This window comes from Pseudomonas sp. ICMP 460, from assembly GCF_002723595.1.
GTDB lineage: Bacteria > Pseudomonadota > Gammaproteobacteria > Pseudomonadales > Pseudomonadaceae > Aquipseudomonas > Aquipseudomonas kitaguniensis.
The window spans coordinates 1-227281 of record NZ_LKBR01000035.1 but is presented as its reverse complement, the minus strand read 5'-3'; the positions used below and the strand labels follow the sequence as shown (position 1 = coordinate 227281).

At 58.9% G+C, this 227281-nt stretch carries 218 protein-coding genes and 6 pseudogenes (1 of these 224 cut by a window edge); 97 read left to right on the top strand and 127 right to left on the bottom strand.

Features of this window, described 5'->3' with window-relative positions; translation table 11 throughout:
* From gcl to AO240_RS21520, 5 genes are all read left to right on the top strand, one after another.
* A protein-coding gene (gene gcl / locus AO240_RS21540) for a glyoxylate carboligase (RefSeq protein WP_099239053.1) crosses the window boundary here: on the top strand, positions 1-1171 show its 3' portion. The gene continues 605 nt to the left of window position 1, outside the view; the window shows 1171 of its 1776 coding nt (coding positions 606-1776); the start codon falls outside the window, past its left edge; its stop codon occupies positions 1169-1171.
* A 10-nt stretch (positions 1172-1181) separates the two neighbouring features.
* Positions 1182-1964, top strand: a complete 783-nt coding sequence (hyi, locus tag AO240_RS21535) for a hydroxypyruvate isomerase (protein WP_099239051.1) — start codon at positions 1182-1184, stop codon at positions 1962-1964.
* 19 nt (positions 1965-1983) lie between these two features.
* Positions 1984-2874, top strand: coding sequence for a 2-hydroxy-3-oxopropionate reductase (locus AO240_RS21530; RefSeq protein WP_099239050.1), 891 nt, complete (start codon positions 1984-1986; stop codon positions 2872-2874).
* A gap of 103 nt (positions 2875-2977) precedes the next feature.
* Entirely contained in the window at positions 2978-3802 is an 825-nt protein-coding gene (locus AO240_RS21525; RefSeq protein ID WP_099239048.1) for an ion transporter, read from the top strand.
* Between the two features lie 105 nt (positions 3803-3907).
* Complete coding sequence (locus tag AO240_RS21520) at positions 3908-4912, top strand: sulfate ABC transporter substrate-binding protein (protein WP_099239046.1); 1005 nt, start codon at positions 3908-3910, stop codon at positions 4910-4912.
* A gap of 66 nt (positions 4913-4978) precedes the next feature.
* On the opposite strand, the gene AO240_RS21515 is transcribed toward AO240_RS21520, so the two are convergent.
* Positions 4979-5602: a DUF5666 domain-containing protein gene (locus tag AO240_RS21515; protein WP_099239044.1), complete on the bottom strand. Its 624-nt coding sequence runs from the start codon at positions 5600-5602 to the stop codon at positions 4979-4981.
* A 178-nt stretch (positions 5603-5780) separates the two neighbouring features.
* Between AO240_RS21515 and AO240_RS21510 the strand changes: the two genes are divergently transcribed.
* Positions 5781-6977, top strand: coding sequence for an MFS transporter (locus tag AO240_RS21510; protein WP_099239042.1), 1197 nt, complete (start codon positions 5781-5783; stop codon positions 6975-6977).
* Positions 6978-6983: 6 nt separating this feature from the next.
* Here AO240_RS21510 and AO240_RS21505 read toward each other — a convergent pair whose 3' ends face one another.
* The 4 genes from AO240_RS21505 to AO240_RS29075 form a co-directional block, all read right to left on the bottom strand.
* Entirely contained in the window at positions 6984-7388 is a 405-nt protein-coding gene (locus AO240_RS21505; protein ID WP_053130578.1) for a type II toxin-antitoxin system HicB family antitoxin, read from the bottom strand.
* An 11-nt stretch (positions 7389-7399) separates the two neighbouring features.
* Positions 7400-7588: a type II toxin-antitoxin system HicA family toxin gene (locus AO240_RS21500; RefSeq protein ID WP_099239040.1), complete on the bottom strand. Its 189-nt coding sequence runs from the start codon at positions 7586-7588 to the stop codon at positions 7400-7402.
* A 343-nt stretch (positions 7589-7931) separates the two neighbouring features.
* The gene (phnN, locus tag AO240_RS21495; RefSeq protein WP_099239038.1) at positions 7932-8501 is read right to left on the bottom strand and encodes a phosphonate metabolism protein/1,5-bisphosphokinase (PRPP-forming) PhnN; all 570 of its coding nucleotides are present in this window, start codon (positions 8499-8501) and stop codon (positions 7932-7934) included.
* Between the two features lie 37 nt (positions 8502-8538).
* Entirely contained in the window at positions 8539-8670 is a 132-nt protein-coding gene (locus tag AO240_RS29075) for a hypothetical protein (protein ID WP_256586020.1), read from the bottom strand.
* 161 nt (positions 8671-8831) lie between these two features.
* Here AO240_RS29075 and AO240_RS21490 point away from each other — a divergent pair, with 161 nt between their 5' ends.
* The 4 genes and pseudogenes from AO240_RS21490 to AO240_RS21475 all read left to right on the top strand — a co-directional run bounded on the left by AO240_RS21490 (position 8832) and on the right by AO240_RS21475 (position 11030).
* Positions 8832-9248 (top strand): NUDIX domain-containing protein, encoded by a 417-nt coding sequence (locus AO240_RS21490; RefSeq protein ID WP_099239036.1) that lies wholly within the window; start codon positions 8832-8834, stop codon positions 9246-9248.
* Between the two features lie 419 nt (positions 9249-9667).
* Positions 9668-9943 carry a DUF6124 family protein gene (locus AO240_RS21485; RefSeq protein WP_099239034.1) on the top strand — a complete coding sequence of 92 codons (276 nt, stop codon included), beginning with the start codon at positions 9668-9670 and terminating at the stop codon, positions 9941-9943.
* 230 nt (positions 9944-10173) lie between these two features.
* Entirely contained in the window at positions 10174-10461 is a 288-nt protein-coding gene (locus AO240_RS29070; RefSeq protein ID WP_371918668.1) for a DUF6124 family protein, read from the top strand.
* Positions 10462-10626: 165 nt separating this feature from the next.
* Positions 10627-11030: pseudogene (locus AO240_RS21475) on the top strand (NUDIX domain-containing protein).
* An 8-nt stretch (positions 11031-11038) separates the two neighbouring features.
* Here the strand turns inward: AO240_RS21475 and AO240_RS21470 are convergent.
* On the bottom strand, positions 11039-11629 hold the full coding sequence (locus AO240_RS21470) for a histidine phosphatase family protein (RefSeq protein ID WP_099239032.1): 591 nt from the start codon (positions 11627-11629) through the stop codon (positions 11039-11041).
* Positions 11630-12159: 530 nt separating this feature from the next.
* Between AO240_RS21470 and AO240_RS21465 the strand changes: the two genes are divergently transcribed.
* From AO240_RS21465 to AO240_RS28455, 4 genes are read left to right on the top strand one after another with little or no spacing between them, the layout of a single operon-like run.
* Positions 12160-12663, top strand: coding sequence for a hypothetical protein (locus AO240_RS21465; RefSeq protein WP_099239030.1), 504 nt, complete (start codon positions 12160-12162; stop codon positions 12661-12663).
* Positions 12664-12684: 21 nt separating this feature from the next.
* Positions 12685-13182: a PAAR domain-containing protein gene (locus tag AO240_RS21460; RefSeq protein ID WP_099239028.1), complete on the top strand. Its 498-nt coding sequence runs from the start codon at positions 12685-12687 to the stop codon at positions 13180-13182.
* 4 nt (positions 13183-13186) lie between these two features.
* Positions 13187-13915: an alpha/beta hydrolase gene (locus AO240_RS21455; protein ID WP_099239026.1), complete on the top strand. Its 729-nt coding sequence runs from the start codon at positions 13187-13189 to the stop codon at positions 13913-13915.
* Positions 13912-14442 (top strand): hypothetical protein, encoded by a 531-nt coding sequence (locus tag AO240_RS28455; protein ID WP_143505421.1) that lies wholly within the window; start codon positions 13912-13914, stop codon positions 14440-14442. The genes AO240_RS21455 and AO240_RS28455 overlap by 4 nt, the downstream gene beginning before the upstream one ends.
* Positions 14443-14706: 264 nt before the next feature.
* On the opposite strand, the gene AO240_RS21450 is transcribed toward AO240_RS28455, so the two are convergent.
* The 10 genes from AO240_RS21450 to ccmA form a co-directional block, all read right to left on the bottom strand.
* Positions 14707-15099 carry a hypothetical protein gene (locus AO240_RS21450; protein ID WP_099239024.1) on the bottom strand — a complete coding sequence of 131 codons (393 nt, stop codon included), beginning with the start codon at positions 15097-15099 and terminating at the stop codon, positions 14707-14709.
* 16 nt (positions 15100-15115) lie between these two features.
* Positions 15116-16300: a c-type cytochrome biogenesis protein CcmI gene (ccmI, locus tag AO240_RS21445; RefSeq protein ID WP_099239022.1), complete on the bottom strand. Its 1185-nt coding sequence runs from the start codon at positions 16298-16300 to the stop codon at positions 15116-15118.
* Positions 16293-16766: a cytochrome c-type biogenesis protein gene (locus tag AO240_RS21440; protein WP_099239020.1), complete on the bottom strand. Its 474-nt coding sequence runs from the start codon at positions 16764-16766 to the stop codon at positions 16293-16295. Before AO240_RS21440 ends, ccmI begins: the two co-directional genes overlap by 8 nt.
* A complete protein-coding gene (locus AO240_RS21435) occupies positions 16763-17299 on the bottom strand; it encodes a DsbE family thiol:disulfide interchange protein (protein WP_099239018.1) in 537 nt (178 codons plus the stop codon). Before AO240_RS21435 ends, AO240_RS21440 begins: the two co-directional genes overlap by 4 nt.
* A complete protein-coding gene (locus AO240_RS21430; protein ID WP_099239016.1) occupies positions 17296-19284 on the bottom strand; it encodes a heme lyase CcmF/NrfE family subunit in 1989 nt (662 codons plus the stop codon). The genes AO240_RS21435 and AO240_RS21430 overlap by 4 nt, the downstream gene beginning before the upstream one ends.
* 3 nt (positions 19285-19287) lie before the next feature.
* Positions 19288-19755, bottom strand: a complete 468-nt coding sequence (ccmE, locus tag AO240_RS21425; protein WP_099239014.1) for a cytochrome c maturation protein CcmE — start codon at positions 19753-19755, stop codon at positions 19288-19290.
* Positions 19752-19928 (bottom strand): heme exporter protein CcmD, encoded by a 177-nt coding sequence (gene ccmD, locus AO240_RS21420; RefSeq protein ID WP_049709263.1) that lies wholly within the window; start codon positions 19926-19928, stop codon positions 19752-19754. The genes ccmE and ccmD overlap by 4 nt, the downstream gene beginning before the upstream one ends.
* Positions 19925-20680, bottom strand: a complete 756-nt coding sequence (locus AO240_RS21415; RefSeq protein ID WP_099239012.1) for a heme ABC transporter permease — start codon at positions 20678-20680, stop codon at positions 19925-19927. The genes ccmD and AO240_RS21415 overlap by 4 nt, the downstream gene beginning before the upstream one ends.
* Positions 20681-20779: 99 nt before the next feature.
* Positions 20780-21448: a heme exporter protein CcmB gene (gene ccmB, locus AO240_RS21410; RefSeq protein WP_099239010.1), complete on the bottom strand. Its 669-nt coding sequence runs from the start codon at positions 21446-21448 to the stop codon at positions 20780-20782.
* On the bottom strand, positions 21445-22026 hold the full coding sequence (ccmA, locus tag AO240_RS21405) for a cytochrome c biogenesis heme-transporting ATPase CcmA (RefSeq protein ID WP_371918669.1): 582 nt from the start codon (positions 22024-22026) through the stop codon (positions 21445-21447). Before ccmA ends, ccmB begins: the two co-directional genes overlap by 4 nt.
* Before the next feature lie 251 nt (positions 22027-22277).
* Between ccmA and AO240_RS21400 the strand changes: the two genes are divergently transcribed.
* Positions 22278-23855 (top strand): flagellar hook-length control protein FliK, encoded by a 1578-nt coding sequence (locus tag AO240_RS21400; RefSeq protein ID WP_099239006.1) that lies wholly within the window; start codon positions 22278-22280, stop codon positions 23853-23855.
* The gene (locus AO240_RS21395; RefSeq protein WP_099239004.1) at positions 23852-24181 is read left to right on the top strand and encodes an EscU/YscU/HrcU family type III secretion system export apparatus switch protein; all 330 of its coding nucleotides are present in this window, start codon (positions 23852-23854) and stop codon (positions 24179-24181) included. Before AO240_RS21400 ends, AO240_RS21395 begins: the two co-directional genes overlap by 4 nt.
* Positions 24182-24251: 70 nt before the next feature.
* Here the strand turns inward: AO240_RS21395 and glp are convergent, their stop codons facing one another.
* Both glp and moaB read right to left on the bottom strand, forming a co-directional pair.
* On the bottom strand, positions 24252-25469 hold the full coding sequence (glp, locus tag AO240_RS21390) for a gephyrin-like molybdotransferase Glp (RefSeq protein ID WP_099239002.1): 1218 nt from the start codon (positions 25467-25469) through the stop codon (positions 24252-24254).
* Positions 25462-26001: a molybdenum cofactor biosynthesis protein B gene (gene moaB / locus AO240_RS21385; RefSeq protein WP_058411759.1), complete on the bottom strand. Its 540-nt coding sequence runs from the start codon at positions 25999-26001 to the stop codon at positions 25462-25464. The genes glp and moaB overlap by 8 nt, the downstream gene beginning before the upstream one ends.
* 76 nt (positions 26002-26077) lie before the next feature.
* Here moaB and mobA point away from each other — a divergent pair, with 76 nt between their 5' ends.
* Both mobA and AO240_RS21375 read left to right on the top strand, forming a co-directional pair.
* Complete coding sequence (mobA, locus tag AO240_RS21380) at positions 26078-26680, top strand: molybdenum cofactor guanylyltransferase MobA (RefSeq protein WP_099239092.1); 603 nt, start codon at positions 26078-26080, stop codon at positions 26678-26680.
* A gap of 79 nt (positions 26681-26759) precedes the next feature.
* Positions 26760-26981 carry a YgdI/YgdR family lipoprotein gene (locus AO240_RS21375; RefSeq protein ID WP_058411760.1) on the top strand — a complete coding sequence of 74 codons (222 nt, stop codon included), beginning with the start codon at positions 26760-26762 and terminating at the stop codon, positions 26979-26981.
* Between the two features lie 55 nt (positions 26982-27036).
* Here AO240_RS21375 and AO240_RS21370 read toward each other — a convergent pair whose 3' ends face one another.
* The 4 genes from AO240_RS21370 to AO240_RS21355 all read right to left on the bottom strand — a co-directional run bounded on the left by AO240_RS21370 (position 27037) and on the right by AO240_RS21355 (position 30076).
* A complete protein-coding gene (locus AO240_RS21370; RefSeq protein WP_099239090.1) occupies positions 27037-27927 on the bottom strand; it encodes a pseudouridine synthase in 891 nt (296 codons plus the stop codon).
* Between the two features lie 71 nt (positions 27928-27998).
* Positions 27999-28334: a transcriptional regulator gene (locus AO240_RS21365; protein ID WP_099239000.1), complete on the bottom strand. Its 336-nt coding sequence runs from the start codon at positions 28332-28334 to the stop codon at positions 27999-28001.
* A gap of 74 nt (positions 28335-28408) precedes the next feature.
* On the bottom strand, positions 28409-28645 hold the full coding sequence (locus tag AO240_RS21360; RefSeq protein WP_058411762.1) for a glutaredoxin family protein: 237 nt from the start codon (positions 28643-28645) through the stop codon (positions 28409-28411).
* 222 nt (positions 28646-28867) lie between these two features.
* Positions 28868-30076: an ammonium transporter gene (locus tag AO240_RS21355; protein WP_099238998.1), complete on the bottom strand. Its 1209-nt coding sequence runs from the start codon at positions 30074-30076 to the stop codon at positions 28868-28870.
* A 344-nt stretch (positions 30077-30420) separates the two neighbouring features.
* On the opposite strand from AO240_RS21355, the gene AO240_RS21345 reads away from it, so the two are divergent.
* The 8 genes from AO240_RS21345 (at position 30421) to AO240_RS21310 (ending at position 39237) form a co-directional block, all read left to right on the top strand.
* Positions 30421-30735: a YqjD family protein gene (locus AO240_RS21345; protein ID WP_099238994.1), complete on the top strand. Its 315-nt coding sequence runs from the start codon at positions 30421-30423 to the stop codon at positions 30733-30735.
* Positions 30736-30738: 3 nt separating this feature from the next.
* Entirely contained in the window at positions 30739-31143 is a 405-nt protein-coding gene (locus AO240_RS21340; protein WP_058411764.1) for a phage holin family protein, read from the top strand.
* Positions 31140-31481 carry a hypothetical protein gene (locus tag AO240_RS21335; RefSeq protein WP_099238993.1) on the top strand — a complete coding sequence of 114 codons (342 nt, stop codon included), beginning with the start codon at positions 31140-31142 and terminating at the stop codon, positions 31479-31481. Before AO240_RS21340 ends, AO240_RS21335 begins: the two co-directional genes overlap by 4 nt.
* A 93-nt stretch (positions 31482-31574) precedes the next feature.
* On the top strand, positions 31575-32738 hold the full coding sequence (locus AO240_RS21330; protein ID WP_099238991.1) for an EAL domain-containing protein: 1164 nt from the start codon (positions 31575-31577) through the stop codon (positions 32736-32738).
* Positions 32739-32810: 72 nt separating this feature from the next.
* Positions 32811-34142: a deoxyguanosinetriphosphate triphosphohydrolase gene (locus AO240_RS21325; protein ID WP_099238989.1), complete on the top strand. Its 1332-nt coding sequence runs from the start codon at positions 32811-32813 to the stop codon at positions 34140-34142.
* A 172-nt stretch (positions 34143-34314) separates the two neighbouring features.
* Positions 34315-34710, top strand: coding sequence for a response regulator (locus AO240_RS21320; protein ID WP_099238987.1), 396 nt, complete (start codon positions 34315-34317; stop codon positions 34708-34710).
* 256 nt (positions 34711-34966) lie between these two features.
* Positions 34967-35593, top strand: a complete 627-nt coding sequence (locus AO240_RS21315) for a response regulator transcription factor (RefSeq protein WP_058411769.1) — start codon at positions 34967-34969, stop codon at positions 35591-35593.
* Positions 35594-35601: 8 nt separating this feature from the next.
* The gene (locus AO240_RS21310) at positions 35602-39237 is read left to right on the top strand and encodes a transporter substrate-binding domain-containing protein (RefSeq protein WP_099238985.1); all 3636 of its coding nucleotides are present in this window, start codon (positions 35602-35604) and stop codon (positions 39235-39237) included.
* Between the two features lie 25 nt (positions 39238-39262).
* Here the strand turns inward: AO240_RS21310 and AO240_RS21305 are convergent, their stop codons facing one another.
* Both AO240_RS21305 and AO240_RS21300 read right to left on the bottom strand, forming a co-directional pair.
* Positions 39263-39745: a GAF domain-containing protein gene (locus tag AO240_RS21305; protein ID WP_099238983.1), complete on the bottom strand. Its 483-nt coding sequence runs from the start codon at positions 39743-39745 to the stop codon at positions 39263-39265.
* A complete protein-coding gene (locus AO240_RS21300) occupies positions 39742-40632 on the bottom strand; it encodes an ATP-binding protein (RefSeq protein WP_099238981.1) in 891 nt (296 codons plus the stop codon). The genes AO240_RS21305 and AO240_RS21300 overlap by 4 nt, the downstream gene beginning before the upstream one ends.
* A 162-nt stretch (positions 40633-40794) precedes the next feature.
* Between AO240_RS21300 and AO240_RS21295 the strand changes: the two genes are divergently transcribed.
* Positions 40795-43104 carry a response regulator gene (locus tag AO240_RS21295; protein ID WP_099238979.1) on the top strand — a complete coding sequence of 770 codons (2310 nt, stop codon included), beginning with the start codon at positions 40795-40797 and terminating at the stop codon, positions 43102-43104.
* 44 nt (positions 43105-43148) lie between these two features.
* Here the strand turns inward: AO240_RS21295 and AO240_RS21290 are convergent, their stop codons facing one another.
* Together AO240_RS21290 and msrB are read right to left on the bottom strand one after the other, a co-directional pair.
* Complete coding sequence (locus AO240_RS21290; protein WP_099238977.1) at positions 43149-43634, bottom strand: glutathione peroxidase; 486 nt, start codon at positions 43632-43634, stop codon at positions 43149-43151.
* Between the two features lie 126 nt (positions 43635-43760).
* On the bottom strand, positions 43761-44153 hold the full coding sequence (gene msrB, locus AO240_RS21285; protein WP_058411775.1) for a peptide-methionine (R)-S-oxide reductase MsrB: 393 nt from the start codon (positions 44151-44153) through the stop codon (positions 43761-43763).
* Between the two features lie 202 nt (positions 44154-44355).
* On the opposite strand from msrB, the gene AO240_RS21280 reads away from it, so the two are divergent.
* Together AO240_RS21280 and htpX are read left to right on the top strand one after the other, a co-directional pair.
* Entirely contained in the window at positions 44356-45567 is a 1212-nt protein-coding gene (locus AO240_RS21280) for a pyridoxal phosphate-dependent aminotransferase (protein ID WP_058411776.1), read from the top strand.
* Between the two features lie 303 nt (positions 45568-45870).
* Positions 45871-46758 (top strand): protease HtpX, encoded by an 888-nt coding sequence (htpX, locus tag AO240_RS21275; RefSeq protein ID WP_099238975.1) that lies wholly within the window; start codon positions 45871-45873, stop codon positions 46756-46758.
* A 277-nt stretch (positions 46759-47035) separates the two neighbouring features.
* Here htpX and AO240_RS21270 read toward each other — a convergent pair whose 3' ends face one another.
* The gene (locus tag AO240_RS21270) at positions 47036-47725 is read right to left on the bottom strand and encodes a thiopurine S-methyltransferase (RefSeq protein WP_099238973.1); all 690 of its coding nucleotides are present in this window, start codon (positions 47723-47725) and stop codon (positions 47036-47038) included.
* Between the two features lie 103 nt (positions 47726-47828).
* Here AO240_RS21270 and AO240_RS21265 point away from each other — a divergent pair, with 103 nt between their 5' ends.
* The gene (locus tag AO240_RS21265) at positions 47829-48596 is read left to right on the top strand and encodes a class III extradiol ring-cleavage dioxygenase (RefSeq protein ID WP_099238971.1); all 768 of its coding nucleotides are present in this window, start codon (positions 47829-47831) and stop codon (positions 48594-48596) included.
* A 101-nt stretch (positions 48597-48697) separates the two neighbouring features.
* On the opposite strand, the gene AO240_RS21260 is transcribed toward AO240_RS21265, so the two are convergent.
* A complete protein-coding gene (locus AO240_RS21260; protein ID WP_058415870.1) occupies positions 48698-50371 on the bottom strand; it encodes a DEAD/DEAH box helicase in 1674 nt (557 codons plus the stop codon).
* Between the two features lie 628 nt (positions 50372-50999).
* On the bottom strand, positions 51000-51755 hold the full coding sequence (locus AO240_RS21255; RefSeq protein WP_099238969.1) for a spermidine synthase: 756 nt from the start codon (positions 51753-51755) through the stop codon (positions 51000-51002).
* Positions 51756-51879: 124 nt separating this feature from the next.
* On the opposite strand from AO240_RS21255, the gene AO240_RS21250 reads away from it, so the two are divergent.
* Positions 51880-53226, top strand: coding sequence for a class II 3-deoxy-7-phosphoheptulonate synthase (locus AO240_RS21250; RefSeq protein WP_058414660.1), 1347 nt, complete (start codon positions 51880-51882; stop codon positions 53224-53226).
* A 94-nt stretch (positions 53227-53320) separates the two neighbouring features.
* On the opposite strand, the gene AO240_RS21245 is transcribed toward AO240_RS21250, so the two are convergent.
* Both AO240_RS21245 and AO240_RS29065 read right to left on the bottom strand, forming a co-directional pair.
* Positions 53321-54541, bottom strand: coding sequence for a winged helix-turn-helix domain-containing protein (locus tag AO240_RS21245; RefSeq protein WP_099238958.1), 1221 nt, complete (start codon positions 54539-54541; stop codon positions 53321-53323).
* Between the two features lie 45 nt (positions 54542-54586).
* Positions 54587-54793 carry a DUF1127 domain-containing protein gene (locus tag AO240_RS29065; protein WP_371918667.1) on the bottom strand — a complete coding sequence of 69 codons (207 nt, stop codon included), beginning with the start codon at positions 54791-54793 and terminating at the stop codon, positions 54587-54589.
* A 70-nt stretch (positions 54794-54863) separates the two neighbouring features.
* Here AO240_RS29065 and AO240_RS21235 point away from each other — a divergent pair, with 70 nt between their 5' ends.
* Complete coding sequence (locus tag AO240_RS21235; protein ID WP_099238954.1) at positions 54864-55745, top strand: LysR family transcriptional regulator; 882 nt, start codon at positions 54864-54866, stop codon at positions 55743-55745.
* Here AO240_RS21235 and AO240_RS21230 read toward each other — a convergent pair.
* Positions 55735-56484, bottom strand: coding sequence for a sulfite exporter TauE/SafE family protein (locus AO240_RS21230; RefSeq protein ID WP_099238952.1), 750 nt, complete (start codon positions 56482-56484; stop codon positions 55735-55737). The genes AO240_RS21235 and AO240_RS21230 overlap by 11 nt on opposite strands.
* A 107-nt stretch (positions 56485-56591) precedes the next feature.
* Here AO240_RS21230 and AO240_RS21225 point away from each other — a divergent pair, with 107 nt between their 5' ends.
* The 3 genes from AO240_RS21225 (at position 56592) to AO240_RS21215 (ending at position 58614) form a co-directional block, all read left to right on the top strand.
* Entirely contained in the window at positions 56592-57542 is a 951-nt protein-coding gene (locus AO240_RS21225; protein WP_099238950.1) for a LysR family transcriptional regulator, read from the top strand.
* Between the two features lie 80 nt (positions 57543-57622).
* Positions 57623-58072, top strand: a complete 450-nt coding sequence (locus tag AO240_RS21220) for a MarR family winged helix-turn-helix transcriptional regulator (protein ID WP_099238948.1) — start codon at positions 57623-57625, stop codon at positions 58070-58072.
* 122 nt (positions 58073-58194) lie between these two features.
* Entirely contained in the window at positions 58195-58614 is a 420-nt protein-coding gene (locus tag AO240_RS21215) for an organic hydroperoxide resistance protein (RefSeq protein WP_099238947.1), read from the top strand.
* Between the two features lie 65 nt (positions 58615-58679).
* On the opposite strand, the gene AO240_RS21210 is transcribed toward AO240_RS21215, so the two are convergent.
* Both AO240_RS21210 and earP read right to left on the bottom strand, forming a co-directional pair.
* Positions 58680-59252 carry an elongation factor P gene (locus AO240_RS21210; protein ID WP_058414667.1) on the bottom strand — a complete coding sequence of 191 codons (573 nt, stop codon included), beginning with the start codon at positions 59250-59252 and terminating at the stop codon, positions 58680-58682.
* Positions 59253-59301: 49 nt separating this feature from the next.
* Entirely contained in the window at positions 59302-60435 is a 1134-nt protein-coding gene (gene earP, locus AO240_RS21205; RefSeq protein WP_099238945.1) for an elongation factor P maturation arginine rhamnosyltransferase EarP, read from the bottom strand.
* Positions 60436-60567: 132 nt separating this feature from the next.
* Between earP and AO240_RS21200 the strand changes: the two genes are divergently transcribed.
* On the top strand, positions 60568-60942 hold the full coding sequence (locus tag AO240_RS21200; protein WP_099238943.1) for a hypothetical protein: 375 nt from the start codon (positions 60568-60570) through the stop codon (positions 60940-60942).
* A gap of 12 nt (positions 60943-60954) precedes the next feature.
* Complete coding sequence (locus AO240_RS21195) at positions 60955-61437, top strand: GreA/GreB family elongation factor (protein ID WP_099238941.1); 483 nt, start codon at positions 60955-60957, stop codon at positions 61435-61437.
* Between the two features lie 18 nt (positions 61438-61455).
* Here the strand turns inward: AO240_RS21195 and cysB are convergent, their stop codons facing one another.
* The 5 genes from cysB to AO240_RS21170 all read right to left on the bottom strand — a co-directional run bounded on the left by cysB (position 61456) and on the right by AO240_RS21170 (position 65388).
* Positions 61456-62430 (bottom strand): HTH-type transcriptional regulator CysB, encoded by a 975-nt coding sequence (gene cysB / locus AO240_RS21190; protein ID WP_058414671.1) that lies wholly within the window; start codon positions 62428-62430, stop codon positions 61456-61458.
* A gap of 104 nt (positions 62431-62534) precedes the next feature.
* Complete coding sequence (locus AO240_RS21185) at positions 62535-63035, bottom strand: universal stress protein (protein WP_099238939.1); 501 nt, start codon at positions 63033-63035, stop codon at positions 62535-62537.
* 70 nt (positions 63036-63105) lie between these two features.
* Positions 63106-64023 carry a 5'-nucleotidase gene (locus AO240_RS21180; RefSeq protein ID WP_099238937.1) on the bottom strand — a complete coding sequence of 306 codons (918 nt, stop codon included), beginning with the start codon at positions 64021-64023 and terminating at the stop codon, positions 63106-63108.
* 31 nt (positions 64024-64054) lie between these two features.
* Positions 64055-65005, bottom strand: coding sequence for a putative 2-dehydropantoate 2-reductase (locus tag AO240_RS21175; RefSeq protein ID WP_099238935.1), 951 nt, complete (start codon positions 65003-65005; stop codon positions 64055-64057).
* A complete protein-coding gene (locus AO240_RS21170) occupies positions 65002-65388 on the bottom strand; it encodes a thioredoxin (RefSeq protein WP_099238933.1) in 387 nt (128 codons plus the stop codon). Before AO240_RS21170 ends, AO240_RS21175 begins: the two co-directional genes overlap by 4 nt.
* Between AO240_RS21170 and AO240_RS21165 the strand changes: the two genes are divergently transcribed.
* Both AO240_RS21165 and AO240_RS21160 read left to right on the top strand, forming a co-directional pair.
* Positions 65387-65821 carry a PilZ domain-containing protein gene (locus tag AO240_RS21165; protein ID WP_099238931.1) on the top strand — a complete coding sequence of 145 codons (435 nt, stop codon included), beginning with the start codon at positions 65387-65389 and terminating at the stop codon, positions 65819-65821. The genes AO240_RS21170 and AO240_RS21165 overlap by 2 nt on opposite strands.
* A 131-nt stretch (positions 65822-65952) precedes the next feature.
* Entirely contained in the window at positions 65953-67029 is a 1077-nt protein-coding gene (locus AO240_RS21160) for a 3-deoxy-7-phosphoheptulonate synthase (RefSeq protein ID WP_099238929.1), read from the top strand.
* A gap of 70 nt (positions 67030-67099) precedes the next feature.
* Here the strand turns inward: AO240_RS21160 and AO240_RS21155 are convergent, their stop codons facing one another.
* Positions 67100-67381 (bottom strand): GNAT family N-acetyltransferase, encoded by a 282-nt coding sequence (locus AO240_RS21155; RefSeq protein WP_058414678.1) that lies wholly within the window; start codon positions 67379-67381, stop codon positions 67100-67102.
* Positions 67382-67998: 617 nt separating this feature from the next.
* On the opposite strand from AO240_RS21155, the gene oprI reads away from it, so the two are divergent.
* Complete coding sequence (gene oprI, locus AO240_RS21150; RefSeq protein ID WP_003172710.1) at positions 67999-68250, top strand: outer membrane lipoprotei OprI; 252 nt, start codon at positions 67999-68001, stop codon at positions 68248-68250.
* Positions 68251-68403: 153 nt separating this feature from the next.
* On the opposite strand, the gene AO240_RS21145 is transcribed toward oprI, so the two are convergent.
* The 3 genes from AO240_RS21145 to AO240_RS21135 form a co-directional block, all read right to left on the bottom strand.
* Complete coding sequence (locus AO240_RS21145) at positions 68404-69375, bottom strand: L,D-transpeptidase family protein (RefSeq protein ID WP_099238927.1); 972 nt, start codon at positions 69373-69375, stop codon at positions 68404-68406.
* A gap of 213 nt (positions 69376-69588) precedes the next feature.
* Positions 69589-69879 carry a hypothetical protein gene (locus AO240_RS21140; RefSeq protein ID WP_058414681.1) on the bottom strand — a complete coding sequence of 97 codons (291 nt, stop codon included), beginning with the start codon at positions 69877-69879 and terminating at the stop codon, positions 69589-69591.
* A gap of 58 nt (positions 69880-69937) precedes the next feature.
* Positions 69938-70543, bottom strand: a complete 606-nt coding sequence (locus AO240_RS21135) for an arylesterase (RefSeq protein WP_058414682.1) — start codon at positions 70541-70543, stop codon at positions 69938-69940.
* 10 nt (positions 70544-70553) lie between these two features.
* On the opposite strand from AO240_RS21135, the gene AO240_RS21130 reads away from it, so the two are divergent.
* Both AO240_RS21130 and AO240_RS21125 read left to right on the top strand, forming a co-directional pair.
* Positions 70554-71237 carry an ABC transporter ATP-binding protein gene (locus tag AO240_RS21130; protein ID WP_099238923.1) on the top strand — a complete coding sequence of 228 codons (684 nt, stop codon included), beginning with the start codon at positions 70554-70556 and terminating at the stop codon, positions 71235-71237.
* Positions 71237-73747 (top strand): ABC transporter permease, encoded by a 2511-nt coding sequence (locus tag AO240_RS21125; protein ID WP_099238921.1) that lies wholly within the window; start codon positions 71237-71239, stop codon positions 73745-73747. Before AO240_RS21130 ends, AO240_RS21125 begins: the two co-directional genes overlap by 1 nt.
* A gap of 47 nt (positions 73748-73794) precedes the next feature.
* Here the strand turns inward: AO240_RS21125 and greB are convergent, their stop codons facing one another.
* Both greB and AO240_RS21115 read right to left on the bottom strand, forming a co-directional pair.
* Positions 73795-74268: a transcription elongation factor GreB gene (gene greB, locus AO240_RS21120; protein ID WP_058414692.1), complete on the bottom strand. Its 474-nt coding sequence runs from the start codon at positions 74266-74268 to the stop codon at positions 73795-73797.
* 130 nt (positions 74269-74398) lie between these two features.
* Entirely contained in the window at positions 74399-75394 is a 996-nt protein-coding gene (locus AO240_RS21115) for a hypothetical protein (protein WP_099238919.1), read from the bottom strand.
* A 160-nt stretch (positions 75395-75554) separates the two neighbouring features.
* Here AO240_RS21115 and AO240_RS29400 point away from each other — a divergent pair, with 160 nt between their 5' ends.
* The 4 genes from AO240_RS29400 to AO240_RS21100 are packed head-to-tail and all read left to right on the top strand — an operon-like array spanning position 75555 to position 79016.
* Positions 75555-75752, top strand: a complete 198-nt coding sequence (locus tag AO240_RS29400; RefSeq protein ID WP_371918666.1) for a ribosomal protein L13e — start codon at positions 75555-75557, stop codon at positions 75750-75752.
* The gene (locus tag AO240_RS21110) at positions 75679-76560 is read left to right on the top strand and encodes an ABC transporter ATP-binding protein (protein ID WP_371918665.1); all 882 of its coding nucleotides are present in this window, start codon (positions 75679-75681) and stop codon (positions 76558-76560) included. Before AO240_RS29400 ends, AO240_RS21110 begins: the two co-directional genes overlap by 74 nt.
* Positions 76557-77282 carry an ABC transporter permease gene (locus tag AO240_RS21105; RefSeq protein WP_099238915.1) on the top strand — a complete coding sequence of 242 codons (726 nt, stop codon included), beginning with the start codon at positions 76557-76559 and terminating at the stop codon, positions 77280-77282. The genes AO240_RS21110 and AO240_RS21105 overlap by 4 nt, the downstream gene beginning before the upstream one ends.
* A gap of 15 nt (positions 77283-77297) precedes the next feature.
* Positions 77298-79016 (top strand): Gldg family protein, encoded by a 1719-nt coding sequence (locus tag AO240_RS21100; RefSeq protein WP_099238913.1) that lies wholly within the window; start codon positions 77298-77300, stop codon positions 79014-79016.
* 18 nt (positions 79017-79034) lie between these two features.
* Here the strand turns inward: AO240_RS21100 and AO240_RS21095 are convergent, their stop codons facing one another.
* From AO240_RS21095 to AO240_RS21085, 3 genes are all read right to left on the bottom strand, one after another.
* The gene (locus AO240_RS21095; RefSeq protein WP_099239088.1) at positions 79035-79343 is read right to left on the bottom strand and encodes a hypothetical protein; all 309 of its coding nucleotides are present in this window, start codon (positions 79341-79343) and stop codon (positions 79035-79037) included.
* 283 nt (positions 79344-79626) lie between these two features.
* Positions 79627-80061 carry a DoxX family protein gene (locus tag AO240_RS21090; RefSeq protein WP_099238911.1) on the bottom strand — a complete coding sequence of 145 codons (435 nt, stop codon included), beginning with the start codon at positions 80059-80061 and terminating at the stop codon, positions 79627-79629.
* 103 nt (positions 80062-80164) lie between these two features.
* A complete protein-coding gene (locus tag AO240_RS21085) occupies positions 80165-81586 on the bottom strand; it encodes a transglycosylase SLT domain-containing protein (RefSeq protein ID WP_099238909.1) in 1422 nt (473 codons plus the stop codon).
* A gap of 236 nt (positions 81587-81822) precedes the next feature.
* Here AO240_RS21085 and AO240_RS21080 point away from each other — a divergent pair, with 236 nt between their 5' ends.
* The 3 genes and pseudogenes from AO240_RS21080 to AO240_RS21070 form a co-directional block, all read left to right on the top strand.
* A complete protein-coding gene (locus AO240_RS21080; RefSeq protein WP_099238907.1) occupies positions 81823-82629 on the top strand; it encodes a TatD family hydrolase in 807 nt (268 codons plus the stop codon).
* 95 nt (positions 82630-82724) lie between these two features.
* Complete coding sequence (locus AO240_RS21075; protein WP_099238905.1) at positions 82725-84206, top strand: methyl-accepting chemotaxis protein; 1482 nt, start codon at positions 82725-82727, stop codon at positions 84204-84206.
* Positions 84207-84331: 125 nt separating this feature from the next.
* Positions 84332-84562, top strand: a pseudogene (locus AO240_RS21070) (terminase); the annotation flags it as partial.
* Positions 84563-84596: 34 nt separating this feature from the next.
* On the opposite strand, the gene AO240_RS21065 reads toward AO240_RS21070, so the two are convergent.
* From AO240_RS21065 to AO240_RS21055, 3 genes are all read right to left on the bottom strand, one after another.
* Positions 84597-85394, bottom strand: a complete 798-nt coding sequence (locus AO240_RS21065) for an acyl-CoA thioesterase II (RefSeq protein WP_099239086.1) — start codon at positions 85392-85394, stop codon at positions 84597-84599.
* 89 nt (positions 85395-85483) lie between these two features.
* Positions 85484-86245, bottom strand: a complete 762-nt coding sequence (locus tag AO240_RS21060; RefSeq protein WP_099238901.1) for a CHAD domain-containing protein — start codon at positions 86243-86245, stop codon at positions 85484-85486.
* 23 nt (positions 86246-86268) lie between these two features.
* Entirely contained in the window at positions 86269-86547 is a 279-nt protein-coding gene (locus AO240_RS21055; RefSeq protein WP_010176194.1) for a hypothetical protein, read from the bottom strand.
* Between the two features lie 216 nt (positions 86548-86763).
* Between AO240_RS21055 and AO240_RS21050 the strand changes: the two genes are divergently transcribed.
* Positions 86764-87801 carry a patatin-like phospholipase family protein gene (locus AO240_RS21050; RefSeq protein WP_099238899.1) on the top strand — a complete coding sequence of 346 codons (1038 nt, stop codon included), beginning with the start codon at positions 86764-86766 and terminating at the stop codon, positions 87799-87801.
* 132 nt (positions 87802-87933) lie between these two features.
* Here AO240_RS21050 and AO240_RS21045 read toward each other — a convergent pair whose 3' ends face one another.
* From AO240_RS21045 to kdpF, 6 genes are all read right to left on the bottom strand, one after another.
* Positions 87934-88623, bottom strand: coding sequence for a response regulator (locus tag AO240_RS21045; RefSeq protein WP_058412911.1), 690 nt, complete (start codon positions 88621-88623; stop codon positions 87934-87936).
* 37 nt (positions 88624-88660) lie between these two features.
* Entirely contained in the window at positions 88661-91312 is a 2652-nt protein-coding gene (locus AO240_RS21040) for a sensor histidine kinase KdpD (RefSeq protein WP_099238898.1), read from the bottom strand.
* A 97-nt stretch (positions 91313-91409) separates the two neighbouring features.
* Positions 91410-91955: a potassium-transporting ATPase subunit KdpC gene (kdpC, locus tag AO240_RS21035; protein ID WP_099238896.1), complete on the bottom strand. Its 546-nt coding sequence runs from the start codon at positions 91953-91955 to the stop codon at positions 91410-91412.
* A gap of 64 nt (positions 91956-92019) precedes the next feature.
* The gene (kdpB, locus tag AO240_RS21030) at positions 92020-94077 is read right to left on the bottom strand and encodes a potassium-transporting ATPase subunit KdpB (protein WP_177445852.1); all 2058 of its coding nucleotides are present in this window, start codon (positions 94075-94077) and stop codon (positions 92020-92022) included.
* Positions 94078-94091: 14 nt separating this feature from the next.
* On the bottom strand, positions 94092-95786 hold the full coding sequence (kdpA, locus tag AO240_RS21025) for a potassium-transporting ATPase subunit KdpA (RefSeq protein WP_099238894.1): 1695 nt from the start codon (positions 95784-95786) through the stop codon (positions 94092-94094).
* Between the two features lie 9 nt (positions 95787-95795).
* Positions 95796-95885 (bottom strand): K(+)-transporting ATPase subunit F, encoded by a 90-nt coding sequence (gene kdpF / locus AO240_RS21020; RefSeq protein WP_003218754.1) that lies wholly within the window; start codon positions 95883-95885, stop codon positions 95796-95798.
* A gap of 412 nt (positions 95886-96297) precedes the next feature.
* On the opposite strand from kdpF, the gene eat reads away from it, so the two are divergent.
* Positions 96298-97662, top strand: coding sequence for an ethanolamine permease (eat, locus tag AO240_RS21015; RefSeq protein WP_099238892.1), 1365 nt, complete (start codon positions 96298-96300; stop codon positions 97660-97662).
* A 110-nt stretch (positions 97663-97772) separates the two neighbouring features.
* Entirely contained in the window at positions 97773-97940 is a 168-nt protein-coding gene (locus AO240_RS21010) for a DUF2897 family protein (RefSeq protein WP_082649030.1), read from the top strand.
* Here the strand turns inward: AO240_RS21010 and AO240_RS21005 are convergent, their stop codons facing one another.
* The 27 genes from AO240_RS21005 to mtnA all read right to left on the bottom strand — a co-directional run bounded on the left by AO240_RS21005 (position 97941) and on the right by mtnA (position 130795).
* Positions 97941-98795 (bottom strand): DUF1989 domain-containing protein, encoded by an 855-nt coding sequence (locus AO240_RS21005; protein ID WP_099238890.1) that lies wholly within the window; start codon positions 98793-98795, stop codon positions 97941-97943.
* Positions 98796-98991: 196 nt separating this feature from the next.
* Positions 98992-99324: a helix-hairpin-helix domain-containing protein gene (locus tag AO240_RS21000; protein ID WP_099238888.1), complete on the bottom strand. Its 333-nt coding sequence runs from the start codon at positions 99322-99324 to the stop codon at positions 98992-98994.
* Positions 99325-99529: 205 nt separating this feature from the next.
* Positions 99530-100963, bottom strand: a complete 1434-nt coding sequence (locus AO240_RS20995) for a hypothetical protein (protein ID WP_099238886.1) — start codon at positions 100961-100963, stop codon at positions 99530-99532.
* A gap of 184 nt (positions 100964-101147) precedes the next feature.
* The gene (locus AO240_RS20990; protein ID WP_099238884.1) at positions 101148-103142 is read right to left on the bottom strand and encodes a nucleoside-diphosphate sugar epimerase/dehydratase; all 1995 of its coding nucleotides are present in this window, start codon (positions 103140-103142) and stop codon (positions 101148-101150) included.
* 95 nt (positions 103143-103237) lie between these two features.
* Entirely contained in the window at positions 103238-104257 is a 1020-nt protein-coding gene (locus AO240_RS20985) for a glycosyltransferase family 4 protein (RefSeq protein WP_099238882.1), read from the bottom strand.
* Positions 104254-105219 (bottom strand): SDR family oxidoreductase, encoded by a 966-nt coding sequence (locus AO240_RS20980; protein ID WP_099238880.1) that lies wholly within the window; start codon positions 105217-105219, stop codon positions 104254-104256. The genes AO240_RS20985 and AO240_RS20980 overlap by 4 nt, the downstream gene beginning before the upstream one ends.
* A gap of 13 nt (positions 105220-105232) precedes the next feature.
* Positions 105233-106153 (bottom strand): glycosyltransferase, encoded by a 921-nt coding sequence (locus tag AO240_RS20975; RefSeq protein ID WP_099238878.1) that lies wholly within the window; start codon positions 106151-106153, stop codon positions 105233-105235.
* Entirely contained in the window at positions 106150-106707 is a 558-nt protein-coding gene (locus AO240_RS20970; protein ID WP_256586014.1) for an acyltransferase, read from the bottom strand. Before AO240_RS20970 ends, AO240_RS20975 begins: the two co-directional genes overlap by 4 nt.
* A 47-nt stretch (positions 106708-106754) precedes the next feature.
* Positions 106755-107759 (bottom strand): glycosyltransferase, encoded by a 1005-nt coding sequence (locus tag AO240_RS20965; RefSeq protein WP_099238874.1) that lies wholly within the window; start codon positions 107757-107759, stop codon positions 106755-106757.
* A gap of 5 nt (positions 107760-107764) precedes the next feature.
* Entirely contained in the window at positions 107765-108790 is a 1026-nt protein-coding gene (locus AO240_RS20960) for an EpsG family protein (protein WP_099238872.1), read from the bottom strand.
* Positions 108791-108941: 151 nt separating this feature from the next.
* Entirely contained in the window at positions 108942-110120 is a 1179-nt protein-coding gene (locus AO240_RS20955; RefSeq protein WP_099238870.1) for a glycosyltransferase family 2 protein, read from the bottom strand.
* A gap of 5 nt (positions 110121-110125) precedes the next feature.
* Positions 110126-111133 carry a polysaccharide biosynthesis protein gene (locus tag AO240_RS20950; RefSeq protein WP_058412928.1) on the bottom strand — a complete coding sequence of 336 codons (1008 nt, stop codon included), beginning with the start codon at positions 111131-111133 and terminating at the stop codon, positions 110126-110128.
* Between the two features lie 15 nt (positions 111134-111148).
* Positions 111149-112510, bottom strand: a complete 1362-nt coding sequence (locus tag AO240_RS20945; RefSeq protein ID WP_143505417.1) for a lipopolysaccharide biosynthesis protein — start codon at positions 112508-112510, stop codon at positions 111149-111151.
* Entirely contained in the window at positions 112507-113655 is a 1149-nt protein-coding gene (locus AO240_RS20940) for a DegT/DnrJ/EryC1/StrS aminotransferase family protein (RefSeq protein ID WP_099238866.1), read from the bottom strand. The genes AO240_RS20945 and AO240_RS20940 overlap by 4 nt, the downstream gene beginning before the upstream one ends.
* A gap of 14 nt (positions 113656-113669) precedes the next feature.
* A complete protein-coding gene (locus tag AO240_RS20935; protein ID WP_218244397.1) occupies positions 113670-114731 on the bottom strand; it encodes a DegT/DnrJ/EryC1/StrS aminotransferase family protein in 1062 nt (353 codons plus the stop codon).
* A 45-nt stretch (positions 114732-114776) separates the two neighbouring features.
* Positions 114777-115592, bottom strand: a complete 816-nt coding sequence (locus tag AO240_RS20930; protein ID WP_158231396.1) for a GNAT family N-acetyltransferase — start codon at positions 115590-115592, stop codon at positions 114777-114779.
* Between the two features lie 306 nt (positions 115593-115898).
* Positions 115899-117230 carry a Wzz/FepE/Etk N-terminal domain-containing protein gene (locus AO240_RS20925; RefSeq protein ID WP_099238861.1) on the bottom strand — a complete coding sequence of 444 codons (1332 nt, stop codon included), beginning with the start codon at positions 117228-117230 and terminating at the stop codon, positions 115899-115901.
* A 360-nt stretch (positions 117231-117590) separates the two neighbouring features.
* Positions 117591-117830, bottom strand: a complete 240-nt coding sequence (locus AO240_RS20920; RefSeq protein WP_099239083.1) for a lipopolysaccharide assembly protein LapA domain-containing protein — start codon at positions 117828-117830, stop codon at positions 117591-117593.
* A 29-nt stretch (positions 117831-117859) separates the two neighbouring features.
* Positions 117860-118156, bottom strand: a complete 297-nt coding sequence (ihfB, locus tag AO240_RS20915; protein ID WP_017848846.1) for an integration host factor subunit beta — start codon at positions 118154-118156, stop codon at positions 117860-117862.
* Positions 118157-118494: 338 nt separating this feature from the next.
* On the bottom strand, positions 118495-120189 hold the full coding sequence (gene rpsA / locus AO240_RS20910) for a 30S ribosomal protein S1 (protein ID WP_017136102.1): 1695 nt from the start codon (positions 120187-120189) through the stop codon (positions 118495-118497).
* Between the two features lie 119 nt (positions 120190-120308).
* Positions 120309-120998, bottom strand: a complete 690-nt coding sequence (gene cmk / locus AO240_RS20905; protein ID WP_003172653.1) for a (d)CMP kinase — start codon at positions 120996-120998, stop codon at positions 120309-120311.
* A complete protein-coding gene (locus AO240_RS20900; RefSeq protein ID WP_099238859.1) occupies positions 120995-123205 on the bottom strand; it encodes a bifunctional prephenate dehydrogenase/3-phosphoshikimate 1-carboxyvinyltransferase in 2211 nt (736 codons plus the stop codon). Before AO240_RS20900 ends, cmk begins: the two co-directional genes overlap by 4 nt.
* A gap of 28 nt (positions 123206-123233) precedes the next feature.
* Positions 123234-124346, bottom strand: a complete 1113-nt coding sequence (gene hisC / locus AO240_RS20895; RefSeq protein ID WP_099238857.1) for a histidinol-phosphate transaminase — start codon at positions 124344-124346, stop codon at positions 123234-123236.
* A 9-nt stretch (positions 124347-124355) separates the two neighbouring features.
* Entirely contained in the window at positions 124356-125450 is a 1095-nt protein-coding gene (gene pheA / locus AO240_RS20890; RefSeq protein ID WP_058412934.1) for a prephenate dehydratase, read from the bottom strand.
* On the bottom strand, positions 125450-126535 hold the full coding sequence (gene serC, locus AO240_RS20885; RefSeq protein WP_099239081.1) for a 3-phosphoserine/phosphohydroxythreonine transaminase: 1086 nt from the start codon (positions 126533-126535) through the stop codon (positions 125450-125452). Before serC ends, pheA begins: the two co-directional genes overlap by 1 nt.
* A 109-nt stretch (positions 126536-126644) precedes the next feature.
* The gene (gene gyrA / locus AO240_RS20880) at positions 126645-129302 is read right to left on the bottom strand and encodes a DNA gyrase subunit A (RefSeq protein WP_099238855.1); all 2658 of its coding nucleotides are present in this window, start codon (positions 129300-129302) and stop codon (positions 126645-126647) included.
* A 422-nt stretch (positions 129303-129724) separates the two neighbouring features.
* The gene (mtnA, locus tag AO240_RS20875; protein ID WP_099238853.1) at positions 129725-130795 is read right to left on the bottom strand and encodes an S-methyl-5-thioribose-1-phosphate isomerase; all 1071 of its coding nucleotides are present in this window, start codon (positions 130793-130795) and stop codon (positions 129725-129727) included.
* Positions 130796-130904: 109 nt separating this feature from the next.
* Here mtnA and AO240_RS20870 point away from each other — a divergent pair, with 109 nt between their 5' ends.
* The 4 genes from AO240_RS20870 to AO240_RS20855 all read left to right on the top strand — a co-directional run bounded on the left by AO240_RS20870 (position 130905) and on the right by AO240_RS20855 (position 134514).
* Positions 130905-132236, top strand: coding sequence for a TRZ/ATZ family hydrolase (locus AO240_RS20870; RefSeq protein WP_099238851.1), 1332 nt, complete (start codon positions 130905-130907; stop codon positions 132234-132236).
* A 63-nt stretch (positions 132237-132299) separates the two neighbouring features.
* A complete protein-coding gene (gene ubiG, locus AO240_RS20865; protein WP_058412938.1) occupies positions 132300-132998 on the top strand; it encodes a bifunctional 2-polyprenyl-6-hydroxyphenol methylase/3-demethylubiquinol 3-O-methyltransferase UbiG in 699 nt (232 codons plus the stop codon).
* Positions 132999-133002: 4 nt separating this feature from the next.
* On the top strand, positions 133003-133674 hold the full coding sequence (mupP, locus tag AO240_RS20860; protein WP_058412939.1) for an N-acetylmuramic acid 6-phosphate phosphatase MupP: 672 nt from the start codon (positions 133003-133005) through the stop codon (positions 133672-133674).
* A 99-nt stretch (positions 133675-133773) separates the two neighbouring features.
* Entirely contained in the window at positions 133774-134514 is a 741-nt protein-coding gene (locus tag AO240_RS20855; protein WP_099238849.1) for a YciK family oxidoreductase, read from the top strand.
* A 1094-nt stretch (positions 134515-135608) separates the two neighbouring features.
* Here the strand turns inward: AO240_RS20855 and AO240_RS20850 are convergent.
* From AO240_RS20850 to AO240_RS20825, 6 genes are read right to left on the bottom strand one after another with little or no spacing between them, the layout of a single operon-like run.
* The gene (locus AO240_RS20850) at positions 135609-137123 is read right to left on the bottom strand and encodes an ABC transporter substrate-binding protein (protein WP_099238847.1); all 1515 of its coding nucleotides are present in this window, start codon (positions 137121-137123) and stop codon (positions 135609-135611) included.
* 35 nt (positions 137124-137158) lie between these two features.
* On the bottom strand, positions 137159-138130 hold the full coding sequence (locus AO240_RS20845) for an ABC transporter ATP-binding protein (protein WP_099238845.1): 972 nt from the start codon (positions 138128-138130) through the stop codon (positions 137159-137161).
* Entirely contained in the window at positions 138127-139083 is a 957-nt protein-coding gene (locus AO240_RS20840; RefSeq protein WP_099238843.1) for an ABC transporter ATP-binding protein, read from the bottom strand. Before AO240_RS20840 ends, AO240_RS20845 begins: the two co-directional genes overlap by 4 nt.
* Positions 139080-139937 carry an ABC transporter permease gene (locus AO240_RS20835; protein WP_099238841.1) on the bottom strand — a complete coding sequence of 286 codons (858 nt, stop codon included), beginning with the start codon at positions 139935-139937 and terminating at the stop codon, positions 139080-139082. Before AO240_RS20835 ends, AO240_RS20840 begins: the two co-directional genes overlap by 4 nt.
* Entirely contained in the window at positions 139934-140881 is a 948-nt protein-coding gene (locus AO240_RS20830) for an ABC transporter permease (protein WP_099238839.1), read from the bottom strand. The genes AO240_RS20835 and AO240_RS20830 overlap by 4 nt, the downstream gene beginning before the upstream one ends.
* Positions 140882-140884: 3 nt before the next feature.
* The gene (locus tag AO240_RS20825; RefSeq protein WP_099238837.1) at positions 140885-141772 is read right to left on the bottom strand and encodes a proline iminopeptidase-family hydrolase; all 888 of its coding nucleotides are present in this window, start codon (positions 141770-141772) and stop codon (positions 140885-140887) included.
* A 183-nt stretch (positions 141773-141955) separates the two neighbouring features.
* Here AO240_RS20825 and AO240_RS20820 point away from each other — a divergent pair, with 183 nt between their 5' ends.
* On the top strand, positions 141956-142720 hold the full coding sequence (locus AO240_RS20820) for a LuxR family transcriptional regulator (protein ID WP_099238835.1): 765 nt from the start codon (positions 141956-141958) through the stop codon (positions 142718-142720).
* A gap of 92 nt (positions 142721-142812) precedes the next feature.
* Positions 142813-143745: a proline iminopeptidase-family hydrolase gene (locus AO240_RS20815; protein ID WP_099238833.1), complete on the top strand. Its 933-nt coding sequence runs from the start codon at positions 142813-142815 to the stop codon at positions 143743-143745.
* Positions 143746-143928: 183 nt separating this feature from the next.
* Here the strand turns inward: AO240_RS20815 and AO240_RS20810 are convergent, their stop codons facing one another.
* Together AO240_RS20810 and punC are read right to left on the bottom strand one after the other, a co-directional pair.
* Positions 143929-145431 carry a nucleobase:cation symporter-2 family protein gene (locus tag AO240_RS20810; protein ID WP_099238831.1) on the bottom strand — a complete coding sequence of 501 codons (1503 nt, stop codon included), beginning with the start codon at positions 145429-145431 and terminating at the stop codon, positions 143929-143931.
* A gap of 105 nt (positions 145432-145536) precedes the next feature.
* Positions 145537-146721, bottom strand: coding sequence for a purine nucleoside transporter PunC (gene punC, locus AO240_RS20805; RefSeq protein ID WP_099238825.1), 1185 nt, complete (start codon positions 146719-146721; stop codon positions 145537-145539).
* A 122-nt stretch (positions 146722-146843) separates the two neighbouring features.
* On the opposite strand from punC, the gene punR reads away from it, so the two are divergent.
* Positions 146844-147758 (top strand): DNA-binding transcriptional activator PunR, encoded by a 915-nt coding sequence (gene punR / locus AO240_RS20800; protein WP_099238823.1) that lies wholly within the window; start codon positions 146844-146846, stop codon positions 147756-147758.
* A gap of 902 nt (positions 147759-148660) precedes the next feature.
* On the opposite strand, the gene AO240_RS20795 is transcribed toward punR, so the two are convergent.
* Positions 148661-149830, bottom strand: a complete 1170-nt coding sequence (locus tag AO240_RS20795) for an aspartate aminotransferase family protein (protein ID WP_099238821.1) — start codon at positions 149828-149830, stop codon at positions 148661-148663.
* 103 nt (positions 149831-149933) lie between these two features.
* On the opposite strand from AO240_RS20795, the gene AO240_RS20790 reads away from it, so the two are divergent.
* Positions 149934-150839 (top strand): LysR family transcriptional regulator, encoded by a 906-nt coding sequence (locus AO240_RS20790; protein WP_058414724.1) that lies wholly within the window; start codon positions 149934-149936, stop codon positions 150837-150839.
* Here AO240_RS20790 and AO240_RS20785 read toward each other — a convergent pair.
* On the bottom strand, positions 150836-151459 hold the full coding sequence (locus tag AO240_RS20785) for an HAD family phosphatase (RefSeq protein WP_099238819.1): 624 nt from the start codon (positions 151457-151459) through the stop codon (positions 150836-150838). The two genes, AO240_RS20790 and AO240_RS20785, sit on opposite strands and share 4 nt — an antisense overlap.
* Before the next feature lie 258 nt (positions 151460-151717).
* The gene (gene fabV, locus AO240_RS20780) at positions 151718-152911 is read right to left on the bottom strand and encodes an enoyl-ACP reductase FabV (RefSeq protein ID WP_058414726.1); all 1194 of its coding nucleotides are present in this window, start codon (positions 152909-152911) and stop codon (positions 151718-151720) included.
* A gap of 273 nt (positions 152912-153184) precedes the next feature.
* Between fabV and AO240_RS20775 the strand changes: the two genes are divergently transcribed.
* Together AO240_RS20775 and ppnN are read left to right on the top strand one after the other, a co-directional pair.
* Complete coding sequence (locus AO240_RS20775; protein WP_099238817.1) at positions 153185-154009, top strand: aspartyl/asparaginyl beta-hydroxylase domain-containing protein; 825 nt, start codon at positions 153185-153187, stop codon at positions 154007-154009.
* A 149-nt stretch (positions 154010-154158) separates the two neighbouring features.
* A complete protein-coding gene (gene ppnN, locus AO240_RS20770) occupies positions 154159-155532 on the top strand; it encodes a nucleotide 5'-monophosphate nucleosidase PpnN (protein WP_058414728.1) in 1374 nt (457 codons plus the stop codon).
* 11 nt (positions 155533-155543) lie between these two features.
* On the opposite strand, the gene AO240_RS20765 is transcribed toward ppnN, so the two are convergent.
* Positions 155544-155936: a RidA family protein gene (locus AO240_RS20765; protein ID WP_099238815.1), complete on the bottom strand. Its 393-nt coding sequence runs from the start codon at positions 155934-155936 to the stop codon at positions 155544-155546.
* Between the two features lie 98 nt (positions 155937-156034).
* Between AO240_RS20765 and AO240_RS20760 the strand changes: the two genes are divergently transcribed.
* The 3 genes from AO240_RS20760 (at position 156035) to AO240_RS20750 (ending at position 157186) form a co-directional block, all read left to right on the top strand.
* Positions 156035-156349, top strand: a complete 315-nt coding sequence (locus AO240_RS20760; RefSeq protein WP_177445851.1) for an AbrB/MazE/SpoVT family DNA-binding domain-containing protein — start codon at positions 156035-156037, stop codon at positions 156347-156349.
* Positions 156346-156741 carry a PIN domain-containing protein gene (locus AO240_RS20755; RefSeq protein ID WP_099238811.1) on the top strand — a complete coding sequence of 132 codons (396 nt, stop codon included), beginning with the start codon at positions 156346-156348 and terminating at the stop codon, positions 156739-156741. The genes AO240_RS20760 and AO240_RS20755 overlap by 4 nt, the downstream gene beginning before the upstream one ends.
* 100 nt (positions 156742-156841) lie before the next feature.
* Complete coding sequence (locus tag AO240_RS20750) at positions 156842-157186, top strand: hypothetical protein (RefSeq protein WP_099238810.1); 345 nt, start codon at positions 156842-156844, stop codon at positions 157184-157186.
* Positions 157187-157193: 7 nt separating this feature from the next.
* Here the strand turns inward: AO240_RS20750 and AO240_RS20745 are convergent, their stop codons facing one another.
* Both AO240_RS20745 and AO240_RS20740 read right to left on the bottom strand, forming a co-directional pair.
* On the bottom strand, positions 157194-157523 hold the full coding sequence (locus AO240_RS20745) for a YXWGXW repeat-containing protein (protein WP_031319816.1): 330 nt from the start codon (positions 157521-157523) through the stop codon (positions 157194-157196).
* 130 nt (positions 157524-157653) lie between these two features.
* The gene (locus AO240_RS20740) at positions 157654-158553 is read right to left on the bottom strand and encodes a DMT family transporter (RefSeq protein ID WP_099238809.1); all 900 of its coding nucleotides are present in this window, start codon (positions 158551-158553) and stop codon (positions 157654-157656) included.
* 98 nt (positions 158554-158651) lie between these two features.
* Between AO240_RS20740 and AO240_RS20735 the strand changes: the two genes are divergently transcribed.
* Positions 158652-159488: a LysR family transcriptional regulator gene (locus tag AO240_RS20735; RefSeq protein WP_099238807.1), complete on the top strand. Its 837-nt coding sequence runs from the start codon at positions 158652-158654 to the stop codon at positions 159486-159488.
* Positions 159489-159685: 197 nt separating this feature from the next.
* Positions 159686-160873: an MFS transporter gene (locus tag AO240_RS20730; protein ID WP_099238805.1), complete on the top strand. Its 1188-nt coding sequence runs from the start codon at positions 159686-159688 to the stop codon at positions 160871-160873.
* An 83-nt stretch (positions 160874-160956) separates the two neighbouring features.
* On the opposite strand, the gene AO240_RS20725 is transcribed toward AO240_RS20730, so the two are convergent.
* From AO240_RS20725 to AO240_RS20715, 3 genes are all read right to left on the bottom strand, one after another.
* Positions 160957-161169 carry a hypothetical protein gene (locus AO240_RS20725; RefSeq protein WP_099238803.1) on the bottom strand — a complete coding sequence of 71 codons (213 nt, stop codon included), beginning with the start codon at positions 161167-161169 and terminating at the stop codon, positions 160957-160959.
* Positions 161170-161315: 146 nt separating this feature from the next.
* Positions 161316-161681 carry a DUF6124 family protein gene (locus tag AO240_RS20720; RefSeq protein WP_099238801.1) on the bottom strand — a complete coding sequence of 122 codons (366 nt, stop codon included), beginning with the start codon at positions 161679-161681 and terminating at the stop codon, positions 161316-161318.
* 378 nt (positions 161682-162059) lie between these two features.
* Positions 162060-162722, bottom strand: coding sequence for a hypothetical protein (locus AO240_RS20715; RefSeq protein ID WP_099238799.1), 663 nt, complete (start codon positions 162720-162722; stop codon positions 162060-162062).
* Positions 162723-162963: 241 nt separating this feature from the next.
* On the opposite strand from AO240_RS20715, the gene AO240_RS20710 reads away from it, so the two are divergent.
* The 9 genes and pseudogenes from AO240_RS20710 to AO240_RS28445 all read left to right on the top strand — a co-directional run bounded on the left by AO240_RS20710 (position 162964) and on the right by AO240_RS28445 (position 172048).
* Positions 162964-163206, top strand: coding sequence for a CopG family ribbon-helix-helix protein (locus AO240_RS20710; RefSeq protein ID WP_058414739.1), 243 nt, complete (start codon positions 162964-162966; stop codon positions 163204-163206).
* The gene (locus tag AO240_RS20705; protein ID WP_099238797.1) at positions 163196-163480 is read left to right on the top strand and encodes a type II toxin-antitoxin system RelE/ParE family toxin; all 285 of its coding nucleotides are present in this window, start codon (positions 163196-163198) and stop codon (positions 163478-163480) included. The genes AO240_RS20710 and AO240_RS20705 overlap by 11 nt, the downstream gene beginning before the upstream one ends.
* A 56-nt stretch (positions 163481-163536) precedes the next feature.
* Positions 163537-163890 (top strand): annotated as a pseudogene (locus AO240_RS20700) (hypothetical protein); the annotation flags it as partial.
* An 877-nt stretch (positions 163891-164767) separates the two neighbouring features.
* Positions 164768-165055, top strand: a complete 288-nt coding sequence (locus AO240_RS20685; protein ID WP_099238793.1) for a hypothetical protein — start codon at positions 164768-164770, stop codon at positions 165053-165055.
* Positions 165056-165838: 783 nt separating this feature from the next.
* Positions 165839-166151, top strand: a pseudogene (locus AO240_RS29055) (hypothetical protein); the annotation flags it as partial.
* Positions 166132-167130 carry a sel1 repeat family protein gene (locus AO240_RS20670; RefSeq protein WP_099238789.1) on the top strand — a complete coding sequence of 333 codons (999 nt, stop codon included), beginning with the start codon at positions 166132-166134 and terminating at the stop codon, positions 167128-167130. The pseudogene AO240_RS29055 and the gene AO240_RS20670, both read left to right, overlap by 20 nt.
* Entirely contained in the window at positions 167127-170222 is a 3096-nt protein-coding gene (locus AO240_RS20660; RefSeq protein WP_256586012.1) for a hypothetical protein, read from the top strand. Before AO240_RS20670 ends, AO240_RS20660 begins: the two co-directional genes overlap by 4 nt.
* Complete coding sequence (locus tag AO240_RS20655) at positions 170219-170752, top strand: hypothetical protein (RefSeq protein ID WP_177445850.1); 534 nt, start codon at positions 170219-170221, stop codon at positions 170750-170752. Before AO240_RS20660 ends, AO240_RS20655 begins: the two co-directional genes overlap by 4 nt.
* A gap of 792 nt (positions 170753-171544) precedes the next feature.
* Positions 171545-172048: a hypothetical protein gene (locus AO240_RS28445; RefSeq protein ID WP_143505415.1), complete on the top strand. Its 504-nt coding sequence runs from the start codon at positions 171545-171547 to the stop codon at positions 172046-172048.
* A gap of 385 nt (positions 172049-172433) precedes the next feature.
* On the opposite strand, the pseudogene AO240_RS20645 reads toward AO240_RS28445, so the two are convergent.
* Positions 172434-173203, bottom strand: a pseudogene (locus AO240_RS20645) (site-specific integrase); the annotation flags it as partial.
* Between the two features lie 102 nt (positions 173204-173305).
* On the opposite strand from AO240_RS20645, the gene dusA reads away from it, so the two are divergent.
* Both dusA and tal read left to right on the top strand, forming a co-directional pair.
* Positions 173306-174325, top strand: a complete 1020-nt coding sequence (gene dusA / locus AO240_RS20640; protein ID WP_099238787.1) for a tRNA dihydrouridine(20/20a) synthase DusA — start codon at positions 173306-173308, stop codon at positions 174323-174325.
* 277 nt (positions 174326-174602) lie between these two features.
* On the top strand, positions 174603-175529 hold the full coding sequence (gene tal, locus AO240_RS20635) for a transaldolase (protein WP_058414746.1): 927 nt from the start codon (positions 174603-174605) through the stop codon (positions 175527-175529).
* A 138-nt stretch (positions 175530-175667) separates the two neighbouring features.
* On the opposite strand, the gene rssC is transcribed toward tal, so the two are convergent.
* Together rssC and rssB are read right to left on the bottom strand one after the other, a co-directional pair.
* Positions 175668-176150: an anti-sigma factor antagonist RssC gene (gene rssC / locus AO240_RS20630; RefSeq protein ID WP_058414747.1), complete on the bottom strand. Its 483-nt coding sequence runs from the start codon at positions 176148-176150 to the stop codon at positions 175668-175670.
* Positions 176150-177331 (bottom strand): two-component system response regulator RssB, encoded by a 1182-nt coding sequence (gene rssB / locus AO240_RS20625; protein ID WP_058414748.1) that lies wholly within the window; start codon positions 177329-177331, stop codon positions 176150-176152. The genes rssC and rssB overlap by 1 nt, the downstream gene beginning before the upstream one ends.
* 276 nt (positions 177332-177607) lie before the next feature.
* Between rssB and AO240_RS20615 the strand changes: the two genes are divergently transcribed.
* Positions 177608-177904 (top strand): PilZ domain-containing protein, encoded by a 297-nt coding sequence (locus tag AO240_RS20615; RefSeq protein WP_058414749.1) that lies wholly within the window; start codon positions 177608-177610, stop codon positions 177902-177904.
* A gap of 60 nt (positions 177905-177964) precedes the next feature.
* Here AO240_RS20615 and AO240_RS20610 read toward each other — a convergent pair whose 3' ends face one another.
* Positions 177965-178654 carry a VacJ family lipoprotein gene (locus tag AO240_RS20610; RefSeq protein ID WP_099238785.1) on the bottom strand — a complete coding sequence of 230 codons (690 nt, stop codon included), beginning with the start codon at positions 178652-178654 and terminating at the stop codon, positions 177965-177967.
* 197 nt (positions 178655-178851) lie between these two features.
* Between AO240_RS20610 and AO240_RS20605 the strand changes: the two genes are divergently transcribed.
* Entirely contained in the window at positions 178852-179460 is a 609-nt protein-coding gene (locus AO240_RS20605) for a phosphatase (protein ID WP_099238783.1), read from the top strand.
* A 110-nt stretch (positions 179461-179570) separates the two neighbouring features.
* Positions 179571-179837: a DUF4404 family protein gene (locus AO240_RS20600; RefSeq protein WP_058414752.1), complete on the top strand. Its 267-nt coding sequence runs from the start codon at positions 179571-179573 to the stop codon at positions 179835-179837.
* Between the two features lie 56 nt (positions 179838-179893).
* Here the strand turns inward: AO240_RS20600 and queF are convergent, their stop codons facing one another.
* On the bottom strand, positions 179894-180724 hold the full coding sequence (gene queF / locus AO240_RS20595; RefSeq protein ID WP_099238781.1) for an NADPH-dependent 7-cyano-7-deazaguanine reductase QueF: 831 nt from the start codon (positions 180722-180724) through the stop codon (positions 179894-179896).
* A 69-nt stretch (positions 180725-180793) separates the two neighbouring features.
* Positions 180794-181315: a plastocyanin/azurin family copper-binding protein gene (locus AO240_RS20590; protein WP_099238779.1), complete on the bottom strand. Its 522-nt coding sequence runs from the start codon at positions 181313-181315 to the stop codon at positions 180794-180796.
* A gap of 155 nt (positions 181316-181470) precedes the next feature.
* On the opposite strand from AO240_RS20590, the gene AO240_RS20585 reads away from it, so the two are divergent.
* From AO240_RS20585 to AO240_RS28440, 3 genes are read left to right on the top strand one after another with little or no spacing between them, the layout of a single operon-like run.
* Positions 181471-182151 (top strand): heavy metal response regulator transcription factor, encoded by a 681-nt coding sequence (locus tag AO240_RS20585; protein WP_099238777.1) that lies wholly within the window; start codon positions 181471-181473, stop codon positions 182149-182151.
* Positions 182148-183494 carry a heavy metal sensor histidine kinase gene (locus AO240_RS20580; protein ID WP_099238775.1) on the top strand — a complete coding sequence of 449 codons (1347 nt, stop codon included), beginning with the start codon at positions 182148-182150 and terminating at the stop codon, positions 183492-183494. The genes AO240_RS20585 and AO240_RS20580 overlap by 4 nt, the downstream gene beginning before the upstream one ends.
* On the top strand, positions 183494-183934 hold the full coding sequence (locus AO240_RS28440; RefSeq protein ID WP_143505413.1) for a hypothetical protein: 441 nt from the start codon (positions 183494-183496) through the stop codon (positions 183932-183934). Before AO240_RS20580 ends, AO240_RS28440 begins: the two co-directional genes overlap by 1 nt.
* 12 nt (positions 183935-183946) lie before the next feature.
* On the opposite strand, the gene AO240_RS20575 is transcribed toward AO240_RS28440, so the two are convergent.
* From AO240_RS20575 to AO240_RS20565, 3 genes are read right to left on the bottom strand one after another with little or no spacing between them, the layout of a single operon-like run.
* The gene (locus AO240_RS20575; RefSeq protein ID WP_058411011.1) at positions 183947-185191 is read right to left on the bottom strand and encodes a lipoprotein-releasing ABC transporter permease subunit; all 1245 of its coding nucleotides are present in this window, start codon (positions 185189-185191) and stop codon (positions 183947-183949) included.
* 60 nt (positions 185192-185251) lie between these two features.
* Entirely contained in the window at positions 185252-185935 is a 684-nt protein-coding gene (gene lolD, locus AO240_RS20570; RefSeq protein ID WP_024074097.1) for a lipoprotein-releasing ABC transporter ATP-binding protein LolD, read from the bottom strand.
* A gap of 7 nt (positions 185936-185942) precedes the next feature.
* Complete coding sequence (locus AO240_RS20565; protein ID WP_058411013.1) at positions 185943-187193, bottom strand: lipoprotein-releasing ABC transporter permease subunit; 1251 nt, start codon at positions 187191-187193, stop codon at positions 185943-185945.
* A gap of 94 nt (positions 187194-187287) precedes the next feature.
* Between AO240_RS20565 and AO240_RS20560 the strand changes: the two genes are divergently transcribed.
* Positions 187288-187872, top strand: a complete 585-nt coding sequence (locus AO240_RS20560) for a PilZ domain-containing protein (RefSeq protein WP_058411014.1) — start codon at positions 187288-187290, stop codon at positions 187870-187872.
* A gap of 43 nt (positions 187873-187915) precedes the next feature.
* Positions 187916-188638 carry a glycerophosphodiester phosphodiesterase family protein gene (locus tag AO240_RS20555; RefSeq protein WP_099238773.1) on the top strand — a complete coding sequence of 241 codons (723 nt, stop codon included), beginning with the start codon at positions 187916-187918 and terminating at the stop codon, positions 188636-188638.
* A gap of 42 nt (positions 188639-188680) precedes the next feature.
* Here AO240_RS20555 and sthA read toward each other — a convergent pair whose 3' ends face one another.
* The gene (gene sthA, locus AO240_RS20550; RefSeq protein WP_058411016.1) at positions 188681-190075 is read right to left on the bottom strand and encodes a Si-specific NAD(P)(+) transhydrogenase; all 1395 of its coding nucleotides are present in this window, start codon (positions 190073-190075) and stop codon (positions 188681-188683) included.
* A gap of 234 nt (positions 190076-190309) precedes the next feature.
* On the opposite strand from sthA, the gene AO240_RS20545 reads away from it, so the two are divergent.
* The gene (locus AO240_RS20545) at positions 190310-190843 is read left to right on the top strand and encodes a chalcone isomerase family protein (RefSeq protein WP_099238771.1); all 534 of its coding nucleotides are present in this window, start codon (positions 190310-190312) and stop codon (positions 190841-190843) included.
* A gap of 611 nt (positions 190844-191454) precedes the next feature.
* Here AO240_RS20545 and AO240_RS20540 read toward each other — a convergent pair.
* Positions 191455-192918, bottom strand: coding sequence for a glyceraldehyde-3-phosphate dehydrogenase (locus AO240_RS20540; protein WP_099238769.1), 1464 nt, complete (start codon positions 192916-192918; stop codon positions 191455-191457).
* A 341-nt stretch (positions 192919-193259) separates the two neighbouring features.
* Here AO240_RS20540 and mfd point away from each other — a divergent pair, with 341 nt between their 5' ends.
* Genes mfd through AO240_RS20525 form a run of 3 tightly spaced genes read left to right on the top strand, consistent with a single transcriptional unit; the run spans position 193260 to position 199987 of the window.
* Positions 193260-196709 carry a transcription-repair coupling factor gene (mfd, locus tag AO240_RS20535; RefSeq protein WP_099238768.1) on the top strand — a complete coding sequence of 1150 codons (3450 nt, stop codon included), beginning with the start codon at positions 193260-193262 and terminating at the stop codon, positions 196707-196709.
* 11 nt (positions 196710-196720) lie between these two features.
* A complete protein-coding gene (locus AO240_RS20530) occupies positions 196721-197287 on the top strand; it encodes a CsiV family protein (protein WP_099238766.1) in 567 nt (188 codons plus the stop codon).
* A gap of 9 nt (positions 197288-197296) precedes the next feature.
* Positions 197297-199987 carry a DEAD/DEAH box helicase gene (locus AO240_RS20525; protein ID WP_099238764.1) on the top strand — a complete coding sequence of 897 codons (2691 nt, stop codon included), beginning with the start codon at positions 197297-197299 and terminating at the stop codon, positions 199985-199987.
* Positions 199988-200235: 248 nt separating this feature from the next.
* Here AO240_RS20525 and nagZ read toward each other — a convergent pair whose 3' ends face one another.
* Positions 200236-201246, bottom strand: a complete 1011-nt coding sequence (nagZ, locus tag AO240_RS20520; RefSeq protein ID WP_099238762.1) for a beta-N-acetylhexosaminidase — start codon at positions 201244-201246, stop codon at positions 200236-200238.
* A gap of 161 nt (positions 201247-201407) precedes the next feature.
* Positions 201408-202115 carry a TetR/AcrR family transcriptional regulator gene (locus tag AO240_RS20515; protein ID WP_099238760.1) on the bottom strand — a complete coding sequence of 236 codons (708 nt, stop codon included), beginning with the start codon at positions 202113-202115 and terminating at the stop codon, positions 201408-201410.
* 263 nt (positions 202116-202378) lie between these two features.
* Here AO240_RS20515 and lexA point away from each other — a divergent pair, with 263 nt between their 5' ends.
* Positions 202379-202987: a transcriptional repressor LexA gene (gene lexA, locus AO240_RS20505; RefSeq protein WP_003172575.1), complete on the top strand. Its 609-nt coding sequence runs from the start codon at positions 202379-202381 to the stop codon at positions 202985-202987.
* Between the two features lie 10 nt (positions 202988-202997).
* Positions 202998-203471: an SOS-induced cell division inhibitor SulA gene (gene sulA / locus AO240_RS20500; RefSeq protein ID WP_058411024.1), complete on the top strand. Its 474-nt coding sequence runs from the start codon at positions 202998-203000 to the stop codon at positions 203469-203471.
* Positions 203472-203762: 291 nt separating this feature from the next.
* Here sulA and AO240_RS20495 read toward each other — a convergent pair whose 3' ends face one another.
* The 7 genes from AO240_RS20495 to AO240_RS20465 all read right to left on the bottom strand — a co-directional run bounded on the left by AO240_RS20495 (position 203763) and on the right by AO240_RS20465 (position 212141).
* Positions 203763-203996, bottom strand: a complete 234-nt coding sequence (locus AO240_RS20495) for a hypothetical protein (RefSeq protein ID WP_058411273.1) — start codon at positions 203994-203996, stop codon at positions 203763-203765.
* Positions 203997-204138: 142 nt separating this feature from the next.
* Positions 204139-204660 carry a DUF6586 family protein gene (locus AO240_RS20490; protein WP_099238758.1) on the bottom strand — a complete coding sequence of 174 codons (522 nt, stop codon included), beginning with the start codon at positions 204658-204660 and terminating at the stop codon, positions 204139-204141.
* A 120-nt stretch (positions 204661-204780) separates the two neighbouring features.
* Positions 204781-207402, bottom strand: coding sequence for a type I DNA topoisomerase (gene topA / locus AO240_RS20485; protein WP_099238756.1), 2622 nt, complete (start codon positions 207400-207402; stop codon positions 204781-204783).
* A 114-nt stretch (positions 207403-207516) separates the two neighbouring features.
* Positions 207517-207753, bottom strand: coding sequence for a DUF1653 domain-containing protein (locus tag AO240_RS20480; RefSeq protein WP_058411027.1), 237 nt, complete (start codon positions 207751-207753; stop codon positions 207517-207519).
* Between the two features lie 97 nt (positions 207754-207850).
* Positions 207851-209026, bottom strand: a complete 1176-nt coding sequence (gene fadA, locus AO240_RS20475; RefSeq protein WP_058411028.1) for an acetyl-CoA C-acyltransferase FadA — start codon at positions 209024-209026, stop codon at positions 207851-207853.
* Between the two features lie 29 nt (positions 209027-209055).
* Positions 209056-211203, bottom strand: a complete 2148-nt coding sequence (gene fadB, locus AO240_RS20470; protein ID WP_099238754.1) for a fatty acid oxidation complex subunit alpha FadB — start codon at positions 211201-211203, stop codon at positions 209056-209058.
* A gap of 500 nt (positions 211204-211703) precedes the next feature.
* Complete coding sequence (locus tag AO240_RS20465; RefSeq protein ID WP_058411030.1) at positions 211704-212141, bottom strand: hypothetical protein; 438 nt, start codon at positions 212139-212141, stop codon at positions 211704-211706.
* A 105-nt stretch (positions 212142-212246) separates the two neighbouring features.
* On the opposite strand from AO240_RS20465, the gene AO240_RS20460 reads away from it, so the two are divergent.
* Entirely contained in the window at positions 212247-212693 is a 447-nt protein-coding gene (locus tag AO240_RS20460) for a universal stress protein (protein ID WP_058411031.1), read from the top strand.
* 123 nt (positions 212694-212816) lie between these two features.
* Here the strand turns inward: AO240_RS20460 and AO240_RS20455 are convergent, their stop codons facing one another.
* Positions 212817-214733 carry an ATP-binding cassette domain-containing protein gene (locus AO240_RS20455; protein ID WP_099238752.1) on the bottom strand — a complete coding sequence of 639 codons (1917 nt, stop codon included), beginning with the start codon at positions 214731-214733 and terminating at the stop codon, positions 212817-212819.
* Positions 214734-214946: 213 nt separating this feature from the next.
* Between AO240_RS20455 and AO240_RS20450 the strand changes: the two genes are divergently transcribed.
* Complete coding sequence (locus AO240_RS20450) at positions 214947-216875, top strand: transglycosylase SLT domain-containing protein (protein WP_099238750.1); 1929 nt, start codon at positions 214947-214949, stop codon at positions 216873-216875.
* Positions 216876-216988: 113 nt separating this feature from the next.
* On the opposite strand, the pseudogene AO240_RS20445 reads toward AO240_RS20450, so the two are convergent.
* Both AO240_RS20445 and AO240_RS20440 read right to left on the bottom strand, forming a co-directional pair.
* A pseudogene (locus AO240_RS20445) lies at positions 216989-217756 on the bottom strand (Fic family protein); the annotation flags it as partial.
* A gap of 63 nt (positions 217757-217819) precedes the next feature.
* Positions 217820-219601: an ABC transporter transmembrane domain-containing protein gene (locus AO240_RS20440; RefSeq protein ID WP_177445849.1), complete on the bottom strand. Its 1782-nt coding sequence runs from the start codon at positions 219599-219601 to the stop codon at positions 217820-217822.
* 246 nt (positions 219602-219847) lie between these two features.
* Between AO240_RS20440 and AO240_RS28675 the strand changes: the two genes are divergently transcribed.
* Positions 219848-220021, top strand: coding sequence for a PA1571 family protein (locus tag AO240_RS28675; protein ID WP_058411036.1), 174 nt, complete (start codon positions 219848-219850; stop codon positions 220019-220021).
* A 52-nt stretch (positions 220022-220073) separates the two neighbouring features.
* Here AO240_RS28675 and pdxB read toward each other — a convergent pair whose 3' ends face one another.
* The gene (gene pdxB / locus AO240_RS20435; protein WP_099238744.1) at positions 220074-221216 is read right to left on the bottom strand and encodes a 4-phosphoerythronate dehydrogenase PdxB; all 1143 of its coding nucleotides are present in this window, start codon (positions 221214-221216) and stop codon (positions 220074-220076) included.
* Positions 221217-221398: 182 nt separating this feature from the next.
* Between pdxB and AO240_RS20430 the strand changes: the two genes are divergently transcribed.
* A complete protein-coding gene (locus tag AO240_RS20430) occupies positions 221399-222793 on the top strand; it encodes an MATE family efflux transporter (protein WP_099238742.1) in 1395 nt (464 codons plus the stop codon).
* Here the strand turns inward: AO240_RS20430 and tusA are convergent.
* Positions 222790-223035, bottom strand: coding sequence for a sulfurtransferase TusA (tusA, locus tag AO240_RS20425; RefSeq protein WP_099238740.1), 246 nt, complete (start codon positions 223033-223035; stop codon positions 222790-222792). The two genes, AO240_RS20430 and tusA, sit on opposite strands and share 4 nt — an antisense overlap.
* A gap of 55 nt (positions 223036-223090) precedes the next feature.
* Positions 223091-224167, bottom strand: a complete 1077-nt coding sequence (gene rlmM / locus AO240_RS20420) for a 23S rRNA (cytidine(2498)-2'-O)-methyltransferase RlmM (RefSeq protein WP_099238738.1) — start codon at positions 224165-224167, stop codon at positions 223091-223093.
* 190 nt (positions 224168-224357) lie between these two features.
* On the opposite strand from rlmM, the gene acnA reads away from it, so the two are divergent.
* Complete coding sequence (acnA, locus tag AO240_RS20415; RefSeq protein ID WP_099238736.1) at positions 224358-227099, top strand: aconitate hydratase AcnA; 2742 nt, start codon at positions 224358-224360, stop codon at positions 227097-227099.
* Positions 227100-227281 lie beyond the last annotated feature (182 nt).

Here is a 227281-nt window from a genome sequence, read left to right as displayed (position 1 = left end):
GGCGGAACGCCCCTTGCTCGTGAGCGGCGGCGGTGTGATCAACGCCGACGCCAGCGAACTGCTGGTGGCGTTCGCCGAACTGACCGGCATACCGGTGATCCCAACGTTGATGGGCTGGGGCACGATCCCCGACGATCACCCGCTGATGGTGGGCATGGTCGGCCTGCAAACCTCGCACCGGTACGGCAATGCCACATTGCTCAAGTCGGACGTGGTGCTGGGCATTGGTAACCGTTGGGCCAACCGCCACACCGGTTCGGTTGAGGTGTACACCGAAGGCCGCAGGTTCATTCATGTCGACATCGAGCCAACGCAGATTGGCCGCGTATTTACCCCGGACCTGGGCATCGTCTCCGACGCTGGCGCCGCGCTGACAATGTTCATCGAGGTGGCCCGCGAGTGGAAAGCCGCAGGCTTACTCAAGGACCGCAGCGCCTGGCTGCACGACTGCCAGCAGCGCAAAGCGACGCTGCAGCGCAAAACCCACTTCGACACCGTGCCGGTCAAGCCGCAACGGGTGTACGAAGAGATGAACCAGGTGTTCGGCAAAGACACTTGCTACGTCAGCACCATTGGCCTGTCGCAGATTGCCGGCGCGCAGTTTCTGCATGTGTACAAGCCGCGACACTGGATCAACTGCGGCCAGGCCGGGCCGTTGGGCTGGACCATTCCTGCGGCGCTCGGCGTGGTCAAGGCCGACCCGACGCGCCAAGTGGTCGCGCTGTCGGGCGACTATGACTTCCAGTTCATGATCGAAGAACTGGCCGTGGGCGCGCAGTTCAAGCTGCCGTACATCCACGTGGTGGTGAACAATGCATACCTTGGGCTGATCCGCCAGGCCCAGCGCGGGTTTGCAATGGACTACTGCGTGCAGTTGGCGTTCGACAACCTCAACGCGCCGCAAATGAATGGCTATGGCGTGGACCACGTGGCGGTCGCCGAAGGCCTCGGCTGCAAGGCGCTGCGTGTGTTCGAACCGGGCGAGATCGCACCGGCGTTGCGCAAGGCTCAGCACATGCTCGAAGAGTTCAAGGTTCCGGTGATCGTTGAGATTATTCTGGAGCGCGTGACCAATATTTCGATGGGCACCGAGATCAACGCCGTCAACGAATTCGAAGACCTGGCGCTGGTGGGCAACGACGCGCCCACTGCCATTTCACTGCTCGATTAAGGAGAGCCCTATGCCGCGCTTTGCCGCCAACCTGTCCATGCTGTTTACCGAACTGGACTTTCTTGACCGTTTCAAAGCGGCCGCCGACGCAGGCTTCGAAGGTGTCGAATACCTGTTCCCGTATGAGTTCAGCTCCGCCGAGATCAAAGCGCAACTGGACGCCAACGGCCTCACGCAAGTGCTGTTCAACTTGCCGGCCGGTGACTGGGCCAAAGGCGAACGCGGCCTGGCGTGCCACCCAGACCGCGTCGAGGAGTTCCGCGCCGGGGTCACGCTGGCCATCGCCTACGCGCACGTGCTGGGCAATACGCAGATCAACTGCCTGGCGGGCATTCGTCCCGCCGATGTGGATGACGCAACCCTGCAAAAAACCTTCGTCGCCAACCTTAAATACGCTGCGCACGCGCTGCAAGCAGCGGGCATCAAGCTGGTGATGGAGATGATCAACACCCGCGATATTCCGGGCTTTTATCTGAATAACACCGCGCAAGCCCTGGCAATTCGCGAACAGGTCGGCAGCACCAACCTGTTCCTGCAATACGACATCTATCACATGCAAATCATGGAAGGCGACCTGGCCCGCACCCTGGCCGCGCACTTGGGCGCGATCAACCACATTCAACTGGCCGACAACCCAGGGCGCAATGAGCCAGGCACCGGCGAGATTAACTACCGCTTCCTGTTCGACCATTTGGACCGCATCGGTTATGCCGGTTGGGTCGGCTGTGAATACACGCCGTTGACCACCACCGAAGCCGGTTTGGGTTGGCTCAACAGCCACCTCCCACAGTAGACCCACGAGGATATTGAACATGGCTAACATCGGATTTATCGGCACCGGAATCATGGGCGAACCCATGGCGGCGAACCTGCAAAAAGCCGGCCACCAACTGTTTCTGTCCGAACACCACGGCAAGGCTGCGCAAGCATTGCTCGATGCTGGCGCCGTGGCGCTGGCCAGCCCACGGCAGGTCGCGCAGCACGCCGAGTTCATCATTGTGATGGTGCCCGACACCCCGCAGGTCGATGACGTGCTGTTCCACGCCGAGGGTGTGGCCGCGGGCCTGGCACCGAACAAGGTGGTGATCGACATGAGTTCGATCTCGCCCACCGCCACCAAAACATTTGCCGCCAGGATCATTCAAACCGGCGCGCAGTACCTGGATGCACCGGTCTCCGGTGGTGAAGTCGGCGCCAGGGCTGGCACCTTGAGCATCATGGTCGGGGGCACGCCGCAAACATTTGAACGCGCCCTGCCGCTGTTTCAAAGTATGGGCAAAAACATCACCCTGGTCGGCGGCAATGGCGACGGCCAGACCGCCAAGGTCGCCAACCAAATCATCGTCGCACTGAACATTCAGGCAGTCGCCGAAGCGCTGTTGTTCGCCGCCAAGAACGGCGCCGACCCGGCCAAGGTGCGTGAAGCGCTGATGGGTGGCTTCGCTTCGTCGAAGATCCTCGACGTACACGGCGAGCGCATGATCAACGGCACCTTCGACCCAGGCTTTCGTATCAACCTGCACCAGAAGGACTTGAACCTGGCACTGGCCGGCGCCAAGGAACTGGGGATCAATTTGCCGAACACTGCCAGCACCCAGCAAGTGTTCAGCACCTGCGCGGCGATTGGCGGCGGCAACTGGGACCATTCCGCGCTGATCAAGGGGCTGGAGCATATGGCGAATTTTTCGATTCGCGGTCAATAACCCTCCCACATTGGGTCCTGTTTGGCTGTCGAAGTGGCAGCCCGCGTGGACAGCCCGTTCGAATCCCCCTAGGCTTGCTCGACATTCGATTCGGGCGGGCTTTATGCACAGCAACAACGATTGGCGTCAGCGGCTCTACGTCATGGTATTCCAGAGCGATACTGCCGCCGGGCGGCGCTTCGACAGCACCCTGTTACTGATCATCCTCGCAAGCCTGGTGATCGTAATCCTCGACAGCATCCAAACCGTCCACGACAACTACGCGAACGTGCTGGCCTACATCGAGTGGGGCTTCACCATCATTTTTGCCATCGAGTACGGGTTGCGGCTGTATTGCTCGCCCAAGCCGTTGCGCTACGCCTTCAGCTTTTATGGGCTGGTGGATTTGCTGGCCATCGTGCCCGGTATCCTCGCGCTGTATTACAGCGACGCGCAGTACCTGCTGATCATCCGCATTATTCGGATGCTGCGGATTTTCCGCGTGCTCAAGCTCAGCCCGTATCTCAAACAAGCCAATTACCTGATGGCGGCGCTGCGCGGCAGCAAGCAGAAGATCGTGGTGTTCCTGGTCAGCGTGTGCACGCTGGTGACGGTATTCGGCACCCTGATGTACGTGATCGAAGGCCCGGAACACGGGTTTACCAGTATTCCCAAGGGCATCTATTGGGCCATCGTCACGCTGACCACCGTGGGCTTTGGCGACATCGTGCCGAAAACCCCGCTCGGCCAGGTGATTTCGTCGCTGGTGATGATCACCGGCTATTCGATCATCGCCGTGCCTACCGGCATATTCACTGCAGAACTGGCGAGCGCGATGCGCGGCGAACAACTGCAGCACGACTGCCCAGTGTGCAAAAAGAACAACCATGAACCCAACGCGGCGTTTTGCTCACGCTGCGGCAATAACCTTTTCCCGAAACTGGAATAAGCACAGTTCGTTTTAATCTTTAAGCGTCTATGCAGGCCCGGCTATAGTCGCTGGCAAATTGCCCCCACGCAATCGACAACCTTCTCGAACAACAAGGAATGAGCAGTGAAAAAAATCCTCAGCGCGTCTCTCCTGGCCGCCGGCCTGGCCCTGGCCGGTGCCGTTCAGGCTGCACCGGTCACCCTGCTCAACGTCTCTTATGACGTGATGCGCGACTTCTACAAAGACTACAACGCCGCCTTCCAGAAACACTGGGAAGCCGAGCACCCGGACGACAAACTGACCTTGCAGATGTCCTTCGGCGGCTCCAGCAAGCAAGCCCGCTCGGTGATCGACGGCCTGCCGGCTGACATAATCACCATGAACATGGCCACCGACATCAATGCCCTCGCAGACAACGGCAAACTGGTGCCCGACAACTGGGTCACGCGCCTGCCGAACAACAGCGCACCGTTCACCTCGGCCACCGTGTTTATCGTGCGCAAGGGCAACCCCAAAGCCCTGAAAGACTGGCCGGACCTGCTTAAAGATGGCGTGCAAGTGATCGTGCCTAACCCGAAAACCTCGGGTAACGGCCGCTACACCTACCTGTCGGCGTGGGGCTATGTGCTGAAGAACGGTGGCGACGAGGACAAAGCCAGGAAATTTGTTGGCGAGCTGTTCAAGCACGCGCCCGTGTTGGACACCGGCGGCCGCGCAGCCACCACCACGTTCATGACCAACCAGATCGGCGACGTGCTGGTGACTTTTGAAAATGAAGCGGAAATGATCGCGCGTGAGTTCGGCCGTGACCAGTTCGAAGTGATCTACCCAAGTGTCTCCGCCGAAGCGGAGCCGCCAGTGTCGGTGGTCGACAAAGTGGTCGAGAAAAAAGGCACCCGCGTGGCCGCCGAAGACTACCTGAAATACCTGTGGTCGCCGGAAGGCCAGGAAATCGCAGCCAACAACTACCTGCGCCCGCGTGACCCCAAGGTGTTGGCCAAGTACACCGACCGCTTCCCGAAAGTCGACTTCCTGTCGGTCGAGAAGACCTTTGGTGACTGGCGCACCGTGCAGAAAACCCACTTCAATGATGGCGGGGTTTTTGATCAGATTTACAGCGGTCAGTAAGCTCAACATGTGAGAGGGGGCTTGCTCCCTCCCACACTTGGCCACATTTGGCTTTGGGTGTTGCCGTTACATCGGCGGTGTTACGCCGTCTTTACCGGCCGAAATAGCTTGCGCGGTGATGGTCCCGTCCGCGCCTTGCGCCGCAAACATCACCACCTTCACCCCCGGTTTGAGCAAGCTGCGATCCCCAGGTTCAAGGTTGACGATCGGCACATCCTCCGGCACCACGATCTTCTGCTCGCCGCCTTTGTATTTGACGGTCAAGGTGCGCCCGTTGCTGACCACCAGGTCGCCAACGGTGCCGTTGGTCATGCTGCTGCCTTCTTTCAAGTCGAATGCGCGATGCCCGTCACCCGTGCCGGCCATGGCCGGTGGAAATACGTGTACTTCGAGCGCAGTCAGGGTGCCGTCGGCGTTGGGCATGGCGGCGGAACCGATGTAGCTGCCAGGCTTGATCTCGTCGATTCTGGCCAAAGTGACGGCGCGCACTTGGGTGTCTTTGGTCAGGTGCACGGTAACTTGTTCACCGCTGTTGACCTTGACGTGCATCGCGTCACCGTCCATCGCGGTAATGGCGCCGCGTACGCCGACACGCGGGGCGTCTGCAGCATTGGCGGAATTGGCCAAGCCCATCGCCATGGCCGCGGCGAGGGTTGAAGCCATAAGCATCTTGTTCAGCGTGATCTTCATGAACGTGGATTTCCTGTTTCGGCAGTTGTGCCTGAATGTATCATTGGCGTTCGACTCAACAGTTAACGTTTCAGTCATTAATTCCCGGCATGAATGTTATCGATGCCGGCGCCCTACTCCCGCTGCGGCGTTGTCTTTACTCTCGCACGCCACCTTCCTTCGCTTTAACGAGAACACCATGAACGCTACTCCACCTGCTACAAGCACCATGACCCGAGGCATGGTGATGCTGTTTGCGTTCTGTTGCGGCGCCATTGTTGCCAACATCTACTACGCCCAACCGATTATCGAGCTGATCGCGCCGGACATTGGCCTTACCCCGGCGATGGCCAGCCTGATCGTATCGCTGACGCAAATCGGCTACGCGCTGGGCTTGTTTTTTTTGGTGCCACTGGGCGACCTGCTGGAAAACCGCAAGCTGATGATCACCACCACCGTGGTGGCCATCGCCAGCCTGCTGGGTGCTGCGTTCACCGAGCAACCGAACCTGTTCCTGCTTGTGTCGCTGCTGATCGGTTTCAGTTCCGTCTCGGTGCAAATTCTGATTCCGCTGGCCGCCCACCTGGCCCCTGCCGAATCGCGTGGCCGCGTGGTCGGCAGCATCATGGGCGGCCTGCTGCTCGGTATCCTGCTGGCAAGGCCGGTGTCGAGCCTTGTGGCCGACCACTTCGGCTGGCGCGCGATGTTCATGGCCGCCGCCGCGTTGATGGCGTTTATCAGCGTGGTATTGCTGCTGACCATCCCCAAGCGACAGCCTGACCACAGCGCCAGCTACGGCCAACTGCTGCGCTCGCTGGGCACGCTGCTGCGTGAGCAACCGGTATTGCGCCAACGCGCGTTCTATCAGGGCTGCATGTTCGCCGCCTTCAGCCTGTTCTGGACCGCTGCACCTTTGGAACTGGCGCGCAACCACGGCCTGAGCCAAAGCCAAATCGCACTGTTTGCCCTGGTCGGTGCCTTGGGCGCCATCGCCGCGCCGATTGCCGGCCGCCTCGCGGATGCTGGCCACACTCACCGCGCCTCGCTGCTGGCCATGCTGTTTGCCGCGTTGAGCTTTCTGCCTGCCTTCGTGCACCCGTTGTACAGCGTGATCGGCCTGGCGGTCACCGGCGTGGTGTTGGACTTCTGCGTGCAGATGAACATGGTCCTCGGCCAACGCGCTATTTACACCCTGGACGCCAACAGCCGCAGCCGCCTGAACGCGCTGTACATGACCAGCATCTTCATCGGCGGTGCCTTCGGCTCGGCGATTGCCAGCAGCGTGTATCAACACGGCGGCTGGCTGGGCGTGGTGCTGATAGGCAGTGCCCTGCCGTTGATTGCGTTGTTGCGGTTCATGAGTGCGTCGCGGCAAACATCGGTCGCCACCGCCTGATTGCCGTCAAGAGCGCACCAACTTCTCCAAGGCCGCATCCGCCAGAAATGACGAGCGGCTTTTGACCTTGTGCTCCCGCACATAGCGGTCGATTCGCTGGATGACATAACCGGGCAAGGTCACATTGACCTTCTCGGTCTTGCCCAGATAGGGCGAGATGTCCAACTCCAACATCCCCCAGCCCATCCCGGCGTAGTCTTCGTGGGCATGATGATTGGCCACTGACGTTGGCATCGGAATCACCCCGCCTTCAGCGGCTATTTCTTGCAACAGGATGTGCGCGACTTCGACCGCCGCGTTATAGGCCTCTTCAAAACTGTCCCCAGCGGTAACTGCGCCTGGGATGTCGGGGATCTGAATACCGGTGGCGGTGAAGTCATCGCCCCATTCAATACAGATTGGGTATTGCATGAATGCTCTCCTTAAAACTGAAACAGCCCGGCGCGTTTCCTGATGCTGCTGACGGTGCCCATGGGCAGGTCTTTTTTCGGATGCGGCACCGGGATCGTGTACGGGTTATAGCGATGAGAAAAAATATGATGACTGCCCGTGACCCGATCCAGCACCCAACCCGCCTCTTGCAGCTCCTTGATCAATAACCTGCTTTGCACCTCAGCCTCCTTGGCCTGGCCTGAATAAAAGTAACCCTAGAGTTATATTAATTCAAGCACAAGATAGCGAAACCGGATTGGCGGGTGTATTGCGGGATATTGGAAACCGACTGACTTAATTCCAGGAAGGCGCGAGCGTTTGCGAGGTATCTGCAAGGTTTACCGGCTCTGCACAGCCGTGTGGAAACGCGGAACACGCCTGTTTGCGTTGGGCGCAGCAGCCTGCAGAATGCGATTGGCCGTGATGCGGTGACTCAGAACATGGACAGCCGCGCGTTGGGCGTCACGCCCAAAGGCCGTAAAGCGTTAGCGCGCCGGTTTGGCATAGAGGTGTGAGAACACCTCAGGCGCACGCCGAGTGTGCGTGAAGCCAGCACAGCAAGCGCTCGACCGTGTGCTCAAGCGGGCCGGAATTATCCAGCACCAATAATTCGCAACCGTTGCCCGCAGCCACCTCAGCCGTGAACCGCGCATTACGCGCCAGCCGAGCTTCGATGTCCGCTAACGACTCACGCCCGCGTGCTACCAAGCGCTCGCGCAACACGCCTTGATCCACCGTCAGCAGCAACACCAGCAATGTGGGGTAACGCTCGCGAGTCTGCGCCAAGTGCGCGCGCGAGCCATTGACCAGCACGTCGTCACCGGCTGCCAGCCACGCGTCGATGACCTTGGGAATGCCATAGGCCAACCCATTCGCGTGCCAACTGAGAGCAAACGCGCCCTCGGCCTGCATCACGGCAAACTGCTCCGGGCTCACGCCTTGGGCGGCTTCGCCGGCAGCTTCCGCCGAGCGGGTGATCACACGGCGCACGATGCGGCAGCCACGCTCGGCCAAACGCGGGCGTGCGGCATCCAGCAGACTGTCCTTGCCCGAGCCCGATGGCCCGATGAGATAGATCAACCTGCCTGCCATTAAAAATTCCTCTTCGCCTGGTGCCAGATGTGTTGCGTTACAAAAAGCCGTTCGCGGCTTGTGGCTTGAGTATATCCAGCGATAACCCGGCAGCCAGGCCTGCGGCGGCAACAGTACCCCAGCGCGCGCTGCCACGCACCCCGTAAGGCGCTACCCCCAATACTTTCATGTTCAGCGCCTGGCGCAATGAATAAAATGCAGTGTCTGAGTTGGGACTGCTGCGCAGTCCAACGGAGCAAGCCCCCTCGCCACAAGTTACCGCTTGCCACAGAGGTTCTACGGGCACCGGTAAACTTAGCGGGAGCCAAAAAGTATGGAAGACAAGGCTCAATGAGCATCGTCAAGGCTTGCCCTGTAGTCCTTCGAACCAGACAGTCTTTAGAAATCCTGGCCTTCGAACACCCCTTGGCCGGCTTCCAGCTGGTAATGGGCGGCGTGGAAAGCGGCGAAACCACAGCCTCCGCCGCTATTCGCGAGTTGCATGAAGAAGCGAGAATAACCGGCAAGGCAATTCGGGAGTTAGGGACGTGGCATGCAGAGATCACAGGGCATACCTGGGTATTTCATCAATGCCAGGTCTCGGCAGGCCTTCCAGATACTTGGATCCATTTCACCGAGGATGATGGAGGCCATCAGTTTCGATTCTTCTGGCATCCATTGGGCAGCGAACTTACCAATGAATGGCACTCCATTTTCAGGGGCGCGCTGATCACGCTGATGGTATGGCTTCGCCATGAAGCACATTGAACAGGACTTGTCCTACGGCTCACCATTAAACAGGTCTGCATTATAGGGGCCGAGCTGTACGCAGGAAGGCCTGCCCCTACCGGGTTTCCATTCCCCGGTCGACCAACCTGCGTGCGGTTCACCCTTTTCGCAGACTACTTTATGGCGGCTGTGCACGGGAGGCTTGCGCCTGGCGGTTGTCTATGACCGGCCTACCACCCCGCGTACGGCCGCCGCCTTGCATTGTGTGGTCGCAATCGCTAAATGGACTTGCAGATTTGCCCTACACACATTTCGGGTTGCGTCCGATCAACCTCGCCACCTAACCTTGACGAATCGCTGCAAAATCAGCGAGCGGGTGTGGAAGCCCGAACTCTCCAGGCGCATAAGCGCCCATAGCCTTTAGTGGGCGCTTTTTTCATCACTCCCGGAGCATCCGTATGAAAAAAGTAACGCCTGACCCACTGTCGTCCACCTCGGAAATCACCGCACAATCTCCACCTCAAACAATCTTCACCGTCCGTCCCGGCCTCAGCACCGAAGCTGCCTTGAGCAATGCCAGCGAGATGCTTGAATCGGCGACTGTATGCGCTTACGACTGCGCCGAGCATCTGGCTGGCTCAGGTCGCAAGCAAGTGCTGGCGGTGGTGCAGATGATTGAGATTGCACAGTTGTTGGTGAATGAAGCACTGAATCGGGAGTGCCCCGTAGCCTGACGGCTGAGCAAATAACCTGTGGGAGGGGGCTTGCTCCCGATGGCGGTGTGTCAGCTGGATATTCACCCACTGAGCCACCGCTATCGGGAGCAAGCCCCCTCCCACATTTGATCTACGACGTTTGAAGATATTTATTTCACCGCCATTGATCGTTCCCACGCTCCGCGTGGTAATGCCGCCTTTGACGCTCTGCGTCGCGCTTTCGACGAAGGTTTCGATGCCTGCGCAAAGTGACGCGGAGCGTCACGGGATGTATTCCCACGCAGAGCGTGGGAACGATCTTAAACACCACACAATCTCCACCTCAAACAATCTTCACTGTCCGTCCCGGCCTCAGCACCGAAGCTGCCTTAAGCAATGCCAGCGAGATGCTTGAATCGGCGACTGTATGCGCTTACGACTGCGCCGAGCATCTGGCTGGCTCAGGTCGCAAGCAAGTGCTGGCGGTGGTGCAGATGATTGAGATTGCACAGTTGTTGGTGAATGAAGCACTGAATCGGGAGTGCCCCGTAGCCTGACGGCTGAGCAAATAACCTGTGGGAGGGGGCTTGCTCCCGATGGCGGTGTGTCAGCTGGATATTCACCCACTGAACACCGCCATCGGGAGCAAGCCCCTCGCCACCGAGACTCTAAGGGCACGCGTAAACTTAGCGGGAGCCAAAAAGTATGGAAGACAACACTCAATGAGCATCGTCAAGGCTTGCCCTGTAGTCCTTCGAACCAAGCAATCTTTGGAAATTCTGGTTTTCGAACATCCCCTGGCTGGCTTCCAACTGGTCAAAGGCAGTGTAGAAAGCGGCGAAACCACAGCCGCCGCCGCTATTCGCGAGTTGCATGAAGAAGCGGGAATAACCGGCAACGTCATTCGGGAATTAGGAACCTGGCATGCAGAGATCACAGGGGACACTTGGGCATTTCACCAGTGCCAGATCTCGGCAGACCTTCCAGACAGCTGGGTCCATTTCACCAGGATGATGGAGGCCATCAGTTTCGATTTTTCTGGCATCCATTGAGCAGCGAACTCACCCAGGAGTGGCACCCGATTTTTCAGGGCGCGATGGCCTTTTTGAGGACTCGAGTAAGATGAGCCGTTTCTTAGTGACTTTCCAAAGGAGATATGAGCGGGGGCGCTGCAACGCTGAAGTCCTCTAAAACCAGCATCTCTCCATTTGAAAGCTGCCAATTAAAAAAATCCGAAAAGTCAGCTCGCCCTAGCGCGCGAATCACCTTTGCTACAAAGCCATTGGCCACTAACAACACGACGGACTTTGGATAGAGCCCCGCCAGTTCGACCAGACCTTGGTGCACTCGGGCGACCACCTGCGCAATCGACTCGCCACCTGTTGGCCCAACCGTCCATTGCCGCGTGATGTTTTGCACCCATAGCAGCGGATGCATTGCCTTTGCTTCTGCCTGATTCAGCCCTTCAAATACGCCAACGTCACGCTCGCGAAAGCCGTCCATCGTCAGTGATTCAAGGTTCAAGTCATGGTTAAGAATCTGCGCGGTCTGCTGCGCCCGTAAGCGTGGGGAGACGATCATTACATCGATTCCGCAGGGTAGTTTCTTGCTGAGCGAGAAGGCTTGTTCCCTGCCCCGTTCGGTCAGTTCCGGATCGAGTGCGCCTAGATAGCGGTGCTCGGCATTAGCCCAGGTTTCACCGTGGCGTACGACATAGAGGTCCATGAAGCCCGTCTCGTTAAAAGGGAAAGAGGAATACAGATAACAAAGTCTTGGTGCTTCTGCGACTTTTCCTACGAACTCTGTGGCTTGTAGTTGCTATAAGTCACCGTTAGCCTTTCGCAGTCGCTGCTCATCAGCGATCGGGCTTGATCGCCCGGGTTAGAATGGCGCACAGTGCCGCGCAAGCGGCATTATCGTGCTCGCGTTATGGCGGGCTGTGCATGGGAGGGCTTAGGCCCTGCCGGGTTTCCATTCCCTGGTCGACCAACCTGCGTACAGCTCGCCACACCCGGAAAAAGTAATTGAACCCACGCACCATCCGGTGCAGAGATCGCCTGAAATTACACGGACGTTATTAGTTAATGGACTCCTCACGAACTACCACGCCGACGCTGGCACCTGTGGTACAAAACCCAAGCGGTTTGAAGAGCTCGCTCCGCCTTTACGGGTTGGTTCGTATAGTGGGATGCAGCGATACCCCAGCCCGCGCGCCAGTCGAGATTCTTTGCACACCCTGCGGTAAGGGTAATGCCGTGCAAGCATTCGTGTCGCGATTGGACGCCGAGCTAGTCGCCCGCTCAATGCCAACCAGCGGCTACCGCGTCGTCCCTTTAGCCCGATTCGATCCCACTGATGTTATTCACGCCCACCAGGGCTGGCTCAGCGTCTTTCTGTGCTGCGGACTGAGTTCACAGGGTGGCTCCCTGTACCTCGAAAGTGGTGGATTAAAGAGCCTTGGTTGGTTTGTCCACACACAGACCGGCCCGTGGACCCCCGGTCGATTTTTGCATTGGGGTGAGGAAGTCGCGCAGATACTGCTTGATGCCTACCGCAGCGTTGGCATGCCCCATTACAACGAGTGGCTAAACCAGCTCGATGATTACTCAACTTACGCCATGGATAACTGCGTTGAGATCGCATGGCGAGCACTTGAGGACTGCAGTCCGACCCAAGAAAACCATCGAGCTATGTACAACCTCATGGATGAAAGCTGGCGACTTTCAGAAACCCCGATTGACCTCTTCTCCCCCCTGTGAATAGCTGAAAAGGACGTTCTCATGAGTGGCAAACCTGCTGCGCGCATCACAGACCCTACAGCGTGCCCAGTTCCGGGTCACGGTACCAATTCGCTGGTAACCGGCTCATCAGATGTGATCTTCGAAGGCTTGGGCGCTGCCCGCTTAAACGACACTTCAGCTTGCGGAAGCCCGATTACCAGCGGCGTATCTTCAACTGTTTTTATCAATGGTTTCAATGCCGCCACCGTCGGCAGCGTTGGCGCTCATGGCAACACTGTAACGGCAGGCGCCAGCACCATCATTATCGGTGACACCTTTGTGCCAGCGCCCTTCAGTGGGTTATCGTCGATGCCGGTACACTTTAGCGACAAGATAAAATTGGTCCACGAAGTTACGGGTGAACCCATGCCCAACCATGCTTACTGTATCCAGCGCGCTAACGGTAGCATTGAACATGGCGTCAGTGATGCGCTGGGCTACACCCATGTAGTGAGTTCGCATCTGGCTGAAAGTATCAAATTATATTTGGAAGATTGAGAGCATGGAAGCAGAGAAAATAATTTTACCTAATGGCAACACTGCAAGTCTGGCGGCAACGCACACATTGACAGCGGTGAACGATCCACAAATAAAAATCGTACCTGTACGTGCGACTAAACCTATTATTTTTTACATTGGTGGCGCTGGAGACCAAGAAAGCTATTACTCTCAAGGTGCTTTTCACAACATCGATGATGTCGACTTGCTGATGTCAAAAAGGATGGCAGTCGTACAACTTTCCGAAAAATACACAAAATACGTATGGGGATATAATGAAGCGCGTGGGGGGCGCGACATTAAAGAACACATCACCAATCTCATTCCTAGCAAGTCGTGCCCTATCTATATAGTCGGACACAGCCTAGGCGCGTGGAATGGCGCTCACCTCTCAAAGATGCTGTCTGATGAAGGTTACAAAATCGCACTTCTAATAACCTTAGACCCTGTAGGAAAAGGATTTTTGGTGTGGTTAGGTTCTGATATCTACTACTCTGAACCCGCTCCAGTGGCTGACATGTGGATCAATATCCGCGCTAACCCATTGAAGTCAGATGCGTCAGACCACGTGGCAAACTTTGGAGAGCGCTGGATTGTGAGCCAAGGCCCAGCGATCAATACCACAGTAAATATACATCACGCGTTTGCGAGTCACATGATGGTTGCACCGATCCAGGGTACAAAATGTGCTCTGGACTTCCTTTATGAAGCGTACGTGAAAAATATAAAATGATTAAACTTAAAAAGTTACTAATATTCGCCACTGCACTGATTTGCAGCGCATGCGCTCGGACACCAAACATACCGCCGGCATCATTAACATTTAAAGGGTTTGAACGCCGTGAAGACTCGCTACTTTACGTGACGCTGGAGTCAGATCAAAACCTGAGCAAAGTCTTCAACCTCTATGAAAAAAAGAACCAGAATACGCCTAAACTTGTATGCACTTTGAATCACGATAAAAATTTCGATGTAAACCATACAATTAAAGCGCGAGGCGTAGGTCTCCTGGAAGCTGATGCTACACCCCATAACACTGGGAAATTTTACTTCCGGTCTTCGTTATCATTCAACGCGACCGAAGAGCGAGAGGTACCTATCCCAACCTCAATCACCTCGGGCGCCGTATTGGAGAATCTGTTAGCGGGACAACAGAGCATCCCCTGCCAGGTGTACATCACTGCTTATGGATTCAAAGCTTATTATACCAATACTGTGTATATTCCTACCGCAGAACTGATTACACATCTAAAAAAATAAGCAGTGCGGCTGAACATCCCCATTAATTGCTTAATAACCGCTACTTGTCCGGAAGCAATAATTTCGCCAGAATATGCTCTATTACTTCTTGCCGGCGTTACTTGCGTGGGGCTGCGCAAAGTGACGCGGAGCGTCACGGGGTGTATTCCCACGCAGAGCGTGGGAACGATCATCGGGAGCAAGCCCCCCTCCCACATTTGATCTACGGTGTTTGAAGGGTTGTATTTCAAGGCCAAAAAAAGGCGACCCCAAGGTCGCCTTTTGTCATTGCGCGTACTGCTTGCTCAACCCCGGCGGCACGCCTTGCACGTTGGTCTCTTCCCACGGGCCGTTCGGGCTGATCGAGCGGCTCCAGCCGTTGCTCCAGCGATAATACGTGCGCTGGCGGTAGAAGGTGTCGGGCTGTTCTTCCAGCACGTACACTTGCATCTTGCCGTCCCAGTGGCTGGCGGCGCCCGGTGGCGGGGCGAAGGTTGGCGACGAGCTTGGCAATGCTTTCGGTGGCGGGGTTACCGGGGCCGAGGGTTGGGTGCTCGGCTGGGTCGATGGGCCGGACGGCGGGATGGTCGGGCCGGTGGGCGCGGGAGGTCGGTGGACCGCACAGGCGCTCAGGCCCACTACCAGGCTGAGCAGGGTGATTCGTGCGAGTGCGGTCATGGGCGTTTCCTCGAATTTATTTATCCGGACGGTCGATGGTCAGCTGCTGCGTGGCAGTGGTGGTGCTGGCCAAGGGTTGGCTGCGGCCGATCCACTCGCCAGCGGTCGGTTGACCTGCCCGGGATATGCGCGCAACCAGTTGGACTTCGGCGAAGTTCGACAGTTTCAACTGCGGCATCATCGCGTCGCTATCGCCGAGTTCGACGGTGATGGGCAGTTCGGCAACGCTGACGCGCTTGGCCGCTAACGGCGCAGGTGGGCCGTTTACCGCGCGGGCAAAGATAAACACGCTGTCACTCGGCAGCGCGTTGGCTTTTACCTCGCTGGACAGGTCTACGCGCACTTTGATCACGGCTTTTTGCGCGACGCTGCCGCCATTTTCCTTGAGCTTTTCGGCCGCGCGGTCGATGCCGCCTTGCAGCGCGACGCGCGAGTTATCTTCCGGCGCCAGTTGGGCCAACAAGCGGTTCCAGTAGTCGATGGCTTCCTGGTAACGCTGGCCTTCAAAGGCAGCGATGCCGAGCAGGCCGAGGCTGGTGACTTCTTTGGGGTCGAGCTTCAAGGCTTCATCGGTCAACGCCTGCACCTTGGGCGACCACTGCTTATTGTCGGCAAAGTATTGCGCCTGCGCCCACTGGCCGAGCAGTTCCGGCTGGCGCCCGGCTAACGCGACGGTGCGTTCGAAGATTTTCGCCGCATCGGCGGAGCGGTCCTGCGCCATGTAGGCGCGGCCGAGGAAGTAGAGGCCTTCCGGCGAGTCCGGTTGCGCGGCGGCGGCGCGTTCCAGGCGGCGGGTCATGTCTTGCATGGACACCGGCGGCTGGGAGAATTCGCGGGTCAGTTCGACCTTGTCGATGGCCCCGTAATGCAGGTACAGCGCAACGCCCAAAATCGGCACCAGAAACGCCGCCAAAAACGGTAGCGGTTTGCCCAGGCGCGATTCGCGAGGTTTTTCCACACCTTCAGTGTCGGCCAACAATTCACGCGCAGCTTCGGCGCGGCCAGTGTCGAGTTGCGTGGCATTCAGTACGCCTTCGTCCTGCTGCACTTGCAGCTCGGCCACGCGTTCCTGGTAAAGCGCCACGTTCAGCGCGGTGCGGTCCTCCTCACGCTGGGCACGGCGGCCGCGCAACACAGGGATCAACAGAAAACTCAGGGCAATCAGGAGCAGCAAGCCGGCTGCGAGCCAAAAATCAATCATCAGTCTGGGTGTCCAGCAATTGGTCGAGGCGTTTACGCTCTTCAGGGGATAGCGCGTCGGAGCCATCGGTAGGCGCGGCGCGGCGACGGCGGACGATCACGGCCATGACGACAACACCGGCCAGCAATAGCCCGGCGGGGCCGAACCAGAGCAGCGCGGTTTTGCCGGTGAGCGCCGGTTTGTAGCGCACGAAATCACCGTAGCGGTCGACCATGAAATCGATGATCTGCTGGTTGTCCTTGCCCTCCCCCAACATGCGAAAAATCTCTTTGCGCAGGTCGGCGGCGATGGGTGCGTTGGAGTCGGCGATGTCCTGGTTCTGGCACTTGGGGCAGCGCAGTTCCTTGGTCAGTTCGCGGAAACGCTCACGGTCACCGTCCTTGGCGAACTCATAGGTGTCGATGGCGGCGTGGGCCACACTGGCCAAGCCCAGCGCCAGAACCGCAGCGGCTAACAGACGCTTCATGGTTTGGCCTCATCGACCAGCGCCTGGTACTTCGCGGCGAGTTGTTCACGCCAGACCACTTCGTCGATCACGCCGACGTACTTGTCGCGGATCACGCCTTTGGCGTCGATGAAGAAGGTTTCCGGAGCGCCGTACACACCGAGGTTGAGGCCAAGGTTGCCGTCTTCATCGCGAATGTCCAACTGGTACGGGTTGTGAAATTCCGCCAGCCATTTGCGCGCCGCGGCATTGTCGTCCTTGTAGTTGATGCCGTAGATCACCACGCCTTTCTCGGCCAGCGCGTTGAGCACCGGGTGTTCGACGCGGCACGAGATGCACCAGGTCGCCCACACGTTGACCAATGCCGGTTTGCCCAACAGGTCCGCTTGGGTCAGGGTTTTGTCGCCCTGCACGGTCGGCAGCGTGAACGCCGGGAACGGCTTGCCGATCATCGCCGACGGCAGTTCTGCCGGGTCCAGATAAAGGCCGCGATACAGGAACACCGCCACCACCAGAAACACTGCCAGCGGCATCACCATCAACCAACGCTTCATGCCGGCGCTCCTGAAAGGCCGAGGGCGTCACGCACCCGGCTCTTGACCTTGACCCGATAACGCCGGTCCATCGCGGCCAGCAAACCACCGAAACCGGTGAGCAAACCGCCGAACCAGATCCAGCGCACGAACGGTTTTACATGCACACGCACCGCCCACGCGCCGTCGCCCAGCGGTTCACCCAGCGCTACGTAGAGGTCACGGGTGAACCCGGCGTCGATGCCGGCTTCGGTCATCATGGAACTCTGCACGGTGTACAGGCGTTTTTCCGGGTGCAGCACCGCCACTTCCTTGCCGTTGCGGACTACGCGCACGGTGCCTTTGTCCGACGTGAAGTTGGGGCCTTCAAAGTGCTTGGCGCCTTCGAAGATGAAGTGGTAACCGGCCAGGTCCATCGACTCGCCCGGAGCCAGGCGCAGGTCGCGCTCGGCGCTGTTCTGGCTGGAAAGCACCACGCCAAGCGCGCACACGGCGATGCCGATATGCGCGACTTGCATGCCCCAATAGCTGCGGGTCAGGCCTGGTAAACCTTTGATCAAGCCTTTGTGGCGGGTTTTGTCGACGATGTCGCGCAGGCCGGCGAGCATGACCCAGGCGGCGAGCAGGAAGGTCGCGAGTACCGCCCAGTTGAAGTCGCCGTAGGCAAAGCCTGCGATCACCGCCAAGGCCACACTGCCCAGCAGCACCGGCATCAGCATGCCCGCCAGCCATTTCACCGGGGTGTCTTTCCAGCGCACCAGCATGCCCACGGCCATCACCACCATCAACAGGCCCATCAACGGAATAAACAACGCGTTGAAGTACGGCGGGCCTACCGACAGTTTGGCCCCGCTGAGGGCATCCAGTACCAGCGGATACAGCGTGCCGAGCAGGATCATCGACGCCGCCACCACCAGCACCAGGTTATTGCCCAGCAACAGGGTTTCCCGCGACCACAGGTTGAAGCCCACATGGCTCTTGACCACTGGCGCGCGCAGGGCGAACAGCGTCAGTGAGCCGCCGACCACAAACAGCAGGAAAATCAGGATGAATACGCCGCGCGCCGGGTCGGACGCGAACGCATGCACCGAGGTCAAAACCCCCGAACGCACGAGGAACGTACCGAGCAGGCTGAGGGAAAACGCCGCGATGGCCAGCAGCACCGTCCAGCTTTTGAACACGCCGCGTTTTTCGGTGACGGCCAGCGAGTGAATCAGCGCGGTGCCGACCAGCCACGGCATAAAGGAGGCGTTTTCCACCGGGTCCCAGAACCACCAGCCGCCCCAGCCGAGTTCGTAATAGGCCCACCATGAGCCCAGCGTGATGCCGATACCGAGGAAGGCCCAGGCGACGATGGTCCACGGCCGCGACCAGCGCGCCCACGCGGCATCAAGGCGCCCGCCGAGCAAGGCGGCGATGGCGAACGCAAAGGCTACCGAGAAACCCACATAACCCATGTAGAGCATCGGCGGGTGCACGATCAGGCCAATGTCTTGCAGCAGCGGGTTAAGGTCATGCCCGTTGACCGGTATCTGCGGCAGGATGCGCGTGAACGGGTTGGAAGTCATGATCAGGAACAGCAGGAAGCCGATGCTGATCATGCCCATCACCGCCAACACCCGCGCCAGCATGACTTGCGGCAGTTGGCGCGAGAATACCGACACGGCGAAGGTCCAGCCGCCGAGGATCAACGCCCACAGCAGCAACGACCCTTCGTGCGCGCCCCACACGGCGCTGAACTTGTAGTACCAAGGCAGCGCGCTGTTGGAGTTATTTGCCACATAGGCGACGGAAAAGTCGTCGGTCATGAAGGCGTAGGTCAGGCAACCAAACGCGAACACCAGGAACGCAAACTGGCCCCAGGCGGCCGGCTGCGCGAGGCTCATCCACAGGCGGTCACCGCGCCAGGCGCCGAGCAACGGGACCACGGCCTGGACGACGGCGAAACACAGGGCGAGGATCATCGCCAACTGGCCCAGCTCCGGTATAAACAGTGCAGAGGTCATGGTTCAGCCCTCCCTGGCTGGGGATGCAGGGGTAGAAGGTGCCGACTGGCCGCTGTCTTTCAGGGCCTTGGTGACTTCCGGCGGCATGTATTTCTCGTCGTGTTTGGCCAGCACTTCATCGGCCACCACCACGCCATCGGCATTCAGCTTGCCCAGCGCGACGATGCCCTGACCTTCGCGGAACAGGTCCGGGAGAATGCCGCGATAGGTAATGGTCACGGACTTGCTGAAGTCGGTGACCACGAAGGTCACGTCGAGGGAGTCGCCGGAGCGTTGCAGTGAGCCCTTCTCGACCATGCCACCGGCGCGAATGCGCTTGCCCTGCGGGGCTTCGCCGTTGGCGATTTGGGTCGGGGTGTAGAACAGGTTGATGTTCTCTCGCAGGGCGCTCATCGCCAGGCCCACGGCAAGGCTCACCCCCGCGAGAATGGCGAGGATGATCAACAGACGCTTTCGACGCAGCGGATTCACTTTTCGGTCTCCCGGCGCAGACGACGCGCCTCTTGTTGCAGGTAACGCTTGCGGGCCAGGATCGGCGCGGCGACGTTGAGGGCCAGCACTGCCAGGCAGATGCCATAAGCCGTCCAGACATACAGGCCGTGATGGCCCATGGCGATAAACTCACTGAAAGACGCAAAACTCATCCACGCGCTCCCAGGCTTTCCTGCACGTGTGCCTTGACCCAACTGGCGCGCGGTTCACGCTTGAGTATTTCAAGGCGCATGCGCATCAACAGTACGGCGCCGAAGAAGCAGTAGAACCCCAGCACCATCACCAGCAGCGGCGCCCACATTTCGACGGGCATAGCCGGTTTTTCGGTAAGGCTGAAGGTGGCGCCCTGGTGCAGCGTGTTCCACCACTCCACCGAGTATTTGATGATCGGGATGTTGATCACGCCGACGATCGCCAGCACCGCACAGGCCTTGGCGGCGCTGTCGCGGTTGCTGATCGCATTGCCCAACGCGATCAGGCCGAAGTACAGGAACAGCAGAATCAGCATCGAGGTCAGGCGCGCATCCCACACCCACCACGAACCCCAGGTCGGTTTGCCCCAGATCGCGCCGGTGACCAGCGCCACGGCTGTCATCCACGCACCGACCGGTGCGGCGCATTGCAAGGCGACGTCCGCCAGCTTCATCTTCCACACCAGGCCGACAACGCCGCACACCGCCAGCATCACGTAGCAGGACTGGGCCAGCATCGCGGCGGGAACGTGGATATAGATGATGCGAAAGCTGTTGCCTTGCTGGTAGTCCGGCGGCGCGAAGGCCAGGCCCCAGACCAGGCCGATGCCGATCAGCAATAAGGCGGCGAGGCTCAACCACGGCAGCAGCTTGCCGCTGATGCCGTAAAACCACTTGGGCGAGCCGAGCTTGTGAAACCAGGTCCAGTTCATTGCTGTTTCCATCACGGTTGCTTGCCGTCGTGGCGGCAAGCTTAGGTCTTTCTTATGTTGAAGCGCGGGTTAAGGTTACAACGCTTAACCAGACCTCATTCATTCGCCGACGCTGATCTTCAGGCCGGCGGCTATAGCAAAGGGTGTCAGGGTTACCGCCAGGGCGGCCAGGCTGCCAAGCCACAAGAGGTAACCGGTCGCCGGCATGCCCATGAGCTCGGCCTGCAAAGCACCGCTGCCCAAAATCAACACCGGGATGTACAAAGGCAGAATCAGCAGCGCCAGCAACAGGCCGCCGCGCTTCAAACCCACGGTCAGCGCCGCGCCCACTGCGCCCAACAGGCTGAGCGTCGGCGTACCGAGCAACAATGACAGCAGCAACACCGGCAGGCATTCGGTGGGCAACCCTAGCATCATCGCCAGCAACGGTGAGAGCAACACCAGCGCCAAGCCGGAGAACGCCCAGTGTGCCAGCACCTTGGCCAGTACCAGAAGTGGCAGCGGGTGCGGCGAAAGGACCCACTGTTCGAGCGAACCGTCTTCGAAATCACTGCGAAACAGCCCGTCCAGCGAGAGCAGCACCGATAGCAGCGCGGCGACCCACACCAACCCGGGAGACAAGGTTTGCAACAGTTTGGTCTCGGGGCCGACCGCCAACGGGAACAGCGCAATGACGATGGCAAAGAACACCAACGGGTTAGCCAGTTCGGCCGGGCGACGGCACAACAACCGTGCTTCGCGGGCGACCAGCAGGGCAAACACACTCACAGCGACCACCGGCCCAAATCGAGGTCGCGGTAACCGGCGGGCATGCGCGCCAAGGTGTGATGGGTGGTGAGCACCACCAGGCCGCCCTGCTCGCAGTGCCGGGCCAGGTGTTCTTCAAGTTGGGCGACGCCGTGTTTGTCGAGGGCGGTAAACGGTTCGTCGAGAATCCACAGCGGCGGGCCGGGCAAGTACAAACGGGCCAGGGCCACGCGGCGCTGTTGGCCGGCAGACAAGGTGTGACAGGGCACGTCTTCAAAACCCTTGAGGCCGACCGCGGCCAGCGCCTGCCAGATAACGTCGCGGCCAGCCGGGTGATGCAGGGCGCTGAGCCAAACGAGGTTTTCTTCAGGCGTCAGCACGTCCTTGATGCCGGCGGCGTGGCCGATCCACACAAGGTTGCGCGCCAGTACGCTGCGTTGTTCGGTGAGGGGTTTACCATTGAGGCGAACCTCGCCGGCAGTCGGCTGCATCAAACCGGCCAGCAGCCGCAACAGGCTGGTCTTGCCACTGCCGTTCGGGCCGCTGATTTGCACCATGTCGCCGCCCGCCAAGCGCAGTTCGAGGTGTTCGAAGAGCATCCGCAGGTCGCGTTCACAGGCAAGCGCTACGGCTTCAAGAAGAGGGCTGGTCAAAAGATCGAGGGCCTTTACGGTTCAAGTCGGCGGTGCAGCAGCCGTTATAGAGATGCACAATACCGGCTTTGGCGACCGATTTTAGAGAGCTGGATCAAATAGTTGTGAGGTTTTTACCGCTCTGGTTGCACAGGAGCGGCATTATACATGCGATGCCCTGCTCTAAAGAGCGCAATTTCCCAGAGACGACGCGCACGATGACCGGTGAGATCAACCTTCCTACGCTGCCGCCTGCCCCGGCCAACGGGCCTGCGCCGCTGCCCGCCAGCGGCGAGTTGCTGAAACTGCTGGAGCCGCAGACCGGGCTGATCGACCCTGGCAAAACCGCAAACGCCGAGGTGATTGCACTTAAACAAGGCGGCGATGCATTTCAGTTGTTGCTCAAGTTGACCCTCGAAGGGGGCCGTCAGACATTGGTCCAAGCGAGTAGCGCGCAGCCGCTGCCGTTGGGCAGTAACGTGGCCGTTAGCCAAACGCCCACCGGCAACCTGACGCTTTCGTTGCAGCAAGCCTTGAGCGCCAACGTGGCCGCCCTCACCCGCATCGACACCACGCAAATGCCGGTGGGCACGCTGTTGCAAGCCAAGGTGCTGACCACGCAAATGCTGCCTCAGGGCACGGCGCAACCGGCGGTCTACCGCTCGCTGGTGACAGTGCTCAATAACGCCCTGTCCGGTGCGAGCCTGACCGTGGAAAGCCCGCAGCCACTGCGGGTCGGCAGTTTGCTCAGCGCGGTGGTGCAGAGCGCGCAGACCTTGAATTTTGTGCCACTGAGCGGGCGCCAGGATCAATTGGCCGTCACCCAGCAGCTCTCCACCCAGCAAAGTCGCCAAGGCTCACTGGACGTGGTGTTTAACGCCTTGCAAAACCTGCCTGGCGATGACAGCACATCGCCCGACGTGCGTGCCGCGGCTGACCGTTTGCTCGCGGCGTTGCCCGACCTGGCACAAGTCAGTAACCCCAAGGTGCTGGCACAGTTGGTACAGAACAGCGGCGCGTTTCTTGAAGCCAAATTGCTGGTCGGGCAAAACCCGCAGATACCCCCGTTGGACATGAAAGGCGCCCTGCTGCGGCTGGTCGCCGACTTGCTGCCTGCGCTGCCCGCCGGCACCAACCTCAACGCCATCCTCGCCGCCAATACCCTGGCCCAAGTGATGCCGAATTTTGTGCGCAACCCGCTGAATACTCTCGGGCAGATCGGCGCCCGGCAAGCCCCCGCAGGCTTCCCGCTGCCGGCACGGCTGGTGGCGCGCCTCGAGGGCGAAGGCGACCTGGAAAACCTGCTGCGCCTGGCCGCAGGCGCGATTTCGCGGTTGCAGAGCCATCAGTTGTCGAGCCTGGAACAAACCGGCTTGACCGCCGATGGTCGGCTGCAAAGCACCTGGCAGTTGGAAATCCCGATGCGCACCTTGCAGGACATCGTACCGTTGCAGGTCAAGTTCCAGCGCGAAGAACCGGCGCCGGACAAGGACACGCCCGAACGCAAAGACAAGAAAGACCCCAAACAGATGCTCTGGCGCGTCGAGCTGGCGTTCGACATGGAGCCGTTGGGGCCGTTACAGGTTCAGGCGCAATTGACGCAAGGCAAACTGTCCAGCCAGCTCTGGGCCGCCCGGCCGTTCACGGCCAGTTTGATCGAAAGCCACCTAGGCAGTTTGCGCGAGCGTCTGGTGACCTCGGGCATCAACGTCGGTGACCTCGATTGCCACCTCGGCACCCCGCCACGCGGGCCAAAAACCGGGCTGGAGCAACGTTGGGTGGATGAAACGGCATGAACAACACTGACGCGCCGCGCCAGGCAATTGCCCTCAAATACGACGGCCAGCAAGCGCCGACCCTGACCGCCAAGGGCGACGATGCCTTGGCTGAAGCGATTTTGAAGTTGGCGCGGGAAAATGAAGTGCCGATCTATGAGAACGCCGAGCTGGTGAAACTGCTCGCGCGAATGGAGTTGGGCGACAGCATCCCCGAGGAGTTGTACCGCACGGTGGCTGAGATCATTGCGTTTGCCTGGACGCTGAAAGGCAAGTTCCCGGCGGGCTATGACCCGAATGCAGCGCCAGTGGAGCGGGACGTGACCGAACGCGGGGATGATTACTAACCCGCAGCCGGCCGCCAACGGTGGCACGCGGGCTTGCCACACAAGCCCGTCTGCCACCAAAGCCGGCAGGTCAGTTGAGGATTTCGCTCAGCGGGATGAAGTTGACCCGATCGCCTGGCGCCAGCGTCGTGCCTTCCAGCACTTCCACAAAGCCTTGCGCCCATGCCGCGCTGCGCAGCACGCCGGAGCTTTGGTTGCGATAGATGATCGCCTTGCCCTGCTCGATGCGCGCACGCAGGTATTCGCGGCGGTTGCCAGGCTTGGGCCAGGTGAACCCTACCGCCACTTCGAAGCGCAGCGGCGCCACGTCTTGCACGCCTTGGCGGCGTAACAGATAAGGCCGCGCCAACAAGGCAAAGGTCACCAGCGTCGACGCAGGGTTACCGGGCAGGCCAATCACCGGCACACCCCGGAAATGGCCAAAGGTCAGCGGCTTGCCGGGCTTGATCGCGAGTTTCCACAGGGCCAGCTCGCCTTCTTCGCGCAGCGCGATGCCGAGGAAGTCCGCCTCACCCACCGACACACCACCGGTCGATAGAATCAAGTCGACACTGCCCAGCTCCGCCAGCCGTGTGCGGGTTTTTTCGAGGTCATCCGGCAGAATCCCGGCATCGATCACTTCACAGCCCATGCGCGCCAGCCAACTGCACAGCACGCGGCGGTTGCTGTTGTAGATCTGGCCCGGGCCCAGCGGCAAACCGGGCTCGATCAACTCGTCGCCGGTGGACAGCACCGCCACGCGCACGCGGCGCACCACGCTCAGACGATCACGCCCGAGGGAGGCGGCCAAGCCCAGTTCGATTGGCCCCAAGCGCGTGCCGGCCTGCAACACCAACTCGCCAGCCGTGGTTTCCTGGCCTTGCGGGCGAATGTTTTGGCCTACCTGCAACGGCTCGGTAAAACTCACGCGCTCATCGGCGTGAACCACGGCGTTTTCCTGCATCTCTACGCAATCTGCGCCTTCGGGCACCGGCGCGCCGGTAAAAATGCGCGCGCAGGTGCCGGCGGCCAATGGCTGCGGCGCCTGACCGGCGAAGATGCGCTGGCTCACCACCAGCGGCTCACCGGCCCAGTCCGCCAGGCGCACGGCGTAACCGTCCATGGCGCTGTTGGGCCAGGGCGGCAGGTCGAGGGTGGAGATCAGGTCTTGCGCCAGAACGCGGCCATCACCTTGCGCCAGCGGCACGCTGTCCTGTTCGCTGATCGGCGTGGCGTCGGCCATCGCCAGCAGTTGCGCCAGCGCGTCTTCTACCGGCAGCAAGGCGCCGGTTTTGCCAGGCTTACCCACGGGACTGGCAGGGTTCGGCCTGCTTCAAGTGCGGCACGAAGTTGCACGGGCGGTGGCGGTTATCCAGTTGCTCGGCGAGGATGCCGTCCCAGCCGGTGCGCACCGCGTTGGTCGAGCCCGGCAGGCAGCACACCAGCGTGCCATTGGCGAGGCCAGCGAGGGCACGCGATTGCACGGTGGAGGTGCCAATATCGGCCACGGAGATCTGGCGGAACAGTTCGCCAAAACCGTCGACCTGTTTGTCCAGCAGGCAGCTCACCGCCTCGGGCGTGCTGTCGCGGCCGGTGAAGCCGGTGCCGCCGGTGATCAGCACTACTTGCACCACGTCTTCAGCGATCCAGTGGGCCACTTGGGCGCGAATTTTGTAGAGGTCGTCTTTAAGCAGCACGCGCTCGGCCAAGTTATGGCCGGCGGCAGTCAGGCGGTCGACGAACACCTGGCCGGAGGTGTCGGTGTCCAGCGTGCGGGTGTCGCTGACGGTCAGTACAGCAATATTCAGGGGTACAAAGGGCGCATCAGCCTTGGCGTTCATGGCTCGGTCCGGTTGTCGAAGGAACAGCCCGATGTTATATCACAGGCCCCTGTTTACCTGCCGCAGCGAAACCGCCATGTCTTTCGATTCGACCCACCTGCCCTGTTCGATTTTATTGCTGGCCGGTGGCCGTGGCCAACGCATGGGCGGCCACGACAAAGGCTTGCTGCCGTGGCACGGCCAACCGCTGATCGCCCATTTGCAGCGCCTGACCCGGCCGCTGACGGATGACCTGATTATCTCGTGCAACCGCAACCATGACCTGTACGCGCCGTATGCCGACCAACTGGTGAGTGACGACAGCCCGGGCTTCCCCGGCCCGCTGGCAGGCATCCGCGCGGGACTTGCCGCCGCGCATCACGCGCATCTGCTTATATTGCCGTGCGATGTACCGAACATCGACGTAGGACTGCTCAACGACCTGCGTGAGACTGCACGCCAAAACCCGCTGTTGCCCGTGATGGTGCGCCACGGCAACTTCTGGGAACCGTTGATTTGCATCATTCCAACCCACCTGCAAACCCAGGTAGAACAGGCGTGGGAAGCCGGTGAGCGGAGCCCACGCAACATCCTCTTGCAACTCGGCGGGGTGGCCCAGGAATGTGCGGCAAATGATCCGAGGTTGGCCAACCTGAATACGCCCGAGCTATTGCACACCGGCTTCGGCGTGTCAGAATGAACCTCGTTAAAGGAACTTTGTCGGCGCCGCGCGCGTCACAGGGTCAGTAATTTAAAAGAATTCTCTCGGAGACAAACTCATGACTCAACGGACCATCGCCGCTCTCATGCTTGCACTGGGCCTCGCTACCCTTGCCGGTTGCGCCTCGCCTACAGTGATCACCCTGAATGACGGTCGCGAAATCCAGGCCGTCGACACGCCTAAATACGACAAGGCTTCGGGCTTCTACGAGTTCCAGCAGCTTGACGGCAAGCAAACCCGTATCAACAAAGATCAGGTTCGCACCGTTAAAGATTTGTAAGTCTTAGCGTTTGCCCACAAGGCCCGCCTCGTGCGGGCCTTGTCATGTCTGGCAGTTACCAGTCGAGGGTGATGCGGCTGCGAAAGTCGCGCTGCTCACCGCTGACCGGGTCGACAAAACGCACGCCTTGGGCCAACAGCTTGAGCGGGTTGGCGTAGTCGTCCTCGGCATCCTTGATCACGTCGGGGTAGAACGGATCATTGCAAATGCCCGCCCCGAGCGCGCTCATGTGCACCCGCAATTGATGCTTCTTGCCGGTCACGGGAAACAGGCCATAGCGCCACATGTCGCCATTTTTTTCGCGCACTTCCACGGCGGTTTCAGTATTGCTGGCGCCTGGCCCTTCCTGCATGCGAAAGAACGGTTCGCCCTCCACCAGACAGCTTTTGTGCACTCTGGGGAAGGTCAGCTCAGGCAAGGCAGGGGCGATGGCTTCGTAGAATTTGTCGATGCGCCGCGTGGGAAACAGCTGTTGATACGCCGAACGGCTTTGCGGGTTGGCGGAAAACAGCACCAACCCGGCGGTATGCCGATCGATGCGGTGCAGCGGCACCAACGAGGGGTTGCCGAGGCGCCGAATCAGGCGGCGCAGCAGGGTCTGCTCGACGTATTCACCCGCCGGAGTCACCGGCAAAAAGTGCGGTTTGTCGGCCACCACCAAGTGCTCGTCGGCATACAGAATGGTTTCCTCAACCGGTATCACTTTCTCGTTCGGCACTTCACGAAAGTAGTAAATGCACAGGCCTTCTTTGTAGGCCAGGTGCTGGCTGATCGGCTGGCCATTGCTGTCGAGAACACGGCCACGGGCGATGCGGTCCAGCCAGTGTTCGCGGCTGATGGCCTTGAAATGCTCGCACAGGCAATCCAGTACCGTCGCCCAAGGGCCAGGCGGCAAATACAACGTGCTGGCTTGGTGCTCGGACGCAGAAAAACCGGATGTGGACATGAACATGCTCAACGCCTGGGAAACAGGCGAGCATTATCGCGCATGGCGCGCGATTGAGCCTAGGGCGGATCTCAGGCCTTGACCAATTCTGCGCGCAGGATCGGCGAAGCACTCGCCGCCTCGGTGAATTCCTTGAGCCAGCGCAGCACGTCTACTGCTTCCCAGCGGCCCGGGTCATACAGCGCGTATAACAAGCCCTGATAACCCACCACGTCTAACTGCTTGTGGTAACCGGCGCGCTGGAACAACGCCTCGATCTCGGCGAAGCAGGTATTGAAATGCACTTTGTTAAAAGGCGTCTTGCCTTCCGTGACCAGGCCATCGAGGCACAGCTCGTTCACCGCGCCGCGCACGACCTCGGCGGACATGCGATTGACGCTGCTTTTCAGTTGTTCAACATTCACCACGGGGCTTCCCTCTATTCAATCGCTGTACAAACATACAGTAACGTAATATTTGAAAACCCGCTATCGGATAAAGCCTAACGAAGGAAGGCAACCACCTGTTCAGTGTCGAACGGCCAGTCCAGTTCCGCCCCCGTGTCGACCCGGCGCAGCACCGGAATCCGCAGGCCGTAGGCCTCGGTGAGGTCGTCGGGATCGGCAATATCCACCAACTCCACCAGCAGCCCGTGTTCGACGAGCGGCATGATTTCGGCTTCGGCAATTTCACAAAGGTGGCAACCCAGGGTGCCGAACAACTGGCATTCAGGAAGCATGACGAATCGGCCTGATCAGAAAGTAGGCCATTATTCTATGCCCGCCCTATCAACTGTGGCGAGCGGGCTTAATGTGGCGAGCGGGCTTGCTCGCGTTGGGCTGCGTAGCGGCCCCTTTTAAAATCACCGCATTCTTTCAGACAATACCGAGTGGCAGCATCTGGGGCCGCTGCGCAGCCCAACGCGAGCAAGCCCGCTCGCCACAAAAAGCCTGCTAGCCGATCAATCCTGGCTGACCGCGCCGATCTTGTGAATCGACAGGTCTGCGCCGTAATACTCTTGTTCCTGGCTCAAGCGCAGCCCGCAGACGCGTTTGATCACGCCGTACACCAGTAGCCCGCCCACCAGCGCCACGGCCACGCCGAGCGCGGTGCCGATCAACTGGCTGATCAGGCTCACGCCGCCCAAACCGCCAAGGGCCGTCTGGCCGAAGAGACCGCAGGCGATACCGCCCCACACGCCGCACAAGCCGTGCAGCGGCCACACACCCAGCACATCATCGATCTTCCAGCGATCTTGCGCGGCAATGAAGAACCCCACAAACAAAGCACCGGCGACGGCACCGGTAACGAGAGCGCCCACCGGGTGCATCACGTCAGAACCGGCGCAGATCGCCACCAGCCCGGCCAGCGGGCCGTTGTGCAGGAAGCCCGGGTCATTACGGCCGATCACCAAGGCGGCGACGGTGCCGCCGACCATGGCCATCAGCGAGTTCACCGCCACCAGCCCGCTCACGCCATTCAGGGTTTGCGCACTCATCACGTTAAAGCCGAACCAGCCAACGATAAGGATCCACGAGCCCAGCGCCAAAAACGGAATGCTCGACGGCGCAAAGGCCACCAGCCGTCCCTCGCGGTATCGGCCGTTGCGTGGCCCCAGTAACAACACCGCCGCCAACGCGAGCCAGCCGCCCATGGCATGGACCACCACGGAACCTGCGAAGTCATGAAAGCTGGCGCCGAAGGTTGCGAGCAGCCAAGCCTGCACGCCGAAATTGCCGTTCCACACCAGGCCTTCAAAAAACGGATAGACAAACGCTACGATCAACGCCGTGGCGCACAGCTGCGGGGCAAACTTTGCACGCTCGGCAATCCCGCCGGAAATAATCGCCGGGATCGCCGCTGCAAACGTCAACAAGAAGAAGAACTTGACCAGCCCGTAGCCATGATCGGCGCTGATGACTGCCGCCGGTTGCATGAAGCTGACGCCGTAGGAGATCCAATAGCCTATAAAGAAATAGGCCAGTGTCGAAATGGCGAAGTCGCTGAGGATTTTCGACAGTGCGTTGACCTGGTTTTTTTGCCGCACGGTGCCGACTTCAAGAAACGCGAAGCCTGCGTGCATGGCCAGCACCATGACCGCACCGATCAGAATAAACAGGGTGTTGGAACTGTGGACGAGTGTGTCCACCGCGCTTTGCAAATTTTCCATGGAGGTTGGCAGGCCTGCATTAAAGGCAAAAAGCACCAAAGCGGTTCAAGCCAGTGGTTCGCGCACTAAATTGGCACCACCAGTCCCGCCCGTCTTGGAGGGCGCGAACCGCTTTAGCGCAGCGATCGACACAACAGGCTGTTGCCGACAGGGTTTTTCCGCGAGTTTTACGTATTTAGGGTAAGGTTTTTCAAGGCATTGCCTCGGGCCGCCCGGATTCGGCGCAGGCCCTCGGCGCGCGCACCAAGGCAAAGCAAAAGCTGTACCAAACAATTGCAGTGAACCTTCACCGATACCGGTGACTCGAAACCACATTCACAGATCAGCCAATCACGGAGATAACCATGGCCAGAAGCACTGCAAAGACCGCTCAAGAAATATTGATGGCGGATTTTCAAACCTTGGTCAGCGACACCGAAAAGTTGCTGGATGACACCGCCGTACTGGCCGGTGATCAGGCCGATGAGCTGCGCACCAAGATCCACGACAGCCTGCTCAAAGCCCGCGAAACCCTGCAACTGACCGAAGACTCTCTGCGTGAGCGCGGCCAGGCGGCCGTCACCGCTACCGAAGATTACGTGCAGGCCAACCCTTGGCAGTCGGTCGGCATTGCCGCCGGCGTGGGCTTTCTGATCGGCCTGCTGGCTACAAGGCGCTAAATTATGGCTATCGGCGAATCCGGCTCGTCCACGGGCACACAGTCTTCAGGCAGTGGCTCTACCTCCCGACGCTTGGGCGCGGCCGTATTGGGCCTGCTGCACAGCCACGTCGAATTGTTTGGCATCGAACTGCAGGAACAGAAAGCTCGCACGGTCAGCCTGCTGTTGTTTGCAGGCTTGGCGCTGGTGTTTGCGCTGCTGTTGCTGGTTGGGCTGTCGACACTGGTGATGATTCTGGTGTGGGACACCGGTTATCGTCTGACCGGGATCATCTGCCTCTGCGTGTTCTATACCCTCGCCGCCGCTTTTTGTGGTGTGCGCTTGAAAGCGGCCGTGTTCGATGAGTCCACGCCCTTCCACGCCACCCTTGAAGAGTTGGCCAATGATCGGGAGCGCCTGCTGCCATGAGCATCACTGAAGTCCCACACACCAACTCCCGGCGGGAAATGCGCAAGGCGTTGATTCGCCTGCGCATGGAAATGCACCGCCAGGAAATCCGCCACGAGTCGCACCAATTGATGCTGCCCCTGCACAAGGTGCGCAACATGGGCAACAACTGGCAGGACAGCCTGGGCATCAAACACGCGCCGCTTTGGGGCGTGGCAGCGGTGACGCTGATGGGCTTTTTCACTGGCAAGGGCGCCAAGGGCGGCAGTCTCGGCAAAGTCACGGGCTTGGTGCGGCTGGGTGCCGGTCTGATCCCGCTGATCAAGTTGGCCATGCAGGGCGCTTCGCGTAAAGGTTGAGCCCGCGCTGGCTGCATTCTTGCAGACAGAATCGGCCCGGCCCTCGTTATTGAGGGCCGGGCCTTTTTTTCGCCAGCTCAATAAGGAGGCCCTGTGATCGACGGGCAACCGCTCGCCTGTTTCCAGCCGTTCATTGACACCGCCACCGGGCGCATTGCCGGCGTAGAAGCCCTCGGCCGCTTGCGCCAGGCAGATGGCCGCTTGCAGTCTGTAGGCCCGCTGTTCGCCGACCCGCGCACGCCGGGCGCGCCCCTGCGCCGCCTCGACCGGCAGATCCGTGACGATGCCTTGAGTCGCCTGCATGAAGCGCCCGACGACTGGTTTCTCAGCCTGAACATTTCGCCCCGCTGGATCAACCGCCTGCGCCCCGGCCAAGCCTTGCCGAGCCTTAAGCAGCTACACGCGCATGGCGTCGACCCGAGGCGCATCGTGTTCGAGATCACCGAGTTGGGCGGTGACATCCAGCGCCTGGCCACGGTGGTGGCGCGCTATCGCGAGGCCGGCGCACGCATCGCCATTGATGATTTTGGCGCTGGTTATTCCCAGCTAGATCGGGTGCTGGCATTGCAGCCGGACATTCTCAAGCTCGACATGCGCCTGTTTCAAGAGGCTGCAAAGGGCGGCCCGAGCAGTGACGTGGTGCGAGCCTTGGCACAAATGGCGGAAAAAACCGGCTGCTGGATCATCGCCGAGGGCGTCGAAACCGAGACGCAGTTGAGCTTCGCCCTGGAATGCGGCGCGCGGTATGTGCAGGGCTACCTGTTCGCCCAGGCACAGCTTGATTGGTTTGCCGCCGATGCCTTCGTGGCGCGCTTTGCCCAATTGCGCACCACGTACGTTCAGCAAAAACTGGCCGAGCGCGGGCGCGTCATGCTGTTACGCCGGCAACTGGTCGAATTGATGAATATCCTGCAAACCTGGGCGCAGGGCCACGCGCCGCTCGATCAATTGCCGCAGTTGCCGGATTTCCCCTGGTTACTGCGCTTCTACCAATGCGACCGGCATGGCACCCAACTGACGCCCAACTTCGAATGGCGTCAGGACGCCTGGCAAAGCGACAACCGCTACTTGGGCCACAACTGGTCGTGGCGGCCGTACTTCTATCATCTGCTCGCCGAGGGTTGGGAGGAACGGCGCCTTATCCTCTCTTCGACCTATCGCGATGCCACCACCAATCAATACTGCCTGACCGCAGGGCAATTCTTCGATAACGGTCAGCGTTTGCTGTTAATCGACATCGACGCGGCCGGCCTGTAGATTTTCGCTTGCTCAGCCAAGGCGGAACCGGGAAGCTGGGCGGTGTCATTCACCGCACGGAGAGTACCCGCCTTGGATTGGCCCACCCTGCTTACCCGCGAACGCCTTGGCAAGCCCCTGCACAGCCCGGAGGAACTTGGCCGTAGCCCCTTTCACAAAGACCACGACCGGATTATTTTCTCCGGCGCTTTCCGCCGCCTGGGCCGCAAGACCCAAGTGCACCCGGTGTCGAGCAACGATCATATCCATACCCGCCTGACCCACTCACTGGAAGTCAGTTGCGTCGGCCGCTCCCTCGGCATGCGCGTCGGCGAAACCCTGCGCAGCGCCCTGCCCGACTGGTGCGACCCGAGCGACCTGGGCATGGTGGTGCAATCGGCCTGCCTGGCCCACGACATCGGTAACCCGCCGTTCGGGCATTCCGGTGAAGACGCCATTCGCCACTGGTTCCAACAGGCCGCAGGCCGCGGTTGGCTGGATGATATGAGCAGTGCCGAGCGCAATGACTTCCTCAATTTTGAAGGCAATGCCCAAGGCTTTCGCGTGCTCACCCAGCTTGAGTACCACCAGTTCGATGGCGGCACGCGCCTGACCTACGCCACCTTGGGCACCTATCTGAAATACCCCTGGACCGCTCGCCACGCCGACGCACTGGGTTACAAGAAACACAAGTTCGGCTGCTACCAGAGCGAGCTGCCTATCCTTGAGCAGATCGCCCACAAACTCGGCCTGCCGCAGCTTGAAGAACAACGTTGGGCGCGTCACCCGCTGGTCTATCTGATGGAGGCGGCAGACGACATTTGCTACGCCTTGATCGACCTCGAAGACGGCCTGGAAATGGACCTGCTCGACTATGCCGAGGTCGAGTCACTGTTGCTCGACCTGGTGGGTGACGACCTGCCCCAGACTTATCGGCAACTGGGCGCGCAGGATTCGCGCCGGCGCAAGCTGGCAATCCTGCGCGGCAAAGCCATCGAGCACCTGACCAACGCGGCAGCCAGAGCATTCGTCGACCAGCAGGACGCCTTGCTCGCCGGCACACTACCGGGCGACTTGGTTGAACACATGCACGGCCCCGCCAAGCGTTGTGTATTGGATGCCAAGGACATGGCGCGTAAAAAAATCTTCCAGGACAAGCGCAAAACCCTGCACGAAATCGGCGCCTACACCACGCTGGAAATTCTCTTGAACGCGTTTTGCGGTGCGGCCCTGGAGCAGCATGGCGGGCGCACGCCGTCGTTCAAGAACCGGCGCATCCTGGACCTGCTGGGTAACAGCGCCCCCGACCCGGCTTGGCCGTTGCACGCCTCGTTCCTGCGCATGATCGACTTTATTGCCGGCATGACCGACAGCTACGCCACCGAGATGGCACGGGAAATGACCGGGCGCTCCAGCCCGCAGTAAAGACACTGGCCGCGCCGCCTGTTCCCGAACAGAATTTGCCTACAACGGGAACAGAGCGGCCTGATCGAATTCGCCACCCCATTCAAGGAATAATCACACACGCTTCAGGCGGACTTGGCGAGCAATTCCTACGTCCCACCCCATCGACGCTTGACTCACCCGTGTGCCTTCTATGCCCAGAACCGCCCTTCGAATCCTGTTGGTGGAGGATCACCCCTTTCAGCGCCTGGCCACTCAGTGCCTGCTTAAAACCTTCGGCTTCGAGCAACTGACGCTCGCAGAAGATGCCGAGCAAGCCATCCGTTTGATGTCCGAAGCCACGCGCCCGTTCGACCTCATGCTGTGCGACCAATGTTTGCCGGATTTGGTAGGGCTGGAACTGGTCGAAATCGCCAGTCGACGGCACTTCATCATCAGCGCCATTTTACTCAGCGGGCTCCCTGCGGCGGAACTGTCCCACCTGACAGCCCAAGCCTTGCAACGCGGCCTGCCGCTTTTGGGTTATTTATTGAAACCGCTGAATAGAGAAGAACTGGCAATGTTAATGGCGCCATTACTCAACTTATAAATGTAGGACTTTAAACATCGCCCGCCTACGAAAAATTACCTGAGCACCCCAGCTAAAGCCGTGGTTCCATCAATGATCGTACTGATTCATGATTTGCCTACTTTTGACGTAACAATGACTTTAGCTCTGGTAGGCAACTACCTTTTTTTATGTAGGAATTGTCCTGTTTTATAGCTACTCACCTCATGCCTCATGCTCTTGCCTCAGCTTCTGAGCTAATGTGCCCGCTTTACTTGCACTTGCATGGAATGTGATTATGAACACAGTTTTTATCATTGATGACCACCCCGTTATCAGGCTGGCGATTCGCATGTTATTGGAGCATGAAGGTTATAAAGTCGTCGGTGAAACGGACAATGGCTGCGACGCCATTCAGATGGTGCGTGAATGCCTGCCGGACTTGATTATCCTCGACATCAGTATCCCGAAACTTGACGGCCTCGAAGTGCTCTGCCGATTCAACGCCATGAACACATCGATGAAAACGCTGATTCTCACCGCCCAATGCCCAACGCTGTTCGCCACGCGCTGCATGCGCTCCGGTGCCGATGGCTATGTGTGCAAGGAAGGTGACCTGAGCGAGCTGCTGAGTGCCATTCGCGCGGTACTCTCCGGTTACAACTACTTCCCCAGCCAGGCCTTGAATGCGACTGGCGCCGATGGCAAGAGCTCGGTAGAACTTGAATTGTTCAAAACAGTGAACGACCGAGAACTGATGGTTTTGCAACTTTTTGCACAAGGCCGTACCAATAAGGAAATTGCCAAAGGTATGTTCTTGAGTAACAAGACAGTCAGCACTTATAAAAAAAGGCTGATGCAAAAACTTAAAGCCAAATCGTTGGTAGAACTTATCGAGATGGCAAAACGAAACGCGCTAGTGTGAGAAAGCGGATGCCAAGGCGTATAAAGGACTATCTAATTATATTAATCGCCGGTGTGTGCTTTAGCGCCGCCGCGCCCGCAGCCCCGCACGCCGACCCGGAACATTTCAGCTTGTTGAGCCGCGCGGGGGCCGTTCAACTGGAGACTCAACTGGACAAGGCCCAGCGCCACTGGTTGCGCAACAAGCGTGAACTGGTGCTGGGCACCGCGACACCTGACTACCCGCCCTTCGACTTGACCTCAAGCGGCCGCGACTATGAGGGCCTGACCGCAGATTACGCAGGGCTGTTGGCCAGCGCCCTGGGCTTGCCGGTCAAAGTGCTGCGCTACCCGTCGCGGACGGCTGCGATACACGCCCTTGAGACCGGCGATATCGACTTGTTGGGCTCCTCCAACGGCTTTGAGGCGGCCAACCCGAACCTGATAATGTCGGTGCCGTACGCAGTGGACCAACCGGTTTTGGTGACGCGCGAGGGTGAAACGCGCAGCTTGAACAATGGCTTGGCAGGGCTGCGCTTGAGCCTGGTCTACCATTACCTGCCGCTGAGCGAAGTGAAAAAGCTGTACCCGCAGGCGAGCATCCGCACCTACCCCTCGTATCAAAACGCCTTGAATGCCGTGGCGTTCGACCAGGCGGATGTGTTTCTCGGCGATACCATTTCCACCCATTACATGATCAACAAGGGCTACCTGAAGAACGTCCGCATGGCCAATTTCAGCAAGCACGAAGCCTATGGCTTCAGCTTTGCACTGCGCCACGACCAACACGTTCTCTTGAGCATTGTTGACTCGGTACTGGCCGCCGTCCCGCTCAATGCGCGCGACAACATCGCCAAACGCTGGAGCGCTGGCAGCGACATCTTGCTGACCGATAAAAAGCTGCAACTGAGCCCACGCGAAGAACGCTGGCTGAAAGACCACCCGGTGGTAAAAGTCGTTGTAAACGAGACCTTCGCGCCGCTGACGTTTTTTGATGCCGACGGCAATTTTCGCGGTATCACCGCAGACTTGCTGGAACTGATTCGCCTGCGTACCGGCTTGCGCTTCGAGATCCAGCGCAGTCGCGAAGTCAGTACGATGATCGACCAGGTCACCACTGGTAAAGCCGATATTATTGGCGCCATCGTCCCAAGCGCGCAAAGGGAGGCTCAGCTGAATTTCAGTCGTCCCTACCTGGAAAACTCCTACGTTCTACTCACGCGCAAGGAGCCCAACGCACCGTCAAACCTGGAGCAAATGGCGGGCAAGCGCCTGGCAATCACCGAGGGCAGCCCTCTGGAAAAAAACCTGCGTCAGGATTTCCCGCTGATTAGCCTGGTGTACGTCAGTGATACCTTCAAGGCATCAGAACTGCTGGCTCAAGGGAGTGTTGAGGGGGCGGTGAATTCACTGGTGGTCGCCAACTACTCGCTGTCCTCGCAAATGTTCCAGGACAAACTGCAGATAAGCACCAGCATCGGCACACTGCCGGCCACGTTCGCGCTGGCGACGCCGCGCCGCTCGGTCGAACTGAGCTCCATTCTGGACAAGGCGCTGCTGAGCATTGCACCGGACGAAATGGGCGTGATCAACAGCCGCTGGCGCGGTTACACCGCCGCCTCCGACAGCTATTGGCGCAATTACCACCAGTTAATCGTGCAAATCGTCATCGGCACCGGGCTTTTGTTGATGATCTCGCTGACCTGGAACGCCTACATGCGCCGCCAGATCAAGCACCGAAAAATGGCCGAGCGCGCCCTTAACGATCAATTCGAGTTCATGCGCGCACTGGTCAATGAAACGCCGCACCCGATTTATGTGCGCGACCGCCAGGGCTTGCTGCAAACCTGTAATGACAGCTACCTGCAAGTATTCGAGGTCAAACGCGAAGAGGTGGTTGGCAAAAGCGCGCTCCAGATGAACATGGACCTGGATGCGGAGGCGGCGCGCTACCATGCCGACTACCAGCGGGTGGTGGCGGAAGGTGCCCCGTTGATCCTTGATCGCACCCTGCATATTCAAGGCAAAAAGCTGACGATCTACCATTGGATTCTTCCCTATCGCGACTCGGATGGTGAAGTTCAGGGCATCATCGGTGGCTGGATCGACGTCAGTGAACGGCGCCAGTTGCTCGAAGAACTGCGCACTGCCAAGGAACTTGCGGATGAGGCGAACCGGGCCAAAAGCACGTTCCTTGCGACGATGAGCCATGAGATCCGTACGCCGATGAACGCGGTGATCGGCATGCTGGAACTGACCCTCAAGCGCGCCGATCAGGGCCATCTTGATCGCCCTGCCATTGAGGTGGCCTACAATTCGGCCAAGGACCTGCTGGAGTTGATCGGCGACATCCTCGATATTGCGCGCATCGAGTCCGGCCGCCTGAGCCTGTCACCGGAACGCGTGAATCTGCGCGAAGTGATCGAGTCGGTGGTGCGCGTCTTTGACGGCCTGGCCCGCCAGAAAACCCTCAGTCTGGTGCTCCAGTTCAACCCCGACCTCGACGACACCGCCGTGCTAATCGACCCATTGCGCTTCAAGCAGGTGCTGTCCAACCTGATCAGCAACGCGATTAAATTCACCGAGCGTGGCGAAGTGAAGATCAAGGTGCACGTGCAACCCACCGACCTGCCGCAAGAGCTGCAGATGAAGCTGGTGGTCGAAGACACGGGCATCGGCATCAGCCGGGACGACCAATTGCGGCTGTTCGAACCTTTTGCCCAGGCCGACAACTCCGGGCATTTGGCCAGGAGCGGCGCGGGCCTGGGGCTGGTGATCTGTCGCAGCCTGTGCGAGATGATGGGTGGCCAGCTCAGCCTGAGCAGCGTGCCCTTGGTTGGCACCCAAGTGCATGTCAGCCTGAAGATGACTCGCCTGCAACCGATCGAGGCGGTGGACGAACTCACGTCGCAGGTGCCCGCTGCGGCGGCAGTGCTTAACGTGCTGGTGGTGGACGACCACCCGGCGAACCGCTTGCTGATGTGCCAGCAATTGGGGTACCTGGGGCATCAGTTCACCGCCGCTCAACACGGCGCTGCAGGGTTTCAGGCGTGGCGCCAGGAGCACTTCGACCTGGTCATAGCCGACTGCAACATGCCGGTCATGAATGGCTATGAGTTAAGCCGTTCGATCCGCGAATACGAGCAGCGAGAACAACGGGCGCCCTGCGTGGTACTCGGTTTCACCGCCAATGCCCAACCCGAGGAGACCCATCGTTGCGCGCAGGCGGGCATGAATGACTGCCTGTTCAAACCCATCAGCCTCACGGCGCTGGAGCAGCAACTGGCGCAAATCAGGCCGCAAGCAGCGAGCCTGCGCCTGGACCTGAACTGCCTGGACGCATTGACCGGAGGCGACCCGTTATTGAGCCGGCGCTTGCTGGAAGAACTACTGAGCAGCAGCCGTCATGACCGCGAGGACCTGGTGGCGTTACTGGCCCGACAGGCCCCGCCCCGCGAGATCATTGAGCAAGCCCACAAGATCAAGGGCGCCGCGCGCATCGTTCAGGCAACTTCACTGGCCGCGCAATGCGAAGCGCTCGAGCAAGCCTGCGCTCACAGCGATGATCGCGCGATGATCGAGGCCTGCATTGATTCTTTGGAAAAGCTCATGCTGGAACTGGAGAGGACGCTGCAAATGCAACTGCACACGCTGGACAGCCAATAACATTGGCTGGCCTGCTCCTCACTGATCAGCAGTCGGTCAAGCGCAGAAAAATCGCTACCAACTGTTCGATGCCCGCCTGGTCCTGAAGGCTGAAACGGGCCAGGGACGGGCTGTCCAAATCGAGCACGCCGATCAACACGCCCGCCTTGACCAGCGGCACCACCAGTTCGCTGTTAGACGCGCTGTCACAGGCGATATGGCCAGGGAACGCGTGAACATCTTCCACCCGCTGAGTTTGCCGCGACGCCGCAGCAGCCCCGCATACCCCACGACCGAACGGAATGCGCACGCAGGCGATCTGGCCCTGGAACGGCCCAAGCACCAGTTCTTCGTTGCGGTTGAGGTAGAAGCCGGCCCAGTTCAGGTCATCCAGCTGGTTAAACAAGAACGCCGAGAACTGCGCACTGTTAGCAATAAAGTCACGCTCATCGGCGAGCAGTGATTCCAACTGCGCGCAGAGCATGGCATAGCCATCCAGGCCGGTGCCGGCCTGTTGCAAATCAATCATGGTTGACGCTCCAACAATTTTAAACCCACCCAGTAACGGGCGAACTGATACGCGCAACGGCCGTTGCGGTTGCCACGCCCGGTGGCCCAGCGTACCGCCAGAATGTCGAGGGCTTCATCACGCTGCCACTGCAAACCGGCCTTGCTTGCCAGCTCGCCGATCCAATGCTCGACCACCTCCAAAAAGTGTTCCTGGCTGAACGGGTAGAACGACAACCACAGGCCAAAGCGGTCGGACAACGCTATCTTGTCTTCCACAGCCTCACTGGGATGCAGTTCGCCGTCCACGCGTTTCCAGTTGTCGTTGTCGCTCTGATTTTCCGGCACCAGGTGACGACGGTTGGAGGTGGCATACAGCAACACGTTTTCCGGCGCTTGCTCCAGCGAGCCGTCGAGCACGCTCTTGAGCACGCGGTAGTCGCCCTCGCCTGCCTCAAACGACAGGTCGTCGCAGAACAGGATGAAACGCTGCGGCAGCTTGAGCAGTTGCTCGACCACGCGCGGCAAGTCAGCCAGGTGGTCGCGCTCGATTTCAATCAGGCGCAAACCGGCGCTGGCGTGCTGGGCCAGCAAGGCGCGCACCATCGACGACTTGCCGGTGCCGCGTGAGCCCCACAGCAACGCATGGTTGGCGGGCAGCCCGTCGAGAAATTGCCGGGTATTGCGCGCCAGTTGCTCGCGTTGCTTGTCTATACCGATCAGGTCGGACAGGCGCATGTCGAGGCTGACTTCCAGTGGAAGCAAAAAGCCACTGCGGCCTTCACGCTGCCAACGGGCGGCCAGGCACTGGTGCCAGTCGATGGTCTGGCGCGGTGCCGGTAACAGCGGTTCCAGACGAGCAAGTACCGCATCGGCCCGCTCCAGAAAGGCGTTCAATCGAGAATCCACGATTATTCCTCTGGCAAGTTCTTGCAAAAGATGGCGTATTGGCAACCCTGTGGCAGACCGTAAGACGCTGCGTAAAAACGATTTATGCCGGCCAAGCCAGAGCGTGTAGATGTTCAGCTATGCTTGCCGGGCGAAGGGAAACGTGAAGTGGTTCAACAACCGATGGATATAAAATTCGCCCACCGCTTGTCTTATAAACAAGCGAAATTAGCCGTGCTCGCCGGTTTCGCCTTGGGAACCTTGCTCAGTCTGATCCAAATCGGCATTGATTATGCCAGCGAAGACGCCTCGATCAACCGTGAAATACGTTCACTGATCGAAATCAGCCACAACCCCGCCTCACGTATCGCGTACAACATTGATGCCGAACTCGCCCAAGAGCTGACCCTTGGCCTGCTGCACTCGCCGGCGATCACCCACGCGCAATTGATCGACAACAATGGCGTGGTGCTGGCCGACGTCAATCGGCCGCGCAAGGAAAGCACGTACCGGCCCATCAGCGACTTTCTGTTTGGCGCCAACCGCCAGTTTGAAGACCGGCTGTTTCTCAGCCACATGCCCAACGACTCCCTCGGCATGCTGCGCCTGGACGTCGACACCTACGCCTTCGGCAGCCGTTTCCTGCACCGCGCCGAGATCACCCTGCTCAATGGTTTTGCCCGTAGCCTGCTGCTGACGGGCATCTTGCTGGGCCTGTTTTACGTGATGCTGACGCAACCGCTGGTGCGCATTATTCGCGCGCTGAGCACCCGCGAGCAGGCGCGCCTGGATTGCCCGCCGGGGCATGAAAATGACGAAATCGGCGTGCTGGTGAATGTTGCCAACCAGCAATTCGACACCATGCAGACCGAAATTCAACAACGGCGTCACGCCGAGGACCGCCTCACCGAATACTTGGGCCAACTGGAAAATATCGTCTCTGCGCGCACACTTGAGCTCAAGGCCAGCAACCAGCGCTTGAGCCAATCGAACGACGAACTGGAGGCGGCAAAGTTGACCGCCGTGTCGATGGCACAGGCCAGGGCGGCGTTCCTGGCCAATATGAGCCACGAGATCCGCACGCCGCTGAATGGCTTGCTGGGGATGATCGCGCTGTCACTGGACAGCACGCTGAACGCCGAACAACGCCAGCAACTGTCGATTGCCCACGATTCGGGCAAGGTCCTGGTGGAATTGCTCAACGATATTCTCGACCTGTCGAAGTTCGATGCCGGCCAATTGGAGCTGGAGCATATCCCTTTCGATCTGGGCTCGTTGGTCGAAGACACCGCCAACCTGCTGTCGCAGAACGCAGCGCCGAGCGTCGAGTTGACCTGCCTGATTGACCCACTGTTTCCGGCCCAGGTGGTGGGCGACCCGACGCGCGTGCGGCAGATCGTCAGCAACCTGCTCTCCAACGCCTTGAAGTTCACCCGCTTCGGCCGCGTCGACGTGCGCCTGCGCGCCCACGAGGGCCGGGTGATCATCGAGGTGTGTGACACGGGTATTGGCATTGCCCTGGAAGCGCAGGTAAAGATATTCCAACCGTTTACGCAGGCGGGCGCAGGCATCACTCGCCAGTTTGGTGGCACCGGGTTAGGGCTCGCGTTAACCCACAACTTGTGTGAAGCGATGAAGGGCCGCTTGAGTATCAGCTCGGAGGTCGGTTTTGGCAGCCAGTTCAGTGCCGACCTGCCGCTGCCCATGCACCTGCCGGCAGCCCGAATGACGCCCCTGGCGGGTGACGTTATCGTCATCACCAGCGGCCGCAATGGCCTGACCGAGCTGCTCACGACACTGCTGCCCCACTGGGGGCTGACACCGCGCTGCTATTCACAGGACGACGACTTGAGCGGCCAGACGCCCGACCTGCTCATCACCGATTGCCCGGAGTGCTTGTTCCGCCTGCGCCCGGCGATCAACGCGCCGATTCTGCTGGTCACCGCTTATGGCAACTTCATGCCCGGCGAAGAAGTAGCGGCCCTCGCGCCGTTACAGCAACAGGCTCGCCCGTTGAGCCGCAACGCGTTGTACCAGATTCTGCAGCGCAACCTGCGCAGCGACGCGCAACTGATCCTGGATGCAGCCCAAAGCGAAGCCGCGCCGCTCGCGCATCAGGCGCGCATCCTGCTGGTGGAGGACAACCCGGTCAATCAACTGGTGGCCAAGGGCATGCTGAGCAAGCTTGGCTGCGAAGTGATCGTCGCCGCACATGGCGGCGAGGCCCTCAAGTTCCTTGAGGAACAGCGTTTTGACATGGTGTTGATGGACTGCAATATGCCGGTGATGGACGGCTACGAGGCCAGCCGGCAGATCCGCCGCAGCGGGCGGTGGCCGGACCTGCCGATCGTCGCGCTGACCGCCAACGCGCTGTCGGAGGAACGCGAACGTTGCCGGGCGGCGGGCATGGATGATTACCTGGCCAAGCCGTTTCGTCGCGAGGAACTCAAGGGCCTGCTGGACCTGTGGGTGCCGAAGACACCACGCCATTGATCTGCGCCAGCAACCGGGCCAGGCGCTTGAGCCGCGTGCATCGCTCATTTGAGCAGGGCTTCAATCTCCGTCGTCAGGTCCTGGGGTTTGGTGGTCGGCGCAAAGCGCTTGACCACGTTGCCGTCGCGACCGATCAAGAACTTGGTGAAGTTCCACTTGATGCCTTTGGACCCAAGTAACCCGGGCGCCTGCTTTTTCAACTGCACAAACAGCGGATGGGCCGCGCTGCCATTCACGTCGACCTTCTTGAACAGCGGGAAGCTGACACCAAAATTGAGCTCGCAGAACTCGGAAATTGCGGTTTCGTTACCCGGTTCCTGCTTGCCGAACTGGTTGCAGGGAAACCCCAGCACCACCAAACCCTGGTCTTTGTACTGCTGCCAGAGTTGTTCCAGCCCCTTGTACTGCGGGGTGAAGCCACATTTGCTGGCGGTATTGACGACCAAAATGGCCTTGCCGGCGAAATCAGCCAAGGTCTTTTGCTCACCCTTGAGGGTGGTGCAGGGAATGCTCAGCAATGTGTCACTCATGGCAGTGCCTCGACGGTTGGGAAAGGACGAAAAAATAGTGCGCAATTTAATTGCGCACAATTTAATTGATGGGGCTTATACCTCGTCATACAGCGCCCCGCGCACCCTGCGCGGGGCACTCAGGGCTTAACGCGGTACCAGGTCCAGGCACACCGAGTTGATGCAATAACGCAAGCCGGTGGGCGGCGGGCCATCCGGGAACACATGCCCCAGGTGCGCATCGCATTTCGCGCAGGTCACTTCGGTACGGATCATGCCATGGCTGACGTCACGGATCTCGATCATCGCGCTGTCGGCAATCGGCGCATAGAAGCTGGGCCAGCCGCAGCCCGAGTCAAACTTGGTGGCTGAATCGAACAGCGCCTCGTTACAGCAAATGCAGTGGTACACGCCGTCGGTCTTGGTGGCGTTGTACTTGCCGGAAAACGGCCGCTCGGTGCCTTTGAGACGGCACACATTGTATTGTTCGGGGTCGAGCATCGCTTTCCATTCATCAATGGTTTTCTGCAGCTTTTCCATCGGTACACCTCGGCAACTTAAAAAGCCTGATCTGTGTCTTTTCCATGGATCAGGCGGCACGTATGATTGCGCCTCTTCAAAACGCCAGTCTGGCACCCGCGCTATCGGCATTCAAACGCATTTTTGGGTGCAGGCCTCGCAGGATTCGCAGTACGGTAGTGTCCACGCCGTCTGGATCGTTCATTTTCAGGATCACATCGCCATGCAGGTCAGCAAATCGAACAAGCTCGCCAACGTCTGCTACGACATTCGCGGCCCAGTGCTCAAGCACGCCAAGCGCCTGGAAGAGGAAGGCCATCGTATCCTCAAGCTGAACATTGGCAACCCCGCGCCCTTTGGTTTCGAAGCACCGGATGAAATCCTCCAGGACGTGATCCGCAACCTGCCGACCGCGCAAGGCTACAGCGACTCCAAAGGCCTGTTCAGCGCGCGTAAGGCGGTGATGCAGTACTACCAGCAAAAGCAGGTTGAAGGTGTCGGCATCGAAGACATCTACCTGGGCAATGGCGTGTCCGAGCTGATCGTGATGTCCATGCAGGCCTTGCTCAACAATGGCGACGAAGTGCTGGTGCCGGCGCCGGACTACCCATTGTGGACCGCCGCCGTGACCCTGGCCGGCGGCCACCCGGTGCACTACCTGTGCGACGAAGGCGCCGACTGGTTCCCGGACCTGGCCGACATCAAGGCCAAAATCACCCCGAACACCAAAGCCCTGGTGATCATCAACCCGAACAACCCCACCGGCGCCGTGTATTCCAAAGAGGTGCTGCTGGGCATGCTTGAGCTGGCGCGCCAGCACAACCTGGTGGTGTTCTCCGACGAGATCTACGACAAGATCCTCTATGATGATGCCGTGCATATCTGCACCGGCTCGCTGGCCCCGGACCTGCTGTGCCTGACCTTCAATGGCTTGTCCAAATCCTACCGCGTGGCGGGTTTCCGTTCCGGCTGGATAGCCATCTCCGGGCCCAAGCACAATGCGCAAAGCTACATCGAAGGCATTGATATGCTGGCCAACATGCGCCTGTGCGCCAACGTGCCAAGCCAACACGCGATCCAGACCGCGCTCGGCGGCTACCAGAGCATCAACGACCTGGTACTGCCGCAGGGCCGCCTGCTGGAACAGCGCAACCGTACGTGGGAATTGCTTAACGCGATCCCCGGCGTCAGTTGCGTGAAGCCCATGGGCGCGCTGTATGCCTTCCCGCGGATCGACCCGAAAGTCTGCCCGATCTTCAATGACGAGAAGTTCGTGCTCGACCTGCTGCTGTCGGAAAAACTGTTGGTGGTGCAGGGAACGGCGTTCAACTGGCCGTGGCCGGATCACTTCCGTGTGGTCACGTTGCCGCGCGTGGATGACCTGGACATGGCTATCGGTCGCATCGGCAACTTCCTCAAGTCCTATCGTCAGTAACGAAAATGGCGCTGTACGACCGAGTTTCGGTCGTACGGCGATTATCTGGCAACACTTCTCTGCCCTGCCGCTCCGTTCACCTGTCGCGGCACACCATGGAGTGGCCAGCCCCTTTGGTTACGGGACGCCACGGCAATAATCGGCTGATCACGGCCAACGTTGCGGGTCGGAAAATTCCCTCAAGCCTCTACATTCTTGCTGTAGGACACAGTTTGAAATAGTCGCTCGGTTGAATCACCCCATGCCGCACCTTATATACCCCGCAGTACGCGACATATTAAGCATGAGGAGAACTCTACAACCATGATGCGCATCCTGCTGTTCTTGGCCACTAACCTGGCGGTCGTGCTGATTGCCAGCATCACCCTGAGCCTTTTCGGCTTCAACGGGTTCATGGCGGCCAACGGGGTCGATCTGAACCTTAACCAGTTGCTGGTCTTCTGTGCAGTCTTTGGTTTTGCCGGCTCACTGTTCTCGCTGTTCATCTCCAAGTGGATGGCGAAGATGAGCACCAGCACCCAGGTGATCACCCAGCCTCGCACTCGCCATGAGCAATGGCTGCTGCAGACCGTGGAGCAGTTGTCCCGCGAGGCCGGAATCAAGATGCCTGAGGTCGGGATCTTCCCGGCCTATGAAGCCAACGCCTTTGCCACCGGCTGGAACAAAAACGACGCGCTCGTTGCGGTCAGCCAGGGCATGCTGGAACGCTTCACGTACGACGAAGTGAAGGCGGTATTGGCTCACGAAATCGGCCACGTGGCCAACGGCGACATGGTCACGTTGGCGCTGGTGCAAGGCGTGGTGAACACCTTCGTGATGTTCTTCGCGCGGATCATCGGCAACTTCGTCGACAAGGTCATTTTCAAAAACGAAGGCGGCCGCGGCATTGCCTACTTCGCAGCGACCATTTTCGCTGAAGTGGTACTCGGCTTCCTGGCCAGCGCGATCACCATGTGGTTCTCGCGCAAACGCGAGTTCCGCGCAGACGAAGCCGGTGCCCGCCTGGCCGGTACCGGCGCGATGATTGCAGCGCTGCAACACCTGCGCTCCGAACAGGGCCTGCCGGTGCACATGCCCGACAGCCTGACGGCGTTTGGCATTAACGGCGGTATCAAGCAGGGCTTTGCGCGTATGTTCATGAGCCACCCACCGCTGGAAGAGCGCATCGACGCGCTGCGCCGTCGGGGCTGATAGCTGGGTAGTCATACCGGAAGGGGCGATCTGATCGCCCCTTTTTTGTGGCATTTTTTTAATTTAACGGGGGTTTCCAGACCAAGATCAAAAGCAGGCGGCCCAAAAGCCGACCCAATCCCTCAAACCGAACTCGGTCAACTGTGGGAGCGGGCTTGCTCGCGATTGCGGTGTGTCAGATAAATATTTTTCAACTGACACACTGCAATCGCGAGCAAGCCCACTCCCACAGAAAGCAAAAATCTGCTGTGTACTCCAAATCCCCTTTTGATCTACTTTAACCACTCAGGCCGCGGTGCTCTGGAGCTTGGGAGCGCCTGGTAAGCCGGTAGACCCGCTCTTCCAGACGGGTCACGCCGTCCTGCACAAACTTCCAGCTTTCGCCCAAAATGTCCTGCTCCTGCACCACTCGCACAGCCCAGTTCGCCCCCAGCAAGACCCTCACTTCTTCATCACTCACCGCAAAGGGAGGTCCCGCCTTCTGCGTCTGGTCGTAGTCGAGTGTGATCAACAGCCCCTCACAGCCCAGCCCCAGCAGCGTATTAAGCTGCTCGGCATAGTGCACGCGCATCAATGGTGGCAACGCGATCAACGCCGCACGGTCGTAGAGCGCGGTGCAATCGGCCACCGCATCAGCGCCCAAAGCAAAAAAGTCACCACACCACACCTCGACCAAACCCGCCTGGTACACCTTGAACACACCCCGCTGGCTGACCCTCGGCACAAGCCCCTGCTCACTGAAAAACGCATCAACCGCCTGCTCCGACAGCTCAACACCCAGCACGCGATGCCCGGCACTGGCCAGCCAGACTAAATCCAGGCTCTTGCCACACAACGGCACCAGCACCTTCGCTCCATCGGCCAGGCCCAGCGTCGGCCAATGCCGCTGCAGATAGGGATTGACCTGTGGCAAATGGAAGCCGATCTGATTACGCGCCCAGCGCTCCCGCCAAAACTCAGAATCCATAAACCCTCCTGAAAAATCGATCACTACACGCTAAAACTTATATTAGATTTAGATCAATGATCTGATTGAAGATGGGCGCATGTTAACGCTCAGGACCCCACTTATGCTCCCCAGCCTGTTCATCTCCCACGGCTCGCCCATGCTTGCCCTGCAACCCGGTGCCAGCGGCCCCGCGCTGCGGCGTCTGGCCGCCGAACTGCCGCAGCCCAAGGCGATTGTGGTGGTGTCGGCGCACTGGGAGAGCCACGAGTTATTGGTCAGCGGCAGCGCCGCCCCGGAAACCTGGCACGATTTCGGCGGTTTTCCCCGTGAACTGTTTGCCGTGCAATACCCGGCGCCAGGCGACCCGCCGTTGGCGAACGAGATTGTGCAGTTGCTCAACGCCGATGGCTTGACTGCGCGCATTGATAATCGCCGCCCGTTCGACCACGGCACTTGGGTGCCGCTGTCGCTGATGTATCCGGCTGCGAATATCCCTGTGGTTCAAGTGTCGTTGCCCAGCCACATGGGCCCTGTCCTGCAGACACGCGTGGGCCAGGCGCTGGGCAGCCTGCGCGAGCAAGGCGTGCTGTTGATCGGCTCCGGCAGCATCACGCATAACCTCGGTGAGCTGGACTGGCAGGCCGGCCCTGAGAGCATCGAGCCATGGGCACGTGATTTTCGCGATTGGGTGGTGGCCAAACTCGCCGCCAACGACGAATCAGCCTTGCACGACTACCGCCGCCAGGCGCCGCATGCCGTGCGCAACCACCCGAGCGATGAGCACTTGTTGCCGCTGTACTTTGCACGCGGTGCCGGTGGTGATTTCAGTGTGGCGCACCAAGGCTTCACCCTCGGCGCGCTGGGCATGGACATCTATCGCTTTGGCTGACGCAGGCCAGCCCCACAGTGGAATGGGTTCTGATCAGGCAAAAAAAAATCCCCGAACCAGTCGGGGATTTTTTATTGGCGATCAATCAGCCCAAGGGCGGATCAATCTTCGCGGTAGCGACGCAGCTTCAACTGCTTACCGGCAACGCGAGTGTCTTTCAGCTTGGTCAGCAGTTTTTCCAGACCGTCTTCCGGCAGCTCCACCAGGGAGAAGCTGTCACGCACCTGGATGCGACCGATCGCTTCACGTGCCAGGCCACCCTCGTTGAGGATAGCGCCCAGCAGGTTCTTGGCGGCGATACCATCACGCGCGCCCAGCGCGGTACGGCAACGGGCACGACCTTCAGCCAATGGAACCGGAGCGCGACGCTCACGATCACCACGGTCTGGACGGTCGCCAGTACGCTCTGGACGATCACCGCGTGGTGCGTTGTTCGGCACCAGTGGGCGATCTTTCTCGATGGCTGCCAGGGTCAGGGCCTGACCGTTGGTAGCTTTGCGCAGCAGGGCTGCAGCCAGGGCACGCGGGGTGCAACCGATATCGGCAGTCAGGCGGTCGAGCAATTCGCCGTGGGTCGATTCAGCGTCAGCCACCAGCGGCGACAAGCTGTTGGTCAGTTTCTTGATGCGAGCATCGAGAACAGCCTGAGCATCCGGCAGGCGGACTTCGGCAACTTTTTGACCGGTTACACGCTCGATCACTTGCAGCATGCGGCGCTCACGTGGAGTCACCAGCAGCAGTGCACGACCTTCGCGGCCCGCACGGCCGGTACGGCCGATACGGTGAACGTAGGACTCGGGGTCGTACGGCATGTCAACGTTGAACACGTGAGTGATACGTGGAACGTCGAGGCCACGGGCAGCAACGTCGGTCGCCACAACGATGTCCAGACGGCCATCCTTGAGGGAGTCGATCACGCGCTCACGTTGGTTCTGGGCGATGTCACCGTTCAGCGCAGCGGCTTTGTAGCCTTTGGCTTCCAGGGCACTGGCCAGGTCCAGGGTCGCTTGCTTGGTGCGCACGAACATGATCAGGGCGTCGAAGTCTTCGACTTCCAGCAGGCTCAATACAGCCGAGGTCTTCTGGTCAGCGTGAACCAACAGGTGAGCCTGTTCGATCGCGGTAACGGTCTGAGTCTTGGTCTGGATTTTAACGTGTTGCGGATCGCGCAGGTGGCGTTCGGCAATGGCACGGATCGACTGTGGCAGGGTGGCCGAGAACAGTACGGTCTGACGGGTCGCAGGCAGCGCCTTGAAGATGACTTCCAGGTCATCCATGAAGCCCAGCTTGAGCATTTCGTCAGCTTCGTCGAGCACCAGGTGGTTCACGGTCGACAGCACTTTTTCGTCGCGACGCAGGTGGTCGCACAGACGGCCCGGAGTGGCGACAACGATCTGTGCGCCGTTACGGATTGCCTTGAGTTGTGGGCCCATGGGCGCGCCGCCGTAAACGGCCACAACAGTGACGCCCGGCATTTGCTTGGCGTAGGTTTCAAAGGCGGTTGCTACTTGCAGCGCCAACTCACGGGTTGGCGCCAGGATCAGGGCTTGCGGCTCGCGCTTGGCAGGATCGATGCAGTGCAGGATAGGCAAAGCGAACGCGGCGGTTTTGCCGGTACCGGTTTGCGCCTGGCCGATCATGTCCTGGCCGGCCATGATGATCGGGATCGATTGCTGCTGAATAGCCGAAGGTTCTTCGTAGCCGGTCGCGATGACGGCAGCAAGAATGTTCGGGTTAAGATTAAAAGCGGCGAAGCCGCCGGTTTCCTGGGTCATGGGTCTGCCTCTAAGTGCATCCGCAAAGACCCATGCTCCAAAGCTGCGCATGCCGTGTTGAGACTCAAGAGTCGCCCTGGCTGCTTTGTCGGCGGGGATTTGCGAAAACGAATGAATGAAAAAGATTCGTCAAGGGAGAGTCCGCTGTGCGGACGTGCAGCCGAAGCTGACTTCGGGGAATTGCGCTACCTAAACGCGGCCCGGTTAAAGGCCGGCGCGCACTATACCGGAAATAGCTGAAAAAGGGAGCTTTTTTTATCCTGAACCGCTGAGATACTGCGCCGCGTCATGGCCTTTGCAGATAACACCTGCAGGGTCTGTTTTTCAAAGGCCCGGCCCCGTTGGTCAGAAAGCTTAAACGTTTCACCAGGACCCTGAGACCCTTTGGTCTGAAACCTGACTCCGCGCCCCAGGGCACACCCGATGAATCAACCCGGCAGCAGTCGCGTCAGCCGTGAATGACAGGGCCATGTTCTGCTTTTGGGTCTGGACCGGGGTGGCCCCATCGCGAGCAAGCCCGCTCCCACAGGGGAATGCAGTTCAACCTGAGGAAGCCAGCCAGCACTCACAGGGAGATGCCGTTCAACTGTGGGAGCGGGCTTGCTCGCGATGGCGTCGGCACAGGCGCCTAAGTGGCCGGCCGAATCGCCTTGATCAGCGCTTGCAACGAGTAACCCAGGCGCGGGGCCAAGGCTTCAGCGCGCGCGGTGAGTGCCTCAAGGTCCAACGTCTGATCCAGCTCCGAAGGCACCAGCAGAATCACATTGCCCTCCTTCACCGGCAGTTCCCAGTAATGCCGGTGATACAACCCTCGCAGCAACGCCGCACCCAGCGGTTTGCCATCGTCGGTCGCCCACTGGTTGATCACCAGCCAGCCGCCGGGGTTGAGTTTCTTCTGGCAGTTTTCCAGGAAGGTCCAGGCAAGGTGCCCAACGCCAGGGCCGACATCGGTGTACAGGTCGACGAAAATCAAGTCGGCCGATTCTGCGCTGTCGAGCAATTGCAGCGCGTCACCAATACGGATGTACAGGCGCGGATCGTCGTCCAGCCCGAGGTACTCGATGGCCAGGCGCGGCACATCCGGGCGCAGCTCAATGGCCTCGACGTCTTCCAGCGGCAAAAACTTGAGGCACGCCTGCGTCAGCGTGCCGGCGCCCAAGCCGAGGAACAGCGCGCTCTCCGGCAGCTCATGGCACAACGCACCAATCAACATCGCGCGGGTGTAGTCGTACTCCAGCCAGCTAGGGTCGGCGGTAAATACGCAGCTTTGCTCGATGGCGTCGCCAAATTCGAGAAACCGGTAATCGGCCACTTCGAGCACACGGATCATGCCGAAATCATCATGCACTTCGGCCAGCAGGCGCTCGACACGCTCCTCGCTCATCACTACTCCTAAAGGGTTTACCGCACGGCAAAGGCGCGATTGTCAGCCAACCGGCGGCAACAGGTCACGCACTAATTGCTGATAACATTGGCGCCCGATCGACAATCAACCAATCGAGTTCATGATGAGCCAACCCTGGAGCCCCGACAGCTGGCGCGCCCTGCCTATTCAGCAACAACCCCAGTACCCGGACGCGGCGCACTTGCTGCACGTGGAGCAAACCCTGGCCAGCTACCCGCCCCTGGTGTTTGCCGGGGAAGCCCGCGAGTTGCGTCGTCAGTTTGCCGAAGTGACCCACGGCCGCGCGTTCCTGCTGCAGGGCGGCGACTGCGCCGAGAGCTTCGCCGAGTTCTCGGCTGCAAAAATTCGCGACACCTTCAAGGTGCTGCTGCAGATGGCGATCGTGATGACCTTTGCCGCCGGCTGCCCGGTGGTGAAAGTCGGGCGCATGGCCGGTCAGTTCGCCAAGCCGCGCTCCTCCAACGATGAAACCATCGACGGCATCACCTTGCCCGCTTACCGTGGCGACATCGTCAACGGCATCGGCTTCGACGAAAAAAACCGCGTGCCGGACCCGGACCGCCTGTTGCAGTCGTATCACCAGTCCACCGCCACCCTCAATTTACTGCGCGCATTTGCTCAGGGCGGTTTCGCCGACCTGCACCAAGTGCATCAGTGGAACCTGGACTTTATCGCCAACTCCGCACTGGCCGAGAAGTACAGCCAACTGGCCGACCGCATTGACGAAACCCTGGCCTTCATGCGCGCCTGCGGCATGGACAGCTCGCCGCAACTGCGCGAAACCAGCTTCTTCACCGCCCACGAAGCGCTGCTGCTCAACTACGAGCAAGCCTTCGTACGCCGCGACAGCCTGACCAACGATTACTACGATTGCTCGGCGCATATGCTCTGGATCGGCGACCGCACTCGTCAGTTGGACGGCGCCCACGTCGAATTCCTGCGCGGGGTGAACAACCCGATTGGCGTAAAAGTCGGCCCGAGCATGAACCCCGACGATTTGATCCGCCTGATCGATATTCTTAACCCGCACAACGACCCCGGCCGCCTCAACCTGATCGCGCGCATGGGCGCCGGCAAGGTCGGCGAGCACCTGCCCAAGCTGATTCGCGCCGTGCAGCGCGAAGGCAAGCAAGTGCTGTGGAGCAGTGACCCGATGCATGGCAACACCATCAAGGCCAGCAGCGGCTACAAAACCCGCGACTTTGCGCAGATCCTCGGCGAAGTGAAGGAGTTTTTCCAGGTTCATCAGGCTGAAGGCAGCTATGCCGGCGGGATTCATATCGAGATGACCGGGCAGAACGTCACCGAGTGCATCGGCGGCGCGCGGCCGATCACCGAAGATGGCTTGTCGGACCGTTATCACACGCATTGCGACCCGCGGATGAATGCCGACCAGTCGCTGGAACTGGCGTTTTTGATTGCCGAGACGCTAAAGCAGGTGAAGCGCTAAAACGCTGGATTGAGCGCTGTGGTGCGCCAGCTTGTTGTGGGGCTTGTGTGGCGAGCGGGCTTGCCCCAACAGCAAGCGCGGCGGCCACAGGGCGTTAGTGTTGCAGCATCGCTACTCGCAAGCGGGCGGCGCTGGGCCTTTGGCAATTGAGCTGGACCTGTTCCAGCCCGAGCCAGTGGGCCATTTGCCGCAAGTTCAGCGCCAGCGCTTGCATGCCCTCTTCGCTCAGCCCCGGTTGTTCTTCGTGCACGGCATGCACCGCCAGGCGCCCGTTTGCGCGTTCGGCACGCAGGTCGACGCGCGCGGCTATGCGTTCGTTGTGCAAAAACGGCAGCACGTAGTAGCCGTACACCCGCTTGTGTTGCGGGGTATAGATCTCCAGCCGGTAGCGAAAGTCGAACAGTCGCTCGGTGCGGCTGCGCTCCCAGATCAGCGAATCAAACGGCGACAGCAAGGCACTGGCCGACACCTTGCGCGGCACTTTGGGTTCGGGCAGGCAGTACGCCGGTTGTTTCCAGCCCTGCACCTGGCACGCCAGCAACTGCCCAGCCTCCACCAACTCCGCAAGGCGGTTGCGGCTGTCGGCGGGGTCCAAGCGGAAGTAATCACGCAGGTCCTTTTCGGTGCCTACGCCCAAGGCGCTCGCGCTGTGCAGCAGCAAACCGCGCTGAGCCTCGGCCTCACCCAAGGCCGGCTGTTGAAGAATACTGTCGGGAATAACCCTTTCCGGCAAATCATACAGCCGTTCAAAACCGCGCCGCCCGGCGACGGTGACCAAGCCTGCGGCAAACAACCATTCCAGTGCGTGCTTTTCATCGCTCCAATCCCACCAGGGGCCAGCGCGCTCCTCGCGGGTCGACAAACTGCCCGCGCCCAGCGCACCTTGTCGCTCGACGGTCTGCAATACGCGCTGAATGGTCGCCTGCTGCTCACGACCAAAACGCGCCATCTGCGAATAAATCCCCTGCCCGAGCTTCGCCCTCTCCATTCGCCAACGCATTAACGGGTACAACGCCATCGGCAACAAGGAAGCTTCATGCCCCCAATATTCAAACAGCGAGCGCTGCCGCCCCTGGCTCCAGGCGGCTTGTTCAAGGATCAACGGAGCGTAATTGCCAAGGCGCGAAAACAGCGGCAGGTAATGCGAGCGCACCAGCGCGTTGACCGAATCGATTTGCAACACGCCCAAACGTTCGATCAACCGGTTGACGTGAGCAGCCTTGATCAAGGCCGGCCCCTGGCGCCCGGAAAAGCCTTGGGCCGCCAGCGCCATGCGGCGCGCTTGCTTGATTGAAAAACACAGGTCGGCGGGCATGGTTTTATCCTGAGGGGCGCGCCGACCACCCTACTGCATCAAGGGTCACTTGCGCAGCGGGTCTTGCCAAAAATGCACCTGTCGCGCCTGTTCCACGTCGGCGCGTTTAAGCCCGATGTCCTTGAGCGCGACGTCGCTCAAGCTCGCCAACTGCTGACGCTCGTGCAGCATTGCGCGCCAGCGTGCAACCACCCGAAGCAGCCCAAAAACAGAAAGCTTCGTCATCAATACAACACCTTTTTGACCTTTCATCTTTTCGCCCTCCAGTGGGGATGACGAAAGTGTGTGACTGGCACTAAGATCAATCCAACGAATGTTTCTTATGCAACACATCTCAGGAATTGATCAATTGCCCGACTACCCAAGCATCGACACCGACGTGCTGCGCACCTTCGTCGCGATCGCTGATCAGGGCGGCTTTACGCGTGCCGGCGAGGCGGTCAACCGCACTCAATCGGCGGTGAGCATGCAGATGAAGCGCCTGGAAGAGGACGTGTTGCAGCGCAAGCTGTTCGAGCGCGACGGCCGCCAAGTGCGCCTGACGCCCGAAGGCCAAGTGCTGCTGGGCTATGCGCGGCGCATCCTGAAGCTGCACAGCGAGGTCTTCAACACCCTGCGCGAGCCGCACATGGTGGGGCTGGTGCGCATCGGGACGCCCGACGATTACGTGATGCGCTTCTTGCCGGGCATTCTCAAACCGTTTTCCAAGGCGTACCCGCTGATCCAGATCGAGATGCACTGCGAGTCGTCCACCGTGCTGATGCAGCGCCGCGACCTGGCGCTGACCGTCGTCAGCCGCGAGCCCGGCAATGAAATCGGCGAGTTGTTGCGCACCGAGCGCATGGTCTGGGCGGCGTCGAGGTGTTTCTGCGTGGACGAACACGCTGCGCTGCCACTGGCGATTTCCGGCACCGACTGCCTGTATACCCAGTGGACCCGCGCCGCGCTGGACGCCGCCGGGCGCGACTATCGCATGGCGTATCACAGCTCCAACGTGGCGGCGATTCAGGCGGTGGTTAACGCCGGCCTCGCGGTGATGGTGTGCATGGAAAGCCTGCTGACCGACGACTTGCGGGTGCTCGGCAGCGACGAAGGTTTTCCGCCGCTGCCCTCAATGAACCTGCACTTGCTACGCAACCCGGGCATGACCTCGCCGATCACTGAATGCCTGGCGGACTACATCGTTGAAGGCTTCAGACTTTAAAGGTCAGCATCACCGCGCACACGGCCAGAAAGCCGCAGAACAGGCCGCGCAGCATGCGTTCCGGCATCGCGTGGGCGACTTTAACGCCCCAACTGATGCTGAGCATGCCGCCGACGGCCAACGGCGCGCCGATCATCCAGTCCACCTCGTGGTGCCAGGCGTAAGTCACCAGCGTTACGCTGGTGCTGGGCAACGCCAAGGCCAGCGACAAGCCTTGCGCGACCACTTGGGTGGTGCCGAACAGGCTGGTCAACACCGGCGTGGCCACCACTGCGCCGCCTACCCCAAACAACCCGCCCATCGAGCCGGAAACCGCGCCGAGCACGCCGAGCCACGGCCATGCGTGACGCATCTGCGCAGTCGGCGGCGCAATGCGGGTGAACATGCGCAACAGGTTGTAGGCCGAAAGCACCAGCAGAAAGGCAATAAAACCTAAACGCATGGCGCCTGCGTCCAGGCCCACCGCCCAGATCGAACCGAGCCAGGCAAAGCTGAAGCCCATGATGCCCAGCGGCAGCGCGTGGCGTAATTCGATTCGGTTACGTTGGTGATAACGCCACAAAGCCAGCATCACGTTGGGCACCACCATCACCAGCGCCGTGCCCTGCGCAAGCTGCTGATCAAGGCCAAACAACACGCCGAGCACCGGGATCGCAATCAGCCCGCCACCAATGCCAAACAGGCCGCCAACCGTGCCCAAGGCGGCGCCCAATACCAGGTACATCGCTAAATCCAACACCGCTGATTACTCCAAAAGCCCAGGCCATGCATGCTACGCAGTCGGCTCTGGCGCGGAAACGCACAGCAACGCACAATGGCTGTGCCGATCTTGCATAAGCGCCGCCCATGAACCCGAATACCCTGACCGACCAACTGAGCCTGTTCCTGGATGTATTGGAGACCGGCAGTTTTTCCGCCGCCGCCCGCCGCCATCCGCTGACACCCTCAGCGGTCGCCCGGCGTATCGACAGCCTGGAAAGCTCGGTGGGCAGCCGCTTGTTTCAGCGCAGCACCCACGCAGTGGTGCCCACACCGGCAGGCCTGGCGTTCGCTGAGCGCGCGCGCCGGATCGTCAGCGAGCTGCAATTGGCCCGCGCCGAAGCCGTTTCGTTGAGCCATGCGCCGGAAGGTTTGATTCGTGTAGACGCACCGGCGGCGTTTGGTCGACGGCACCTGGCGCCGGTGATCGCCGATTTTCTGAACGTGTACCCAGGCCTTGATGTGCACCTGCATTTGATCGACAGCTTTGTCGATATGCAGGGCGCCCACTTGGGCAAGGTCGACCTGGTGTTGCGCGCCGGGCATATCGTTGACACTCGGCTGATCGCTACGCCCTTGGCAAGTATCGTGCGTATCGCCTGCGCCAGCCCGGCCTACTTGAAAAGCCGGGGCACGCCAAGCCATCCACGCGAGCTGAGTGAGCATGACGGCCTCGACTGGGACGGCTTGGCGCCCATGTTCGCCTGGCGCTTCGAGCTCGATGGGCGCCGCGCCACCTATCGCCCGCAGCGCATCCGCATGAGCGCCAATAACGCCGAGGCCTTGCTGTCCGGCGCCTTGGCCGGGCTGGGCATCGCGCACCTGCCCACGTGGCTGGCCAGCGAATACCTGGTGCGCGGCGAGCTGTTGCCACTGTTTTGCCAAAGTGGCCTGCCCACGCCGGAAACCACCGGCATCTATGCGTTGCGCCTGGAACAACAGGCTAACGCGCGCAGCCGCTTGCTGCTGGAATACCTGAAATCACGTTTCAGCCCGGTTCCGCCCTGGGATCTGGCACTGCAAAGCGGCCTGGTCTGACCGTACGGCCAGAATTATCTGGCGCGTTAAAGGTTTGACCGCTAGATTCCAGCCCAGACACGCTTTTTCGAGGCACCGCCATGAGCAAAAATCCCAACGCTTGCGAATCCCTGATGCTGGACAACCAGCTCTGTTTCGCCTTGCACTCCACCTCGTTGCTGATGACCAAGGTCTACAAGCCGCTGTTGCAAGCCCTCGGCCTGACCTACCCGCAGTACCTGGCCATGATGGTGCTGTGGGAAGAGGATGGTTTGACCGTCGGCGAAATCAGTAGCCGCTTGTTGACCGATCCCGGTTCCCTCACGCCACTGCTCAAGCGCCTGGAGGCCGAAGGCCTGCTTAGCCGCACCCGCAGCCGCGAAGACGAGCGCGTGGTGGTGGTGGAGCTGACCAAAACCGGGCGGGCCTTGCAGGAAAAGGCGAAGGGCGTTCCACAGTGCATCCTCGGCGCCAGTGGCATGGCGCTTGAGCAGTTGCGCAAATTGCAGGCTGATTTGATTGCATTGCGCGCCAACCTGCAGGCCAACTAAAAAGCCGCAGCTCCCACACTTTTGAAAATTTATCTTGCGCGCTAAACATTAGCGCGATACATTCGCCCCACGAACTACTTAGCGCACAAATATTTAGCACTACACACTCAGAGGACGACACCATGCAAACGCTCTATACCGCAGTAGCCACCGCCACCGGCGGCCGTGATGGTCGTGCTGTTTCCAACGACAACATCCTCGACGTCAAACTCGCCACCCCTAAAGAATTGGGCGGCGCGGGCGGCCAAGCCACCAACCCTGAGCAACTGTTCGCCGCCGGCTACTCGGCCTGCTTTATCGGCGCCTTGAAGTTCGTTGCCAGCCAGACCCAACGCAAAATCCCGGATGACGCTTCGATCACCGCCCACGTCGGCATCGGTCAAATCCCCGGCGGTTTCGGCCTGGACATCGACCTGCACGTAAGCCTGCCGGGCCTGGCCCAAGACGATGCGCAAAGCCTGGTCGACGCCGCGCACCAAGTCTGCCCGTACTCCAACGCCACCCGTGGCAACGTTGATGTGCGCCTGCACGTCACCGTCTGATTAAACGACGCGCATAAAAAAACCCGACGCCAGGTCGGGTTTTTTTCGTATCGGCGGGGCCAGAATTACTTCTTGGCGCGACCTTTGTACGAACCACCTTCGCGGGTGTCGATCTCGATCATGTCGCCGATTTCGATGAAGTCCGCTACTTGCAGCTCGGTACCGTTTTTCAGTTTGGCAGGCTTCATCACCTTGCCCGAAGTGTCGCCGCGAGCGGAACCTTCGGTGTAGTCAACCTGACGCACGATAGTGGTCGGCAGCTCTACGGACACCAGGCGCTCTTCGAAGAAAATAGCTTCGCAGACGTCTTCCATGCCTTCTTCGATGAACGGCAGAACGGCTTCGATATCTTCAGCGTTCAGCTCGTACATGGTGTAGTCGGAAGTGTCCATGAACGTGTAAGTGTCGCCGCTGATGAAGGACAGGGTCGCTTCTTTGCGGTCGAGGATCACGTCGTCCAATTTGTCATCGGCGCTGTAGACGATCTCGGTCTTGTAACCGGTCAGCAGGTTCTTCAGCTTGGTCTTCATGATTGCGCTGTTACGACCAGACTTGGTGAACTCAGCTTTCTGAACCAGCCAAGGGTCGTTTTCAAGACGGATCACTGTACCGGGTTTCAGTTCTTTACCAGTTTTCATTGCGTATATCCGAAATTTGGATGGGGTTTACAAAAATCAAGGTGGCGTATCATATCCAACTTTCATAAAACTGTACCAGCGCCGTCGCAAGATCGGCCTGCAAGCCCTGTTCCAGACACCACGTTTGCGCGTGCTGGCTGACCTCCGGCCAGTGCTCCAGCAGCATTTTCCACGGTTGTGCCATATCGCCATCAGCGTTCCAGGCTTGCCACAGTGCGACAACGCAGGCTTTGGCGGCGGGTGACAAGGCCGCGGTGTACAGCGTCAGGAAGGCGTCGAGCTTGTCCAGATGGATGTCTTCGTCCTGACGGTAGATGTGCCACAACAAAGGCCGCCCCGCCCATTGCGCGCGCACGAATGAGTCTTCGCCACGCACCGCATTGAAGTCGCAGCACCACAGCAGGCGGTCGTATTGCTCCTGGCGTACGAACGGCAGCACTTGCACCGTCAGGGCTTGGCGTTGATGCACATCCCCCGCCGCCAACTGGTCTACACCGAGCCAGCGCTGCACGTCGCCGAGAATACGGCCTTCCGGCACCAACAGATGAGTGGCACAGCCGTCTGTCGCGAGTACGTCCAGCCAACCCGCGAGCCCGGCGTTTTCATACGCGAACAACGACATCAAGCGCGCACCGCCTGCAGGAAACACGCCCAAGGCTTGAAGGAAGTGTTGCTGCGCAGCGGCGTCCTGCTGAAACGCCAGACGCTGTTCCAACAACCCGGCCTCACGCAACAAACCGCCGGTGCCTGCGCGAAAACCAGGAAAGAAGAAGTACTTCTGCACGCCCTTGAACTTCACCGAGGGCAGGCGATGACAGCCCACCACCCATTCTTCTGCGCTGAGGTAATCCAGGTTCATCCACAACGGTGCATGCGCACGTGCCGCCATGGCTTCCATATAATCGGGCGGCAATTGGCACGCGAAGGCGGCGATCACCACATCGGCAGACGGCGTATCGCGCCACTGCGCCGGCCAGTGGTGCACGTCGACGCCCTCTTGCCATTGCTGGTCGCGCTGCACGTCAATCTGCGGGCACATGCGCTCGAACGCGCGCAGGTCATCGACCCACAGGCGCACTTCGCAGGCGTGCTCCACCACCAATTGCCGGGCCAGGCGCCAGGTCACGCCGATGTCGCCGTAATTGTCGACGACGCTGCAAAAAATATCCCAGCGGGGTTTCATTCCGGGCTCCAACGCTCAAAGGTTCGATTGTCCGCATAAATGCGCTGATGCAGAAGGCTTGATCACGATTATTCTGTAGCGTGGCTGTGCGACAATCCCCAGCACGCCGCAAATGCCCGCCAGGAGGCCGCCATGTCTGATCGTCCGTTGTCGCTGCTCAAGCTCAGTGTCGCCATCGCCCTGGGCGTGTGGTTGGGATTTATCGCGATTGCATTGACCACGTGGCTGGCCTCGCGCTACCTGTTCCCGCAAAGCCTGGCGCCGGTCGCCCAAGCGGTTCAACAGTTAGGCAAGCCGGCTGCCGTGGTGCCACCGGAGGCGCCCAACCGTATGTTTGAGCAGTACGAACAAAACCTGCGCCAACAGGAACAGCAACAACGCCTGGAGCAGGCGCGCAACAATAATGCGCGCAACCTGGCCAACCCAAAATGCCAGTTCTGGCTGCAGCAGGACCAGAACGCGCCCACTGAAAAGAGCAAGGCGAATGTCCTGCAATTTTGCGAATGACCCAGCCCAGCCATGAATAAACACGCCGTCCACCAGTTGGTTCTGGAAAAGCTCAGCGTCGACCTCGACATCGCTCAACGTGCCGCGCAGACCGCCTACGAAACCGCGACCCACGAAGAAAACATCGCCGAAAACAAATACGACACGTTGGGGCTGGAGGCATCCTACCTGGCGGCCGGGCAGGCCAGGCGCGTCGAGGAAATCAAACAGGCATTGACGCTGTGCCACACGATGCAACTGCAGGCCTACGATGATCAGCGCGGCATACAGGTCGGCGCGCTACTCGGCCTGGAGGACGAGAACGGTCGCCAGCAGTGGCTGTTCCTGGCACCCGATGCGGCGGGTTTGAAAGTCGATGTGGTTGGCCAACCGGTAACCGTCATCACCCCGCGCTCGCCGTTGGGCAAAAGCCTGCTGGGCAAGTTTGAAGGTGATGAGGTGCAGATCGTGGTCGCGGGCGCTCGGCAACACTTTACGGTTACCGAGGCTAAATAAACCGCTGCAGGCGTCAGCTTAGTGAACCGGCAGTTCTACGCCGGCAAACAGCTCTTCGAGTTCCTGCTTGTTGTGGCATTGAATCGCCTTGGCCATGACTTCGCGGGTCAGGTGCGGCGCGAATTTCTCGATGAAATCGCACATGAAGCCGCGCAGGAACGTGCCACGACGGAAGCCGATCTTGGTCACGCTGGACTCGAACAACTCACTGGCGTCGAGCACCACGAGGTCCTTGTCGAGCACGGTATCGACCGCCATCTTGGCGACGATGCCGACACCCAGGCCCAGGCGAACATAGGTTTTGATCACGTCGGCGTCGGCAGCGGTGAACACCACTTTGGGCGTGAGGCCGCGATGGCTGAATGCTTCGTCGAGCTTGGAGCGGCCGGTAAAACCAAACACGTAGGTCACGATCGGGTATTCAGCCAGCGCTTCCAGGGTCAACTTCGACAGCTTGGCCAGCGGGTGCCCTTGGGGTACGACCACGCAACGGTTCCAGCGATAGCACGGCATCATCACCAGGTCGCCGAACAGCTCAAGGGCTTCGGTGGCGATGGCAAAATCGACGGTGCCATCAGCGGCCATCTCGGCGATTTGCATCGGCGAACCCTGGTGCATGTGCAAGGCAACGTCAGGGTATTGCTTGATGAAGTCGCGGATCACCGGCGGCAGTGCATAACGGGCCTGGGTGTGAGTGGTGGCAATCGACAGCGTGCCCTTCTTCTCGTTGGAGAATTCCTGGGCGATCTGCTTGATGCTTTCGACTTTGCGTAAAATCTCGCCAGCGGTGGTGATGATGCGCTCGCCGGCCGGGGTGACGCGGGTCAGGTGCTTGCCGCTGCGCGCGAATACTTCAACGCCCAGCTCGTCTTCGAGCAGGCGGATCTGCTTGCTGATACCGGGTTGCGAGGTGTAGAGGCTTTGAGCAGTAGCGGAAACGTTGAGGTCGTGGTGCGCCACTTCCCAGATGTAGCGCAGTTGTTGAAGCTTCATAGGTGTCCCTCACAGCGGGTAGACGCCACGGGTATCAGCGACGGTATATAACTATATTAAAGGTTAGACGGATAAATCTAGAACTTTTTATCGTTTATTGCGCATCACACGTTATCACTGCGCAGGCCGCGTAACGACGGCACCAGATAAACCGGCACACTGGACAACTGCAACACCCGCGCAGCGGTGCGTCCGAGCGGTATGTCCGCTGCGGCTGCATGGCTGTGACTGCCCACAATCAACAGGTCGACGGAAAGTTTACGCAGTTGTTCGAGAATCACCTCGCACGGTTTGCCCTGGATCACGCGCACCGAATGAATCAACTGCAAGTCTTGCGCGCCCTCCCCCAACTCCTCGCGAAAACTGTCCAGCACGCGGTGTTCGATCGATGCCATCAGCGTGGTCAGCCCCTGGCTTTGCCACTCGCTCAGGGCCTCCTCATCCAGGTAGCTTTGCAATACCGATTCGGCGAACAGCCCGATGGGCTCAACCACGTGTATCACATACAGCTGCGCCTTGAACGTTCGGGCCAGTGCCAGCGCATGTTGCATGACATAAGGCGCATACACACCGAGGTCGGTGGCGTACAGCATCGAACGAATCATAGAACCTCCTGGGCTGCCAGGATGGCGGAGATTGACTCAGCTTAGCAGCGCCTCAAAGAGTTCGGCTGACTTAGCTTTCGCTGTGGGTTTTCAATTCATTGCTGATGCCGTGGGGCACGTGCCCCGTGGCCACCACCTCCCGGGCTTTCTCACAATGCCCGGCCTGGTCATCAAAAAACACATCGGCGGCAAACGCTTCCAGAAACGCCGACTTTTCCAGGCCGCCAAGGAACAGCGACTCATCCAGGCGGATGTCCCACTCACGCAACGTTCGAATCACTCGCTCATGCGACGGCGCCGAGCGTGCCGTGACCAGCGCGGTACGGATCGGGCAGGCGTCGTCAGCGAACTCACGCTGCAACAGGTTGAGCGCCGCCAGGAAGCCCTTGAACGGGCCGCCGTGCAACGGTTGGCGTGCCGACTCGCGCTCGCTGGCCTGGAACGCCGCCAAACCACCGGACTGGTACACACGCTCCGACTCATCGGAAAACAGCACGGCATCGCCGTCGAACGCAATGCGCAGCTCCTCACTCGACGCGCGACGCGCACCACCCGACAAAATCGTCGCGGCGGCAAAGCCTGCATCCAGTGCACTGCGCACATCTTCGGCGTGTGTCGACAGAAACAAATGGCAGCCAAACGCGGCCAGGTAAGGATACGGGCTGCGCCCGCCGACGAACGCGGCGCGGGAAATATCCAGGCCGTAATGCTGGATCGAATTAAACACCCGCAAGCCGGTGTCGGCACTGTTGCGCGACACCAGCACCACCTCGACGCGAGCACGGCCCAGGCTGGCATTCAGGCTTAAAAGCTTCTTCACCAACGGGAAAGCATCGCCGGTTTCGAGGGTCTCCTCTTCGTGCTCGATCTGGTATTTGCGGTACGCCTCGACACCCTCGGTGAGGTAGACCTTGTGGCTGTCACCCAGGTCGAAGAGTGCCCGCGACGAAATCGCCAGCACCAGTTTGTCGTCCAATCCCTTCGCCATGGTGTTTCCCCCTGATCAGCGGTTGCGCCGATCAATTGTGTCGATCAATAAAACTCAAGGCCTGGTAAAGCGCCTGTACGCGTGGCATTTCGCAGCCCGCCGCTTTGGCCACCGCCAAGGGCCGGGCGTAAATCGCTGCCAGCTCCAGCGGGCGTTTGTGCACGTGGTCGTGGTACATGCTGGGCAGGTAGTCGTCCATGGTTTCGGTCATGGCAAACATCTGCTCGGCGTAACTGGCTGCAATGGCATGGCCGCAGGCATTGGCGCCCTCGACCACTTCAGCCATCAGCGCCTGGATCAGCGCGCGGCTGGATTCGTCCGCCATCATTGCCGTAGTGCCCGTACCCAGCAGCACAGAGAGGCCGTTGTAGGGCACGTTCCACACCAGCTTGTGCCAGCGCGCCTGATGCACGTTAGCCATGGCCTGGGACTCGATGCCGGCCTTGTGGAACAACGCGGCGCCCTCTTCGACAATCGCTTGCCGGCGGGCTTCGTCGTCGGCCGCAGTGCCGCTGTGATAGCCCAAATTAACCCGACCCAACGCTTGATGCTCGACCACACCTGGCGCGGAGCGGTGCACGCCGATGTAGCACAAGCCGCCCAGCAGATGCAGCGAGGGCGGCAGGTGTTCGCGCAGGCTGTCTTCTACGTCGAGGCCGTTTTGCAGCAAGATTACTTTGGCATCCGGCGCCGCGACCTGCGCCAGCGTCGGCGCCAACTCCACGTTACCGGTGGACTTGGTGCCCACCAGCAACCAGTCGCACGCCGGCATGTCGGCGGCGCGCGCATAGGCCTGCACGGGGTGCAGATGCACGCTGCCATGCACGTAGCTGTTGAGGTGCAGGCCGTGTTCACTGACGGCCGCGTATTCGCTGCGCAGCAGGAAGTGCACATCGAACCCGGCGCGCGCCAGCATCAGGCCGTAGAAACCACCGATGGCACCGGTGCCGACGATACCAATACGTGGCGATTGTGCGGTCATGGCAAATCCTCTGGAGTGCGGGTAAGCGCGTGATTAATCGCGCCTGAAAGGTCAGCGGCGCCAAGACGCGTGTGCAGTTGCCCGAAAAACTGACCCTCGCACACCACAAACAACGCCGGCAAATGAAAGATCTGGTAGCGCTCGACCGCGCCGCCATTGTCCCCGGCATCGACCCAACACACGCGGTCCACCGGCAACTGCCAGCCGGGCACTTGCTGGCGTGCCCAGCGGCAACTGGAACAACCGGCGCTGGTAAACACTACCAGCGAAATACCTGGCAATCCCAGCAATTGCTGGTCAATATCCAGGTCGGTCAATGCCTGCTCCTTCACCTTGCTGCTGCTGCCGCCGTCTATTGGACGGTGCTCGGAGTCCGTGTACATGGGTCGTTTTTTACCTCACCCTGATGATGTTGCCGTTCTGTTGATACAACGCCCTTCACCTGGTATTTCCCGCCAGCGCCTGCACACTATCGGCCTGGGCGGCGTCGCCTGCAATTGCCCGCGTGCCTGGCGCCAGGGTACAGCGGTCGATTTGAGTATCCCGTCGCTGGGTGCCGGCGCCCGTTACCCAGGCTATGTAGCGTGGTGCCGCGCAGTCGAAAATGGCTACCGCATCGGCATTTCGTTTACCGACGAGCACGCCTTGTTCGGTGCGCGAATGGGTGAGCAAGTGTGTCAGATCGAACGCTACTGCCGCTTGCACGAAAACGCCGCGCCAAGCGCCTTGCAACTCGAAACCCTCGCCCGCGAGTGGGTCGCGCGCCATGCCGGCGAGTTCTCCCGCGAGGCTTTTGTGGCGCAGGCGCTGGATTAAAGCCGGCTTTGCCCATTGTCGCGGGCCAGTGTTACGCGCTAAGGTTCCGCTCCCCTGCATTCAAATCATGCTGTGCTCCGCCGCACGGGGATGGCTGGCGGGCGGCACCCGTGACCCTGACGAGTAACACGATGGCTGATTTACCGATCAATGACCTAAACGTCGAATCCAACGAGACCCTGATCACACCCGATCAGCTCAAGCGCGAAATCCCTTTGAGCGACGCTGCCCTGCAGACCGTCACCCAGGGCCGCGAAGTCATCCGTGACATTCTCGACGGCCGCGACCACCGCCTCTTCGTCGTGATCGGGCCTTGCTCGATCCATGACCTCAAGGCGGCCCACGAATACGCCGAGCGCCTCAAAGTGCTGGCGGCTGAAGTGTCCGACACCTTGTACCTGGTGATGCGTGTTTACTTCGAGAAACCGCGCACCACCGTCGGCTGGAAAGGCTTGATCAACGACCCGTACCTGGACGACTCGTTCAAGATCCAGGACGGCTTGCACATCGGTCGTCAGTTACTGCTGGACCTGGCTGAAATGGGCCTGCCCACCGCCACCGAAGCCCTCGACCCGATCTCCCCGCAGTACTTGCAGGACCTGATCAGCTGGTCGGCGATCGGCGCGCGCACCACCGAATCGCAGACTCACCGTGAAATGGCTTCCGGCTTGTCTTCGGCTGTTGGCTTCAAGAACGGCACCGACGGCGGCCTGACGGTGGCGATCAACGCCCTGCAATCGGTTTCGAGCCCGCACCGTTTTCTCGGCATCAACCAGGAAGGTGGCGTGTCCATCGTCACGACCAAGGGCAACGCCTACGGTCACGTGGTATTGCGCGGTGGCAACGGCAAGCCCAACTATGATTCGGTCAGCGTTGCGCTGTGCGAGCAGGCGCTGAACAAGGCCAGTATCAAGCCGAACATCATGGTCGACTGCAGCCACGCCAACTCCAACAAAGACCCGGCCTTGCAGCCGCTGGTAATGGAAAACGTCGCCAACCAGATTCTCGAAGGCAACCAGTCGATCATCGGCTTGATGGTCGAGAGCCACTTGAACTGGGGCTGCCAGGCCATTCCAAGCGACTTGGCCGACTTGCAGTACGGCGTGTCGATCACCGATGCATGCATCGACTGGTCCGCCACCGAAACCACCCTGCGCAACATGCGCGCCAAGCTCAAGGACGTGTTGCCGAAACGCAAACGCAGCTGAACCCGCGGTTGATTTGCGCACACAAAAACGCCGGGCTTGGCCCGGCGTTTTTTATGCTGTGTATTATGCGTTACAGCTTCGCGGCATGGCGCTGGTGGCGCTCCATGTAGCGCTCGACGTAAGAGCACGACGGGATCACCGTGTAGCCGGCTGCCTCTGCAAATTTCAAGGCTTCTTCGGTCAACGCCGCCGCAATACCGCGTCCGCGCAGTGCATTGGGCACGAACGTACGATAGATATCCAGGGTTTGCTTCCCGAGGTCCATGTAGGTCAGGTAGGCACGATGACCGTCTACATTGGTCTCGAATTGATGACCTGCCTGGTCATGGTGGATGGACAACGCCTCGCTCATCACTACTCCTCGCGGGTCTTGGATTTCGACCTTTACCTTAACGATGTTTTTCCGGCGAAGGAACATCTACGCCACCCCGTGCCGGTGTCGACAACGAGACAACCTGTAGCGCTCACAACCAGCACGCAGTGAATAGTAGGCACCAAACCTGCAATAGCTCAAGGTGCACGCGTCATCCGCTGCGGCGGGTGGTTACAGAAAGGGCTCCGATCAATCACTGATCGATAGCCTGAACATTGCCGGCAGTTGAAGCTTGAGACGAACTGCCGTTGTTAAAGTCACCTCTACATGCGCAAAAGATGCTGCGCAGGGTAAAGACGAGGCAAAAACAAGTGTGGCGGTGGATATATAAATCTTTACCGGGTTACCCGGTGCAAGTCATGCGGGCCGGACCTTTCAGCGTCGATCCAGTTCCCTTGAAAATGAAAAATTCCGCACTGAATTTATACACAGCTACCAACGATTAGCCAAAATAGATTGGCGACACGAATTTTTTTTGCTTCTTGCGTTACGTCAGTTTACTTACTACAAGTAATGAGTAGTATGTACGCCGGCTATCCGCTCACTCTGAGAAAGTAGCCATTTAATTTAATAGAAAGTCCTTGAAGGGGAACACGATGAACAACGTTCTGAAATTCTCTGCTCTGGCTCTGGCCGCAGTTCTGGCTACCGGTTGCAGCAGCGTCTCCAAAGAAACCGAAGCACGTCTGACTGCAACTGAAGACGCAGCAGCTCGCTCCCAGGCTCGTGCAGACGAAGCCTACCGCAAAGCTGATGAAGCGCTGGCTGCTGCTCAAAAAGCACAACAGACTGCTGACGAAGCTAACGAGCGCGCTCTGCGCATGCTTGAAAAAGCAAGCCGCAAGTAATAATCCCTCGGGGTTGTTATCAAGCCGATCCATTTTTGGATCGGCTTTTTTATTGCCTGAATGTGGGAAGGGGCTTGCTCCCGATAGCGGTGGTCAGTCACTGATGTGGTGACTGATACACCGCCATCGGGAGCAAGCCCCCTCCCACAAGGTTTACTGCTGCAAGTCGACCGGCGCGCTGGACGCGACCGGCGTGTTACCACCTGGCACACCAATCTCTGTCGGCAGACCATCTTCGGCCGCAACCACGTCACGCACCTGATCCCAGTTAACCCGCAAGTTGTTGGCCAGGTCTTCGCGCTTGAGCAGGGCATTGATCACGGCGGTGTGTTTGTCGACCACCGACGGTGTGCCGTCATCGTTGAGCGGCGTATGCGCTTCAAGGTAGACCTTGCCGCCACTGCTGCCGAACTTGTAGGCATCGCTGATGATGCGCACCGACGTACCGACCGGCACCATGTCGGCCATTTCCAGCACATTGTTGTTGAACATGCGGAAGCAGCCATGGCTGGTACGCGTGCCAATACCAAACTTCATATTCGAGCCGTGAATCAGATAACCCGGCGTGCCCAAGGTGAATTTGAACGGCCCCAGCGGGTTGTCCGGCCCGGCAGGCACCACGTTGGGCAGCGGGTCGCCATTGGCGGCGTGTTCGGCCTTGATCGATGCGGGCGGCGTCCAGGTAGGGTTCGGGATCTTGCCGGTGATGGTGGTGTGGGCGACCGGCGAACCCCAGCCTTCACGGCCAATGCCCAACGGGAACGTGTACACCACGTTCTGGCCCTTGGGGTAGTAGTAGAGCCGGTATTCCGCCAGGTTGATCACGATGCCTTCGCGCGGGCCAGGCGGCAGGATGAACCGCGTGGGCAACACGATCTCGGTGCCGGTGCCGGGCAACCAGGCGTCAACGCCAGGGTTGGCCGCGACCATTTCCGAATAGCCCAGATCATAGGTGGTGCCGAGGTCGGCGAAGGTGTCTTCGTACTTGGCCTTGATCACCTGGACCTGACCGACGATGTCCTCGCCTGGCGGCGGCAGGGGCAACTGCAAGGCTGACGCCGAACCGGCAGCACCGAGGGCAGCGAGAGACAGGCAGCAGGTAACGACGGAAAGGCGCGACAACATCCGGAAAATCCTTCGCAGAACGATTAGAAGAGAGCTTTGAGCGGCAAGCTTCAAGCTTCAAGCTAAAAGCCAGAGCCAGAGCCAGAGCCAGAGCCATCAGCTTGCAGCTTGCAGCTTGTGGCTTGTGGCTCGTAGCTCGTAGCTCGTAGCTCGTAGCTCGTAGCTCGTAGCTTGCAACTTATAGCTTACAGCTTACAGCTTGCAACTGCCTTGTTACTCAAAGCGCAGCTCCGGCCAGATCAGCGGCGTGCCACGCTTTTGCGATTCGAGAATCGCCCGGCACAGCGGGCACAGCCGTTGGTCCTGGAAGATCGAGCGATCCACCGACGACCAGCGCGGTTGCGCCGGCAATAAAGTGCCGCAAAGCGTGCGGTCAATCGAGCCGCCCAACTCCAGCTGACGTGCGACCAGATGTACCCGAACTTCCTGGCAGGCGAACAGATCCAGCTGCTCGTCGGGCTCGATCAGTTGGTAGTTGAACAGGGACCAGGCAGGGCGCGACATCGGGGGCTCCAGATCGGGGGGGCGCCACCTTAGCCGAAAGCCTGCCGGTAGAAAAGCGTCATAACAGCGGTTTTAGCGTCGGCCAGACATTTTCCAGCAACTTGCCTTGCGCGCCGACCGCCGGGTGCAATTGATCGGCCTGCATCAGTTCCGGGTGACCGCCAACGCCTTCAAGGAAAAACCCTACCAGCGGCACACTTTTCTCCTTGGCCAAAGCGCCATACACCTCGGCAAACGCCGTGGTGTATTTGGGGCCATAGTTGGGCGGCAACTGCATGCCTAACAGCAACACCTTGGCCCCCGCAGCTTTGGACTGGTCAATCATCGATGCAAGATTTTGTTTCAATTGAGCTGGCGGCTGCCCGCGCAACCCGTCATTACCGCCCAACTCGAGAATAACCAGCTCAGGCTTATGCTCTGCAAGCGCCGCCGGCAGCCGCGCAAGGCCTCCGGCGCTGGTGTCGCCGCTGACCGACGCGTTAACCACTTTATCGTCGAAACCTTCTTGCTTGAGCCGTTGCTCCAGCAACGCGACCCACCCTTTGCGGGTATCCAGGCCGAAACCGGCACTGATACTATCGCCAACGATCAGGACTGTACCCGCCGCTGCGTTCTGGGCCATGCACATCAAGGCCAGGCCAGCACTCAAAAACCACATTCGCATCGGATTCTCCATGGGCGCAAGCATTCTCACCGCGCAGAACCTTAGCAAAGTGGTTCCCAGCGCGGAAGGTGAACTGACTATCCTGCACGAACTGAGCCTGGAACTGAACAAGGGCGATAGCCTGGCTATCGTCGGCAGCTCCGGTTCCGGCAAATCCACCCTCCTCGGCCTGCTCGCCGGCCTCGACCTGCCCAGCAGCGGTGAAGTCACCCTGGCGGGCCAGGCCTTGAGCACGCTCGACGAAGACCAGCGTGCGCGCATACGCGCCGAGCACGTGGGTTTCGTCTTCCAGTCATTCCAGTTGCTTGACAGCCTTAACGCCCTGGAAAACGTCATGCTGCCGCTGGAACTGGACGGCCGCAAAGACGCCCGCGAGCGTGCCCGGTACTTGCTGGAGCGTGTGGGCCTGGGCCAGCGCCTTACGCATTCGCCGCGTCAGCTTTCCGGTGGCGAGCAGCAACGGGTAGCCATTGCCCGCGCCTTCGCCGCCGAGCCGGACGTGCTGTTTGCCGATGAACCCACCGGCAACCTCGACAGCCACACCGGCGAGCGCATCAGCGACCTGCTGTTCGAACTCAACAAAGAAAGCGGCACGACCCTGGTGCTGGTCACCCACGACGAGCGCCTGGCCCACCGTTGCCGACGCCTGATCCGCCTTGAAGCGGGCCTTATGGTCGCGCCCCTGGAGCCTTGATGGCACGTTTGCCGCTGTTGCGCCTGTTCAGCCTTGCCATGCGTCAATTGCTGCGCGATGCACGCGCGGGCGAATTGCGCGTGTTGTTTTTCGCCCTGGTGGTGGCGGTTGCCGCCAGCACTGCCATCGGTTACTTCGGCGCGCGCCTAAACGGCGCCATGCTGTTGCGTGCCACCGAGTTTCTGGGTGCCGACCTGGTACTCGAAGGCAGCTCACCGGCACGCCCCGAGCAAATCAAATCCGGCACCGAGCTGGGCCTCGATCACGCGCGCATCGTCGAGTTCTCCAGCGTTATCGCCACCGATAACGGCATTCAGCTTTCCAGCATCAAGGCGGTCAACGAGCAATACCCACTGCGCGGCCAGCTGAAAAGTGCTGCCGAAGCGTTCGGCGCAGAAACGCCCGGAGGCGGCCCCAAACCCGGCGAAGCCTGGGTGGAAGCGCGGCTGCTGACCGCGCTGAGCCTGAAAGTCGGCGACAGCATCGACGTGGGCATGAAGCCCCTGCGCCTGGCGCGCATATTGACCTATGAGCCTGACCGCGCCGGTAACTTCTACAGCCTCACGCCACGGGTGATGATCAACCTGGCAGACCTCGACGCTACCGGCGTGGTGCAGCCCGGCAGCCGCGTGAGCTACCGCGAACTGTGGCGCGCACCTCAAGGCAGCACGGCGCTGCAAACCTATCGTGACTTGGTCAAACCGGGGCTCGCCGCCAACCAGCGCTTGCAGGATTCGCGCGACGGTAACCAGCAAATCGGTGGCGCCTTGGGCAAGGCCGAGCGTTACTTGAATATGGCCAGCCTGGTGGCGGTACTGCTGGCGGGCGTGGCCGTGGCACTCTCGGCCAACCGTTTTGCCAGCCGACGTTTCGACGCCAGTGCACTGCTGCGCTGCCTTGGCTTGTCACGGCGCGAAGCGATGTTGTTGTTTAGCCTGCAACTGAGCGTACTCGGTGTGTTGGCGAGCCTGGCCGGCGCCCTGCTCGGGTGGCTGGCGCAGTTTGGCCTGTTCTATTTCCTGCACGATTTGTTGCCTGCGGACGTGCCGCCCGGCGGGCTGCTACCGGCCGTTGCAGGCATTGGCACCGGCATGGTCGCCCTCGCAGGTTTCGCCCTGCCGCCGTTGGCGGCACTGGGCCGCGTGCCGCCGTTGCGGGTTTTGCGTCGAGACCTGCTGCCCATCCCGTCGAGTACCTGGATGGTGTATGGCGCCGCGTTGTTCGCGCTCGGCCTGATCATGTGGCGCCTGAGCCTCGACCTGGTGCTGACCTTCGCGTTGCTGGGCGGCGGCGTGGTGGCGGCGCTGATCCTCGGCGGCCTGCTGTTGTTGTTGCTGCAAAGCCTGCGGCGGCTGTTGGCGCGTGCTTCACTGCCTTGGCGCCTGGGTCTGGGCCAATTACTGCGCCACCCGTTGGCAGCGGCCGGGCAATCCCTGGCGTTTGGCTTGATCCTACTGTCCATGGGCTTGATTGCGCTGCTGCGCGGCGAGTTACTCGACACCTGGCAAAACCAGTTGCCCAAGGACGCGCCCAACTATTTTGCGCTGAACATTCTGCCGGCCGACAAGGATGCCTTCAGCGCGCGTCTGCTGGAGTTGCAAGCGCAATCGGCGCCGCTGTACCCGGTGGTGCCGGGCCGGTTGATCAGCATCAATGGCGAGCCGGTGCAGCAGGTCGTCAGCAAAGACTCCAGCGGTGACCGTGCGGTGCAGCGTGACTTGAGCCTGACGTGGGCTGCCGACCTGCCGCCGGGCAACGTGCTGACCGCAGGTACATGGTGGTCGCAACAACCGGGCGATGACATACCCGGGGTGTCGGTGGAGGCCAAAGTCGCTGAAAGCTTGAAGCTCAAGCTTGATGATCATCTGGTGTTCACCATCGCTGGCGAGAATCGCGAAGCACGGGTCACAAGCTTGCGAACCATCAACTGGGATAACTTCCAGCCCAACTTCTTCATGATCTTCCAACCGGGCACTTTGAAAGACCTGCCCGCGACCTACTTGACCAGCTTCTACCTGGCGCCAGGGCATGATCAGCAGATCGTCGACCTGTCCCGCGCGTTCCCGGCAGTTACCGTTCTGCAAGTCGAGGCTTTGCTTGAGCAGTTACGCAGCATCCTCGCGCAAGTGACCCTGGCGGTGGAGTACGTGTTGCTGTTTGTACTGGCGGCGGGCATGGCCGTGCTGTTTTCCGGCCTGCAGGCCACTCTGGATGAACGGATTCGCCAAGGTGCGCTGTTGCGCGCACTCGGGGCCGAACGCAAGCTGTTGGTGAAGGCGCGGCGCATCGAGTTTGGTTTGCTGGGCGCAGTCAGCGGCCTGCTCGCGGCGCTCGGCACAGAACTGGTGACATGGGTGTTGTACCGCTACGCGTTCGACTTGGCCTGGCACCCTCACGCGTGGCTGTTGTTGATGCCGGTAATCGGGGCCGTGCTGATCGGCGGTGCCGGGGTATTCGGTACGCGCCGCGCGCTGAATGCCAGCCCGCTGACGGTACTGCGCGAAGGCTGACGCAACCGAGGGTCGGCACGCGCCAGCCCTGGCGTGCCGACCCTCGCCTACTTCACATACTCGATACCGGTAATCCACCAACACACTTCGCCGGTCGGGGTCTGCACCATGGCCTCGTCGTCAACTTGTTTACGCAGCAACGCACGGGCCATCGGTGAGTCGATGGAGATGTAGTCCATACGCTCATAAATTTCGTCATAGCCAACAATGCGAAAACGCTTGGTCTCGCCCTGCTCATTTTCGATATCGACCCAGGCACCGAAAAACACCCGGCCTTCTTGCTCGGGCATGTATTCCACTACCCGCATGTCTTCCAGGCGCTTGCGCAAATAGCGCACACGCCGGTCAATCTCACGCAGCAGTTTCTTGTTGTATTGATAATCCGCGTTCTCGCTGCGATCCCCCAGCGAAGCTGCCCAGGTCACCTTGCGTGTGGTGTCCGGACGCTTTTCCCGCCACAGGTAATCCAGCTCTTTTTTCAGCGCTTCATGACCTTCTTTGGTTATCAGCTTGGTACTCAAACGCTTGCATCCCCAGGCAATGTCCAATAATGCCGATACGCCGGGCTTCATGCCTTGGCGTCGACTGGCAGGGGCTGATCATAAATGAACCCTGAAAAGTAGCCATACCCGCGAACAGATCCGTTCAGCCCTAACCTTCCAGGGCCTGATCCAGCTCCACAAGCGCGCCGTGCAAGCGCTGCCGCATAGCCGAAAGGTGCGTCATCGCCAGCGTCATCTTTTCGGTCTTATGGGCAACCTCCGCTGTTTGGTTTTGCAGTTGCGTACCGCGCTGCGCCAACTCACGGCTTTTTTCCTCGAGCTCACCCTGCGTCTGCTCCAGTCGGGCCTGCCATTGCTCGAGCATTTCCTCGCGCTCAACGACCGCACGTTTTTGTTGCGTCAGGTCCTGAGCGATTTTCGCAAGGCTGGTCAGCGTGCTGTCTACCTCATGCAGCGAAACGTGTTCCGCCGGCGCCGGAAGTTTCAACGGCGCAGGCGGCCTCGGTGGCGCTGGGGGGGGTTCATTGAACTCGACCTGTTCGACTGTCTGCGCAATCGCAATGGGAGCTTCCATCGGCTCTGCCATAACAAACTCACGCACAGACTGCTCGGCGGGCTTGGGCTGCCGGGTGATTTTGGGCGGCGAGACCATTTGCGACGAAAAGCGAATGGACGGCACGATCAGCGCAGCACTTTCGATCGCCGGCAACACAGGCGCCGACATGCCCAGGGTAATCACCTTCATCACCAGCGCTTTCTTGATGATCATTGAATGATGATCCTCGGGCCGCGCTGGCGGCAACTTGCACCCTTTTAAATCAATAAAATGAAAATCGATCGAGGCCTCGATCACCGCGCCGGTCTTGGTGCCGGATGCCGCCGCCGTCATCAGAATTTGCTTAAAAACTTGCATGGCCACTTGCAAGTCTTCCGTGGACTCAACACCGCCTAAAAAATACCGATCAAGTTTTTTACGCAAGGCCGCGATATAAACCCTGGAATTACCGGGTTCGACCTCTTCATCCAGGCTGTAGACCAGAAAGTTGGAATCACTTTGCGCGACAGCAAAACCGCAGAGCAATGCACCGTTAACCGGAGCGTCCTCACCGCTGCGTTCAAGAACAAGCGTACGTAGTAGCATCATGATAGTCAGGTCTCATTACAAAAGAGCAAACCTTATATAAATGCCAGATAAATATCCGAGCATTAATAAGCCTTGAAACAACATAATTGTTTCAGCAAGTTATCCCGCTCGACGTAGGACTTTTCTTATAATTGCCCCGCAGCGTTCCCAACCACACCTATTGAACGTAATCTTTTTAGCGCTTAAACGTTCGTTACGAACATATTTTCATACGCCCTGCAGAGATACTCGGAAAAAAAATGCTCGAGATAAGCAGCCTGACCAAGCACTCGGGCAAAAAAACCGTGATTACCGACCTGTCATTTTGTGCACAACGCAAAGAATGCATAGGCGTGTTCGGCGAGGATGGCGCGGGTAAAACCACCTTGTTGAATTTAATTTCCGGCTTAGTCAAACCCTCCTCCGGGCGCATCACGGTTGAGGGGTTCGATACACAGACGCATGCACTTTACGCACGAAAAGCCATCGGCTATCAGCTGCAGGGCGGCCTCAACCATCACACGATGTCGGTCAGCGGTGTGCTTAGTTTCATCGCCGCCATTCGCGGCTTCAGCGGCGCCGAAAAACGCAAACGGGTGAATCGGGCAGCGGCACGTCTGGAGTTACTGCCGGTGCTGAATTGCCCCGTCGACACACTGTCCGTTGGCTTGAAACGCAAGCTCGCCATCGCCCAAGCCATTCTGCATTCACCCAGGCTGCTCTTGCTCGATGAACCCGCCGAAGGCTTGGCGCCCGGCCAACTGCTCAAGTTCAGAACACTTATCCAGTCCTTGAGCGACGAGATGACGATCATCATCGCCTCCCGGCATTGTGACGCGCTGTCCAGTATCTGCACGCGTGCTCTGGTTATTGCCCGAGGCCAACTGATGGCCGATACCCAACTGTCCGATTTGCAACGCAACTCCCGCCATTACCGAGCCGTAACGCTGGCCGCAGAGTCGCCGCTGGATTTACTCGCACTGGCGGTATTACCCGGCGTTGCAGGTATCGAAGAAGACCGGCATACACCCGGCACGGTGACCGTTCTTGCTATGCCGGGGCGCGCGATTTATCCGCACATAAACGCCCTCATCGCCAGCCGCAAATGGAACATTACTTCACTCAACCTGGAACCCGGACGCTTGAACGAAGTGGTTCAACTTCTGAGCCAAGAGGTATCCCCTTGAAGCTGCTGCCGGTGATGTTCAAGCGTCAACTCGCCAGTTATGCCTGCACGCCAAGCACCTACATGAGTGTTGCCGCTTTTCTGCTGCTGTGCGCAACCCTGGGCGTGTATACAGGCGAGTGGCTGGAGCGCGAGAGCCTCGACTTACAGGTGTTTTTCCAGTGGCACCCCTGGCTCTATTTGCTGCTGATACCCACGTTATCCACACAACTGTGGTCGGACGAACACAACCCGAGCCTGCGCGACGTGATGAAGACACTACCGATCACGACGCTAGAACGTGTTATCGGAAAATTTCTGGCGGCCTGGACCGTGTGTGCGGTCGCCTTGATGCTGACGTTTCCGATAGCGGTCGCCGCCAACTACCTCGACACGGTGGACAATCAAGTGATCGCCTCTCAGTTTCTGGCCAGTTGGTTACTGGCGGGAAGTTACCTGTCAGTGGGTTGTTTTGTTTGCACACTGACCCGTCAACGCGTTGTCGTTTTTTTGTTGACCCTGGGTTTGTTATTGACCGCCAGCGGGCTTTCATCGGTGCTGGACGCACTGGAACATCAAGCACCTGTCTGGGTGGTCGACAGCGTGGTTGCGCTGAACCCACTCTCGCGTTTTGGCACCATCAACAACGGCAAACTGACACTCCGTGACAGCTTGTACTTCATCAGCATGATCCTTGCCTTCCTCTCGGCATCGACGGTCACGCTCAACTATAAAAATAGTTGAGCAGGAAAGCACACTATGCGATCCGTTCTTCTTGCGGGCATGACACTTATGGTCATCCTGTTGCTCTTTCTGGCATTTAATCTGGCGTGGGTAAACAATCTTCCGGACATACGCTGGGACTTCTCACAAAAAAAGATTCACACCTTATCGCCACCGGCACGCCAACTGCTCGCGACACTTGAGCAGCCACTGGACATTTATTACTTCAACTCAAGCAGTAATCCGAACAGAAGCCAAGCGTTGGACCGCTACGGCGAGCGCGTTGAAGACCTGCTCAAAGAGTACGAAAAAGCCGCCAAGGGCATGCTTAACCTGCATGTTATTGACCCGGCACCTTATTCGGAGGATGCCTACAAAGCCGGACTGTTCGGCCTTGACGACACACAAGGCTTTCTTGGCCTGATTGGTAAACGAGCAGGTCAGGCGACCCAGCGTATGGACCTCATCAGCCTTGATGGCGAGCCATTGCTTGAGTATGAAATCAGCCACCTGATCTACACCCTGATGCACCCTGCGCCCCCCACTGTCGGCGTGCTTACCGGGCTTTCGCTGAACCAGTCCGCCACACAATTGCTGGCGCAAATGCACCAGCACTTCAAACTTGTCGGCCTGGCATCCACCACTGACCAGGTGCCGGAATCGATTGAAACGCTCATGGTCGTGCACCCGCGCGCACTGCCAGACCAAACCCTCTACGCAATTGACCAGTTCGTATTGAGGGGCGGCAAACTGATGATCTTTATCGACCCGCTGAGTGAACTGGATGTGGGCGCCGCATCGACAAACCCCAGGCTTGAGGCACTGCTGGCGGCTTGGGGCATACAGATGCCGACGGACAAACTCGTGGTTGATACGCTTTATGCGTCGCCCGCCGCAGAGTCGACCGCACTGCAGATGACCCGGCTAACCCTGCCAAGGCAATCGATGACGGCGAATGATGTTAGTAGTTGGAAACTCAACACACTATTGGTCTCCAGCAGCGGCACGGTTTCGCGCGTAAGAAAGGGCCGTACGACACTGACGCCACTGCTGCAAAGCTCCCGGCAATCGGCGCTACTCGACGTTCGGCGCGCTGCCTCCGTGCCTATTGACGAGACGCCTGCACCTGGGCAACGCCAGGTGATAGCTGCTCGAATCGAGGGGCCGGCCTATTCCGTCTTCCCCGACGGCATTCGGGGGCAGGCGCCCGGACTGCAAAAAGCCAACAACATCCAGGTGGTGGTGGTCGCCGACACGGATTTACTCATGGACGGCGTCATCGGTTCTGCGCCCAACAGCAACGCGCTGTTTGTGTTGAACACATTGGATAACTTGGCCGCCGCCGATATTCTAGCGAGCATTCGACCACGCGCCATGGCCAGTCAATTGACGAACCCGCTGGAGCAAATGCGCGAGGTGGCAGCACTCACCTACACGCAAAACGCGCTGGAGCTTGAGCGACGACTTGCGCAAACGGAGCAGGAGTGGCAGCGCTTGAACCCGCCGAGCACAGGCTTCGGCACTCAAGCGGTGGTCAGCAGTACCCAGTTGCAGGCACTCAATAAAGAACGCCTGCGACTGCCCATGGAGTTGCAGGCGCTTAAGGTCGAGGCCTACGCGCAGGTGCATCGAGCGGAGCGATACCTGAAGCTGCTGATGATTGTCGCGGTGCCGCTGTTGGTATGCCTGTTCGCCTGCGCAGTGTTGCTCTACCACCGCCGTCGTCGAACACTGCAGGCGGGGTCGTTTCACTGATTCCTCAATAACCCACACTCAACGACGCGCAATCAGCCCCTGGCGAGCAATACGTGTCAGTTGGCGAATCACTTCAGCGGCATCGTCGGCACTCGGTGCCTGGATAACCGCGAGGTCAAAGCTGTTGCTGGCAAAGCGCGTCAGGGAGTCGCCGTCTTCGACAAACTGGATCAGGAACGCCGAGGGCCGACCCGTGCGACGCGGCCAGCCATCGAGGTAACGCAACAGCGTCGGCTGGTGCTTGCCGCCGAGCAGGATTTTAGGATTGCGTTGAGTCAGCTCCGCAGTGATCGGGGCCAGGCGTATGAGGGGGCGCGGTGCATTCAGTGGTGCATTCATCGTGTCGTGTCTCTGCCTCAAAAGTCTGCGGGCAGGTGAGAGGCAACACCGAACCAGCGCTTTAGCGGAATTTCGAAACCTGACTCGCGATGAGTGCAGGCTTCTGTCGGGCTGCATTGAGTCCCGGTGGCGCCCCGCAATTAGCTGTTTAAATCGGCGCATGAGCAGCATCCTAGAGAAGCGCATAGGCCGCTGTCAAGAATCCCGGGCAAGGAAAAGCCCCGCGCATGGCGGGGCTCTCCAAGGTATTACGGCAAGACGGTGGCAGGTCTCAGCGGGCGATCGCGCGGTCGGCAGACAGTTTGCCAGCGCCTTCGAACAACACCGCCAACGAGCCGCCGAGCAAGGCCAGTGCGAACTCATAACCATTGTTGGCCATGAACAAGCCGTTATGAATATGCACCGTGAAAATCGCCACCAGCGACAGAAAGGTCAGGCCCAAGGCCGCCGGGCGCACCAGCAAACCGATGATCAACGCCAAGCCTGCAAAAAACTCCGTACCACCCGACAACACCGCCATCAGGGTTCCGGGTGCCAGGCCGATGCTCTCCATCCACTGCGCAGTGCCCGCCAGGCCGTAGCCGCCAAACCAGCCGAAGAGTTTTTGCGAACCGTGGGCAGCGAAGATAATCCCGACAAAAATTCGCAGGACGGTCAGGCCATAACCGGCACGGGTAGACAGGATGCGTTTGATCAGTGGGCTCATGCTGCTAATCCTTTTCAAAGTAGGGGTGGGTTGACCGCTACATTAATCGAATTAAACAATGATAAAAGCCGAAAAAATGCCTAATACTTATCGATAAAATCGATTATTTGCGTGAGGCAACTTTTGGCGTATTTGGCTCCAGAGACCCGCGCTCCCGATCGAACGCCAAGTAGTACTTGTTGACGCTATTAACATAGCTGACGCCGCCCATGCCCACTTGCTCCATGGCAATACGCTCAACCTGGAAGAACCACTGATTGGGGTTCAAACCCCGCCGGCGGGCCTCTGCGCGCATGCCCTGGACGCGCTCTGGCCCCATGTTGTAAGCCGCCAGCACAAAGGCCATGCGTTCACGCTCGTTGAGTTTGGGGCTGGCGAAGAATTTACGGCGGATCATCGCCAGGTAACGCGCGCCCGCCTGCACATTGCTGTCGAGATTCTCGATGTTATTCACGCCCACCCGTTGCGCCGCCGACGGCGTAATCTGCATCAGCCCGGTCGGGCCGCCGCTGTTGCGCGCGCCGGGGTCCAGTGCAGACTCCTTGAACGCCAGCGCCGCCAGGTTCAACCAGTCCATGCCCTGCTCACGCGCGTGTTTTTGCAACACCGGGCGCAGTTTTTCGAGGCGCTGGCGATCGGCGCGGGCCAGTGGGTTACGCACCTGGTAGAGGCGTCGGTAGATTCGCTGGAACGCCACGTCCTGGTCTGAGGGGGTTCGATAGGTCTTGAGAAAACGATCAATGCTGGCACGCAGCATTGAGGCGTCCTGGCGCACGAACCAATATTCATCGCCCGGTGCGTTGATGACTACCTGCCGGTCAAAGCGCAGTTTGGGCAGGATTTTCGACCAGCGTTCGGCAATCGGCTTTTCGACAATGGTGAGGTGGAAGATCCCGGCCTGGACCATCTCCAACACATCTTCCACCGCCAACGTCGGGTCAACCCATTCCACCTTGATCGGCGGCTGCTTGTGCAGCGCCAGTTTCTGGTTGGCCTGGCTGATCGCATCCGCCGCCGCACTGCCGGTGGTCAACGCCAGCGTGCGCCCGGACAGCTGCTCCAGCCTGGTAAAGCGCCGCTCACCTTTCACGCCCACCAGCCATAACGGCACATCGCTGGCAATCGGGTCGCTGCTGCTGATTTTGTGCGCGGCCTTCACATCGAGCAATTCACCCGGCGCTACCAGGTCACCTTCACCCCGGGCCAGCGCGCCGAGCAGTTGGTCTTTGGCCTTGGGAATAATTTTGAGGGTAATCGCCTCACCCTCACGAGCATGCCCGTTCAGGTAGTGCTCGAAGGCGCGCAGGCGATGGTATTCAACACCGATGGCCTGGCCTTCGACTTCACCGGAACTGTTACGGCTCTGGTTGACCAGCACACGCAGGGTGCGACTGGAGCGAATCTGCGCGAGGTCACGCACCTTGCCGGGCTTGGTCACTTCCAGCGGCCCGTCCAAACGTGCGACCGCCGCCGTGGGCAGCAGTAACGTCAGGCACACTAAAAGCAACGCCGAGGGTCGGATCATCCGCTCTCCGGAAAGAATACTGGCCAGCGCCTTCGCGAAAGACGAAGTGCTGGAGGTCATAAACAGAGCGCTTTATGCGCGGGCTTTGCGAGCAACGGCGGCATCGCGGCTGGCAACCGGCCAGCCACAATGTCACTTGCGACGTTCAAAGACAGCTACAACTCTTTGTAGTTCTTGGTTTTTCTTATAATTCTACAGCTCTGATATGCTTTCCGGCCGCAGGCGGAGATAGCACCATGCAACTCATTGATATTGGCGTCAACCTGACCCACTCCAGTTTCGACGAGAGGCACCAGGCCGTTCTCGACCGAGCCTATGCCGCCGGCGTGCAGCAATTGGTGCTCACCGGCACCGATGTCGACGGCAGCGAACAGGCCTTGGAACTGTGTGTAAAGCTTGATGAAAGCGGCCAACGCCTGTTCAGCACCGCTGGCATCCATCCCCATTCCGCCAGCGACTGGAACGGCGACAGCGCACGGCGCTTGCGCGGTTTGCTCAGCGAAAGCCGGGTGCGTGCGGTAGGCGAATGTGGGCTGGACTTCAACCGCGATTTTTCGCCGCGCCCGCAGCAAGAAAAAGTCCTCGAAGAACACCTGGCGCTGGCGGTCGAACTGAAGCTGCCGGTGTTTCTGCACGAGCGCGACGCCAACCAGCGCTTGCTGGAAATACTCAAGGACTACCGCGACCACCTGACCGCCGCCGTGGTGCATTGCTTTACCGGCGAGCAACAGGCGCTGTTCAGCTACCTCGACCTCGACTTGCACATCGGCATCACCGGTTGGATCTGCGATGAGCGGCGCGGCACGCACCTGCACCCGCTGGTCAGGGAAATTCCGCGCGGCCGTCTGATGCTGGAAAGCGATGCACCGTATTTGTTGCCGCGCACCTTGCGCCCCAAGCCCAAAAATGGCCGCAACGAACCGGCCTACCTGCCCGACGTGCTGCGCGAAGTGGCGCTGCACCGGAACGAAACCGAAGAAGACCTGGCCGAGCACAGCAGCGCCTGCGCCCGCGCATTTTTTGCGCTGCCGATGGTTGATTGATGCGGCGCATTGACCCATGTCAAAACGGTAATCCTCAGTAGCGGCACAATAATGGCACCTTGCCAATGCTGTTCCGCTATCAGAGAAAACCTTCCATGGGTGCCTGGCTTAGCAATATCTCGCTGAAATACAAATTCTGGGCGGTCAACGCGGTCGCCTTCATTACCACCCTGCTGCTGGTGCTCTACGCCGTGCAGCTCGAACAACAGGCCCGCAGCGCTGCGTCGCAAGCCTCGGCGCAGGCGCAAGCAGGCTTGCTCGGTGCCTGGCCGGCCGACAGCGCCCTGCCCCACGGCGAGCAGTGGCTGACATTCGCACGCGGCCAAGCCCCACAAATGGCCGGCCAGGATCTGTCGGCCCTGAGCACAGCCACGGGTTGGGTCGAACTTAATCACAGGCCTTTATTGGGCGAAAACCCTTTGATAGGTGCGCAAGTGATCGCCCGCGCCGACGGTCAACAGGTCGCAGTGCTGGCCTACAGCCCCAGCCTGAGCCAAGTGTTCGGCGAACGTTTCGCCAACTATGCGGTGGCGGTGCTGATCCTGATGCTGGCGATGCTCGGCGCTTCGCAGTTGCTGATCCGCTTCCTGCTCAGCCAACTCAACACCCTCAAGGACGTGATGTTGCACGTTGAGAAAACCGGCGACCTCTCGGCCCGCGTGCCACTCGCCTGCGAGGACGAAGTCGGCCAGATGGCCAGTGCCTTCAATGCCATGCAAGCCGGCTATCAACGGGTGGTCAACACCGTGGCGCATACCGCACAGCAACTGGACGAAGGCGCCGCCCGCCTGGCCAGCAGCATGAACAAGGTGCAACACGGCATGCTCGGCCAGCAAAGCGAAACCGACCAGGCGGCCACCGCGATTAATCAAATGACCGCCACCGTCTACCACATTGCCCAGCATGCCGGTGCCACGCGCGACCTCTCCCAAACTGCCGACACGCTCGCAGGCAGCGGCCGCGAAGTGGTCAGCCGGGTGCAGCGCTCAATTGCCGGGCTGTCCACCGGCGTGCAACAAACCGCGCAGATGATCCAGAAACTCGCCGAAGACAGCCAAAAAATCAACGGCGTGGTGAGCGTGATTCACAGCATCGCCGAACAGACCAACCTGCTCGCCCTCAACGCCGCCATCGAAGCCGCCCGCGCCGGCGAAATGGGCCGCGGCTTTGCGGTGGTCGCCGACGAAGTACGCAACCTGGCCAAGCGCGTGCAAAACTCCACCGACGAAATCACTCACATGGTCTCGGCGCTGCAAGCCGGCACCCGCGACGCGGTGGACTTCATGCAAGAAAGCTCGTTCAAGGCCGACGACTGCGTGCAACAAGCCCAGGACGCCGGTGCCGCACTCGCCGAAATCACCGGCGCCGTGGCCCAGATGCGTGAGAGCAACACCCAGATCGCCGTGGCCGCTGAACAGCAAAGCCACGTCGCCGAAGAAATGAACCGCGCGGTCGTGAGCATTCGCGACGTGACCGACAACACAGTGCAGCAGACCGTCGATTCGGCCACTACCAGCAACCAACTGGCAACCTTGGCCGGGGAGTTGAGCAAGGCGATTGGGCAGTTGAAGCTGTAGGCCAACGTGTAAACCCATTAAGGCGTGGCTATGAGCCCCATAGCCAACGCCAATTCGCCGCCCCGCTCACCTGCCGCCTAAACTCTGCCCAACGAGTTGTTTCACCGGACAGAGGATTCACCATCATGGGCAAACGTCATCCTAATCTCCCCGCCTGGCAATGGCGTACCTACCCGCAAAGTCACCAGCACCCGACTAATCTGGCGCTGCAACTGATTGCCGTGCCGCTGATTATCATCGGGTTTCTGTTGATTGTGTCTGCGGCATTCAGCCCAAGCCTGGCGAGTTTTGCCGTCGGCGTTGTCGGCCTGCTGGCGGGTCTGGCGTTGCAACGTCAGGGCCATCGTCTGGAAGCAACCAGCGACCGTTTGGCGGTTTAGCCATTTCAGCTCAAGCGAACACTACCACGGTCTGGCGGCTGATCGCGATCAGCTCGCCGGTCGGGCTCCACAGTGCGGCGGCAGCATGGCCATAGCCGTCGCGGGCGTGTTCGATGTTGACGTGGTACTGGCACCAGTCGAGGGTGCTCAGGTCTGGCTGCGGCTGGATGAATTCGACGGTCCAGGTCAGTGTGCTGCCAGGCGCCGGTTGGGTCAGGTGAGGCAGCAAGGCCGGTGGCCAGGCGTCTACCAGTGCAAGAATATGCGCCACGCTCAGCGGTTCTTCCTTAACATCCCCGCGCAGGCGCACCCAACCGCCCATCTCGCGTGATTTGTTGCCGGTAAACGGTAGCCCACCCACGCTCCAGCGCATGGCCAAGTGCTGCATGAACTCCGGCGTGACGCCGTTGATGTAGGGCAACTCCTGGCATTCGTCCCAGTGCTTGAAAGTGGGCGGTGCCTCGCAGGCAACCACGATCTGCGACTCACGCGCCGAGCCAAAGCTGGCCTGTACCAGCGTCGCCACTTCGCCGCCCTGCACCACGCGGCCGAGCAACTGGCTGACGGCCTTGCCTTCGCGCAGCACTTCAACCTGGTAACTGGCCGGCACCTGCGGCGCAACGGGGCCTACAAAGGTGACGGCCATCGAGCGCAAAGGGCGCTCTGCCGGCACTTGCGCGCGCAAGGCTTCGTATTGCAACGCGGCAACCAGGCCACCAAACGTCGCGCGGCCCTGCGCCCAGTCAGCGGGGATGGTCACGTCCAACGGGTTGCGACGGGCGGCGTCGAGCAAATCACTAAAGCGCATGGCGACCTCACACAAGAAAACCGATGCGAGGATCTTAACCATCAGGCCAATCCGGTACAGCGCCTATTCCGGCCAAAAACCGGACCGGGCTAGAAAAAATCCGCGCTGAGTTTGTCGAGCACTCGATCCGCTCGGCCTTCAGCCTTGGGCATGGTGCGATGCCATACCGCAACGCACGGCTGCAAGTCTGGCTGGTGCTCGGCCTGCGCCAACCACTGCCAGCAATCGTGCCAATCGCCCAACACGCCTTGGGCTTTCTTCAGCTGCGACGTTGCGTCAGCAGGCAGCTTGTCCAGTTCCGGGTAGGCCTCTGCGGCGTAGCGCACGCGCTTGATCAGCAGCCGCAGGCGGTGGCGATCATGGCCTTCTTCCTGCAAAGCTTCAGCGAGTTTGTGCGCTTGTTTAGTCAGACGCTTCTTGATGCGCGTGCGTAAGCCCTTGAGCAATTTCTGGTGTTCAGAGGCGCGAATAAAGCGTGGGAATGCATCGAGAATCAACAACAGATGCGCCAGTTCCGCGCTTTGCGCAACGTGGCGATAGGCATCGGGTTGCAAGCGCTGGCGCCGGTCGGCAGCATCGTGATGGCCCTGCGCGTGCAAATACGCCGCCAGCACCTCGCGGTCGCGCAGCGGCGTGGTCAATTGGCCGACCGTGCGCGCCGAGAGTTCAAGTTGCTCGACACCGGGCAAACCACGCAAAGGCCGCAACAGGCTACGCAAGCGGCGCACGGTGGTGCGCAGATCATGCAGGGCTTCATCGTCGGTGACGGCGGCGAGGCGAGCCTGGCAGCTCAGTAACCCTACTTCCAGGCCAATGACCCGAGCGACTAACTGATCAACCAACGCTGACATTGCGGTTCCCCCGACGATGAAATTTAGCGCCCGGCGCGCGACTCACGAATATAGAAGCGGGCTTTTTCGGCCTTGTTGGAGCAGCCTTCAAACGCTTCGAATTGCTGCTGGGTCTTGGCGCCAGTCAGCAACGACAGGGCCTTGGAGTAGCTCACGGTACCGGCGAAACCTTCGGCCTTGGCCAGGTCCAGTTCATGCCACGCCGCGTCCAATTGCGTGCCACAGCTGTCACGGTATGCGGTTTTCCCGGCACAACCCGCCAGGGCCAACACGATCACAGGCACACACATCCAGGCTTTCATCGATGACACCTCAATTAAACAAAAATAGTCGTAGCGTGTAGACGTTGCCTACACCCAAAAGTGCCTTGTACGCAGCCTCAAATAGAAAGCGCCTATAGCCAAAGCATACCCGAGCACCGGTGTAATTCTTGAAAAATATTGCAGCCGCCAACGAAGATTGAAGCGGGCCCCTTAAAGGGTGCATTGTGGGCGTCTGCCTTGCGAAGGACATCGACCATGAAGAAACGTGTTGCCTTGGTGCTGGGCTCCGGTGGCGCCCGGGGCTATGCCCATATCGGCGTGATCGAAGAGCTCGAACGGCGCGGCTACGACATCGCCTGTATCGCTGGTTGCTCGATGGGCGCCGTGGTGGGCGGGATCTATGCCGCCGGCAAACTCGACGAGTATCGAAATTGGATCGAAAGCCTCGATTACCTGGATGTGCTGCGCCTGGTCGACGTAAGTTTTCGACTGGGCGCGATTCGCGGCGAAAAAGTCTTCGGGCAGATCCGCAAGATCGTCGGCGAGATCAACATCGAAGCGCTGCGCATTCCTTACACCGCCGTGGCCACTGACCTGACCAACCAGCAGGAAATCTGGTTTCAGGAAGGCTGCCTGCACCAGGCCATGCGTGCTTCGGCGGCAATTCCCAGCTTGTTCACGCCGGTGATGCAAGGCAACCGCATGCTGGTGGACGGCGGCCTGCTCAACCCTTTGCCGATCGTGCCGGTGGTGTCGAGCCATTGCGACTTGATCATCGCGGTCAACCTCAACGCTACCCATCAAAAGCATTACCAACTGCCGGTGATCCAACGCCCGCCAGCGTTCAAGAGCCGCTTTAACAGCCTGGCGAAGTCATTGGGTTCACACCTGCCGTTTCGACGTAAACAAGCCGAGCAACTGATGAAGCTCGAACAAGAGGCATTGCACGCTCAGGCCGCCGAGTTCAACCCGTGGCTGGACTCGGCCGAGCCGCAAACCCAGCAGCCCGCCGCAGCGCCGGAAAAGCCCGGGGCGCCGAAGTCGGCCACCGGTTCGTTCATCATCGATAACGTCGGCCCGGCGTCGTTGCTGGACCTGATCAACCAGAGTTTCGAGGTGATGCAGACCTCGCTGGCGCAGTACAAAATTGCCGGTTACCCGCCGGATGTGCTGATCAACGTGCCGAAGCGGGTGTGCCGGTTTTTCGAGTTTTACAAGGCGCCGGAGTTGATCGCGCTGGGGCGCGAAATTGCCAGTGATACGTTGGATAGGTATGAGCGGGAGCAGGGCTGAATTGGCGGGTGGGGCTGATGGCCTCATCGCGAGCAAGCCCGCTCCCACCGTTGACCGAGTTCCAACTATGGAATGCGCTCGAATGTGGGAGCGGGCTTGCTCGCGATGAGGCCAGCCCAGGCGCCGACGCACTCAAGCATTCAACAACCGATAGCCGACCCCAGGCTCGGTCACGATAAACCGTGGCTGCGTGGGATCATCCGCGAGTTTCTGGCGCAGGTGGCCGACGACGATGCGCAGGTAATGGCTGTCTTCGGTGTGGGTCGGCCCCCAGATGTCCTTGAGCAATTGCTGCTGGGTAATCACCCGGCCGGGGTGTCGCGCCAGTTGCGCCAGCACCGCGTATTCCTTGCGGGTCAGCGCCACTTCGGCGCCGTCGAGCAGCACCCGTCGATAGGCCAGGTCGACCGTCAATGGGCCAAAACTCAACGCCGCTTCCTGGGCCTCGCCCGTCGGCGCCTGGCGCAGCAACGCGCGAACACGCGCGAGAAACTCCTGGATGCCGAAAGGTTTGGTCACGTAGTCATTGGCGCCGCCGTCCAGCGCCTCAACTTTCTGCCCTTCACTGGCGCGCACAGACAGCACCAATACCGGCACCGTCGACCACTCGCGGAATTCGCGCAGCACTTGCTGGCCGTCCATGTCGGGCAGGCCAAGGTCGAGCACCAGCAAATCCGGTTTGCTCAAGGCGGCCTGGGCCAGGCCTTCGTTACCGGTGCCGGCTTCGATGACTTTGTAGCCTTGGGAGGCCAGGCTGATGCGCAAGAATTTGCGAATTTGCGGCTCGTCGTCGATGACTAAAATCGTCGCAGTCTGGCTCATGGTGCCCCATCAAAATGCGTGTAGAAAACAGGGTAGCTCAAGGCTCGCGCTCCAGGCCAGGCTGGGTTGGCAAGGGCAGGAATAAGCTGATGCAGGTGCCACGCCCTTCAATGCCCTCGGCGACGCTGATATGCCCACCGTGCGCGCCGACCATGCCCTGGCAAATCGCCAGGCCGAGGCCGGTGCCCTGCCCGCCCCGATCACCGCGTGCGGCGGTGTAGAACATATCGAAAATTTTTGCGCGCTCGTCTTCGGGAATCCCTGGCCCCTCATCGGCCACCGCGAAAAATACCTGGTCATCGGCCACCCCGGCATTCACCTGCAAACGGCCTTGGGGCGGCGAAAACCGCGCGGCGTTTTCCAGCACATTAACCAAGGCTTGCTCGATCAACGCGGCGTGCACGTACAGCAACGGCAATTGCGCAGGCACTTGCGTCGCCACCTGCAACGGCGCCAGTACCGCGCGCAAACGGCCAAGCGCACTGCCGACAATGTCGCCCGGCGAGACCCAGTCGCGCGCCAGCTTGAGCGCGCCGTGGCCGAGCCGCGTCATGTCGAGCAGGTTCTGGATATAGCGGTCGAGGCGTTCGGCTTCATCGCGGGTGCCTTCGAGCAGTTCGCGGCGGTCCTCCAGCGGGATCGCTTCGCCGAGCGCCAACAGGCTGTCGATGCTGCCGCGCATCGAGGTCAACGGTGTGCGCAAATCATGCGACACCGAGGCCAGCAAGGCGCTGCGCAGTTGCTCGGTTTCGCCGTGCAGGCGCGCCGACTCCAGCTCCTGCGCCAATTGCGCGCGAGCCAAGGCCTGCGCCAGCGGCTGGCTTAACGCGGTGAGCAAACGCCGGCGCTGGCCGGTCAATTCCAGCCCAGGTTTGGGGCTGACGCCGAGCAAACCCAGCGGCCCCTCTTCGCCCGACAACGGCCACCACCACCAACGCCCGAACGGCAAGGTGCCGGTGCCCATGCCGGCCGGTTGATCGTGTTGCCAGGCCCACTCGGCGGCGGCGCTTTCGGCTTCGGTGAGGTTCAGCGCCGCGCCGGTCTCGACCTTCCAGCCGCCCTGGCCGTCACGATTGACCAGGCACAGATCGAGGTCGCTCCAGCCTTGCAGATGATGCGCCGCCGCGCTGATCACCGCCTGCCGGTCAGTAGCGGCCGTGAGTTTGCGCGACAGGTCGAGCAGTTCGCTGGTTTCCTCCTGAGTATCGCGCAACGCTTGCAACTGCCGACGCTGGCGCGCGGCCAGGTTACCGGTCAGCGCCGCCATCAGCAGGAAAAACAACAGCGTCAACACGTCCTCTTCGCGCTGAATGGCGAGAGAGAAGTTCGGCGGAATAAACAGAAAGTCATACGCCAAAAACGACAGCGCGGCGCACACCAGCGACGGCCCGAGGCTACTGCGCACGGCGACCAGCAAGACCGCCGCGAGAAACACCAGCGAGATATTCGGCAACGGCAATACGCTGGCCACCGCCCACGCCACCGCAGCCGCCACCACGGTTGCCACCAGCGCCAGGCCGTAATCGAACCACACCAAGCCGCGCACATCCGGCATACGCGGCGGTGCGGGCATGTCGTCGCTGTCGAGGACGTTGATTTCCAGGCCGCGTGCATTGCGCAGCAAGCGCGCCGCCAACCCGCCGCCGAACAAACGGCGGCGCCAACGCATGCGCGACTGCCCAACCAACAGCAGGCTGGCGCGGCGTTCAGCGGCATGCTGGATCAGCGTCTTCGCCACCTCGCCCGCGCGCAACAACACCACTTCGCCGCCAAGCCGCTCGGCCAGTTGCTGGGCATTTTGCAGGCGCAGGCGCGATTGCTCATCGCGCGCGCTGCCGTTATCGATATGCACCAGGCTCCACGGCAAATGCCGACGCTGGGCCACGCGGCTGGCGTGACGCACCAGACGTTCGGCTTGCGCATCGCCGTCCACACCGACCAGCAAGCGGCCGCGCACCGCGGGTGCGGCCTGGCCGAGTTGGCGATAGCCTTGGGCCAAATCGTCGTCGACGTGGGCGGCGGCGGTTTGCATCGCCAGCTCGCGCAGGGCCATCAGGTTGGTCTGGGTGAAAAACGCGTCGATGGCGGCGCGTGCCTGTTCCGGCACGTAGACCTTGCCGTCGCGCAGGCGCTCCAGCAGCTCGCGCGACGGCAGGTCGATCAGCAGCAGTTCATCGGCTTCTTGCAGCACCCAGTCCGGCAGGGTTTCACGCACCTGCACGCCGGTAATGCCACGCACCTGATCATTCAGGCTTTCGAGGTGCTGCACATTGACCGTGGTAAACACGTTGATGCCGGCGGCGAGCAGTTCCTGAATGTCTTGCCAACGCTTTTCATGCCGGCTGCCCGGCGCGTTGCTGTGCGCCAACTCGTCGACCAACACTAACTTGGGTTTGGCCGCGAGCAGGCCGTCGAGGTCCATTTCTTCGAGCATCACACCGCGGTATTCGCTGCGCAATAGCGGTTGCTGCGGCAAGCCGCTGAGCAAGGCTTCGGTCTCGGCGCGGCCGTGGGTTTCGACGACGCCAGCGATCAGCCGCACGCCCTGGCGCAGTTGCGTGTGGGCGGCCTGGAGCATGGCGTAGGTCTTGCCCACACCCGGCGCAGCGCCGAGGAACACTTTGAGCCGGCCACGGCCATCGCGTGGCAGGTCGGCTAACAGGGCATCGGCGCGGCCGGAGTCGCTCATGCGTTGGGCATCCTTCAGGTGTTTATGTCGAGTCTCCCACCGGTGAAATGCATTCTACCGGTGGGAGCGGGCTTGCTCGCGATGGCGACATCACGGCCTATAACTTTTCCAGCGCCATGTTCAACGCCAGCACGTTGACGACCGGCGGCCCCACCAGCGGGCTCTCGGTGTGCTCGTCGAGCAAACGTTGCAATGTAGCCACCGACACATTGCGCGCTGCCGCCACCCGCGCCAGTTGATAGGCAATCGCCGGTGGTGGCAAGTGTGGATCAAGACCGCTGCCGGAGGTAGTCAGCAAGGCCAAAGGCACCGGCCCCTGGCCTGGCACGCGTTGCTTGTTGGCATCTTCGATAATACGCGTCGCCAGTGCCGGGTTGCTCGGGCTCAAGTTACTCGCACTGCTGGAAACCGTCGCAAACGCGCCGGCCGAGGGGCGCGGGTGAAACCAGTTGTCACCGGTAAAATCCTGCGCGATCAAACGCGAGCCGCGCACCTTGCCATCGGCGTCATGCACCAGGCTGCCGTTGGCTTGGTCCGGGAAAGCGACTTGGGCGACGCCGGTGACCACCAGTGGGTACGCGACGCCGGTAATCAGGCTCATGAGAACCAGCAGGCTCAAGGCCGGGCGGATCATGTTGGACATTTCAGGTTCCTCAATTCGGTCATTGCAACCTGTGGGCACCGGCTTGGCGCCCACAGGATTCGGGTCACACCAGGTGCAGCGCAGTCAGCAACATGTCGATGGCCTTGATGCCCACGAACGGCACCAGAAGCCCGCCCAAGCCATAGATCAGCAGGTTGCGCCGCAGCAACGCCGCCGCGCTCGCGGCCTGTACGCGCACACCGCGCAGCGCCAGCGGAATCAACACCACGATGATCAGCGCGTTAAACACGATGGCCGACAGAATCGCGCTTTGCGGGCTCTGCAAGTGCATCACGTTGAGCACACCCAATTGCGGGTAGATCGAGGCGAACAGCGCCGGCAGAATCGCAAAGTATTTGGCCACGTCGTTGGCGATCGAAAACGTCGTCAGCGCGCCACGCGTGACCAGCAATTCCTTACCGATTTGCACCACGTCCAGCAGCTTGGTCGGGTCGCTGTCGAGGTCGACCATGTTGGCGGCTTCGCGCGCCGCTTGCGTGCCGTCGTTCATCGCCATGCCGACGTCGGCCTGGGCCAGTGCCGGGGCGTCGTTGGCGCCGTCGCCACACATCGCAACCAGGCGACCGTCGTTCTGCTCGTGGCGAATACGCGCGAGTTTTTTCTCCGGCGTGGCTTCGGCCAACACGTCATCCACACCGGCTTCGGCAGCAATCGCGGCCGCGGTCAGCGGGTTGTCGCCGGTGACCATCACGGTGCGAATCCCGAGTTTGCGCAGCTCGGCGAAGCGCTCACGAATGCCCGGCTTGACCACGTCTTTCAAGTGGATCGCACCGAGCAACTTGCCATCGGCGCACACCAGCAACGGGGTGCCGCCGCTCTGCGCGATCTTGTCGATTTCGCGTGAGAGCGCCGGCAGCAGGTCGCGGCGTTGTTGACCGATAAACGCCAGCAGCGAATCGACCGCGCCTTTGCGAAACACACGGCCCTGATAGTCGACACCGGACAGGCGCGTTTCGGCACTGAACGGCACCGAGGTCAGTTGTTCCACGGCAGGCTCTGCCTGCGGGTGTTGGCTGCGCAGGTATTCAACGATGGATTTACCTTCCGCCGTGTCGTCCGCCAGCGAGGCCAGCAGCGCGCCTTCGGCCAACTCGCGGCCACTCACGCCCGGCGCTGCAATCACCGCCGTGCAGCGACGGTTACCGAAGGTGATGGTGCCGGTTTTGTCGAGCAGCAACACATGCACGTCGCCCGCCGCTTCCACCGCACGGCCCGACTTGGCGATCACATTGAGGCGCACCAGGCGGTCCATACCGGCAATACCGATGGCCGACAACAAGCCGCCAATGGTGGTCGGAATCAGCGTCACCAGCAGTGCGACCAGAAACACCAGCGGCAAGCTGCCATTGGCAAAGTGGGCGAACGGCTGCAGGGTGACGACCACCAACAGGAAGATCAGGGTCAAGCCGATCAGCAGAATATCCAGCGCGACTTCGTTGGGGGTTTTCTGGCGTTTGGCGCCTTCAACCAAGGCGATCATACGGTCCAGTGTCGACTCGCCGGGGTTGGCGGTGATGCGGATCAACAACCAGTCCGAGACCAGCCGCGTGTTGCCGGTGACGGCCGAGCGGTCGCCGCCGGACTCGCGGATCACCGGTGCGGATTCGCCGGTAATCGCGGCTTCGTTGACGGCTGCGATGCCTTCGACGACCTCGCCGTCACCGGGGATCATTTCCCCGACAACCACGCGCACTACGTCACCTTTACGCAGGCTGGTGGCGGGCACCACTTTGAAGCTGCCATCGGCCTCTTTGCGGCGTGCACTGAGGCCTTCGCTGCCAGCCTTGAGGCTGTCGGCGCGGGCCTTGCCGCGACCTTCAGCCAAGGCTTCGGCAAAGTTGGCGAACAACACGGTGAACCACAGCCACACGGCAATTTGCACGGCCACAAAGGTCGGTACAGCAGTGTCGGGCACAAAGCACAGCACGGTGGTGAGGATGGCGGTCAGTTCGACCACCAGCATCACCGGCGAGCGTTGCAGTTGGCGCGGGTCGAGCTTGACGAACGCCTGGCCCAGCGCCGGGCGCCACAGGGCGGAAATCGAGGTTTTTTGCGGGTCCTGGGTTTTCACCGGGGCAGCATTTTTTGCAGGCATATTCATTTTCATATCCCCCTTCAGAAGCCCATGCTCAAGTGTTCAGCGATGGGGCCCAGCGCCAGCGTTGGCAGGAAAGTCAGGCCGCCCACCAGCAAAATGGTCACGGTCAACAGGGTCACGAACAGCGGGCCGTGGGTCGGGAAGCTGTTCTGGCCGATGGGTGCGGTCTTCTTCATCGCCAAGCTGCCGGCCAGGGCCAGCACCGGGAGGATGTAGCCGAAGCGGCCAAGCAACATCGACAGGCTCAACATCAGGTTGTGGAACGCGGTGTTGGCACTGAAACCGCCGAACGCCGAGCCGTTGTTGGCACTGGCCGAGGTGTAGGCATAGAGCAACTGGCTGAAGCCGTGCGGGCCAGGGTTGCTGATCGCACCCGCCGGGCCAGGCAGGCTGGCGGCGATAGCGCCGAGTACCAGCGTGCCCACCGGCATCACCAGCAACGTCACCACGAGCAATTGCACTTCCTTGGCTTGTAGCTTTTTGCCGAGGTATTCCGGGGTTCGGCCGATCATCAAACCGGCGAGGAACACTGCGATCAACACGTTAAGCAACATGCCGTACATGCCGGCGCCGACGCCGCCGAAGATCACTTCGCCGACCATCATGTTGACCAATGCCACCATGCCGCTCAGGGGGTTGAGGCTGTCGTGCATGCCGTTGACCGAACCGTTCGACGCTGCGGTGGTGGTCACCGACCAGAGCACGGTGGCGGTGGTGCCGAAGCGCGCCTCTTTACCTTCCAGCGGTGCGGTTTGCTCGACGGCCGGGTTGTTCAGGGTCGGGTTGGGCTGGTATTCGGCCCACAGCGAGGTGGCGCCGCCGATCAGGAACAGTGCCAGCATGCAACCGAGGATAGCCCGACTCTGGCGCAGGTCTTTCACGTAGTGGCCGAAGGTAAACACCAGCGCCACCGGGATCAGAATGATCGCGCCCAGCTCAAACAGGTTGGCCCACGCAGTCGGGTTTTCGAATGGATGCGCCGAGTTGACACCGAAGAAGCCACCGCCGTTGGTGCCCAGTTGCTTGATTGCAATCTGGCTGGCCGCAGGACCGAGCGGGATCACCTGATCAACACCTTGCAGGGTCACCGCGTTCACATAGTGCGCGAAGGTTTGTGGCACGCCCTGCCACACCAGGAACAAGGCCAACACCAGGCACAACGGTAGCAGGCCGTAGAGGGTGGCGCGGGTCATGTCGACCCAGAAGTTGCCCAGGGTCTGGGTCGATTTGCGACCGATGCCACGGCACAAGGCGACCAGTACAGCGAGCCCCGTGGCCGCGCTGACGAAGTTCTGCACGGTCAAGCCGACCATCTGGCTGAGGTAGCTCAGGGACGCCTCACCGCTGTAGGACTGCCAGTTAGTGTTGGTCATGAAACTGATCGCGGTATTGAAGGCCAGCGTCCATTCCTGGCCCGGCAATTTCTGCGGGTTCAGTGGCAGATAGTCCTGGAACAACAGGATCGAGAACAACAGCACAAACCCTGCGAGGTTGAACGCCAGCAACGCCAGCGCGTATTTCTGCCAGCTCTGTTCCTGATGTTCATCCACGCCCGACAGGCGATAACACGCGCGCTCGACGGGGCCGAACACCGGCGTAAGCCAGGTGCGCTGACCTTCCATCACGTTGTAGTAGAACCGCCCCAGAAACGGCGCCGGCACCAGCACCACGGCAAAGAAGGCGATGATCAGCCAATAGTCATAACTGTGCATAGCCTGCTCCTAGTTCCGATCCGCGCGTAACAGCGCAACCAGCAGATAAATGAACAGCGCCACGGCCAATAGCAGTGACACCCCGTCCAGAACGCTCATGGAAGTTTCCCCGTTTTGCGGCGGTTGCCGCGTGTGGGCCAATTGTCGGCAGGAGTGGTGTAAAGGAACGAGAGCGAGGGTGTGGGTGGGGCGTAAAGACGGCGTAAAGAGTGGGTTTATGCGGGGTTTACAGGGGGATTTGTGGTGGCTGGGTGGGCCTCATCGGGAGCAAGCCCCCTCCCACATGATGATCTGTGCTGGTCATAACAACCCAGTCACATGTGGGAGGGGGCTTGCTCCCGATGGCGCCAGTCAAGGCACCCTCGCACTTATCTGGTGCGCCTTCAGCGACGTTCAAACGCCAAACCATTCCCCAAACGACACCCGTGCGGCTTTACGACAATGATTCTCAGGCTGGCATGGCCGCTGCAACACCTTGAATCATTCCAAACCGTTCAGGGAGAGCAACACAATGAACACACAACTCAAACCTACCTTGGGCACCCTGCACTTGTGGGGCATTGCGGTAGGGCTGGTGATTTCCGGCGAATACTTTGGCTGGAGCTACGGCTGGGGCGTGGCCGGTACGCTGGGCTTTTTGGTGACCTCGTTGATGGTCGCCGCGATGTACACCTGCTTTATATTCAGTTTCACCGAACTGACAACCGCGATTCCCCACGCCGGCGGCCCCTTTGCCTACAGCCGCCGCGCTTTTGGCGAGAAAGGCGGCTTGATCGCCGGCTTGGCCACCTTGATCGAATTTGTATTCGCCCCGCCGGCGATCGCCTTGGCCATCGGCGCTTATCTGAACGTGCAGTTTCCGGCACTCGACCCGAAACACGCGGCCGTCGGCGCCTACATTGTGTTCATGGGCCTGAATATTCTTGGGGTAAAACTCGCGGCCACTTTCGAACTGGTGGTGTGCGTGCTCGCCGTCGCCGAACTGCTGGTGTTTATGGGCGTGGTCGCCCCGGCGTTCAGCTTCAGTAACTTTGCCATGAATGGCTGGGCCGGTTCCGATACCTTTGGCGCGCCGGCGATTGCCGGGATGTTCGCCGCGATTCCGTTTGCTATCTGGTTCTTCCTCGCCATCGAAGGCGCCGCCATGGCCGCCGAAGAAGCCAAAGACCCCAAGCGCACCATTCCAAAAGCCTACATCAGCGGCATCCTGACCCTGGTCGTGCTGGCCATGGGCGTGATGTTCTTCGCTGGCGGCGTGGGCGACTGGCGCACCCTGTCGAACATCAACGACCCGTTGCCGCAAGCGATGAAAACCGTCGTGGGTGACAGTTCCGGCTGGCTGCACATGTTGGTGTGGATCGGCCTGTTCGGGCTGGTGGCGAGCTTCCACGGGATCATCCTGGGCTACTCGCGCCAGTTCTTCGCCTTGGCACGCGCCGGTTACCTGCCCTCCTTCCTGGCCAAACTGTCGCGTTTTCAAACACCGCACCGGGCAATCATCGCCGGTGGCGTGGTCGGCATCGCGGCGATCTACAGCGACGGCCTGATCAACCTGGGCGGTATGACGTTGACCGCCGCGATGATCACCATGGCGGTATTCGGCGCCATCGTGATGTACATCATGAGCATGCTCAGCCTGTTTAAACTGCGCAAGACCGAACCGTTGCTGGAGCGCACCTTCCGTGCGCCGGGCTACCCGATCGTGCCAGGCATCGCGCTGGTGTTGGCGGTGGTGTGCCTGGTGGCCATGGCCTGGTTCAACGCGCTGATCGGGCTGATCTTCCTGGGTTTCATGGCAGTGGGGTTCATCTACTTCCAGTTGACCGCGCAAGACCGCGCCGATGCACCGGCGGATGCGATGTTGACCGGGCAATAAGCGTATCGGGGCAGAACGGAGCTACACTGAACTACTCATAAAGCCCGTTGCTCAAAGCAGCAATGACCGTGGGAAATTCTCCCACGGTTTGCTGCTCCAAGGAGAGCCCTATGCCGTGGTATGCCTGGTTGATTTTAGTGGTCGCGATCGGTTCGATTGTCGGTGGTCTGTTAATGCTGCGCGACAGCGCCAACAAGGTTGAACTGACCGATGAGCAGCGCAAGCGCGTGGCCGAGCGCAATGCTCAGGCCGACGCCAACGACGCGCAAAACCGCTAGTTACGCTGACTCCCACGCCGCCTTGGCAATCTGCAAGCCGTGCTGCCCGTTGTAGGCAGCACGCTCAGGCGAGCTCCAGCCTTGCAGTAACTCACCCTCCAAGCGATAAATCTCGACGCCCAACGGACGACACACCGTCAGCGGGTCTTGCGCGTCCGGCCCCCACATCGGCAGCGACAAATCCCCACCCGGGCACGTCGACAGCGCGCAGAGCAGATCAATCTCGGCAAAAAATTCCAGGTAGTCGCCCTTCTGCGCCGGGCAAGCTTTCATGAAGTACATGTCGTCATGATTCAGGCCGGTGCACTGGAAGATGTTCAGCACGTCATGCACATCGAATTCGGTCAGGCCATGCGGCAGCACCGCCCGAGTCAAGTTTGAATGGCAATGGTGATGGAAGTCTTCGCCAGTCAGCATGCGGTTTACATACGGATCGCAGCGCGTGCCGAGCAAATCGTGCAAGCGCCCGCCGTGCTCATCGATACCGTAGCCCGCCAGGCTGTCATCGGTAATCGTCACCAAAGGCCGCAAAAACGGCAGGTTCGACCACAACCGGTCATGCGTGCTGACATGCGCGCCTTGCAACTGCCGCGTGCGCGCCGCCCATAGCCGCTCGCGCGGGTCATTCGCGTTCCACACGTTGAAGTCGCCCACCTGCGGGCCCACCGGGGTGGTGACGCGGAACACATGCCCGGCCGGCACCTTCCACGCCCTGCCCGTGCGAATCGGCACTTCAAACTGTTCAATCAACGTGCGTTTATCGGCGTGGTCACGAATGCGTTCATAGAACGCCGTGTCTACCTGCAGCGCCGAACCTTTGCTGACCTGGTAAGCGGCCGGATAGTCTTTGTACATGGTGCAAATCCTCGATCAGGGTAGGGTAAACAGCGCCAAGGACAGGCGCTCCGAATCATTCAGGTACAGGCTCATCGCTTGGTGATTGTTGAATCAATTTTCACTGAAAAACGTAATCAGTTTTCGTGCCAACGTCTCGGGGTTCAAAAAACAAAAGGCCGGTCAACGACCGGCCTTCTGGGCTAACTTCACATCCTCAATTAATAATCAGCCTGTCGCGATTTTTCTCCAGCAGCGCTTTGCCGATGCCCTTTACTTCCAACAACTCATCCACCGCTGTGAACGGGCCATTGCTTTCTCGGTAGGCGATGATCGCCTTGGCTTTTGCGGCGCCGATACCGAAGAGGTCACGGCGCAAGACTTCGGCGTCGGCGGCGTTGAGGTTGACCTTGGTAAACTGCTCGACCTTGTTCATTTGAGCAGTGATAGGTGTTGGCGCTTCCGGCTTGATGGCCGGGGCTGCGTTAGCGGCGACGGAGAGCGTGGTGAGCAAGGCGAACATTAGCGAGGACAAGTAAGTGTTTTGCATTGGTGACGCTCCATGACATCGTTAAAAGAAAGCAGCTTTCCGAAGCTGCCTCTCAAATCTAGGCAATTTCATGGATTAGTCAAAAACAGCTAAGTTACAAAACATGAGTTCAATACTTTAAACACTTAATCATAAACAGGTCACACGCTTTCATCTTATCCGCCATGAACAGTGCGTTCATTAAGCGGACAAGACGCTTGGCTGATTACTGTGGCGCTACATCAATGCCTTTGGCTTTAAGCTGGCGGGTTAAATAGATCACTGCGGCTTTAAGTTGATAAAGCTCTTCGCGGTCAGACACCGAGAGGTAGCCATCAGGATTGACCGCCACGGCATCCGGGTTGGTCTTTTGAATATCCTGGGCCAAGTTACCTGTTTCGTTACTGGCAATCTTCTGCCGTTTCTCTGTGACTACACCTTTTGCGTCGGTTTCTTTCCACACGATATAACGGTCAGACACATAGATTTTGTTGGCCAGGACACGCTGCATGCTTTTGGCGTAATCCACTTCACCGTGCACCTCTTGCAGCTTGCTATCGGTTGGGGTCATGACACGGCCAGCCTGCACATCGCCCACAAAATAACCGGAGTAGTTACTCTTACCGCCGACTGCGTTGGCATAAACGCCATAATTGGTGTCGTTTCGACCGTCAACCATCGCACGGTAGCCCGTCGCTTGTTTGCCATCGGTTGCGAGCACCGTCGAACTGGCACCGCGCACGTCATCGGAGCCGGTCACTGCGTTACTCACTCGCGCATCAATAGCCGTCACCCGAGCGGCGCCTGTTGATGCTGCGTTCGGCTCGATGCGTGACTCGCTGGCCACCAGCGGCGCGGTGCGCGAACCACCCCCAGACACAACGTCAGACGTGACGACGCCCATTGCCCCATTGGCGCGCTCGAAGGTGTTTGACACAGGCGAGTTGTTTGTCGCGTCAGTCAGCGAGTCCACGGCTTTGGCTGCGTTGGCTGCCGAGAATGCTCTCAGGGCAGAGTCGCGCCCTCTGGAGTCGGCCAGCATCGAATAGCCCCAATCGCCGGACTTTTTCAGGCCGGCAACCGACGCATTATCAATACCCACCGCGCCTTTTGCATAACCCAGCACGCCATAGCCGGGTCCGGCACCGTTCAGGCGCTCACCATAGACGCCGGAGCCGTCAGTTGACTCGTTTTTTCCATAAACACCATGGCCGTCGCCCGTCAGGATTTTGTAACCGGTGACGCCACTGCCGGTGCCTGTGCCGCGCATCAGGCCATAAACGCCCGACCCGTCACCATTTTCCCAACGAGTGCCAATCACGCCGTTACCGGGGCCGGTAGCACGTCGGTTGCCGACAATCGCATCCGCCGTCGTCGTCCTGGTGGTGGCACCGCCTATTGCCCCGCCACCAGCACCGCCGTCGCCCTCGTCCAAAGCATGAAAACCGTAGCCGGACGCAAGCGGGCCAATCGCATTGTGGTACGCAAACACCGCATCAGATACGCCGTGCGTATCCTTGACCACGCGCAAGGAACTTGGCTTGTCCACAGCGTCATCGGTGACGATATTTACATGGTGGTCGGTAACTTCAGGGATAGCGTCGGCAACTACCACGGAAGGAACGGCGCCCAACAACAATGCAACGGCCCAATTTTTCATCAATGATTTCCTTTAAAGTCGATTGTTCAATCATACCCGAACACGATTTGGCGAAGCTTTTACGGCCGGTATTGTTACGAAATTCGATTCAACAGCGCGTTTTGCGTCAAAAAAAAAGGCCGATCAATGTCGGCCTTTTTTTTTACATCAACGGTTTAATAGACGTTGATCAGTACAGACGCATTCAGGGTTCCAGGCGACGTTGCTGGTAAATCCAGTCAACGATTTCGCCATCAGGTGCGTAGCCACTCACGGTGTCACGCAGGAGTTGGCGAACAAGCGTGTAATCATCCTGATCCACCGCGGCGAGTAACTCTGTCAACTTGGCTTTAAGCACGTCCCACGGCAGGTAGTCTTCGTTGGCACTCATGATCATCGGGTGTTGAGTCGCCACCACGTTGTCACCAATCAACAATTCTTCGTAAAGCTTTTCACCAGGACGCAAGCCGGAGAACTCGATGGAAATATCGCCATGCGGGTTCTTATCAGAGCGCACGCTAAAACCGGAGAGGTGAATCATCTTCTCAGCCAGTTCGACGATCTTTACCGGCTCGCCCATGTCCAGCACGAACACGTCACCGCCCCTGCCCATGGAACCCGCCTGAATCACCAACTGGGCCGCCTCGGGAATGGTCATGAAGTACCGCGTGATCTTAGGGTGGGTCACCGTCAGCGGCCCACCGGACTTGATTTGCTTGTGAAAAAGCGGAATCACAGAACCAGAGGAACCCAGCACATTGCCAAAACGCACCATTGTGAAACGGGTCTTGTTAACGTGCGAAACGTTGGAATTTTCGCCGAATAACACCGGAGCGAGTTCGCGACTGAGCGACTGAAGCGTCAGCTCGGCCAAACGTTTTGTACTGCCCATCACGTTGGTCGGGCGGACGGCTTTGTCGGTTGAAATCAATACAAAGTTTGCGACACCCACTTGAAGCGCAGCCTGGGCTGTATTCAGCGTGCCGATCACATTGTTCAATATGCCTTCGGCAATGTTGTGCTCGACCATCGGTACATGCTTATAGGCCGCCGCATGATAGACGGTATCAACATGCCAGGTTTTCATCACGTCCAGGAGCTTGGCCTTGTTACGCACAGAGCCCAGGATCGGCAACACCTTCACAGGCAACGACTCTCGTACGACGCACTGTTCAAGTTCAGACAGAATACTGTAGAGATTGAATTCACTGTGTTCGAACAATAACAGCGTGGTCGGGCGCAGCGACAGGATCTGCCGGCAAAGCTCGGAACCAATGGAACCGCCAGCACCGGTTACAAGGACGCTTTGGCCCTTGATGCAATGCTCAAGCAGTTCGTGCTGAGCCGGCACCGCGTCGCGGCCCAGGAGGTCGGCAATGTCGACTTCCTGAATATCGTCAACCTTTACACGCCCGCTGGCCAAGTCCATGAAGCCTGGAACGCTTCTGACGTGCAGCGGGAAGACTTCCAGAAAACCAAGAATTTCGCGACGACGCGCCCGGTTTGAGGAAGGCAGTGCCAACAGAATTTCCTGGGCACCAGTTATGTCGATCATGCGCTGGATGTGCTTGGGTTTGTACACCTGCAAACCAGAGATCACCCGGTCGGAAATACTTGTGTCATCGTCAATAAAGGCGACCGGGCGCATCACGCGACCCATGCGCAACGCGGCAACCAGCTGGTTACCCGCAGCACCGGCGCCATAGATGGCGACACGGGGCAGGCCGTCTTCACGGCTGGTGAAGGGCACATGCTGAACCGCCGCAAACCAGTCGCGAAGGAAATACTGACGCATCGCCAGGCGCAGGCCGCCGACCATGATCAGGCTGAGCCACCAGTAATTGAAAATAATCGAGCGCGGAACAACCGTCTGGTGATTGCTGTACCAATACACCAGTACACCCAAGATCAGAGACGACAAGCTGACGGCCTTGATAATCGCAATTAAAGCGTCGTTGCCGAAATAGCGCATGACCGCCCTGTACATTCCGAAACGAATGAACAAGGGAATCGCAACTATCGGTGCGGCAAGGAACAGCCACAAATGGTCACGCAGCGGATCGACCATGTCATCGATGCCAAGCCTTACGACAAATGCCAGCCACAACGCCGCCCACACGACAAATACGTCAGTGGATACCTGAATAAGGCGCTTCTGACGCCGCGGCAGGCCCACAAGCATCGCCCGTAATTTCTCCATAACCCCTTCGTCCACCCAGACTGCTCCTGCTAATTAAGCGCCAGCCCTCATTGTACGGTTCTCGGCGGTTTTTGACTGAAAATATCACCGTGCTGCTAAGCAGCGTTCTCAAGCTTACCCGCATGAAACTTCACCGCCAACGCTACCAGCGGCAGGTAGGCCAGCAACAGGCACACAAGGCCGTCCACCTGATAGACCGCCGCAGCGATCGCCCAAGGCAGCAGCCAAGCCACGTTGATTACCACCACAGCCAATGTGACCGGGCGATGGCGCCCAAAACGCCGCGAAGCGTATTGATAGGCATGACTGCGATGAGCCTCGTAAACCTTGTCACCGCGCATCAGGCGACGGATCAACGTGTAGGTCGCATCGACTACAAACACCCCGAGCAGGATCAACCAGGACCAAAATAGCTGTGAAGACGTCCACGCCGCCTGAATCGAGATAACGCCCAGCACAAGACCTAGAAACCCGCTGCCGGCGTCGCCCATGAAAATTCGCGCGGGCGGGAAGTTCCAAAACAGAAAACCTGTCACCGCCATGGCCAGTAAAAACGGCAGCCAGATCAGTTGGGGCAGGCCGACAAGCCAGTACAGTAAACAAGCCCCAAGACAGGCACAAATAGCTTCGACGCTGGCGATACCATCAATGCCGTCCATAAAGTTATAGAGGTTAAGCATCCAGACCAGATAGAACGCCGCCAGGATGTGCCCAATCCAGCCAAAATCAATGCTGACGCCCATTAGCTGAAGCGGCGGAAGCCCACCCAACCAGAAAAGCGCCCACGCCGCCGCACAGAAGTGACCGAGCAAGCGCCAGCGTGCCGCAATATGACCGTGATCATCCATAAACCCGATAATCGCGATCAATGCGGCCGCGCAACCCAGGCCAATCAATACCTGCAGTGGAACCAGGTTGGCGTAACCGAGTACCGGCAAACACAAAAGAAACGCCAGTACGATCGCAACGCCGCCTCCGCGCGGGGTCGCAACCGAATGCGAGCTCCTGGCGTTGGGGATGTCCATAATGCTTCTCGACAAAGCGTAACGTCTTAACGCGCCTGTCAGCACGAGCGACAGCAGAACAACGACGATAGCCAGAGACCAGTAGATCATTGATTTTTACGTTCCAAATAATGTAAAGCCGTGGCTCTAAGCGCCGCGTCAACCGACACCGGCGGCTGCCACTGCAGAGTCGCCTTGGTCTTGGCGATATCGACCTGCAACGAACCCAATAGTCGCTGCGACAGGTCTTTTTTTCCGACAGCCGCAGCAGCAACTTTCAACATAAAACCCGGCACGGGAAGAAGATAAGCCCGTTTATTCAACGCTTCGGCCATTTTAGTCAGCAGGCCTGTGGTGGATAAATCCTGCCCGTCACTGGCTAAAAAGGTCTGATTCGCCGCCGCCGGGTGTGTAATACACGTCACGATCAAATCAACCAGGTTATCAATGGCGACCAGGCTGCGGCTGTTACCAATAGCGCCGAACGGTAAAGGAACGCCCTTATCCAACCAACGCATCATACTGAGGAAGTTGGCCTTGACGCCGGGGCCGTATACCAGCACCGGACGAATAATGACGACCTCCATACCGGTCTTTTCAGCCAGGGCACGCAGCCCGTCTTCGGCCTCCCTCTTCGACACGCCATAGGGGTCGGTGGGGCCAGGCACATCGTCAGCGGTGTAAGGACTGCCCGGCTGAGTGCCGTCGCCATTGACTTTGATCGAACTGACAAACACGAACCGCTTTACGCCTGCCGCCGCAGCTTGTGCCGCGAGGTGCAGGGTGCCGCCAACGTTGACTTTACGGAACTCGGCAAGCGGGTCGGCCACGGTATCGTTCATCACATGCACGCGCGCCGCGCAATGAACCACAACGGCTTGGCCAACCAGCGCGGTCGACCAGTCAAACGACTCGTCCAGCGCGTCAAAATTGACCGTTTTCACCGACGCAGGAATTGAATCAACGTGTCGGCGTACCGCCGCCACGCAGGGAATGTTGTCGGCGACTAACCGCTCGACTAATGCCCGGCCAACAAAACCCGACGCACCCGTTACAAATACGCTGTTCATCAGCGTAGCCCTCGCACTAATAAATTCCGAAAATGATCACGATCGCTAAAAGAAAACGATCACGAAGTCGACGCCGTGTGCAATTGAAGTTTTTTACCAGGAAACTTAATGGAACTTTCCCGGAAGTCTTTAACTCGGCAGGCAGTGTCGGCAAGTCTGCCGACAACAGCTGGGTAATTTTGGCTATTTCAGCTCTGTACCAACCAGAACGCATCAAGGAGAGGCGAGCCATAAGCGCTTTTACGCCCTCATTGGCGCCTACCTGATTATTAGCGTGCTGACGATACAGTATCTTTGGGCAAGGGTCGATGAACCACGCCAAGCCTTGGGCGCGAAACCAGGCGTACATCAACCAATCATGCAGGGAAACATTATTCGCCGCCGACCAGTTATCCACCAGAAACTGTTTGAAAGCACTCGCCTCTGCCACCTTTAACACATAACTACAGCCTGGGCCTGCAGCCTCAAAAATGAAGTCATACTTTTGTTGGGCTTGTGCCTTATTCAGGATGACCTGGCGGCCGTCAGGCCAAAACGCTGTAACGTTACCCGAGTAAGCTGAAACGCGGGTATTGGAAAGTGCTTGATGCGCTGATACGAGTTTGTCGGCGACCCAGATATCGTCTTGATCGGCGAAGGAAATATAATCATAACCACTGAAATCAACATCACGAATCAAACGAAAGAAGTTTTTCGCCGCCCCGCCAAACTTAAGGCCATACGGCAGTGGAACAACGCGTGCGTCAGCCTCGCTGAGTGCGGTCACCCATTGCTCGGTATTATCTGACGATATATCCACACTGACAAACAACGTAACGTCGACACCTTGCTGACCAAGAATCGAGTCAACCTGCTCCTGCAGCCATTGAGTACCGTTGTAGGCCGCCATTAATACTGCCACACGCGGCTTGCTTGGTGCAGCGCTCACGACGATCATACCGCCACCCACGATGAACTGGCGACGTCATAGGTTTTTATCACTTTAGCCGGCGACCCCACCGCAATACACATTGGCGGAATGTTGCGCGTCACCACCGACATGGCACCGATGATACTGCCTCGCCCAATGGTCACACCCGGCAGCACACACACGAACTCACCGAGCCACACATCCTCCTCAATCACGATAGGAGCAGACACGAGCTTGCGCTCGATGGGGCTCTCAAACGGCGAGGAATGGGCTTCACTGCCTTTATAGACACCGTGGTTATGGTCACTGATAAACACCTTGCTCGCGATCAACACCCTGTCGCCGATCTTGATCGACTCCACACTGCCCAGGTGCACGTAATCATTGATCTGTACATCGTTACCAATATGGATACAGGTGCCGGCGTGTTCGGGGAACGCGTCAATTCTGCAGCCTACGCCCGTGGTAAAACCCTTACCGATGGCCACATGCCGCGCACCGCGCATATAAAACGGACGTCGCACGATACGCGCGCCCGGATAAAACAGCCTGCTGTACAACACGTCACAGAGCAGCTTCAACAGCCCTCTAAAACCATACACTTTCAGCACAGTATTTAACCTATAAATCAGTAAGGAGAATAGTTGACACGCTTCAAGGTGTTAGCCATTAAACGCAGTATTCGTGGAGACTTGGCAAGTCTCAACACCACCTTGTGTTTAACCCCAAGCAATGCCTGCACGTCCTGGCGATTGGCTGACTTCATCTCAGGCAGCCCCATTAGCCTGACCACCACCTGTTCGTACTCCGCATACACCGGCATACGGAAAGCGGCGAGCACTAACGCATGGGCAATTTGCTTGGACACATGAGCAAGGAATAAGTGATGGTATTTTTGCGCCACGCCATTGTTTTCGAGAAACACAGACTCCAATCGGATGACCTCTATCAGCGCATTAAAAAACACGCCACTGATAGACCGGCTGGTACTGTTATTTCTAATTAAGGCATGGTAATAAACTTTGGAAATAAACGCTGTCTTCGATGAGAAAAAAGACACTGCCCTGGAAAAATACATGTCTTCACAGGCGCGGACGGCTGGAAACTCAATTGCGTGTTCCTGCAAAAATGAACGACGGTACATTTTGTTGACGGGGCTTGATAACACCGCGTCATCTAACATCGCGGCCTTGAAGATGGCATCTCCCGACAGGGTTTCAAAGCGGAAACGGCTGATCTCATGAACAACCTTTTCGTCGTGCGTGACAAAATCAAGGCCAAAATTAATGAAATCCAGCAGCCCCTCGTTCATGCGCGAAACCAGGTCTGAGCACAGGTCTTTATCAATCCAGTCGTCTGCGTCAACAAACACAATGTATTCGCCCGAGGCGACGCTCACACCCAAATTGCGCGCCACGCCTTGCCCGCTGTTGACCTGTTCCAGGAACTTGACGTTTTGGTCGTGCGCAAAAAACTCTTTGCAGAACGTCATCGAGCCGTCGGTGGAACCGTCGTCAACGATGATTATCTCGATAGTGTTATACGTCTGTGCTTTCAAACTCAGCAAACACCGCTGCAAAAATTCGCGCACATTGAACACAGGGACAATGATTGAGCACATCGCCTCAGGCATAAGATTCACTCCCAAAAAAACAGGTAAGGCACAAAGGGCGATGGACCTTCATTAAGGCTGTCCGCGAAATTCTTCATTTTTAGAATGAATGCAATAACCGCTATCCCCAACAACGCTGCTTTGGACACGCTGGAAAGCGTGACGCGATTGCTCGACATCGAAATGATGAAATACAGGAACGTCGCGAAGCTGACTAACTGCAAAAATCTCAAGCCTGCGTATGAAAATTGCGCAACGCCGAACATCAAGCATGCGACACCCAGCAAAATACTACAGGCCGAGAAGGTGTTTTTTCGTGTGCCTGGGTCAAGCATCCAGATGAAAAGCGCCGCCACGGTGACGATTAAAGTCGACAGCCCAGAAAAAATAGACGCCGTGTAGATCTCAGAGTAATTCTGAAGCTTCGCCATGAAATACGGGTAGGCGCCGACAAACCCCACCGCGAACAGCACCGAGCAACCAATCAACACCCTCCAGCGCCGACTGTGCAGGACGTACAACATAAGGCCGAGCAGCCCGCCCGAACTTTGAATCAGGCTGGCCACCACCACCCAGGCGATGAACCTTTTCTCTTTGCCGTCTCTTAAGTAAATCAACGCCCAAAAGACGATCGCAAACGACAGTCCATAGCGGACCCCGTTCATGACCATGTCAAAATAATAAACGGGAATAATAAAGGCGCAAAAGAACAGCAGCGATTGGTTTTTCTGCGTCACGCCCATCACTAAAAAAGCCGTCGTGAGTGCGCCTAACGCGGCCAATACAGCTCTTGGAGAGTCCAGAAAACTGGAAAAGAACAGAATCAACCCTTCAAACAAAGGCTCAAACGTACGCGTGTACTCGCCGGCCTCCGCGATGCGCTGTATTTCTTGCAAATAGACAGCCGTATCGATACCGACATTACCTCTCAGCAACGCGATCAGGATCATCGGGAGCAGGCCTATGAAAAAAAATGTACGCGGCCACCTTGTGTAGCTACCAAACAAACTCGCTATCACAAAAAACAAGGTACTCGAAACATAAAATTCCATTAAAAACCTATTCACCTAAGCGCGTTAACTATTGAGATACATCTTTAAAAATTTAACGCTAAACCACACGCCTCTTGCTGTTTTTTTACGGTAAACGGCGCCAGTCTCATTAAAAAATCAACACTAACGCCTTACCCTTTGCACGCTCCCGTCATGCAGGGAGCTTAAGTTTTGCAGGGCAATCAGTTAGAAACTGTTGCAAGCCCTGACTGGCGCTGTACGTCGTTCCAAGACCCTTCAACACTGAGCTATCAGTTGTTACTTTGGACTTGAATAGCTTTGTAGAGACGCGTGACAACACCCACATAAACTCCGTCCACACAGCGCCAATCACTTGAGTGATGAGCTTTGCGTAACCATAGCGTGCTGCGGTGTGCCGAAAAGAACTAAATGTTTCTTTATAAGAGCGCGGAAAATAAACGAAACACTTTACCAGCACCCGGCCAAAATTTGGCTGTATGTCGAGGCCGTCAGACGCTTCTACTTTTTCAACGGCTTTCAACAGCGAATAGGACCACACCGTCGGCACCGAATAAAATTCCGGGATACGATCATCCCATATCAAATTTTTAAACGGAGCAATATGAGCGTTGTCCCTGAGCTTTCCGTAATGCCCGCCTGAACTGCTTTGCCCAGAGGTACTCATGCCTGACGCGCCCGGTATAATAACCGGGTAATCTACCAGTACGCAGGCATTCGATTCATTGGCAATAAGAAAAGAGCTGTATATATCAGGGCTTACACCGCCAAATACGTGACCGTACTTCAGTTTGATCCTGCGTGCCAAATCTGCAGAGATCATACCGGCATACGCCCGGGGCATATCAAAAACCCCACCACCAAAGTTATCCAGCGCGTGGCGCATGGATGCTTTCAAGTCGTGAGGTGTCACCGAGCCGTCAAAGGGCGTGAGGTGCAGGGTCGCGGAATAAGCATCGCCTTGAGTGGCGTGCTTAAAGTCATCCCAGTAATACAAGGCCGGAAAATTGAATTTCACAGAATCAATTTTTTTGCCTCGCGCCCACTCAGCGACCTGCACAACCTCTTTACCAACGAAGTCGTCATCCCCGATGAACACCAGGTACTCGCCCTCCGCCGCCTCGAGCCCGAGATTAAAGTTATCGACCACGCTGATGCCCTGGCCCGACCTGATTAACTTTAAACGCGCGGATGAGTAACTGTCCACGAAGTGCGCAGAGATCTCATCAACCGGGCTGGAGTCGCACACCACCACTTGAATATCAGGCGATAACTCTAAAATCGACCTGATGGACTGCACCGCGTACTTGGCGCGGTTGTGAGTGGGTATAATTACACTTAACAAGGTCATGCTGATTAACCGATATTCTGTTGAATATAGGTCAGCGTCAGCAGCAGCTGCTTGATCTGCTCGACCGTCAACAACTCGGTATTGTGAGAGGTGTAATCGTCAATCGCGTTTGCTTCAGGCTGCCCTTCAATGATGAACTTGTCGTAGTTCAAATCACGGTTATCTGCAGGAATACGGTAGTACCGGCCCATGTCTTTGGCCTTGGCCATTTCTTCGCGAGACACCAGCGACTCGTACAGTTTCTCACCGTGGCGCGTACCAATGATATTGACCACCGCTTCACTGGCGAACAACTCTTTCAACGCGACAGTCAGGTCACCGATGGTGCTGGCCGGTGCTTTCTGCACGAAGATGTCGCCCTGTTCGCCATGCTCGAAAGCATGCAGTACCAAGTCGACCGAGTCTTCCAGGCTCATCAAAAAGCGGGTCATGTTCGGATCAGTAACGGTCAGTGGAACACCGGCCTTGATTTTATCGACGAACAAAGGAATGACCGAGCCACGCGAAGCCATCACGTTGCCGTAGCGGGTTGCGCAAAAGACCGGGCCGCCTTCGCGAACGGTACGCGACTTGGCGATCAGAATCTTCTCGCCCATGGCCTTTGAAATACCCATGGCGTTGATCGGGTACACGGCTTTATCGGTACTCAGGAGCACCACACGCTTTACGTTATTATCAATCGCAGCGTTCAGTACGTTTTCGGTGCCGGTGACGTTTGTCAGAACCGCTTCCATTGGGTAAAACTCGCAGGACGGTACTTGCTTCAGTGCCGCCGCGTGAAAAACATAATCGACACCGGCCATGGCACGATTAATACTTTCATAATTTCTGACATCACCGATATGAAACTTGACTTTGGGATTGTTCAACGCAATCCGCATGTCTTCCTGTTTTTTTTCATCACGGCTGAAGACGATGATTTCTTTAACATCGGTGTTCAAAAACCTGTTCAACACGGTGTTACCAAAAGAACCGGTGCCGCCCGTGATCATCAAAACTTTATTATCAAACATTGTTGAATCCACCTATTAAATAAATATATATAGCGCGACGCCAAACACCGAGACAGATGCGACAATCAACACCGACATCAGTAGCGCCGCGCTTTTTGCGTAGGCACTGACCTCAGGGAGCCTTGACGCCCTTATCCACGAAACCACGGTCGAAGCAATGTGGTAGGCCGAGTAGGCATAGCAGACGGCTTCGATATTTTTCTCAACGGCAGCGACCGTCGCCAACACCAGGGTCACTGCTGTCAGGCAGGCAGACATTGCTGCTTGAAAACGATAATCCTTGGAAAAAATCAGCAAACTATAAGGGATAAACCCGAACGCGCCAATGGCCAGTCCGGGGAGCAATATCGCGATATAGCTTGCGATCAAGTGGTTACTTTCGCCGGGGCCAACCCACAGCTCGATAATGGGTGCGCGGAACCACCACAGTATGAAGGTGGGCAACGCCGTGACGAAAAAAACCGACAGCACAAAGCGCTTCACTGTCTTCTGTGCTTGACCCAGTATCCCCTGCGCCGCCTCGCGCAAGAGTATCGGCTGAAAATACTGACTGACGGGCCCTGCCAGAATAGAAATCGGCGTCATGCATAACAGGCTTGCCAAATAGTACGGCGTCACACTGCTGGCGGAGGCGAATATGGAGATGATGGGCTTATCCAACTGCGTCACCGCAGCACCTGCAGCGGAGAATAAAACCAGCGCCCCGCCCGTCTTGGTCAGTGCTATTGCATCTTTAAGTGTCGGCCGCTTTTCTTCGACTGCCGGCGTGCTGTGGGCAGAAATTTTCCTCATTACAGCAAACCGTGAACACCACCAGTGCACAGCGGTGACCAGCAACTGAGTGATGATGAACACTTCAAGCGTCGCGGCTATATACATAAGCGCAGCGGCTGTTACACCCGCACGAACGGCCACCCCGACTATCTGAATACCACTGCCCAAGGTGTATTTTCGCCACGCGATCAAACTGCAGTAGTAGAGGTTTTGCATGACCAGCAGCCAAAACAATGCGACCGCGCCGATCACCACTAGCCAGGAGGCTGAATCACCAAAGTAGGCGAGCTTCAGCGCGACTGCCACGCCCAATAGAATCGCGTAAAAGCCCGAAAGGCTTAGTTCAGCTGTTTGCAACAAGGTGCGCAGAGAACGACTGTCGTCGGACGCCACGGAAACCTCCCTTCCGGTCAGGGTCGACATACCCAAATCCATCATGACCAGAAGTGCTTGAAGCGACAGAATAACCGCCACGACGCCGAACTGCGCGCTGCCCAGTAATCGGCTGTACCACGGTAAAAAAAGGAAAGCCACCAGCAAGCTGGAAGACCTTCCCGCGTACAGCATTAACATTCGCCCAATCGCAGGCACGCGCCAGTTCATGCGCCGCTGTCGACGTGATTAATGACTGTAACGCCGACGGCTTCTTTCAACGCGCTTGCGACCTGTATCACATCATCCTCTTCCAGCCACCAACCGCACGGCACGCCGATAACATTGGCCTGCAAATAATCGGTATGGGGCAACGCACAGGCCTGCGCACTGAAGCCGCTGTAGATGTCATTGCGCTGGTGCACGATAGAGGCCATTACACCCTTGCGCTTTAACTCACTGAGTACATGCTCTCGGTTATCGACAAACAACAAGAACACCCAGTACGCAGGCTTGCTGAACTGCGACACCGCAACCGGCGTTATACCGTCTACGCCGGACAACAGCGAACGCAGGGTTTGCACATTCCTGATCGTACGTTCTTGCCTGGCATGCAGGGTTGGAATTTGCGCGCAGCCCAGCGCTGAACACAAGTTATTAAGTGTCATACCCCAACCAATCTCGGGTATGTCCGAGGCGGGGCTGATTTCACCGCTCTTGCTTCTGAAGGTGCTGAAGTCAATACCAAAACGCCTTAACTGACGCGCCTTGATAGCCATTGACTCACTGCGACAAGCCAATGCACCGCCTTCAGTGGTATTGATTTGCCGGTTCGGATAAAACGAGTAAATCGCAAAATCCCCATGCGAACCCACCGGCACGCCATCGTCCTCGGCGAGCAGTGCGTTGTCACAGTCTTCAATCAACGCAATATTGTGCTTTTTGCACAACTCGCTAATCGCTTTCGCCGGTCCGGGATAGCCGGCAACGTGATACACGATCACCGCTTTGGTTTTTTCAGTGATCTTCGACTCCAGGTCCGCAAGATCCATAGACACGGTGCCAGGGCTCACATCCACCCAAACGGGCAGCGCCTTGTGTTGTGCAATGGCGGAGTTGGTTGAGAGGCATGCAAAGGCGGTGGTCAGTACCTCATTACCTTCCTCAACCCCCGACAGATGCAAAGCCAGAAACAACGCACTGGTCATATCGACGGTTGAGACAACATGCGGCAGGCCGGTGAGTTGTTTCAGGCTTTCCTCAAACTTCGGTACCCACTCGCCTCCAGCGATCCTCCCGGAGCGCAGTATGTCCAGCGCTACAGCTTCCATTTCAGGCAGGCTGACGACGCCATACAGCGGGATGACTTCAGACATCAGATGCGCTCCGCTCAACCACGTTTGAGTACATGGACGATCCGCTCGCGATCTTCATCAGACACCCACCAGCCACATGGGATGTGCACCAGACGCTTGTAAAAATCGTCCAGCCCGGGCATCGCGCCTGCAAACGGTTTGAACACCGAGTGAAAATGGTTGGGGCGATGGAGTTTCGATGCCATCACGCCATTGGCGGCTAACAGTTTCTCAACGTCGTCCGAATCATCCGCCAACAGCGTGTACAGCCAGTAGGCCGGTTTGGCTTGCGCCTCGACAGTCGCTGGCGCAATACCCGCGATGCCGGTTAACGCCTGATCAAAATAACGCCCGTTATCGTGGTGTTTTTTCAACAACGGCGAAATGCCTTCGAGTTGCTTTAACCCAATCACGGCAGCGACGTTATGCATATTGTATTTGTAGCCTACCGTCGTAATATCGACTTCGGTACGCGGCACGCCTTTCGCCAGGCCAAACCAGCGCAGCTTGCGCGCCTCGGCCATTTGCGCAGGGTCTTTCATTACCAGCATCCCACCATCGACGGTGGTCATATGCTTAATGGCTTGAAATGAATAAATCGCGTAGTCGGCCATCGAACCAACAGGCTCGCCGGCATACTCAGCACCCAAGGCGTGGGCGCAATCTTCAATCAGCGAGATATTGTGTCGATCCGCAATAGCTCTGAGTTCTTTGAGACGCGCAGGGTAACCGGCGTAATGCACAACGCAGATGGCCTTGGTTTTTTTGGTAACTGCAGCTTCTACAGCGTCAGGGCAAAGGTTACCCGTCGTGCGCTCAACATCTGCAAATACTGGCGTCGCGCCCATTTGCAAAATAGTCGTATTGGTCGGTTCTGCTGTCATGGAGGTCGTGATGACTTCATCACCTGCACCTACGCCCGCCAACAGCATCGACAAGTGCAGGGCCGCAGTGCCGCTGCTGGTTGCCAATACATTTTTCAGTTTGAAGGTCTCAGCAAATACGTCTTCAAAACGATAGACATGTTCCCCTTCAGAAATCATGCCGCTGTACAGTACCGACTCCAAAGCAGGGAGCAGGATTTCGCGGGGCGGCATTGCGACTTTCACGAGAGGTAGCGGTGACGTTGTAGTTGACATTTTTCAGACCCGATCAAGAAATTTGATGTTCGGAAGCTTAACCGCCGTGCGGCCACTTAAATATTTAACCATTCTGACGGCGGCGGGCTGCAAGTTGAGCGCCAATCCACTTTTTTCCAATTCAGCTATCAAAGGGTCATCTTGAGCACTGTTAAGAGACCACCGAGCCGGCAGGCACGCCATCATCAGTTCGACGACATCTTTGCTCTCCCCGTCCCACTCTGCGACGGTGAGGCTGTTGTGTGACGCCAACACAACAAGTCGCGCCTTTTCACTCGATATCACTTGCCCACTCACCGCAAAAGGCGGCAGACCGCGGGTCGAACGACTGGCTGAATCAGGCCAATCGTGGGCCGTGTACGCAAGTTTGACAGGCTGCTCAAGCGCGTATTCGACAGAACCGAAGCGATCTTCCTGGTCGGTGACGAATCCTTGATTAACGTAAACCTCCGGTTTTTGCGTCCAGAGCACCAAGGCAGCCAAATTTTCGCTCTCGGCAAACTCGACAGCGCGGGCCATTAAACGTGAAGCCAAGCCTTTTCCACGCCACTGCTCGGCGACACACACGAGCCCTACCAGCCCGATAGCGTTGCCTGAACCATTATCCAGCGACCTTACGACCAGGGCGGCAAGTGTTTCGTTCTCGCTTTCAGGGTTCACGAATTCAATGCAACACACACTTTCATCGCGCGCCAGCCACGGAAAATGGGTAGCCAGGTCGATACCTCGCCCTCTGGAAGCAAAAAAAACCTCCCAAAATAGCGCACGTGCAGATTCAGGGACCCCTGAAGAGATAATTGGCTTCAACGCAAGACCCATCCGACACAACTCCATTTCTCAACTGATCACGACGCAACGGGCAGAATTTCCCTGCCTTCGTCGGGGCACCGTATCAAAACCCTCAGCCCTGGCAAACCGTCATAAAAAACCTGACGATCAATAAAGCAAAACTTGAGCAAACCACCCGACGATTGGAGCTTCTCAGCCATTCACAGTTCCGGGCGTCTGAAGCAGTATCAGCGCCGGAATATGTTGATCTCGCTTGAGAGAGATTACCTGATTAGCCATCTGACAATTCGCTCACGCTACGACAGGTGAGCGAGGGTGGAAAATACTCAAAGCGTCCTAAGGCTTGTTTGCCAACGCCGGCGTGGCTTTATCCTTCGCGAGCGCAGGCTCAGGGGTAAAAAAAACCGGCCGGCGCCGCAACAAACTGCGGGCGACAGCCACTGCACCACCCAGCGCAAGACCTGCGATCAAACCAATCAAAAGGATCAGCAATTTTTTCGGTTTGACTGGACGCAGTGGCTGTAGAGCCTGCTGATCGACGACGGCGAGCTTGAGCTCATCCATATTTGTGTTGAAAAACTTCAACCGTACGACTTCAGCACGCAGCGGCTCTACACCCGCGAGAAAAATATCTTCATTTTTACGCTGGCCCAGCACTTCGACTTCACGGTTGGCCTTGAGCAACTGCAGCTCTTTGGCAATTTGAGCGATACGCCCTTCAGTAAAGTCATCTGACTTGCGCGCCAACAACGCCGCGCGTTCAGCTTGAAGCGCTTCAACCCCCATAAAATAGAGCGGGATTTGTTGATTGTTTATTTCTGTTCGCATGATGCTACCGCTTTCACGGCGCGACTCGCCCAACGATGTCGGCGAGGAGGGTTTGTCTATGCCCAACGACTTGGCGATGCCTATCGCCTCATTTAATTGAGCGATGCGGTCAGCCCGTTGGATTCTCAGCTGCTCACGAAGCGCCTTCAGTTCGTCCGTCAATTGAGCACGCCGAAGGCTGTCTACTTCTTGCAAAGAAGCGATCTTGGCTTCCTTGGTATTGAGATAATTGGCCCGTGCAGCGTCGAGCTTGCCGGATATTTCATTGAGCCTGTTTTGTATGATGACAGTCAAGTCAGCCGCGATTTGCTTACGCTCAGACGCGATGGCATAGCCCACGAAATTGTTAAGAATTGAAACGCCATCAACGCCTTGCGGATAATTCATCTCTAGTCTGATGAAAGCACTGATAGAGTCAGACGTCTTTGCGTCAGGCAAAACGAGCTTGATGGCATTTTGATTGAACGCCTCGAAACTCTGCTCAAGGCTGCGCCCTGGGCGAACAAAGCTCTTGAACAGTTGTTGATTCTCGCGAAAAAACCCAAGGCGCGTCTCGTACGACTCCAGCGCCGCGCCCACTTTTAAAAGCGCCTCACCAGAAGACAGCTTATAGAGCTCGGACCGATTCAACGCATCCAGCTCATTGATAGCGGCAGGACGCAAAACACTGCTTACCTGGTATTCCGGGGTCACCGAAAACGCGTAAATGCCGGCCACCAGCACAGCGCCAGCGGCGAATAGCGCGATGAGTTTTTTCTGTTGCAGGACGGATTGAAAAAGCGCGACGAGGTCGATTTCGTCGGACGGGGGCACCGATGGCGCACGGAAATTACTACTCACAACAAAAACCTGCCTTCAAGGAGAAACTGCGGGCTCGTTATGCAGACGATTTGCGGTCTTTATTTATAATTATGTTAATACCGCTCACAACCCGGCGTCTCTGCTAGGTCAGGAACACACAAAAATGCCTGTTATCGAGAATGCCGAGCATTTTGCCATCTATCGCCTACATTACAAGCCTTGACAAGTATGTAGGGCATTTCCTTACGCCTATAAGGAAATTTCCGATGCGTGCGAATATGACATGCAGCCAGGGTTTTGAGAGGAATCTTCGATCACGTTGATCACCCGTACGCCCAGTTGCCCGACGAACGGATGAGCGGGCACCTTACGATCAAAGCCAACTGAAATGGGCGGATGCTAAGCCCTGTGCTTCAGGCGCCGACTGTTTTTTAGGCCGCTCAGCAACACAAGCGCAGGCCCCACCAGCAGACCAATGATCAGCGCCAATACCACAAACAGCGAAACAGGCAGGGACGGTGTAGCCCACCCAATAAACGACAAAGCTGTGTGTTGCTGGTTTTCCAGCACAAACGCCAAAACCGCCAACGCGACAACCAGAACAATCAACACTGCAAAAACGCGCTTAACCCCACGCATAATCATCTCTCCCTCAAAACCAGTCACCCTCAGACGTTTTCTTCCTCGTCTTCGTTCACTCGATCGCGCAACTCTTTGCCCGGCTTGAAGTGGGGTACAAATTTACCGTCAAGGCTGACGGACTGACCCGTTTTTGGGTTACGGCCAACGCGCGGCGCACGGTAATGCAGTGAAAAACTACCAAACCCGCGAATCTCGATACGATCACCCGTAGCCAGGCACTGCGACATCTGTTCAAGCATGGTCTTGATGGCCAACTCAACATCTTTCGATGAAAGCAGCCCTTGATGGGTGACAATTCGTTCGATCAACTCCGACTTCGTCATATTTTTCCCTTCTTTTTCAAGCAGCTAGGAAAAGCGCTTCCGAGGTTTTAGCATGGCCGGAGGAATTTGAACAGCCCGAGTATTGACTTATATTCAAAGCGTCAGGATGCAGCTATGCGAACCACGGCTGGGCGCGCATCTACGCTTGGCCCGCATGTAATGCCGCAGGACAGCTAAAATCGACAATACTGCCAGATAGAGCCTATAACCACGCATTCCTGACCAGCGCGACCACAGCGCGCCAGAGCAGATCGTTACGCCTTATTGGCAACCGTCACCAAATTTCAGGCACAAAAAAGGGCGACCGAAGTCGCCCTTTTTCTATGGTCTGACAGAACTTAGTTCTGTTTTTCCATTTGTGCACGCAGCAGGTCGCCCAGAGTGGTCGGACCCGAAGCGATGTCAGAGGTAGCTGGCTTGTCGCGCAGGCTCTGAATAGCTTCTTTCTCTTCGATCTCGTCTTTCGACTTGATGGAGAGTTGGATCACGCGGCTCTTGCGGTCAACGCTGATGATCTTGGCTTCTACTTCCTGGCCTTCTTTCAGAACGTTGCGCGCGTCTTCAACGCGGTCACGGCTGATTTCGGAGGCTTTCAGAGTCGCTTCGATATCGTCGGCCAGAACGATGATGGCGCCTTTGGCGTCAACTTCTTTCACAGTGCCTTTAACGATTGCGCCTTTGTCGTTCTCTTGAACGTACTCGGAGAACGGATCGCTTTCCAGTTGCTTGATACCCAGGGAGATGCGCTCGCGCTCTGGGTCAACCGACAGGATAACGGTGTCCAGCTCGTCGCCCTTCTTGAAACGACGAACAGCTTCTTCGCCAACTTCGTTCCAGGAGATGTCGGACAGGTGAACCAGGCCGTCGATGCCGCCATCCAGACCAATGAAGATACCGAAATCGGTGATCGACTTGATGGTGCCGGAGATTTTATCGCCCTTGTTGAACTGGCCAGAGAAATCTTCCCATGGGTTAGATTTGCACTGCTTGATGCCGAGGGAGATACGACGACGCTCTTCGTCGATATCCAGAACCATAACTTCCACTTCGTCGCCGACTTGTACGACTTTCGAAGGGTGGATGTTCTTGTTGGTCCAGTCCATTTCGGAAACGTGTACCAGGCCTTCCACGCCTTCTTCCAGCTCAGCAAAGCAGCCGTAGTCGGTCAGGTTGGTAACACGCGCGGTAACGCGAGTGCTTTCTGGGTAACGCGCTTTGATAGCAACCCATGGATCTTCGCCCAGCTGCTTCAAGCCCAGGGAAACGCGGTTACGCTCACGATCGTACTTCAGAACCTTGACATCGATCTCGTCGCCAACGTTGACGATTTCGGAAGGATGCTTGATACGCTTCCAAGCCATGTCGGTAATGTGCAGCAGGCCATCGACGCCACCCAGATCGACGAATGCGCCGTAATCGGTGAGGTTCTTGACGATACCTTTGACTTGTTGGCCTTCCTGCAGGGATTCCAGCAGAGCTTCACGCTCGGCGGAGTTCTCTGCTTCCAGGACGCTGCGACGGGAAACGACAACGTTGTTGCGTTTCTGATCGAGCTTGATGACCTTGAATTCGAGTTCTTTGCCTTCCAGGTGCGTGGTGTCGCGCACAGGACGAACGTCGACCAAAGAACCTGGCAGGAACGCACGGATGCCGTTAACGTCGACAGTGAAGCCGCCTTTAACCTTACCGTTGATAACGCCCTTGACCACTTCTTCAGCTGCGAAGGCTGCTTCGAGAACAATCCAGCATTCAGCGCGCTTGGCTTTTTCACGGGACAGCTTGGTTTCACCGAAACCGTCTTCAACCGAGTCCAGAGCAACGTGAACTTCGTCACCGACATTGATAGTCAGGTCGCCAGCATCGTTGTAGAACTGTTCCAGCGGGATCAGAGCTTCAGACTTCAGACCAGCGTGAACGGTTACCCAGCGAGCCTGGTAATCGATATCAACAATAACACCGGTGATGATGGAGCCAGCCTGAAGGTTCAGGGTTTTTAGGCTTTCTTCAAAGAGTTCCGCAAAGCTTTCGCTCATTTTAATTCCTGTTGATAAGGGCGAAGAATACGCCCATCTCCACACCCCAGACGGTGTGGGTTAGTTTCAATTAGAAGAAGCACCGCAGGACTATGACTGGTCCCCTGCAGCCTTCTTGGTCACCCGGCAATATCGCGAATGGCGATTTCGCTCAAGATGCGTTCCAGCACCTGCTCGATGGACAACTCCGTGGAATCCAGCTGAATAGCGTCAGCCGCCGGCTTAAGCGGGGCTACCGCGCGCTGGGTATCACGCTCATCGCGTGCACGGATCTCATCTAGCAGACTCGACAGACTAACACCATCGACTTTGCCCTTCAACTGCAAGTAACGGCGACGAGCACGCTCCTCGGCGCTGGCAGTGAGGAAAATCTTCAGCGGCGCTTCGGGAAACACCACAGTGCCCATATCGCGGCCATCGGCCACCAGGCCCGGCGGCTCCTGAAACGCCCGCTGGCGCTGCAGCAAGGCGTCGCGCACGGCCGGGAGCGCGGCCACCTGGGAAGCCCAGGAGCCGACCTGTTCGTTGCGCAGATCATCGGTCACATCGTCGCCTTCGAGAATGATGCGCTGCGGATGACCTTCCGTCGCGCCGACAAACTGCACATCAAGGTGCGCTGCCAGCAACTTCAGGGATTCTTCGTTGGTCAGGTCGACGCCGTGGTTGCGTGCGGCAAACGCCAACAAGCGATACAGCGCGCCGGAATCCAGCAGGCACCAGCCGAGGCGCTTGGCCAGGATGCCGGCGATCGTGCCTTTGCCCGAGCCGCTTGGCCCGTCGATGGTAATCACCGGTGCTTTGATATTCACAATTGAGCCTCTTGGGCAACACGGATGCCGACGTCGGCACACAGTGTAAGAAAATTCGGAAAAGATGTAGCGACATTGGCGCAGTCACGAATACGAACAGGCGCCGCTGCCCGCAGGGAAGCCACGCTGAACGCCATGGCAATCCGGTGATCGCCATGAGCGTGCACGTCGCCGCCGCCGATCGGGCCACCGTCAATGATAATCCCATCGGGCGTCGGTTCACACTTCACGCCCAGCGCCAGCAGACCGTCGGCCATGACCTGGATACGGTCAGACTCTTTGACCCGTAGCTCTGCCGCACCGCGCAACACCGTGCGCCCCTCAGCACACGCCGCCGCAATAAACAGCACCGGGAACTCATCAATCGCCAACGGCACCAAGGCCTCGGGAATCTCGATGCCTTTCAGGGCGGCGGCGCGCACACGCAGATCTGCAACCGGCTCACCGCCGACTTCGCGCGGGTTTTGCAGGGTAATGTCGGCACCCATCAACCGCAGAATATCGATTACCCCGGTGCGCGTCGGGTTGATACCGACATGCTCCAGCACCAGCTCGGAACCCTCGGCAATCGACGCTGCCACGAGGAAGAAGGCCGATGAAGAAATATCCCCCGGCACCTCGATACGCGTTGCGCTCAATACATGGCCTGATTCCACTGATGCCGTGGCACCCTGTACCTGCACCGGATAACCGAAGCCGCGGAGCATTCGCTCGGTGTGGTCACGGGTCGGCGCAGGTTCGGTGATAGCGGTTGTACCCTCGGCGTACAGCCCCGCCAGCAACAGGCAGGATTTGACCTGGGCGCTGGCCATCGGCAGCGCATAGGTCAGGCCTTTCAGCGCCTGACCACCGCGAATGGTCAGCGGCGGACGCCCGTGCGGCGCGGTTTCGATGACTGCACCCATTTCCCGCAAGGGCTCGGCCACTCGGTTCATCGGGCGCCTGGACAACGACGCATCACCGGTCAGCACACTGTCGAAGCGTTGCGCCGCCAGCACGCCGCAGAGCAGGCGCATCGACGTACCGGAATTACCCAGATAGATCGGCCCTGGTGCTGGCTTCAAGCCATGCAGGCCCACGCCATGAATAGTCACGCGCCCATGGTGCGGGCCTTCAATCACCACGCCCATGTCGCGGAACGCCTGCAGGGTCGCCAGCGCATCTTCACCTTCGAGAAAACCGTCGATCTCGGTCACGCCATCAGCCAGCGAGCCGAGCATGATCGAGCGATGAGAAATCGACTTGTCACCCGGCACCCGAATACGTCCGCTCAAGCGGCCACCCGGGTTGGCGATAAAGGTCAGCTCATCGGTGTTCACTGCAGTTTCCACATAAGCCCGGCGCGCCAGGATCTTGCTGAAATGCTCGCGCGCCACCCGCGCACGGGTGAACACGCCCAATAATTGATGGCCATCACCCGCATCAACCGCGTCGCGCAAGGCGTCGAGGTCACTGCGGAAGGTGTCCAGGGTACGCAACACCGCCTCGCGATTAGCCAGGAAGATGTCGTGCCACATCACCGGGTCGCTGCCGGCAATACGCGTGAAATCGCGGAAGCCACCGGCGGCGTAGCGGAATATATCGAGGTTCTCGTTGCGCTTGGCCAGGGAGTCCACCAGACCAAAGGCCAACAGATGCGGCAAATGGCTGGTCGCCGCCAGCACTTCGTCGTGGCGCTCGACCTGCATATGCTCGACATCCGCGCCCAACTCGCGCCACAGCCGATCCACCACGGCCAAGGCTGCAGGGTCGGTTTGTGCAAGCGGGGTCAAAATCACCTTATGCCGGCGGAACAACTGCGCATTGGACGCCTCTACCCCGCTCTGCTCGGAGCCGGCAATCGGATGCCCCGGCACAAAACGCGCGGGCATACCCCCAAACGCCTGTTGCGCCGCGCGCACCACATTGCCCTTGGCACTGCCGACGTCCGTCAGGATCGCCTGCCCCAAGTCCATACCGGCGAGCAACGCGAGCAACTTCTCCATCGCCAGAATCGGCACGGCGAGCTGGATCACATCAGCACCCTGGCACGCGAGCGCGAGGTCTGCCTCACAGCGATCGACCACCCCCAACTCCACCGCCAGCTTGCGCGATTGTGGGTCCAGGTCGACACCCACCACTTCGCCACACAACCCGCTTTCACGCAGGCCTTTGGCGAAGGAGCCGCCGATCAACCCCAGACCGACCACCACCAGGCGACCAATCATAGGCACAACAGGTTGCAATGCAGTGACATCAACCACGAGCCAGAACCTTGGCCAATGCCTCCAGGAAGCGTGCATTCTCGGCCGGCAAACCGATGGTGATACGCAGGTGGTTGGGCATGCCGTAATTGGCCACCGGGCGCACGATCACGCCTTCGCGCAGCAAACCTTGAAACACCGGCGCAGCCACTTGACCAAGATCGGCGCAAATGAAGTTGCCCCTGGAAGGAATCCAGCCCAGGCCCAACTCACGCAAGCCTTGCTGCAGTTGCAGCATGCCGCTTTGGTTGATGCGACGGCTTTCTGCCAGGTAGTCGGTATCCTGTACCGCCGCACAGGCCGCCGCCAGGGCGAGGCTGTTGACGTTGAACGGCTGGCGCACGCGGTTCAGCACATCGGCAACCACCGCCGTCGACAAGCCGTAGCCGACCCGCAGCGACGCCAGGCCGTACGCCTTGGAGAACGTGCGCGAGACCAGCAGGTTTGGATACGCGGCCAGAAAATCCAGGCCATCCGGCAGGTCGCCGCCTTCGGCGTATTCGATGTAGGCCTCGTCCAGCACCACCAGCACGTGCTCCGGCACGTCTTGCAGGAAGTCGTTGAGTGCTTGCGCATCAAACCAGGTGCCGGTCGGGTTGTTCGGGTTGGCGATAAACACTACGCGGGTCTGCGCGTCAATCGCCGCCAGCATGCCTGGCAGGTCATGCCCCCACGCCTTGGCCGGAATAACCCGTGCATCGGCGCCGACGGCCTGGGTCACGATCGGATAAACCGCAAATGCGTGGTCGCTGAACACGGCATTCAAGCCAGGCGCCAGGTAGGCACGCCCCACCAACTCAAGAATGTCGTTGGAACCGTTGCCCAGCGTTACCTGGTTCAACTCGACGCGGCACTTTTCGGCCAGCAAAGACTTGAGGGCAAAACCATTGCCATCCGGATAACGCGTCAGCTCGGCCAGCGCGTCACGAATCGCCGCCAATACCTTGGGGCTTGGGCCAAGCGGGTTTTCGTTACTGGCCAGTTTTACAATGCTGCCCGGGTCGAGATTCAACTCACGCGCCAGCTCATCCACAGGCTTGCCTGGAACGTAAGGCGAGAGCTGATGCACGCCCGGCTGCGCAAGGGAGAGGAAGTTGCCACTCATGTCAAAGCCTCACAAAACCGCTTTCGGGTAAGAGCCCAGCACCTTGAGTGCGACGGCTTCCTGACTGATTTTCTCCAGCACACCCTTGACCAGCGGGTCACGGTGGTGGCCGATGAAGTCGATAAAGAACACATAGGTCCATTTACCGCTGCGCGAAGGCCGCGTTTCGATTCGCGTCAGGTCAATGCCGTTGTCGTGGAACGGCACCAGCAGCTCATGCAGCGCGCCGGGCTTGTTGCTCATCGAGACGATGATCGAGGTCTTGTCGTCGCCGGTTGGCGGCACTTCCTGGCTGCCGATCATCAAAAAGCGCGTGGAGTTGTCCGGGCGGTCTTCGATTTTTTCAGCCAGGCGCGTCAGGCCATACAGGCCCGCTGCCATATCGCCGGCAATCGCCGCCGAGTTCCACTCACCCTTGACCCGCTTGGCCGCTTCGGCGTTGCTGGACACCGCCACGCGCTCGACATTCGGGTAATGCGCGTCCAGCCATTTGCGGCACTGGGCCAACGACTGCGCGTGGGAGTAGATACGGCTGATGCTGTCGGTTTTGGTGCTCTCGCCCACCAGCAGGTGGTGGTGGATGCGCAGCTCGACTTCGCCGCAGATCACCATGTCGTGCTCAAGAAAGCTGTCCAGCGTGTGGTTGACCGCACCTTCGGTGGAGTTTTCCACCGGCACCACGCCAAAGTTCACTGCGCCGGCCGCCACTTCACGGAACACTTCGTCGATTGCCGCCATGGGCTTGCTGATCACCGCGTGGCCAAAGTGCTTCATCGCCGCCGCTTGGGTGAACGTGCCTTCCGGGCCGAGATACGCCACTTTCAGTGGCTGCTCCAGGGCCAGGCACGACGACATGATTTCACGGAACAGGCGCGCCATCTCTTCATTGCCCAACGGGCCCTGATTACGCTCCATCACGCGCTTGAGCACCTGCGCTTCACGCTCAGGCCGGTAGAACACCGGCACTTCACCTTCCGCCAGCGACGCCATTTTTACCCGTGCAACTTCCTGGGCGCAGCGCGCACGCTCACTGATCATCTGCTGGATTTTTTCATCCAGGCTGTCAATGCGAACACGCAGGGCCTTGAGTTCTTGATCAGACATTAGCCATGTTCCTTTTCGAACTCCGCCATGTAGGCAACCAGCGCGTTGATCGCGTGGATGTCGACAGCGTTGTAGATGGAGGCGCGCATGCCACCTACCGAACGGTGGCCCTTGAGGTTCAGCAGGCCGCGCGCGTCGGCGCCGGCCAGGAAAGGTTTGTCCAAACGGTCATCAGCCAGGCGGAACGGCACGTTCATCCACGAGCGGTCGGGCACGTTGATAGGGTTGCTGTACAAGCCGCTGGCATCGATGAAGTCGTACAGGGTGCGCTTTTTCTGCTCATTAAGCTTGCCCATGGCGGCAACACCGCCCTGCTCTTTCAGCCACTCGAACACCAGGCCGGAGAGGTACCAGGCGAACGCCGGCGGGGTGTTGTACATCGAGCCGTTGTCGGCCGCGACCTTGTAGTTGAGCATGGTCGGGCACAGCGAACGCGCACGGCCCAGCAGGTCTTCACGAACGATGTTGACCAGAATGCCGCTCGGGCCGATGTTCTTCTGAGCACCGGCGTAGATCATGCCGTATTTGGACACATCTATCGGGCGCGAAAGAATGTCCGAAGACATGTCGCACACCAGCGGCACGTCACCCACTTGCGGCACCCAGTCGAACTCCAGGCCACCGATGGTCTCGTTCGCTACGTAGTGCACGTAGGCCGCATCCGCAGACAGCTTCCACTCGTTCTGACCGGGAATGGCGAAGTAGTCGTAAGGCTTGGCGGTGCCCGCCACATTGACGTTGCCGTAACGCGAGGCTTCTTCAATGGCCTTCTGGCCCCAGATACCGGTGTCGATATAGTCGGCGGTGCCGCCTTCCGGCAGCAGGTTCAGCGGGATTTGCGCGAACTGCTGGCTCGCGCCGCCTTGCAGGAACAGCACTTTATAGTTGGACGGGATGCCCAGCAAGTCGCGCAGATCCTGCTCCGCTTTGGTGGCAATAGACACGAACTCATCGCTGCGATGGCTCATTTCCATCACAGAGAGGCCTTTTCCATGCCAGTCGAGGAGTTCACCCTGCGCACGCTGCAGGACTGCTTCAGGAAGCGCCGCGGGACCGGCACAGAAGTTATAGGCTCTCTTGCTCACATCCAATCTCACTTTGATCTGGTGGTAGTCACGCAAACATATTCAGTCAACATTTCCATCCGGACAAACAACAAGGGGGCGAATTTTCATCCGCCCCCTGTGTGTCCGCTTATTCCTGCGGTTCTTCTTCGTCTGCGGCAGCATCGAGGGTTGGCTCGTCGACGCTTTCATCGCCGGTTGCGATGACCTCGCCATCAAGCGCTTCTTCGTCTTCCAGCTCTTCGCCTTCAACTTCCGACGGCTCCTGCACACGCTCCAGGCCGACCAGTTTTTCGTCTTTGGCCAGCTTGATCAGCGTCACGCCCTGAGTATTACGGCCCAGGCTCGACACTTCAGCGACACGGGTACGTACGAGGGTGCCCTGGTCGGAAATCAGCATGATTTCCTCGCCATCAAGCACCTGCACCGCGCCGACCAGACGGCCGTTGCGGTCGTTGCTGACCATGGCGATAACGCCTTGGCCGCCACGCTTGTACTCCGGGAACTCGCTGATAGCGGTACGTTTGCCATAACCACGCGCCGAAGCGGTGAGGATCTGGCTGCCTTCTTCCGGGATCAGCATCGAAATCAGCTTCTGCCCTTCCGGCAGGCGCATGCCGCGCACACCGCGAGCGGTACGGCCCATGGCGCGCACGTCGGATTCTTTGAAGCGTGTCACTTTACCGCCGTCGGAGAACAGCATGACTTCACGCTCGCCGTCGGTGATGGCGGCCGAAATCAACACGTCGCCTTCGTCCAGCTCCAGCGCGATCAGGCCCACGCTGCGCTGACGGCTGAAGGATTCCAGCGGGGTCTTCTTCACGGTGCCTTTGGCGGTGGCCATGAAGATGAAGTGACCTTCGGTGTATTCGTCGACCGGCAGCATGGTGGTGATGTATTCATCACTGTCCAGCGGCAACAGGTTGACCAATGGGCGGCCACGGGCAGCGCGCGAGGCTTCCGGAATTTCGTAGGTTTTCAGCCAGTACACTTTGCCTTTGCTGGAGAACAGCAGCAGCGTGGTGTGGCTGTTGGCTACCAGCAGGTGAGCAATGTAGTCCTCATCTTTTACGCCGGTCGCCGATTTGCCTTTACCGCCACGACGCTGGGCCTGGTACGCAGCCAACGGCTGGGTCTTGGCATAACCGCCGTGCGAGATGGTCACTACGCGCTCTTCTTCCGGGATCATGTCACCCAGCGTCAGGTCGAGGCGTGCATCGAGGATTTCGGTGCGGCGCACGTCGCCGTATTCGGCGCGGATCACTTCCAGTTCTTCGCGGATCACTTCCATCAGGCGCACGGCGCTGTTGAGGATGCGGATCAACTCGCCGATCTGGTTAAGGATCTCTTGATACTCGGCCAGCAGCTTCTCGTGCTCAAGACCGGTCAGACGGTGCAGACGCAGTTCCAGAATGGCCTGAGCCTGTTCCGGCGACAGGAAGTACTTGCCTTCGCGCAGACCGTATTGCGGGTCGAGGGTCTCCGGGCGGCAAGAGTCGGCGCCGGCGCGTTCAACCATCGCCACTACGGCGCTGGATTCCCACGGCATCTTGATCAGCGCTTCTTTGGCTTCCGACGGGGTCGGCGAGGCTTTGATCAGGGCAATAACCGGGTCGATGTTCGACAGTGCAACGGCCTGGCCTTCAAGGATATGCCCGCGCTCACGCGCCTTGCGCAGTTCGAACACGGTACGCCGGGTGACCACTTCGCGGCGGTGACGCACGAAGGCTTCCAGCAGGTCCTTGAGGTTCAGGATGCGCGGGCGGCCGTCGATCAGCGCAACCACGTTGATACCAAACACGCTTTGCAGCTGGGTCTGGGCGTAGAGGTTGTTGAGGATCACCTCGGGCACTTCGCCACGACGCAGCTCGATCACCACGCGCATACCGTCTTTGTCGGACTCGTCGCGCAGCTCGGTGATGCCTTCCAGCTTCTTCTCTTTAACCAGCTCGGCGATCTTCTCGATCAGACGCGCCTTGTTCAACTGGTAAGGCAGTTCGGTAATGACGATCTGCTGACGGCCACCGACCTTGTCGATGTCTTCGATCATCGAGCGGGCACGCATGTAAATGCGCCCGCGACCGGTGCGGTAGGCTTCGATGATACCGGCGCGACCGTTGATGATCGCAGCGGTCGGGAAGTCCGGACCGGGAATGTATTGCATCAGCTCATCGATGGTCAGCTCAGGATTGTCGATGAGGGCCAGGCAACCGTCGATGACTTCACCGAGGTTGTGTGGCGGGATGTTGGTGGCCATGCCCACGGCGATGCCGCTGGAACCGTTGACCAGCAGGTTGGGAATACGCGTTGGCATGACCGCCGGGATCATTTCGGTGCCGTCGTAGTTCGGCACCCAGTCCACGGTTTCTTTATGCAGGTCGGCCAGCAGCTCGTGCGCCAGCTTGGTCATACGCACTTCGGTGTATCGCATGGCCGCAGCGTTGTCGCCGTCGACCGAACCGAAGTTGCCCTGGCCGTCTACCAGCAGGTAGCGCAGGGAAAATGGCTGCGCCATCCGAACAATGGTGTCGTACACCGCAGTGTCGCCGTGAGGGTGATACTTACCGATCACGTCACCGACAACACGGGCAGATTTCTTGTACGGCTTGTTCCAGTCGTTACCCAGCTCGCTCATCGCGAACAGCACACGCCGGTGCACGGGCTTCAAGCCATCGCGCGCATCAGGCAGTGCCCGCCCGACAATTACGCTCATCGCGTAGTCGAGGTAGGACTGTTTCAGCTCGTCTTCGATATTGACCGGGAGGATTTCTTTGGCCAGTTCGCCCATGAGAAGCCTGATTCCTTTTTCGGGTGAAACCTCGTCACATCCTATGGGACAAACGAAGCTCGCCGCTGCCGGCAGAGTGCCTGACAACGACTTACGACAAATCAACGAGTTATGACACGGATCTGCACGTTACAGGCAACCCCTCGGGGCAGCCCTGGAAACCGCCGGATGTTATCACAATCGCCGCCACGCACCTATCCCCCTGATGCGCATGGAGCATAGTAAGTGGGCAGATAATACGCTTGAGGGCGACGAGAGGGGCTCAGAGGTGGGGTGATGCGTTTTTTTGGGGGCGGATCCGAAAGGTTTATTGACTTTAGCGGCCTATAGCGAGCAAGCCCGCTCCCACACTTGATGTGTGAATACATCCAAAGTGTGGGAGCGGGCTTGCTCGCGATAGCCATTGCACAGGCCCGCAGCGATCAATGCAAGCGCTTGCGGCACATCAACTTGGCCAATTTGGCCGCATCCGGCCGCTCGACGATGCCTTTTTCAGTCACGATCACGTCAATCAGGTCGGCCGGGGTGACGTCGAACACCGGGTTATAAGCCGCCACATCCAGGCGCTGCCCCAGCACTTCCAGCAACTCACCGGCATCGCGCTCTTCAAGGGCGACGTCATCGCCAGAGGCGATCATCAGGTCGAGCGTTGAGCTCGGCGCCACCACCATAAAGCGCACGCCATGGTGCATGGCACAGACGGCCAACTGATAGGTGCCGATCTTGCTGATCACATCACCATTGGCGGCAATGCAGTCGGCACCGACAATCACCCAGGTCACGCCTTTGGTCTTGAGAATATGCGCGCCGGCCGAGTCGGCATTCACCGTGACCGGGATGCCCTCGCCCGCCAGCTCCCAGGCGGTCAACCGCGAACCCTGCAACCACGGGCGGGTTTCATTGGCGTAGACCTGCTCGACCAACCCCTCCAGGAAGGCCGCGCGAATCACCCCGAGCGCCGTGCCGACACCGCCCGTGGCCAGGGCACCGGCATTGCCGTGGGTCAGGATCGCCTGCGGGTTACCCTGGTGCTTGCGAATTCGATCGAGCCCAAATTGAGCCATGACGACGTTGGCTTCGCGGTCGCTTTCATGAATAGCGATGGCTTCGGCCTCCAGCACCGCCAGCGGGTCGGCGTGTGGCTTGAGGCGGTCGAGACGCTCACGCATGCGGTTCAGCGCCCAGAACAGGTTCGCTGCAGTCGGGCGGGCCTCGGCCAGCAGCGCGTAGTCTTCTTCCCACGCAGCCTGCCAGTCATCGCCCTCGGCGAATCGCGCGCGGGCGGCGAGCACCAAGCCATAGGCGGCGCTGATGCCGATGGCCGCTGCGCCGCGCACCACCATCGAGCGAATGGCCGCTGCCACGGCCTCGACCGTGGTGCAGACCACCCAGTTTTCCCGGGACGGCAAGGCACGCTGATCCAGCAGGTGCAGTGCGCCATCACGCCAGTCGATGGCCTTCACTTTCTCCGCAGCCAACAGTCGCTCGCGCATCCCTTACCCCGTACTCATGAACAAAAGCGGGCGATTATAGCGATCCGCCAGCCAAGGCGCTCGGGTATACTTCGCGCTTCTTTTATAGCTCCTCGGGAAGAAGCCTGCGATGACCTCCACTGCCGCCCCGCTCGACGTGTTGCTGCTGCCCACCTGGCTGGTACCTGTCGAACCCGCTGGCGTGGTACTCAAGGAGCATGGCCTGGGCATTCGCGATGGGTGTATCGCGTTCATCGGGCCGCGCGCCGCGGCCTTGAAGCTCGCCGCCACCGAGGTGCGCGAGCTGCCCGGCATGCTGCTCAGCCCCGGCCTGATCAACGCCCACGGGCATGCGGCGATGAGCCTGTTTCGCGGCTTGGCCGATGACCTGCCGCTGATGACCTGGCTCGAAAAGCACATCTGGCCCGCCGAGGCCAAGTGGGTCGATGAAGCCTTCGTGCGCGACGGCACTGACCTGGCCATCGCCGAGCAGCTCAAAGGTGGCATCACCTGTTTCAGTGACATGTACTTCTACCCCAAGGTCGCCAGCGACTGCGTACACAATAGCGGCATGCGCGCGCAGATCGCGATCCCCATCCTCGACTTCCCGATCCCCGGCGCCAGCACGGCCGACGAGTCGATTCGCCAGGGCATCGAGCTGTTCGGCGACCTCAAGCACCACCCGCGCATCAAAATCACCTTCGGCCCCCACGCGCCGTACACCGTGTGCGATGACAACCTCGAAAAAATCCGCGTGATCGCCGAAGAACTCGACGCGGCGATTCACATGCACGTGCACGAAACCGCCTCTGAAGTGCAGCAAGCCGTGGAGCAGACCGGTGAGCGCCCACTCGCGCGCCTGGGCCGCCTTGGCTTGCTGGGCCCACGCTTCCAGGCCGTGCACATGACCCAAATCAGCGAGGATGACCTGGCGTTGCTGGTAGAAAGCAACACCAGCGTTATTCATTGCCCGGAATCCAACCTGAAACTCGCCAGCGGCTTCTGCCCGGTGGAGCGTTTGTGGCAGGCTGGGGTGAATGTGGCAATCGGCACCGATGGCGCGGCCAGCAACAATGACCTCGACCTGCTGGGCGAAACCCGTACCGCCGCGATGCTGGCCAAAGCCGTCGCCGGCTCGGCCACAGCCCTGGACGCGCACCGCGCGCTGCGCATGGCTACGCTCAATGGTGCGCGCGCGATGGGCCTGGAAAGTCAGATCGGCTCGCTGGAGGTCGGCAAGGCCGCCGATATGGTGGCGTTTGATTTGTCGGGGCTGGCGCAACAACCGATCTACGATCCGGTCTCACAACTTATATATGCCACCGGACGCAATTGCGTGAAACACCTTTGGGTCGCCGGCAAGCAGTTGCTCGACAACCGGCAGTTGACCCGCATGGATGAACAACAGTTGACCGCCACGGCCATTGCCTGGGGCCAACGCATCAGCGGGCACAGCGAATAACGCAGGTGTTGAAACAACGCTTCAACACCTGCAAACCGATTTATCAGATTTAGAGGATTCACCATGAGCAACGTCGACCACGCCGAAATCGCCAAATTCGAAGCCCTGGCTCACCGCTGGTGGGACCGCGAAAGCGAGTTCAAACCGCTGCACGACATCAACCCGCTGCGGGTTAACTGGATTGACGAACGCGTCAACCTGGCCGGCAAGAAGGTACTCGACGTCGGCTGCGGCGGCGGCATCCTCAGCGAAGCCATGGCCCAGCGCGGCGCCAGCGTGATGGGCATCGACATGGGCGAAGCGCCACTGGCCGTGGCGCAATTGCACCAGTTGGAATCCGGCGTGAACGTTGAATATCGCCAAATCACCGCCGAAGACCTCGCCATCGAATTGCCGGAACAGTTCGACGTGGTCACGTGCCTCGAAATGCTCGAACACGTGCCAGACCCGTCGTCAGTCATCCGCGCGTGCTTTCGCATGGTCAAGCCAGGCGGCCAGGTGTTCTTTTCTACCATCAACCGCAACCCCAAGGCTTACCTGTTCGCGATCATCGGCGCTGAATACATCATGAAGTTGCTGCCGCGCGGCACGCATGACTTCAAAAAATTCATCCGCCCAAGCGAGCTGGGCGCCTGGAGCCGTCAGGCCGGGCTGACCGTCAAAGACATCATCGGCCTGACCTACAACCCGCTGACCAAGCATTACAAGCTGGCCAGCGACGTTGACGTCAACTACATGATCCAGACCCTGCGCGAGGAGTAAGCCTGTGAAGTTGCGAGCGGTTCTCTTCGATATGGACGGTACGTTGCTCGACACCGCGCCGGACTTTATCGCGATCTGCCAGGCCATGCGTGCAGACCGTGGCCTGGCGCCGATCAACGACCAGCACATCCGCGATGAAATCTCCGGCGGCGCACGCGCAATGGTTGCCGTGACCTTCTCGATGGACCCGGAGTCACCCGGCTTTGAAGCGCTGCGCGAGGAGTTTCTGGAGCGTTACCTCAAAGGCTGCGCGATCCACAGCAAGCTGTTCGACGGCATGGCCGAGTTGCTCGAAGACATCGAGAAAGCCAACCTGGTCTGGGGCGTGGTCACCAACAAGCCGCTGCGTTTTGCCGAGCCGATCATGCAGCAGTTGGGCCTGGCCGAGCGCTCGGCGCTGTTGATTTGCCCTGACCACGTGAAGAACAGCAAGCCCGACCCGGAGCCGCTGATTCTGGCGTGCAAAATGCTCGGCCTCGACCCGGCCAGCGTGTTGTTCGTGGGCGATGACCTGCGCGACATCGAGTCCGGCCGCGACGCCGGCACCCGCACCGCAGCGGTGACTTTCGGCTACATCCACCCGGACGACAACCCGCGCCACTGGGGCGCCGATGTGGTGGTGGACCACCCGCTGGAACTGCGCAAGGTGCTGGATAACGCACTGTGCAGTTGCTGAGTGTTCACGGGGCTTAATGACAGATGAAGATCCCTCACAGGGGGTTTGTAGTTTTCAAGTTCGTTGCTGGCAACCAACCGAGTTTTGTCGAGGTTATGTATGTTTGATTACTCCACACGTCCAGAACTGCTCAAAGGCCGGGTGATTCTGGTGACCGGTGCCGGGCGCGGGATTGGCGCGGCGGCGGCGAAAACCTATGCCGCGCATGGCGCCACCGTGCTGTTGCTGGGCAAGACCGAGGCCAACCTGGCCCAGGTGTATGACGAGATCGAAGCGGCCGGCCAGCCACAACCGGTGGTGATTCCGTTCAACCTGGAGACCGCCCTGCCGCATCAATACGATGAGCTGGCAGCGATGATCGAAAAGGCCTTCGGCCGCCTCGACGGCCTGCTGCACAACGCCTCGATCATCGGCCCACGCACGCCGATTGAGCAATTGTCCGGTGAGAATTTCATGCGGGTGATGCACGTCAACGTCAACGCGATGTTCATGCTGACCAACACCTTGCTGCCGCTGCTCAAGCTGTCTCAGGATGCGTCGGTGGTGTTCACTTCCAGCAGCGTCGGGCGCAAGGGCCGTGCGTATTGGGGCGCTTATGGCGTGTCGAAGTTTGCCACCGAAGGTCTGATGCAAACCCTGGCCGATGAGCTGGACGAGGTGGCATCGGTTCGCGCCAACAGCATTAATCCGGGCGGCACACGCACCAGCATGCGCGCCCAGGCGTACCCAGGTGAAAACCCGATGGAAAGGCCGGCGCCGGAAGAGATCATGCCGGTGTACCTGTACTTGATGGGGCCGGACAGTATCGGCATCAATGGGCAGGCGTTTGATGCGCAATAAAAACTGACACAGCGGTCATCAAACTATGAATAACCTACTAGCTGTGGGAGGGCCCACTGCATCTTTGATGTAGCGCTGTCGCGCAGCAAACGGGCTCGGGGGTGTTCTTTGGATTTTCGTACATATCCATTATTTGGGTGATGGCTTGTATCGGTTTCGCTCTTACAGCGAGTCACTTTTGATAGAGCCCAAAAGTAACCAAAACGCTCTCGCCCCACCACTCGGTGCCTCGCTTAGGCTCGGCATGCCCGCACACAGGCTTGAATCCGTGGGCCGCCGCGATGGGCCATCCTTGGCCCAGCGCGGCTACCCCGGCGTCCTGCCGGGTTACCCACGGATTCAAGCCTGCGTGCGGCCATCGGGGTTTAACGGGGCGCTTCTCAGATCAAGATCACAAAGATCAAGAGCAAGAGCACGGCGGCCTGAAAGCCGACCTGAGTGGTTGAAGCGGATCAGAAGCAGATCAAAAGCAGTTTTGCATACACACCAGATCTACTTTTTTGTTTTTTGTGGGAGGGGGCTTGCTCCCGATAGCAGTTTTACAGTTGATACATGAGTTGACTGACCCGCCGCCATCGGGAGCAAGCCCCCTCCCACAGTTTGAATGCATTCTGCTTGGGAGATTGGGTCGGCTTTCGGGCCGCCTGCTTTTGATTGTGATCTTGATCTTGATCTAAGGCGCCCCGTTAAACCACGATGGCCGAACGCAGATATTACGGAGCGGGTAAACCGGCAGGACGCCGGTTTACCCGCGCTGGGCCAAGGATGGCCCATCGCGGCGGCCCGCTCCGTCATATCGGAGTGAGGGCATGCCGAGCCACAGCGAGGCACCGAGTGGTGGGGCAAGAGCGTTTTGGTTACTTTTGCGCTGTTCAAAAGTGCCCCGCTGTAAGAGCGGAACCGATATAAGCCATAAACTCAATAACGGATATGCACTCAAAACCCAAGCCACAAACCTAAATAAATTTTAATAGCAAAACAATAGGTTATTTGTAGTTTGATAGGAGCAGACCTGCTGAGTATGCAAAAGCCGCTTTTGATCTGATAAGCGCCGCGTTAAACCGGGATGGTCGTAGTGCGGCGCTGTTTGGATCTTAGTTTTTGACCACTTCTTCCAGGGTGAAACGGCCCAATGGGTTCTGCAGGAAATTGCTCACATTCTTGCGAGAGATGTTGATGTAGGGGCTGTAGTACAAGTCGATCCAGTTCACGTCCTGTTTCGCCAGTTTCTGCAACTCGACGTACATCTGCTCACGCTTCACCGGGTCAGCCTCGATGCGTGCCGCCGTAACCAGCGCCTTGACCTTGTCGTTCTTGTAGCGGGTCATGTAGTTCTGGTTGGTGTCGTGGCCCAACACGAAGGTGGTTTTCTGGTCCGGGTCGAGAATATCGTTGGTCCAGTACATCACCGAAATATCGTACTCACCGTCCACCAGCATCTGCCAGCTTTGGGTCGGGTCAACCTTCTGCAAGTTGGCGGTTACGCCGACTTTGGCCAACTGGTCCTTGATGATTACCGCAATCTGCTCGTCGGCTTCGTTGCCGGCGTTGACCACGTAGTTGAGCTTTAAGTCCTGCGCACCGGCAGCGGCCAGCAGTTTCTTGGCGGCCGCGGGGTCATACGGGCGTTGCAGGTTGTTGGCGTAGTGGTACAGAGAACCTTTGGGAATGTAGGAATAGGCCACGGTGCCCTGACCGTAGGTGGCGGTCTTGACCAGCGATTGTTTGTCGATGGCCATGTCCAGCGCCTCACGCACTTCCTGTTTGGCCAGCAGGCCATGGGCGTGGTTGATCAGCAGGTGGTCTTCACGGGTGGACGGGTCGGCGTGGATCACCACGTTCTGGTCTTTTTTCAGCTCTTCCACACGCGAGAACGGTACAAAGATCGCCGTGTCGAGTTCGTTGTTCTGCACCATACGCATGCGCGTATTGTCATCGGTCACCGACACCCATTCCACGCCATCCAGGCTCACGTTCTTGGCCTGCCAGAAGTTCGGGTTCTTCTTGAGGATGACGCGGTCACCCTTGCGCCATTCCTCCACGGTAAACGCGCCGGAGGTCACCGGGTTTTCCGAGTAGGCGTCTTCGCCCATCCTGGTCATGGCTTTTTCCGACAGGATCGACACCGTCGGCGAGGCCAATTGCGAGAGGAACGCCACTGCCGGGGTTTTCAGGGTGACCACCAAGGTGTGCGGGTCGCTGGCCTTGGCGGTGCTGATCAGGCTGAACGGGTCGCTCCACAGCGAGGCTTTGTTGTCGCGGATGCGCAACAGGCTGAACGCGGCGTCTTCGGCGGTAATTGGCGAACCGTCGGAGAACTTCGCATCGCGCAGTTTGAAGGTGTAGGTCAGGCCGTCCGCAGAAATCTCCCAGCTTTGTGCCAGGCCCGGTTCCATCTTCGTGCCCAGGTTATCCACGCGTACCAGCGTGTCGTAGACGTTGGCGAACACCCACGTGTCGCGGTTCTGCGCACTTTTGATCGGGTCAAAGGTGGTGCTGTCTTCGCGGCAACCGATGGTCAACACGCCGGCGGCGTGCGCCAACCCGGCGGTGAGCGACCAGGCGGTCAATGTAGCGGCGGCGAGCAATTTCAAGTGACGGGATTGCATGTCATAACTCCTTGTCTATGAATGGCAGAAACAGGTCAAAGCAAAGGCTCTTCAAGCACGCAACTGTACCGATGCTCGTGCAGGAAATGGGTCGGCGGCAACACCACGGAACACATGCTCCGGGCGTGCCGGCAACGCGGGTGAAAGGCGCAGCCTGTGGGCAAATTCAGCGGGCTCGGCGGCTCACCGGGCAATGGCTGCGCAGGCAAGCGCCGGTGTGGGTCGATCTGGGGAATCGCTTCGATCAACGCCGCCGTATACGGATGGCGCGGTGCGGTAAATACCGCCTCCACTGGCCCCTCTTCAACAATTTTGCCCAAGTACATCACCGCCACGCGGTCGCACAGGCGACGCACGATGGCCAAGTCATGCGCGATAAACAGGATGGCCAGGTTCATGCGCTGTTGCAGTTCCAGCAACAGGTTGATGATCTGGCCCTGAATCGACACGTCCAGCGCCGCCACGCATTCATCGGCAATGATCAAGCGCGGCTCCACCGCCAGCGCCCGCGCGATGCCGACGCGCTGGCACTGGCCGCCGCTCAGGGAGCCGGGTTTGCGGCTGGCCAACTCAGGGCGCAGGCCCACCCATTCAAGCAGCTCAACCACGCGGGCGGGGATTTGCTGCGGGGCGACTTTGCGCTGTACGCGTAATACTTCGGCGAGGGTTTCACCCAGGGTCTGGCGCGGGTTCAGCGCCGCATACGGATCCTGGAAAATCATCGCGGTTTCCTGGCGCAGGCGGGCGATGTCGATGCTGCTGCCGTGGGCCATGTCGACACCGTCAAACAACACCTGCCCGGCGCTGATCGGGTTGAGGTGCAAAATTGCCCGACCGAGGGTGCTTTTGCCGCTGCCGGACTCACCGACCAACCCCAGCGTTTGACCCGCCGCAAGGTTCAGCGACACACCGTTGACCGCCCTCACCCACTGCTTGTTGAGGCCGAACAGCCCGCTGCCGGACGCTGCAAAGCGCACCTCAAGGTCCTTGATCTGCAACAGGCTCATGGGCGAACTCCCAAGGGATAGTGGCACGCCACCCGCGCGCCTTCGGGCATCAGCTCGGTGCACACAGCGCCGACGTGCGGGCAGCGCGGGCTGAAGCGGCATCCGGCGGGCAGCGCATCCAGCAACGGCGGCTGGCCGGCAATCGTACGCAGCAAAGCGTGACCGCTGCTGTGCGCGGGCTGGCAATCGATCAGGCCAGCGGTGTACGGGTGTTGCGGATGCGCCAGCAGCTCATACTTGCTGCCGTGTTCGCACAGGCGCCCGGCGTACATCACCGCGATGGAGTCGCAGGTTTGTGCGACCACGCCGAGGTCGTGGGTGATCATGATGATCGACAGGCCGCGCTGGTCGCGCAGGTCCAGCAACAGCCGCAAAATTTGCGCCTGCACCGTTACATCCAGCGCCGTGGTTGGCTCGTCGGCAATCAGCACTTTCGGGTTGCAACCCAGCGCCACGGCGATCATCGCGCGTTGGCGCATACCGCCGGAAAACTCGTGCGGGTAGTTGTCGACACGTGCCTTGGGGTCGGGTATGCCGACCTGGCGCAGCACTTCGATGGCGTGCAGGCGCGCGTCTTTTTTCGACACGCCCTGATGCAGGCGAATGCCCTCGGCGATCTGTTCGCCGATGCGCATCAGCGGGTCGAGATGGCTGCTGGGGTTCTGGAAGATCATGCCCAGTTGCCCGCCACGCACAGCGCGCATGCCGGCATCGCTGAGTGGCAGCAAATCCTCACCGGCCAGCCGCACCGCGCCGCCCTGTACGCGCAGATGGGGCGACGGCAGCAAGCGCATCAGCCCGCGACAGGCCATGGTTTTGCCCGAGCCGCTCTCGCCCACCAGGCCAAGGATTTCACCTTCGGCGAGGTCGAAGGAGACCCGGTCCACCAGGGTCACATCGCGCCCGCTGTTGTTGGCAATCACACTGAGGTCGCGCACTTCAAGCAGACTCACGAGCGGTCCCCCAGCACTTGCGCCACACCATCGGCAAGCAGGCTGAAACCCATGGCCAGGGTCACAATCGCCAGGCCGGGAAAGGTGCAGATCCACCACGCGGTGGTGATGAACGCCTGACCTTCGGCGACCATTGTGCCCCACTCGGCAGTCGGCGGTTGCACGCCCAGGCCAAGGTAGCTCACGGCGGCGCCATTGAGCAGCACCAGCACCGCGTCAGACATGGAAAACACAATCGAGCCGAACAGGGCATTCGGCAACAAATGCCGGAATAAAATGCGCCCATGGCCAAACCCCAGGCTCTTGGCGGCCAGCGCGAAGTCGCTTTCCTTGAGCACCAGGATCTGCGAGCGGATCAGCCGCGCATACGACACCCACCCGACCAACGCCATGGCGATATAAAAGCTCTTCAAGCCCGGCCCGAGGATGGCCATGATCGCCAGCATCAACACCAAAAACGGGAAAGCCAGGATCACGTCGATCACGCGCATGCAAACGCTGTCGAAACGCCCGCCGATGTAGCCCGAGACCGCACCGACGAAGGTGCCGATCATGAACGGGAAGATCACGCCGATGATGGCCAGTTGCAGGTCAACCCGCGCGCCCCAGATCACCCTGGAAAGAATATCCCGGCCGTAGTTATCCGTGCCAAATGGGTGGGCCAGGCTGGGCGCCAGTAAATTCAAATCGGTGTGTTGGGCAATCGGGTCATACGGCGCAAGCCACGGCGCGAACAGCGCCAGAGCGAACCACGCCGACAGGATCAACACGCCCCACGCGGCGGTCAGGCGGCCGTTGCGAAAACCAAAGCGCAGGCGCAAACGCCAGGGGGCAATCAGCGGTCGGCTGCTCATTGCATCTTCACCCGTGGGTCGAGCGCTACCGTCGCCACGTCGGCGACAAAGTTGACCACCACCGTCGCGCAGGCCAGCACCATGGCCACGCCCTGCACCACCATGTAATCGCGGGTAAAGATGCCGCGCACCAGCAACTGGCCGATGCCGGGAATCGCGAACAGGCTTTCAATCACTACGGTGCCGCTGATCAGCCACCCAATGTTCACCGCCAGCAGGTTGACCGCCGGCACCAGCGAGTTGGGCAACACATGGCGACGGAACACGGCAGCCTCCGACAGCCCTCGCGCGCGGGCGGCGGTGACGTGATCGGCCTGCAACTCCATCAACATGCTCGCGCGCAGGTTGCGCACCAGCACCGCCGACAGCGCGAGGGCGATGGTCAAACACGGCAGCACCATGTGGTGAGCCTTATCGACCAAGGTGCGCCCGTAGCCGGACACCGGGAACAGGCCCCATTGCACACTCAGCAACAAAATCAACATCAGGCCCAGCCAGAACGCCGGCATGCCCAGCCCGACCGTGGTGAACAACCGAATCAGCGTATCCGCCCAGCGGCCTTTATTGCGCGCCGCCAGTGTTGCCAGCGGCACCGCGATCAACAGCGCCAGCAGCACACTGCCGAGCACCAGCACCAGGGTCGGCTCGATGCGCGTGACGATCAGTTTCAGCGCGTCAACCTTGTACAGCAACGATTGGCCGAGGTCGCCTTTGAGCAGGTTTTTGAGGAAGTAAAAATATTGCAGCCACAAGGGCTGATCAAGGCCGTATTGGGCGCGAATTTTCAGCAAAGCGTCCGGCGTGCTGCGCGAGCCCAACAGCGCACGCGCCGGGTCGCCGGGGATGGAGCGCACCAGCACAAAGGTAATCAGGCTGATGCCAAACAGCACCGGCAGCAATTGCAGCGGCCGGGAGAGTACAAATCGGTAACGCGCCAGGTTCATCCGTCAGCCCCGATGGCGAGCGAGAAAGTCCAGCAGCACGGGAAAGTACGCCTGAGGCTCCTCATAAAACGGCATGTGGCTGCTGTTCGGGAACACGTGTAATTCGGCGTGTCTGGCGGCAAGTTTCATGCGCAGGGCGCAAGCGGGCGTGAGTTCATCGTGCTGGCCGGTGGTGATCAATATCGGCATGGTGAACGCGGCCATCTCGGCGAGGCGGTTCCAGTCCTTGAGGTTACCGATGTAAAGGAACTCGTTCGGGCCTTGCATGGTTTCGTAAGGCCCCATGTTCCAGTCGCCGAGCGAGCGTTTGACCGGCTCGGGCCATTCGTCCAGGCGGCAAACGTGGCGGTAGTTGAGCAAGGTAATCGCGGCCTGATACTGCGGGTGATCGAGGGTGCCCATGGCTTCGTGGCGCTGCATCATGGCCACGGTTTCACTGCCGAGGGCGCCGCGCAAGCGTTGGAGTTCTTGAGACAGGTGCGGAATGTCGCCAACGGTGTTTTCGAGGATCAGGCTTTTCAGCGCGTCGGGGTAATGGATGGCGTATTCGATGCCCAGCCAACCGCCCCAGGAATGCCCCAGCAGGTGCACGCGGCCGAGGTTCAGGGCTTGGCGTACGCGCTCGACTTCTTCGACATAACGACTGATTTCCCACAGCGAAACGTCGGTCGGTCTGGCTGATGCGCCGGTGCCAAGCTGGTCAAATGCAACCACTCGCAGGTTATGCGCTTTGAGCCAGCCATGGGCGTCGCGCAAGTAGTCACACGGCAGGCCTGGGCCGCCATTCAGACACAAGAGCACCTCATCGCCTTCGCCGAAGCTGTAGACCACGAGGTTATGGCCGTCGACTTGCACGTTGTACTGCTGGTCGGGGTCAATTTCACGCCACATGCATACATTCCTTGTGTTGTATCGGCCTGGCAAGCAGCGGCCGTTTATCAGGCCAACACTACCGAGGATGCCGTGCGTCCATAACCTAGTATTTCTTATAGGTTTAGCCTGGCAGTCCTGCGCCGGGGCGTGGCATTCTACGTGCCGCACGTCGAGATTCAAATGAATTCGGGAGCAGAACGGATGCTGGCCAAACTAACTGCCTTCAATAATCGTCTGATACCGGGCAGGAGCCTGGATGAGCAGATGGACCATACGTTTATTCTGGCCCAGCAGTTGGGCTTTGATGCGCTGGTGTACGACTACACCCCGGTGCCCATCGACCAGGACGGCTCACTGATCACGCCCTCGGTGCTGGAACTGCGCAACACGCCGCCCGATTGGCACGCCTTATGGTGCAGCGAAGGTTTTTACCAGATCGACCCGGTGCAACACCTCGCGCTGAGCACGGTGTCGCCATTCGTGTGGTCCTACGACGCCAAAGCCCAGACCGCGCTGCAAGACATCATCGATCCGTGCCATGCGCCGGTGTCTTCCTACCTGCATGAGCGCCACCTGACCTGCGGCGTCAGCGTGCCGATCCACCTGCCGCGCGGCGGCTTCGCTTCGCTGACCGGCCTGCGCACCGGCAAGGCGAGCACGGCATTGAAGGACGCCCGGCAAACCCTGGTCGATTTCAGCCTGATTACACACGCCCTGCAGGAAGCACTGTACCCGCTGTTCAGCAAGGAGCTGCGCACCTATCCGCATATTCATCTGACCAAGCGCGAGCGCGAGTGCCTGAAATGGGCCGCCGACGGTTTAACCGCCGCCGAAATCGCCACGCAGTTGAGCCGCTCACTGGCAGTGGTCACCCTGCACCTGGCGTCGGCGATGCACAAACTGGGCGCCAAAAACCGCGTTCAAGCGGTAGTGCGCGCCACTCATTACCGCTTGCTTGAAGAGTGAGCTGTCGGAAAAACCTAGCTGTTTTGCTAGTTACTTAAACTTCGCATGCCGACTATCGTACTCATGATCGTTTTTTCAGAGCAGGGTACGAAATGGAATTCTTCGAGAAAGTCACCGAAGGCTATGCGGTGTTCGGCGCGTACCAGACCTGGTACCGCGTTACCGGCGACCTGACCAGCGGCCGTACACCGTTGGTGATCATCCACGGCGGCCCCGGCTGCACGCATGACTATGTTGACGCCTTCAAGGATGTCGCAGCCAGCGGCCACGCGGTTATTCACTACGACCAGTTGGGCAATGGCCGCTCTACGCACTTGCCGGGTAACCCCGCGTCTTTCTGGACCATCAAGCTGTTCCTCGACGAGCTGAACAACCTGCTCGACCATCTGCAAATCAGCGATAACTACGCGATCCTTGGTCAATCCTGGGGCGGCATGCTCGGCAGCGAGCACGCCATTCTGCAACCCAAGGGCCTGCGCGCGTTTATCCCGGCAAACTCGCCGACGTGCATGCGCACGTGGGTCAGCGAAGCCAACCGCCTGCGCAAACTGCTGCCCGAAGGCGTGCATGAAACCCTGCTCAAGCATGAGGCCGCCGGCACCTATCAAGACCCCGAATACCTCGCCGCCTCGCGGGTTTTTTATGACCAGCACGTGTGCCGGGTCAACCCGTGGCCCGAAAGCGTAGCGCGCACGTTTGCCCAAGTCGATGCAGACCCGACGGTGTACCACTCGATGAGCGGCCCGACGGAGTTTCACGTCATTGGCAGCCTGAAAGACTGGAACGTGATTGGCCGGCTGTCGGCGATCAATGTGCCGACGCTGGTGATCTCCGGCCGCCACGACGAGGCCACGCCGTTGGTGGTCAAGCCGTTCCTGGATGAAATTGCAGATGTGCGCTGGGCGTTGTTTGAGGACTCCAGCCACATGCCGCACGTGGAAGAACGCCAAGCGTGCATGGGCACCGTGGTGAAGTTTCTGGATGAGGCGTGTTCGTTGCCGCGTGAGCAACTCAAGGCAGGCTGACGGGGCGCCTCTCACGGCCCAATCTCACAAACCGAACTCGGTCAACTGTGGGAGCGGGCTTGCTCGCGATGGCATCAACTGGGTGTGCCTGATGGTCCGAGGCGCCTGCATCGCGAGCAAGCCCGCTCCCACAGAAAGCAAATTTGCTGCGTATGTTGATCCGGGTTCGGGGCAACCCACCTTTCAAACCTCAGAGGTCTCGGGCTTCGCAGTTTTGCGCGGCACGTCTGCGATCAGAGGAATCTCATTACCCTCAGCGTCAAACAACTTTCCCCCGCTGAAATAATCCCCGTCCCGCAACGCCGCCACGTCGTGGAAACACAAGCTGCGCTCAGTCCCCGCCACAAACACCGACTGCTGATCCGAATTGCCCAGCGTAAAGTGGTTAAACGCCAGGTTCAGCACAATCGCCATAATCGCCGATGAACTGATACCCGAGTGGAAAATGGTCGCGAACCACCCTGGAAAATGATCGTAAAAATTCGGTGCAGCAATAGGAATCATGCCAAAACCAATGCTCGTCGCAACGATGATCAGGTTCATGTTGTTGCGGTAATCGACCTTCGACAAAGTGCGAATGCCGCTGGCCGCCACCGTGCCGAACAGCACAATACCAGCGCCACCCAGCACCGATGTGGGCACTGCCGCGATCACCCGCCCCATGAACGGCAGCAGACCGAGAATCACCAGAAACACCCCACCGGTCGCCACCACAAACCGGCTCTTTACACCCGTCACCGCCACCAACCCGACGTTTTGGGCGAAGGCGCTCTGGGTGAACGAGCCGAAAATCGGCGCGAACAGGCTCGACAGCATGTCGGCGCGCAGGCCGTTGCCCAAGCGCTTGGAGTCGACTTTGGTGTGGATGATCTCGCCCACCGCCAGAATGTCCGCCGAGGTTTCGACCAGCGTCACCATCACCACGATGCACATGGAAATGATCGCCGCCACATGGAAGGTGGGCACGCCGAAATGAAAGGGTGCCGGGAAACCCAACATCGGCCCTTGAGCCACACCGGAGAAATCCGCCATGCCAAGCAACACCGCGATCAAGGTGCCGATGACCATGGCCAGCAAGATCGACAAACGCGAAATGCTCGCGCTGCCGATCTTGCTCAGCAGCAAAACCAGCACCAGGGTCAGTGCGGCCAGGCCGATATTGGCCATGCTGCCAAAGTCCGCGGCGCGGCTGTTGCCGCCCATCGCCCAACGCGCTGCCACGGGCATCAGGGTCAAGCCGATGGTGGTGATCACGATACCGGTCACCAACGGCGGAAAAAATTGGGTAATCCGCGAGAACACCGGCGTGATCAACAGCCCGATAAAAGACGCGGCCATCACCGCGCCGAGGATCGCCGGCAGCCCACCGGCGCCATCGTTGCCGACAATCGCCACCATGGTCGCCACGCCCGCAAACGACACGCCCTGCACCAGCGGCAACTGGCAGCCAAAAAACGGCAGGCCAAGGGTTTGCAGCAACGTCGCCAGGCCACCGGCAAACAGTGACGCCGCAATCAACAGGCCAATATCCGCCGGCGCCAACCCGGCCGCCTGGCCGACGATCAACGGCACGGCAACGATGCCGCCGTACATGGTGAGCACATGTTGCAGACCGTAAGCCAGGTTGGCGGCGATGCCCAGATTCTCATCTTCCGGCCGCTGCGGTGACGCCTTCGGGATAGTCATGGTGAGGGGTTCTCTGTTTTTGTTGTGCCCTCACTGTATTCAATGTTGAGACTTAATGTCCATAGAGTTGTATACAATCAATCGAACAAGATCCAGTTATTCAGTTCAGGCGCGTGCCCATTTGGAACGCTCAGCCCGCGGCCGGGCCAGCCAGTAACCCAGCACGGCCAGGGGCGCGGTCGCGAGCATGACGATCACGGTAACCTGCAGCGGCTGCTCGATCATCGACGACACCAATGCGCTGCTGAGAAAGCACAAACCCAGTTGCAAAGTGTTTTGCAACGCCGCCGCCTTGCCGGAATTTTCCGCAAACGGCATCAGCGCATTCGCCACCACGATGGGGTAGCTGGCGCCGTTGACCAGGGCCATCAAACAGAACGGAATCAGCAAGGTGGTCAGGGTCGGCACGGTCAATGTCGCGACCAAATACAGCGCGAGCATGCTGATGCAATAGGCGACCAGTAACCACGGCAGCAGGGTTTTGCCCTGGTAATGCTGCAACGCGCTGCGGCAGCTATAGCCGCCGACCAAGAAGGCCAGGGTCGGCAGCACGTAGCTGAGGCCGATGTCGTTCGGACTGTAACCCATGTCGCCCAGAATGAACGGTGAAGCGGTCAGCCAGGCGAAGAAACTCGCGGAGCATGCGGCGAAGATCATCACGTTGCCGCTGAACACGCGAGAGGTCAGCAACTGCGCGTAACCGAGGCGCGTGGTTTCGCCCGGTTGGGTTTGAGGCTTGGGCAGCTTGTGCAGGAACAATGTGGGGAGCAGCAACAGCAGCGACACACCCAGCAACACGCCGAAGATGGCTTGCCAACCAAAGTGATTCAACACCATCGCACCCAGTAACGGGGCCAAAGCCGGCGACAGCGACATCAACGGCATGATGCTGGCGAACACGCGGTGGGCCTTGTCGGCCGGGTAGCGGTCAATTACCAGCGCTTGCCAACTGACGGCGGCTGAACACACGCCAATCGCCTGGATAAAACGCAAGGCCAGCAGTTGCGGCGCGGTCTCGACCCAGAACATGCCCAGGCAGCCCAGCACAAACAGGCTCAGGCCCATCAGCAGGATCGGCTTGCGCCCCAGGCGGTCGGATAACGGTCCCCACACCAACTGCCCCACGGCAAAGCCTGCCAGGAAAACACTCAGGCTGGCGCCCACGGCGCCCGCACTGATCTGCAGCTGCTCGCCCATGGCGCCGAACGCGGGCAAGTACATGTCCATGGCCAGATAACCGAGCATGCTCAGCCCAGCCAGATACCAGGTAAAACCAAAAGAATTTTTCATTGAAGCCTTGTGAATTTTGCCATCAAACTATTTGCTGACTCGCGCCCATTATGAAGCTGACATTTTTGCTGTGAAGCGATAATAATTGAACACTCTTTTCAAATATTTTGAAGGCACGCGCAATGTGGTCCGAATACTCACTGGATGTGGTTGATGCGGTGGCGCGCCATGGCAGCTTCAGCGCGGCCGCCCAGGAACTGCACCGCGTGCCGTCGGCCATCAGCTATACGGTGCGTCAGCTTGAGGAATGGCTGGCCGTGCCGTTGTTTGTGCGCAGGCATCGCGACGTCGAACTCACACCTGCCGGCCGGCTGTTTATAGACGAGGCCCGCGGCGTGATGAAAAAAATGCTCGGCGCGCGGCGCTTATGCCAACAGGTGGCAAATGGTTGGAGCGGCCAGTTGAAAGTGGCCGTGGACTCCATCGTCAAACCGCAGCGCTGTCGGCAGTTGGTGCTGGATTTTTATCGGCAGTTTCCCGAGGTGGAACTGCTGCTGGAATATGAGGTGTACAACGGCGTGTGGGACGCCTTGGCAGATGAACGCACCGACATCGTCATTGGCGCCACCAGTGCGGTGCCGGTCGCCAGCCACTTCACGTTTCGTGACATGGGCTTGCTGAATTGGCTGTGCGTGGTCAGTGCGAAACATCCGCTGGCGGCGATGGAGGGCTTGCTGACTGACGATCAACTGCGCCCGTTCGCCTCGCTGTGCATGACCGACACCTCACGCAACCTGCCCAAACGCGACACTTGGACCCTGGATAACCAGCGCCGGCTGGTGGTACCCAACTGGGCGTCGGCGATTGATTGCCTGCGCGACGGCCTGTGCGTCGGCATGGCGCCCGCGCATCAGGTGTTGCCGTGGATAGAACGCGGCGAGCTGGTGGCGCTGCAATTGAGCCGGCCGTTCCCGGCCAGCCCGTCGTGCGTGGCGTGGGCACAGAACAAACTGTCCCCGGCCATGGCCTGGTTGCTGGAGTACTTGGGCGATACCGACACCCTGAACCAGGAATGGCTGAATGGACCTGCCCTGTGAAGTTGGGAGCAATGTGTGTCAGTCAGCCAATGCAGTGGCTGGCACACCGCTATCGGGAGCAAGCCCCCTCCCACATTTTGATCGCTTTTCAATCCAGTAGGCGGGTGAGCGGGATAGAGGCTCTGCACCATGAATGGCTGAATGGACCTGCTCTGTGAAGATGAGAGCAATGTGTGTCAGTCAGCCAATGCAGTGGCTGCCACACCGCTATCGGGAGCAAGCCCCCTCCCACATTTTGATCGCTTTTCAATCCTGCAGGCGGGTGAGCGGGATCGAGGCTCTGCACCAGGAATGGCTGAATGGGAAAGATCTCTGTAGGAGGGTGCTTGCTCCCGATGACAATGTGTCAGTCAGCCGATGCAGTGACTGCCACACCGCCATCGGGAGCAAGCCCCCTCCCACCTTTTGATAGCTTTTCAATCCTGCAGGCGGGTGAGCGGGATTGAAGCTCTGCACCACGAATGGCTGAATGGACCTGCCCTGTGAAGTTGGGAGCAATGTGTGTCAGTCAGCCAATTCGGTGGCTGCCACACCGCCATCGGGAGCAAGCCCCCTCCCACATTTTGATCGCTTTTCAATCCAGCAGGCGGGCGGGCGGGATCGAGGCTCTGCACCACGAATGGCTGAATGGACCTGCTCTGTGAAGATGAGAGCAATGTGTGTCAGTCAGCCAATGCAGTGACTGCCACACTGCTATCGGGAGCAAGCCCCCTCCCACCTTTTGATCGCCTTTCAATCCAGCAGGCGGGTGGGCGGGATTGAGGCTCTGCACCACGAATGGCTGAGTAGGAAAGATCCCTGTGGGAGGGGGCTTGCTCCCGATGACAATGTGTCAGTCAGCCAATGCAGTGACTGCCACACCGCCATCGGCAGCAAGCCCCCTCCCAGCTTTTGATCGCCTTTCAGTCCAGTAGACGGGTGATGGCGCGCACGATCATCTCGACCTCTTTTGCATCCAGCGTCAGCGGCGGCAGCAGGCGGATGATCTTGCCGCGCGTCACGTTGATCAGTACGCCGTGTTCTTGCGCCGCTCGCAGGGCCAGGTCGCGGTAAGGGCGGGCCAGTTCAATGCCGATCATCAAACCCTGGCCGCGAATCGCCAATACTTGCGGGTGTTCGCTCAGCTCTACGCGTAACCGCGCCAGCAGGTGCGAGCCTTGCCGCGCGGCATTCTGCAGCAAGCCCTGTTCTTCGATGATGTCCAGCACCGTGCAGCCCACGCGGCAGGCCAATGGGTTGCCGCCAAACGTGCTGCCGTGGCTGCCCGGCGTAAACAACTGCGCGACCGTGGCACGCGCCAGGCAGGCGCCGATGGGCACGCCGTTGCCGAGGCCTTTGGCCAGGGTCATCACGTCGGGCACGATGCCTTCATGCTGAAAGGCAAACCAGGCGCCGGTACGGCCAATGCCGGTTTGTATCTCATCGAGCATCATCAGCCAGCCTTGCCGCGTGCAGTGATCGCGCAGGGCTTTCAGGTAGCCGGGTGGCGCCGGTAACACGCCACTTTCACCTTGGATGGGCTCGAGCAGCACCGCCGCAATGCGCGCGCCAAACGCTTGAGTGGCGGCTTCCAGCGCCTCCATGTCGCCAAACGCCACCTTGAGGTAATCCCCCGGCAAACGCTGGAAACCCAACCGCACCGAAGGGCCGTCGCTGGCCGCCATGGTGCCGAGGGTGCGCCCGTGAAAGGCGTTTTCCATCACCACCACCAACGGCGTTTCAATGCCTTTTTTCCAGCCATGCAGCCGCGCCAACTTCAGCGCTGTCTCGTTGGCTTCGGCCCCCGAGTTGTTGAAAAATGCACCGTCCAGCCCGGACAGCTGCGTCAAGCGCTCGGCCAGCCGCTGTTGCCAGTCGATGCTGTAGAGGTTGGAGGTGTGCAACAACAAGCCCGCCTGTTGACTGATCGCCGCCACCAGTTTGGGGTGCGAATGCCCGACATTGGTTACCGCCACACCGGCAACCGCGTCAAGGTATTCACGGCCCTGCTGGTCCCACAGGCGCGTGCCCAAGCCACGAACAAAACTCAGGGCCAAGGGTTGATACGTGGTCATCAGGCAGGCGGCGGTCATGGTGGCAAGCTCCAGTGCATCGTGGGGATGACTGCAGTATCGTTAGCCACTCGAGGTGGATAAACTCAGAATTTGTGCAATGACTTTAAATCAAGGCTTGATAATGGATCTGTTCCAGGCAATGTCGGTGTACGTGAAAGTGGTAGAGACCGGCAGCATGACGGCCGCCGCGCAGGAGTGCGGAATGTCGACGACCATGGTCGGCAACCACTTGCGCGCCCTGGAGCAACGCCTGGGGGTCAGCCTGCTCAAACGCACCACGCGCAAACAGAGCCTCACTGAATTTGGCGGGCAATATTACCAGCGCTGCCTGGAAGTGCTGGGGCTGGTCGCCGACTCCGAACTGCTGGCAGAGCAGGCCCACAGCGAAATCCCCAAAGGCAGCCTGCGCATCACCGCGCCACCGGTGTTCGGCACCGAACGCCTGGCACCAGCCTTGAGCGAATTTTCTAGGCGCTACCCGCTGATCAACCTCTACGTGGTGCTGAGCAATGAGCGGATGGACTTGGTCGACAGCGGCTTCGACGTGGCGATCCGTCTTGGCGAACTGGAAACCTCCAGCCTGATCGCCAGGCCAATGCAGGCCTACACCCTCACCCTCTGCGCGTCACCTGAATACCTGGCGCGACGTGGCACGCCACAGACGCCGGATGATCTGCGACAGCACGACTGCCTCGCGTTCGCCTACCCCGCGACCGACAACTGGCGCGATACCGACAAACTCTGGCGCATGACCGGCGAGGCAGGCGAGGTGGAAATTCCGGTGTCTGGCACATTGACCATCAACAGCTCGCAAGGCTTGCGCCAGGCGGCCGTAAACGGCATGGGCATCATCATGCTCGCCGACGCGTTGGTGCAACCGGACCTTGCGAGCGGCAAGCTGGTCGCCTTGCTGACCCACTATCAACTGTCCAGCCGCCCCATGCACCTGCTCTACCGCCAGGACCGTTACCGCCTGCCCAAGCTGCGCGCCTTCGTCGATTTCGCCATGGAGAAGTGGGCGCGCTAGAAGGCCACGCCCAACTCCCGCAGGCGCGCCGCCGTACGCTCGGCCGAAACGTGGTGAATACCCTGCCAACCGAGGGCGACGGCCGCGTCGATATTGCCGGCGACATCATCGATAAACACCACTTCACCGGGCTGAATATCCGGCAGATGGGCGCGCATCTGGCTGAGGCTGGCGTGGTAGATCGCCGCATCCGGCTTGATCAGCTTCAACTCGCCCGACACCACAATATCGCGCAAATACTGCAGGAACGGATAGTTGGCACGCGCATAGGGGAAGGTTTCAGCCGACCAGTTGGTGAGCCCGAACAGCGGCATATCGGCCTGATGCAAGGCTTCAAGGATCGCCACACCTTCCGGCAACGCGCCACGCAGCATCTCATGCCAACGGTCGTAATACGCCTGGATCAGGCGTTCATGTTGCGGGTATTGCTCGATCAGGTGGCGAGTGCCTTCAGCCAGGCTGCGGCCCGCGTCCTGCTCGGTGTTCCAGGCTTGGGTGCAAATAGTGTCGAGAAAGTGCTGCCGCGCATGGTCGTCGGCAATCAGCTGGCGGTACAGGTGGTGCGGGTTCCAGTCGAACAGGACACCGCCGAAATCAAAAACTACTGCACGAATCGTCATCAGATCCTCCGTTAGCGTGGCTTGATAGCGCAAGGAGTCTGGCAGAGTGTGAGGGCGGGCGGGGGCGCGATGGCGTGTAGGAGGGTTCGGATAAAGGCGCAGGTCAAATGCATAAGCTGGCCTGTGTGGGCGCTGGCTTGCCTGCGATACAGCCACTGCGGTGGGTCAGTCACACCACAGTGATGCTATCGCGAGCAAGCCCGGCTCCCACACAAGCTCGCTGCCAGGCAAACCAGCTAGTGCATTTTGGGAGCGTGATCAGGCCTGGATCAGGCCATTGATCTTCACGGTCGGGTTCACATCAGCTTCGTAGTCCACGCCGTCGATTTCAAAGCCGAACAAGCGCAGGAATTCAGCCTTGTAACCGGCAAAATCGCTGATCTCGTTGACGTTGTCGTCGGTGACCTGGTTCCACAGCGCCGCTACAGCGTCCTGGACTTTCGGCTCCAGCTCGGCCAAGTCGGCGCGCAGGCGGCCCTCACCATCAAGCTTCGGCTCGCTGCCGTACAGGCTGTCTTTGAACAGGCCGTAGACCTGCTCGATGCAACCTTCGTGGGTGCCCTGCTCTTTCATCACTTTGAACAGCAGCGACAGGTACAGAGGCATGATCGGGATGGCCGAACTGGCCTGAGTTACCACTGCCTTGAGCACCGACACACGGGCGTCGCCCTTGAGTGCGGCGAGGTTGTCGCGCAGGGTCAGGACTTTTTTGTCGAGGTCTTTTTTGGCTTCGCCGATGGAGCCGTTCCAGTAAATATCCTGGGTCAGCTTCTCGCCGAGGTAGGTGAACGCGGTGGTCTTGGCGCCTTCGGCCAGCACATCGGCGTCACGCAGGGCGTCGATCCACAGCTGCCAGTCTTCGCCGCCCATGACCTTCACGGTGCCGTCGATTTCTTCCTGCGTGGCAGGCTCAAGGGTGGTGTCGACCACCACGCCTTTGTCGGTGTTGATACCGCGCAGGGTCACGGCCTTGCCGATTGGCTTGAGCGTGGAGGTGTGCACAACGCCTTGCGGGTCGGTACGGCGTGGCGCGGCCAGGCTATAGACCACCAGGTCGATTTTACCCAGGTCTTTCTTGATGGTTTCGATGGTCAGGCGCTTGATCTCGGCAGAGAACGCGTCGCCGTTGATGCTCTTGGCGTACAGGCCCTTTTCGACCGCAAACTTCTCGAACGCGGCGCTGTTGTACCAGCCGGCGGAGCTCAGCTTGCCTTCTTCGCCTTCTTTCTCAAAAAACACGCCCAAGGTATCGGCGTTGCTGCCAAACGCAGCACTGATGCGCGCGGCCAGGCCGTAACCGGTGGAAGCGCCGAGGACCAGCACCTTCTTTGGGCCGCCTTCGATGGCGCCATGCTGGGTTACGTAGTCGATCTGTTGCTTGACGTTCGCTTCACAGCCAACAGGGTGAGCGGTCACACAGATGAAGCCACGAACCCGCGGTTTGATGATCATAAAATTTCTGCCTCTTCCAAGGTGCCGAAGGCCAATGGTGGCCATTCAACTTAATCGTACCGGTCTATGACGCCTGAAAAACCGAAGCGTCACGATAGTCGCAAATCTTGCGTTTACAAAATCCAATCAAAAAAACGCGGGACAGGCTACCCAGCGCGGTAAAAACTGTGTGCGGGTGTCCCACACTCGTACTATTTAAAACGCCTGCCGCCGCCATAACCCATTATCATGGCAACATTGTTTCAATTTGTTTCAAACCCGGAGCCACGCTTCATGAGCAAAAGTGCTGTTCAAAAAAAACTCGTCTCAGCCGCCTGGGTGCTGGGGGTTCTGCTGTTCATCTACTGCTTCCCCCGAACGAGTTTGGTATTTGTGCTGCTGGTGCTGATCTGCGGTGTTTATGACTTCTTGCGCAACGGCCTGTACGACCGCGACACCCTCAAGAAGTACTTCATCGGTAACGGGCGTAATACGTGGATATTGGCGCCGTTCAACAGCTTGTTCGACCTGCTGAGCAGCCGCAACCGCCACGTCTATACCCTGCACGACCTGCCGCCCGCGTGGCGCGAAGACATGCAACAGGTGATCGACGACGCGATGGCCAACAAAGATCAAATCATCAGCTACCTGGATGAACGCATGGCCGAGAAGAAGCGCGGCATGCTGTTTTTCCAGTGGTACGGCCGCCCCATCGAAACGGCCCTGGACATCCCGCAACTGCGCAAGAAACTGCCGTTTGTGAAGACTATCGGTGTGTCGGTGTTCAACGAAAACCGTTCGACGTCCTTCCACTTCGGCCCGCTGCGCATGATGTTTCGCGTGCTCTACAACATGGCGCCGGCGCCTCACCACGAGGGCGTCTACATTCAGGTGGGCAAGCACAAGCACTACTGGCACGACGACCCGCTGTTTATTTTCGATGACACGCTGATGCACGCGTCATTCAACAAAAACGACGCAAAGCGTTACTGCCTGTTCATTGATATTGTGCGGCCGACCCCGCTGCCGAGGGTGCTCAACGCCGTGATCGCGGGCTTTGCCGGGCTGGTCTTTACCCTGCGTCGGGTTTTCTACAAAAACTGGAAGCTGATTCAGTAACTTCTGCGGCATGATGGTGCTTGACGGTGTTTGCGCATGGCCGTATGCCTGCCAAAATAACCGTCTCGTGCGACCGGGTTCGGCGCTCACCATTCTCAAGCCATCGCCGCCCGTGGCGGCTGCGATGGCTGTGCTTTCAAGGAATCAGAATGCCTCAACGTCAAGTCATCAATGCCTCCGTCAGCCCCAAGGGCAGCCTCGAAACCCTGTCCCAACGTGAAGTGCAGCAACTGAGTGAAGCCGGCAGCGGCAGCATCTACACCTTGTTCCGCCAGTGCGCCTTGGCCATCCTCAACACCGGCGCGCATATCGATAACGCCAAGACCATCCTCGACGCTTACAAAGACTTTGAAGTGCGTATCCATCAACAGGACCGCGGCGTGCGCCTGGAACTGTTGAATGCGCCGGCCGACGCGTTCGTCGATGGCGAAATGATCGCCAGCACGCGTGAAATGCTCTTCAGCGCCCTGCGCGACATCGTCTATACCGAGAACGAACTGGGCAGCCAGCGCATCGACCTGAGCGACTCGCAAGGCATCACCGACTACGTGTTCCACCTGTTGCGCAATGCCCGTACGTTGCGCCCGGGCGTCGAGCCAAAAATCGTGGTGTGCTGGGGCGGGCACTCGATCAATACCGAAGAATACAAATACACCAAAAAAGTCGGCCACGAACTGGGCCTGCGCAGCCTCGACGTGTGCACCGGTTGCGGCCCTGGCGTGATGAAAGGTCCGATGAAAGGCGCGACCATTTCCCACGCCAAACAACGCATCACCGGCGGGCGCTACCTCGGCCTGACCGAGCCGGGCATCATCGCTGCCGAAGCGCCGAACCCTATCGTTAACGAGCTGGTGATTTTGCCGGACATCGAAAAACGCCTGGAAGCCTTCGTGCGCGTCGGCCACGGCATCATCATCTTTCCGGGCGGCGCCGGCACGGCGGAAGAGTTCCTGTACCTGCTGGGCATCCTGATGCACCCAGACAACCGCGACGTGCCGTTCCCGGTGGTGCTTACCGGGCCGAAACACGCGGCGCCGTACCTGCAACAGTTGCACGCGTTCGTTGGCGCTACCCTCGGCGAAGCAGCGCAGGCGCACTATCAGATCATCATCGACGACCCGGCCGAAGTGGCCCGCCAAATGACTGCAGGGCTCAAAGCGGTGAAGCAGTTCCGCCGCGAGCGCAACGATGCGTTCCACTTCAACTGGCTGCTGAAGATCGACGAAGGCTTCCAGCGCCCGTTCGATCCCACCCACGCCAACATGGCAAGCCTGCAACTGAGCCACGCGCTGCCGCCCCACGAACTCGCCGCCAACCTGCGCCGCGCGTTTTCGGGCATCGTGGCGGGTAACGTCAAGGACAAGGGTATCCGCCTGATCGAAGAGCACGGCCCGTACGAAATCCAGGGCGACCCGGCCATCATGAAACCGCTGGACGAGCTGCTACAGGCGTTTGTCGCCCAACACCGCATGAAGTTGCCGGGCGGCGCGGCGTATGTGCCGTGTTATCGCGTGGTTCAGTAAGGCGCCGTAAGTCAGCGCTGCACCGCCACGCATTTGATTTCCACCAGCAAACCGGGATGCGCCAGTTCTGACACGCCAATGGTCGTCCAGGCGCAGTGCCCACGCGGGAACAGGCGGTTTTTCACCTCACGAAAAACCGCCATGTGCTCGTGCATGTTCACGTGATACGTGGTCATGTCCACCACCTCCTCGAAACTGCAACCACCCTCCTCCAATACCTGACGCAGGTTCGCCCAAGCGGCGATGAACTGCGCTTCTGGGTCTTCGATAATCGCCAATTCCGGCGTACGCCCGACTTGCCCTGCGCAGTAAAGAGTTTTGCCGACTTTGACCGCGGGCACATAGCCGGCGCGTTCGACGATGGTGTGCATGGAGGGCGGGATGATGCGCTGGCGATCAGTCATATGCTGTATCTCATTACGGGCGTTTTCAGCCGTGTAGGTGGGCTAAGTCAGGCTAAGGTTTTACCTGTTCCCACTCACCCACACCAGAAGAGCGACCTATGGACCAACGGACCTTGCCCTCGATAACGCCTTACCCTAAGGTAAGGAGTATCACGAAGGAGATTTTTAATATGGCAACCGCCACACTGACCTCAAAAGGGCAAATCACCATTCCCGTTCAGGTCAGAACTGCCTTGGGCCTGGAAACCGGCGACCGCGTCGAGTTCGTCGAAATGGAGGACGGCACCTTTTCGCTCATCGCAGCCAGTAAAACCGTGCATGACCTCAAGGGCCTGATCCGAAAGCCCGCCAGGGCCGTCTCGATTGAAGACATGAACCGCGCCATCGCGGCCCAAGCAGCAACCGCGCGATGATCGGCCTGGATACCAATGTGCTGGTGCGCTATGTCACTCAGGACGATCCGGTTCAATCGCCCAAGGCGTCCGAGTTGATCGAATCGCTCACCCAACTGTCGCCGGGCTTTGTCAGCCTGGTGTCGGTGGTTGAACTGGTGTGGGTTCTACAAAGCTGCTACCAGTGCGCCAAGGGCGAGGTGGTGGCCGTGCTGGAAACCCTGTTGCGCACCCGCGAACTGACCATCGAACACGCCGAGATCATCTGGCAGGCCCTGCGACGGTTCACCGCGAACAAAGCTGATTTTGCCGATTGCCTGATAGAACGGTGCGCACACGCGGCAGGCTGTAAATACACCGCCACCTTTGACCTCAACGCCGTCAAGGCAGCCGGTATGAAGCAGTTGGCCTGAGCGCGGCATTGCGACGACGCTCAGGCTTTGGTAAAAACCGCGTTCAACCTTGATCGAGAGACACACTCACGTGCGCCTGTTTCTTCTCGCTACCTTGAGCATGGCCTGCGCGGTGGCCGTTGCCGACACCATCGCCTGGCCCGACCTGCCGAGCACCTGCTTCGTCAGTGGCCGGTCCGCCACCAGCACCGATGTAGACACCGGCTGTGCGGCGTTTCTGATCAACGTAAAAGGCAAGGCGGCAGGTACGCCGATCACGCTGGACATACCGCAGTACGCCTTGCATGTGGATGAAGCCACCGGCAAAGAGACGCCGGTGATCATCATCCAGGCGGAAGAAAACGGTGACATCAAAGCCGTGGGCTACAAGGAACTGGGCACCGATCAGCTGGGTGCCGCGCTGTTGCGCGAGGTTCGGTTGTTAGGCACTAAAAAGCCAACCTGATCACGCCTCAGCGAACCCAGCCACCCCCTTGCCAGTGGTAACCGTCATTACGCTGCACCCAGTGCGGGTGCACATAACGGTAGCCCTCGCGCACCGCTTCCCAATGGCCATGCACCGCTACGTAACGCCCGCCTTCCCAACGCCAATAACCGCGCGACCACACATAACCGTAGCGCGCAGCCGGTTCTACTTCGATTACCTGGACTGGCGGCGGTTGCGGCGCCACGACTTCGACATACTCACGCTGCACAGGCCCGCGCTCATGCACCACACGTTCTTGTACACACCCGGACGCCGCGACGACGACTGCCGCCATTGCTGCATAACGTAGCAACATACAAAACCCTCGGGCGTGATCGCCCAACGAATAAATCCGTAAAAAAAGTCCCCTGTTGCAGCCTCGCTCCTGCTTGGCCTTGGGTTATTTGTAACAGGTGGTATCTGTCAGGTTGCTGAAGCGGCGTGCCTCAAGAGGCGCACACGACGGTCGGTCGCTTCAGGCGCAGCAGAATCAGCCCCGACACCACAACCGCGATACCGGCGTAAGTTGAGGGGTAAATCACATCGCCAAACATTAACGCTGCCCACGCCAGTGTGACCGGTGGTTCCAGATAGACCAGCGCGGCTACGCGAGTCGCGGTCATCACCCGCAGCAACATCCACAGGCTCAAGTAGGCGACAAAGGTGGAAAACACCGTCAGCCAGACGATCGAGATCAGCACGTGCGAATCATGCGGAATGCTCAGCGTGCCGGTGTACACCACCGCCGCGGTGAAGCCGAGCAACGTCCACATCGATTGGATGAACAGCGGCAGTACCAGGCCAGCGTCCTGAACGTGCACCGAGCGGCGCTCATACAAGGTCGCCATTGTCAGCCCCAACGCCGCGGCCACTGGCAACAGGTACATGATCAAACTGACGCTTGCGCCACCGCTACCGTATTGGCCGGCGATAACGACCGACACGCCGACAAAACTGACCACTAACCCGGCCCATTGCCAGCCGCCACTGCGTTCCGCCGAACTGCCCGTCGACAACGCCGCCGTCATCAACGGCTGCAAGGCCGCAATGATCGCGGCGATGCCCGGCGGTAAACCATTTTGAATCGCCACGTACAGGCAACTCAGGTACAGAAACTGCGACAGGAAACCGATGACGGCGTAATGGCGAACCTGCGCCCACGAAATGTTCAGCAGCCGTACATTCAAAAATAACCCCAGGCACAACGAGACCAGCAGGAACCGCCAGAACAGCAGGTTAAACGCGTCGCCGCCTTGCGTGCCCAGCTTGGCGCCGATGTAGCCGGAGCTCCACGACAGCACAAATGCCGCTTGCAGCAGCAATAGCCCCAGGGTTGATCGCCTCATGAATCCTCCAGCCAGTGTGTGTTGACTGAAAGGCTAAGGGCCGCGCATGCTTGTGTATATTGGAATAACCTGCACCAGTGATCCTGAAAAGTGGAATCATGACCCAGCAACTGAATATCGATTTGTTACGCACCTTCCACGCCGTGGCACGCTTTCGTCGCTTCAACGAAGCGGCTGAGCACGTGCACCGCAGCGCATCCACCGTCACTACGCAGATTCAAAAGCTTGAAGATCAGGTCGGCCAACGCCTGTTCAGCCGCAGCAACCAAGGCGTAGAACTGACGCAGTACGGCACGAAGCTGCTCGGCGAAACCATGGAGTTCCTCAAGAGCCACGACCGCTTGTTGATTTCGCTGATGCCGCAGCGCATGCAAGGCAAGATTCGCCTGGGCATACCCGACACCTACGCGCCCGCGTTTATGCAGGCTTACCTGCCCAGACTGATCATCGACAACCCCTCGCTGGAGCTGGAGGTCGAAGCGCGAACCAGCGGCGAGCTATTGAATCTGTTCACCGCGAACAAGCTCGACCTGACGATAACGGTCAGCGCGCAACCGCTGGCACACGGCGAACGCTTGGGTGCTGTGCAGCCGCTGTGGGTGGCGGCCGAACACTTCGACTGCCCGCCGAATGCGCCGCTGCCCGTCACCGTGCCCCTCGCCGGTTGCCCGTATCGTGCGGCGGCGTTGCAGGCCTTGAAGGACCACGGGGTTTACCACCGCGTGCTGCTCGAAAGCCCCAACTCATCCGCCGTCGAGGCGTGTATCCGCAGTGGCGTGGCGGTGGGCCTGATGGAACAAAGCCGCATGGGCGAAGGGCTGAAGCAACTAACCGACCTGCCAGCGCTGCCAGCACAGCATCTGTACCTGCTATGCGATACGGGCAATGCGCTGGCCCTGCACCTGCATGAGCAAATAAGGCACTTCACGGTCTGAGTACCGGCGCAGCTTACAGCGCCAGGTCGAACCCTGGTTTGCTTGGCGCAGCCGCAGCATCGGCAGGTGCGACGTAATGTCACCAGGCTCTTGATGAAACTGAACTCTTGCGCAACAGGCTGTTCTAGACACCTTCGCCGCCGCTTCATTAGCATCGGCGGTTCTCATTACTGCCCTACATCAACACAGAGCTCTACATGACTATCCAGCAAACACCCGGACACGTGCTGCCCGCGCGCAGCGCCGCCAAAATGGAAGCTGCCATGGCCGTGGGCGCTTTCGCAATCGGCACCGGCGAATTCGCCATCATGGGCCTGATGCCCGACATCGCCCACAACCTCAACCTCAGCGAACCGCAAGTCGGCCACGCCATCAGCGCCTACGCACTGGGCGTGATGGTCGGCGCCCCGCTGCTGGCCATCCTCGGCGCCAAGCTGCTGCGCAAACACATGCTGTTGCTATTGATGGGCCTGTACGCCCTCGGCAACCTCGCCACCGCGTTCACCCCTAGCTTCAGCTCGCTGATGGCCTTCCGCTTCATCAGCGGCCTGCCCCACGGCGCCTACTTCGGCATCGCCGCCGTCGTCGCCTCCAGCATGGTGCCCACCGACAAACGCGCCGGTGCCGTGGCCCGCGTCATGCTGGGCCTGACCCTGGCCATGCTGCTCGGCAACCCCATCGCCACCTTCCTCGGCCAACACTTGGGCTGGCGTTCGGCATTCGCGCTGGTCAGCGTGATCGCCCTGTGCACCATCGGCCTGGTCTGGCAATTCGTGCCGCACCGCCACGACGAACAACGCAGCGACCCGCGCAAAGAGCTGCGCGCCTTCGCCAAACCGCAGGTATGGATGGCACTCTCCATCGGCGCGGTTGGCTTTGCCGGCATGTTCTGCGTGTTCAGCTACCTCGCACCGACCATGCTCGAAGTGACCGAAGTCTCGCCACAATGGATCCCCTTCGGTCTCGCCGCGTTTGGCGTAGGCGGCATCATCGGCAACATCGCCGGCGGCAAACTGTTCGATCGCCTGCAATTTCGCGCGGTTGGCTGGATTCTTGTCTGGTCGATGGCCGTGTTGATTTTCTTCACCTTCGCCGCCAGCTCGCTGTGGGGCGTACTGCTCGGCATCGCCCTCGTCGGCACCATGATCTCCATGGCCGCACCGCTGCAAATCCGCCTGATGGACATCGCCCACGAAGCCCCGAGCCTGGCCGCCGCTTCAAACCACGCGGCGTTTAACCTGGCGAACGCACTCGGGCCGTGGCTGGGTGGCATGGCGATCACCGCCGGGCTCGGCTGGACCAGCACCGGTTACATCGGCGCGGCGACGGCGCTCGCAGGCCTTGGCATTTATCTCATCGCCCGTCGCATGAAAAACGGCCACTAACAGCCAAACCTGCCCCCACCACAAATCAACTGTGGGAGGGGGCTTGCTCCCGATAGCGGTGGGTCCGTCAACACACAATTCAATCAGTCATCATGCAACAACCCAGAACCATACTCACCATAACTACTGCCCAACCCACTGCCGCCAAAATTCATCTTGGCGGCTTTGTTGGGGCTGTGGTCCCCAAACGCCTGGCATCCCTGAGTGAAACAAGGATCGCTGCTCACACCCGACGAGCAAGCGCTCAACAGCACAGCGCCGGCGATCATCACAACTTTGACGAGGTTCGAAATCATATTTTCGGCTCCCTGTGGGCTGGAGGCGCGCAAGTCCTCTCTTGAGAGAGATCGTAGGCCTCAAAGGCGCAGGGAATGATGAAACTGTGCGGTGTGACAGCGGGGGTTCAGGTTGCCGCCTTGAGGTAAGGCGGCGGGCTGGGTTGTCAGGCCGTGGCTGCGTTGGCTGCTGGCGCGACTTGCTCATGGGCTCGGTCGACCAGTAGAGCGCTGAGGTCGATTAGCTGCTGGATACCGAGGACGATGGCGCGCTGGGGGTCTTCAAGGTTGAAGGCCAGGGTGGCGGCCATTTGGTTGGCGGATTCCAGGTTTTCGGAGGCGTTGGCAAGGAGGGTTTCGGTGTCGACGTTGGGGCTGACGGAGAATAGGTTGCTGATTGGTGGTTCAGTGAGCGTGGAGTCGTCAGATGGAGGCCGGTAATGGTGAATCGCGCGTTGGGCAGCCGTTTGAAGTTTGGCATCGACGGGTGCGGTGTTGTGATCTACGTAAGGCTTACGTGTTTTGCTGGGCATGGGCGAAGCTCCAAATATTTTCGGGAGTTAAAACGCCTTAGCAATACGGACTTCCACCTCCGGCCGCTGGGTTTACAGCGGCTGGAGGAGGTTAGCGATGGGTGGTCTGACGGGCAAGCTGAGAAAAGCGTGGGAAATTTCCTAGAGAGTTCCGGAAACAATGGATCAGCCAGATCAACCGCGCCCACTTCGTAGAATACAAACACGATACTTAACAAGTTCTGAATGCGACGATTCTAACCGGCAGACGCGCATTTCATTTTCTTCTAGAAAATTTGGGTGTTTGAATAGATTTACAGCGCCACCCAAATTCCAGAACGTTTTAGAAGCTTCATAAGCTGAAGAGTGCTAGCTAGTTAAAATCGCCCCGCGCGACCCTTAAAATGACTCAACCGGCTTTTTCGCTGCCTCAACAACTTTATTCGCTTCCAGCTTAGGAAAGCTGAACCTGATTAACACGACGGTATCGGCACCCTCGCCAGTAACCATGAGATCCGCCGCCCTAACATTATCCGGCAGTGTGGCAAGCTGGCTAGTGACGGTAGAAAACTTTTTGTCCTTGTCGACACCCTCAAAGAAGGTATATGTAATTGTCCCGCCACTTGTTGTTGCGGCACCTTCGAAATTTGTAATCTTTGCTGAAAGCTCGTCCCGGCTACGCGCTAACGCCGTCGCTTGAACGATATCCAACTGGGACCTGTCGTCCGACAGTAGGGAGAGTTTGAAAGTCTTTGCTAAAGAACCAAGGGCCGTTGCATGCAAATCAGAATCGTACGGACTGACCAATGTGACAGTCATCAGCTTTGAACCTGAAAAGGCCAGAGCAGCTGTAAATTTGTAGCCGATAAAATCAACATCATCAATGCAGCGAGCGACCCCTCCAATGTCTTCAGAGCAATCGTAGTAGCCGTCCGCTTCATAGCTCTCAAGCGGAGCACCATAGACGTAGTTTTTGAAAAGGTTGTCCGAAGCCGTCGCGCTTAGAGAACTCGCCAGCATTCCCATTCCCACAAGAACACCCATGATCAATTTTTTGCCCATCAACTAATTTCCTTATGCTGTCGCAAATCAATTAGTAGCTGAATGCTACCAACCCGGACCGATCCTCCCTTCCTCAAAGCCTGGGACTATCGAGTATCGGGGCCAAGCGCCGATAACGGACCTTGAGGCGACAGAGCAAAAGCGCGGAAATCGCTTCTGGATACACCTAGCGACGACATGCTGATTCAAGCCAGTACTCCACGGTGTAAGATGCCAACCACCGTCCATCATTGAGGCTGCCATGACTGGAATATCCCTAAACCTGCCGGAAGACCTGTCCAACTCTCTCGCCGACTTGGCCAAAACCAACGGGCAGACTGCGAGCTACCTGGCGATGGACGTTCTGCGCGACTACATCGAACACGAAAAAACGCTGACCACACAGATTGAGTTAGCGGTAAAAGATGCAGACGAAGGCAAATTCGCCACCGATGATCAAGTGGCAGCGATGCGCGCCAGGCGCTGGAGTCGGCATGCGAGTTGAGTGGCTTGAAAAAGCACTCAAAAATCTCGAAGACGAAGCTAACTACATTGCTCTAGAAAATCCCGAGGCGGCTGACGACTTCTCTGACGCCATCTTCGCCAGCGTCGACAAATTGGCCCAATTTCCTTCCATGGGTCGTGAAGGTCGGGTCAAAAATACCCGGGAGTGGGCAGTCACCAACTGGTCTTATCTGATTCCGTATCGGGTGCGTGGTGATTGCCTGCAGATTCTCGGCATATTTCACACACGGCAGCGGCCCCGCACAAACCGGTAAGGGTCGCAAATTACGCCTCTCCGCCCCTAAGATGCCCGTAATAAATGGACCATTCACGAGCTTTGGAATGGTGCGGCAGTGCCACCGCCAAATTCACTTCTGGCACCAAAATTATGTCCGTGATGGGCAAGGTAGGCATCATCATGACGGCGGTGCTGGCCACTTACCAAATACTGAACGCAGACGACAAGGCCAAGGAAACAGCTCGTCAAGCCACGATTCTGGGAGGAGGTGCGGCGGGAGGACTTCTGGCAGGTTTGGGCGTGTCCGCTATTTGTGGTCCTGGCGCGCCTGCTTGTGCCATAGCCGTTGTTCTCATTGGCAGCATTGCCGGCGGTATTGCTGGCGGAGTCGCGGCTGATACATTCGACGCAGAGTTAGAGGAGCTGGCACATTGGGACATCTTTTGACACCTGAGGAACGAGCAAGCACCCAGATCGCACTGGCAGAAGCCTTTGTGGATAGCACTGTCGACTACGCTTCTATCGCGCAAAGAATACGCGGCTATGACCCAAAGCTCGTAGAACAGATATTGTACTCAGAAGTCGCGCCAGTGTGTTTCAGCAACCTTGAAACGCCAGTCCCCCCTGTTTGGTCTGGCTTTCAGGATCAATGGCTGCTGGAAGAAATAGGCAGAGAACTCAAGGCGCGAGAAGACAGTTGGCTACGACGTAGCTTCGACCGATTAAAAGTTATATGGCTTCGCTATAGCTATGGGTACATCTGGAAGGAACTGATGAAATTTCATCACTTTCTATAAATGTAGCCCTGCACATGCCTAAGATCAGCTGGCGAGATAGATATTCTGAATCAGGGATTTGAACACTAACGTATACCACCCAGCCGCTCTGGCGCGTCTGCGTCACCGCGATAAGGGATTGGCCATGTCAAACCCTCAATGGTCCGACCAGGCTGGCTACTCCAGTGTAATTTATTAGCAAGCCGCAACAATCGTCGAATAAAAGAGGCTTTCATTAATAAGATTGTTTTTTGCTTTAATAGAGACGGCAGCATGCCCTGTGATTATTCGCTGTCTTGTGCCGCGATGTACACCCGCCAGTTAGCCTTGGAGGCTGCCTCGCTAGAGTGGGCCGCAAAGCTCGAACTCGGCCGATCCCCAACGAGCTTAATCCAAGCACTGAGCAGCGTATTCAGGGTGACAACCTTGGGCGGTCACCGAGAGTTTCTCATGCAAGCCGGTGAAGGAAAAATTTGCCCTGGCAATATCGGTATGAAACGGGTGAAAAACCTTCGTATGAAAACTAAACTTTTGCGGCCACCTTCGTCATGAAATCTCTACTGATCATTATTCTGGCGGCACTCGTCGCCACGCTATACGTCGGCTTTTACGAAAAGATGGAAGACGCGTATCCGAAAAAAGTATTCTTCGTAAAGAAAAGCCCGACCTTTCAAATCGAGTTTGTAAATATTTTCGCATACGAATCAGATGATAAAAAATTGAGTGAGCTGAGTGCAGAGGAGCGACATCTGGTCATCCAGTATTGCAAATATCGATTAGGTATCACTTCAACATTGCAAAACCAGAACGAACTTGATGAATGCAAACGAAGGTAAAAAAACCTAAACACATTCAAGCCGAGCTCACCTCTGGCACCAAAGTCATCCGCAGAGCTGCGTCATTCCGCTGCTCACCGAGCTGATCAGGCCCAATACTCGCTGAAACCTCACAAGAGTAATCCTGATAAACTGCCTCACCATCAGCATCACCGATTGCATATTCCCAATGCCAGTAAACAACGCCAGACCCGCACCGCTCTCCCGCCGCTTCTCCGTCGCCCCGATGATGGATTGGACATAGATCTCCGCTTGCGTCCCAGAATTACTACTCAAAAAACGCTTGGGCGCTGCTCTTGTAGCAAACTTTAAGCAACCATCGACTTATCTGACCCGTAGCGCTTCAAAGCATTTTTGAGGCAACTGTCAGCGGGGAACCTTATGGTGAGACACAGGGAAAGCTTGGACCCGGGGCTACACCCACCGTGCATGTGGGCTATCAGTGAGGAACAATGACCTGCTTTGGCGTGCTTGTTCGCTTCCTCGATGAGGGCCGGTCTAGCCATCCAGGCAGCCCCGCTAAGATCACAGCGACAATCGGTGCGGTGCCGAACGGTTTTGAGTCAGTATAAAACAGGTACAGTGCGGCTACCGCGCTAACACACATGCCCAACGTCTGAATCGGGGCGACCTTGAGAACGGAACTCGCCTCATCCATTGGGTTTCGTTTCATCTATATTTCAGACTTACAATGCAAACCTGCGTCGCTGCGCCCCGACTGCCTGTCGAAGTGGCAGTGGACCAGGTGTCCAGATGATCGAAGGCTGAGTGTCGTGGAATCCGCAGGCAGGCGTGGAACTTACCGCGAAGGCAGGCGGGAGCTTCATCAAGCTCGACGCGGGCGGGATTACCATGATCGGCCCCATTGTGAATGTGAGGGCCAATGCTGGAGGTTCCACCGGAACCGGGATTGGCATCAAGTCGCCTAGATTGCCGGGAGTTGTGGATCAGGACTGGGCGGGGAATTTGATGGATACGGCGTTGGGCGTTAGTGAATGCACCACCTGAGAAAGCTGAACCGAAGACTTTTTTGTGTGTTCAGAGTGATGAAGTCTGCAATAAAAAGGAGCGATCGAGTGCGAAATTCCGGTTTTAAATGGTTAATCCCGCTCACTTTAGGGATGAGTTCAGGCGCCTTTGCTGCGCAATGCCCGATTCATGACTTTGCCGGGTTTTTCAAGGAATTCTCTACAAACCCGGAAGTGCAGCGAGCCTTCACTGCATCCCCGGTAGTCCAGCAGACGGTCCAGCCGAAAGGATCAGCTTATCGGGTGGTGCCGAGCCCCTTACAAGCTGTTGATGCTCCAACTCTGTCACTACTGGCTGCCGAAAACGTTCAAAAGCTTGGCCTGAGCGCGACGGTTCAATTGCCGAATCAAGCCTACATACGCGACAATAAAGGCAAGGTATTGACGATACTGACCTTCAAGCAGGCCGATTGCTGGACATTAAGCCGTATTGAAGACTGGTCGCTCGAAAAAGTACTTGATGCTCAAGACCCAAGCGGTAAATTATCACTTGCTGTAAGAGCCTTTAAACGTGGGGAGTTGTTTAATCAGTTGGGCATGGAGACTCAGTCTCAGTCATCAGCTCAACTCTACGTATCGGCATTGGACAGCTATCTGGACGGTGCTGAGCAAGGTTCTGCGGAGGCCGCTTTTGCTGCGGCGGCAATCAGTTTGTCTGGCCAGGCACCCCGTCTCGAAAACGCAAAGATTCTTGGACTGCTTATCGATGCCTCCAAGGGCGTTCCTGAGGCAGGAGTGGCGTTGGCCGACTTTTATTGTAACGAGGGTGAAAGCGAGGAGACGCGAGCGTGTTTGAACCCCGAGAAATCGCTGGATGCTCTTGTAACGGCGGCACGTTCAGGTGCTCCTTCAGCGCTGATGCAGTTGGGAAGTGCCTACGAATTCGGCGCCATTGTGCCGAACGACCTACCCAGAGCGATGGCCTGCTATAACGAAGCCGAAAAAGGAGGGCATGAAGCAGCGTCCTCAAACGTAGACCGGCTTCGCAAAAAAGGTATTACCGTAGACAACGACATTCACTGTCTTAAAGCAGGACGCTTTTTATGAGCACTGGATTACTCGAACAGCGCGCTAATTACCCTCACACGGGGTATGAGTATGGTTATGGCAGCACTGGTAACAGCGATGCCGATGGTAACGGTCGTAAAGAGATAGACTGCTCGCACCTCCTAACCAAAATGCTCACTGGCGCGGGCTATACCATCCCTTACAAAACCACGAGGGAGTTAGCGTCAGACACCACCCACTACGATTTCATTGCTCTGAATGATGTCCAAGAGGGTGATATTGCACTGTGGACGACAAAGGGGCATACCGGTGTTGTAGAAAAAATGGAGGCAACTCGCACTAAGGGTGAATTCTTTGGATCGCAAACCTCTACGGGACCGAAGTCCGCAAAATTCGGCGCTGGCGCTTACTGGCCGATGCCCGACAAATATCTGAGGCCTAAAGCCCAGTATCGAAGCGGAGAGCAACCGGCACCTGCTCCAGCGCCCGCGCCTGCCGGGCCAGTACCCTTGATGACTTTCCAATATCCGTTCCGCAAGGCTGACGGGAAGCAGTTCATTGATGCAGAAGAAGTTTATAAGGCGTTGGAAGGAGAGACATCCGGCCACTACCTGCTGGGAAGTAATAACTTCTGGCACGGTGGTATCCACATAAGTGACAAGAGCGCCCCGCAATGTGTGTTGAATGAGCCCGTGCGCTGTATGGCCGACGGTGAGGTTGTCGCTTATCGTCTGAATGAGGATTATCTGGAGTCCACGTTTGGTGACAACGAGAAAAAACTCAAATACTCCAACTCCTTCTGTCTGGTGCGTCATGAGTACAAATCTCAGCCAAATCCTGAGACGGGCCCGAATAAAGATAAGCAAAACAAGTTAACGTTTTACAGTCTGTATATGCATTTGCTGCCTTACCAACGCTACCCGCTTGCATCAGACGAAACACCAACGCCTAAGGTGACCATGACGGTGGGCGACTTCAAGGCTTATGACGCCGCTCCAGCAACAGGCATGGCGAGCGAGTCGTGCGGAACGCTGGCAAAAGGAACCAGGCTGGAAGTACTCGAAACTGCTATGAACGGAGACGTCACTTATGCCAAAGGCAAGATTTTGTCAGGCAGTGTGAATCAGGGCTCGGTCAAGAAGCGAAGTGAAGGCGCTGAGGTCTGGTTTGCCTATTTGAAGAATGGTGAGCCGTACAAAAACTCACAGCCTATCCAGATCTGGGTTGCCGACAAAATACCTGAGCGAGTAAGGCCCAACTATTGGCAAGGCAAGGTAAGGGCACAGACACTCAAAAAACTGGATATGTACGGAGATCCTGCAGTTGCAGAGAACGGTAAACCTGTAGGCGCTTCGGTTGCTTTGTCGCAGCTCAATCCAGGCGGTGTCATCGAGTTTGATAGCAAAGAGGTGTTGAACCTCAATGTGGCTGGTGTTACTCGTAGAATGGCGAAATGTACAAATGTCAGTGCCGTGTTGGCAGGCGCCGGGACAATACCGCCCAGCTTCTGGATATTTGTAGAAAACGCTGCGGACTATCACATGCTTGACTGGACCTCTCTGACCCCAAGCAGCTTCGATTCAGTCCAAACCGCCGGCACAGGGATCAAGGCAGGAGACCCGATCGGTTACCTGGGGAAAACAGAAAATCTGACCGGTGAAGATGGCGGTGTCTCCAGCAAGTATCAGGTACATATTGAGATTTTTACCGACGAAGCAGAGGTCAAAGACTTTCTCAAAAATACGACTGGCTTAAAGAAAGGGAAGCAGTACCTTCATCTAGCGGTCGGGGCAGCGCTCAAGAAAAAAGCCGCTGCAACGGAGACCACTTCAGTCAAGAAACAGCACGCGGTTGACCTGAGTAAAGCTCCGGTCATCAAAGAGGGGGCTGAAGACTGGTATGAGGTCAGCGTGACAGAGGACGGGCAGTCTGTAACAGGGTTGGTGAAGAAAGCGAGTGCTGTCATCATCACTCAGCACGATTGGGAGAAATTGGGGTTCCAGATCGTCGAGGAAAACAACGCGACAGCAGACGGCTTCCTTGATCCGGAGGACATGCCTGCTTTTTTCAAGGAGTTGTTTGCGAAAGTAGATACGAACCATGATGGGGATGTTTCTCCTGGCGAACTCACGGAAGCGTTAAAAAATGCCGACACCAGGGATCAGTGGGCAAAGCTGATCGCTCATCACCCAACAGAGTGGAAGTACAACGCAGACGCGGCCAAGTGGAGCAGGCTGGATAAGCTGCTTGAGACATCGCCTAAGACGCTTAAGCACGAGAAAGAGCGTATTAGCAAATATGTTTTTTGGGAGGCGCTTACCGGTAAGGCGAGTATGAGTACTGACGTGGTTTGGCACTTTCATCCGATCGAGTTCTTAAAGAATATAAGCGCAAAATCCGGATTTTTATTTACGCTCGAAATGATTAGAAAAATCTACCCATCGGTAGATGCTTCCAGACAATCAGAACTGCAGGAAGTCGCAGATGAGTTAAATGCGCACATCAATTTCTTCCGGCTGGATACCCCGCTAAGAAGGAGCCATTTCTTCGCGCAGGTCATGCAGGAGACAGGTGCCTCTCTCAGCGTTGAAGAAGGATTTCTCTGGAAAGCGTCGGCTCTCATTGGGTCCTTCTCATATTTTCGGAATAACCCTGCTGCAGCACGTGCACATGGTTACGATACAACCAAACCAATAAAAGCCGATGGAACACGAGTAAATCAGGCAGATTATGAAGCCGTTGCTAATGGTGCATATGGTGGGCGTGCGGAACTAGGGAATGGGGACTTCGCAAGTGGAGATGGCTGGAAATATCGCGGTCGCGGTCTTAAACAGTTGACAGGTAGAGCAAACTATAGAACGTTTACTACGTGGTATAAAGCTAACTCAAGCGAATGGCCAGGTGAAGATCATGATTTCGAAGAATCTCCCGATTTACTCATACAGATTAAATATGCTGTGCGTTCAGCAGCGTATTTTTGGGTGGGAAATCGTCTACATTTGAGAGCGGATGCTGGTGCAACTGATGCTACTGTTGAGTCGATAACAGATATTGTTAACAAAAAAACCAATAGTAGGAAAGCCAGGGTAGATAATTTTAAACTTATCTGGAACGAGGGCTATTTTAAGTGAATGTGAAGTTCAGTTGGGGCGGAGGATTAAGTCTAAGCGCTTCGCTATTTGCTGCTGTTGTTTTTTTATATACCGGACAGTCAGGTGCAGGTCAGACAGATGTAGACAGTTTAGGTATGACTTTATGCGCGGCGGATGAGGACGTTTATTTTAGCTGTCCTCTACCCGGAAATAAAATTGTCTCGGTATGTGCGTCTAAAAACGATACTCCTAGCGTTGGTTATGTTCAATATCGATATGGTGCACCCGAGAATGTAGAGCTGTCGTATCCAATCACAAAACTCCCTCCGAAGGGTAAGTTTTTTTTGGTCGACGCTTCGGAAGGAAGCGTTAACAAAAATATTATAAAATTTAAAAATGGTCGATATACGTATTTGCTGGCGCAATCATTCGTTAGCTATCTGACTGTTTTAAAAGATGAAAAATTGTTACTGAGAAAAAATTGTGAAGAAGGCGGTTATGCCTTTATTAGCCGGAAGGCTGATAAAGGCATCGAGGCTATGCCCAAAAGCGCTGAGGATTTCAAATGATTTAACATGGCTTGTGCTGGAGTAAACGTTTATCGCTCTAGTGCCTGGTTTTTGAAGTAGGTAACCAAAAGGCTACTCTAGTATCTCAAGGTGCTAGAGGTCGCCTCAGAGATTCACCGTTCGGCTATCCAAAAGGAGTGGACTGGTTTAACTTGTGATTTTTAAACGGCGAGCTCTAAGCTGGTTGTGCGAGCAGACAGCAAGCCCCCTTATATAACAGGCTCAGGGATGGCGGTGAAGTCACGTCCGGCTTTCAACTTGACTAGCAAGCCATCCAGAATCGGGTAGCAATAATTCCAGATAGAACTCTTTGCAACGCTTTGCCCAACGTCAGCGACGTGACAGCAGCTTATCGCGATGGAGAACCGCCTCGAATCCATGCACTGCGTCCTCAGCAAGGTCTGGGTGTTGGCGCTGCCCCTAGATTGACCCGATTGCCGACGCAAGACTGCCCCATCTCCAAACCTGCAAAAATCCAGCACAGACAATGATTCACGAGGGGTCAAACTGGGGCAGTGAAATCTCGGCAACTGGGTCACCTCGGCATCGGCGCCAATACTCCATGACTTTGAGGTGAATCCTGATCTGTTGGTTCAGATGAAATATGCGGTACGATCCGCTGCGTTTTTCTGGATAGATAATGAGCTTTATCGGAGGGCTGATAATGGGGCTAATGACTCAACAGTTCAGTCAATAACCGATGTAGTGAATTATAATACTGATAGCAGAGTTGCACGAATAAATAATTTCAAGAAAATTTGGCAGCAGGAACTATTTAAATGAGCAAGCGCTATGATTAAGTCTAAACTTACCGCCATCACCTGTTTTTTTTGTTCTATGCTTTGCATATCCTGGGTGCAAGCACATGACGATGAAATAGAGAAAACACTATGTAGCGCTAACGAAAAAATTTATTTTAGTTGTACTTTTTCTGATGAGAAAATAGTTTCGATATGCGCATCTGGCAATAGTGATCCCAGCTCCGGGTATGTTCAATATAGGTACGGCACGCCGAACAATATTGAAATGATGTTTCCACAAAAGCAGCTCCCGCCCATGAAAAGATTTTTTGTGGTGAATGCTTCCGAAGGAAGTGTAAATAAAGATATTATAAAATTTAAAAATGGAAGCTATACATATCTTGTTTCGCAGATGTCAATGAGCAATTTGACTGTGCTAAAAAATGGCAAAATGGTTTTGCGAAAGGTATGTGGGAAAGGCGGCAAAAAAGTTATAAGCCTAGAGGCAAGAGAAGGTATTGAAACAGTGCCTAAAAGTGATGAGGATTTCAAGTAACCTATCGAATCGGATCGATCGGCGAGCTTTGTATGTACATAGCCGATGTGTAAAAATACAGTTATAACGTAGCGCCAGTGCTTAAGCGCTCGCGCTGAGGACTCTTTTGCAGAGATATCTTAAAAGCGCTATTTGTATTTGCTGTCAAACAAAACATCCTGAAACCAGCATCACAGCAAATACAGGGCGAAGCCGGCTAACCGGAGACGCCGGCTCATGAATACTTTGACACCTAAGGAGACCCCCCACCGATTCAGCACCAATTTCCGACAATACATTTTGACCCGAGCCTCTATACATATCGAGTGTGTGGAGGGGGCATCGATTTTTCCTCGACCTACAGGCTCTTTGCCCTGGTCTTGTTTTGCTCGCATTGGGACAGGCCGTCGTTACCTAGCTTCTGACCAGGATTCTTCATGTCGCGAACCAGCACCGCCTGCCTGGATTCGTCGAGATCCTCCCAGCGTATCCGAGTGATTTCCTCTTGCCGGCGTGTCGAAAAGAGTGCGAAAGCGATTGTTTTCGGCATAAGAATCGAGTTATTGCCCCGAGTCTGCATGTCGAAGAAATGCTTCATCAGCTTGCCCAACTCATCAAGAGTAGGCTGGCGATTACGCTCTTTGCTCTTGGTGACCATTCCGAGCTTACGCAACACCTTTCGAGCGTCAGTCTTGGCAAGCGGATCTATCTCATACCCCAGGCCGTTCTAGCAACCGAGAGGACCGCTCCTAGGCGCGACAGATCATTCCCGACCGCGTGCGCCTGGACACCGCCTCCCTCTTTGCTCATCCGCCACTGAGCAAACTCCACCAGCTTCTGACTATTCAGCGCCGAATCATCGACCTCGCCCAGCCACGGCTCCTTGATCGCCGTCAGGGTTGCTCGCTTAGTCTTCCCCAGCGGTCGGATCTTCTCGTATTCGTCCTGGTCCTGATCAATCATCTTCTTGATCGTCACTCCCTTCCGATTCGCCCGCTCAATAGAACTTGGCTGAGCCAACTCCGTTTCACGTCGCTTGATCCATGCCTGAGCCACCTGCTTACGGTCGAAGGTTTGGCTTTCCTGATAAACTGTCTTGCCATCCCGATTGATCCGTATCTGCGCCGTGTAGGCTGTCGAGTTGTCCTTGCGCTTACGTGCTGTGATCGTGCCCATTTCCAGTTGCTACATTGCCGAATTCGATCGCTACAATGTAGCAACCGACTCTAGAAAACAAGGGAAAACGGGTAAAAACCGCTGTATAAAAGATCAGTATTAATGAATTCCGAAAAAGCCGTACCTCCAGTAAACGCTAGCCCCTCCCGCTCAGTGCCGTCCCGCCGCTTCTCTGTCGCGCCGATGATGGACTGGACCGACCGCCACTGCCGGTTCTTCCTGCGCCTGCTCTCCAGGCACGCCCTGCTCTACACCGAGATGGTCACCACTGGCGCGATCCTGCATGGCGACCACGAGCGCTTCCTGCGCCACAGCGAAGCCGAGCACCCGCTCGCGCTGCAGTTAGGCGGCAGCGTGCCGGCTGATTTGGCCGCGTGCGCGCGCATGGCGGAGGCTGCCGGTTACGACGAAGTGAACTTGAATGTCGGCTGCCCTAGCGACCGCGTGCAGAACAACATGATCGGCGCGATTTTGATGGCGCATCCGGCGTTGGTGGCCGATTGCGTGAAGGCGATGCGTGACGCGGTGTCGATTCCGGTGACGGTGAAGCACCGTATCGGAATTAATGGGCGCGACAGTTATGCCGAGTTGTGTGATTTCGTCGGGCAGGTGAAGGACGCGGGGTGCACCAGTTTTACGGTGCATGCGCGCATTGCGATTCTGGAGGGGTTATCGCCGAAGGAGAATCGCGATATTCCACCGTTGCGCTATGACGTGGCGGCGCAGTTGAAGCACGACTTCCCAGAGTTGGAGATTATTCTCAACGGCGGCATCAAGACGCTTGCGCAGTGCCAGGAGCATTTGCAGACGTTTGACGGGGTGATGTTGGGGCGCGAGGCTTATCACAACCCGTATGTGCTGGCGGAGGTGGATCAGCAGTTGTTTGGCAGTACGGCGCCGGTGATCAGTCGGGCGCAGGCGTTGGCGCAGTTGCGGCCTTATATTGCTGAGCATTTGGCCAGTGGCGGGACGATGCATCACATTACGCGGCATGTGTTGGGGCTGGGGACTGGGTTTCCAGGTGCGCGCAAGTTCAGGCAGTTGTTGTCGGTGGATATTCACAAGGCCAACGACCCGCTGGCGTTGCTCGAACAGGCGGCGGAGTTGCTGGAGGGGCGGTGATTGAGGGGCTGGTGAGCTGGGTGGGTGTCAGTTGATTTGTTGGGGGGCTGAGAGACCGCTTTCGCGAGCAAGCCCGCTCCCACAGTTTGACTGTGGTGGTCATGCGGCACTTGGGTTGAACCTGATGCGCATTTTGGCCTCCTATTATTAGTATGGCCGGTCATTCAAACGGCTGTTTTCAGGTTGTTGCCCTCGCAAACGATCGAACGCATTTGCGCCCTTGAGCGCCTGCCGGCGCTCGGGTAATGTCATCAGACCCAAAGGACAGAGCACGCTCATGACTTCCAAGCTGGAACAACTCAAGCAATTCACCACTGTCGTAGCCGATACCGGCGATTTTTCTACGCTCGCCAAGCTCAAGCCACAAGACGCGACCACCAACCCTTCCCTGCTGCTCAAGGCCGCTTCGATTGCAGGCTATGCCAAGCTGCTGGATGAGTGCGTTAAAGACTGCAACGGTGACGTGGGCCTCGCCAGCGACCGGTTTGCGGTGGCGGTCGGTCAAGAAATTCTCAAGGTAGTACCGGGGCGTATTTCCACCGAGGTGGATGCCCGCTTGTCGTTCGACACTGACGCCGTACTCAAGCGTGCGCACCGCCTGATCGACCTGTATGACAAAGCCGGCGTCAGCCGTGACCGCGTGCTGATCAAGATCGCTTCCACGTGGGAAGGCATCCGCGCGGCAGAGACGCTGGAAAAAGAAGGCATCCAGACCAACCTGACGCTGCTGTTCTCGTTTGCCCAGGCTGTGGCCTGTGCTGAAGCCGGGGTATTCCTGATTTCGCCGTTCGTTGGCCGTATCTACGACTGGTACAAGAAGGCCAACGGCAGCGACTACACAGGTTCGGATGACCCGGGCGTGCAGTCGGTGACGCGCATCTACAACTACTACAAGGCCAATGGCTACAAGACCGTGGTGATGGGCGCGAGCTTCCGCAACCTCAGCCAGATTGAAGAGTTGGCCGGCTGTGATCGCCTGACCATCAGCCCGGACTTGCTGGAGAAGCTGGCAGCCGATGAAGGCAAGCTTGAACGCAAGCTGTCGCCAGGCCACGCCGGTGAAGCGCGCGTGCATTTGACTGAAGCACAGTTCCGTTGGGAGTCCAACGAGGATGCAATGGCCACCGAGAAGCTGGCGGAAGGGATTCGTCAGTTTGCTCGGGATCAAGAGAAGCTGGAAGCGCTGTTGACTGCCAAGCTGTAAGACAGCCGGCGACAAAAAGGGCGGCACCTGTGAGGGTGCCGCCCTTTTTTGTGTTTCGTTGATCTCAAACCAGTCACAGTTCAAACTGGGGAGCTGGCTTGCCTGCTCCCACATTGGACGGGGTTTCAAGTCTGGGGCTTAGTGGCGTTCTAGCGCGTTGACGAGGTCGTGGAAGGCTTCGCGGTTGGACTCGTTCAGGCCCATCAGGATTTTGTGCGCTTCCAGCACCTTGATCCGTACCACTTCCTCGGACTGGTCCTGGGATGGCAGGTCGGTCAGGCATTCCGGGCACGGGATCGGGCTTTCAACGATGTTGAACACTTGATCAAAGCCCATCGACTGCAACAGACGGGTGATGTCTTCGTGGGTGGTGACGACGGTCGGCAACAGGCCGACCTTCTGCCGCGACAGAATGGACAACTTGGCCAGCAAGCCAAGGGTGGTGCTATCGATGCTGCGGGTTTCGGTCAGATCGATCACGATCGCCGAGAAATTCAAGGCTGTGAAAATCCGCTCAATCGTCGCATCCAGCGCCGAACACAACGTCAGGCGCACTTCACCGACAAACTTCAGGACGAAAGTCCCGTCTTGCTCGGCGAATTGGATTCTTCCGGTACTCATCAAAGATTCCTGCTCAACACCAATAGGGCGATATCATCCGGCATCTCCCCTAGCGTGGCCAATCCAAAAACCTGCCGCAGGCCATCCAGGCTGCCGCCCGCCGACTTGACCTTTTGGGGCAAGGCGGCTTCTTTCTCCTTGAGTGTAGGCTCTGGGAGGAGGTCCAGGATGCCATCCGACATCAGCGTAAGGCTGAAGGTCGGCGGCAGTTCCAGGATGTGGTCTTCGTAGGTGGCTTCATTAAACAAGCCCACCGGCAGACCACGCCCTTCCAGGTAACGCACACTGTCTGGAGTGTATAAAACCGGCATCGGCAGGTGACCGCCAATGCTGTAGGTCAACAGACCGGTTTCTTCGTCGATCACGCCGCCGACCATCGTCACGTGCTTGCCCAGCTTACAGCTGATCAGGCCTCGATTGATGTGGCCCAGTACCTGGGAGGGCGTAAATTCCGGCAAGGTTCCGTTGCGCTTGGACTCGAACAACAACCGCGTGGTCATGAATTTCAACAACACGGTAACAAAAGCAGAAGAAGCGCCGTGGCCGGAAACGTCAGCCAGGTAGAACGCCACGCGGCGCTCATCCACACGGAAATAATCGACAAAATCCCCCGACAAGTACAACGACGGGATGATCTGGTGGGCAAACTTGAACGCGTCAATGCTCCACGGGCTCACCGGCAGCATGTTCATCTGCACCTGGCGACCGGCGTTCTGGTCTTCCTGGAGCAGGTTGAGGCTGGCTTCGAGCTCGCGGTTGGCGGTTTCGAGCTTTTCGCGGTAGCGCTGGTTCTCCAGCAGCAGGCGGGCGCGGTCGAGCGCGCGGCGCACCGAATGCTCAAGCACAGCCAGGTCTTCGAGGGGCTTGATCAGGTAGTCGGCAGCGCCCAGGCGCAGGGCCTCGACGGCATCGTTCATCACGCCGGCACCGGAGACAACAATCACGGGCGTCTGCGGGGCAAGCTCAGTGACCTGGCGGATCAGCTCAAGGCCGCCCATTTGGGGCATGCGCAGGTCGCAGATCACAAGGTCGGGCTTGTCGCGCTCGAATACCTGGAGACCCTGTTGGCCATTACTGGCCTGCAGGACGCTGAAGCCACTGTCTTCCAAATAGGCCGCGAGACTCGCGCGCACTACTTCGTCGTCATCGATTATCAGCAGCGTGGCACTGGTTTTTTGCATGTGGGCAAACGGCGCCAGAATTAGGTTGGCGTAGGCGGCTCGGCAATGGCCGGGCTCACGTACTGGATTCGCTTTCTAGCCTCTCTGTCCTACAAAGCACGGGCTTTTGGCCCACGCACAACGGTAAAGCAGAGGTGCCCTTCTAAGGCGCAGACGGTACTCCCATCCGTCAGGGGTTTCAAGCTCATGCCGATGGTCGCCGGACGTCTTTACACCGCAAATCACCGGGAGTTATAAGAACAGCCATCACCACAACACAAAGTAAGGATGGCAGCTGTGAGCGAACACGAGCGCGACTACGCCGAAAAACGCGATTTCATCCGCATGCGAGTGGATGCCGATGTTTCTCTGATCCACGCCGGCCAAGAGATTGCCGGGGTCTGCGTGGACCTTTCAAGCACCGGCATGCAAGTACAGGCACCGCGCCAGTTTGCGGTGGGTGACACACTGACCGTGCGCATCGATTCGGAGCACGCCGCCCTCAAGGGCCTGGAGGCGGACACCGAAGTCGTTTGGGCCAAGACGACTGGCGAGGACCAGCACCTGGGCCTCAAAATCCTGAAAATGCGCTGAAAGCCGCGCACAAAAAAGGCGACCACACGGGTCGCCTTTTTCATTTCAAAACATCAACGCTTAAAAGTCGTCTACAACCTTGCCGTCCTTGACCTTGAACTCACGGTTCTGCAAGTAGGCGTTACGGATGAAGGTGTATTTGTCGCCGGTGATCAGCTTCTCGCTGTCGAGCAAGCTGGCGCGGGTGTCAACGATGTTCAGGCCGAAGGTGCTGTTGCGCCAGCCGATATCGTTCATGTAGCGATACGGTTGGGTGTAGCTGTCGACGTACTTGGACGGCGCATCACGCAAGGTGCTTGGGCCAAGCAGCGGCAGCATCACGTAAGGACCGCTGCCGACGCCCCAGTAGCCCAAGGTCTGGCCGAAGTCTTCATCGCTGCGTTGCAGGCCCATTTTGGTGCCTACATCGATAAAGCCCAGCACGCCGAAGGTGGTGTTCATCAGCAAACGAGCGGTGTCGACACCGGCCGCGTGTGGCTTGAGCTGCAACACGTTGTTGGCAAAGTTGCCGACGTCGCCGATGTTGCGGAAGAAGTTGTGGATGCCATCCTGCATGAACTGCGGGGTAACAAACTGATAGCCCTGCGCCAAAGGCTTGAGGGCGTAGGTATCAACGGTGTCGTTGAAAGAGAAAATCGGACGGTTGATGCTTTCCCATGGGTCGTCTTCCGACGCAGCCTGGGCCGCAAACGGCGCCAACAGGACAGTGGCACACACAGATAGCTGAGCGAAATATTGGCTCCAGCGCATAGCTTTTGCTCCTTGAATAGTCTGTCATGGGCGCTATGCCCTGAATTAAGAACGTGAGTATATGACGGAAGTGTCGAGTTAGGCATCTACTAGGAAACGTCATCGGGCAAATGGATAAAATTCCTACAGTCACACCGGAGTGTCATGTGCTTGTCATCCTGGCCAGATAGCGTCACAGCTATTTCAGGAACCTTTAGATGCCTCAGGCCGAAATTGCTCTCGCCAGCGCACCCTCTTTGACTGCCGTGCTCTTCGGGCTTAGTGGCTGCCTGGTAGATTTTGGTTCCCTGGCACGCAGTGATTCGCCCTCCCCCGACTCCCAAGCCACGTATGGCGCATTAAAAATCCTGCATGACCTCAAAGAGCAAGGCGTGCCCTGCGCCTGGCTGGACGAGCTGCCCGCCGCCGTCACCCGCCCATTGGCGGCCGCGTTGCCTGACTGGCTGAAGGCGACTGCGCCCGCCGCCATGCGCTGGCCTGCCCCGCATGCCTGCTGGCAAGCCTTGATGGAATTAAACATCGAACGCCTGGAAGGCTGCGTGCTGGTGAGTGGTGAGCCGCGTTTGCTGCAATCGGGCCTCAATGCCGGGTTGTGGACCATTGGCCTGGCGTCCTGCGGCTCGCTGTGCGGCCTGGCGCCCGAGCAATGGCAGGCGCTGACCGAGCAGCAACGCGAGCACAAGCGCGGCAGAGCCACAATGGCGCTGTATAAGCTGGGCGTGCACTCGGTGATCGACCACCTCGGCGAGCTCGGCAGCTGCCTGGCAGACATCCGCCTGCGCCAGCTCAAAGGCGAGAAGCCCTGATCAAGATCATGCACAGTCGGCCCCGGTGGATTAATCTACAGGTCAGCCCGTAGACCTTTCCCGGCGTGCCGCGGTCTATGCCAGTGCCTATCGATAAAAGGAAGAACGCTATGCCTGCCCGCGAAAAACTGCAAGAACAGGTCAACATCCTGCGCGAGCAATTGAATCAGGAGCCGCCGCTGCCGCTGGAAAAACGTGAAGCGCTGGAAGCCTTGCTTGCCAGGTTTGAACTGCAACTGGAATTGGAACCAGCCACTCAGGCACCGAGCATTGCTGACGATGTGAATCGCGCTGTAGAAGGCTTCGAACTCGACCATCCGGGGATTGCCGGGACGCTGCGCAATATCGTGATCACCTTGGGCAACATCGGGATTTAATCCAGGCCCGAAACCAAAAGGTGGGAGGGGGCAAGCCCCTTCCCACCTTTTTCGATTTACTGACGGGCCAGGCGCAGGTTCTGGAACGCCACCTCTTCAGTGCTGCGGTACGGGTTAATATCCAACCCACCGCGCCGCACATAGCGCGCGTACACCGTCAGTTTTTTCGGCTTGAGCAAGCGCTGCAGGTCGAGAAAAATCCGCTCTACGCACTGCTCGTGGAAGTCCGAGTGCTGGCGAAAGCTCACCAGGTATTCCAGCAGGCTGGCGTGATCCAGCGCCGAACCACGGTACTCCACCGCCACGCTGCCCCAATCGGGCTGGCTGGTGACCGGGCAGTTGGATTTGAGCAAGTGGCTGTGCAGGCTCTCCTCGACGATGCGCGAATCATCGCAGCGCAGCAGTTCCGGGCGTGGGTGTTCGTAGTTGCTGACGCTGATGTCCAGATCGTCAATGCACACACCTGGCAACGCCTGCACCCCTTCGGCTGCAACGTCCGCCAGGCTGCGGATGCGCACGGTTACCGGCTTGCCGGCGGCGGCGCTGAGGTCGGAGCGCAACGTCGCTTGCAGGCTTTGCGTGTCGGCAAACGCGGTTTGGTTGAGCGAATTAAGGTACAGCTTGAACGACTTGGACTCGATGATGTTCGGAGAGTCGGCCGGGATACTGAATTCACCGATGGCCACCACCGGCTTACCGGACGGCAGCAGCCAGGACAACTCGAAGCAGTTCCAGAAATCCACGCCCTTGTAGGGCAGGTTATCGGCGCTCAGGCCGAGTTCGGCCCACTTGGCGGCGCGAGGGATCGGGAACAGCAACGAAGGGGTGTAAGTAGAGATGTAATCACTGGACTTGCCCAGCGGCGAATGTTCGGCTGCGGGATGCATGGCGGAAACCTGGCTAAATAAACCCCGCCAGTCTACCAGCCTTTGCCCCCGCGCCTAAGCCACACCGGCTCAATCGACGTTAAGCGTGCCGACCATGCCCGCTTGATAATGCCCGGGCAGGTTGCAGGCAAACTCCAAGCCGGTGGCGCGGGTGAACGTCCAGGTCAGTTCGGCGGTTTTGCCGGGCTCTACCAGCACGCTGTTGGGGTCGTCGTGCTGCATGCCGCCCATCTCGCCATGGCCCATGGCGCTGTGGTCCATTTTGCCGATGCCGGTGGCGGTGAGCATGCCGCTGGCCTGCATCTTGAGCATTTCCTTTTGGTGTTCGGCATGCATCGCCGCGTCGCCCAGGTTGAATTCATGCAGCAACCGGCCTTTATTGACCAGCACAAACCGCACGGTCTCACCGGCTTTTACGTCCAACGACGTGGGCGAAAAAGAAATGTCCTGCAACTGCACTTCCACGGTGCGCGTGGCCTTGGCGGCGGCGGCCGGCTGGCCAAATGCGTAGGTGTGCGCCGTGTCAGCCTGCGCGTCGACACTCAATGCCAGCAGGCAGCCCGCCAGTAACAGGGGTGTACGCAAGGTCATGGGTATCTCCAAAAATGTGTGAACTGCTTGGGTAGCACTCTAAGATGGCGCCGCTGCCAGCCAGCTGACTGCTGGATTACAACTTTGTCAGGTTGCGCCCCTGCCCTGGCGCCCACGGTATAAAGCCCATCGTCACCCGCTGCCAAGAGTTGCCCATGAAACTGCTGATTGTCGAAGACCAACCTAAAACCGGCCATTACCTGCGTCAAGGCTTGGCCGAGGCGGGCTTTACCACCGAACTGGTCGCCGAGGGCACCAGCGGTCAGCATTTGGCATTGAGCGGTGACTACGACCTGCTGATTCTCGACGTGATGTTGCCGGGCCGTGACGGCTGGCAAATTTTGCAAGCCGTGCGCAGTGCCGGGCTGGATACTCCGGTGCTGTTCCTCACCGCCCGCGATGCGGTGGAAGACCGCGTGCACGGCCTGGAGCTGGGCGCCGACGATTACCTGGTCAAGCCGTTCGCCTTTTCCGAACTGCTGGCGCGGGTACGCAGCCTGTTACGCCGTGGCAGTAGCACACCGCAGGAAACCGCGCTGCAACTGGCCGACTTGCGCCTGGACCTGATTCGCCGCCGCGTTGAGCGCAATGGCCAGCGCATCGACCTCACCGCCAAGGAGTTCGCGCTGCTCGAATTGTTGCTGCGCCGCCAGGGCGAGGTGCTGCCCAAGTCACTGATTGCCTCACAAGTGTGGGACATGAATTTTGACAGCGATACCAACATCATCGAAGTGGCGATCCGCCGCCTGCGCCTGAAAGTCGACGACCCCTTCCCCAATAAGCTGATCCACACCGTGCGCGGCATGGGTTATGTGCTGGAGGAGCGTTTCAATTGATCAAGCGCTTGTCCCTCGCCAGCCGTCTGGCACTGTTGTTTGCCGCCTGTACTGCGGTGGTTTCGCTGATCGCCGGGGTGTTGTTCAACCAGGCCAGCGAGGCGCATTTTGTCGAGCTGGACCAACAGTTGCTCGACGGCAAATTACTGGCTTTGCGCAGCACGTTGCAGGGCGTCGACACCGCGCAATTGTTCGCCCAGCGCGAAGCGCAGTTGCGCAGCGAGCTTAATCGGCAACCCGACCTGACGCTGCGCATCAGCGCCGCCGGCCAGCGCTGGTATGACGGCGCGCCAGGCGTCGACCTGCCCGCAACGCCGGGCCTGCACAGCCTGCAGAACGCCGGCACGGATTACCGCGTGTACAACGCAGCGTTGCTGCCCAACCAACCGGGCTCGCCGCAACTGAGCCTGATGCTCGACATCACCCATCACCAGCAATTCCTGCAACGCATGCAGCACTTGATTTGGCTGACCGTCGGCCTGTCGGCACTCGCCACCGCGCTGCTAGGCGCCTGGGCCGCACGCAGTGGCTTGCGCCCGTTGCGGCGCATGGGCGAGGTCGCCGCCGGTGTCTCCGCGCATTCCCTCACCCAACGTTTGCCTGAGCAGCACATGCCGGTGGAACTGGCAGAACTCGCGCTCGCCTTCAACGCCATGCTCGGCCGCCTGGACGACTCGTTTCAGCGCCTCTCGGCGTTCTCCGCCGACATCGCCCACGAGCTGCGCACGCCGCTGTCGAACCTGCTGACCCACACGCAGGTGATCCTCACCCAGCCGCGCGCGCTGGAGGACTACCGCGAGGCGCTGCACAGCAACCTGGAGGAACTGCAATGGATGGCGCAGTTGGTGAATGACATGTTGTACCTGGCCAAAGCCGACCATGGCTTGCTGATGCCCAAGCGCGAGCCGTTGGCGCTTGAAGATGAAGTGGACGCGTTGCTCGAGTTTTTTGCGATGCTGGCGGAAGACGCGCAGGTCAGCCTGGTGCGCGAGGGCACTGCGCGCACCATGGGCGATCGCGGTATGTTGCGTCGGGCGTTGTCGAATTTGCTGGATAACGCGCTGCGGTTTACCAAGGCCGGTGGCCAGGTGCGGGTGCGCATCGCGGACGGGGTGAGACTTTCAGTGGAAAACACCGGGGATGGTATTCCCGCCGCGTTGTTACCTCGGTTGTTTGATCGTTTTTACCGGGCAGACCCGGCGCGCCATGAAGGCAGCAGCGAGCATGCGGGGCTGGGGTTGGCGATTACCCAGTCAATCGTGCGGGCGCACGGCGGGAGGATTTTTTGTGAGTCCGGGGCTGGCTGGACACGGTTTGTGGTTGAGTTGCCCAAGACAGATTGATGCAGGCTGCACCGGCCCTATCGGGAGCAAGCCCCCTCCCACAGTTGACTGCATTCCAAGTGAAATTGGCTGCATTCCAACTGGAGTTAATTGCAGTCCAGCCTGAATTGGCTGCATTCCAACTGGCACTGACTGCAACCCAACCTGAATTGGCTGCATTCCAACTGGAATTGACTGCTGTCCAACCTGAATTGGCTGCACTCCAACTGGAACTGACTGCAACCCAACCTGAATTGGCTGCACTCCAACCTGAATTGACTGCAACCCAACCTGAATTGACTGCAACCCAACCTGAATCATCTGCATTCCAACTGCAATTACCTGCATTCCAACTGAAATTGACCGCAGTCCAACCTGAATCATCTGCACTCCAACTGCAATTACCTGCATTCCAACTGAAGAAATGCAGTCAACTGTGGGAGGGGGCTTGCTCCCGATAGCGATCTCAAAGGTTACGAATACCTAAGCGCATGCGCCGGCTCTATCTTCGCCGCACGATACGCCGGGTACAGCGTCGCCAAAAAGCTCAACACAAAACCCGCCGAGCAAATCAGCAGCACATCCCCGCCCTGCAGTTCCGACGGCAAGTTGCTGACAAAATACACGTCGGAACTGAAGATATGCTGCCCGCTCACCCGCTCCAGCCAGCCCACCAGTTCACTCACGTTCAGCGCCGCGATCACCCCCAGCACGCCGCCAATCAAGGTGCCGACAATGCCGATCACCGTGCCCTGCACCATGAAAATAGCCATGATCTGCCGAGGCGTGGCGCCAATGGTGCGCAAAATCGCAATATCCGCGCCTTTGTCGTTCACCACCATGATCAGCGTGGCGATGATATTGAACGCAGCCACGGCGACGATCATCAGCAACAGCAGGCCGATCATGGTCTTTTCCATTTTCATTGCACTGAACAAGCTGCCCTGGGTGTGGGTCCAGTCATCCGGCTTGTAGCCCGTGCCCAGGCTGGCGGCGATGTCCGCCGAGACCTTGGGCGCCGCGTACAAGTCTTTCACCGCCAGGCGCACGCTTTGCACCTGGTTCGGCTGCCAATGCTGCATCTGGGCGGCGTCGGCCATGTGAATCAATGCCATCGAGCCATCCAGCTCGGCGCCGACCTTGAAGATACCGACCACGTTCAAACGCTGCATACGCGGGGTGATGCCACCCGGCGCGCTGCTGATTTCAGGCACGATCAAAGTCAGCTTGTCGCCCACGTTGAGGCGAAAGCGCCGCGCGGTGATTTCGCCGACCACCACACCGAACTCGCCGGGTTTCAGGTCGTCCAGTTTGCCCCGCACAATATGCTGAGCCACGATCGAAACCTTGCCTTCCTGAGCCGGGTCGATGCCGCTGATCTCGATCGGCTGCATCGCGCCCTTGTAGGAGAACATGCCGTCCATTTGGGTAAACGGTACGGCGGCAGTCACCTCGGGGTTTTTCATCGCAGCAGCGGCCACCGGCTGCCAATCATCAATCGGGTTTACGCCGACGATGGTGGCGTGCGGCACCATGCCGAGGATGCGTGAGCTCATTTCGCGCTGAAAGCCGTTCATCACCGACAACACCACAATCATCGCCAACACGCCCAAGGCGAGGCCGATCATCGAGGTCATCGAGATAAACGAAACAAAACGGTTGCGGCGCTTGGCGCGGGTATAGCGCGTGCCGATGAAAATCGATAACGGTCTGAACATTCGCGTGCACCGCCTGAAAAAATGAAAAAGCCCGACGCCAGGCGCCGGGCTTGAAACGGGTCAGATGGCGACCAAGTGACCTTCCTGCAGGTGCAACACACGGTCCATCTGGCGGGCCATGCTCATGTCATGGGTCACCACCAGGAACGCGGTGCGCATCTGGGTGCTCAGTTCCAGCATCAAGTCCTTGATGCCCTGCGCAGTGTGGGAGTCGAGGTTGCCGGTCGGCTCGTCGAGCATCACCAGGCCCGGGTTGTTGACCAGCGCGCGGGCGATTGCCACACGCTGGCGCTCACCGCCGGACAATTCGGCTGGCTTGTGCTCCAGGCGGTGGCCGAGGCCGACGCGCTCCAGCAACGCCTTGGCGCGCTGGCGCGCCTCTGGAATCGCGGTTTTGCCGATCAACAGCGGCATGCACACGTTCTCCAGCGCGGTGAACTCGGGCAGCAAGTGGTGAAACTGGTACACAAAACCCAGCGAGCGGTTACGCAGTTGGCCGCGCGCCTTTTCATTCAAGGCCGACAGTTCTTCACCGGCCAGCCACACGCTGCCCTGGGACGGCGTATCGAGGCCGCCCAGCAGGTTGAGCAAGGTACTTTTGCCGGAACCGGAACTGCCGACAATCGCCACGCGCTCGCCGGGGTGCAGCTCAAGCTGCAAATTGGACAACACCACGACCGATTCCGGACCTTCCTCGTAGGATTTGCCCAGATTGCGGCAGCTCAGGATTGCTTTTTCACTCATGCCCGATTCACTCATAACGTAAGGCCTGTGCTGGCTGGGTACGTGCCGCGCGCCAGGCTGGATACAGGGTGGCAAGGAAACTCAAGACCAACGCGGCGCCGCCGACCATCAACACATCCTGGGCCTGAACCTGGGACGGCAAGTAGTCGATAAAGTAGACGTCTGCGTTGAGAAACTTGTGGCCGATGACTTTTTCCAGCGCGGCGATGGCGGCGCTGACGTTCAGCGCGGCCAGAATGCCGACCGCTGTGCCGATCAAGGTGCCGACCACGCCGATCACCGTGCCCTGCACCATAAAGATCGCCATGATTTGCCCCGGCGTGGCGCCAAGGGTGCGCAGGATGGCGATATCGCCCTTCTTGTCGTTCACCACCATCACCAGGGTCGAGATGATGTTGAACGCGGCCACCGCAACGATCAGCAGCAACAGCAAGCCGATCATGGCTTTTTCCATGCGGATGGCCTGGTACAGGTTGCCGTGGGTGCGGGTCCAGTCGCGGGCGTAGTACTGCGACTCACCCAAGTGCTGGGCGATTTCCCAGGCGCCGCGCGGTGCGTCGAACAGGTCGTTGAACTTGAGGCGCAGGCCCTGCACCTGGTCCGGCTTCCAGCGGTGCAGCCGGGCCAGGTCGGTGAGGTTGGTCAGGCCGAGGTAGCCGTCGATCTCGCCGGCGCCGACGTGGAAGGTGCCGACCACGGTGAAGCGCTTCATGCGCGGGAACATGCCGGCCGGGGTCACGGTGACTTCCGGCGCGACGAAGGTCAGCTTGTCGCCGATGTTCACGCCGAGCTTGGCCGCCGCCTTGTCGCCGATCACGATGCCGAAGCTGCCGGGCGCCAAATCGTCAAGCTTGCCCTGCAGCATGAACTTGTCGATGATCGAGACCTTGCGCTCCTGGGCCGGGTCGATGGCATTCAGCAGAATTTTCTGCACCTTGCCGTCGTGGGTCAGCAACCCCTGCATCTGGGTGAATGGCGCAACCGCCACGACCTTGGGGTTTTGCTTGACCTTGTCGGCCAGGCTTTGCCAGTCGCTGATAGGCGCGTCGCCCTCGATGGTCGCGTGGGGCACCATGCCCAACACGCGCGTGCGCATCTCATGATCGAAGCCGTTCATCACCGACAGCACCACGATCATCACGACCACGCCCAAGGCGAGCCCGATCATCGAGGTCAACGAAATGAACGACACAAAGTGATTGCGGCGCTTTGCACGGGTATAACGCGTGCCAATAAATACGAAGAGAGGTCTGAACATGTCGGGGCTTGTTCGGAGGAAAAGAAGACGTCCCAGTGGCGGGGTCAGGTAAGCAGCTTTACACTCAGACCATTACCGCTACTTTGGGTTCGCCATGTCGACATTAGATGAAGAAGAACGCCGCGAATACTACCGTATCGACGACATGATCGCACTCCAAATCAGCACGCTCTCTGCCCCCGACGCGGCGAGCAAGGAAGTGTTGCTGGATGATTCGCCGCTGTTCAACCTGCTCAGCGAATTGCACCTCAGCGAATTCGAAGCCCAGCACCTGCTGCGCCAGATCAACGAGAAAGATCGCAGCCTGGCGGCCTTCCTCAAGGTGCAGAACAAACGCGTCGACCTGCTCAGCCAAATCATGGCGCGCGGCCTGCTGGATGAGGTCGGCGCGCCACAGCCGGTGATCATTTCCGAAGGCGGTATCGACTTCCAGCACCCCACGCACTTGGCGCCCGGCGCGCACCTGGCGGTCAAGCTGGTGCTGATGCCGCAAGCGCTGGGCCTGTTGCTGCGCGCCCGCGTGACGCAGTGCGATGCCAAGGCTGACGGGTTTGCGGTGGCCACGGAATTTGAATCCATGACCGATGCCCAACGCCAACTGCTGGCGCGCTACATCCTGCAGAAACAAGCCCAGGAACGACGCCTGGCGCGCGAACAAAGCGACGCCCAAGACACCTGAATTGGTATTACCCCGCCAGAAACCCTGGCGCAAAGGAGCAACTGTGACCCTGATCTACGGCCACCGCGGTGCCAAAGGCGAAGCACCGGAAAACACCCTGACCAGCTTCCAGGAGTGCCTCAAGCACGGTGTACGCCGCTGCGAACTGGATTTGCACCTGTCAATGGACGGCGAGTTGATGGTCATCCACGACCCGACCCTGAAACGCACCACCGACCGGCGCGGCAAAGTCGTCGAGTACTCGGCGGCCGACCTGGTGAAGATGGATGCGCGCAAAGGCGGCCCGGGCTGGGTGCAACCCTGCCCGATCCCACGCCTGGAAGAGTTGTTCGAGCAATGCGACTTTGACCACTGGCAACTGGAAGTCAAAAGCGCCTCACGCACGCGCGCCGCGACCACCGTGCTGGCGATTCGTGAGATGGCCGTACGTTTTGGCCTGATGGACAAGGTCACCGTGACCTCAAGCTCGCGCGAAGTATTAAAAGCCGCGGTTGATCTGACCCCGGACCTGTCACGTGGCCTGGTCGCCGAATACGCGTGGCTCGACCCGCTGAAGGTCGCGCAAAACTACGGCTGTGAATACCTGGCATTGAACTGGACGTTGTGCACCCCCGAGCGTCTGGAAAAAGCCCAGCGCCAGGGTTTGCACGTGTCGGTGTGGACAGTCAACGAACCTGCGCTGATGCGCAGGCTCGCCGACTTCGGCGTAGATAGCCTGATTACAGACTTTCCCGGTTTGGCCACTGCCACCCTCGAGAATTACTGAAATCGGTCTCCCCGGCCGGCTCAGGCCACCGGCCGGAGCCGCTCAAAAAAGCCGGTTGAGGCCGTCGTAGGCCGCTACCCGATAGGCTTCAGCCATGGTCGGGTAGTTGAACGTGGTGTTTACAAAGTACTTGAGGGTATTTTGCTCACCCGGCTGGTTCATGATCGCCTGGCCGATGTGCACGATTTCCGAGGCCTGGTAGCCGAAGCAATGCACACCGAGCACCTCAAGCGTTTCACGGTGGAACAGAATCTTCAGCATGCCTTGCGGCTCACCGGCGATCTGCGCACGCGCCATGCTCTTGAAGAACGCCTTGCCGACTTCGTAAGGCACCTTGGCCTTGGTCAGTTCGTGTTCGTTCTTGCCGATCGAGCTGATCTCGGGAATCGTGTAGATCCCGGTCGGCACGTCGTTCACATAACGCCAGCTGCCGTTATCAATAATGCTGCCTGCCGCCGAGCGGCCTTGGTCATGCGCAGCACTCGCCAGGCTTGGCCAGCCGATCACGTCACCGGCGCCATAAATATTCGCCACGCAGGTGCGGTAATCCTCGTCCACCTCGATCTGGCCACGGCTGTTGACCTTGACCCCGATGTTTTCCATGCCCAGCTTGTCGGTGTTGCCGGTACGGCCGTTGCACCACAGCAAGGCGTCGGCCTTGATTTTCTTGCCGGACTTGAGGTGCAGGATCACGCCATTGTCGAGGCCTTCGACGCGCTCGTACTCTTCGTTGTGGCGCACGGTGATGTTGTTGTTGCTGAAGTGGTAGCTCAACGCCTGGGAAATTTCCGAGTCGAGGAAGCTCAGCAACTGGTCACGGTTATCCACCAGCTCGACCAATACACCCAGGCCGCTGAAAATCGACGCGTATTCGCAACCGATCACACCCGCGCCATAGATAATCAGTTTGCGCGGGGTGTGGCCCAGGCTGAGGATGGTGTCGCTATCGTAGATACGCGGGTGGTGAAAATCGATATCCGCCGGACGATACGGGCGCGACCCGGTGGCGATGATGATGTGCTTGGCCACCAGCTTTTCGACCACGCCGTTGGCGCAGACCACTTCGATGGTTTGCTCGTCGGCGAAACTGCCGGTGCCGAAGAACAGGTCAACGCGGTTACGCGCGTAGTAACCGGTGCGCGAGGCGACTTGTTTGGCGATTACTTTTTCGGCGCTTTTCAACACATCCGGGAACGAGAACCAGCGCGGCTCACCAATCGCCCGGAACATCGGGTTGGTGTTGAACTGCATGATCTGGCGCACCGAGTGACGCAAGGCCTTGGACGGGATGGTGCCCAGGTGGGTGCAGTTACCGCCGACCTGGCGACGGCTATCGACCATCGCCACCTTGCGCCCCGCTTTGGCGGCATTCATCGCCGCACCTTCTCCAGCCGGGCCGGAACCCAGTACCACCACGTCGTAGTTGTAGACAGCCATGCGTACTCCTCAGAACAGGCCAGGCGCACGGTTGAACGCCTGGCTAAATCATGCCGCGGCCAGCGGGCATGAAGGACAATTTGGCTCAAGTGTGTGAACCGGGGCACAGTCTATATAAGGCTCAACGCCGCGCACATTAACCCTTGGTCGCGTCGTAGGCCAGTCTTGCCTTTACTACAGGCACAGTAAACTGGCATTACACTGCTGACACTCATCTTTGCAGGACACATCATTATGCGGTATGTCGTTTTGTGTTTATTGCTGATTTTTTCTGTAACCGGGCAAGCAAGTGAGGCGGACCGGCTCAGGCAGGCGGGTTTTCCTGCGCAGTCTGATGCACTGGCGTTGAAAAACCAGGCGGTGCTGGTCTATTTGTGGGCGGATGTGTATGCGGCAGCGCTGTATGCGCCGGCCGACACTAGCGTAAAGCAGGCCTGGGACCAGCAAAAGCCACTGCGCCTTGAGCTGTATTATTTTCGCGACATCGACCGCAATGATGTGATCAAGGCCGCCACCGCCACCCTGGAGCGTCAGCAGGCCAGCGCGCGCTTGAAGCCCGAGATTGAAAAGCTGCATGCGCGCTTTCGCGATATTCGTAGCGGCGATCGGTATGCTCTGGATTTTCGCCCTGGGCGAGGTTTGAACCTGGAAATCAATGGCGAGGTGGTGTTCAGCAGTCGCGATGACGCGCTGGCGCGGGCCTATCTGGGAATCTGGCTGGCGCCGAAGGGCTTGTCTGATGAATTGCGCGGCAAACTGCTGAAATAATCGGGTGTGTCATGTACATCTGTATTCACTGAACCACCGCCATCGGGAGCAAGCCCCCTCCCACAGTTGACTGTATTCACACATCAATCTGTGGGGGGCTTGTCACCACATTTACTGCATTCACACCTCAACCTGTGGGAGGGCTTGCCCCCACATTCAATGCATTCACACATCAACCTGTGGTGATAGGCTTGCTGCCACATTCACTGCATTCACACCTCAACCTGTGGTGATAGGCTTGCTGCCACATTCACTGCATCCACCCATCAACCTGTGGTGAGAGGCTTGCTGCCACATTCACTGCATCCACACCTCAACCTGTGGTGAGAGGCTTGCTGCCACATTCACTGCATCCACACCTCAACCTGTGGTGAGAGGCTTGATGCCACATTCACTGCATCCACACCTCAACCTGTGGTGAGAGGCTTGCTCACACATTCAATGCATTCACACATCAACCTGTGGTGAGAGGCTTGCTGCCACATTTTCTGTATCCACCCATCAACCTGTGGGAGGGGGCTTGCTCCCGATGGGGCCATGCGCGGCGACACAACCTCTGAGCCATAAAAAAGCCCCGAACCAGTCGGGGCTTTTTCAACTACTGCTGACGCTTAGCGCGGAAACGCAGGCGGGTTAACCCCGGCCATGTCTTCCATCACGCGAACCACCTGGCAGCTATAGCCGAACTCGTTGTCGTACCACACATACAGCACAACACGGTTGTCCTGAGTAATGGTCGCCTCAGCGTCCACCACACCCGCATGGCGCGAGCCAACGAAGTCGGTGGAAACCACTTCCTGCGAATTAACAAAGTCGATCTGCTTATGCAGGTCCGAGTGCAGCGCCATATAGCGCAGGTACTCGTTCATCTCTTCGCGGGTAGCCGCTGTCTCAAGGTTCAGGTTGAGAATCGCCATCGACACGTTCGGCGTCGGCACGCGAATCGCGTTACCGGTCAGCTTGCCGGCCAGCTCAGGCAGCGCCTTGGCAGCAGCAGTGGCAGCACCGGTCTCGGTGATCACCATGTTCAACGCAGCGCTACGGCCACGGCGATCGCCCTTGTGGAAGTTGTCGATCAGGTTCTGGTCGTTGGTGTACGAGTGAACCGTTTCAACGTGACCGTTAACGATACCGAACTTGTCATTCACTGCCTTCAACACCGGCACGATGGCGTTGGTGGTGCAGGAAGCGGCAGACACGATCTTGTCGTCAGCCGTGATTTCGCCATGGTTAATACCGTGCACGATGTTCTTCAGCTTGCCCTTGCCAGGCGCGGTCAGCACAACGCGGTCGATACCCGGGCACGCCAGGTGCTGGCCCAGGCCTTCGGCATCACGCCAAACGCCGGTGTTGTCCACCAGCAGTGCGTCCTTGATGCCGTACTGGGTGTAATCCACCTCGGCCGGGTTTTTCGCGTAGATCACCTGGATCAGGTTACCGTTGGCGGTGATGGTGTTGTTTTCTTCGTCGATGACGATGGTGCCGTTGAACGGACCGTGTACCGAGTCGCGACGCAGCAGGCTGGCGCGTTTGGTCAGGTCGTTGTCGGCGCCTTTGCGCACCACGATGGCACGCAGGCGCAGGCCGTCGCCGCCGCCGGTTTTTTCGATCAGGATACGCGCCAGCAAACGGCCGATACGACCGAAGCCGTACAGCACAACGTCGGTGCCTTTGCGGGCTGCGGCGTTTTGCTGACCGACCACGTCGGCCATTTCTTCACGCACGAACTGCTCGGCGCTGCGGCCGGCACCTTCTTTGCGGAATTTGTAGGCCAGTTTGCCCAGGTCTACCGAAGCCGCGCCGAGCTTGAGCTCGCTCATGGCTTTAAGCAGCGGGAATGTTTCGTGGACGGAGAGTTCGCTGTCGTCGGCGGAACGGTGACGCGCAAAGCGGTGGGCTTTGAGAATCGCGATGACAGACTGGTTGATCAGGCTGCGGCCATAGATCGAGCTCACCACATTGTTATTGCGGTACAGCTGACCGATAAGCGGAATCATCGCTTCAGCGAGCGCTTCACGGTCGATCCATTCACCAAGACACTGGTCGGGCTTCTGAGTCACGGGAACCTTCCACATGTAGGGGCAGAAAAAAGGGGCTACATTATGCCGCCCCGAGCGCCCTCGGAGCAATGCGCGCACCCTAACAAAAAGTGCTTGCGAAAAATCGACACCCCGCTGCAGGCCAGTAAATACGCGGCTTCCAGAAGGCCGCTTGTTGAGCCGCGAGGCCGACTTGTCCGTAACCCTCCGAAAACTACGTGCATTTTGGCACTACATATTGAGTCAAAAGGCTGCATTGTTTGTCTTAGCCACTACATTTCCCACAAACCGTAATAGGCTCAGTCAGCAACTGACAGGCGGCACCTCGGGCCGTTACAATTACCGACTTTGTCGCAACGCTTGGAGCTCAACCTTCCGTGCCCGTTCTGCGTCTACCGCTTCTCCCTGCCGCGGCAGGTAAACAGCACTGGGGCAATTTGCCCGGTGCCGCCCTGAGCCTGGCCATTGCCGAGGCTGCCAGCGCAGCCAAACGCTTTACCCTGCTGCTCACCGCCGACAGCCAAAGCGCCGAGCGGCTGGAGCAGGAGCTGAGCTTCTTCGCCCCCGATTTGCCGGTGCTGCATTTTCCCGACTGGGAAACCCTGCCCTACGACTTGTTCTCGCCGCATCAGGACATCATTTCCCAGCGCATCGCCAGCCTGTACCGCTTGCCGGAACTGGCCCACGGCGTGCTGGTGGTGCCGATCACCACGGCGCTGCATCGCCTGGCGCCGACCAAGTTCCTGCTGGGCAGCAGCCTGGTGCTGGACATCGGCCAGAAGCTGGATGTAGAGCAAATGCGCACGCGCCTCGAAGCCAGCGGCTACCGTTGCGTCGACACGGTGTACGAGCACGGTGAGTTCGCGGTGCGCGGCGCGTTGATCGACCTGTTCCCGATGGGCAGCAAACTGCCGTACCGCATCGACCTGTTCGATGACGAAATCGAGACCTTGCGCACTTTCGACCCCGAAAACCAGCGCTCCATCGACAAGGTGGAGTCGATCAAGCTGCTGCCGGCGCGCGAATTCCCGCTGCAAAAAGATGCGGTCACGCGCTTCAAGGCGCGCTTTCGCGAACGCTTCGATGTGGATTTTCGCCGCTGCCCGATCTTCCAGGATTTGAGCAGCGGGATTACCCCGGCCGGTATCGAGTACTACCTGCCGCTGTTTTTCGACGAAACCTCCACCCTCTTCGACTACCTGCCGCAGGACACCCAAGTGTTCTCGCTGCCGGGCATTGAGCAGGCGGCGGAGAACTTCTGGAACGATGTGCGCAACCGCTACGAAGAGCGCCGCGTCGACCCGTCCCGGCCTTTATTGCCGCCTGCCGAATTGTTCCTGCCGGTAGAAGACTGCTTCGCCCGCCTGAAAAACTGGCCGCGTGTGGTCGCCAGCCAGCAAGACGTGGACGCCGGCAGTGGCCGCGAGCGCTTCCCGGCGCAAGCGCTGCCAGACCTGGCGATCCAGGCCAAAGCCGCCCAGCCGCTGGAAGCCTTGGCCAACTTCATCGGCGATTTCCCCGGCCGCGTGTTGTTTACCGCTGAGTCCGCCGGGCGCCGTGAAGTGTTGCTGGAGCTGTTGGAACGCCTGAAGCTGCGGCCGAAAACCGTCGACAGTTGGCCGGACTTTGTGAAGAGCAAAGAGCGCCTGGCGATCACCATCGCGCCGCTCGACGAAGGCTTGCAGCTGGATGACCCGGCCTTGGCGCTGATCGCCGAAAGCCCGCTGTTCGGTCAGCGTGTGATGCAGCGTCGCCGCCGTGACAAACGTGCCGACGCCAACAACGACGCCGTGATCAAAAACCTCACCGAGCTGCGCGAAGGCGCGCCGGTGGTGCATATCGACCACGGCGTCGGCCGCTATTTAGGCCTGCAAACCCTGGAGATCGACAACCAGGCCGCCGAATTCCTCACCATGGAGTACGCCGAGGGCGCCAAGCTCTACGTGCCGGTCGCAAGCTTGCACCTGATCGCGCGCTACACCGGCAGCGATGACGCGCTGGCGCCGTTGCACCGCCTGGGCTCCGAGACCTGGCAGAAGGCCAAGCGCAAAGCCGCCGAACAGGTGCGCGACGTCGCCGCCGAATTGCTCGACATCTATGCACGCCGCGCGGCGCGCGAAGGTTATGCCTTCGCCGACCCGAAAGCCGACTACGCGACCTTCAGCGCCGGGTTCGCCTTCGAAGAAACCCCCGACCAGCAAACCACCATCGAGGCGGTGCGCGCCGACATGCTCGCGCCCAAGCCGATGGACCGCCTGGTGTGCGGCGACGTGGGCTTCGGCAAGACCGAAGTGGCCATGCGCGCGGCGTTTATCGCAGTACACGGCGGCAAACAGGTGGCGATTCTGGTGCCGACCACCCTGCTCGCCCAACAGCACTACAACAGCTTTCGCGACCGCTTTGCCGACTGGCCAGTGAGCGTGGAAGTGATGAGCCGCTTCAAGTCGGCCAAGGAAGTGAATGCCGCCGTCGCCGACCTCGCCGAAGGCAAGATCGACATCGTGATCGGCACGCACAAGCTGCTGTCGGACGACGTGAAGATCAAAAACCTCGGCTTGGTGATCATCGACGAAGAACACCGCTTCGGTGTGCGTCAAAAAGAACAACTAAAGAACCTGCGCAGTGAAGTCGACATCCTCACCCTGACGGCCACGCCGATTCCGCGCACGCTGAATATGGCCGTGTCGGGTATGCGCGACCTGTCGATTATCGCCACGCCGCCGGCGCGGCGCCTGTCGGTGCGCACGTTCGTGATGGAGCAGAACAAAAGCACGGTCAAGGAAGCGCTGTTGCGCGAACTGCTGCGCGGCGGGCAGGTGTATTACCTGCACAACGACGTAAAAACCATCGAGAAGTGCGCTGCCGACCTGGCCGAACTGGTGCCGGAAGCGCGCATCGCCATCGGCCACGGGCAAATGCGCGAGCGCGAACTCGAACAGGTGATGAGCGACTTCTACCACAAGCGCTTCAACGTGCTGATCGCCTCGACCATCATCGAGACCGGCATCGACGTGCCGAGCGCGAACACCATCATCATCGAGCGTGCCGACAAGTTCGGCCTGGCCCAGCTGCATCAACTGCGTGGCCGCGTCGGGCGCAGTCACCACCAAGCGTATGCCTACCTGCTGACGCCACCGCGCCAACAGATCACCTCCGACGCCGAAAAACGCCTGGAAGCCATCGCCAACACCCAGGACCTCGGTGCCGGTTTTGTATTGGCCACCAACGACCTCGAAATCCGTGGCGCCGGCGAACTGCTGGGCGACGGCCAAAGCGGGCAGATTCAGGCCGTGGGTTTCACGCTGTACATGGAAATGCTTGAGCGCGCGGTGAAAGCCATCCGCAAAGGCGAGCAACCGAACCTTGATCAACCGCTGGGCGGCGGCCCGGAAATCAACCTGCGCTTGCCGGCGTTGATTCCCGAAGACTACTTGCCGGACGTGCACGCGCGGCTGATTCTGTACAAGCGCATCGCCTCGGCCACCGACGAAGAAGGCCTCAAAGACCTGCAAGTGGAGATGATCGACCGCTTCGGCCTGCTGCCGGAACCGACCAAGAACCTGGTGCGCCTGACCTTGCTCAAATTGCAGGCAGAGCAGTTGGGTATCAAAAAAGTCGACGCCGGCCCGCAAGGCGGGCGTATCGAGTTCGAAGCGCAAACGCCGGTGGACCCGCTGGTACTGATCAAGCTGATTCAGGGCCAGCCCAACCGCTACAAGTTCGAAGGGGCTACGCTGTTCAAGTTCATGGTGCCGATGGAGCGCGCCGAAGAACGCTTTAATACCCTGGAGGCGCTGTTTGAGCGCCTCATCCCGAAAACCCTTTGAAGGACGCCCGCATGCGCCTGTTCCGCATTCTGAGCCTGTTGTTGGTGGTCGTTGCACCTTCGGCGTTTGCCGACAGCCCGTATCAGGTTGAAATGATCCTGGTGCGCCAGAATGCCGAGCCGGTGATCAACAGCCGCGCTGCACCGGAAGACTGGGATGCCGGGGCCGTGCACCTGGGCGACAAAATGAGCCCGCCGCGCCTGGGCACTATCGTCGACAAGCTACGCGCCGACTCCAGCTACACCGTGCTGGCGCACAAGGCCTGGGAACAAAACCTCGGCGAGCAACCGGTTAAAATCGCGATCAGCGACGGCCAGGAGCAATTTGGCCAGTTCCCTGTCGAGGGCGTGTTGAACCTGCAACTGGGTCGTTTCACCGACATCGACGCCGACTTCTGGGTCAACCAGTTCGGCGCCAATGGCAGCGTGATCGCCAGCGAGCGTCTGGCCCAGCAAGACGTGCGCACCAAGAACAACCAGCTCAATTACCTCGACGGCGGCCACCTGGCGCTGCTGATCAAAATCACTTCGCTGACCGCCAAACCGCCCAGCGCGCCACCGCCCGACATTCAGGACTGATCCAGCGCCATGCCCCTGACGTCGCCGTTGACCAAACCCCTGGCCCCTTCGTGGGCCAATCGCTTTAAAGAGCAAAGCCTTGAGCGCGGGCGACGCTACGCCCTGGAAAACCGCGTGCGCATCGTCGAGTCGGGTGACAGCACCATCGTCGCCAGTTGCGAAGGCTCGGGCGGCAACGTTTATCGGCAGACTATCTCGCTGCGCGAGTCGGCCAAGGGCATGCTGATTCTGGTCGACAGCCGCTGTACCTGCCCGGTGCACACCAACTGCAAACACATCGCGGCAGTGCTGCTCAAGGTTCAGGAAACCCTGGCCTACCCGGCAGCGGCCGAAGATGCCCAATTGCTCGAAAAGCTTCAGGCCGTGCTGGATAACCGCGTGGTGTTGCCCCAAGTGGTGATGGAGGACGTGTTGCCCGTGCCGCGCCTGTGGCTGGCGAGTGTCGAGTTCAGCGCGTTTGAACCGCGCAACGGCAAGATGCAGCGCTATATCCAGCACCGCGCGGCGCTGTCGTTCAACTACTTGGGCAACTACGTCAGCGGGCAGAAAAACGCCGACATCGTTGTGCGCCAGGAAACCCAAAGCCTGCGCATCAAGCGCCATCCCGAGCTGGAGCAGCCGTATCGCGAGCAGCTGCGCCTGCTGGGGTTCAAGATCGCCACGCGCCAGAGCAAGGCACTGCCGGAAAGCGCCGGTGAATTGTTCGAAATGGTCAATGACAGCGCCTGGCTGAACTTCACGCTGAATGCATCGCCGACCTTGCGCGCCAACGGTTGGGAACTGCAGATTGATGAAGATTTCGGTTTTGACCTGAGCGCCGTAGATGACTGGTACGCCAAGGTGGACGAGGGGCCGGAGCGCGACTGGTTCGACCTCGAACTGGGCATCATCGTCAACGGCGAGCGGCTGAGCCTGCTGCCGATCCTGCTTAACCTGATGCGCTCGCACACCGAGATACTCAACCCGGAAAAACTCGCGCGGCGCCGCGATGACGAACTGATCCTGGTGAACATTCCCGGCCTGCCGAATGGCCACGGCCCGCTGCAAGTGGCGCTGCCTTATGGGCGTTTGAAACCGGTACTGGCCACGCTTGGCGAGTTTTACCTGCAGGAATCCGGCACCACCACGTTGCGCCTGGCCAAAGCCGACGCGATTCGCCTCAACCCGCTCGAAGACCTGCCGCTGCAATGGGAAGGCGGCGAGAAAATCCGCAACTTTGCCCAGCGCCTGCGCAACATCAAGGACTTCGCCTGCGTGGCGCCCGAGGGCTTAAACGCGACCTTGCGCCCGTACCAGCTGGAAGGCCTGAGCTGGATGCAGTCACTGCGCCAGCTCGACGTCGGCGGGATTCTTGCGGATGACATGGGCCTGGGCAAAACCCTACAAACCTTGGCGCATATTCTTAGCGAAAAAATCGCCGGGCGCCTGGACCGGCCGTGCATGGTGGTGATGCCCACCAGCCTGATCCCGAATTGGCTCGACGAAGCGGCGCACTTTACACCGCAACTCAACGTGCTGGCGCTGTATGGCGCGACGCGCAAGAAACACTTCCAGAACTTGCAGGATTACGACCTGCTGCTGACCACCTACGCGCTGCTGCCCAAAGACATCGAACACCTCGCCGCCCTGCCCTTGCACGTGCTGATTCTGGATGAAGCGCAATACATCAAGAACCCCAACAGCAAGGCCGCACACGCGGCGCGTGAGCTGAACGCGCGCCAGCGCCTATGCCTGAGTGGCACGCCGCTGGAAAACCACTTGGGCGAGTTGTGGTCGTTGTTCCACTTCCTGCTGCCGGGCTGGCTGGGCGACGTAAAAAGCTTCAACCGCGATTACCGCGTGCCCATCGAAAAGCGCGCCAGTGAGGTGCGATTGCAGCACCTTAACGGTCGGATAAAACCCTTCCTGCTGCGCCGCACCAAAGAACAGGTCGCGACGGAGTTGCCGCCCAAGACCGAGATTATCCATTGGGTCGACCTCAATGAAGCCCAGCGCGACGTGTACGAAACCATGCGCCTGGCCATGGACAAAAAGGTCCGCGACGAAATTACCCGCAAAGGCGTGGCGCGCAGCCAGATCATCATTCTTGAAGCGCTGCTCAAGCTGCGCCAGGTGTGCTGCGATTTACGCCTGGTCAACGACGCCATCCTGCCCGGCCACGGCAGCAGCTCGGGCAAGCTCGACAGCCTGATGGCAATGCTTGAGGAGCTGTTTGCCGAAGGGCGCCGGATTCTGCTGTTCTCGCAGTTCACCTCGATGCTCAGCCTGATCGAAGCCGAGCTGAAAAAGCGCGGAGTTGCCTACGCGCTGCTGACCGGCCAAACGCGTGATCGACGCACGCCAGTGAAGGACTTTCAGAGCGGCAAGCTGCAGATTTTTCTGATCAGCTTGAAGGCAGGCGGCGTGGGCTTGAACCTGACCGAAGCCGACACGGTGATTCACTATGACCCGTGGTGGAACCCGGCCACGGAAAACCAGGCGACTGACCGGGCGTATCGCATCGGCCAAGAGAAGCCAGTGTTCGTGTACAAGATGATTGCGCGGGGCACGGTGGAGGAAAAAATTCAGCACCTGCAGAAGGAAAAATCCGACCTGGCGGCGGGCGTGCTGGATGGGCGTACCACCGGCGATTGGCAGTTGGGCAATGACGACATCGAGGCATTGTTTGCGCCGTTGCCCAACAAGCAAGAGAAACGCTGACGGTTAGACCGCTATCGCGAGCAAGCCCGCTCCCACACTGGACAGCGTTTGCTCAAGATTTATGCGGTCAAGTGTGGGAGCGGGCTTGCTCGCGAAGGGCGCAACTCGGTGTCAGCCTGGCAATGGCGCGTATTTTAAACCAAGCGATGGACAGCCAAAGGCCGATGTTTCCTACCTTCCGGTACGAATACACGCCTACTAGGCTCCCCTGTTTCCGACGTTTCAGGGCTTAATTAAACAGCGCCCTGTCACTCAATCAGTTCGGCTCCTCGAAGCGCACCGACCGCCGCCATCCAGCGCGGGTCTTGCTTGTAGTCCGTCGACGCGAGCGCCTGCCCACGCATACGCGCGATGCGCGGCGACGGCGTGACCTTCATGCGCTGGGCGGCCGTCAATGCCAGCTCGGCAGCCGCCCGGTCGTTACACACCAGGCCCATGTCACAACCGGCGGTCAACGCGGCCTCGATACGGCTGGCGGCGTCGCCGACCACATGCGCGCCGGCCATCGACAGGTCATCGCTGAAAATCACCCCATCGAACTGCAATTCACCGCGCAGAATATCCTGCAACCAACGACGTGAAAAGCCGGCGGGCTGCGCATCGACCTGCGGGTAAATGACGTGAGCTGGCATCACCGCCGCCAATTGCTTGCTCAAGCGCGCGAAAGGCACCAGGTCATTCGCGCGAATCTGTTCCAGGCAGCGTTCATCATTCGGAATCGCAACATGGGAATCCGCCTCAGCCCAGCCGTGGCCCGGAAAATGTTTACCGGTGGCGGCCATGCCCGCGCTGTTCATACCGCGAATGAACGCACCCGCCAGCACAGCGGCGCGCTCGGGGTCGCCTTCGAATGATCGGGTGCCAACCACGGCGCTGCGCTGGTAGTCCAGGTCGAGCACCGGGGCAAAACTCAAGTCCAGGCCGACGGCCAGCACTTCGGTGGCCATGATCCAGCCGCACTGCTCGGCGAGGTGTTCGGCGTTCGGCTTATCCGCCAACGCGCGCATGGCCGGCAGGCGCACGAAGCCTTGGCGCAAACGCTGCACGCGACCACCTTCCTGGTCGACAGCCAGCAGCAGGTCCGGGCGCACCGCACGGATCGCCGCGCTCAACTCGCGCACTTGGCGTGGGTGCTCGATATTGCGCGCAAAAATGATCAACCCACCCACTTCAGGCTGGCGCAACACGTGGCGATCCTCGGCCGTCAGCCAAGTGCCGGCAACGTCGACCATCAAAGAACCTTGCAGGGCAGCAGTCATAAACCTTCCTTAAATAACGCACACAACCCGCAGCCCTCATCGGGCGCCATTTGTACTAATGGGCGCTCGATGAAAACCACGGGTTGCGTGTAACGTAAATAGCTGAATTCGGCATGGCGGCTAGCTTAGCGGATGCAAGCGGCCGCGCACACCCAGGGCGGTCACGCCTTGGCGACGGCCGGTGTGGATTTGCTGCGTGGGCGCAATTGCGCGGCAGCCATGGCCGGGTCGGTCACGCCGGATTCGGCACGCATGCCGGCGGCGAGGAACGGCACCATCAGGCGCATGACCTGTTCAATCGAGGTGTTCACGCCGAAGTCAGTCTCGGCAATCGCACGCAATGCCTTGATCCCGGACATGCTGAACGCGGCGGCGCCGAGCATGAAGTGCACACGCCAGAACAGTTCGATCGGCGGAATATTCGGCGCGGCTTCGTTGACCAGCAGCATGTAGCGGCGAAACACTTTGCCGTACATATCTTCCAGATAACGCCGAAGGTGGCCCTGGCTCTGGCTGAAGGCCAAGCCCAACAGGCGCATGAAAATCGACAGATCGTTGCCACTGCGCGGTTGAACGACCAGCGCTTGCTCAACGAGTATTTCCAGCAGGTCTTCCAGGCTTGGGATGTTTTCGGGCTTGGTCTGGCGGCGCTCCAGCTCGCGGTCGAGGCTTGCGCAAAATGGCCCCAGGAAGCGCGAAAACACCGCCTGGATCAGGGCTTTTTTGGAGCCGAAATGGTAGTTCACCGCAGCCAGATTAACCCCAGCCTTGCTGGTGATCAGCCGCAATGAGGTTTCGGCAAATCCTTTTTCCGCGAACAATTGCTCGGCAGCATCGAGAATACGTTCAACGGTTTCTGACTGGGCCATGACTACTCCGCCTGACAAACACTTGTTTGAAACATACGTTTCAGGGTGTGTCTTGTCAAGCCTGAGCGTTCGTTTTACGGCCGGGCAGTCATCTATTTGCGCGACATTTAATCACATCCTTGCCTGTGCGTAGTGCGCACTGCTGCTGCGTCGCAGGAAGGGTGAAAAATGACCGTCCAGCGGAGTGCTCAAAAAGGATGATTGCCAAGCGCAGTTCACTGTATATAATCCCAGTCACTGTATAAAAAGACAGAGCGATCAACATGCTAAAACTGACGCCACGCCAAGCTGAGATTCTGGCTTTTATCAAGCGCTGCCTCGATGACAACGGCTACCCGCCGACACGAGCGGAAATTGCGCTGGAGCTGGGGTTCAAATCCCCCAACGCCGCTGAAGAACACCTCAAGGCACTCGCCCGCAAAGGCGCGATCGAGATGACCCCCGGTGCTTCACGCGGTATTCGTATCCCTGGTTTTGAAGCCAAGGCCGACGAATCGACCCTGCCGATCATTGGCCGCGTCGCCGCCGGTGCGCCGATCCTGGCGCAGCAGCACGTCGAGGAATCCTGCAACATCAACCCCACCTTCTTCCATCCGCGCGCCGACTACCTGTTGCGCGTACACGGCATGAGCATGAAGGACGTGGGCATATTCGACGGTGACCTGCTGGCCGTCCACACCACCCGTGAAGCGCGTAATGGCCAGATCGTCGTCGCCCGTATCGGCGATGAAGTCACCGTGAAACGCTTCAAGCGTGAAGGCAGCAAGGTCTGGCTGCTGGCCGAGAACCCCGAGTTTGCCCCGATCGAAGTGAACCTGAAAGACCAAGACCTGGTGATCGAAGGTTTGAGCGTTGGCGTCATTCGCCGCTAAAGGAGGCACCATGCAGCTCGTGCACACCCCACAACACACACAACTGTCGCTGTTCGAGGCCTTTATGGCTCAACCGCTTTCGCCCACCCTCAAGGAAACGGTCGAGGCGCCTTGGGGCGCCGAACCTGAGGCGTTCAGTGAACTGTCGTTGCGCGGTGCTGCCGGGAGCTGCCTGAGCCTGCTGGCGCCGATCCTTCGCGAATTGAGCGAAGACCAGGACGCGCGCTGGCTGACGCTGATCGCACCGCCCGCCAGCCTGACCCAGGCCTGGCTGCGGGACGCCGGCCTCAACCGCGAGCGTATCCTGCTGCTGCAACCGCGCGGCATGCAAAGCGCCCAGCAACTGACCTGCGAAGCCTTGCGCCTGGGCCGTAGCCATACCGTGGTGAGCTGGCTCAACCCGCTGAATGCAACGGCCAAGCAACAGCTCATCAGCGCCGCGCGTACCGGCGATGCGCAGAGTTTGAATATTCGATTGGGGTAATAAGCTGTCTGTGCCCAGGGCGTTTGCTATGGCGAGCGGGCTTATTGTGACTAGCTGGCTGTTGTGGCGAGCGGGATCATGTGGCGAACGGGCTTGCTCGCGCTGGGCTGCGCAGCGGCCCCAGAACCAGACCAGGCACCGCGGAATACCTGAAATACCGTATCAATCTATTTAGGGCCGCTTCGCAGCCCAACGCGAGCAGGCCCGCTCACCACAATGAGCCCTCCGCTCACCACAAACTCACCCATCACAGCAAGTCGGCCAGGCACAACAAGCCCGCGCTTCACACACTCAGTGAAGAACGCGCGAGCCGTCATCCTTTTCAGGTTCGCCGTCTGCCAGGCGACCTGCCATCTGCACACCGACGCTCAACATGGCTTTTGCCACTTCCACGTGCTGGCCTTGCAGGAAGGCTTTTGCGTCCTCGGAAAAGTCCAAAATAACCAAAGAACCTTCGTCCTCAGCTCGGCGCAGTTCGATTCGGCCGTCAGGCAACTCAACAATTTCCAAAAAGGACGTCGGCATAAAAGTCTGTTCTCCACGAAAGGCGGCAATTATATCAGTCATCCACCCAGCCTCGCAGAGGATCTGAACAGGTTTCTTTACGGCTTGATGAATGGTGCGCTCGAACACCGAGCGTTCATCCGGTCGTTGCGGCCGATTCAGCTCAACACTCGTTCAAGCCTTCACGAAAGCGCAGCGCCATCTTCTTCAGCGCCTGGCGCCAGCTTTCCAGCTCTTCCCGACTCAATGGCTTGGGCTCATCATCTTCCACGGCCACGGTCACGATCAGCGGTTTTGTCACATCGCCTTTGGGCACGTGCGGAATACGCGGCGGCTGGAACATGTCGGCGTGGGCTTTGAGCAGGCGTGCGACCCAGCTGTCGGGGCTCTGGGCCATTTCCACCAGCTCGGCCAACTCAGGAATCGCCATGCTCTCCAGCACTTCGCGGGTCATGATCATTTCTGCACGCGGCGAACCGGCCTGAGGCAAACGGTAAAACCCGGCGATTTCATGGCACAGCCCCAGCAAGGCGCCGTACAGGTGAAACAACGCCGCTTCACGCCCCGCCTGGACCAGCGCGATGGCATTCATCTCTTTGCCCTGCTCGGCACGGCCAAGGGCTTCCAGAGACAAACCCGCGAAGTAAATTTTCTGGTTGGTACGGGTATAGAGTTCGTTGGCCATAACGGCGGTCTCCACAACAAAATAAGCCTGATGCTGCCTGTGCAGGCGCGAGCACGCTCGTGCCTGCCACACGCAAAAGCCGTCTATACAGACGGCTTTTATCGTTAACAGCCTAGCGGATCAAGCGCCTTGGCGCTTGTCCTCGACCTTCCATTTGCCGCCGTCGTAGAACGCTTTCCAGCCGGTAGGCTTGCCCTCCACTTCGGTCTGCACGTACTGCTCCTTGGTTTTGCGGCTGTAGCGGATCACGGCTGGGCGACCATCCGGGTCCTTCTTCGGCGCTTCACACAGGAAGTGGTACTTGGGGTCGATCTCGTCCTTGTGCGGCACGATCTCCAGCACCAGCGGTGCACGGGTCTCGCGGTTTTTCGGGAACTGGCTGGCGGCCAGGAACAAGCCCGAAGCGCCGTCACGCAGGATGTAAGTGTCGTTGACCTTCTCGCACTTGAGCTCAGGCATCTTCACCGGGTCCATCTTCGGCGGCGCCGCATCACCGCTTTTCAGCAGCTTGCGGGTGTTTTTGCACGTCGGGTTGGTGCAGCCGAAGAACTTGCCGAAACGGCCGGTCTTGAGTTGCATCTCGCTGCCGCACTTGTCGCATTCCAGGCTCGGGCCTTCGTAGCCCTTGATGCGGTAGCTACCTTCTTCGATTTCGTAGCCATCGCAATCCGGGTTGTTACCGCAGATGTGCAACTTGTGCTTCTCATCCAGCAGGTAAGCGTCCATCGCCGTGCTGCAGATCGGGCAACGGTGTTTGCCACGCAGTACCAGCGACTCGGATTCACCTTCGTCATCGGCGGCGATTTCATCGCCCGGCACCAGGTTAACGGTGGCCTTGCAGCGCTCTTTCGGCGGCAGGCTGTAACCCGAGCAACCCAGGAACACGCCGGTGGAGGCGGTACGAATCTGCATCGGGCGGCCGCAGGTCAGGCACGGTATGTCGGTCATCACCGGCTGGTTGGCGCGCATGCCGGTGTCAGGGCTTTCAGCCACTTCGAGTTTCTTTTTGAAGTCGCCGTAGAACTCGTCGAGTACGTTTTTCCAGTCGCGCTCGCCCTGAGCCACGTCATCGAGGTTCTCTTCCATACCGGCGGTAAAGCCGTAGTCCATCAGGTTGGAGAAGCTCTCGGACAGGCGCTCGGTCACGATGTCGCCCATCTTTTCCGAGTAGAAACGACGGTTGTGCAGCGCGACGTAGCCACGGTCCTGGATGGTCGAGATGATCGCCGCGTAGGTCGAAGGACGACCAATACCGCGTTTTTCCATCTCTTTTACCAGGCTGGCTTCGGAATAACGCGCCGGCGGCTTGGTGAAATGCTGCGACGGGTCGAGCTTGATCAGCTTCAACGCGTCGCCTTGGGCCATGTCCGGCAGCACATCGTCATCGCCTGGCTTGGCGATTTGCGGCATGACGCGGGTATAGCCGTCGAACTTGAGGATACGGCCCTTGGCACGCAGCTCGAAGTCGGAGGCCGCCACGCTGACCGTAGTGGACAGGTATTGCGCCGGCAGCATCTGGCAGGCCAGGAACTGGCGCCAGATCAACTCGTAGAGGCGCTCGGCGTCACGTTCCATGCCGCTCAGCTTGGCAGGCTCGGTGTTGGCGTCGGAAGGACGAATCGCTTCGTGAGCCTCTTGGGCGCCTTCTTTGCTGCTGTAAACGTTCGGCTTCTCGGGCAGGTACTTCTTGCCGAATTCGGTTTCAATATACGTACGCGCCATCGCCACCGCGTCTTGCGACAGGTTGGTGGAGTCGGTACGCATGTAAGTGATGTAGCCGGCTTCGTACAAACGCTGGGCCATCATCATGGTTTTCTTCACACCGAAGCCCAGGCGGTTACTCGCGGCCTGTTGCAGGGTGGACGTGATGAACGGCGCCGACGGTTTGCTGCTGGTCGGTTTGTCTTCGCGCTTGACGATGCTGTAGCTGGAAGACTTGAGCTTCTCCAGCGCGGCCATGGCCTGGGCTTCGTTCAGCGGCTTGAACGCCTCGCCTTTTTCACGGGCCACTTCAAAGCGCACGTTGGCGCCCTTGGCGGTGCCGAGGTCAGCGTGGATTTCCCAGTACTCTTCGGGGTTGAACGCACGTATCTCGCGCTCACGCTCCACCACCAGTTTGACCGCGACCGACTGCACACGGCCGGCGGACAGGCCACGGGCGATCTTCGCCCACAGCAACGGCGAGACCATGTAACCCACAACGCGGTCGAGGAAACGCCGTGCCTGCTGTGCGTTTACGCGGTCAATGTCCAGTTCGCCCGGCTTGGAGAAGGCTTCCTGGATGGCTTTTTTGGTGATTTCGTTGAACACCACACGCTTGTAGCGGCTGTCATCACCGCCGATGGCTTCGCGCAGGTGCCAGGCAATGGCTTCCCCTTCGCGGTCCAAGTCCGTCGCGAGATAGATGGTGTCAGCATCTTTGGCGAGCCGGCGCAGCTCTTCGATGACCTTTTCCTTGCCCGGAAGGATCTCGTACTTGGCCTTCCAGCCATGATCCGGGTCTACACCCATGCGGGAGACCAGCTGCTTGCGCGCTTTCTCTTTAGGCGTGAGTACCGGACCTTCGCCCGCAGCCGCCTTGCCGCGCTTGGCGGCAGGCTCCTTGCTGGCGCTAGCCGAACCGCTGGTGGGCAGGTCTCGGATATGGCCGATACTCGACTTCACCACGTACTCGTTACCCAAGTACTTGTTGATGGTCTTGGCCTTAGCCGGGGATTCCACAATGACCAGCGATTTGCCCATGGATCGGAAAATTCCTGAATTCGAGAAGTGAAAGGCAGTTGGCGCCTGTCGCGGCAACGCTATATATAGTGGCTACAACACGAGGTCAAGCGCAGCATTCTGCGCGGCCTGCCGTTATTGCCCTGAAAAAAGACTGGGTTCGACCTGCACCAGAGCAAAGCGCGGGACCTGCTCGCCGTCAACTTCGACGGTTTCCAGGAACATGCTCAACGGGCGTACCCAAAAGCCGTAATCGCCATACAGTGCTTGGTAAAAGACCATTTCTTCTTCGGTCTCGGAGTGCCGTGCCAGGTTAAAAACGCGGTACTGCGGACCTTTATAATGTTGGTAGAGCCCTGGTTCGACTTTCATGCTCTGGCCCTCTTACAAAATGTGTTGAAAAAAAATATTAAAAATTCCAAAAAACAAAAACCGGGGCACTGGGCCCCGGCTTCCGTCAAGCCAACGCTTAAACGCGTTCGAAGACGGTGGAAATGCCTTGGCCGAGACCAATGCACATGGTTGCAACCCCAAGGTTGCCGCCATTTTGCTTCATCACGTTAAGCAAAGTGCCGGAAATACGTGCACCGGAGCAACCGAATGGGTGGCCCAGGGCAATCGCGCCGCCGTGCAGGTTAACCTTCTCGTTCATCTTGTCGAGTACTTTCAAATCTTTCAACACCGGCAGCGCCTGTGCGGCGAACGCTTCGTTGAGCTCGAAGAAGTCGATATCGGCGATGGTCAGGCCCGCACGCTTCAAGGCTTTTTGGGTCGCGGGTACTGGACCATAGCCCATGATTGCCGGGTCCACACCGGCCACCGCCATCGAACGAATCACCGCCAGCGGCTGGATGCCGAGGTCTTGGGCACGCTGCGCCGACATCACGATCATGCACGAAGCACCGTCGGTGATTTGCGACGACGTACCGGCTGTGACGGTGCCGCCCTTGGGGTTGAAGGCCGGTTTCAAGGCCGCCAGGCTTTCCAGGGTTGTGTCCGGACGAATGGTTTCGTCGTAGTCGAACAGTTTCAGGAAACCGTTCTCGTCGTAGCCGTTCATCGGGATGATTTCATCCTTGAACTTGCCTTCCAGGGTCGCCTTGTGGGCGAGCTGGTGCGAGCGCAAGCCGAACGCGTCCTGGGCTTCGCGGGTAATGCCATGCATTTTGCCGAGCATTTCTGCGGTAAGGCCCATCATGCCCGAGGCTTTTGCCGCGTACAGCGACATGTGCGGGTTCGGGTCGACACCGTGCATCATGCTCACGTGGCCCATGTGCTCCACGCCACCGACCACGAACACATCACCGTTGCCGGTCATGATCGCCTGCGCCGCGGTGTGCAGCGCGCTCATCGACGAACCACACAGGCGGCTGACGGTCTGGCCGGCAGCGGTGTGCGGGATCTGCGTCATCAACGAGGCCATGCGCGCGATGTTCCAGCCCTGCTCCAGGGTCTGGTTAACGCAGCCCCAGATCACGTCTTCGACTTCGTTCGGGTCGACCTTGACGTTGCGTTCGAGCAATTTGCTGATCAGGTGCGCCGACATGTCCTCGGCACGCGTGTTGCGGTGCATGCCGCCCTTGGAGCGGCCCATCGGCGTGCGACCGAAGTCGACAATCACCACGTCTCTTGGATTCAAGCTCATAAATATTCTCGCTCTGTTCGTCTGGGCACTTAACCGAAGAAGCGCTGGCCGTTTTTGGCCATCTCACGCAGTTTTTCGGTCGGGTGGTACAGCGGGCCCAAATCAGCGTATTGATCAGCCAGGGCAACGAACTCGGCCACACCGATCGAGTCGATGTAACGCAGCGCACCACCACGGAATGGAGGGAAACCAATACCGTACACCAGGCCCATATCGGCTTCGGCGGCGGTTTCGACGATGCCGTCTTCCAGGCAACGCACGGTTTCCAGGCACAGCGCGATCATCATCCAGTTGATGATGTCGTCGTCGGACACCTCACGCTGCTCGTAGATGACCGGCGCGAGCACTTCGTGCACCGAAGGGTCAGCGACTTTCTTCTGCTTGCCCTTCTTGTCGGCCTCGTAAGCGTAGAAACCTTTGCCGTTCTTCTGGCCCAGGCGTTTGGCGTCGTAGAGCGCGTCGATCGCCGAGCGGCGGTCGTCTTTCATGCGGTCCGGGAAGCCTTCAGCCATCACGTCACGACCGTGGTGGCCGGTGTCGATGCCGACCACGTCCATCAGGTACGCCGGGCCCATTGGCCAGCCGAATTTCTCCATGACTTTGTCGATGCGCACAAAGTCGACACCCGCGCTGACCAGCTTGGCGAAACCGCCGAAGTACGGGAACAGCACGCGATTGACCAGGAAGCCCGGGCAGTCATTGACCACAATCGGGTTCTTGCCCATTTTTTTCGCGTAGGCAACGGTGGTGGCAACCGCCAGCTCGCTGGACTTCTCGCCACGGATCACTTCCACCAGCGGCATCATGTGTACCGGGTTGAAGAAGTGCATGCCGACGAAGTTTTCCGGGCGCTTGAGGGCGTTGGCCAGCAAGCTGATGGAAATGGTCGAGGTGTTGGACGCCAGGATGGTGTCGTCTTTAACGTGGGCTTCTACTTCAGCCAGCACGGCTTGCTTGACCTTCGGGTTCTCGACAACCGCTTCGACCACCAGGTCGACGTGGCCGAAATCACCGTAGGACAGCGTAGGACGAATGCCGTTAAGCACTTCGGCCATTTTCGCAGCAGTCATGCGGCCTTTATCAACGCGGCCCACCAGCAACTTGGCGGCTTCGGCCAGCCCTTGCTCGATGCCGTGCTCGTTGATGTCTTTCATCAGGATCGGCGTGCCTTTGGACGCCGACTGATAGGCAATACCGCCGCCCATGATACCGGCGCCGAGTACGGCGGCCTGTTTCACGTCTTTGGCGATTTCGTCGTAGGCCTTGGCCTTTTTCTTCAGCTCCTGATCATTCAGGAACAAGCCGATCAAGCTCTGCGCAGCAGAGGTCTTGGCCAGTTTGACGAAGCCTGCAGCTTCCACTTCCAGGGCTTTGTCACGACCGAAGTTCGCGGCCTTCTGGATGGTTTTGATCGCTTCAACCGGCGCCGGGTAGTTCGGGCCGGCCTGGCCTGCCACGAAACCTTTGGCGGTTTCGAACGACATCATTTGTTCGATGGCGTTGAGCTTGAGTTTTTCAAGCTTCGGTTGGCGCTTGGCCTTGTAGTCAAATTCGCCGCTGATGGCGCCCTTGATCAGGTTCAGTGCAGCTTGGGCGAGCTTGTCCGGGGCAACCACAGCGTCAACAGCACCGACTTTCAGCGCGTCTTCAGCGGTGTTTTCTTTGCCTGCGGCAATCCACTCGATGGCATTGTCGGCGCCGATCAGGCGCGGCAAACGCACGGTGCCGCCAAAACCCGGGTAGATGCCCAGCTTGACTTCAGGCAGGCCCACTTTGGCGGTGGCCGACATCACACGGAAGTCAGCCGCCAGGCACATTTCCAGACCGCCGCCCAACGCGATGCCATTGATTGCGGCAACGGTTGGCACGTTAAGGTCTTCAAAATCGCTGAAAATCTTGTTGGCTTCGAGGTTGCCAGCCACCAGCTCGGCATCGGGCAGCTTGAAGTTTTCGACGAATTCGGTGATGTCAGCGCCGACGATAAACACGTCCTTGCCGCTGGAGACAATCACGCCCTTGACCGAAGCATCTGCTTTGATGGTGTCGACGGCCTGACGCAATTCGTTCAGGGTTAGACGGTTGAACTTGTTGACGGACTCACCCTTGAGGTCGAATTTCAATTCGACGATGCCACTTTCAAGAGCTTTAACCGTGATGGCTTTACCTTCGTAAATCATCAACTGATCTCCACGATATGGAAGCTGAACAGTACACACTGGACGCTGGCCTCTGGTTGGACATTGATAATTACGCCAATGCTCAAGCCAATCCGCCAGGCACACCCGCCAGTGCGATAGTCGGGGTTCTGTATGAGCAGTCTGACAGACAAACGCTCAATTCATACGCCCGTTTGATTTGGGTACGTCACCTTCATCCAATTCCAGCTAATTGTCAATCGCTCGAAAGGCTGGGTAAAACGCGACTTTCCAGTCATTTCAGAACCGCGCGCCTGCGCACGCGGCACGTCAATATTCGACCATTCACATAATCAATAAGGCAGCGGCTGCGGCAAAAAGCTGTACAGACTGAGATAGGCCGCTAGGCTAGCAACAAGCGTAACGCGCCTGGATGAACATCCGGCGCAGCATCAAAGAATTACCGGCCTGCCTGGCCAACTCCAGCCCGATGATGATGTCGGGCTTTTTATTGCGCGCTCGCCCCCATTGCGGGGGCTGCGTCAGGCCAGTGCCTTGAGCAATGCGTCAATGTCCTTCAAGACACTGGCTTCGCCCTTCTCGCCCCAATACAAGGCGATCATTTGCGTGTCGGCCTCGACCTTGTAGACGTTGTCCGGCAACCGTGCAAAATAGGGTAACAATTTCTCATCAACACACACTTCACGCCACCGATTGACCCACACCCCCGGCTCCAGCTGCCAGTAACTCCAGAGCGCCGGCGCACTGCCGCGACGCGGCCGACAGTACTGCGCGCATGGGCTCGGCGGCTCCTGCTTGAGCCAGTGCGGCCACTCCTGAGGCGACAGCTGCATGGCCAGACCGATGCGGCGCGCCTCCATGCGCAGGGCCATGCGCCCGCTCTGATGGCGCGACGGGCGCAACCACGCCAGAGGGCTCAGAACCACCAGAAGGATTGACACCACTATCCAGACCGTCATATGTGTACTCCCGATTTTCTAGATGAGCGGATATGACCTGACGCAACCCAGTCCGCTTGAAAGCAGCCATACTCAACTTATTGCAGTCCCCTGGAGGAACGCCCCATGTCCTACGAACATATTCTGGTCGCCGTAGACCTGACCGAAGAGTGCGATCCAGTCATCAAACGCGCCCGTGCCTTCGCCGTTGCCAGCAACGCCAAACTCTCGCTGGTGCACATCGTTGAGCCGATGGCCATGGCGTTCGGCGGCGACGTCCCCATGGATTTGTCCCAACTGCAGCAGCAACAGTTCGATCAGGCCAAAGAGCGCCTGGAACGCTTGATCCTCAAGTACCCGGAAATCACCAAGGAAAACTCCCACCTGACTTACGGTCAACCACGCCAGGAAATTCACCACCTGGCCAAAGAACATCAGTGCGACCTGATCGTGGTCGGCAGCCACGGCCGTCATGGTCTGGCGCTGTTGCTGGGCTCAACTGCCAATGACGTACTGCACGGCGCGCCGTGCGATGTGCTGGCAGTCAAACTGGTCAAAGACACCAGCAAGTAAGGCCCACGAGGATCAAATGTCGGAGGGAGCTTGCTTCCTCCCACATTGTGAATTGCATTTCATATAAAAAGCCCGGCACTCATACAGATAAGTGCCGGGCTTTTTTTAGTGCGTGCGGATCAATCAGGCATCCAGCTCGGCCCAACGCTCAACCAGCACTTCCAGCTCCTGGTTCAACGTTTCCAGGGAAGCGATGACCTTGGCGGTTTCTGCCGCCGGGCGCAGGTAAAAACCCGCATCAGCCATGTCCGCTTCTACCGCAGCGATCTGTTTTTCCTTGGCGTCGATATCACCCGGCAAGGCTTCCAGTTCGCGTTGCAGCTTGTAGCTGAGCTTTTTCTTGGCCGCCGGTGCGGCTTCCTGAGCCGGTGCAGCCGTTGCCGGAGCAACCACCGCCGAGGTCAGGTCGGCCTTGCCGGACTTGCTCTCGGTCACGCCCAACAGGCGCGGCGAGCCGCCCTGACGCAGCCAGTCCTGATAACCACCGACGTATTCACGCACCTTGCCTTCACCTTCGAAGACCAGGGTGCTGGTGACTACGTTGTCGAGAAATTCCCGATCGTGGCTGACCATCAGCACAGTGCCGTTGAAGGTCAGCAGCACTTCTTCCAGCAACTCCAGCGTCTCTACGTCGAGGTCGTTGGTCGGTTCGTCGAGCACCAGCAGGTTGGCCGGTTTGCTGAACAGTTTGGCCAGCAGCAGGCGCGCACGCTCACCACCGGACAAAGCTTTTACCGGCGTACGTGCACGCTGCGGGCTGAACAAAAAGTCGCCCAGGTAGCTGAGTACGTGGCGGCTTTGGCCATCGATGTCGATAAAGTCGCGGCCTTCGGCAACGTTGTCGATTACGGTTTTTTCCAGGTCCAACTGGTGGCGCAACTGGTCGAAGTAAGCCACGTCGATGCGTGTGCCCTCCTCCACAGTGCCGCTGGTTGGTTGCAAACCATTGAGCATCAGCTTGAGCAAGGTGGTCTTGCCGGTGCCGTTGGCGCCCAGCAGGCCGATACGGTCGCCGCGCTGCAGGACCATCGAGAAGTCTTTGATCAGGAACGGGCCGTCCGGGTGATGGAAGCTGACGTTCTCCAGCACCATCACTTGCTTGCCCGACTTGTCGGCGGTGTCCAACTGAATATTGGCCTTGCCGGTGCGTTCGCGACGCTCGCTGCGCTCGTTACGCAGGGCTTTAAGGGCACGCACGCGGCCTTCGTTACGGGTGCGGCGCGCCTTGATGCCCTGGCGGATCCAGACTTCTTCCTGGGCCAGTTTTTTGTCGAACAGCGCGTTGGCGGTTTCTTCAGCCGCCAGCGTGGCTTCCTTGTGGACCAGGAAGCTGGCGTAGTCGCCGTTCCAGTCGATCAGGCCGCCACGGTCGAGTTCGAGGATGCGCGTCGCCAGGCTCTGCAGGAAAGCACGGTCGTGCGTGATAAACAGCACGGCGCCCTGGAAGTCCTTGATGGCCTCTTCGAGCCAGGCGATTGCGCCGATGTCCAAGTGGTTGGTCGGTTCGTCGAGCAGCAGCAGGTCCGGCTCGGAAACCAGCGCCTGCGCCAGCAGGACGCGACGACGCCAGCCGCCGGACAACTCGGCCAGGGTTTTGTCGGCCGGCAGTTGCAGGCGGCTCAAGGTGCTGTCGACCAGTTGCTGCAAGCGCCAGCCGTCACGGGCTTCGAGGTCTTGCTGAACATGCATCAGCTTGTCCAGGTCGGCGTCGGTCACACAGTTCTGCGCCAGGTGATGGTATTGCGCGAGCAGCTCACCCACGCCGTCGAGGCCTTCGGCGACCACGTCGAACACTGTCCGTCCGTCGGCCACCGGCAATTCTTGCGGCAATTCACCAATTTTGAGGCCGGGCGCGCGCCAAACAGAGCCCTCATCGGGCTTTTGGTCGCCTTTTACCAGCTTCATCATGCTGGACTTGCCGGTGCCGTTGCGGCCGATGATGCACACCCGCTCACCACGGGCGATCTGCCAGGACACCTTGTCCAACAACGGCATGGCGCCGAAAGCAAGGGACACATCGCTGAATTTGAGCAGGGTCATACACTTCTCCAAAAACTGGGCGCGCATTCTACCTGACTTGACGGTGGGATGCGGTCTGCATTTTTGCTATCGACACGTTCTGAACGACATTTACGACCAACTTCAACCAACCGGCTGGCAAAGCTTTCAACGGCTGCAAGCAAAAGGCTAAGCTAGGGGCAATCAGTGTCGGCGATGCCGGTGCTAGTCGTGATTTCTCTGCACGGACGTCTCATGCGCAGTCGCCTTTTCAACTTTTTATCTTGCCTGCTTCTTTCCGCCACCGCCGTTCAATCCGCCCAGGCCGTGGACCTCACCACCCAACGTCAATATTACGATGAGGCCAAACGCGCCTTGGCCAGGGGCGACAGCGGCCCGTACATGCAATACAGCCAGGCGTTGGCCGACTACCCGCTGACGCCATACCTGGCCTACGACGAGCTGACCGCGCGCCTGAAAACCGCGAGCAACGAGGAAATCGAACAGTTCCTCGCCAAAAACGGTGACCTGCCCCAGGCCAACTGGATGAAGCTGCGCTGGTTGCGCTGGCTGGCCGACCGTGGCGACTGGCCAACCTTTGAAAAGTACTACGACGCCAAACTCAATTTCGTTGAGCTGGACTGCCTGCAAGCCCAGTACCAGCTCACGCATAACCTGAAAGCCGAAGGCTACAAGAACACCGAAAAACTCTGGCTGACCGGCAAGTCCCAGCCGACCGCGTGTGATGCCACCTTCGGCCAGTGGGCGGCCGACGGCCAACTCACCGAACAAAAAATCTGGGACCGCACCAAGCTCGCTGCCGAAGCCCGCAACTACGCGCTGGCCAACAGCCTGGTGAAAACCTTGCCAACCCTCGGCGCTCAGGGCCGTTTGATGGTGGACGTGGCGCAGAAGCCCGACATGCTCGGCGACCCGTCGCGCTTCCTGCCGGCCAACGAGGCCATGTCTGACGCGGTGGGCCTCGGCCTGCGCCGCCTGGCACGCCAGGACCCGGACAAGGCCATGGCCCTGCTCGACGGTTACGCCAGCAGCATGCACTTCTCGCGTGACGAAAAAGTGTCGATCGCCCGCGAAATCGGCCTGACCCTGGCGCGCCGTTATGACCCGCGCGCGCTGAACGTCATGACCCAATACGACCCCGAGTTGCGCGATAACACCGTCTCCGAATGGCGCCTGCGCCTGCTGTTGCGTCTGGCGCGCTGGGAAGATGCCTACCAGTTGACCCGCAAGCTGCCGCAAGACCTTGCGACCACCAACCGCTGGCGTTACTGGCAAGCGCGCAGCCTGGAGCTGGCTGAGCCGAAAAACCCGCAACCGCTGGTGCTGTACAAAAACCTCGCGCAGGAACGTGACTTCTACGGCTTCCTCGCGGCGGATCGCTCCAAAGCACCGTATCAGCTGAAAAACAAACCGCTGGTGATGAGCCAGGCGCTGGTCAACAAGGTGCGCAACACACCCGGTGTTCGCCGTGCCCTGGAGTTCTACGCACGCGGCCAAATCGTCGATGGCCGTCGCGAGTGGTACCACGTCAGCCGTCACTTCAACCGCGATGAAATGGTCGCTCAGGCCAAACTGGCGTACGACATGAAGTGGTACTTCCCGGCGATCCGCACCATCAGCCAGGCGCAGTACTGGGACGACCTGGACATCCGTTTCCCGATGGCCCACCGCGACACGCTGGTGCGCGAAGCCAAAGTGCGCGGCCTGCATTCCAGTTGGGTGTTCGCAATCACTCGCCAGGAAAGCGCCTTTATGGACGACGCGCGCTCCGGCGTCGGCGCCAGCGGCCTGATGCAACTGATGCCCGGCACCGCCAAGGAAACCGCACGCAAGTTCAGCATCCCGCTGGCTTCCCCGGCACAAGTGTTGGACCCGGACAAAAACATCCAGCTCGGCGCCGCTTACCTGAGCCAGGTGCACAGCCAGTTCAATGGCAACCGCGTACTCGCCTCCGCCGCCTACAACGCCGGCCCCGGCCGCGTGCGCCAATGGCTGCGCGGTGCCGACCACCTGAGTTTTGATGTTTGGGTGGAAAGCATTCCGTTCGACGAAACCCGCCAGTATGTACAGAACGTGCTGTCTTATTCGGTGATCTACGGGCAGAAGCTCAACTCACCGCAACCGCTGGTGGATTGGCATGAGCGGTATTTTGATGATCAGTAAGAGGGGCAGCCTCAAGCTGCAAGCTTGTAGCTTGTAGCTTGTAGCTTGAAGCTTGAAGCTTGAAAAATAATGCCCGCATTGAGCAATGCGGGCATTTTTTATGGGGCGAGTGAGCGCTCGCTGTGTACGGCTTCGGCCAAGGCCAGGTTGAGGGCCTGTAGCATAAATTCGACGAAGGGCGTCGCCTCGGCCTGCTGGTCGGCGGCTGACAGTGCGGCATAGTAGGCGTCCTGCTGCTCGCGTATCACCGCTTCTACCGGCAGGTAGGCCAGGACGGGGCGCCATTGGCTGAGAATCAAGGTTTGCCAGAGCCGTCCCATGCGCCCATTGCCGTCAGCGAAAGGATGGATAAATTCGAATTCGTAATGAAATACGCAACTGGCGATCAGCGGATGCCAATCAGACAGCGACAACCATCGCAGCAAGTCATCGACAAGGTGCGTTACACGGCTCGCGGGCGGCGCCATGTGCACTAATTGATCGCCGCGATAAATACCGACACCGGCCTGACGCAACTGGCCGGCATCGTCGATCAAACCAAACATCAACAATTCGTGAGCCTTCAACAGGTCAACACGATCACTCGGCACCCAATGCGCCATCGCTTCGTACGCTGCAAATGCGTTACGTACTTCCTGGATTTCCCGGGGCAAACCCAACACGCGTTTGCCCTCTAACACGGCGCTCACCTGCTCGACGCTCAGGGTATTGTTCTCGATCGCCAGTGAGGCCTGGATCGTGCGAATTCGGTTGCCACGCCTTAGCTGAGGCGTCTGACGAGTGTCGTCACCGATCGAGAGTTGACCGATCTGCTCACTGATCTCGGCTATCAGCGCGAGCATCTTTGTAGTCAGCGTCAACGGAGGTTGATAACGGCCCATGTCCTCATCCAGATCAATAACCAAAGCCCATATAATGCCTCATGCAGACGCCAGTCGGCAGCTTCATTGTGCTTGCGCTTGCGCCCCGTCACTGAACTGCAACGCCGCCAGCCGCGCATACAGCGGGTTGCTCGCAATCAATTGCTGATGCGTTCCCACCGCGACCAACTTGCCTTGGTCCATCACCGCAATCCGGTCGGCGTTTTTCACGGTGGCCAAGCGGTGCGCGATCACCAGCGTGGTGCGGCCTTGCATCAGTTGCGGCAGCGCTTGCTGGATCAGGTGTTCACTTTGCGCGTCAAGGGCGCTGGTGGCTTCGTCCAGCAGCAGGATCGGCGCGTCCACCAGCAGTGCGCGAGCGATGGCCAGGCGTTGCCGTTGGCCGCCGGAGAGGCCCATGCCGCCGTCGCCGAGGTGGGTTTGGTAACCCTCGGGCATTTGCAGGATGAAGTCGTGGGCGTGAGCGATGCGCGCGGCGGCTTCGACTTGCTCGCGGGTGGCAGACGGGTTGCCGTAGCGGATGTTTTCTTCGACGCTGCCAAAAAACAGCGCGGGGCTCTGCGAGACCAGGGCGAAATGGCGGCGCAGGTCCATCGGGTCGAGTTCGGTCAGCGGGTGGCCTTCGAGCAGGATGCGGCCTTGCTGCGGGTCGTAGAAACGCAGCAGCAGGTCAAACAGGGTTGATTTACCCGCACCCGACGGGCCTACCAGCGCCAGGGTTTCGCCCGGATTGATCGTCAGGTTCAAGCCGTCGATGGCATAGCTGTCCGGCCGCGAAGGGTAGGAAAAGCGCAGGTCCTGCAACTGCATACGCCCGCTCACGCGCTGCGGCAGTTGCACGGTGCCACTGGCAGGTGCCTGGATTTCATTGCTCGACTGCAATAATTCACCGATCCGCTCGGCGGCGCCCGCGGCGCGTTGCAGCTCGCCCAGCACCTCGCTCAAGGTGCCGACGGCGCTGCCGACGATCAAGCTGTAAAACACAAACGCCGCCAGCTCACCGCCGGAGATGCGCCCGCCGATCACGTCCATGCCACCGACCCAGAGCATCACGCCCACGGCGCCAAGCACCAGCATGATCACCAAGGTGATCAGCCACGCGCGCTGCACAATGCGTTTGCGCGCGGTGGCAAAGGCCTGCTCCACGGTGACGGCGAAGCGCTGTTCGTCCTGCACCTGATGGTTGTAGGCCTGCACGGTCTTGATTTGGCCAAGGGTCTCGGACACGTAGCTGCCGACGTCGGCAATGCGGTCCTGGCTCTGGCGCGACAAGCTGCGTACGCGGCGACCAAAAATCAGGATCGGCGCCAGCACCAACGGCAGCGCCACCACCACGATGCTGGTGAGTTTGGGGTTGGTGACAAACAGCAACACGATGCCGCCGATCACCATCAGCGCATTGCGCAGAAACAGCGACAGCGACGAACCGATCACCGATTGCAGCAACGTAGTGTCGGTGGTCAGCCGTGACTGGATTTCCGAGCTGCGGTTGTTCTCGTAGAAACCGGGGTGCAGGTAGATCAAGTGGCTGAACACCTGGCGGCGAATGTCCGCAACCACCCGTTCGCCGATCCACGACACCAGATAAAACCGCGAGAACGTGCCCACCGCCAAACCCAGCACCAGCAGCATAAACAGGCCAATCGACTGGTTAAGCAGGTGCGGTGATTGCGTCATGAAGCCTTGGTCTACCAGCAGGCGGATGCCCTGCCCCATCGACAAGGTAATGCCGGCGGTGACGATCAATGCCAACAAGGCACCCAGCGCCTGCCAGCGATAGGGCGCAATAAAGCGGCTGGCCAGGCGAATCGCACGGCGTTGACGGGCTGAGAACATGGAGGGCATCACCTGCGTGAGGAATAGAAGTCGCTACACCTGAACATTGGGGGAACTTGAGTAAATAACAATGAGTCAGGTTAATTATGCCCGCGGACACTGGCCACTAGAGGCTATCGGTCTAACGATTGGCTGGAAATCCGTACCGATTTCTGGTCGACTTAGCACTCGAACCGGTGACTTTGTAAGGACTTGTAATAGCTTGGTCACGCGGGGGAATTAGAGTAGGTACACAACCTGATGAGGAGACAGGCCATGACCTTGCAAACCAGCAGCGACGCCAAAATTGAAGTAATCCGCCAACCGCAGCATCTGCCTTGCTCGGTGATCGACGCCCAAGGCCGCGAAGTGCAGATTACCGAAGAGATGATCCAGCAAGCGTGCAGCGAGTTGGAACAGCGCCTGGTAAAACCTGCGCAGCGAGGCTGAAGCGCCGACGCTCTTTCAAACCCGGCCCAAGTGGCCGGGTTTTTTGTGGCTGTTAAAGCGCTTCGGCGCCCAACGCAGCGACGATGCGCGCCAAATCGGCTGACTCGCCGTTGATGCGCACCTTCAAGCCATCGATCTCACGGCGCAGCGGGTAATGCTTGCGCAGCAGGTCGAACGCCACACGCTGTTGTTGCACTGTTCCTACAAGGCTGCGGCGGAAATCCGCATCATCGCGGCGCGGGTCGTACACGCTGCGGCACAAGGTCGCCAATGCCCAGGCAGGGTCAGTGGCGGCATTCAAATGCACCTCAGCCAGCCACGGCGCCGGCAACAAATCACTTAATTGAATGCTCGGCGCTTGGCCAAGATGGGCGCAGAACGCCTGGTAAATCTGCGCGGTGCCGCGCTGTTTGCCGTCCAGGCTGTAACCGGCAATGTGCGGCGTGGCCAACACGCACAAGTCAGCCAGGTCGACGTCTACCTCGGGCTCGCCCTCCCACACGTCCAGAACGGCCTGTAAGTCCTCACGTTCCAGCAACACGTCGCGCAGCGCGGCGTTGTCCACCACCGGGCCACGGCTGGCGTTGATCAACCAAGTGCCGGGCTTGAGGCGTTGAAGACGCTGACGATCGAGCAAGTGCCAGGTGGAGCCGTTGCCGGACTTGGTCAGCGGCGTGTGCAGGCTGATCACGTCGCACTGCGCGATAATTTGCTCAAGGCTGACGTAATCAGCGTCTTCGACGATCTGGCGCGGCGGGTCGCAGACCAGCACGTTCCAGCCCAAACCCTTGAGCACCTTGACCAGGCGCCCGCCCACTTCACCCGCGCCGACCACGCCGTAGGTACGCTGAGTGAGGTCGACGCCTTCAATTTCGGCCAGGGTTTGCAAGCTGCCCAGCACGTAGTCCACCACGCCACGCGCATTGCAGCCTGGCGCGCTCGACCACTGGATACCGGCCTGCTTGAAGTAGCCCAGGTCCAGGTGATCGGTGCCGATAGTGCAGGTGCCGACAAACCGCACCTGCGTGCCTTCGAGCAAGGCCCGGTTAACGTTGGTTACCGAACGCACCAGCAGCACATCCGCCTGCTCGACCGTCGCGCGGTCGATGGACCGGCCGGGCACCCGGCGAATCTCGCCAAACCCTTCGAAGAAGGCATCAAGCAGTGGGATATTTTCGTCGGCAACAATCAGCATGGCAGGCTCCTTTCGCGGAACAGCAGTGTACAGGGAAGCGACCTGCGTTGTGGTGGCGAGCAGGCAAGCCAGCTTGCGCAGCGGTAAATCGCTTACAAATCGCTAACACAGGTTTTTTCCTGACCATTGCGTCAAGGCGTAGACTCCGCCGTCCTCAGCCACACTTAACTGGACATTTGTACGTGAACACTGCCACCGCCTCCATCACCCGCCCCGCCCGCATCAGCCGGGAAGTGCGCGGCCTGTTGACGCTCGCCTTGCCGATCATGATTGGCCAACTGGCGACCACTGCGATGAGCTTTGTCGACGCGGTGATGGCAGGTCGCGTCAGCCCGCAGGACCTGGCGGCAGTGGGCCTGGGCAACTCGATCTGGATTCCGGTTTACCTGCTGATGACCGGCACGCTGCTGGCGACCACGCCGAAAGTCGCGCAGCGCTACGGTGCAGGCCACTATGGCGAGATTGGCCCGCTGGTGCGCCAGTCGTTATGGCTGGCTGTCGTGGTGGGGTTCACGGCGTCCCTGTTGCTGCTCAGCGCCGAGCCGATCCTGCAGGCGATGAAGGTCGAGCCCGACCTGATCACGCCGTCGATGGGTTACTTGTATGGCATCGCCGCCGGGATGCCAGCGATTGCGCTGTACTACGTGCTGCGCTGTTTCAGTGATGGCCTGGGCCGCACGCGGCCGAGCATGGTCATGGGCCTGTGTGGGTTGGCGTTGAATATCCCGCTGAACTACATCTTCATCTATGGCCATTTCGGCATTCCGGCCATGGGCGGCGTGGGCTGCGGCTGGGCCACGGCCATCGCGATGTGGGTGATGATGCTCGGTTTGGCCGGTTGGACGCGCTGGGGCCCGGCGTACCAGCGTTGCGAACTGTTCAAGCGTTTTGACTGGCCGCAATGGGCGGTGATCAAGCGCCTGCTGAACATTGGCCTGCCGATTGGCATCGCGATTTTCGCCGAATCGAGCATCTTCGCGGTCATCGCACTGTTGATCGGCAGTCTGGGCGCCACGGTGGTGTCCGGCCACCAGATCGCGCTGAATGTCAGCTCGCTGGTGTTCATGATCCCCTATTCCTTGAGCATCGCCGTGACCGTGCGTGTCGGCCAGGCGCTGGGGCGTGGCGAACCGCGTGAGGCACGCTTTGCCGCCGGCGTCGGCATGGGTACCGCGCTGGCGTATGCCTGCCTGTCGTGCAGCCTGATGCTGTTGTTTCGCGAGCAGATCGCGGCGATCTACACGCCGGACCCGATTGTGATTCACCTCGCGTCGACGCTGATCGTGTTCTCTGCGCTGTTCCAGTTCTCGGACTCGATCCAGGTCACCGCCGCCGGTGCATTGCGCGGTTATCAAGACACACGCGTCACCATGGTGCTGACCTTGTTCGCCTATTGGGGCGTGGGGCTGCCGGTGGGTTATGCGTTGGGTCTGACTGACTGGCTCGGCGAACCCAGCGGCCCCAGCGGTTTATGGCAAGGGCTGATCGTGGGCCTGAGCTGTGCGGCGGGGATGTTGCTGGTGCGCCTGGCGCGCAGTGCACGCCGGCGGATTCACGCACACAAGGCGCGCGGTTAGTCGGCCTTCTTGCGAATCCAGTACAGGTACGTCCCGGCCTGCTCCTGCTGATCGACCAGTTCATGGTCAAGGAACACACAAAACTTGGGAATATCGCGGCGGGTCGAAGGGTCGGTCGCGATCACCTTGAGCAAGCCGCCCGGCGGTAAATCGCGGATGTGCTGGTGCAGCATCATCACCGGTTCCGGGCAGTTAAGGCCGGTGGCGTCTAGGGTGCCGTCGACGGGTAGATCAAGACTCATAGTTCACTCCTGTAGCTGGCCGCTCCCCCATTAGAGCGGTGGTTGCCTTGGGGGTTTAGCGGCTTTTCGGTTTTTTCGCGGTTTCCAGGCGGCGCAGGTGGCAGGTGACTTCTTCGCGGTCGTGGTAAAGCTGTTTGCAGCCGACTTCCACGCGAATGCCACGTGCCTTGAAGCCTTCTTCGATGCGCTCCAGCAGGCGCTTAACTTCAGCGTAACGCTGCTTCATCGGCAACTTCAGGTTCACCACCGCTTCGCGGCAATGGCCCTCGCCAATCCAGGTTTCCAGCAGTGCCGCATTGCGCGCCGGTTTTTCAACGATGTCACACACCATCCAGTCCACCGGCTGCTTGGGCACGAAGGTGAAGCCGTCTGCCATCAAGTGCTGCACCAGGCCTGTGTCCATCAGGCTTTCGGCCATTGGGCCATTGTCGATAGCCGTGACCAGCATGCCGCGGTTGACCAGTTGCCAGGTCCAGCCGCCGGGGGCCGCGCCGAGGTCAACGCCGGTCATGTCACCGTGCAGGCGTTCATCCCACTGGTCGCGCGGGATAAAGTGGTGCCAGGCTTCTTCCAGCTTCAAGGTTGAACGGCTTGGCGCGTCGCGTGGGAACTTGAGGCGCGGAATGCCCATCGGCCACATCGCCGAGTTGTTCGATTCGGCCAGGCCCATGAACACTTCACGGCCGCTTTTGAAGGTCAACAGCAGGCGCGGTTTGCTCGGGTCGTCGACCAGCTTGCCGGCGTTCAACAAAGCCTTGCGCAGGTGCACTTCGAATTTCTTGCAGAAGTTCGAAAGCTCCTTGCCGTCATTCGTGTCGACCATCTCCAGCCACAGGCTGCCGCACACCGGAAAGCCTTGCAGGTGCGCGAGGATCACGCTGATGCGGTCAGTTTCCGGCAGGTCGATAAACACCCCGCGCGCCCACTGCCGCGGAAAGATCAGCTCGGCAAACCGCTGGCCGTGCATCAGGCGTTGCGCGCCGTCTTCTTCGGTGCAGACAAATTCGGCGCAGGCGCTGCCGGTTTTGGTTTTGGCATAGCCGGAAACGTTCAGGCGCGCGGCGTGTTCCGCGATCTCGGAACAGACTTCGCCTTCAAAACCTGGGCGGCAGTGCATAAAAAGGGTGTTCATTGACTCTCCTGGCAACTGGCTTGCGCTATCGCAATGCCTGTCATGAAAACGCGCGCATGATAGCCGAGTTCGGAACCTTGGACTTAACCATACAGTCCAGTTATTAGCCTGCTAATGAAAACAGGGCTAAGTTAAACGCTCTGTTCGTCCCGTCAGGTCCGTAGCCGTGCGGACCATAAGGAGTCATGTAATGTCATCCCTTGATAGCCTGAGAACCCTTAAAACCCTGCAAATCGACGACAAAACCTACCACTACTTCAGCTTGCCCGAAGCCGCCAAGAGCCTCGGTGACCTGGACAAACTGCCGATGTCGCTCAAGGTGCTGCTGGAAAACCTGCTGCGCTGGGAAGACGGCAAAACCGTCACTGGCTCCGACCTGACGGCCATTGCCGCGTGGCTTAAACAGCGCCAGTCCGACCGCGAAATCCAATACCGCCCCGCGCGTGTATTGATGCAAGACTTTACCGGGGTGCCCGCGGTGGTCGACCTCGCCGCCATGCGCGCCGCCGTGGCCAAGGCCGGTGGTGACCCGCAGCGCATCAACCCGCTGTCGCCGGTCGACCTGGTGATCGACCACTCGGTGATGGTCGACAAGTTCGGCACCACCCGCGCGTTTGAGCAAAACGTCGACATCGAAATGCAGCGCAACGGCGAACGCTACGCCTTCCTGCGTTGGGGCCAAAGCGCCTTCGACAACTTCAGCGTGGTGCCGCCGGGCACCGGCATCTGCCACCAGGTCAACCTCGAATACCTCGGCCGCACCGTGTGGACCAAGGATGAAGACGGCCGCACCTACGCGTTCCCCGACACATTGGTCGGCACCGACTCGCACACCACCATGATCAATGGGCTTGGCGTACTCGGCTGGGGCGTGGGCGGTATCGAAGCGGAAGCGGCAATGCTTGGCCAGCCGGTGTCGATGCTGATTCCGGAAGTGATCGGCTTCAAGCTCACCGGCAAACTCAAAGAAGGCATTACCGCCACCGACCTGGTGCTGACGGTGACGCAGATGCTGCGTAAAAAAGGCGTGGTAGGCAAGTTCGTCGAGTTCTATGGCGACGGCCTGGCCGATTTGCCCTTGGCCGACCGCGCCACCATCGCCAACATGGCCCCGGAATACGGCGCCACCTGCGGCTTTTTCCCGGTGGATGAGGTGACTCTCGACTACTTGCGCCTGTCCGGCCGCCCGGCCGCCACGGTAAAACTGGTCGAGGCCTATACCAAGGCGCAGGGTTTGTGGCGCAACGCTGGCCAGGAGCCGGTGTTCACCGACAGCCTGGCCCTGGACATGGGCAGCGTCGAAGCTAGCCTCGCCGGGCCAAAGCGCCCGCAAGACCGTGTGTCGCTGCCGAATGTAGGCCAAGCCTTCAGCGACTTCCTTGACCTGCAATTCAAACCAACCAACAAGGAAGAAGGTCGCCTCGAAAGCGAAGGCGGCGGTGGTGTCGCCGTCGGCAACGCCGATTTGGTGGGTGAAACCGATTACGAAGAAGATGGCCACACCTATCGCCTGAAAAACGGCGCCGTGGTAATTGCCGCGATCACTTCGTGCACCAACACCTCCAACCCCAGCGTGATGATGGCCGCCGGTTTGGTGGCGAAAAAGGCCGTTGAAAAGGGCCTCACGCGCAAACCGTGGGTGAAAACCTCATTGGCGCCAGGCTCCAAAGTGGTCACTGACTACTACAAGGCCGCGGGCCTCACGCAGTACCTGGACACGCTCGGCTTTGACCTGGTCGGCTACGGCTGCACCACCTGCATCGGCAACTCCGGCCCGTTGCCCGAGCCGATCGAAAAAGCCATCCAGAAAGCCGACCTCGCCGTGGCTTCGGTGCTGTCCGGCAACCGCAACTTTGAAGGCCGCGTGCATCCGCTGGTGAAAACCAACTGGCTGGCCTCGCCGCCGCTGGTGGTCGCCTACGCGCTGGCTGGCACGGTACGCATCGACATCAGCAGCGAGCCGCTGGGTAACGACCAGGACGGCAAGCCGGTGTACCTGAAAGACATCTGGCCAAGCAGCAAAGAGATTGCCGATGCCGTGGCCCAAGTCACTACCGGCATGTTCCACAAGGAATACGCCGAGGTGTTTGCCGGCGACGAGCAGTGGCAGGCAATTGAAGTGCCGCAAGCGGCGACGTATGTGTGGCAGGCAGACTCGACCTACATCCAGCACCCGCCGTTTTTCGATGACATTGCCGGCCCGCCGCCGGTAATCAAAGACGTCAAAGGCGCCAACGTGCTGGCAATGCTCGGCGACTCGGTGACCACCGACCACATCTCCCCCGCTGGTAACATCAAAACCGACAGCCCCGCTGGCCGTTACCTGCGTGAAAAAGGCGTGGAACCGCGTGACTTCAACTCGTACGGCTCACGCCGTGGCAACCATGAAGTGATGATGCGCGGCACGTTTGCCAATATCCGTATCCGCAATGAAATGCTCGGCGGTGAAGAAGGCGGCAACACGCTGTACATCCCCACTGGCGAAAAAATGCCGATCTACGACGCGGCCATGCAGTATCAGGCCTCCGGTACACCGTTGGTGGTGATTGCCGGCCAGGAATACGGCACCGGTTCCAGCCGTGACTGGGCGGCCAAGGGCACCAATTTGCTGGGGGTCAAGGCGGTGATCGCCGAGAGCTTCGAGCGTATTCACCGCTCCAACCTAGTGGGCATGGGTGTGTTGCCGTTGCAGTTCAAGCTGGACCAGAACCGCAAGGCCTTGAAGCTGACGGGCAAGGAGAAGATCGACATTCTGGGCCTGACCGATGCCGAGATCGAGCCGAGGATGAATTTGACCTTGGTGATTACCCGGGAAGATGGCAGCAGTGAAAAGCTTGAGGTGCTGTGCAGGATTGATACGCTGAATGAAGTGGAGTACTTCAAGTCGGGCGGCATTCTGCACTATGTGCTGCGCCAGTTGATCGCCTCTTAAGGCTAATGCGAACTGAAACATGGGGCTTTCAAATTAATGGAGCCCCCTTCTTTTAAACTACAAATAACCTATTGTTGTTGCTATTAAAATTATTTAGGTTTGTGGCTTGGGTTTTGAGTGCATATCCGTTATTGAGTTTATGGCTTATATCGGTTCCGCTCTTACAGCGGGTCACTTTTGAA

What these genes read in the sequence shown, in the direction of transcription:
- AO240_RS21490 (WP_099239036.1), top strand. Translation starts at nt 8,832, where the DNA reads ATGAGCATCGTCAAGGCTTGCCCTGTAGTCCTTCGAACCAGACAGTCT.
- AO240_RS20720 (WP_099238801.1), bottom strand. Translation starts at nt 161,681, where the DNA reads ATGCCCAGCAAAACACGTAAGCCTTACGTAGATCACAACACCGCACCC.
- AO240_RS21115 (WP_099238919.1), bottom strand. Translation starts at nt 75,394, where the DNA reads ATGATGCTACTACGTACGCTTGTTCTTGAACGCAGCGGTGAGGACGCT.
- topA (WP_099238756.1), bottom strand. Translation starts at nt 207,402, where the DNA reads ATGGGCAAATCGCTGGTCATTGTGGAATCCCCGGCTAAGGCCAAGACC.
- AO240_RS20750 (WP_099238810.1), top strand. Translation starts at nt 156,842, where the DNA reads ATGGCCTGCGCGGTGGCCGTTGCCGACACCATCGCCTGGCCCGACCTG.
- AO240_RS21450 (WP_099239024.1), bottom strand. Translation starts at nt 15,099, where the DNA reads ATGACCGCACTCGCACGAATCACCCTGCTCAGCCTGGTAGTGGGCCTG.
- mobA (WP_099239092.1), top strand. Translation starts at nt 26,078, where the DNA reads ATGTCTTTCGATTCGACCCACCTGCCCTGTTCGATTTTATTGCTGGCC.
- AO240_RS20845 (WP_099238845.1), bottom strand. Translation starts at nt 138,130, where the DNA reads ATGAGCCTGTTGCAGATCAAGGACCTTGAGGTGCGCTTTGCAGCGTCC.
- AO240_RS20610 (WP_099238785.1), bottom strand. Translation starts at nt 178,654, where the DNA reads ATGCGCTGGAGCCAATATTTCGCTCAGCTATCTGTGTGTGCCACTGTC.
- AO240_RS20590 (WP_099238779.1), bottom strand. Translation starts at nt 181,315, where the DNA reads ATGACCTTGCGTACACCCCTGTTACTGGCGGGCTGCCTGCTGGCATTG.
- AO240_RS21290 (WP_099238977.1), bottom strand. Translation starts at nt 43,634, where the DNA reads ATGAGTGACACATTGCTGAGCATTCCCTGCACCACCCTCAAGGGTGAG.
- AO240_RS20540 (WP_099238769.1), bottom strand. Translation starts at nt 192,918, where the DNA reads ATGTGGAAGGTTCCCGTGACTCAGAAGCCCGACCAGTGTCTTGGTGAA.
- mtnA (WP_099238853.1), bottom strand. Translation starts at nt 130,795, where the DNA reads ATGCGCGAGCGACTGTTGGCTGCGGAGAAAGTGAAGGCCATCGACTGG.
- AO240_RS20575 (WP_058411011.1), bottom strand. Translation starts at nt 185,191, where the DNA reads ATGTTCAGACCGTTATCGATTTTCATCGGCACGCGCTATACCCGCGCC.
- fadA (WP_058411028.1), bottom strand. Translation starts at nt 209,026, where the DNA reads ATGAGCTTGAATCCAAGAGACGTGGTGATTGTCGACTTCGGTCGCACG.
- AO240_RS21430 (WP_099239016.1), bottom strand. Translation starts at nt 19,284, where the DNA reads ATGACCTCTGCACTGTTTATACCGGAGCTGGGCCAGTTGGCGATGATC.
- AO240_RS20715 (WP_099238799.1), bottom strand. Translation starts at nt 162,722, where the DNA reads ATGGGCAAAAAATTGATCATGGGTGTTCTTGTGGGAATGGGAATGCTG.
- kdpC (WP_099238896.1), bottom strand. Translation starts at nt 91,955, where the DNA reads ATGTCCAACATGATCCGCCCGGCCTTGAGCCTGCTGGTTCTCATGAGC.
- fadB (WP_099238754.1), bottom strand. Translation starts at nt 211,203, where the DNA reads ATGATTTACGAAGGTAAAGCCATCACGGTTAAAGCTCTTGAAAGTGGC.
- AO240_RS21145 (WP_099238927.1), bottom strand. Translation starts at nt 69,375, where the DNA reads ATGTTGTCGCGCCTTTCCGTCGTTACCTGCTGCCTGTCTCTCGCTGCC.
- AO240_RS20815 (WP_099238833.1), top strand. Translation starts at nt 142,813, where the DNA reads ATGGAATTCTTCGAGAAAGTCACCGAAGGCTATGCGGTGTTCGGCGCG.
- AO240_RS20810 (WP_099238831.1), bottom strand. Translation starts at nt 145,431, where the DNA reads ATGACTATCCCGAAGGCGTCACCGCAGCGGCCGGAAGATGAGAATCTG.
- AO240_RS21100 (WP_099238913.1), top strand. Translation starts at nt 77,298, where the DNA reads ATGCGATCCGTTCTTCTTGCGGGCATGACACTTATGGTCATCCTGTTG.
- punR (WP_099238823.1), top strand. Translation starts at nt 146,844, where the DNA reads ATGTGGTCCGAATACTCACTGGATGTGGTTGATGCGGTGGCGCGCCAT.
- sulA (WP_058411024.1), top strand. Translation starts at nt 202,998, where the DNA reads ATGCAGCTCGTGCACACCCCACAACACACACAACTGTCGCTGTTCGAG.
- AO240_RS21125 (WP_099238921.1), top strand. Translation starts at nt 71,237, where the DNA reads ATGGCACGTTTGCCGCTGTTGCGCCTGTTCAGCCTTGCCATGCGTCAA.
- AO240_RS21295 (WP_099238979.1), top strand. Translation starts at nt 40,795, where the DNA reads ATGGATATAAAATTCGCCCACCGCTTGTCTTATAAACAAGCGAAATTA.
- AO240_RS21155 (WP_058414678.1), bottom strand. Translation starts at nt 67,381, where the DNA reads ATGAGCGAGGCGTTGTCCATCCACCATGACCAGGCAGGTCATCAATTC.
- AO240_RS20730 (WP_099238805.1), top strand. Translation starts at nt 159,686, where the DNA reads ATGACTATCCAGCAAACACCCGGACACGTGCTGCCCGCGCGCAGCGCC.
- AO240_RS21515 (WP_099239044.1), bottom strand. Translation starts at nt 5,602, where the DNA reads ATGAAGATCACGCTGAACAAGATGCTTATGGCTTCAACCCTCGCCGCG.
- AO240_RS20785 (WP_099238819.1), bottom strand. Translation starts at nt 151,459, where the DNA reads ATGACGATTCGTGCAGTAGTTTTTGATTTCGGCGGTGTCCTGTTCGAC.
- AO240_RS21375 (WP_058411760.1), top strand. Translation starts at nt 26,760, where the DNA reads ATGACTCAACGGACCATCGCCGCTCTCATGCTTGCACTGGGCCTCGCT.
- AO240_RS20935 (WP_218244397.1), bottom strand. Translation starts at nt 114,731, where the DNA reads ATGCCGCCCCGCGAAATCCTGCTCCCTGCTTTGGAGTCGGTACTGTAC.
- AO240_RS20685 (WP_099238793.1), top strand. Translation starts at nt 164,768, where the DNA reads ATGAAATCTCTACTGATCATTATTCTGGCGGCACTCGTCGCCACGCTA.
- AO240_RS28675 (WP_058411036.1), top strand. Translation starts at nt 219,848, where the DNA reads ATGACCTTGCAAACCAGCAGCGACGCCAAAATTGAAGTAATCCGCCAA.
- AO240_RS21280 (WP_058411776.1), top strand. Translation starts at nt 44,356, where the DNA reads ATGCAGGTCAGCAAATCGAACAAGCTCGCCAACGTCTGCTACGACATT.
- rssC (WP_058414747.1), bottom strand. Translation starts at nt 176,150, where the DNA reads ATGAGTACCGGAAGAATCCAATTCGCCGAGCAAGACGGGACTTTCGTC.
- AO240_RS20585 (WP_099238777.1), top strand. Translation starts at nt 181,471, where the DNA reads ATGAAACTGCTGATTGTCGAAGACCAACCTAAAACCGGCCATTACCTG.
- AO240_RS20825 (WP_099238837.1), bottom strand. Translation starts at nt 141,772, where the DNA reads ATGTGGCGTGAAATTGACCCCGACCAGCAGTACAACGTGCAAGTCGAC.
- ccmD (WP_049709263.1), bottom strand. Translation starts at nt 19,928, where the DNA reads ATGAGTTTTGCGTCTTTCAGTGAGTTTATCGCCATGGGCCATCACGGC.
- dusA (WP_099238787.1), top strand. Translation starts at nt 173,306, where the DNA reads ATGAATTCCGAAAAAGCCGTACCTCCAGTAAACGCTAGCCCCTCCCGC.
- earP (WP_099238945.1), bottom strand. Translation starts at nt 60,435, where the DNA reads ATGAAACCCCGCTGGGATATTTTTTGCAGCGTCGTCGACAATTACGGC.
- gyrA (WP_099238855.1), bottom strand. Translation starts at nt 129,302, where the DNA reads ATGGGCGAACTGGCCAAAGAAATCCTCCCGGTCAATATCGAAGACGAG.
- AO240_RS20855 (WP_099238849.1), top strand. Translation starts at nt 133,774, where the DNA reads ATGTTTGATTACTCCACACGTCCAGAACTGCTCAAAGGCCGGGTGATT.
- hyi (WP_099239051.1), top strand. Translation starts at nt 1,182, where the DNA reads ATGCCGCGCTTTGCCGCCAACCTGTCCATGCTGTTTACCGAACTGGAC.
- AO240_RS20755 (WP_099238811.1), top strand. Translation starts at nt 156,346, where the DNA reads ATGATCGGCCTGGATACCAATGTGCTGGTGCGCTATGTCACTCAGGAC.
- AO240_RS21080 (WP_099238907.1), top strand. Translation starts at nt 81,823, where the DNA reads ATGCAACTCATTGATATTGGCGTCAACCTGACCCACTCCAGTTTCGAC.
- tusA (WP_099238740.1), bottom strand. Translation starts at nt 223,035, where the DNA reads ATGAGTCTTGATCTACCCGTCGACGGCACCCTAGACGCCACCGGCCTT.
- AO240_RS21305 (WP_099238983.1), bottom strand. Translation starts at nt 39,745, where the DNA reads ATGATTGATTTGCAACAGGCCGGCACCGGCCTGGATGGCTATGCCATG.
- rpsA (WP_017136102.1), bottom strand. Translation starts at nt 120,189, where the DNA reads ATGAGCGAAAGCTTTGCGGAACTCTTTGAAGAAAGCCTAAAAACCCTG.
- AO240_RS21345 (WP_099238994.1), top strand. Translation starts at nt 30,421, where the DNA reads ATGGCCAGAAGCACTGCAAAGACCGCTCAAGAAATATTGATGGCGGAT.
- phnN (WP_099239038.1), bottom strand. Translation starts at nt 8,501, where the DNA reads ATGGCAGGCAGGTTGATCTATCTCATCGGGCCATCGGGCTCGGGCAAG.
- msrB (WP_058411775.1), bottom strand. Translation starts at nt 44,153, where the DNA reads ATGGAAAAGCTGCAGAAAACCATTGATGAATGGAAAGCGATGCTCGAC.
- kdpA (WP_099238894.1), bottom strand. Translation starts at nt 95,786, where the DNA reads ATGCACAGTTATGACTATTGGCTGATCATCGCCTTCTTTGCCGTGGTG.
- AO240_RS20480 (WP_058411027.1), bottom strand. Translation starts at nt 207,753, where the DNA reads ATGAAAGTCGAACCAGGGCTCTACCAACATTATAAAGGTCCGCAGTAC.
- nagZ (WP_099238762.1), bottom strand. Translation starts at nt 201,246, where the DNA reads ATGACTGCTGCCCTGCAAGGTTCTTTGATGGTCGACGTTGCCGGCACT.
- AO240_RS29065 (WP_371918667.1), bottom strand. Translation starts at nt 54,793, where the DNA reads ATGAAAGGTCAAAAAGGTGTTGTATTGATGACGAAGCTTTCTGTTTTT.
- AO240_RS20790 (WP_058414724.1), top strand. Translation starts at nt 149,934, where the DNA reads ATGGATCTGTTCCAGGCAATGTCGGTGTACGTGAAAGTGGTAGAGACC.
- AO240_RS20775 (WP_099238817.1), top strand. Translation starts at nt 153,185, where the DNA reads ATGAGCAAAAGTGCTGTTCAAAAAAAACTCGTCTCAGCCGCCTGGGTG.
- lolD (WP_024074097.1), bottom strand. Translation starts at nt 185,935, where the DNA reads ATGAGTGAAAAAGCAATCCTGAGCTGCCGCAATCTGGGCAAATCCTAC.
- AO240_RS21065 (WP_099239086.1), bottom strand. Translation starts at nt 85,394, where the DNA reads ATGCGCTTTAGTGATTTGCTCGACGCCGCCCGTCGCAACCCGTTGGAC.
- AO240_RS20450 (WP_099238750.1), top strand. Translation starts at nt 214,947, where the DNA reads ATGCGCAGTCGCCTTTTCAACTTTTTATCTTGCCTGCTTCTTTCCGCC.
- AO240_RS20795 (WP_099238821.1), bottom strand. Translation starts at nt 149,830, where the DNA reads ATGACCGCCGCCTGCCTGATGACCACGTATCAACCCTTGGCCCTGAGT.
- AO240_RS20455 (WP_099238752.1), bottom strand. Translation starts at nt 214,733, where the DNA reads ATGACCCTGCTCAAATTCAGCGATGTGTCCCTTGCTTTCGGCGCCATG.
- cysB (WP_058414671.1), bottom strand. Translation starts at nt 62,430, where the DNA reads ATGAAGCTTCAACAACTGCGCTACATCTGGGAAGTGGCGCACCACGAC.
- AO240_RS21040 (WP_099238898.1), bottom strand. Translation starts at nt 91,312, where the DNA reads ATGAGCGACTCCGGCCGCGCCGATGCCCTGTTAGCCGACCTGCCACGC.
- AO240_RS21165 (WP_099238931.1), top strand. Translation starts at nt 65,387, where the DNA reads ATGGGTCGTTTTTTACCTCACCCTGATGATGTTGCCGTTCTGTTGATA.
- AO240_RS21370 (WP_099239090.1), bottom strand. Translation starts at nt 27,927, where the DNA reads ATGTCCACATCCGGTTTTTCTGCGTCCGAGCACCAAGCCAGCACGTTG.
- AO240_RS21045 (WP_058412911.1), bottom strand. Translation starts at nt 88,623, where the DNA reads ATGAGCCAGACTGCGACGATTTTAGTCATCGACGACGAGCCGCAAATT.
- AO240_RS28455 (WP_143505421.1), top strand. Translation starts at nt 13,912, where the DNA reads ATGATTAAACTTAAAAAGTTACTAATATTCGCCACTGCACTGATTTGC.
- AO240_RS21010 (WP_082649030.1), top strand. Translation starts at nt 97,773, where the DNA reads ATGCCGTGGTATGCCTGGTTGATTTTAGTGGTCGCGATCGGTTCGATT.
- pdxB (WP_099238744.1), bottom strand. Translation starts at nt 221,216, where the DNA reads ATGCTGATTGTTGCCGACGAAAATATCCCACTGCTTGATGCCTTCTTC.
- AO240_RS21455 (WP_099239026.1), top strand. Translation starts at nt 13,187, where the DNA reads ATGGAAGCAGAGAAAATAATTTTACCTAATGGCAACACTGCAAGTCTG.
- AO240_RS20835 (WP_099238841.1), bottom strand. Translation starts at nt 139,937, where the DNA reads ATGAGCAGCCGACCGCTGATTGCCCCCTGGCGTTTGCGCCTGCGCTTT.
- AO240_RS21460 (WP_099239028.1), top strand. Translation starts at nt 12,685, where the DNA reads ATGAGTGGCAAACCTGCTGCGCGCATCACAGACCCTACAGCGTGCCCA.
- AO240_RS20565 (WP_058411013.1), bottom strand. Translation starts at nt 187,193, where the DNA reads ATGTTCAGACCTCTCTTCGTATTTATTGGCACGCGTTATACCCGTGCA.
- ihfB (WP_017848846.1), bottom strand. Translation starts at nt 118,156, where the DNA reads ATGACGAAGTCGGAGTTGATCGAACGAATTGTCACCCATCAAGGGCTG.
- ccmI (WP_099239022.1), bottom strand. Translation starts at nt 16,300, where the DNA reads ATGATTGATTTTTGGCTCGCAGCCGGCTTGCTGCTCCTGATTGCCCTG.
- AO240_RS20660 (WP_256586012.1), top strand. Translation starts at nt 167,127, where the DNA reads ATGAGCACTGGATTACTCGAACAGCGCGCTAATTACCCTCACACGGGG.
- pheA (WP_058412934.1), bottom strand. Translation starts at nt 125,450, where the DNA reads ATGTCTGATCAAGAACTCAAGGCCCTGCGTGTTCGCATTGACAGCCTG.
- AO240_RS21130 (WP_099238923.1), top strand. Translation starts at nt 70,554, where the DNA reads ATGGGCGCAAGCATTCTCACCGCGCAGAACCTTAGCAAAGTGGTTCCC.
- AO240_RS20920 (WP_099239083.1), bottom strand. Translation starts at nt 117,830, where the DNA reads ATGCGTGGGGTTAAGCGCGTTTTTGCAGTGTTGATTGTTCTGGTTGTC.
- AO240_RS20545 (WP_099238771.1), top strand. Translation starts at nt 190,310, where the DNA reads ATGCGGTATGTCGTTTTGTGTTTATTGCTGATTTTTTCTGTAACCGGG.
- AO240_RS21060 (WP_099238901.1), bottom strand. Translation starts at nt 86,245, where the DNA reads ATGTCAGCGTTGGTTGATCAGTTAGTCGCTCGGGTCATTGGCCTGGAA.
- AO240_RS20870 (WP_099238851.1), top strand. Translation starts at nt 130,905, where the DNA reads ATGACCTCCACTGCCGCCCCGCTCGACGTGTTGCTGCTGCCCACCTGG.
- AO240_RS20950 (WP_058412928.1), bottom strand. Translation starts at nt 111,133, where the DNA reads ATGTTTGATAATAAAGTTTTGATGATCACGGGCGGCACCGGTTCTTTT.
- oprI (WP_003172710.1), top strand. Translation starts at nt 67,999, where the DNA reads ATGAACAACGTTCTGAAATTCTCTGCTCTGGCTCTGGCCGCAGTTCTG.
- AO240_RS29075 (WP_256586020.1), bottom strand. Translation starts at nt 8,670, where the DNA reads ATGAAAGTATTGGGGGTAGCGCCTTACGGGGTGCGTGGCAGCGCGCGC.
- AO240_RS20460 (WP_058411031.1), top strand. Translation starts at nt 212,247, where the DNA reads ATGTCCTACGAACATATTCTGGTCGCCGTAGACCTGACCGAAGAGTGC.
- AO240_RS21320 (WP_099238987.1), top strand. Translation starts at nt 34,315, where the DNA reads ATGCCCAGAACCGCCCTTCGAATCCTGTTGGTGGAGGATCACCCCTTT.
- AO240_RS21220 (WP_099238948.1), top strand. Translation starts at nt 57,623, where the DNA reads ATGAGCAAAAATCCCAACGCTTGCGAATCCCTGATGCTGGACAACCAG.
- AO240_RS21200 (WP_099238943.1), top strand. Translation starts at nt 60,568, where the DNA reads ATGTCTGATCGTCCGTTGTCGCTGCTCAAGCTCAGTGTCGCCATCGCC.
- AO240_RS20465 (WP_058411030.1), bottom strand. Translation starts at nt 212,141, where the DNA reads ATGACGGTCTGGATAGTGGTGTCAATCCTTCTGGTGGTTCTGAGCCCT.
- AO240_RS20745 (WP_031319816.1), bottom strand. Translation starts at nt 157,523, where the DNA reads ATGTTGCTACGTTATGCAGCAATGGCGGCAGTCGTCGTCGCGGCGTCC.
- AO240_RS21180 (WP_099238937.1), bottom strand. Translation starts at nt 64,023, where the DNA reads ATGGCGAAGGGATTGGACGACAAACTGGTGCTGGCGATTTCGTCGCGG.
- AO240_RS21135 (WP_058414682.1), bottom strand. Translation starts at nt 70,543, where the DNA reads ATGCGAATGTGGTTTTTGAGTGCTGGCCTGGCCTTGATGTGCATGGCC.
- AO240_RS20975 (WP_099238878.1), bottom strand. Translation starts at nt 106,153, where the DNA reads ATGATCGTCGTGAGCGCTGCACCAAGCAAGCCGCGTGTGGCAGTATTA.
- AO240_RS21485 (WP_099239034.1), top strand. Translation starts at nt 9,668, where the DNA reads ATGAAAAAAGTAACGCCTGACCCACTGTCGTCCACCTCGGAAATCACC.
- AO240_RS20725 (WP_099238803.1), bottom strand. Translation starts at nt 161,169, where the DNA reads ATGATTTCGAACCTCGTCAAAGTTGTGATGATCGCCGGCGCTGTGCTG.
- AO240_RS20765 (WP_099238815.1), bottom strand. Translation starts at nt 155,936, where the DNA reads ATGACTGATCGCCAGCGCATCATCCCGCCCTCCATGCACACCATCGTC.
- htpX (WP_099238975.1), top strand. Translation starts at nt 45,871, where the DNA reads ATGATGCGCATCCTGCTGTTCTTGGCCACTAACCTGGCGGTCGTGCTG.
- rlmM (WP_099238738.1), bottom strand. Translation starts at nt 224,167, where the DNA reads ATGAACACCCTTTTTATGCACTGCCGCCCAGGTTTTGAAGGCGAAGTC.
- AO240_RS20820 (WP_099238835.1), top strand. Translation starts at nt 141,956, where the DNA reads ATGCTGGCCAAACTAACTGCCTTCAATAATCGTCTGATACCGGGCAGG.
- kdpB (WP_177445852.1), bottom strand. Translation starts at nt 94,077, where the DNA reads ATGAATATGCCTGCAAAAAATGCTGCCCCGGTGAAAACCCAGGACCCG.
- AO240_RS21175 (WP_099238935.1), bottom strand. Translation starts at nt 65,005, where the DNA reads ATGACCGCACAATCGCCACGTATTGGTATCGTCGGCACCGGTGCCATC.
- AO240_RS21340 (WP_058411764.1), top strand. Translation starts at nt 30,739, where the DNA reads ATGGCTATCGGCGAATCCGGCTCGTCCACGGGCACACAGTCTTCAGGC.
- AO240_RS21210 (WP_058414667.1), bottom strand. Translation starts at nt 59,252, where the DNA reads ATGAAAACTGGTAAAGAACTGAAACCCGGTACAGTGATCCGTCTTGAA.
- AO240_RS20710 (WP_058414739.1), top strand. Translation starts at nt 162,964, where the DNA reads ATGACTGGAATATCCCTAAACCTGCCGGAAGACCTGTCCAACTCTCTC.
- AO240_RS21315 (WP_058411769.1), top strand. Translation starts at nt 34,967, where the DNA reads ATGAACACAGTTTTTATCATTGATGACCACCCCGTTATCAGGCTGGCG.
- AO240_RS21215 (WP_099238947.1), top strand. Translation starts at nt 58,195, where the DNA reads ATGCAAACGCTCTATACCGCAGTAGCCACCGCCACCGGCGGCCGTGAT.
- AO240_RS21170 (WP_099238933.1), bottom strand. Translation starts at nt 65,388, where the DNA reads ATGTACACGGACTCCGAGCACCGTCCAATAGACGGCGGCAGCAGCAGC.
- AO240_RS20705 (WP_099238797.1), top strand. Translation starts at nt 163,196, where the DNA reads ATGCGAGTTGAGTGGCTTGAAAAAGCACTCAAAAATCTCGAAGACGAA.
- AO240_RS21050 (WP_099238899.1), top strand. Translation starts at nt 86,764, where the DNA reads ATGAAGAAACGTGTTGCCTTGGTGCTGGGCTCCGGTGGCGCCCGGGGC.
- AO240_RS21245 (WP_099238958.1), bottom strand. Translation starts at nt 54,541, where the DNA reads ATGCCCGCCGACCTGTGTTTTTCAATCAAGCAAGCGCGCCGCATGGCG.
- AO240_RS21185 (WP_099238939.1), bottom strand. Translation starts at nt 63,035, where the DNA reads ATGATTCGTTCGATGCTGTACGCCACCGACCTCGGTGTGTATGCGCCT.
- AO240_RS21395 (WP_099239004.1), top strand. Translation starts at nt 23,852, where the DNA reads ATGAACAACACTGACGCGCCGCGCCAGGCAATTGCCCTCAAATACGAC.
- sthA (WP_058411016.1), bottom strand. Translation starts at nt 190,075, where the DNA reads ATGGCTGTCTACAACTACGACGTGGTGGTACTGGGTTCCGGCCCGGCT.
- AO240_RS21005 (WP_099238890.1), bottom strand. Translation starts at nt 98,795, where the DNA reads ATGTACAAAGACTATCCGGCCGCTTACCAGGTCAGCAAAGGTTCGGCG.
- AO240_RS20440 (WP_177445849.1), bottom strand. Translation starts at nt 219,601, where the DNA reads ATGCCCTCCATGTTCTCAGCCCGTCAACGCCGTGCGATTCGCCTGGCC.
- AO240_RS20960 (WP_099238872.1), bottom strand. Translation starts at nt 108,790, where the DNA reads ATGGAATTTTATGTTTCGAGTACCTTGTTTTTTGTGATAGCGAGTTTG.
- AO240_RS21160 (WP_099238929.1), top strand. Translation starts at nt 65,953, where the DNA reads ATGGCTGATTTACCGATCAATGACCTAAACGTCGAATCCAACGAGACC.
- AO240_RS21355 (WP_099238998.1), bottom strand. Translation starts at nt 30,076, where the DNA reads ATGGAAAATTTGCAAAGCGCGGTGGACACACTCGTCCACAGTTCCAAC.
- AO240_RS21225 (WP_099238950.1), top strand. Translation starts at nt 56,592, where the DNA reads ATGAACCCGAATACCCTGACCGACCAACTGAGCCTGTTCCTGGATGTA.
- AO240_RS20945 (WP_143505417.1), bottom strand. Translation starts at nt 112,510, where the DNA reads ATGAACTGGCGCGTGCCTGCGATTGGGCGAATGTTAATGCTGTACGCG.
- AO240_RS21085 (WP_099238909.1), bottom strand. Translation starts at nt 81,586, where the DNA reads ATGATCCGACCCTCGGCGTTGCTTTTAGTGTGCCTGACGTTACTGCTG.
- AO240_RS20760 (WP_177445851.1), top strand. Translation starts at nt 156,035, where the DNA reads ATGGACCAACGGACCTTGCCCTCGATAACGCCTTACCCTAAGGTAAGG.
- acnA (WP_099238736.1), top strand. Translation starts at nt 224,358, where the DNA reads ATGTCATCCCTTGATAGCCTGAGAACCCTTAAAACCCTGCAAATCGAC.
- tal (WP_058414746.1), top strand. Translation starts at nt 174,603, where the DNA reads ATGACTTCCAAGCTGGAACAACTCAAGCAATTCACCACTGTCGTAGCC.
- rssB (WP_058414748.1), bottom strand. Translation starts at nt 177,331, where the DNA reads ATGCAAAAAACCAGTGCCACGCTGCTGATAATCGATGACGACGAAGTA.
- AO240_RS20605 (WP_099238783.1), top strand. Translation starts at nt 178,852, where the DNA reads ATGCCTCAGGCCGAAATTGCTCTCGCCAGCGCACCCTCTTTGACTGCC.
- fabV (WP_058414726.1), bottom strand. Translation starts at nt 152,911, where the DNA reads ATGATCATCAAACCGCGGGTTCGTGGCTTCATCTGTGTGACCGCTCAC.
- AO240_RS21195 (WP_099238941.1), top strand. Translation starts at nt 60,955, where the DNA reads ATGAATAAACACGCCGTCCACCAGTTGGTTCTGGAAAAGCTCAGCGTC.
- AO240_RS20495 (WP_058411273.1), bottom strand. Translation starts at nt 203,996, where the DNA reads ATGCCGACGTCCTTTTTGGAAATTGTTGAGTTGCCTGACGGCCGAATC.
- moaB (WP_058411759.1), bottom strand. Translation starts at nt 26,001, where the DNA reads ATGAACGCCAAGGCTGATGCGCCCTTTGTACCCCTGAATATTGCTGTA.
- AO240_RS21510 (WP_099239042.1), top strand. Translation starts at nt 5,781, where the DNA reads ATGAACGCTACTCCACCTGCTACAAGCACCATGACCCGAGGCATGGTG.
- AO240_RS20995 (WP_099238886.1), bottom strand. Translation starts at nt 100,963, where the DNA reads ATGAAAAATTGGGCCGTTGCATTGTTGTTGGGCGCCGTTCCTTCCGTG.
- eat (WP_099238892.1), top strand. Translation starts at nt 96,298, where the DNA reads ATGAACACACAACTCAAACCTACCTTGGGCACCCTGCACTTGTGGGGC.
- AO240_RS21435 (WP_099239018.1), bottom strand. Translation starts at nt 17,299, where the DNA reads ATGAAGCGTTGGTTGATGGTGATGCCGCTGGCAGTGTTTCTGGTGGTG.
- AO240_RS21260 (WP_058415870.1), bottom strand. Translation starts at nt 50,371, where the DNA reads ATGACCCAGGAAACCGGCGGCTTCGCCGCTTTTAATCTTAACCCGAAC.
- AO240_RS21140 (WP_058414681.1), bottom strand. Translation starts at nt 69,879, where the DNA reads ATGTCGCGCCCTGCCTGGTCCCTGTTCAACTACCAACTGATCGAGCCC.
- ubiG (WP_058412938.1), top strand. Translation starts at nt 132,300, where the DNA reads ATGAGCAACGTCGACCACGCCGAAATCGCCAAATTCGAAGCCCTGGCT.
- AO240_RS20525 (WP_099238764.1), top strand. Translation starts at nt 197,297, where the DNA reads ATGCCCCTGACGTCGCCGTTGACCAAACCCCTGGCCCCTTCGTGGGCC.
- AO240_RS20560 (WP_058411014.1), top strand. Translation starts at nt 187,288, where the DNA reads ATGTCGACATTAGATGAAGAAGAACGCCGCGAATACTACCGTATCGAC.
- AO240_RS21090 (WP_099238911.1), bottom strand. Translation starts at nt 80,061, where the DNA reads ATGAGCCCACTGATCAAACGCATCCTGTCTACCCGTGCCGGTTATGGC.
- ccmA (WP_371918669.1), bottom strand. Translation starts at nt 22,026, where the DNA reads ATGCTCTTCGAACACCTCGAACTGCGCTTGGCGGGCGGCGACATGGTG.
- AO240_RS20985 (WP_099238882.1), bottom strand. Translation starts at nt 104,257, where the DNA reads ATGATCTACTGGTCTCTGGCTATCGTCGTTGTTCTGCTGTCGCTCGTG.
- lexA (WP_003172575.1), top strand. Translation starts at nt 202,379, where the DNA reads ATGCTAAAACTGACGCCACGCCAAGCTGAGATTCTGGCTTTTATCAAG.
- AO240_RS21055 (WP_010176194.1), bottom strand. Translation starts at nt 86,547, where the DNA reads ATGAAAGCCTGGATGTGTGTGCCTGTGATCGTGTTGGCCCTGGCGGGT.
- AO240_RS20850 (WP_099238847.1), bottom strand. Translation starts at nt 137,123, where the DNA reads ATGCAATCCCGTCACTTGAAATTGCTCGCCGCCGCTACATTGACCGCC.
- AO240_RS20600 (WP_058414752.1), top strand. Translation starts at nt 179,571, where the DNA reads ATGCCTGCCCGCGAAAAACTGCAAGAACAGGTCAACATCCTGCGCGAG.
- kdpF (WP_003218754.1), bottom strand. Translation starts at nt 95,885, where the DNA reads ATGAGCGTTCTGGACGGGGTGTCACTGCTATTGGCCGTGGCGCTGTTC.
- AO240_RS21505 (WP_053130578.1), bottom strand. Translation starts at nt 7,388, where the DNA reads ATGCAATACCCAATCTGTATTGAATGGGGCGATGACTTCACCGCCACC.
- ppnN (WP_058414728.1), top strand. Translation starts at nt 154,159, where the DNA reads ATGCCTCAACGTCAAGTCATCAATGCCTCCGTCAGCCCCAAGGGCAGC.
- AO240_RS20900 (WP_099238859.1), bottom strand. Translation starts at nt 123,205, where the DNA reads ATGATTGGTCGCCTGGTGGTGGTCGGTCTGGGGTTGATCGGCGGCTCC.
- hisC (WP_099238857.1), bottom strand. Translation starts at nt 124,346, where the DNA reads ATGAGTGGCAACTTCCTCTCCCTTGCGCAGCCGGGCGTGCATCAGCTC.
- AO240_RS20735 (WP_099238807.1), top strand. Translation starts at nt 158,652, where the DNA reads ATGACCCAGCAACTGAATATCGATTTGTTACGCACCTTCCACGCCGTG.
- AO240_RS20990 (WP_099238884.1), bottom strand. Translation starts at nt 103,142, where the DNA reads ATGGAGAAATTACGGGCGATGCTTGTGGGCCTGCCGCGGCGTCAGAAG.
- AO240_RS21235 (WP_099238954.1), top strand. Translation starts at nt 54,864, where the DNA reads ATGCAACACATCTCAGGAATTGATCAATTGCCCGACTACCCAAGCATC.
- AO240_RS21525 (WP_099239048.1), top strand. Translation starts at nt 2,978, where the DNA reads ATGCACAGCAACAACGATTGGCGTCAGCGGCTCTACGTCATGGTATTC.
- AO240_RS21250 (WP_058414660.1), top strand. Translation starts at nt 51,880, where the DNA reads ATGAGCCAACCCTGGAGCCCCGACAGCTGGCGCGCCCTGCCTATTCAG.
- AO240_RS21440 (WP_099239020.1), bottom strand. Translation starts at nt 16,766, where the DNA reads ATGAAGCGTCTGTTAGCCGCTGCGGTTCTGGCGCTGGGCTTGGCCAGT.
- queF (WP_099238781.1), bottom strand. Translation starts at nt 180,724, where the DNA reads ATGCATCCCGCAGCCGAACATTCGCCGCTGGGCAAGTCCAGTGATTAC.
- AO240_RS21255 (WP_099238969.1), bottom strand. Translation starts at nt 51,755, where the DNA reads ATGAGCGAGGAGCGTGTCGAGCGCCTGCTGGCCGAAGTGCATGATGAT.
- AO240_RS20830 (WP_099238839.1), bottom strand. Translation starts at nt 140,881, where the DNA reads ATGAACCTGGCGCGTTACCGATTTGTACTCTCCCGGCCGCTGCAATTG.
- AO240_RS20515 (WP_099238760.1), bottom strand. Translation starts at nt 202,115, where the DNA reads ATGGCCCAGTCAGAAACCGTTGAACGTATTCTCGATGCTGCCGAGCAA.
- AO240_RS21530 (WP_099239050.1), top strand. Translation starts at nt 1,984, where the DNA reads ATGGCTAACATCGGATTTATCGGCACCGGAATCATGGGCGAACCCATG.
- AO240_RS20940 (WP_099238866.1), bottom strand. Translation starts at nt 113,655, where the DNA reads ATGTCTGAAGTCATCCCGCTGTATGGCGTCGTCAGCCTGCCTGAAATG.
- AO240_RS20530 (WP_099238766.1), top strand. Translation starts at nt 196,721, where the DNA reads ATGCGCCTGTTCCGCATTCTGAGCCTGTTGTTGGTGGTCGTTGCACCT.
- AO240_RS21270 (WP_099238973.1), bottom strand. Translation starts at nt 47,725, where the DNA reads ATGGATTCTGAGTTTTGGCGGGAGCGCTGGGCGCGTAATCAGATCGGC.
- punC (WP_099238825.1), bottom strand. Translation starts at nt 146,721, where the DNA reads ATGAAAAATTCTTTTGGTTTTACCTGGTATCTGGCTGGGCTGAGCATG.
- AO240_RS20965 (WP_099238874.1), bottom strand. Translation starts at nt 107,759, where the DNA reads ATGCCTGAGGCGATGTGCTCAATCATTGTCCCTGTGTTCAATGTGCGC.
- AO240_RS21470 (WP_099239032.1), bottom strand. Translation starts at nt 11,629, where the DNA reads ATGGACCTCTATGTCGTACGCCACGGTGAAACCTGGGCTAATGCCGAG.
- AO240_RS21400 (WP_099239006.1), top strand. Translation starts at nt 22,278, where the DNA reads ATGACCGGTGAGATCAACCTTCCTACGCTGCCGCCTGCCCCGGCCAAC.
- AO240_RS28440 (WP_143505413.1), top strand. Translation starts at nt 183,494, where the DNA reads ATGCAGGCTGCACCGGCCCTATCGGGAGCAAGCCCCCTCCCACAGTTG.
- AO240_RS21360 (WP_058411762.1), bottom strand. Translation starts at nt 28,645, where the DNA reads ATGCTTCCTGAATGCCAGTTGTTCGGCACCCTGGGTTGCCACCTTTGT.
- AO240_RS21075 (WP_099238905.1), top strand. Translation starts at nt 82,725, where the DNA reads ATGGGTGCCTGGCTTAGCAATATCTCGCTGAAATACAAATTCTGGGCG.
- AO240_RS21335 (WP_099238993.1), top strand. Translation starts at nt 31,140, where the DNA reads ATGAGCATCACTGAAGTCCCACACACCAACTCCCGGCGGGAAATGCGC.
- AO240_RS21000 (WP_099238888.1), bottom strand. Translation starts at nt 99,324, where the DNA reads ATGCAAAACACTTACTTGTCCTCGCTAATGTTCGCCTTGCTCACCACG.
- AO240_RS21265 (WP_099238971.1), top strand. Translation starts at nt 47,829, where the DNA reads ATGCTCCCCAGCCTGTTCATCTCCCACGGCTCGCCCATGCTTGCCCTG.
- AO240_RS20955 (WP_099238870.1), bottom strand. Translation starts at nt 110,120, where the DNA reads ATGACCTTGTTAAGTGTAATTATACCCACTCACAACCGCGCCAAGTAC.
- AO240_RS21415 (WP_099239012.1), bottom strand. Translation starts at nt 20,680, where the DNA reads ATGAACTGGACCTGGTTTCACAAGCTCGGCTCGCCCAAGTGGTTTTAC.
- AO240_RS20740 (WP_099238809.1), bottom strand. Translation starts at nt 158,553, where the DNA reads ATGAGGCGATCAACCCTGGGGCTATTGCTGCTGCAAGCGGCATTTGTG.
- AO240_RS21310 (WP_099238985.1), top strand. Translation starts at nt 35,602, where the DNA reads ATGCCAAGGCGTATAAAGGACTATCTAATTATATTAATCGCCGGTGTG.
- AO240_RS20930 (WP_158231396.1), bottom strand. Translation starts at nt 115,592, where the DNA reads ATGGGTCTTGCGTTGAAGCCAATTATCTCTTCAGGGGTCCCTGAATCT.
- AO240_RS28445 (WP_143505415.1), top strand. Translation starts at nt 171,545, where the DNA reads ATGATTAAGTCTAAACTTACCGCCATCACCTGTTTTTTTTGTTCTATG.
- AO240_RS20490 (WP_099238758.1), bottom strand. Translation starts at nt 204,660, where the DNA reads ATGGCCAACGAACTCTATACCCGTACCAACCAGAAAATTTACTTCGCG.